Source organism: Kitasatospora sp. CB01950, assembly GCF_001905465.1.
Lineage (GTDB): Bacteria > Actinomycetota > Actinomycetes > Streptomycetales > Streptomycetaceae > Kitasatospora.
Window position 1 is genome coordinate 1 of the sequence record NZ_LISX01000010.1, and the last position, 228,477, is coordinate 228,477.

196 protein-coding genes, 7 tRNA genes, 1 other RNA gene, 2 pseudogenes and 1 riboswitch (1 of these 207 only partly in view) are annotated in these 228,477 nt (G+C 72.6%); of the genes and pseudogenes, 83 read left to right on the forward strand and 123 right to left on the reverse strand.

Annotated features, from left to right (window positions below; translation table 11 throughout):
- Window positions 1–325 precede the first annotated feature (325 nt).
- From AMK19_RS23920 to trpS, 3 genes are all read right to left on the reverse strand, one after another.
- Entirely contained in the window at window positions 326–1,057 is a 732-nt protein-coding gene (locus AMK19_RS23920) for a nucleoside/nucleotide kinase family protein (protein WP_143200360.1), read from the reverse strand.
- A gap of 11 nt (window positions 1,058–1,068) precedes the next feature.
- On the reverse strand, window positions 1,069–1,998 hold the full coding sequence (locus tag AMK19_RS23925; protein WP_073815159.1) for a S66 peptidase family protein: 930 nt from the start codon (window positions 1,996–1,998) through the stop codon (window positions 1,069–1,071).
- 252 nt (window positions 1,999–2,250) lie between these two features.
- Entirely contained in the window at window positions 2,251–3,300 is a 1,050-nt protein-coding gene (trpS, locus tag AMK19_RS23930; RefSeq protein ID WP_083647289.1) for a tryptophan--tRNA ligase, read from the reverse strand.
- A gap of 763 nt (window positions 3,301–4,063) precedes the next feature.
- Here trpS and AMK19_RS23935 point away from each other — a divergent pair.
- Window positions 4,064–4,507 (forward strand): hypothetical protein, encoded by a 444-nt coding sequence (locus AMK19_RS23935; protein WP_073815161.1) that lies wholly within the window; start codon window positions 4,064–4,066, stop codon window positions 4,505–4,507.
- Between the two features lie 135 nt (window positions 4,508–4,642).
- Here the strand turns inward: AMK19_RS23935 and AMK19_RS23940 are convergent, their stop codons facing one another.
- Window positions 4,643–5,119, reverse strand: a complete 477-nt coding sequence (locus AMK19_RS23940; protein ID WP_241844549.1) for an NUDIX hydrolase — start codon at window positions 5,117–5,119, stop codon at window positions 4,643–4,645.
- A 214-nt stretch (window positions 5,120–5,333) separates the two neighbouring features.
- Here AMK19_RS23940 and AMK19_RS23945 point away from each other — a divergent pair, with 214 nt between their 5' ends.
- On the forward strand, window positions 5,334–6,278 hold the full coding sequence (locus AMK19_RS23945; RefSeq protein ID WP_073815162.1) for an ATP-grasp domain-containing protein: 945 nt from the start codon (window positions 5,334–5,336) through the stop codon (window positions 6,276–6,278).
- A 60-nt stretch (window positions 6,279–6,338) separates the two neighbouring features.
- On the opposite strand, the gene AMK19_RS23950 is transcribed toward AMK19_RS23945, so the two are convergent.
- Together AMK19_RS23950 and AMK19_RS23955 are read right to left on the reverse strand one after the other, a co-directional pair.
- Window positions 6,339–10,055, reverse strand: coding sequence for an ABC transporter ATP-binding protein (locus AMK19_RS23950; RefSeq protein ID WP_073815164.1), 3,717 nt, complete (start codon window positions 10,053–10,055; stop codon window positions 6,339–6,341).
- 223 nt (window positions 10,056–10,278) lie between these two features.
- Entirely contained in the window at window positions 10,279–10,941 is a 663-nt protein-coding gene (locus tag AMK19_RS23955) for a TetR/AcrR family transcriptional regulator (protein WP_073815166.1), read from the reverse strand.
- Between the two features lie 129 nt (window positions 10,942–11,070).
- Between AMK19_RS23955 and AMK19_RS23960 the strand changes: the two genes are divergently transcribed.
- The 4 genes from AMK19_RS23960 (at window position 11,071) to AMK19_RS23975 (ending at window position 17,320) form a co-directional block, all read left to right on the forward strand.
- Window positions 11,071–12,783 carry a carboxyl transferase domain-containing protein gene (locus tag AMK19_RS23960; protein WP_241844550.1) on the forward strand — a complete coding sequence of 571 codons (1,713 nt, stop codon included), beginning with the start codon at window positions 11,071–11,073 and terminating at the stop codon, window positions 12,781–12,783.
- 94 nt (window positions 12,784–12,877) lie between these two features.
- Window positions 12,878–15,079: an acetyl/propionyl/methylcrotonyl-CoA carboxylase subunit alpha gene (locus tag AMK19_RS23965; RefSeq protein WP_073815167.1), complete on the forward strand. Its 2,202-nt coding sequence runs from the start codon at window positions 12,878–12,880 to the stop codon at window positions 15,077–15,079.
- Entirely contained in the window at window positions 15,076–16,071 is a 996-nt protein-coding gene (locus AMK19_RS23970; protein ID WP_073815169.1) for a hydroxymethylglutaryl-CoA lyase, read from the forward strand. Before AMK19_RS23965 ends, AMK19_RS23970 begins: the two co-directional genes overlap by 4 nt.
- A gap of 58 nt (window positions 16,072–16,129) precedes the next feature.
- On the forward strand, window positions 16,130–17,320 hold the full coding sequence (locus AMK19_RS23975) for an acyl-CoA dehydrogenase family protein (RefSeq protein WP_073815170.1): 1,191 nt from the start codon (window positions 16,130–16,132) through the stop codon (window positions 17,318–17,320).
- Between the two features lie 95 nt (window positions 17,321–17,415).
- Here AMK19_RS23975 and AMK19_RS23980 read toward each other — a convergent pair whose 3' ends face one another.
- The 3 genes and pseudogenes from AMK19_RS23980 to AMK19_RS23990 form a co-directional block, all read right to left on the reverse strand.
- Complete coding sequence (locus AMK19_RS23980; RefSeq protein ID WP_073815172.1) at window positions 17,416–18,216, reverse strand: bestrophin-like domain; 801 nt, start codon at window positions 18,214–18,216, stop codon at window positions 17,416–17,418.
- 208 nt (window positions 18,217–18,424) lie between these two features.
- The gene (locus AMK19_RS36615) at window positions 18,425–20,023 is read right to left on the reverse strand and encodes a DUF7507 domain-containing protein (RefSeq protein WP_198953426.1); all 1,599 of its coding nucleotides are present in this window, start codon (window positions 20,021–20,023) and stop codon (window positions 18,425–18,427) included.
- 381 nt (window positions 20,024–20,404) lie between these two features.
- Window positions 20,405–20,842: pseudogene (locus tag AMK19_RS23990) on the reverse strand (universal stress protein); the annotation flags it as partial.
- 1,027 nt (window positions 20,843–21,869) lie between these two features.
- Here AMK19_RS23990 and AMK19_RS23995 point away from each other — a divergent pair.
- The 5 genes and pseudogenes from AMK19_RS23995 to AMK19_RS24015 all read left to right on the forward strand — a co-directional run bounded on the left by AMK19_RS23995 (window position 21,870) and on the right by AMK19_RS24015 (window position 27,263).
- Entirely contained in the window at window positions 21,870–22,817 is a 948-nt protein-coding gene (locus AMK19_RS23995; protein WP_158071942.1) for an HAD family hydrolase, read from the forward strand.
- A gap of 1,099 nt (window positions 22,818–23,916) precedes the next feature.
- Window positions 23,917–25,140: pseudogene (locus tag AMK19_RS37440) on the forward strand (helix-turn-helix domain-containing protein); the annotation flags it as partial.
- A gap of 635 nt (window positions 25,141–25,775) precedes the next feature.
- Window positions 25,776–26,378, forward strand: a complete 603-nt coding sequence (orn, locus tag AMK19_RS24005; protein WP_073815178.1) for an oligoribonuclease — start codon at window positions 25,776–25,778, stop codon at window positions 26,376–26,378.
- A gap of 123 nt (window positions 26,379–26,501) precedes the next feature.
- Window positions 26,502–26,577: transfer RNA gene (locus tag AMK19_RS24010), tRNA-His, on the forward strand.
- 239 nt (window positions 26,578–26,816) lie between these two features.
- Window positions 26,817–27,263 (forward strand): DUF4442 domain-containing protein, encoded by a 447-nt coding sequence (locus tag AMK19_RS24015; RefSeq protein WP_073815179.1) that lies wholly within the window; start codon window positions 26,817–26,819, stop codon window positions 27,261–27,263.
- Window positions 27,264–27,444: 181 nt separating this feature from the next.
- Here AMK19_RS24015 and AMK19_RS24020 read toward each other — a convergent pair whose 3' ends face one another.
- Entirely contained in the window at window positions 27,445–28,509 is a 1,065-nt protein-coding gene (locus AMK19_RS24020; RefSeq protein WP_073815181.1) for a LacI family DNA-binding transcriptional regulator, read from the reverse strand.
- A 434-nt stretch (window positions 28,510–28,943) separates the two neighbouring features.
- On the opposite strand from AMK19_RS24020, the gene AMK19_RS24025 reads away from it, so the two are divergent.
- From AMK19_RS24025 to AMK19_RS24050, 6 genes are all read left to right on the forward strand, one after another.
- A complete protein-coding gene (locus AMK19_RS24025; protein ID WP_073815182.1) occupies window positions 28,944–30,266 on the forward strand; it encodes an ABC transporter substrate-binding protein in 1,323 nt (440 codons plus the stop codon).
- 108 nt (window positions 30,267–30,374) lie between these two features.
- Complete coding sequence (locus AMK19_RS24030; protein WP_073815184.1) at window positions 30,375–31,334, forward strand: carbohydrate ABC transporter permease; 960 nt, start codon at window positions 30,375–30,377, stop codon at window positions 31,332–31,334.
- A gap of 1 nt (window position 31,335) precedes the next feature.
- Window positions 31,336–32,250 (forward strand): carbohydrate ABC transporter permease, encoded by a 915-nt coding sequence (locus AMK19_RS24035; RefSeq protein WP_073815185.1) that lies wholly within the window; start codon window positions 31,336–31,338, stop codon window positions 32,248–32,250.
- Between the two features lie 62 nt (window positions 32,251–32,312).
- A complete protein-coding gene (locus AMK19_RS24040) occupies window positions 32,313–33,758 on the forward strand; it encodes a GH1 family beta-glucosidase (RefSeq protein WP_073815187.1) in 1,446 nt (481 codons plus the stop codon).
- Between the two features lie 76 nt (window positions 33,759–33,834).
- Window positions 33,835–34,512 (forward strand): hypothetical protein, encoded by a 678-nt coding sequence (locus AMK19_RS24045; RefSeq protein WP_143200362.1) that lies wholly within the window; start codon window positions 33,835–33,837, stop codon window positions 34,510–34,512.
- A gap of 93 nt (window positions 34,513–34,605) precedes the next feature.
- Complete coding sequence (locus tag AMK19_RS24050; RefSeq protein ID WP_073815190.1) at window positions 34,606–35,166, forward strand: Uma2 family endonuclease; 561 nt, start codon at window positions 34,606–34,608, stop codon at window positions 35,164–35,166.
- A gap of 16 nt (window positions 35,167–35,182) precedes the next feature.
- On the opposite strand, the gene AMK19_RS24055 is transcribed toward AMK19_RS24050, so the two are convergent.
- From AMK19_RS24055 to AMK19_RS24070, 4 genes are all read right to left on the reverse strand, one after another.
- Window positions 35,183–36,067: a spermidine synthase gene (locus AMK19_RS24055; RefSeq protein ID WP_073815191.1), complete on the reverse strand. Its 885-nt coding sequence runs from the start codon at window positions 36,065–36,067 to the stop codon at window positions 35,183–35,185.
- 113 nt (window positions 36,068–36,180) lie between these two features.
- Complete coding sequence (locus AMK19_RS24060; protein ID WP_073815193.1) at window positions 36,181–36,540, reverse strand: hypothetical protein; 360 nt, start codon at window positions 36,538–36,540, stop codon at window positions 36,181–36,183.
- Window positions 36,537–37,106 carry a DUF6232 family protein gene (locus AMK19_RS24065; RefSeq protein WP_073815195.1) on the reverse strand — a complete coding sequence of 190 codons (570 nt, stop codon included), beginning with the start codon at window positions 37,104–37,106 and terminating at the stop codon, window positions 36,537–36,539. The genes AMK19_RS24060 and AMK19_RS24065 overlap by 4 nt, the downstream gene beginning before the upstream one ends.
- A 157-nt stretch (window positions 37,107–37,263) precedes the next feature.
- Window positions 37,264–37,761, reverse strand: a complete 498-nt coding sequence (locus tag AMK19_RS24070; RefSeq protein ID WP_241844551.1) for a hypothetical protein — start codon at window positions 37,759–37,761, stop codon at window positions 37,264–37,266.
- Window positions 37,762–38,095: 334 nt separating this feature from the next.
- Here AMK19_RS24070 and AMK19_RS24075 point away from each other — a divergent pair, with 334 nt between their 5' ends.
- Window positions 38,096–39,652, forward strand: coding sequence for a transcriptional regulator (locus AMK19_RS24075; RefSeq protein ID WP_073815197.1), 1,557 nt, complete (start codon window positions 38,096–38,098; stop codon window positions 39,650–39,652).
- 23 nt (window positions 39,653–39,675) lie between these two features.
- Here AMK19_RS24075 and AMK19_RS24080 read toward each other — a convergent pair whose 3' ends face one another.
- Window positions 39,676–40,320, reverse strand: coding sequence for a histidine phosphatase family protein (locus AMK19_RS24080; RefSeq protein WP_073815198.1), 645 nt, complete (start codon window positions 40,318–40,320; stop codon window positions 39,676–39,678).
- A gap of 192 nt (window positions 40,321–40,512) precedes the next feature.
- On the opposite strand from AMK19_RS24080, the gene AMK19_RS24085 reads away from it, so the two are divergent.
- The 7 genes from AMK19_RS24085 (at window position 40,513) to AMK19_RS24115 (ending at window position 46,486) form a co-directional block, all read left to right on the forward strand.
- Window positions 40,513–41,730, forward strand: a complete 1,218-nt coding sequence (locus AMK19_RS24085) for a hypothetical protein (protein ID WP_073815200.1) — start codon at window positions 40,513–40,515, stop codon at window positions 41,728–41,730.
- Complete coding sequence (locus AMK19_RS24090) at window positions 41,727–43,325, forward strand: hypothetical protein (protein WP_073815202.1); 1,599 nt, start codon at window positions 41,727–41,729, stop codon at window positions 43,323–43,325. Before AMK19_RS24085 ends, AMK19_RS24090 begins: the two co-directional genes overlap by 4 nt.
- Before the next feature lie 7 nt (window positions 43,326–43,332).
- Entirely contained in the window at window positions 43,333–44,724 is a 1,392-nt protein-coding gene (locus AMK19_RS24095) for an AAA domain-containing protein (protein ID WP_073815470.1), read from the forward strand.
- A 140-nt stretch (window positions 44,725–44,864) separates the two neighbouring features.
- On the forward strand, window positions 44,865–45,272 hold the full coding sequence (locus AMK19_RS24100; RefSeq protein ID WP_241844552.1) for a hypothetical protein: 408 nt from the start codon (window positions 44,865–44,867) through the stop codon (window positions 45,270–45,272).
- A 126-nt stretch (window positions 45,273–45,398) separates the two neighbouring features.
- The gene (locus AMK19_RS24105; RefSeq protein ID WP_073815204.1) at window positions 45,399–45,944 is read left to right on the forward strand and encodes a bifunctional DNA primase/polymerase; all 546 of its coding nucleotides are present in this window, start codon (window positions 45,399–45,401) and stop codon (window positions 45,942–45,944) included.
- A gap of 87 nt (window positions 45,945–46,031) precedes the next feature.
- A tRNA-Lys gene (locus AMK19_RS24110) sits at window positions 46,032–46,105 on the forward strand.
- 105 nt (window positions 46,106–46,210) lie between these two features.
- Entirely contained in the window at window positions 46,211–46,486 is a 276-nt protein-coding gene (locus tag AMK19_RS24115) for a hypothetical protein (protein ID WP_073815205.1), read from the forward strand.
- On the opposite strand, the gene AMK19_RS24120 is transcribed toward AMK19_RS24115, so the two are convergent.
- From AMK19_RS24120 to AMK19_RS24130, 3 genes are read right to left on the reverse strand one after another with little or no spacing between them, the layout of a single operon-like run.
- Window positions 46,487–47,104 carry a LutC/YkgG family protein gene (locus tag AMK19_RS24120; RefSeq protein WP_073815207.1) on the reverse strand — a complete coding sequence of 206 codons (618 nt, stop codon included), beginning with the start codon at window positions 47,102–47,104 and terminating at the stop codon, window positions 46,487–46,489.
- Window positions 47,101–48,534 carry a lactate utilization protein B gene (locus tag AMK19_RS24125; protein ID WP_073815208.1) on the reverse strand — a complete coding sequence of 478 codons (1,434 nt, stop codon included), beginning with the start codon at window positions 48,532–48,534 and terminating at the stop codon, window positions 47,101–47,103. The genes AMK19_RS24120 and AMK19_RS24125 overlap by 4 nt, the downstream gene beginning before the upstream one ends.
- A complete protein-coding gene (locus tag AMK19_RS24130; RefSeq protein WP_073815210.1) occupies window positions 48,531–49,313 on the reverse strand; it encodes a (Fe-S)-binding protein in 783 nt (260 codons plus the stop codon). Before AMK19_RS24130 ends, AMK19_RS24125 begins: the two co-directional genes overlap by 4 nt.
- 59 nt (window positions 49,314–49,372) lie before the next feature.
- Here AMK19_RS24130 and AMK19_RS24135 point away from each other — a divergent pair, with 59 nt between their 5' ends.
- The gene (locus AMK19_RS24135; protein ID WP_073815474.1) at window positions 49,373–50,035 is read left to right on the forward strand and encodes a GntR family transcriptional regulator; all 663 of its coding nucleotides are present in this window, start codon (window positions 49,373–49,375) and stop codon (window positions 50,033–50,035) included.
- 64 nt (window positions 50,036–50,099) lie between these two features.
- On the opposite strand, the gene pgi is transcribed toward AMK19_RS24135, so the two are convergent.
- Together pgi and AMK19_RS24145 are read right to left on the reverse strand one after the other, a co-directional pair.
- Complete coding sequence (pgi, locus tag AMK19_RS24140; RefSeq protein WP_073815211.1) at window positions 50,100–51,764, reverse strand: glucose-6-phosphate isomerase; 1,665 nt, start codon at window positions 51,762–51,764, stop codon at window positions 50,100–50,102.
- A 172-nt stretch (window positions 51,765–51,936) separates the two neighbouring features.
- Entirely contained in the window at window positions 51,937–53,517 is a 1,581-nt protein-coding gene (locus tag AMK19_RS24145; RefSeq protein ID WP_073815213.1) for a Na+/H+ antiporter, read from the reverse strand.
- Window positions 53,518–53,628: 111 nt separating this feature from the next.
- On the opposite strand from AMK19_RS24145, the gene AMK19_RS24150 reads away from it, so the two are divergent.
- Window positions 53,629–53,702 (forward strand) — tRNA-Lys (locus tag AMK19_RS24150).
- 71 nt (window positions 53,703–53,773) lie between these two features.
- Here the strand turns inward: AMK19_RS24150 and AMK19_RS24155 are convergent.
- Both AMK19_RS24155 and AMK19_RS24160 read right to left on the reverse strand, forming a co-directional pair.
- Entirely contained in the window at window positions 53,774–54,154 is a 381-nt protein-coding gene (locus tag AMK19_RS24155) for a VOC family protein (RefSeq protein WP_073815215.1), read from the reverse strand.
- Between the two features lie 122 nt (window positions 54,155–54,276).
- Window positions 54,277–55,950, reverse strand: coding sequence for a chitinase (locus AMK19_RS24160; protein WP_073815218.1), 1,674 nt, complete (start codon window positions 55,948–55,950; stop codon window positions 54,277–54,279).
- A 248-nt stretch (window positions 55,951–56,198) separates the two neighbouring features.
- Here AMK19_RS24160 and AMK19_RS24165 point away from each other — a divergent pair, with 248 nt between their 5' ends.
- On the forward strand, window positions 56,199–59,408 hold the full coding sequence (locus AMK19_RS24165) for a S41 family peptidase (protein WP_443135035.1): 3,210 nt from the start codon (window positions 56,199–56,201) through the stop codon (window positions 59,406–59,408).
- 52 nt (window positions 59,409–59,460) lie between these two features.
- Here the strand turns inward: AMK19_RS24165 and AMK19_RS24170 are convergent, their stop codons facing one another.
- Entirely contained in the window at window positions 59,461–59,670 is a 210-nt protein-coding gene (locus AMK19_RS24170) for a hypothetical protein (protein ID WP_073815222.1), read from the reverse strand.
- 325 nt (window positions 59,671–59,995) lie between these two features.
- Here AMK19_RS24170 and adhE point away from each other — a divergent pair, with 325 nt between their 5' ends.
- The gene (gene adhE, locus AMK19_RS24175) at window positions 59,996–62,554 is read left to right on the forward strand and encodes a bifunctional acetaldehyde-CoA/alcohol dehydrogenase (protein ID WP_073815224.1); all 2,559 of its coding nucleotides are present in this window, start codon (window positions 59,996–59,998) and stop codon (window positions 62,552–62,554) included.
- Between the two features lie 115 nt (window positions 62,555–62,669).
- Here adhE and AMK19_RS24180 read toward each other — a convergent pair whose 3' ends face one another.
- The 3 genes from AMK19_RS24180 to AMK19_RS24190 form a co-directional block, all read right to left on the reverse strand.
- Window positions 62,670–64,721, reverse strand: a complete 2,052-nt coding sequence (locus tag AMK19_RS24180; protein WP_073815226.1) for a phosphocholine-specific phospholipase C — start codon at window positions 64,719–64,721, stop codon at window positions 62,670–62,672.
- A 166-nt stretch (window positions 64,722–64,887) separates the two neighbouring features.
- Window positions 64,888–65,523: a pentapeptide repeat-containing protein gene (locus AMK19_RS24185; RefSeq protein ID WP_241844553.1), complete on the reverse strand. Its 636-nt coding sequence runs from the start codon at window positions 65,521–65,523 to the stop codon at window positions 64,888–64,890.
- Between the two features lie 8 nt (window positions 65,524–65,531).
- Complete coding sequence (locus AMK19_RS24190; protein WP_073815228.1) at window positions 65,532–66,707, reverse strand: low temperature requirement protein A; 1,176 nt, start codon at window positions 66,705–66,707, stop codon at window positions 65,532–65,534.
- A gap of 500 nt (window positions 66,708–67,207) precedes the next feature.
- Between AMK19_RS24190 and AMK19_RS24195 the strand changes: the two genes are divergently transcribed.
- The 5 genes from AMK19_RS24195 to AMK19_RS24215 all read left to right on the forward strand — a co-directional run bounded on the left by AMK19_RS24195 (window position 67,208) and on the right by AMK19_RS24215 (window position 71,875).
- Window positions 67,208–67,966 (forward strand): bestrophin-like domain, encoded by a 759-nt coding sequence (locus AMK19_RS24195; protein ID WP_241844554.1) that lies wholly within the window; start codon window positions 67,208–67,210, stop codon window positions 67,964–67,966.
- A gap of 79 nt (window positions 67,967–68,045) precedes the next feature.
- A tRNA-Lys gene (locus AMK19_RS24200) sits at window positions 68,046–68,119 on the forward strand.
- A 122-nt stretch (window positions 68,120–68,241) separates the two neighbouring features.
- Window positions 68,242–68,315: transfer RNA gene (locus tag AMK19_RS24205), tRNA-Lys, on the forward strand.
- Between the two features lie 355 nt (window positions 68,316–68,670).
- Complete coding sequence (locus tag AMK19_RS24210; RefSeq protein WP_143200363.1) at window positions 68,671–70,842, forward strand: transglycosylase domain-containing protein; 2,172 nt, start codon at window positions 68,671–68,673, stop codon at window positions 70,840–70,842.
- Between the two features lie 40 nt (window positions 70,843–70,882).
- Window positions 70,883–71,875: an EamA family transporter gene (locus AMK19_RS24215; protein ID WP_073815232.1), complete on the forward strand. Its 993-nt coding sequence runs from the start codon at window positions 70,883–70,885 to the stop codon at window positions 71,873–71,875.
- A 32-nt stretch (window positions 71,876–71,907) separates the two neighbouring features.
- Here AMK19_RS24215 and AMK19_RS24220 read toward each other — a convergent pair whose 3' ends face one another.
- Genes AMK19_RS24220 through AMK19_RS24230 form a run of 3 tightly spaced genes read right to left on the reverse strand, consistent with a single transcriptional unit; the run spans window position 71,908 to window position 74,127 of the window.
- Window positions 71,908–72,207, reverse strand: a complete 300-nt coding sequence (locus tag AMK19_RS24220) for a YciI family protein (RefSeq protein WP_073815234.1) — start codon at window positions 72,205–72,207, stop codon at window positions 71,908–71,910.
- A gap of 4 nt (window positions 72,208–72,211) precedes the next feature.
- Complete coding sequence (locus tag AMK19_RS24225) at window positions 72,212–72,892, reverse strand: response regulator (RefSeq protein ID WP_073815236.1); 681 nt, start codon at window positions 72,890–72,892, stop codon at window positions 72,212–72,214.
- Entirely contained in the window at window positions 72,889–74,127 is a 1,239-nt protein-coding gene (locus tag AMK19_RS24230; RefSeq protein ID WP_073815238.1) for a sensor histidine kinase, read from the reverse strand. Before AMK19_RS24230 ends, AMK19_RS24225 begins: the two co-directional genes overlap by 4 nt.
- Before the next feature lie 267 nt (window positions 74,128–74,394).
- On the opposite strand from AMK19_RS24230, the gene AMK19_RS24235 reads away from it, so the two are divergent.
- Both AMK19_RS24235 and AMK19_RS24240 read left to right on the forward strand, forming a co-directional pair.
- Window positions 74,395–75,090, forward strand: a complete 696-nt coding sequence (locus AMK19_RS24235) for an ABC transporter ATP-binding protein (RefSeq protein WP_073815239.1) — start codon at window positions 74,395–74,397, stop codon at window positions 75,088–75,090.
- Window positions 75,087–76,142 carry an ABC transporter permease subunit gene (locus AMK19_RS24240; protein WP_073815241.1) on the forward strand — a complete coding sequence of 352 codons (1,056 nt, stop codon included), beginning with the start codon at window positions 75,087–75,089 and terminating at the stop codon, window positions 76,140–76,142. Before AMK19_RS24235 ends, AMK19_RS24240 begins: the two co-directional genes overlap by 4 nt.
- A gap of 7 nt (window positions 76,143–76,149) precedes the next feature.
- On the opposite strand, the gene lepB is transcribed toward AMK19_RS24240, so the two are convergent.
- Together lepB and AMK19_RS24250 are read right to left on the reverse strand one after the other, a co-directional pair.
- Complete coding sequence (lepB, locus tag AMK19_RS24245; protein ID WP_073815242.1) at window positions 76,150–76,824, reverse strand: signal peptidase I; 675 nt, start codon at window positions 76,822–76,824, stop codon at window positions 76,150–76,152.
- A gap of 130 nt (window positions 76,825–76,954) precedes the next feature.
- On the reverse strand, window positions 76,955–77,296 hold the full coding sequence (locus AMK19_RS24250) for a chorismate mutase (RefSeq protein WP_073815244.1): 342 nt from the start codon (window positions 77,294–77,296) through the stop codon (window positions 76,955–76,957).
- A 337-nt stretch (window positions 77,297–77,633) separates the two neighbouring features.
- Here AMK19_RS24250 and AMK19_RS24255 point away from each other — a divergent pair, with 337 nt between their 5' ends.
- On the forward strand, window positions 77,634–78,059 hold the full coding sequence (locus tag AMK19_RS24255) for an OsmC family protein (RefSeq protein WP_073815245.1): 426 nt from the start codon (window positions 77,634–77,636) through the stop codon (window positions 78,057–78,059).
- A 318-nt stretch (window positions 78,060–78,377) separates the two neighbouring features.
- Window positions 78,378–80,285, forward strand: coding sequence for an EAL domain-containing protein (locus AMK19_RS24260; RefSeq protein WP_073815247.1), 1,908 nt, complete (start codon window positions 78,378–78,380; stop codon window positions 80,283–80,285).
- A gap of 16 nt (window positions 80,286–80,301) precedes the next feature.
- Here the strand turns inward: AMK19_RS24260 and AMK19_RS24265 are convergent, their stop codons facing one another.
- Complete coding sequence (locus AMK19_RS24265) at window positions 80,302–81,381, reverse strand: LLM class flavin-dependent oxidoreductase (RefSeq protein WP_073815248.1); 1,080 nt, start codon at window positions 81,379–81,381, stop codon at window positions 80,302–80,304.
- A 412-nt stretch (window positions 81,382–81,793) separates the two neighbouring features.
- On the opposite strand from AMK19_RS24265, the gene AMK19_RS24270 reads away from it, so the two are divergent.
- Window positions 81,794–82,411: a DedA family protein gene (locus AMK19_RS24270; RefSeq protein ID WP_073815250.1), complete on the forward strand. Its 618-nt coding sequence runs from the start codon at window positions 81,794–81,796 to the stop codon at window positions 82,409–82,411.
- Between the two features lie 246 nt (window positions 82,412–82,657).
- A complete protein-coding gene (locus AMK19_RS24275) occupies window positions 82,658–83,917 on the forward strand; it encodes a hypothetical protein (protein WP_073815251.1) in 1,260 nt (419 codons plus the stop codon).
- Here the strand turns inward: AMK19_RS24275 and wecB are convergent.
- Complete coding sequence (wecB, locus tag AMK19_RS24280) at window positions 83,833–85,077, reverse strand: non-hydrolyzing UDP-N-acetylglucosamine 2-epimerase (protein WP_073815253.1); 1,245 nt, start codon at window positions 85,075–85,077, stop codon at window positions 83,833–83,835. The genes AMK19_RS24275 and wecB overlap by 85 nt on opposite strands.
- Window positions 85,078–85,432: 355 nt before the next feature.
- Between wecB and AMK19_RS24285 the strand changes: the two genes are divergently transcribed.
- From AMK19_RS24285 to AMK19_RS24300, 4 genes are all read left to right on the forward strand, one after another.
- A complete protein-coding gene (locus tag AMK19_RS24285; protein ID WP_073815255.1) occupies window positions 85,433–85,633 on the forward strand; it encodes a hypothetical protein in 201 nt (66 codons plus the stop codon).
- 67 nt (window positions 85,634–85,700) lie between these two features.
- Window positions 85,701–86,282: an archaeosortase/exosortase family protein gene (locus AMK19_RS24290; RefSeq protein ID WP_073815256.1), complete on the forward strand. Its 582-nt coding sequence runs from the start codon at window positions 85,701–85,703 to the stop codon at window positions 86,280–86,282.
- Window positions 86,279–87,610, forward strand: a complete 1,332-nt coding sequence (locus AMK19_RS24295; RefSeq protein ID WP_073815258.1) for a glycosyltransferase — start codon at window positions 86,279–86,281, stop codon at window positions 87,608–87,610. Before AMK19_RS24290 ends, AMK19_RS24295 begins: the two co-directional genes overlap by 4 nt.
- A 144-nt stretch (window positions 87,611–87,754) precedes the next feature.
- Window positions 87,755–88,489, forward strand: a complete 735-nt coding sequence (locus tag AMK19_RS24300) for a choice-of-anchor P family protein (RefSeq protein ID WP_073815259.1) — start codon at window positions 87,755–87,757, stop codon at window positions 88,487–88,489.
- A 73-nt stretch (window positions 88,490–88,562) separates the two neighbouring features.
- Here the strand turns inward: AMK19_RS24300 and AMK19_RS24305 are convergent, their stop codons facing one another.
- Genes AMK19_RS24305 through AMK19_RS24330 form a run of 6 tightly spaced genes read right to left on the reverse strand, consistent with a single transcriptional unit; the run spans window position 88,563 to window position 94,077 of the window.
- A complete protein-coding gene (locus tag AMK19_RS24305; protein WP_073815261.1) occupies window positions 88,563–89,411 on the reverse strand; it encodes an alpha/beta fold hydrolase in 849 nt (282 codons plus the stop codon).
- On the reverse strand, window positions 89,408–90,481 hold the full coding sequence (locus AMK19_RS24310) for a branched-chain amino acid ABC transporter permease (protein WP_073815262.1): 1,074 nt from the start codon (window positions 90,479–90,481) through the stop codon (window positions 89,408–89,410). Before AMK19_RS24310 ends, AMK19_RS24305 begins: the two co-directional genes overlap by 4 nt.
- Complete coding sequence (locus AMK19_RS24315; protein ID WP_073815264.1) at window positions 90,478–91,344, reverse strand: branched-chain amino acid ABC transporter permease; 867 nt, start codon at window positions 91,342–91,344, stop codon at window positions 90,478–90,480. The genes AMK19_RS24310 and AMK19_RS24315 overlap by 4 nt, the downstream gene beginning before the upstream one ends.
- Window positions 91,341–92,078 carry an ABC transporter ATP-binding protein gene (locus tag AMK19_RS24320; protein WP_073815265.1) on the reverse strand — a complete coding sequence of 246 codons (738 nt, stop codon included), beginning with the start codon at window positions 92,076–92,078 and terminating at the stop codon, window positions 91,341–91,343. The genes AMK19_RS24315 and AMK19_RS24320 overlap by 4 nt, the downstream gene beginning before the upstream one ends.
- Entirely contained in the window at window positions 92,075–92,833 is a 759-nt protein-coding gene (locus AMK19_RS24325; RefSeq protein WP_073815267.1) for an ABC transporter ATP-binding protein, read from the reverse strand. Before AMK19_RS24325 ends, AMK19_RS24320 begins: the two co-directional genes overlap by 4 nt.
- Before the next feature lie 5 nt (window positions 92,834–92,838).
- Entirely contained in the window at window positions 92,839–94,077 is a 1,239-nt protein-coding gene (locus AMK19_RS24330; protein WP_073815268.1) for a substrate-binding domain-containing protein, read from the reverse strand.
- Window positions 94,078–94,339: 262 nt separating this feature from the next.
- Between AMK19_RS24330 and AMK19_RS24335 the strand changes: the two genes are divergently transcribed.
- Together AMK19_RS24335 and AMK19_RS24340 are read left to right on the forward strand one after the other, a co-directional pair.
- Complete coding sequence (locus AMK19_RS24335) at window positions 94,340–95,107, forward strand: CoA transferase subunit A (RefSeq protein ID WP_073815270.1); 768 nt, start codon at window positions 94,340–94,342, stop codon at window positions 95,105–95,107.
- Window positions 95,107–95,748, forward strand: coding sequence for a 3-oxoacid CoA-transferase subunit B (locus AMK19_RS24340; RefSeq protein ID WP_073815271.1), 642 nt, complete (start codon window positions 95,107–95,109; stop codon window positions 95,746–95,748). The genes AMK19_RS24335 and AMK19_RS24340 overlap by 1 nt, the downstream gene beginning before the upstream one ends.
- A gap of 59 nt (window positions 95,749–95,807) precedes the next feature.
- Here AMK19_RS24340 and AMK19_RS24345 read toward each other — a convergent pair whose 3' ends face one another.
- Together AMK19_RS24345 and AMK19_RS24350 are read right to left on the reverse strand one after the other, a co-directional pair.
- Window positions 95,808–96,515, reverse strand: coding sequence for a uracil-DNA glycosylase (locus AMK19_RS24345; RefSeq protein ID WP_198953429.1), 708 nt, complete (start codon window positions 96,513–96,515; stop codon window positions 95,808–95,810).
- Between the two features lie 77 nt (window positions 96,516–96,592).
- A complete protein-coding gene (locus tag AMK19_RS24350; protein ID WP_073815273.1) occupies window positions 96,593–97,717 on the reverse strand; it encodes a low temperature requirement protein A in 1,125 nt (374 codons plus the stop codon).
- Window positions 97,718–97,900: 183 nt separating this feature from the next.
- Between AMK19_RS24350 and AMK19_RS24355 the strand changes: the two genes are divergently transcribed.
- The 4 genes from AMK19_RS24355 (at window position 97,901) to AMK19_RS24370 (ending at window position 102,578) form a co-directional block, all read left to right on the forward strand.
- Window positions 97,901–98,440 carry a hypothetical protein gene (locus AMK19_RS24355; protein WP_143200364.1) on the forward strand — a complete coding sequence of 180 codons (540 nt, stop codon included), beginning with the start codon at window positions 97,901–97,903 and terminating at the stop codon, window positions 98,438–98,440.
- A 38-nt stretch (window positions 98,441–98,478) separates the two neighbouring features.
- Window positions 98,479–100,089, forward strand: coding sequence for a WXG100 family type VII secretion target (locus AMK19_RS36095; protein ID WP_073815276.1), 1,611 nt, complete (start codon window positions 98,479–98,481; stop codon window positions 100,087–100,089).
- A 112-nt stretch (window positions 100,090–100,201) separates the two neighbouring features.
- Window positions 100,202–101,644 (forward strand): type VII secretion-associated serine protease mycosin, encoded by a 1,443-nt coding sequence (gene mycP / locus AMK19_RS24365; protein WP_073815278.1) that lies wholly within the window; start codon window positions 100,202–100,204, stop codon window positions 101,642–101,644.
- 154 nt (window positions 101,645–101,798) lie between these two features.
- The gene (locus AMK19_RS24370) at window positions 101,799–102,578 is read left to right on the forward strand and encodes an HAD-IIA family hydrolase (RefSeq protein WP_073815279.1); all 780 of its coding nucleotides are present in this window, start codon (window positions 101,799–101,801) and stop codon (window positions 102,576–102,578) included.
- A 90-nt stretch (window positions 102,579–102,668) separates the two neighbouring features.
- Here the strand turns inward: AMK19_RS24370 and AMK19_RS24375 are convergent, their stop codons facing one another.
- Window positions 102,669–103,607, reverse strand: coding sequence for a LysR family transcriptional regulator (locus AMK19_RS24375; RefSeq protein ID WP_073815281.1), 939 nt, complete (start codon window positions 103,605–103,607; stop codon window positions 102,669–102,671).
- A gap of 141 nt (window positions 103,608–103,748) precedes the next feature.
- Between AMK19_RS24375 and AMK19_RS24380 the strand changes: the two genes are divergently transcribed.
- From AMK19_RS24380 to AMK19_RS36620, 6 genes are all read left to right on the forward strand, one after another.
- On the forward strand, window positions 103,749–104,660 hold the full coding sequence (locus AMK19_RS24380) for a zinc-binding dehydrogenase (RefSeq protein WP_073815282.1): 912 nt from the start codon (window positions 103,749–103,751) through the stop codon (window positions 104,658–104,660).
- Between the two features lie 32 nt (window positions 104,661–104,692).
- On the forward strand, window positions 104,693–105,142 hold the full coding sequence (locus AMK19_RS24385) for a nuclear transport factor 2 family protein (RefSeq protein WP_073815284.1): 450 nt from the start codon (window positions 104,693–104,695) through the stop codon (window positions 105,140–105,142).
- A 149-nt stretch (window positions 105,143–105,291) separates the two neighbouring features.
- Window positions 105,292–105,552: a hypothetical protein gene (locus tag AMK19_RS24390; RefSeq protein WP_073815285.1), complete on the forward strand. Its 261-nt coding sequence runs from the start codon at window positions 105,292–105,294 to the stop codon at window positions 105,550–105,552.
- 9 nt (window positions 105,553–105,561) lie between these two features.
- Window positions 105,562–106,632: a Gfo/Idh/MocA family protein gene (locus AMK19_RS24395; RefSeq protein WP_073815287.1), complete on the forward strand. Its 1,071-nt coding sequence runs from the start codon at window positions 105,562–105,564 to the stop codon at window positions 106,630–106,632.
- A 68-nt stretch (window positions 106,633–106,700) separates the two neighbouring features.
- Entirely contained in the window at window positions 106,701–107,021 is a 321-nt protein-coding gene (locus AMK19_RS38665) for a YidC/Oxa1 family membrane protein insertase (protein ID WP_443135036.1), read from the forward strand.
- Window positions 106,976–107,122: a hypothetical protein gene (locus AMK19_RS36620; RefSeq protein WP_198953431.1), complete on the forward strand. Its 147-nt coding sequence runs from the start codon at window positions 106,976–106,978 to the stop codon at window positions 107,120–107,122. Before AMK19_RS38665 ends, AMK19_RS36620 begins: the two co-directional genes overlap by 46 nt.
- Here the strand turns inward: AMK19_RS36620 and AMK19_RS24405 are convergent.
- The 10 genes from AMK19_RS24405 to AMK19_RS24450 form a co-directional block, all read right to left on the reverse strand.
- A complete protein-coding gene (locus tag AMK19_RS24405; protein ID WP_073815481.1) occupies window positions 107,095–108,093 on the reverse strand; it encodes an adenosine deaminase in 999 nt (332 codons plus the stop codon). The two genes, AMK19_RS36620 and AMK19_RS24405, sit on opposite strands and share 28 nt — an antisense overlap.
- A gap of 113 nt (window positions 108,094–108,206) precedes the next feature.
- Window positions 108,207–109,007, reverse strand: a complete 801-nt coding sequence (locus AMK19_RS24410; RefSeq protein ID WP_143200365.1) for a hypothetical protein — start codon at window positions 109,005–109,007, stop codon at window positions 108,207–108,209.
- A 78-nt stretch (window positions 109,008–109,085) separates the two neighbouring features.
- Entirely contained in the window at window positions 109,086–110,366 is a 1,281-nt protein-coding gene (locus tag AMK19_RS24415) for a DUF445 domain-containing protein (RefSeq protein ID WP_073815291.1), read from the reverse strand.
- Between the two features lie 62 nt (window positions 110,367–110,428).
- Complete coding sequence (locus tag AMK19_RS24420; RefSeq protein ID WP_241844556.1) at window positions 110,429–111,736, reverse strand: nucleotide sugar dehydrogenase; 1,308 nt, start codon at window positions 111,734–111,736, stop codon at window positions 110,429–110,431.
- A 47-nt stretch (window positions 111,737–111,783) separates the two neighbouring features.
- On the reverse strand, window positions 111,784–112,986 hold the full coding sequence (locus tag AMK19_RS24425) for a glycosyltransferase family 2 protein (protein WP_073815293.1): 1,203 nt from the start codon (window positions 112,984–112,986) through the stop codon (window positions 111,784–111,786).
- Window positions 112,987–113,047: 61 nt separating this feature from the next.
- Complete coding sequence (locus tag AMK19_RS24430) at window positions 113,048–114,016, reverse strand: ABC transporter ATP-binding protein (RefSeq protein ID WP_073815294.1); 969 nt, start codon at window positions 114,014–114,016, stop codon at window positions 113,048–113,050.
- Between the two features lie 16 nt (window positions 114,017–114,032).
- Window positions 114,033–114,866 carry an ABC-2 family transporter protein gene (locus tag AMK19_RS24435; protein WP_073815296.1) on the reverse strand — a complete coding sequence of 278 codons (834 nt, stop codon included), beginning with the start codon at window positions 114,864–114,866 and terminating at the stop codon, window positions 114,033–114,035.
- Window positions 114,859–115,662 carry an ABC transporter permease gene (locus AMK19_RS24440; RefSeq protein WP_073815297.1) on the reverse strand — a complete coding sequence of 268 codons (804 nt, stop codon included), beginning with the start codon at window positions 115,660–115,662 and terminating at the stop codon, window positions 114,859–114,861. The genes AMK19_RS24435 and AMK19_RS24440 overlap by 8 nt, the downstream gene beginning before the upstream one ends.
- Before the next feature lie 59 nt (window positions 115,663–115,721).
- Complete coding sequence (locus AMK19_RS24445; RefSeq protein ID WP_143200377.1) at window positions 115,722–116,024, reverse strand: GroES family chaperonin; 303 nt, start codon at window positions 116,022–116,024, stop codon at window positions 115,722–115,724.
- Window positions 116,025–116,162: 138 nt separating this feature from the next.
- Window positions 116,163–116,504, reverse strand: coding sequence for a DUF3618 domain-containing protein (locus AMK19_RS24450; protein ID WP_073815300.1), 342 nt, complete (start codon window positions 116,502–116,504; stop codon window positions 116,163–116,165).
- A gap of 165 nt (window positions 116,505–116,669) precedes the next feature.
- Between AMK19_RS24450 and bcp the strand changes: the two genes are divergently transcribed.
- Window positions 116,670–117,143: a thioredoxin-dependent thiol peroxidase gene (gene bcp / locus AMK19_RS24455; protein ID WP_073815302.1), complete on the forward strand. Its 474-nt coding sequence runs from the start codon at window positions 116,670–116,672 to the stop codon at window positions 117,141–117,143.
- A 76-nt stretch (window positions 117,144–117,219) separates the two neighbouring features.
- Here the strand turns inward: bcp and AMK19_RS24460 are convergent, their stop codons facing one another.
- Window positions 117,220–119,559, reverse strand: coding sequence for a chitinase C-terminal domain-containing protein (locus tag AMK19_RS24460; RefSeq protein WP_241844563.1), 2,340 nt, complete (start codon window positions 119,557–119,559; stop codon window positions 117,220–117,222).
- A 290-nt stretch (window positions 119,560–119,849) separates the two neighbouring features.
- Window positions 119,850–122,135 (reverse strand): glycosyl hydrolase family 18 protein, encoded by a 2,286-nt coding sequence (locus AMK19_RS24465; protein ID WP_073815303.1) that lies wholly within the window; start codon window positions 122,133–122,135, stop codon window positions 119,850–119,852.
- Window positions 122,136–122,339: 204 nt separating this feature from the next.
- On the opposite strand from AMK19_RS24465, the gene AMK19_RS24470 reads away from it, so the two are divergent.
- Window positions 122,340–122,423 (forward strand) — tRNA-Leu (locus AMK19_RS24470).
- Between the two features lie 62 nt (window positions 122,424–122,485).
- Here AMK19_RS24470 and rdgB read toward each other — a convergent pair.
- The 4 genes from rdgB to AMK19_RS24490 form a co-directional block, all read right to left on the reverse strand.
- Window positions 122,486–123,091: an RdgB/HAM1 family non-canonical purine NTP pyrophosphatase gene (gene rdgB / locus AMK19_RS24475; RefSeq protein WP_073815305.1), complete on the reverse strand. Its 606-nt coding sequence runs from the start codon at window positions 123,089–123,091 to the stop codon at window positions 122,486–122,488.
- 94 nt (window positions 123,092–123,185) lie between these two features.
- A complete protein-coding gene (locus tag AMK19_RS24480) occupies window positions 123,186–123,581 on the reverse strand; it encodes a hypothetical protein (protein WP_073815485.1) in 396 nt (131 codons plus the stop codon).
- Window positions 123,582–123,714: 133 nt separating this feature from the next.
- Entirely contained in the window at window positions 123,715–124,440 is a 726-nt protein-coding gene (gene rph / locus AMK19_RS24485; RefSeq protein WP_073815306.1) for a ribonuclease PH, read from the reverse strand.
- 134 nt (window positions 124,441–124,574) lie between these two features.
- The gene (locus tag AMK19_RS24490) at window positions 124,575–124,808 is read right to left on the reverse strand and encodes a glucose PTS transporter subunit EIIB (RefSeq protein WP_019886687.1); all 234 of its coding nucleotides are present in this window, start codon (window positions 124,806–124,808) and stop codon (window positions 124,575–124,577) included.
- 361 nt (window positions 124,809–125,169) lie between these two features.
- On the opposite strand from AMK19_RS24490, the gene AMK19_RS24495 reads away from it, so the two are divergent.
- Window positions 125,170–126,462 carry a PTS transporter subunit EIIC gene (locus tag AMK19_RS24495; RefSeq protein ID WP_073815308.1) on the forward strand — a complete coding sequence of 431 codons (1,293 nt, stop codon included), beginning with the start codon at window positions 125,170–125,172 and terminating at the stop codon, window positions 126,460–126,462.
- 182 nt (window positions 126,463–126,644) lie between these two features.
- Window positions 126,645–127,892 carry a PTS transporter subunit EIIC gene (locus tag AMK19_RS24500; protein ID WP_073815309.1) on the forward strand — a complete coding sequence of 416 codons (1,248 nt, stop codon included), beginning with the start codon at window positions 126,645–126,647 and terminating at the stop codon, window positions 127,890–127,892.
- A gap of 28 nt (window positions 127,893–127,920) precedes the next feature.
- On the opposite strand, the gene AMK19_RS24505 is transcribed toward AMK19_RS24500, so the two are convergent.
- Window positions 127,921–128,868, reverse strand: coding sequence for a helix-turn-helix domain-containing protein (locus AMK19_RS24505; RefSeq protein WP_073815312.1), 948 nt, complete (start codon window positions 128,866–128,868; stop codon window positions 127,921–127,923).
- A 160-nt stretch (window positions 128,869–129,028) separates the two neighbouring features.
- Here AMK19_RS24505 and AMK19_RS24510 point away from each other — a divergent pair, with 160 nt between their 5' ends.
- On the forward strand, window positions 129,029–129,946 hold the full coding sequence (locus AMK19_RS24510) for a branched-chain amino acid transaminase (RefSeq protein WP_073815314.1): 918 nt from the start codon (window positions 129,029–129,031) through the stop codon (window positions 129,944–129,946).
- Here the strand turns inward: AMK19_RS24510 and AMK19_RS24515 are convergent.
- The 9 genes from AMK19_RS24515 to clpS all read right to left on the reverse strand — a co-directional run bounded on the left by AMK19_RS24515 (window position 129,934) and on the right by clpS (window position 135,863).
- The gene (locus AMK19_RS24515) at window positions 129,934–130,686 is read right to left on the reverse strand and encodes an MBL fold metallo-hydrolase (RefSeq protein WP_073815316.1); all 753 of its coding nucleotides are present in this window, start codon (window positions 130,684–130,686) and stop codon (window positions 129,934–129,936) included. The genes AMK19_RS24510 and AMK19_RS24515 overlap by 13 nt on opposite strands.
- Window positions 130,687–130,844: 158 nt before the next feature.
- Window positions 130,845–131,033 carry a MarR family transcriptional regulator gene (locus AMK19_RS24520; protein WP_073815317.1) on the reverse strand — a complete coding sequence of 63 codons (189 nt, stop codon included), beginning with the start codon at window positions 131,031–131,033 and terminating at the stop codon, window positions 130,845–130,847.
- 254 nt (window positions 131,034–131,287) lie between these two features.
- Window positions 131,288–132,256: a PLP-dependent cysteine synthase family protein gene (locus AMK19_RS24525; protein WP_073815319.1), complete on the reverse strand. Its 969-nt coding sequence runs from the start codon at window positions 132,254–132,256 to the stop codon at window positions 131,288–131,290.
- Window positions 132,256–132,534, reverse strand: a complete 279-nt coding sequence (locus AMK19_RS24530; protein WP_073815321.1) for a MoaD/ThiS family protein — start codon at window positions 132,532–132,534, stop codon at window positions 132,256–132,258. The genes AMK19_RS24525 and AMK19_RS24530 overlap by 1 nt, the downstream gene beginning before the upstream one ends.
- 115 nt (window positions 132,535–132,649) lie before the next feature.
- Window positions 132,650–132,763: a putative leader peptide gene (locus tag AMK19_RS38465; RefSeq protein ID WP_338015809.1), complete on the reverse strand. Its 114-nt coding sequence runs from the start codon at window positions 132,761–132,763 to the stop codon at window positions 132,650–132,652.
- Window positions 132,764–132,903: 140 nt separating this feature from the next.
- Complete coding sequence (locus AMK19_RS24540; RefSeq protein WP_073815325.1) at window positions 132,904–133,335, reverse strand: Mov34/MPN/PAD-1 family protein; 432 nt, start codon at window positions 133,333–133,335, stop codon at window positions 132,904–132,906.
- A 20-nt stretch (window positions 133,336–133,355) separates the two neighbouring features.
- Window positions 133,356–134,795 (reverse strand): amino acid permease, encoded by a 1,440-nt coding sequence (locus tag AMK19_RS24545; protein ID WP_073815327.1) that lies wholly within the window; start codon window positions 134,793–134,795, stop codon window positions 133,356–133,358.
- A gap of 156 nt (window positions 134,796–134,951) precedes the next feature.
- Window positions 134,952–135,527, reverse strand: coding sequence for a DUF2017 domain-containing protein (locus AMK19_RS24550; protein WP_073815329.1), 576 nt, complete (start codon window positions 135,525–135,527; stop codon window positions 134,952–134,954).
- Between the two features lie 42 nt (window positions 135,528–135,569).
- Entirely contained in the window at window positions 135,570–135,863 is a 294-nt protein-coding gene (gene clpS / locus AMK19_RS24555) for an ATP-dependent Clp protease adapter ClpS (RefSeq protein ID WP_073815331.1), read from the reverse strand.
- Between the two features lie 142 nt (window positions 135,864–136,005).
- On the opposite strand from clpS, the gene AMK19_RS24560 reads away from it, so the two are divergent.
- Complete coding sequence (locus AMK19_RS24560; RefSeq protein WP_073815333.1) at window positions 136,006–137,319, forward strand: nicotinate phosphoribosyltransferase; 1,314 nt, start codon at window positions 136,006–136,008, stop codon at window positions 137,317–137,319.
- 121 nt (window positions 137,320–137,440) lie between these two features.
- Complete coding sequence (locus tag AMK19_RS24565; RefSeq protein ID WP_073815334.1) at window positions 137,441–138,031, forward strand: isochorismatase family protein; 591 nt, start codon at window positions 137,441–137,443, stop codon at window positions 138,029–138,031.
- 22 nt (window positions 138,032–138,053) lie between these two features.
- Here AMK19_RS24565 and AMK19_RS24570 read toward each other — a convergent pair whose 3' ends face one another.
- On the reverse strand, window positions 138,054–139,079 hold the full coding sequence (locus AMK19_RS24570) for a hypothetical protein (RefSeq protein ID WP_073815336.1): 1,026 nt from the start codon (window positions 139,077–139,079) through the stop codon (window positions 138,054–138,056).
- A gap of 317 nt (window positions 139,080–139,396) precedes the next feature.
- On the opposite strand from AMK19_RS24570, the gene AMK19_RS24575 reads away from it, so the two are divergent.
- Window positions 139,397–139,972, forward strand: coding sequence for a hypothetical protein (locus tag AMK19_RS24575; RefSeq protein WP_143200366.1), 576 nt, complete (start codon window positions 139,397–139,399; stop codon window positions 139,970–139,972).
- A gap of 126 nt (window positions 139,973–140,098) precedes the next feature.
- Here the strand turns inward: AMK19_RS24575 and AMK19_RS24580 are convergent, their stop codons facing one another.
- Window positions 140,099–141,220: a cation diffusion facilitator family transporter gene (locus AMK19_RS24580; RefSeq protein WP_198953430.1), complete on the reverse strand. Its 1,122-nt coding sequence runs from the start codon at window positions 141,218–141,220 to the stop codon at window positions 140,099–140,101.
- Between the two features lie 363 nt (window positions 141,221–141,583).
- Between AMK19_RS24580 and AMK19_RS24585 the strand changes: the two genes are divergently transcribed.
- Both AMK19_RS24585 and AMK19_RS24590 read left to right on the forward strand, forming a co-directional pair.
- Window positions 141,584–142,036 carry a hypothetical protein gene (locus AMK19_RS24585; RefSeq protein WP_073815341.1) on the forward strand — a complete coding sequence of 151 codons (453 nt, stop codon included), beginning with the start codon at window positions 141,584–141,586 and terminating at the stop codon, window positions 142,034–142,036.
- 259 nt (window positions 142,037–142,295) lie between these two features.
- Window positions 142,296–143,411: a DUF2332 domain-containing protein gene (locus tag AMK19_RS24590; protein ID WP_073815343.1), complete on the forward strand. Its 1,116-nt coding sequence runs from the start codon at window positions 142,296–142,298 to the stop codon at window positions 143,409–143,411.
- Here AMK19_RS24590 and AMK19_RS24595 read toward each other — a convergent pair.
- From AMK19_RS24595 to AMK19_RS24620, 6 genes are all read right to left on the reverse strand, one after another.
- Window positions 143,383–143,922 carry a DinB family protein gene (locus AMK19_RS24595; protein ID WP_073815486.1) on the reverse strand — a complete coding sequence of 180 codons (540 nt, stop codon included), beginning with the start codon at window positions 143,920–143,922 and terminating at the stop codon, window positions 143,383–143,385. The genes AMK19_RS24590 and AMK19_RS24595 overlap by 29 nt on opposite strands.
- A gap of 76 nt (window positions 143,923–143,998) precedes the next feature.
- Entirely contained in the window at window positions 143,999–144,454 is a 456-nt protein-coding gene (locus AMK19_RS24600) for an HIT family protein (protein WP_073815344.1), read from the reverse strand.
- An 87-nt stretch (window positions 144,455–144,541) separates the two neighbouring features.
- On the reverse strand, window positions 144,542–145,936 hold the full coding sequence (locus tag AMK19_RS24605; RefSeq protein ID WP_083647301.1) for a S8 family serine peptidase: 1,395 nt from the start codon (window positions 145,934–145,936) through the stop codon (window positions 144,542–144,544).
- Window positions 145,937–146,028: 92 nt separating this feature from the next.
- Window positions 146,029–147,471 (reverse strand): WXG100 family type VII secretion target, encoded by a 1,443-nt coding sequence (locus AMK19_RS24610; protein ID WP_338015810.1) that lies wholly within the window; start codon window positions 147,469–147,471, stop codon window positions 146,029–146,031.
- A gap of 73 nt (window positions 147,472–147,544) precedes the next feature.
- Complete coding sequence (locus AMK19_RS24615) at window positions 147,545–148,003, reverse strand: hypothetical protein (protein ID WP_143200367.1); 459 nt, start codon at window positions 148,001–148,003, stop codon at window positions 147,545–147,547.
- 142 nt (window positions 148,004–148,145) lie between these two features.
- A complete protein-coding gene (locus AMK19_RS24620) occupies window positions 148,146–148,835 on the reverse strand; it encodes an endonuclease V (protein ID WP_073815349.1) in 690 nt (229 codons plus the stop codon).
- A gap of 322 nt (window positions 148,836–149,157) precedes the next feature.
- Between AMK19_RS24620 and AMK19_RS24625 the strand changes: the two genes are divergently transcribed.
- Complete coding sequence (locus AMK19_RS24625) at window positions 149,158–149,445, forward strand: hypothetical protein (RefSeq protein ID WP_143200368.1); 288 nt, start codon at window positions 149,158–149,160, stop codon at window positions 149,443–149,445.
- 123 nt (window positions 149,446–149,568) lie between these two features.
- On the opposite strand, the gene AMK19_RS38205 is transcribed toward AMK19_RS24625, so the two are convergent.
- A complete protein-coding gene (locus AMK19_RS38205; protein ID WP_073815353.1) occupies window positions 149,569–150,249 on the reverse strand; it encodes an RDD family protein in 681 nt (226 codons plus the stop codon).
- A 152-nt stretch (window positions 150,250–150,401) separates the two neighbouring features.
- The gene (locus tag AMK19_RS38210; protein ID WP_073815354.1) at window positions 150,402–152,042 is read right to left on the reverse strand and encodes an RDD family protein; all 1,641 of its coding nucleotides are present in this window, start codon (window positions 152,040–152,042) and stop codon (window positions 150,402–150,404) included.
- A 382-nt stretch (window positions 152,043–152,424) separates the two neighbouring features.
- Here AMK19_RS38210 and AMK19_RS24640 point away from each other — a divergent pair, with 382 nt between their 5' ends.
- Window positions 152,425–152,844 (forward strand): SsgA family sporulation/cell division regulator, encoded by a 420-nt coding sequence (locus AMK19_RS24640; RefSeq protein WP_073815356.1) that lies wholly within the window; start codon window positions 152,425–152,427, stop codon window positions 152,842–152,844.
- 136 nt (window positions 152,845–152,980) lie between these two features.
- Here the strand turns inward: AMK19_RS24640 and AMK19_RS24645 are convergent, their stop codons facing one another.
- The 3 genes from AMK19_RS24645 to AMK19_RS24655 form a co-directional block, all read right to left on the reverse strand.
- Window positions 152,981–154,396, reverse strand: coding sequence for a glycosyltransferase 87 family protein (locus AMK19_RS24645; RefSeq protein ID WP_143200369.1), 1,416 nt, complete (start codon window positions 154,394–154,396; stop codon window positions 152,981–152,983).
- Between the two features lie 248 nt (window positions 154,397–154,644).
- Window positions 154,645–156,027 (reverse strand): sensor histidine kinase, encoded by a 1,383-nt coding sequence (locus AMK19_RS24650; protein WP_083647330.1) that lies wholly within the window; start codon window positions 156,025–156,027, stop codon window positions 154,645–154,647.
- A gap of 17 nt (window positions 156,028–156,044) precedes the next feature.
- On the reverse strand, window positions 156,045–156,749 hold the full coding sequence (locus AMK19_RS24655; protein WP_073815357.1) for a response regulator transcription factor: 705 nt from the start codon (window positions 156,747–156,749) through the stop codon (window positions 156,045–156,047).
- Between the two features lie 168 nt (window positions 156,750–156,917).
- Here AMK19_RS24655 and AMK19_RS24660 point away from each other — a divergent pair, with 168 nt between their 5' ends.
- The 3 genes from AMK19_RS24660 (at window position 156,918) to AMK19_RS24670 (ending at window position 159,042) form a co-directional block, all read left to right on the forward strand.
- Entirely contained in the window at window positions 156,918–157,526 is a 609-nt protein-coding gene (locus AMK19_RS24660; RefSeq protein ID WP_073815359.1) for a hypothetical protein, read from the forward strand.
- 91 nt (window positions 157,527–157,617) lie between these two features.
- Window positions 157,618–158,112: an Lrp/AsnC family transcriptional regulator gene (locus AMK19_RS24665; protein WP_241844558.1), complete on the forward strand. Its 495-nt coding sequence runs from the start codon at window positions 157,618–157,620 to the stop codon at window positions 158,110–158,112.
- Between the two features lie 159 nt (window positions 158,113–158,271).
- A complete protein-coding gene (locus AMK19_RS24670) occupies window positions 158,272–159,042 on the forward strand; it encodes an IclR family transcriptional regulator (protein WP_073815363.1) in 771 nt (256 codons plus the stop codon).
- Window positions 159,043–159,086: 44 nt separating this feature from the next.
- Here the strand turns inward: AMK19_RS24670 and AMK19_RS24675 are convergent, their stop codons facing one another.
- From AMK19_RS24675 to AMK19_RS24690, 4 genes are all read right to left on the reverse strand, one after another.
- Entirely contained in the window at window positions 159,087–159,920 is an 834-nt protein-coding gene (locus AMK19_RS24675; RefSeq protein ID WP_241844559.1) for a hypothetical protein, read from the reverse strand.
- A gap of 68 nt (window positions 159,921–159,988) precedes the next feature.
- The gene (locus AMK19_RS24680; RefSeq protein ID WP_073815366.1) at window positions 159,989–160,639 is read right to left on the reverse strand and encodes an IclR family transcriptional regulator; all 651 of its coding nucleotides are present in this window, start codon (window positions 160,637–160,639) and stop codon (window positions 159,989–159,991) included.
- Window positions 160,640–161,072: 433 nt separating this feature from the next.
- Entirely contained in the window at window positions 161,073–162,896 is a 1,824-nt protein-coding gene (locus AMK19_RS24685; protein WP_073815367.1) for a DEAD/DEAH box helicase, read from the reverse strand.
- 184 nt (window positions 162,897–163,080) lie between these two features.
- Window positions 163,081–164,208 carry an RNA polymerase sigma factor gene (locus AMK19_RS24690; RefSeq protein ID WP_073815369.1) on the reverse strand — a complete coding sequence of 376 codons (1,128 nt, stop codon included), beginning with the start codon at window positions 164,206–164,208 and terminating at the stop codon, window positions 163,081–163,083.
- Window positions 164,209–164,468: 260 nt separating this feature from the next.
- On the opposite strand from AMK19_RS24690, the gene AMK19_RS24695 reads away from it, so the two are divergent.
- Entirely contained in the window at window positions 164,469–164,978 is a 510-nt protein-coding gene (locus AMK19_RS24695; protein ID WP_073815371.1) for an SsgA family sporulation/cell division regulator, read from the forward strand.
- Between the two features lie 59 nt (window positions 164,979–165,037).
- Here the strand turns inward: AMK19_RS24695 and AMK19_RS24700 are convergent, their stop codons facing one another.
- Window positions 165,038–165,655 carry a class F sortase gene (locus AMK19_RS24700; RefSeq protein ID WP_073815373.1) on the reverse strand — a complete coding sequence of 206 codons (618 nt, stop codon included), beginning with the start codon at window positions 165,653–165,655 and terminating at the stop codon, window positions 165,038–165,040.
- Between the two features lie 90 nt (window positions 165,656–165,745).
- A complete protein-coding gene (locus AMK19_RS24705) occupies window positions 165,746–168,271 on the reverse strand; it encodes a phosphatidylglycerol lysyltransferase domain-containing protein (protein WP_073815375.1) in 2,526 nt (841 codons plus the stop codon).
- 287 nt (window positions 168,272–168,558) lie between these two features.
- Between AMK19_RS24705 and AMK19_RS24710 the strand changes: the two genes are divergently transcribed.
- Window positions 168,559–169,869 carry a hypothetical protein gene (locus tag AMK19_RS24710; protein ID WP_083647306.1) on the forward strand — a complete coding sequence of 437 codons (1,311 nt, stop codon included), beginning with the start codon at window positions 168,559–168,561 and terminating at the stop codon, window positions 169,867–169,869.
- A gap of 88 nt (window positions 169,870–169,957) precedes the next feature.
- Here the strand turns inward: AMK19_RS24710 and AMK19_RS24715 are convergent, their stop codons facing one another.
- Together AMK19_RS24715 and AMK19_RS24720 are read right to left on the reverse strand one after the other, a co-directional pair.
- A complete protein-coding gene (locus AMK19_RS24715; RefSeq protein WP_073815495.1) occupies window positions 169,958–171,388 on the reverse strand; it encodes an MFS transporter in 1,431 nt (476 codons plus the stop codon).
- A 114-nt stretch (window positions 171,389–171,502) separates the two neighbouring features.
- Window positions 171,503–171,817 (reverse strand): DMT family transporter, encoded by a 315-nt coding sequence (locus AMK19_RS24720; protein WP_073815497.1) that lies wholly within the window; start codon window positions 171,815–171,817, stop codon window positions 171,503–171,505.
- 33 nt (window positions 171,818–171,850) lie between these two features.
- A riboswitch (guanidine-III (ykkC-III) riboswitch) is annotated at window positions 171,851–171,917 on the reverse strand.
- 289 nt (window positions 171,918–172,206) lie between these two features.
- On the opposite strand from AMK19_RS24720, the gene AMK19_RS24725 reads away from it, so the two are divergent.
- Window positions 172,207–172,278 (forward strand) — tRNA-Cys (locus AMK19_RS24725).
- A gap of 153 nt (window positions 172,279–172,431) precedes the next feature.
- Here the strand turns inward: AMK19_RS24725 and AMK19_RS36100 are convergent.
- From AMK19_RS36100 to AMK19_RS24770, 9 genes are all read right to left on the reverse strand, one after another.
- Window positions 172,432–173,985, reverse strand: a complete 1,554-nt coding sequence (locus AMK19_RS36100; RefSeq protein WP_073815377.1) for a WXG100 family type VII secretion target — start codon at window positions 173,983–173,985, stop codon at window positions 172,432–172,434.
- Window position 173,986: 1 nt separating this feature from the next.
- Window positions 173,987–174,316 carry a hypothetical protein gene (locus tag AMK19_RS24735; protein WP_073815379.1) on the reverse strand — a complete coding sequence of 110 codons (330 nt, stop codon included), beginning with the start codon at window positions 174,314–174,316 and terminating at the stop codon, window positions 173,987–173,989.
- A gap of 130 nt (window positions 174,317–174,446) precedes the next feature.
- On the reverse strand, window positions 174,447–175,790 hold the full coding sequence (locus AMK19_RS24740; protein WP_241844560.1) for a S8 family serine peptidase: 1,344 nt from the start codon (window positions 175,788–175,790) through the stop codon (window positions 174,447–174,449).
- Between the two features lie 216 nt (window positions 175,791–176,006).
- Window positions 176,007–178,304 carry a xanthine dehydrogenase family protein molybdopterin-binding subunit gene (locus AMK19_RS24745; RefSeq protein ID WP_073815383.1) on the reverse strand — a complete coding sequence of 766 codons (2,298 nt, stop codon included), beginning with the start codon at window positions 178,302–178,304 and terminating at the stop codon, window positions 176,007–176,009.
- A complete protein-coding gene (locus AMK19_RS38670) occupies window positions 178,301–179,359 on the reverse strand; it encodes a 2Fe-2S iron-sulfur cluster-binding protein (RefSeq protein WP_443135037.1) in 1,059 nt (352 codons plus the stop codon). Before AMK19_RS38670 ends, AMK19_RS24745 begins: the two co-directional genes overlap by 4 nt.
- On the reverse strand, window positions 179,356–180,252 hold the full coding sequence (locus AMK19_RS24755) for an FAD binding domain-containing protein (RefSeq protein ID WP_073815384.1): 897 nt from the start codon (window positions 180,250–180,252) through the stop codon (window positions 179,356–179,358). The genes AMK19_RS38670 and AMK19_RS24755 overlap by 4 nt, the downstream gene beginning before the upstream one ends.
- 221 nt (window positions 180,253–180,473) lie before the next feature.
- Window positions 180,474–182,096 (reverse strand): beta-N-acetylhexosaminidase, encoded by a 1,623-nt coding sequence (locus AMK19_RS24760; RefSeq protein ID WP_073815386.1) that lies wholly within the window; start codon window positions 182,094–182,096, stop codon window positions 180,474–180,476.
- Window positions 182,097–182,164: 68 nt separating this feature from the next.
- On the reverse strand, window positions 182,165–182,440 hold the full coding sequence (locus AMK19_RS24765; RefSeq protein WP_030459614.1) for a DUF3039 domain-containing protein: 276 nt from the start codon (window positions 182,438–182,440) through the stop codon (window positions 182,165–182,167).
- 60 nt (window positions 182,441–182,500) lie between these two features.
- Complete coding sequence (locus AMK19_RS24770; protein ID WP_073815388.1) at window positions 182,501–183,079, reverse strand: YqgE/AlgH family protein; 579 nt, start codon at window positions 183,077–183,079, stop codon at window positions 182,501–182,503.
- 218 nt (window positions 183,080–183,297) lie between these two features.
- On the opposite strand from AMK19_RS24770, the gene murA reads away from it, so the two are divergent.
- Window positions 183,298–184,653, forward strand: coding sequence for a UDP-N-acetylglucosamine 1-carboxyvinyltransferase (murA, locus tag AMK19_RS24775; protein ID WP_073815389.1), 1,356 nt, complete (start codon window positions 183,298–183,300; stop codon window positions 184,651–184,653).
- Window positions 184,654–184,724: 71 nt separating this feature from the next.
- Here murA and AMK19_RS24780 read toward each other — a convergent pair whose 3' ends face one another.
- The 10 genes from AMK19_RS24780 to ftsE form a co-directional block, all read right to left on the reverse strand.
- Window positions 184,725–185,006: an HU family DNA-binding protein gene (locus tag AMK19_RS24780; RefSeq protein ID WP_014136004.1), complete on the reverse strand. Its 282-nt coding sequence runs from the start codon at window positions 185,004–185,006 to the stop codon at window positions 184,725–184,727.
- Between the two features lie 439 nt (window positions 185,007–185,445).
- The gene (locus tag AMK19_RS24785; RefSeq protein ID WP_073815390.1) at window positions 185,446–186,921 is read right to left on the reverse strand and encodes an NAD-dependent malic enzyme; all 1,476 of its coding nucleotides are present in this window, start codon (window positions 186,919–186,921) and stop codon (window positions 185,446–185,448) included.
- A gap of 328 nt (window positions 186,922–187,249) precedes the next feature.
- A complete protein-coding gene (locus AMK19_RS24790; RefSeq protein WP_073815392.1) occupies window positions 187,250–189,550 on the reverse strand; it encodes a HelD family protein in 2,301 nt (766 codons plus the stop codon).
- Between the two features lie 147 nt (window positions 189,551–189,697).
- Window positions 189,698–190,076, reverse strand: a transfer-messenger RNA (tmRNA) gene (ssrA, locus tag AMK19_RS24795).
- A 90-nt stretch (window positions 190,077–190,166) separates the two neighbouring features.
- Entirely contained in the window at window positions 190,167–191,453 is a 1,287-nt protein-coding gene (locus AMK19_RS24800) for an alpha/beta hydrolase (RefSeq protein WP_143200370.1), read from the reverse strand.
- Between the two features lie 79 nt (window positions 191,454–191,532).
- Window positions 191,533–192,798 (reverse strand): alpha/beta hydrolase, encoded by a 1,266-nt coding sequence (locus tag AMK19_RS24805; RefSeq protein ID WP_083647317.1) that lies wholly within the window; start codon window positions 192,796–192,798, stop codon window positions 191,533–191,535.
- Between the two features lie 85 nt (window positions 192,799–192,883).
- On the reverse strand, window positions 192,884–193,360 hold the full coding sequence (gene smpB, locus AMK19_RS24810) for an SsrA-binding protein SmpB (protein ID WP_073815396.1): 477 nt from the start codon (window positions 193,358–193,360) through the stop codon (window positions 192,884–192,886).
- Between the two features lie 44 nt (window positions 193,361–193,404).
- Window positions 193,405–194,523 carry a S41 family peptidase gene (locus tag AMK19_RS24815; protein WP_073815398.1) on the reverse strand — a complete coding sequence of 373 codons (1,119 nt, stop codon included), beginning with the start codon at window positions 194,521–194,523 and terminating at the stop codon, window positions 193,405–193,407.
- Window positions 194,524–194,566: 43 nt separating this feature from the next.
- Window positions 194,567–195,475 (reverse strand): permease-like cell division protein FtsX, encoded by a 909-nt coding sequence (gene ftsX / locus AMK19_RS24820; protein WP_073815400.1) that lies wholly within the window; start codon window positions 195,473–195,475, stop codon window positions 194,567–194,569.
- Between the two features lie 11 nt (window positions 195,476–195,486).
- A complete protein-coding gene (gene ftsE, locus AMK19_RS24825; RefSeq protein WP_073815403.1) occupies window positions 195,487–196,176 on the reverse strand; it encodes a cell division ATP-binding protein FtsE in 690 nt (229 codons plus the stop codon).
- Between the two features lie 261 nt (window positions 196,177–196,437).
- Between ftsE and AMK19_RS24830 the strand changes: the two genes are divergently transcribed.
- The gene (locus AMK19_RS24830; RefSeq protein ID WP_073815405.1) at window positions 196,438–196,632 is read left to right on the forward strand and encodes a hypothetical protein; all 195 of its coding nucleotides are present in this window, start codon (window positions 196,438–196,440) and stop codon (window positions 196,630–196,632) included.
- A gap of 154 nt (window positions 196,633–196,786) precedes the next feature.
- On the opposite strand, the gene prfB is transcribed toward AMK19_RS24830, so the two are convergent.
- The 3 genes from prfB to AMK19_RS24845 form a co-directional block, all read right to left on the reverse strand.
- On the reverse strand, window positions 196,787–197,890 hold the full coding sequence (gene prfB, locus AMK19_RS24835; RefSeq protein ID WP_073815408.1) for a peptide chain release factor 2: 1,104 nt from the start codon (window positions 197,888–197,890) through the stop codon (window positions 196,787–196,789).
- Between the two features lie 34 nt (window positions 197,891–197,924).
- Complete coding sequence (locus AMK19_RS24840; protein ID WP_073815410.1) at window positions 197,925–199,172, reverse strand: serine/threonine-protein kinase; 1,248 nt, start codon at window positions 199,170–199,172, stop codon at window positions 197,925–197,927.
- A gap of 130 nt (window positions 199,173–199,302) precedes the next feature.
- Window positions 199,303–201,123, reverse strand: a complete 1,821-nt coding sequence (locus tag AMK19_RS24845) for a serine/threonine-protein kinase (RefSeq protein ID WP_073815412.1) — start codon at window positions 201,121–201,123, stop codon at window positions 199,303–199,305.
- A 342-nt stretch (window positions 201,124–201,465) separates the two neighbouring features.
- Between AMK19_RS24845 and AMK19_RS24850 the strand changes: the two genes are divergently transcribed.
- On the forward strand, window positions 201,466–204,168 hold the full coding sequence (locus tag AMK19_RS24850; protein ID WP_073815414.1) for an FtsK/SpoIIIE domain-containing protein: 2,703 nt from the start codon (window positions 201,466–201,468) through the stop codon (window positions 204,166–204,168).
- Window positions 204,169–204,189: 21 nt separating this feature from the next.
- Here AMK19_RS24850 and AMK19_RS24855 read toward each other — a convergent pair whose 3' ends face one another.
- Window positions 204,190–204,723 (reverse strand): M15 family metallopeptidase, encoded by a 534-nt coding sequence (locus tag AMK19_RS24855; protein WP_073815416.1) that lies wholly within the window; start codon window positions 204,721–204,723, stop codon window positions 204,190–204,192.
- A 143-nt stretch (window positions 204,724–204,866) separates the two neighbouring features.
- On the opposite strand from AMK19_RS24855, the gene AMK19_RS24860 reads away from it, so the two are divergent.
- Window positions 204,867–205,529, forward strand: coding sequence for a response regulator transcription factor (locus AMK19_RS24860; RefSeq protein ID WP_073815419.1), 663 nt, complete (start codon window positions 204,867–204,869; stop codon window positions 205,527–205,529).
- Complete coding sequence (locus AMK19_RS24865; RefSeq protein WP_073815422.1) at window positions 205,526–206,662, forward strand: sensor histidine kinase; 1,137 nt, start codon at window positions 205,526–205,528, stop codon at window positions 206,660–206,662. The genes AMK19_RS24860 and AMK19_RS24865 overlap by 4 nt, the downstream gene beginning before the upstream one ends.
- Here AMK19_RS24865 and AMK19_RS24870 read toward each other — a convergent pair.
- The 5 genes from AMK19_RS24870 to AMK19_RS24890 all read right to left on the reverse strand — a co-directional run bounded on the left by AMK19_RS24870 (window position 206,613) and on the right by AMK19_RS24890 (window position 215,455).
- On the reverse strand, window positions 206,613–207,146 hold the full coding sequence (locus AMK19_RS24870) for an SMI1/KNR4 family protein (RefSeq protein WP_143200372.1): 534 nt from the start codon (window positions 207,144–207,146) through the stop codon (window positions 206,613–206,615). The two genes, AMK19_RS24865 and AMK19_RS24870, sit on opposite strands and share 50 nt — an antisense overlap.
- Before the next feature lie 106 nt (window positions 207,147–207,252).
- Window positions 207,253–212,193, reverse strand: coding sequence for an NAD-glutamate dehydrogenase (locus AMK19_RS24875; RefSeq protein ID WP_073815426.1), 4,941 nt, complete (start codon window positions 212,191–212,193; stop codon window positions 207,253–207,255).
- 294 nt (window positions 212,194–212,487) lie between these two features.
- Window positions 212,488–214,122 carry an L-glutamate gamma-semialdehyde dehydrogenase gene (gene pruA / locus AMK19_RS24880; protein WP_073815500.1) on the reverse strand — a complete coding sequence of 545 codons (1,635 nt, stop codon included), beginning with the start codon at window positions 214,120–214,122 and terminating at the stop codon, window positions 212,488–212,490.
- 91 nt (window positions 214,123–214,213) lie between these two features.
- Window positions 214,214–214,870 carry an HAD family hydrolase gene (locus tag AMK19_RS24885; protein ID WP_083647322.1) on the reverse strand — a complete coding sequence of 219 codons (657 nt, stop codon included), beginning with the start codon at window positions 214,868–214,870 and terminating at the stop codon, window positions 214,214–214,216.
- A gap of 75 nt (window positions 214,871–214,945) precedes the next feature.
- Window positions 214,946–215,455: a DUF6912 family protein gene (locus AMK19_RS24890; protein ID WP_073815430.1), complete on the reverse strand. Its 510-nt coding sequence runs from the start codon at window positions 215,453–215,455 to the stop codon at window positions 214,946–214,948.
- Between the two features lie 308 nt (window positions 215,456–215,763).
- Between AMK19_RS24890 and AMK19_RS24895 the strand changes: the two genes are divergently transcribed.
- Window positions 215,764–216,279 (forward strand): Rv3235 family protein, encoded by a 516-nt coding sequence (locus AMK19_RS24895; RefSeq protein WP_073815432.1) that lies wholly within the window; start codon window positions 215,764–215,766, stop codon window positions 216,277–216,279.
- 86 nt (window positions 216,280–216,365) lie between these two features.
- Here the strand turns inward: AMK19_RS24895 and secA are convergent, their stop codons facing one another.
- A complete protein-coding gene (secA, locus tag AMK19_RS24900; RefSeq protein WP_443135038.1) occupies window positions 216,366–219,212 on the reverse strand; it encodes a preprotein translocase subunit SecA in 2,847 nt (948 codons plus the stop codon).
- Between the two features lie 147 nt (window positions 219,213–219,359).
- Here secA and AMK19_RS24905 point away from each other — a divergent pair, with 147 nt between their 5' ends.
- Window positions 219,360–220,526 (forward strand): winged helix-turn-helix domain-containing protein, encoded by a 1,167-nt coding sequence (locus AMK19_RS24905; protein ID WP_073815437.1) that lies wholly within the window; start codon window positions 219,360–219,362, stop codon window positions 220,524–220,526.
- Between the two features lie 18 nt (window positions 220,527–220,544).
- On the opposite strand, the gene AMK19_RS24910 is transcribed toward AMK19_RS24905, so the two are convergent.
- On the reverse strand, window positions 220,545–221,258 hold the full coding sequence (locus tag AMK19_RS24910; RefSeq protein ID WP_073815440.1) for a response regulator: 714 nt from the start codon (window positions 221,256–221,258) through the stop codon (window positions 220,545–220,547).
- A 185-nt stretch (window positions 221,259–221,443) separates the two neighbouring features.
- The gene (hpf, locus tag AMK19_RS24915) at window positions 221,444–222,136 is read right to left on the reverse strand and encodes a ribosome hibernation-promoting factor, HPF/YfiA family (RefSeq protein ID WP_073815442.1); all 693 of its coding nucleotides are present in this window, start codon (window positions 222,134–222,136) and stop codon (window positions 221,444–221,446) included.
- A gap of 369 nt (window positions 222,137–222,505) precedes the next feature.
- Between hpf and AMK19_RS24920 the strand changes: the two genes are divergently transcribed.
- Window positions 222,506–223,285 carry a ComF family protein gene (locus tag AMK19_RS24920; protein WP_073815444.1) on the forward strand — a complete coding sequence of 260 codons (780 nt, stop codon included), beginning with the start codon at window positions 222,506–222,508 and terminating at the stop codon, window positions 223,283–223,285.
- Here AMK19_RS24920 and AMK19_RS24925 read toward each other — a convergent pair.
- The 3 genes from AMK19_RS24925 to mtrA are packed head-to-tail and all read right to left on the reverse strand — an operon-like array spanning window position 223,269 to window position 227,891.
- The gene (locus AMK19_RS24925; protein WP_073815446.1) at window positions 223,269–225,131 is read right to left on the reverse strand and encodes an LpqB family beta-propeller domain-containing protein; all 1,863 of its coding nucleotides are present in this window, start codon (window positions 225,129–225,131) and stop codon (window positions 223,269–223,271) included. The two genes, AMK19_RS24920 and AMK19_RS24925, sit on opposite strands and share 17 nt — an antisense overlap.
- Window positions 225,106–227,211 (reverse strand): MtrAB system histidine kinase MtrB, encoded by a 2,106-nt coding sequence (gene mtrB / locus AMK19_RS24930; RefSeq protein ID WP_073815448.1) that lies wholly within the window; start codon window positions 227,209–227,211, stop codon window positions 225,106–225,108. The genes AMK19_RS24925 and mtrB overlap by 26 nt, the downstream gene beginning before the upstream one ends.
- A gap of 2 nt (window positions 227,212–227,213) precedes the next feature.
- Entirely contained in the window at window positions 227,214–227,891 is a 678-nt protein-coding gene (gene mtrA, locus AMK19_RS24935; RefSeq protein ID WP_030459579.1) for an MtrAB system response regulator MtrA, read from the reverse strand.
- A gap of 427 nt (window positions 227,892–228,318) precedes the next feature.
- Between mtrA and AMK19_RS24940 the strand changes: the two genes are divergently transcribed.
- Window positions 228,319–228,477 carry the start of a glycerophosphoryl diester phosphodiesterase membrane domain-containing protein gene (locus AMK19_RS24940; protein WP_073815451.1) on the forward strand. The gene runs 738 nt beyond the window's last position, so 159 of the gene's 897 nt are visible here — the first part of the coding sequence; its start codon is at window positions 228,319–228,321; the stop codon falls past the right edge of the window.

Below are 228,477 nucleotides of genomic sequence, written 5' to 3' on the forward strand. Positions count from 1 at the left end.
ATTCCTGCGGACCCTCCGGGCGCTTCGTTCTTTCGTGTTCTCAGCTTATCAGATGTTTTCCGCTCCGTTTTCCGGAGTTTCGATCCGACTTGCTGTTTGTCTTCCCTGCCTCGCGGCCGTTCCGACGTTTCAAACTCTAGCCGATCCCCGCTCCGAAAAGCGAATCCGCCGCAATCTCCGAAAACGCGCACAGCAAATACGAACAGGGACGCGAAAAGGACGCGACCCGGAACGGATCCACTGGGTGGTTCTCAAGGGATTGGCCGCTCCGGGACCGTCCACACAGATGCGTGTCCGGTGCTCCCTGCCGAGCGACTAGGTAACACTACGCCGTTCGGTAGGCAGGTGCAAACACGTCCGCACGGACCACCCAGTCGCAGGCTGCACGGGTGGTCTCCACGTGCGCGGCGTTGGGCCGGTCGTTGGTGTCGACGCGGCGGCGCGCGGTGGAGTGGTCCTCGCCGCCGGCGGTGTGGCGGGCGAGGAGCCGGGCGTCCCGGGCCGCGTGATCGGCGTCGACGTACCAGAGTTCGCGCAGCAGGGCCCGGGCGTCCGCCCACGGGGTGGCGGGGGACGCGAGGTAGTTGCCTTCGGTGACGACCAGTCGGGTGCAGGGGCGGATCAGGTGGCAGGCGGCGACGGGCTCGTCGAGCGTGCGGTCGAAGTCGGGCGCATAGATGTCGTGGAAGCGGTCGGCGGCGACACGCTGGACGAGGGCGAGGTAGCCGAAAGCGTCGAAGGTCTCGGGGGCGCCCTTGCGGGGGCGCAGTTCGAGGCGGTCGAGCTGGGCGTTGGAGAGGTGGAAGCCGTCCAGTGGGAGGTAGGCGGCGGTGTCGGGGCCCTCGTGGCGGTTGACCGCGTCGATCAGCAGCCGAGCAAGCGTTGACTTTCCGGCCGCGGGCGGTCCGGCCAGGCCGAGGAGTACTCGGCCGCTTCCGCTACCGGGGCCGTGGAGCAGGCCGAGCGCACGTTCCACTGCCGCCACAGGGGCGGACGGCCGCTCGTCGGCCAGGGCGGTGGTGAGGGTGTCCGCAGCGGAGGCGCCTTCGACGTGCATGGCTCGCAACCCTACGCATCGACGGGGGCGGTGAGAACGGGTGCGTCGAGGGTGAGCGTGGCCGCGTCGGCGTCCAACGTGGCGGGCACGCCGAGCGGGACGGTGATCGAGGACGGGCCGTGGCCGAAGCCGAGTTCCCAGACGACGGGGACGCCGAGGTCGCCGAGGTGGTCGAGCATCACGGCGCGTACGCCGTCTTGCGGTCCGCAGAGGTCCCAGGAACCGAGGACCACACCTGCCACTCCCTCCAGCGCCCCGCTCCGGCGCAGCTGGGTGAGGATGCGGTCGAGTTGGTAGGGCTGTTCGTTGACGTCCTCCAGGACGAGCAGGCCGCCGGCGAAGGACGGACGGGCAGCGGGGGTGCCGCGATCGGCGGCGAGCAGCGAGGGGCAGCCACCCATCAGGACGCCGTGGGCGCGTCCGGGAACGAGGGTCGTGGCGTCCGGTCCGGTGAGGACGGTCGTGGTCGCCGGCTCGAACAGGGTGCGGCGCAGGTGTTCGGCGGTCGCGGCATCGGTGGTGAACACGCCGGCGCCGGGCATCGGGCCGTAGAGGGTGGGGACGCCGAGCTGTTGGGCGACGGCTTCGTGCAGGACGGTGACGTCGCTGAACCCGATCAGGAGCTTGGGCGGGACGGCGCGCATCGCGTCCCAGTCGAGCAGGTCGACCATCCGGTGGGCCCCGAACCCGCCGCGTACACAGAGGACAGCGGCGATGTCGGGGTCGAGCCAGGCGGCTTGCAGGTCGGCAGCGCGATCGACGTCGGAGCCGGCGAGGTACGGCAGCGTGCGGTGGGTGTCGTGGACGTGCGGGAGGACGACCACCTCCAGGCCCCAGGACCGCAGGATGTCGGTCCCGAGGGCGAGTCGTGCGGGGTCGACCGCGCCGCTGGGGGCGACGAGGGCAACGCGGTCACCGGGACGGAGCGGACGCATCGGCATCGGGTGACTCCTTCGTGGTGTGGAGCGCGGGCGGGACGACCGGACGCCTGGCACGGCACGGGGCCGGCCGGTGGTGCCTGCTGACGGTATCCCCCGACCGTGAACTCTCCACCCCGGTCCGGTGACTGCCGATCCGCCGGGGTGGTTCCGGCCGGGTGCCGCATGCGTGCGGTCCCGGTAGAGAGGAGCGGCCGGGCCCGGCCGGTGGTGTGCGGGCCGTCGTCGGTGGACGGCCCGCACACCACCCCGGGGTCAGAACGTGCCCATGGCGGTGCGGACTTCGGTGAGGGTGCGGTCGGCGATGGCGTTGGCGCGGGCGTTGCCGGTGTGCAGAACTTCACGCAGCAGCGCGCGGTCTGCGGCCAGTTCGGCTCGACGGGTGCGCAGGGGGCGGAGGTGCTCGTTGACCGCCTCGGTGGCGGTGCGCTTGAGGTGGGCCGCTCCGCCGGAACCGATCTCCTCGGCAACGGCGTGCGGGTCGCGGTCCTGGCAGAGGGCGATCAGCAGCACCAGGTTGGAGACGCCCGGGCGGGTCTCGGGGTCGTAGCTGATGTGCCGGTCGTTGTCGGTGACCGCGCCGCGCAGCAGCCGCGCTGTCTCGTCCTCACCGGCGCCGAGAGTGACGGCGTTGCCCCGACTCTTGCTCATCTTGCCGGCGTCGGTGCCGAGCAGCAGCGGGGCCTCGGACAGCAGGGCCTGGGGCTCGGGAAACAGAGGGGTGTAACGGTCGTTGAAGCGGCGGGCGATGGTGCGGGTGGTCTCCAGGTGCGGCAGTTGGTCCTGGCCGACGGGGACCAGGTCCGCCTTGCAGAACAGCAGGTCGGCGGCCTGGTGGACGGGGTAGGTGAACATCAGTCCGCTGACGGCGGCCTGTCGGGAGTGGGCGATCTCGTCCTTGACGGTGGGGTTGCGGGAGAGTTCGGCGACGCTGATCAGGCTGAGGAAGGGCAGCATCAACTGGTTGAGGGCGGGGACGGCGCTGTGGGTGAAGATCGTGGCCTGTTCCGGGTCGACTCCGGCGGCCAGATAGTCGAGGACCAGGTTCTCGGCGTGCTCGGCGACCCGGTCGGCCCGGTCCCGGTCGGTGATCACCTGGTAGTCGGCGATCACGATCAGCAACTCGATCCCCAGGGCTTGGAGTTGGACCCGGTTTCGGAGTGTGCCGAAGTAGTGGCCGAGGTGCAGCGGTCCGGTCGGGCGGTCGCCGGTCAGGATCCGGCGGTGGCCTTCGGCGGTCGGGGCGATCAGCGGGGTGGCGGTGCCCGGCGTGGTGGTCGTCGTGGTGTCTGCGGTGGCGGTCATGGCGGGGTTCTCCTCGGTTGCGGGGGTGGCCGCCCGCCGGGGTGGGCCCGGGTCCGTCGGAGATGATCGCGCCGGGGCCGCCCGTACGGACGGCCCTGGAGTCATGCATGGGGATCGGCCGTCCTAGGACGGCCACCAGCGCAGGCATGACGTGAGAGACATGCGGTCACGATAACGCGACCGCAGGATCGGCGGGCCGACTTCCGGCCGGACGGCACGGAACCGGCAGGCTGTGCACACACGTCCCTTGGCCCGGCACGCACTCGTGGTGCAGGATCGGGCGAGCCGAGAATCCGGAGGGTGTCCAGCCATGACCTCGCTCGACCAGAACGCGCCGACCCGGCCGGACGCGGACGCCAATTACCCTGCGGCAAGCGCGAATTCGGCGGTGTCCGGCTCGGCTCCCGGCTTGGGGAGCGGTTTGGGGCCTGGTTCCGGGCACGGCTCGGCACCGTCCGGGTCCGGCCCGGACGGAAGCTTGGATGCCGAGGCGGGCGGTCACGGAGTCCCGAACAGCCGTGACGAGGTCCCCGACTGGTCGTCTGCGGTGGGCGAGCCGTCGCTGCCCGGGGCGCCGGCGGTGCCCGGGCCTGCTCGGGAGGCCGAGGGCCTCGGGGCCGCGGGTGCCGAGGGCTTGGTGAGGGGTGGGGCTACGGGCTCTCCTGGGTCGCTCGGTTGGTCGTCGGGGGTCTGGGGCACGGGCATGGTGACGGGACGGGTGCGGCCACCGCGGCGGCCGACCCCTTCGCGGCGGCTGAGCCAGGTGCGGGCCGTTCCGTCCGCCCCGGTGCCGCCCGGGGGCGCACTGGCGAACGGGCTGGTCGCCGCCGAGGTGGAGAGCGCCCCGGCCGCCCCGGTGGGTGTGCCGATGGGTGTGCTGATCGGCGGGTCCCCCGGGTTGGTCGACGCTGCCGGCCCCGGCGTGGCCCGGGTCACGGAGCGCCGGGTGTCCGCCCAACTGCTGCGGTTCGGCTCCGGGACCTGCCAGGTGGTGCTACCGGAGTGGCGGCCTGCCATCGCGGTGTCGGTTCCCACCGAGCAACTGCAGCGCTCGACCGGGATGACTCCCGAGGAACTGCGCTCCGCCCTGCTGTCGGTGGTGATCAACCCGGAGGCGGTGCACGACCGTGAGCTGGGGCTTCGCGACTGGCAGGCCGAGGTTCCGGTGGCTCGCGGGCGCCGGAGGGGTCGGCGTCAGGTCCGCTGACCGTCGGGCCCGGTCGGCTGCGGCGCGGCTGCGATGGTGTCTGTGGGGTCTGCGGGTGCTGGGACGAGCGGCTCCTCTCTTTGCGCTGCCGAGGTTCGGTCCGGGCCGGGGTGTTGCGGCTTGCCGTACCTGCTGTCAGCCGGGCTGGTTCGTGGCGGTGTTGGGCACGTAGCCGAGGTGGACGGGGACGATCGAGCCGTCTTCCGCGGTGCGGAGTCCGGTGAGCAGGGCCGACAGGTCCGGCGGCCAGAGCGGATCGGCATCCGGTGCTGCCAGTTCGGCGGATGTCCACCAACGCCAGCCGAGGATGCCGTCGGCGCGGTGGGCCGCTGCTGCCACGTCTTTGGGCTCACGTCGCGGGCCGCGGGTCAGGAATATGTGCTCGTGTTGACGCACGGGTGTGCCGTGCCAGGTGAAGTCGTGCTCCCAGGTGCAGAGGAGTTCGCCGGGCTGGAGGTCGGTCCAGCCGGTTTCCTCGCGCAGCTCGCGGAGCGCCCCCTCGGCCGGTGTCTCACCTGGCTCCAGGCCGCCACCCGGAGCGTTCCAGTGCACCCCGACTTCGGAGTTGTCCGATCGGAACAGGAACACCTCGCCCTCCGGCGAGAGCACCACCGTTCGCGCCGCTCGGCGGGGCAGCCGTTCACCTTCGGGCTTCTGACGTCCTGTGATCCATCGCACACAGAAAGCCTGACAGTGCAGCTGTCGGACTGTCGATCGAGTTTTCGGCCACCACGGCGGGTCGGCGCGGGCCTGCGGAACAGAATGCCTGGTCAACGCCGGGTCAAGGACAGCTCCTCAACCGATCGGTGGACCTAATCTGAGCCTCATGGTCGACCCCACCGTCATCCTTCCCTCCGACCCGCTCCTGCCTCGTCGGGCGGACCCGCACTTCGCCTGGGAGGCCGGACTGATCCGGGCCGCCGGCGGCAGCCCCGCGCTGCTCGACCACGACGCGCTGCTGACCGGGGATGTCGAGGCCGCCGTCCGACGCGTCCCCACCGGGTCGGGGCCGCTCTGGTACCGCGGCTGGATGATCCCCATCGCCCGGTACGCCGCACTGGCCGGGGCCCTGGCCGACCGGGGCTGCACCTTGCTGACCGGACCGGACGAGTACGCCACCGCCCATGAACTGCCGGGCTGGTACCGGACGTTCGAGCCCGTGACACCCGCCAGCACCTGGCTTCCCGGCCCCTCCTGGGACCGCACCGTCCTGGCCGCAGCCGCCTCCGCTCTGGGCGGGCACGGCCCTGCGGTCGTGAAGGACTACGTCAAGTCCCGCAAACACGAGTGGCACGAGGCCTGCTACGTCCCCGAGTTGGCCGACCTCGACGCGCTGGAGCGCGTGGCGGCGCGTTTCACCGAGCTGCAAGGCGAGTTCCTGGCGGGCGGGTTGGTGCTTCGCCGCTTCGAGTCCTTCGCGCGGACGGCTGACGGCCGGGCGCAGGAGGCCAGGGTCTGGTGGGTGGACGGCGAACCCGTGCTGATCGGGCCGCACCCCGACTGCCCGGCGAGCCGGGTCGAGCCCGATCTGTCGGCCGTCCGCCCGCTGGTGCGGGAGCTGGGGTGCCGCTTCGTCACCACGGACCTGGCGCGGCTGGCCGAGGGCAACGCTGACGGCCGCGACGCCGCCGGTCCGAACGGCCGGGGTGCCGGGAGCGGTTGGCGGGTAGTGGAGGTCGGGGACGGCCAGGTCAGCGAGCTGCCGTCCGGAGTGGATGCCGAGGTACTGTTCCGGGTCCTGCTGGATGCCGCACGACCCGGGCGGGCTTGAGCATGCGAAAAAACGCCCCGGGCCCGGCAATCTGCCGGGCCCGGGGCATCGATGAACTGATCAGCCGAGCACCGGCGCGGGGTGCCCCTCCGCGATGAAGGCGTTCCACAGCTTGGCGTAGGTGCCGTCGCGGTCGAGCAGTTCGGTGTGGGTGCCGTCCTCCACTATGCGCCCGTGGTCGAGGACGACGACCCGGTCGGCACGTTCCGCGGTGGTGAGCCGGTGGGCGATGACCAGGGTGGTGCGCCCGCCGCTGAGCCGGTCCGCCGCGTGGTTGACGGCGGCTTCGGTGGCGAGGTCGAGGGCGGCGGTGGCCTCGTCGAGGAGCAGGATGTCGGGGTCGACCAGCTCGGCCCGGGCGAGGGCGATGAGTTGACGCTGACCGGCAGAAAGGTTTCGGCCACGGGCGGCGACGGTGTGCTGGTAGCCGCCGGCGAGTCGGGTGATCATGTCGTGCGCGCCGACCGCCTTGGCCGCGGCCTCGACCTCGGTGTCACTCGCCCCGGGGTGCCCGTACGCGATGGCGTCGCGAACCGTCCCGGCGAACAGGTAGGCCTCCTGCGGGACGACGCCGAGCCGATGCCGGTATCCCTCCAGGTCGTAGCTGGTCAGGTCGGTGCCGTCGACCCGGACGGTGCCACCGGTGGCGTCGTAGAACCGGGCGACCAGTTTGACCAGGGTGGACTTGCCCGCGCCGGTCTCGCCGACCAGCGCGACGGTCTGGCCTGCGGGTATGTGCAGGTCGATTCCGGAGAGGACCTCGGGCTTGCCCTCACCTCCGCCGTTGTAGGCGAAGCTGACGTTCTCGAAGGCGATCTCACCGCGCAGCGCCCCGACCGGAACGGGCTGTTCGGCCTGCGGAGTACTGGTCGGGGTACGCAGGAGTTCGCGGATGCGGCCGAGGCCGACGGCCGCCTGCTGGTAGCCGTCGAAGATCTGCGAGAGCTGGCTGACCGGTGCGAAGAACAGGTCGATGTACAGCAGGTAGGCGACCAGTGCACCGATGGTCAGCGTGCCGTGGTCGACGCGGGAGGCGCCGACGATCAGGACCATGGTGGAGGCGACGCTGGACAGGAACTGCACGAACGGGAAGTACACCGAGATGTACAGCTGGGCCTTGACCCGGGCGTGCCGGTACGCGAGGCCCCGCTCGACGAACCGGTCGATGTTGGCGTCCTGGCGACGGAAGGCCTGGACGATCCGCATGCCCGCGACGTTCTCCTGCAGATCGGCGTTGACGGTGCTGATCAGGTCGCGGGAGATCTGGTACTGCTGGGCGGACTTCTTGCGGAACACCAGGGTGCCGATGATCAGCGGCGGCAGCACCATGAGCACCACCAGCGCCAGGCCGGCGTCGATCACGACGAGGGCCACGAAGATGCCGAAGAAGGTGAACAGGCTGACCACGGCGGTGACCACGCCGGTCTGCAGGAACGAGGATATGGAGTCCACATCCGTCGTCATGCGGGTCATGATCCGGCCGGTCAGCTCGCGCTCGTAGTAGTCGAGGCCGAGTCGGTTGAGGTGGGCGAAGATCTTCAGGCGCAGCGTGTAGAGGACGCGTTCGCCTGTACGCCCGGAGACCTTGCTTTCGGTGGCCTGCACCAGCCAGTCGAGCATGACGACGACGAGTGCCAGCAGGGCTGCGACCGCGACGCCGCCGATGGCGGCCTTGCTGACGCCGTCGTCGATGCCGTGCCGGATCAGCACCGGCAGGGCCAGGCCGGCTGCGGTGTCCAGCGCGACCAGCAGCAGCGCGAGCAGCAGGGGGCGACGGAACGGGGCGAGCAGCCGGGCCAGGTTGAACCTGGGGTCCGCGATCTCGGCCTGCTCGACCGGGACGTCGGGGGTGTCGGTCGCGGGCGGCAGGGCGGCGACCTTGGCGAGCAGTTCGGCGTCGGCTGCGGGCTTCTCGGCGGCCGGTGCGGCGTTCCTGCTCTCCGCGGCTTCTGTGCCCTGCTCGGGCTCGGTGGGCACGGGGGCCGCCAGTGCGTCCGGGTCGGTGATCAGCGACCGGTAGCGCGGACATCGGGCGGTGAGTTCGTCGTGGGTGCCGATGTCGACCAGCCGGCCGGCGTCCAGGACGGCGATGCGGTCGGCGAGTTGCAGGGTGGAGCGGCGGTGCGCGATCAGCAGGGTGGTGCGGCCGGCCATCACGCTGTCCAGCGCGTCATGGATCTCCGCCTCGACCTGCGGGTCGACGGCGGAGGTGGCGTCGTCGAGCAGCAGGATCCGAGGGTCGGTGAGGATGGCGCGGGCCAGGGCGATGCGCTGACGCTGGCCACCGGAGAGGGTGAGGCCCTGCTCGCCGACCTTGGTGTCGTAGCCGTCCGAAAGCTCCCGGATGAAGCCGTCGGCCTGGGCGATCCGGGCGGCGGCGAGGATCTGCTCCTCGGTGGCCTCGGGGTGGCCGTAGGCGATGTTGGTGCGGACCGTGTCGGAGAACAGGAAGCTCTCCTCCGGCACGATGCCGATGGCAGCGCGCACCGAGTCGAGGGTGACTTCGCGGAGGTCCTGTCCGAACAGGCGGACGCTGCCGAAGGTCGGATCGTAGAAGCGGGGCACCAGCTGGGCGACGGTCGACTTGCCGGAGCCGGACGCGCCGACCAGTGCCAGCGTCTCCCCCGGTGCGATCCGCAGGCTGAGGCCGTCCAGTACCGGAACGCCGTCGGAGGCGCTGCCCGGCTCGGGGTGTTCCTCGGCCCGGTAGTGGAAGTCGACCTGGTCGAGTTCGAGCGCGGGCGTGCCGGCCGGCACCGCCGCGTCCGGGTCGAGGGGCCGGGCGTCCGAGGCCTCGGTGACCAGCGGGCGCTGGTCGATCAGCTGCATGACTCGTTCGACACCGGCGCGGGTCTGCTGGGCGACGGTGATCACCATGGCGAGGAACCGGACCGGGCTGGTCATCTGTGCCAGGTAGGTGGAGAAGGCGACGAAGGTGCCGAGGGTGACGTCGCCCCGGACGGCCAGCCAGCCGCCGACGGCGAGCACCGCGACCTGCCCGAGTGCGGGGACGGCCTGCATCGCCGGGGTGTAGCGGGCGTTCAACCGGATCGAGCGGAGCCGGGCCGCGAACAGTTCGCGCGAGACCCGCTCCAACTTGCCGCGTTCCTGGGCCTCCTGTCCGAAGCCCTTGACCACCCGGACGCCGCCGACGGCGGCATCCACCACGCCCGCGACCTCGGCCGCCTGCTGCTGGGCCGCCCAGGAGGCGGGGAAGAGGCGCTTGCGGCTGAGTGTGGACAGCCACCACAGGACCGGGGCCATCACCAGTGCGATCAGGGTGAGCGGTGGCGACAGCCAGAGCATGACCACCACCGACATGCCGAACATCAGGGCGTAGCCCGTCATCATCGGCATCATCGACAGCAGCCCGTTGACCAGCTGCAGGTCGGAGGTGGCGCGGCCGACCACCTGCCCGATGTCCAACCGGTCCTGGCGGTGACCGTCGAGTCTGGTCAGCGCGCGGAACAGGTCGGCACGCATGTCGTTCTGGACGTCCACCGCGAGCTGCCCGCCGTAGTAGCGGCGCATCTGCGTGCACAGGAACACCGCGGCGGCCGCGACCAGCAGCAGCACCGCCCACGGGGTGAGCGGGCGACGGTGCGTGGTGATCACGTCGTCGATGATCAGCTTGGTGATGAGCGGGATGATCGCGGTGATCGCCATACCGACGAGCGAGGACCCGAAGGACAGCAACAGGTTGCGACGGTAGCGCCAGCAGTAGCCGCCGAGCCGGCGGAGCCAGCCTTGCTCTGGGAAACCATGAGTCTCGGGCATATTTAGTGATGCTAACCATTCGGCCGATTGAGCGTCCACCGGATTGGACGGGCGCACAGGAGGCTGAACGGCCGGGGGCCGAGCTTCCTTCCCGTCTTCAGCCTGCCCGCGGCACGCGGTGGTGCGCCTCCTACGGTCGGCTACATCCGGATCGTCCGATCGTCCTAGGCGGGGGTGCAGCCGACTACAGCCCGGACCCTGGCTCCACCTGGAAACCCGCAGGTCAGACGGCCTGGTTCGACTCCACGGCGGCTGCGGCAGCGGCTACGAACGCGCCCTGGGCCAGTGCGCGCAGCAGTGCGGCCATCGCATCCCGGGTCAAGCCTGCCCGCTCGACGGCAAGGTCCGCCGGGGCAGCCTGTGGTGCGGCACTGTGCGGGGTGGAGTTCAGCAGGCCGAATACCGCGTGCACGGCGGCACGGGCGACCGGCTCCGCTTCGGCGGCGGCCAGCGGGGCGAAGGCCTCGCGCACCATGGTGACCCACAGCTCGACATAGCCACGCTGCAGCCGGCGGACCCGACGGCGGTCCTCCTCCTTGAGATGGAGCAGTTCGCGATCGTGCAGGATGATCAGGTCCCGGTCGTCCAGGGCGAAGTCGATGTGCCCGTCGATCAGGGAGTCCAGCGCGGCCTGCGGCCCCGCGGCCGCGCCGACCCGACGGCGCCCCTCGTCCAGCAGGCGCTCGCTGATGCCGACCAGGAGGTCGGCGAGCATCGCGTCCTTGCCCGCGAAGTGCCGGTAGAGGCCCGGACCGCTGATGCCCACCGCCTTGCCGATCTCGTCCACCCCGACTCCGAGGAAACCGCGGGCGGCGAACAGCCTGGCGGCCTCCTTCCGGATCTGGTCACGGCGTGGGAGCACAGGGGCGACGGGGCGGTTGGGCATGCTGCCCATCGTAGACAGTCGGGTTATCGCTGGTTAACCTGGCCACAGAGTTAACGCTCATTAACACGGGCTGGCCGGCTCGCCCTTCGGCCTGCCCCGATCCGATCCGAGGGCAAGGGAGCTCTTGGGATGGTCCCCTCTTCGGCACCGACCTCATCGCTGTCTCCGGCTTCGCCGCGAGACACCGCCACGCATGCACAGGTACCGCTGTTCGGCGCGGCCGCGGCACCCGCACCTCGTCTGGAGAGCGCGGTCGACCCGGCGTCGCCCACCGGTCTCGCCAACGCACAGGCCCACCGGGCGCTGGTCGCCGAACTGCGCGAGAAGCTTGCGACGGCGGCCCTCGGCGGCGGCGAGAAGGCACGCGCCAAGCACACCGCCCGCGGCAAGCTCCTGCCCCGGGAACGGGTGGACACCCTGCTCGACCCCGGCTCGCCCTTCCTGGAGCTGGCCCCCTTGGCGGCCGACGGCCTGTACGACGGGGCCGCCCCCGCTGCCGGCGTGATCGCCGGCATCGGACGGGTAGCCGGGCGCGAGGTCCTGGTGGTGGCGAACGACGCCACGGTCAAGGGCGGCACCTACTACCCGATGACGGTCAAGAAGCACCTTCGCGCGCAGGAGGTGGCCCTGGAGAACCGGCTGCCCTGCATTTACCTGGTGGACTCGGGCGGCGCATTCCTGCCGATGCAGGACGAGGTGTTCCCCGACCGCGACCACTTCGGCCGGATCTTCTACAACCAGGCGCGCCTGTCCGCCGCCGGGATCCCGCAGATCGCGGCGGTGCTCGGCTCGTGCACCGCGGGTGGCGCCTACGTTCCGGCGATGAGCGACGAGGCGGTGATCGTCCGCAACCAGGGCACCATCTTCCTCGGCGGCCCGCCGCTGGTGAAGGCCGCCACCGGCGAGGTGGTGACCGCCGAGGAACTCGGCGGCGGCGACCTGCACTCGCGCACGTCCGGCGTGACGGACCACCTGGCGGAGGACGACGCGCACGCGCTCTCCATCGTCCGCACCATCGTGGCCGGGCTCGGCCCGCGCGCCGCCAAGCCCTGGCCGCTCGCCCCGGTCGAGCCGCCCGCCGTCGACCCGGCCGGACTGTACGGCGCGGTGCCGGTGGACCCGCGCACTCCTTATGACGTGCGCGAGGTGATCGCCCGGCTGGTCGACGGCAGCCGCTTCGCCGAGTTCAAGGCGGAGTACGGGACCACCCTGGTGACCGGGTTCGCCCGCATCCACGGCCACCCGGTCGGCATCGTCGCCAACAACGGCGTCCTGTTCGCCGAGTCCGCGCTCAAGGGCGCGCACTTCATCGAGTTGTGCGACCAGCGGGGCATCCCCCTCCTCTTCCTGCAGAACATCACGGGCTTCATGGTGGGTCGCCAGTACGAGGCCGGCGGCATCGCCAAGCACGGCGCCAAGATGGTCACCGCGGTGGCCTGCACCCGGGTGCCGAAGCTGACGGTGGTGATCGGCGGTTCCTACGGCGCGGGCAACTACTCGATGTGCGGCCGGGCCTACTCGCCTCGCTTCCTGTGGATGTGGCCGAACGCGAAGATCTCCGTCATGGGCGGGGAGCAGGCTGCCTCGGTGCTGGCCACCGTCCGCCGCGACCAGTTCGAGGCCCGCGGCGAGGACTGGCCGATCGAGGCCGAGGACGAGTTCAAGCGCCCGGTCCGCGAGCAGTACGAGCGGCAGGGCAACGCGTACTACGCCACCGCACGGCTGTGGGACGACGGCGTGATCGACCCCATGCAGACCCGTACCGTGCTCGGCCTGGCGCTCACCGCCTGCGCCAACGCCCCGCTCGCCGAACCCCGCCCGTACGGGGTCTTCCGAATGTGACGCCCCACCGGAGGGCCGAGCCACGGACCGGTCACCGCTTCTGAAGCATCGTCATCTCGCTCACTCGTTCCTCTCGCAACGGAGGCACACCTCCATGTTCGACACCGTGCTCGTCGCCAACCGCGGCGAGATCGCGCTACGGGTGATCCGCACCCTGCGGCAGCTGGGCGTGCGCTCGGTCGCCGTGCACAGCGACGCGGACGCGGACGCCCCGCATGTCCGGGCCGCCGATCTGGCAGTCCGGCTCGGGCCCGCCGACCGAAGCGACAGCTCGGCCGCCGAGACGTACCTGCGCACCGACCTGATCCTCGACGCCGCCCGCCGGACCGGAGCGCAGGCCGTCCACCCCGGCTACGGGTTCCTCGCCGAGAACTCCGCCTTCGCCGAGGCCTGCACGCAGGCCGGGCTGGTCTTCATCGGCCCACCGCCGGCTGCGGTGGAGCTGATGGGCGACAAGATCAACGCCAAGGAGGCCGTCCGGGCCGCCGGGGTGCCCGTCGTCCCCGGCAGCGAAGACGGCTCGCCCAGCGACGACCAGCTGATCGCGGCGGCTACCCGAATCGGCTATCCGGTGCTGCTCAAGCCCTCGGCCGGCGGCGGCGGCAAGGGCATGCGCCTGGTCCGGGACCCGGCCGAGCTGCCCGCCGAGCTCGCCGCCGCCCGCCGGGTGGCCCGCACCGCGTTCGGTGACGACACCCTGCTGCTGGAGCGCTGGGTGGACCAACCGCGCCACATCGAGGTGCAGGTCCTGGCCGACACCCACGGCCGGACCGTTCACCTCGGCGAGCGGGAGTGCAGCCTCCAGCGCCGCCATCAGAAACTCATCGAAGAGGCTCCTTCCGTCCTGTTGAACGCCCGGACCCGGGCCGCGATGGGCGCGGCCGCGGTGCGTGCCGCCGAGGCCTGTGGCTACACCGGCGCCGGCACGGTCGAGTTCATCGTTCCCGGCGGGGACCCCGCGGGGCCGGACGGGGACGACGTCCTCGACTTCTTCTTCATGGAGATGAACACCCGCCTCCAGGTGGAACACCCCGTCACGGAACTGGCCGTCTCCGTCGACGGCCCCGAAGGACCGCAGCGGCTCGACCTGGTCGAGTGGCAGCTGCGCGTCGCCGCGGGCGAGAAGCTGTCGTTCACACAGTCGGACATCTCCTTCCTGGGCCACGCGATCGAGGCCCGTATCTGCGCCGAGGATCCGGAACGGGACTTCCTCCCCACCGGCGGCGAGGTACTGCTGCTGGACGAGCCCTCGGGCGAGGGCATCCGGGTGGACTCCGGAATCGCACCCGGCGACCGGATCGGCAGCCTGTACGACCCGATGCTCGCCAAGGTGATCGCGTACGGGCCCGACCGTCCGACCGCGATCCGTCGGCTGCGGGCCGCACTCGCCGAGACCCGCATCCTGGGCGTCACCACCAACACCGGCTACCTGCGCCGGCTGCTGGCTCAGCCCGAGGTGATGGCAGGTCGGCTCGACACCGGCCTGGTGGAGCGCAGCGCCCAGCAGAACCCCTCCCTGCTGAGCTCTCCGTACACCCGGCCCGAAACGATCGACCTGCTCTACTTCGCCGCTGCGCTGGTGCGACAGCTCGGACTCGGCCACGCCGACGCCTCCGACGGCTGGACCGATCCCTTCTCCCTCCCTTCGGGGTGGCGACTCGGCGGCGAGGCCGCCTGGACCACGCACCGGCTGCGACTCCCCGGACGGGAGCCCGTCGCAGTGCGTTGCCGAATGACTACCAGTGGTGAATTCGAGAGCGCTATCGGTTTTTCCGTCACGGCAACCCCCGAGTGGCAGATCCAACTCGACGACGGCCCGGTCCGGAAGGCCCGAGCGACCCTGGACGGAAACCTGCTCCGCCTTGCGGTTGACGGCCTGCAGGCCACTTTCACGGTCTCCGAGGAGCGCACCGCGGAGGGCCTCACGCACTGGCTCGGTGTCGACGGAGATGCCTGGCCCGTTCACCCGTTCGACGCAATCGCCGAGCGGGCCGCCGCCGGCACCGCCCACCACGGCACCCTCACGGCACCGATGCCCGGCACCGTCACCGTGGTGAAGGTCGAGGCCGGCGAGCGGGTCCACCGCGGACAGGCACTGCTCGTCCTGGAGGCCATGAAGATGGAGCACGTCATCTCCGCACCGCACGACGGCACCGTCGAGGACCTGCGGGTCACCACCGGCGCGACCGTCGCGATGGACGCGCCCCTGGTGACGGTCGCCTCCGACGAGGAAGAAGCTACCGGTTCCGAGGCGGAAGCCGACACCAGCGCGAAACTGCCGGAGGCTGCACGATGACCACCGCTCCCGACCGGGCCGCGCCCGAGCCGACCGTGCTGGCGCTCGGTCTGCCGGACACCGTGCGCGACCCCGACCTGCCCGCGCGAGTGCGAATCCACGAGGTCGGCGCCCGCGACGGGCTGCAGAACGAGAGCGGCCTCGTCCCCGTCGAGGTCAAGGCGGAGTTCATCGCCCGACTCGCCGCCGCCGGGCTGCGCACCGTGGAGGCCACCAGCTTCGTCCACCCCAAGTGGGTGCCGCAGCTGGCCGACGCCGAGGAGCTGATGCCTCGGTTGGCCGAGCTGCCCGCGCGGTATCCGGGCCTGCGCCTGCCCGTCCTGGTGCCCAACGAGCGCGGCCTGAACCGGGCGCTGGCTCACCACGCCGGTGAGATCGCGGTGTTCGCCAGCGCCACCGAGACGTTCGCGCAGCGCAACCTCAACCGCTCGGCGGACGAGGCGATGGCCATGTTCCGGCCGGTGGTCGAACGTGCCACGGCTGCGGGCGTCCCGGTGCGCGGATACCTGTCGATGTGCTTCGGCGACCCGTGGGAGGGCCCCGTCCCGATCGCCCAGGTGGTCCGACACGGCGTGACTCTGCTGGAGATGGGTTGCACCGAGCTGAGCCTCGGCGACACCATCGGCGTCGCGACGCCCGGCCAGGTCAAGGCGCTGATCGACGAGTTCACTCGATCCGGCGTACCGGTCGACCGGATCGCAGTGCACTTCCACGACACCTACGGGCAGGCACTGGCGAACACCCTGGCCGCGCTCCGCTCCGGCGTGACCATCGTGGACTCCTCCGCCGGCGGGCTCGGCGGCTGCCCGTACGCCAAGAGCGCGACCGGCAACCTGGCGACCGAGGACCTGGTCTGGATGCTGCACGGCCTGGGCATCGAGACCGGCATCGACCTGGCGGCGCTCGCCGACACCAGCGGCTGGATGGCGCGCCACCTCGGCCGCCCCAGCCCCTCGCGGACCGTCCGCGCCCTGCTCGGGCCCACGGCCTGACCTCTGACTCCACCACCCCCGCCCGGCCCACCAGGCCTCGATCCCAGGAGGATCACCCGTGCTCGACCACCGGCTGAGCAGTGACTACGAGGATCTCCGCCGCACCGTCGCGGAGTTTGCCAACGACGTGGTTGCGCCGAAAATCGGCGAATACTACGAGCAGAATGAATTCCCGTACGAAATTATTCGGGAAATGGGGCGGATGGGCCTGTTCGGGCTGCCCTTCCCCGAGGAGTACGGTGGCATGGGCGGTGACTATTTCGCGCTCTGCCTGGTCCTGGAGGAACTGGCACGGGTCGATTCCTCGGTCGCGATCACCCTGGAGGCGGCGGTCTCGCTCGGTGCCATGCCGATCCACCTCTTCGGCACCGAGGAGCAGAAGCGCGAGTGGCTGCCGAAGTTGACGTCCGGGCAGATGCTCGGCGCGTTCGGTCTCACCGAGCCCGAGGGTGGCACGGACGCCGGCGGAACCCGCACCACCGCCCGCTACGACGAGGCCACCGACGAGTGGGTGATCAACGGCAGCAAATGCTTCATCACCAATTCCGGAACCGATATCACCGGGCTGGTGACCGTCACCGCGCTGACCGAACCGATCACACATTCGAGTGACGAAGGTGTAAACAACTCGCCCACGAGGGAGATCTCCTCCATTATCGTCCCCACTGGAACTCCCGGGTTCCAGGTTTCGAAGAAGTACTCGAAGGTCGGGTGGAACGCCTCCGACACCCGCGAACTGTCCTTCACCGATTGCCGAGTTCCCGCGGCCAACCTGCTCGGTCGCCGGGGCCGCGGCTACGCCCAGTTCCTTCGCATCCTCGACGAGGGCCGCATCGCCATCGCGGCTCTGGCCACCGGCCTGGCCCAGGGGTGCGTCGACCAGTCGCTGTCCTACGCCGCCACTCGCCGCGCCTTCGGCCGGCCGATCGGCGCCAACCAGGTCATCCAGTTCAAGCTCGCCGACATGGAGATGCGCGCACACACCTCCCGCCTGGCCTGGCGGGACGCCGCCTCCCGGCTGCTGCACTCCGAGCCCTTCAAGAAGGAGGCAGCCATTGCCAAGCTCTACGCCTCCGAGGCCGCGGTCGACAACGCGCGCGAGGCGACCCAGATCCACGGTGGCTACGGCTTCATGAACGAGTACCCGGTCGCCAGGTTCTGGCGCGACTGCAAGATCCTGGAGATCGGCGAGGGCACCTCGGAGGTCCAGCGGATGCTGATCGCGCGCGAGCTCGGCGTGAACTCCTGAACTCCACCCGCTGACCGGTCCTCCTGACGGCCCGGCACCTGCAGGCCGGTCCGGACCGCCGCATCCCGGATCCACCCGCAGGCCGGTTCGCCGGGTCAGGGCTGGAACAGCAACGGCGGCAGAGCCGACGTCCTGGCGTCGGTGTCGATCTGGTCGAAGCGCTCCAACGCCAGTTGGAACGCGGTCGGTTGGATCCGCACCGCGCCGGAGAACGGTCCGCTCATCACCGCCACCATGCTCACCCCGAACGCCACGGAGGCACCCACGAAGCACATCAGCATCAGATTCCGCGTGGTCGCCATCAGCCCGATCACCGACGGTGTGGCCAGGACGAACACTGCGCCCACCAGCAGCCCACCGATCGCCACCACCGGCACGGAGGCACGAATATCGCCGAGCCGTGCGTTCCGCATGGAGTTGACGTCGGACAGACTGTGCAACACGTCGGTCCGCGCGGTCGTCTCCGCAGCGGTCTGCACCGCGGCGTGATCGACTGCGGCCTGCACCTGGTCGACCGCCTGCCAGGCGACCTGACTGCCGGTGTTGTGCTGCATTGCCGCCCACTCGTCGTCGATCACCACCCTGGTGTAGTTCCGCAGCAGGTCCCGCACCTGCGCCCGGTCGGCGGCCGGGAGGCCGCCGGCGTTCCAGTAGGCCTCCGCGAGAGCCCGTGACTCCTCGTAGGTGTGCTGGCGGGCCGAGTTCATCTGCTGCCAGGTGCCGGCGATGCTGAAGCCGAGGAAAAGCGCGAAGAAGCCGAGGATCGCCGCCCCTGCGAAGGACAGTGCCTGCGGTGTCGTGGACCCCTCCCGCGCCCGCTGGGTCCGCCCCAGCAGCAGGCCGATCACCAGCGCGAGCACCGCACCCGACACGGCGGCAATGGCGACGATCAGCATCGCCACCACCGGTCCCCGCTGCCCGGAACACCCGACGCGGCATCGGGCCTGCCGTGGGTCGTCACGGCCGCCGGTCGAACGGCGAACGCGCCCTGGCGTTCTTCCTCGCTCCTTGACTCGACAACAGTTGCGCCATCGACAGCCCAGCGCATGGCCGGATGGACAGCGGGCCCGCCACCGACCAGTCGAATCACCTCACCGCGCGCGCTCACCGTCGCCACCGGCCCCGAACGGAGAACGCTGCTGCCAGCACACACAACACAGGAAGGAGGATCACCAGCAGCAGCACCATCACCCCGGTGATGTCCCAGGGGTTTTCCTCGCCCTCCTGCGGCGCCCAGTCCTCGTCCCCGTTCGCCAGCGCTTGCCCGCCGGGTGACGGCCCGCCGGCGGACGCGCCTGCTCCAGGGCTCGCCACTGTATTCGTCCCCTCGCTCCGCCCGGAAGTCGCGCCCGGAATCGGACCGGACGCCGCTCCACCTCCCGGCTGCCCCCCGCCCGGGTTCACCTGACCGACCCCAACGAGGTTGCCGCTGAGCCCAGTTGAGGACCCAAGCGTTCCCGGTGCGGCAAAGGGCGAGGCCGGCAACGCGAACGCCGCGCCACCGGGGATCAGCGCCGGTGCCGCCCCTGGCAGGAACGGCGTCAGCACCTGGGCTGCGGGGGCCACTGCTGCGGGCTGCCCGGGTGCGGCAGCAGCAGCCCCGCCAGCCGGGATGGGTACGGGAAGCAGTCCGGCCGGTGCCGCCGCTCCGGCCACTGCGGCGGCACCTCCTGCCCCCAGGGCGGCAGCACCAGGGGCCCCGACCGCACCCGCACCCGCCGCACCAGCGCCCGTGGCGGTGCCGGTGCCGGTGCCGCCGACAACCCCTGGAGCCGCGCCCGCGCCCGCACCCGCACCGACGCCTGCCCCAGCACCGGCGCCCGTGCCCGCACCCACGCCTGCGCCTGCGCCTGCGCCTGCGCCTGGGACGGTTCCTCCGCCGGGCGCGGTGGGTGCTCCTGCGGGTGCCGTGGCGGGAGGCGCGGGACTGAGTCCGTCGTAGGATCCGGGCGCATCGGCGGAGACCCGGCGAGGCCCCTGGAGGGCGCCGTCCGGTCCGACGGTCGCGTCGTCCGCCAGGCCGTCGGCGTGCGCTGTGCCGGTCTGGTGGCCTGGATGGGCGGTACCGCCGGCTTGGCACTCGACGCCCTGTCCGGGGGTGAGGGTGTGGCCGCCGTCGGGGCCCGCGCAGCTCACGGCTCCGACGCCGGGCAGCCCCTCGACCACGGAGACGTCGGTGATCGGGACATCACCGAACGCCTCCAGGAGGTAGCGGAGTTCAACGGTTCCCCCGACCTCGGTCAGCGCTCTCGGCGCGGCACGACGGGTGCCGGCGGCCTGCTCCGGTACCGCCTCCGGCACGGACCTGAGGCTGCGGGCCAGGCCTGTGCCAGTGGGCGCTCCCAGTCGGATGAGGCTGAGGCCCGCAGTGATGCCCAGGTAGCCGGCGGATGCGTCGGCGTGGGCCTGGGGCAACTGATTGGGGGCCTCGGCGGTGGCAGTGACCTGAGCGGCCTGGGCGCCGCCGACGACGGTGAAGGAGGCGGTGCAGTCGAGGCTGCCGCCCGGCGGGATGCTTCGACCGGATTCGCACGAGGCTTGTCCGCCCGGCAGTTGAGGGTCGTTCAGCACGATGTCGGTCAGCTGGTACTCGGCGTGGTTGGTGAGGTGGTAGGCCCGACTGGCCACCTCGTCGGCGCGGAGCCGCACGTTGAGGTCAGTACTGGTGTTGGTGCTGACGCTGAGGGTCAGGGCGTCGTGCACCTCCCCGCCTCGGGTGGTGCCAGGTTCCGATGTCCAAGCACCGAGGGCGGCCGGCACCAAGAGAGCTGCTCCGAGTAAGGGCGACATGGGACAGCGGGCAGCGCTCGCTGCCGCACGCCATCTGGCGGCCCGTAGGCCGATATGACGATGGGTCACCTACGAATGGTTCACCATGCGCCGGTTCGGCAGCTGATATGACGCACACCGTAGCGCCGGAACGACTCGTTCGGCCGTATCCGAGCGCTGGCCGAGCCGATGCCGCGGGCCGCAACGCACGGTGGGTGGCCGGTTCCCTCTACCCGCATCCGGCCATGACCCGACGACTCCGCACAGCATGTATGAGGCCAAAGAAGTCGCGGCCCAAGGGGTCGGCCGGCACGGTCAGGGGATGACGATGACCGGGCGGTTCGCGCGGCGGGCGAGGCGGCCGGAGACCGAGCCGAAGAGCTTCCCGAGCAGACCGTGGGTGCTGCCGACCACGATGGCGTCCGCGGCGTACTCGCGGCCGACCTCTTCGATCTCGTGGCAGATGTCCCCGCCCCGTTCGACCAGGATCCAGGGGACCCCGGAGAGAAAGTCGGCGCAGGCGAGTTCGAGACCGAGGATCTCGGTGCGCTGGTCGGGAAGGTCCACGAACACGGGAGGCTCGCAGCCGGCCCAGACCGTAGCGGGGAGGCGGTTGGCGACGTGGACGATCACCAGTCCGCACTGCGAGCGGCGGGCCATGCCGACGGCGTAGGCAAGGGCGCGCTCGCTGGAGAGCGAGCCGTCGAAGCCGACCACCACGCCGTGCTGGAACTGCGGGTCACAGGCGCGTGAGCCGTGTTCCTGGAGTTGCGGTTCGCCTTCGCCGCCACGACGGCCGACGGCCGGACGGGAACTGTCGGTCATCGCGTCCTCCGCGGTACCGGGGCGTGCGGCGACGGCAGGATCGGCCGCCGCGCCGGGAGTGACAGGAGTGAGGTGCCCGGGGTCGTCGGACCCCGATCGGTCCGGACGCCGACGGCGAGCAGGACGTCCGAACACGCCCGCATGCCCGACCCGAGCCGCCCAACTCGCCCAGCCGGAACGGTCGGAGCGGTCGGGCCGGCCGGGCGCGCCCTCGGTGCCACCGCGTCCGCCCCCGCCATCGCTGCCGCCGTCAATGCCCTCGGCTTCGCGGACGGCATCGACGGGATCTCCGCCCCCTGGAACATCGGCACCAGGAACAGCGGCGCCGGGGCGGTGTCCCGGGTCAGTCCCGGGCGGGGTGCCGCGACGCTCGGCAGTGGACCTGTCGTCCCTCGAACTGCCGTGGGCAGAACCGGAAAGCTCTCGACCAGCCATGGCTCAAAACTCTTCAACCGGGATGGGCCTGCACAAGGGGAAACGATGGCGGACCGCCGTGGTCCGGAGGGAGGCACGACCGAGGCGGCGGACCGTTCGGAAACGACTACCACCGTTGGCGACCTGTGCCTTTCAGAGTACGACGCGGAATGGGCCGCACCGGGCGGCGAAGCCCTCAGTACGACCAGGTTCCCGCTTGTGGGGGAATCACACGCCGGCGCGTGCGCCCCTCCTGCGGCGGGTTCCATGGAGCTTGACCGACGACCCGCGGTACGCGCAACAGGGCAGGCACACAACGTGATCCGACTGTCATCGCCTGAGATCGCCCCTGCCCGTGGACGGTGCCGGTAAACGATCGACCGGGCCGCAAAGGGCAGTTGGTGGGGCGCGAAAATGGCATTCGGCCGATCATGGTGGGAGTTGGGTGCGTACCAGCCGGATTCGGCCAATTCAGGGGAATTCGATTCGCCTTTGGCAATTGCCACGTGCATACGAGGCACCCGCTGGCAGCATGCTCGACATGCCGCTGCTCCTGCTCGACCTCGACAACACCTTGCTGCCCAGGGATGCCGCATTCCGGGCCTGGGCGGAGGACTTCCTCGCCGAGAACGGTCTGCCCGCCGACGACCTCGACTGGTTGGTCATGCTCGACGGCAGTGGTTACGTGCCGCGAAGCACCGTACTGGGCGCGACAAAGCGTCGCTACGGCATCGATCACTCGGTCGAGTCGATGCTCGGGCACTACCGTCACAGCATCAACTCCCACATTGCCTGCCCGGATTCGCATGCGAGCGCGTTACGCGCGGCCCGGGAGGCGGGCTGGACACTGGGGATCGTCAGCAACGGGGGAACGCTGCCCCAGCTGGAGAAGATCCGGCTCACCGGGCTCGCCGCCATGGTGGACGGCTGGGTCATCTCGGAGGAGGCCCGGTGCGTGAAGCCGGACCCGTTGATCTTCGAAATTGCGGCCCGCCGCTGCGGGTTCCGGCCGACGGGAGACTGGACCGCACAGACCTGGATGGTCGGCGATTACGGCCCGTCCGACATCGCGGGGGCGGAGGCCACCGGGCTCCGCAGTGTCTGGCTGCACCACGGTCGCCCCTGGGCCGAGCGCGGTTACCGTCCGACGGTCAGCGCACCGGACCTTCCGGAGGCGGTGCGCCTGGTCCTCGGCGCGGCCGAACAGCCCACCGGTGCCCGCACCTTCGCCGCCGGGGCGCCCGGACGCAAGCGCCCGCCCCGCACTCGCATCGCCGTCCCGGCGTCCAGGTTGGCTCCTTCCTCCAACCTGAGCAGGCCGAAGGCGCCCTTCGTTCAGCCTGCACCGTTCACCCGGGCAGTGCCGCTGACGCCGCTCAAGCCGGTCGCCAAGCCGGTCGCCTCCCCCACCGCTCCGCCGGTCCGGCCGTCCGCCCTGCAGCCGGTCGTCCACGTTCGCTGCAGCGACACCTCGGCAGCCGCCGGCTGATCCCGTCCGGCGTGCGAACTCCTGCCCGCCCAGGTCGAGTTGCCCCTCCCGGCTCGACCACGTCCGCGAAGGGGCGCCTCGCCCGACCCGGCCGCTCCCCCGCTCGCCCGCCCGCGCGCCCGCATGCCCGCGCAGACGCTCAACACACCGACTGGTCAGTGGAGTTGGGCGCGCCGCCTTCCCTCGCCCCCGACCGCCCGGGCGGCGCGACCCTGCGTCCGGGACGCCGAGGGTACGTGAAGCTCACGTTGCGGGGGGTTGGATTCGGACGAATGTTCAGCCGAAGGCTCGGTGTCGCGCGGCCCTCGTGGGGGCTGTTGGTCGATGGGGCCAGTGGGGCAGGTGGGGTTACAGGGACTGGTGGGGTTGAAGGGGAATGGAGGGTACGAAGTGACGGAGTGTGAGGTGGGAGGCGGTCGGAGGTGGCCGGTTCGGGTTGGGCCAGGGGGCTGACGGGGCGCGGGGATCTTGGCTCAGGTGTGCGCTGCGGCGCTAAGGACGTAGGCTCACGCCCCCGATTTGAACCGTATATTTTCGGCCAACTTGCGGTCCCGGGCCGCCGTTCCGGCAAAGCCGCAGCACACAGCGGCCGACGGGTGCGCCGCTGGTGGGTGAATCACGAACGGGTCGTGCGACAACCAGCCACGGTTGTCCGCGCCCCCTTCACAGCGGGGTCGACGGGTGCCACGCTTCGTGATCGAATGCTTCACGCCAAATTGCCATGTCGACATAGCGTCGGATGGTGAACTTGTCACAACAGCAACGGTCCACCAAGTAGATTCGATCTTGGCTCGCAGAGCGGCAGCCGAGACCACCACACCACCGAGGGGGCTGGAGCGCCTTGAGCAGGGTGAGCAGGAGCGACGCGGGTCCTGAAGGCGGCCGCCAGCCGTCGGGCCTTCCTGGTGGCGGAGCGAGACTCGGCAAGTTCGGTGGTGCGTCGGCCGGTTCGCTCGGCGTCGGACCGAGCGCCCATCAACCCTTCGGTGGCAGCGGTGGATTGACTGTGAGTCAGCACGCTCAGGCCGCAGCCCACCAGGGCTCCTCCACGCTCGCCGGGCACGGCGGTCTCGCCACCGGTCCGGTCAACTCCTCCCCCATGAACGCAGGCTCCGGCTCCGAGGCGCTCGGCGCCACCGGCCCGGGGGTGCTGGGCGCGCCGCGCAAGTTGGCGGGGCGGCGGCGGCGCGAGACGGTCGCGGTGCTGCTGTTCAGTGGGGCGCCGATCTTCGAGAGTTCGATCCCGCTGTCGGTGTTCGGGGTGGACCGCCAGGACGCCGGAGTCCCCCGCTACCGCCTGCTGGTGTGCGCCGGCGAGGAGGGGCCGCTGACCACCACCGGCGGACTGACCCTCACCGCGCCGTACGGGCTGGAAGCGTTGTCGCGGGCCGGCACCATCGTGGTGCCCGCCTGGCGTTCGATCTCGCAGCCGCCTCCCGTCGAGGCCATCGCCGCCCTGCGCAAGGCGCACCACGAGGGGGCTCGGATCATCGGCCTCTGCACCGGCGCGTTCGTCCTGGCCGCGGCCGGGCTGCTCGACGGGCGTCCGGCGACCACCCACTGGATGTACGCACCGACGCTGGCCAAGCGCTACCCGCGGGTCCACGTCGATCCGCGCGAGCTGTTCGTGGACGACGGCGACGTACTGACCTCGGCCGGTACCGCGGCCGGCATCGACCTCTGCCTGCATGTGGTCCGCAGCGACCACGGTACAGAGGCCGCCAATGCGCTCGCCCGCAGGCTGGTGGTGCCCAACCGGCGCGGTGGCGGAGGTCAGGCCCAATACATCGATCAGTCTTTACCTGAAGAGATCGGCAACGACCCGCTGGCCGAGGTGGTCACCTGGGCGTTGGAGAACCTCAACCAGCAGTTCGACGTCGAGGTCCTGGCCGCCCGCGCCTACATGTCGCGGCGCACCTTCGACCGCCGGTTCCGCACGCTCACCGGCAGTGCCCCGCTGCAGTGGCTGATCACCCAGCGGGTGCTGCAGGCGCAGCGGTTGCTGGAGACCTCGGACCTGTCGGTGGACGATGTCGCGCGCCGCTGCGGCTTCCGTTCCCCGGTGGCTCTGCGTGGTCACTTCCGCCGTCAGCTCGGTGTCTCGCCGGCCGCGTACCGGACCACCTTCCGGGCCCGCCGTCCAGCGGCGGGCAACTCGGCGATGCCCGCTCCGGGTGTCCCGGGCGAGCGGATGGTCGGTGCGCCGGGTGTTCCGGGGATGGGCCAGGGCGGGCACGGTCAGCCGGGCCAGGGCCTGCCGGGGAACGTCGGGATGACGCCCGGTCAGGCGTTCGGCGCGCCGAACGGTCCGGGCCTGGGCGGTTCGGGCCTGGGCGGTTCGGGGCTGGGCGGGCCGGGTGTGGGTGGTCCTGCCGGTGCGGCGGGGCGGCCTCGGCAGCGTCCGATGGTGCCGCCGCAGTCGGGTCCGCCGGCGGGGGTGTTCGGTCCGCGGACGTCGGAGCGTCCGGGCGACCCGCGGTACGCGGGCCGTCCGACCGTCGGCGGCGGTGCGGGCGCAGCGCAGGCCGGTCACCCGGGCGGCGGTCCGAACGGGCAGCCCGGCGGTCCGTACCCGAGTGGCCACCAGGGTCCGCCGCCCGCGCATGCGCACGCGCAGCCGTCGACCGGCCAGCCGGTGCGGCCGAGTGCGGCGTACCCGGGCGGCCACGGTGCGGCTCCGGTCGACCGGACCGACCGTTCCGACCGGAGCGGCGTTCCGAACCGCGCGGACCGGACGGACCGCGGCGACCGCGGCGACCGGGCAGACCGGGCGGACCGGCCGGTGGAGCATGCGGTCGCGGAGGAGCCGGACGGTCAGCAGCCGAGCGCTCGGGGCCAGCGAGTGGCGCACCGCCCGGAGGCCGAGCCGGAGCGCGGGGCGCGCGGGACGGCGGACTTCGGTCCGGACGGGGCGCGTGCAGTGTCGGGGGCGCGTGACCGCGCCGTAGGGTGAGGGGCGTGAATGACCGTTTGGTATGGATCGACTGTGAGATGACCGGCCTCGACCTCGATCGGGACGCCCTGATCGAGGTTGCCGCCCTGGTGACCGACTCCGAGCTGAATGTGCTCGGCGAGGGTGTGGATGTGATCATCCGCCCGCCCGCCGAGGCGCTGGAGACCATGCCCGAGGTGGTGCGCGAGATGCACACCGCCTCGGGTCTGCTCGACGAGCTCGCGGACGGCCTCACCATGGCCGAGGCGCAGGAGCAGGTGCTGGCGTACATCCGCCAGCACGTGCCCGAGGCCGGCAAGACGCCGCTGTGCGGCAACTCGGTGGCCACCGACCGCGGCTTCCTGTCCCGGGACATGCCGGAGCTGGAAGGCCACCTGCATTACCGGATAGTGGACGTCTCCTCGATCAAGGAGCTGGCCCGCCGCTGGTACCCCCGCGCCTACTACAACAGCCCGCAGAAGGGCGGCAGCCACCGCGCGCTGGCCGACATCCGGGAGTCGATCGCCGAGCTCCGGTACTACCGCGAGGCGGTGTTCGTCCCGCAGCCCGGCCCGGACACCGACGTCGTTCGGGAGATCGCTGCCCGCCACCAAGTGCCGACCGCCTGACCAGAGCTCGGGTCCGGGCGGTCCGGGCGGTCCGGGAAACCCTGGCGCAAGCACCCCTCGGCATCCTGTAGAGTTCTTCCTGTCGGAGCGGGAACGCGAAAGCGGGAAAGCACCAGACAGATGGTGGGCGTAGCTCAGTTGGTAGAGCACCTGGTTGTGGTCCAGGTGGCCGCGGGTTCAAGTCCCGTCGCTCACCCCATCGAAGAAGGGCCCTGGCCAAGGGAATTGGCCAGGGCCCTTCTTGCGTTCCCGATGTTCCCGATGTCGCTCAACACCCATCAACACCGGCCAAGGCCGCTCAACGCCGGTCGGTGGCCGCCGGATCCGACGCCTCGTCGCCTGATGCGCAGTGGGCCCGCCCGGGCGACAGCCCCAACCCGCGGGCCCGCACCGGAGAGACCGTGGACGGCGAAGCTACCTGTCAGTAACATCGGCGGCATGACCACTACTGCGATCGGCCAGCTGCTCACCGACACCGTCCCGATGGTGAAGACCCTGCAGCTGGAGTACCTGGAGACCACCCCGGAGCGGGCCGTGCTGCGGCTGCCCGACCTGCCGGAGTACCGCAACCACGTGGGCGGGCCGCACGCGGGCGCGATGTTCACGCTGGCCGAGTCGGCGAGCGGCGCGATCGTGCTGGCCGCGTTCGGCGACCAGCTGGGGCGTGCGGTGCCGCTGCCCACGGTCGGCGAGATCTCGTTCAAGAAGCTCGCCCGCGGTGTGGTGACGGCCACGGCCACGCTGGGCCGCCCGGTCGCCGACGTGCTCGCCGAGCTGGACGAGGGCAAGCGCCCCGAGTTCCCGATCACCGTGGAGATCACCCGCGAGGACGGCGCCGTCACCGGCGTGCTGGAGATCGTCTGGACGCTGCGCCCCAACTCCTGACCCACACCGGGGCCACGGGCCCGCGCCGGGGCCCGAACCGGGCCCACGAACCGCGGGCCCGACCACCCACCTCGGCCACCCACCCCGGCCGCGCACCCAACCCACGCCCAAGCCCCGAAGCCAACCCGCGCCCAGGCACCCACCCTGGCCCGCACCCAGCCCGCGCCCCAGCCCGCCGCCGTCATGCCGAGTCGCGGATGATCAGCTCGGTCGCCAGCACCACCTGCCGCCGGGCCCGGGGGCGTTCGGCGATCTCGTCGAGCAGCAGCCGGGCCATCGTGCGCCCCATCTCCTCGATCGGCTGGCGCACGCTGGTCATCGGCGGGTCGGTGTGCCGGGCGATGATCGAGTCGTCGAAGCCGATCACCGCGACGTCGTCGGGGATCCTTCGCCCGGCGGCCCGCAGCACCTGCATCGCGCCGGCCGCCATCACGTCGGAGGCGCAGAACACGCCGTCCAGTTCGGGCCGCCGCTCCAGGAGTTCGCGCATCGCGACCCGGCCGCCCTCCTCGGTGAAGTCGGCGAGGCCGACCAGTTCCTCGTCGTAGCTGCGCCCGGCCTCCTCCAGGGCCCGGCGGTAGCCGTCGAGGCGGGCCTGGGCGACCTCCATGTCCAGCGGGCCGGTGAGGGTGGCGACCTGGCGGCAGCCGCGGCGCAGCAGGTGCCGGACGGCCATCCTGGCGCCGCCGGCGTTGTCGGCGTGGACGTAGCTGAGCGGTTCGAGGTCGCCGCGTCGGCCGGCCAGTACGGAGGGAATCTCCAGGCGCTCGAGCAGGGCCGGCAGCGGGTCGTCGCGGTGCACCGCCACGACCAGTGCGCCGTCGACGCGTTGGGCGCTCAGGTAGGCCGAGAGGCGTTCGCGTTCGCGCGGGTTGCGGACCAGGATCAGCAGCAACTGCATGTCGGTCTCGGCGAGTTCGGCGGAGACGCCGCTGATGATGTCGGAGAAGTACGGCTCGGAGAACAGCCGGGTCTCGGCCTCGGGGACGACCAGCGCGATGGAGTCGGTGCGTGAGGTGACCAGGGTGCGCGCTGCCCGGTTGGGGACGTAGCCGAGCTCGGCGATGGCGTTCTGGACGGCCTCGCGGGCCTTGGCGCTGACCCGGGGCGAGCCGTTGACGACCCGGGAGACGGTGCCGCGGCCGACGCCGGCCAGCGCGGCCACCTCCTCCAGGGTGGGGCGCGCGCCGGCTCTGCCGTCGGCGCCCGGGCGGGGTGCTTCGGGGCGCTGTGCGGTCGGGCTCATCGCGGCACCTCTTGGTCTCGATGGATGGAACGGCTGGAACGGCTGGAACGGGCGGCACCGGAGCCGGCCCACCCCGCGCGGCCGCACCGGGGTACGGACGCGCGGACTGCTCATTGTGGCCGGTCCGGCGCGGTGGACGACCGTCCGGGCGGCCCCCGTTCCACCCCGGGGCGGCCCGAAGCCCGGCGGTGGCCCCGGAAACGCTCCGGCAACGTTTGTGGCTCCATGTCTTGACACTCACCCCCGCGACCGAGCAACCTTCCGGCATGCCAAGTGTGGGAGCGCTCCCACACTGTAGCCGGAAATCGGCGCACAGAGAACATCCCGAAACCTCTCCGAACCACCCACGGATCCCCTCCGATCCACCCCGGAAGACCCGGATCCCGCCCCGGGCAGAGCGCCCGGACAAGCACCCGGACAAAGGAGTTCGCCCCATGCGCACCACCTCCCGCCCTCGCAGAGCCGCCGTCCTCGCCACCGTGGCCGTGGCCGCGTCCGCGCTGCTGCTCTCGGCCTGCTCGTCCGGCTCGGACAGCGCCGGCAGCGGTTCGGGCGACGCCAGCGCGAAGGTCACCCTGACCGTCGGCGACTTCGGCACCTTCGGTTACAAGGAGGCCGGCCTGTACGACGAGTACATGGCCGCGCACCCGAACATCACCATCAAGTACCAGACCACCCAGGACGGCCAGAAGTACTGGGACGCGCTGACCACCCACCTGGGCTCGGGCAGCGGCCTGTCCGACATCCAGGCGGTCGAGGTCGGCTACATCGCGCAGGCCACCAACACCCTGGGCGACAAGTTCGTCGACCTCGGCAAGGCCGAGGGCGTCAACGCCTCCAACTGGCTGCCCTGGAAGTCGCAGCAGGCCACCACCCCGTCCGGGGCGCTGATCGGCCTGGGCACCGACATCGGCCCGATGGCGATCTGCTACCGCACCGACCTGTTCCAGCAGGCCGGCCTGCCGACCGACCGCGAGCAGGTCGGCAAGCTGTGGGCGGGCGACTGGTCGAAGTTCGTCTCGGCCGGCCAGCAGTACCAGCAGAACGCCCCGGCCGGCACCTTCTTCACCGACTCGGCCTCCGGCCTGTTCAACGCCGTGCTGTCGGCCCAGCCGGAGCAGTACTCGGACTCCTCCGGCAAGCTCGTCTACAAGACCAGCGCCGGTGTGAAGACCGCCTGGGACCTCGCGGTCTCCGCCTCGAAGGCGAAGATCAGCGCCGGCCTGCGCCAGTTCCAGGACCCGTGGAACGCGGCCGTCGCGAACGCCAAGTTCGCCGCCGTGGTCTGCCCGTCCTGGATGACCTCCTCCCTCAGCAAGTACGGCGGCGAGGCCGGCAAGGGCAAGTGGGACGTCGCCGCCGCGCCGGTCGCCTCCAACTGGGGTGGCGCCTTCCTGACCGTCCCGAAGGCCGGCAAGCACATCAAGGAGGCCACCGAGCTGGCCTCCTGGCTGACCGCGCCGGAGCAGCAGGCCAAGGTCTTCACCAAGGTCGGCAACCTGCCCTCCACCGTGGGCGGCCTGCAGCAGCCCGCCGTCCAGGGCGCCAAGCTGGAGTACTTCAGCAACGCCCCGACCGGCCAGATCTTCGCCGCGTCCGCCACCTCCATCAAGCCGGCTCCGATCGGTGAGCAGGACGGCAACGTGAAGACGATCATCACCGACAACGGCATCCTCGACATCGAGGAGCACGGCACCGACCCGGTCAAGGCCTGGGAGAACGTGACCAAGCTGATCGCCGACAAGACCGGCCACTGATCCGGGCCGGCACGCGCCGGTAGCCGGTCCCTACTGCCCGGCCGGGTCCGCCCACCCGGCCGGGCGCCGTTCCGCCGCCCCTCGCCACCTCCGGGAAGGAAACCCCAAGTGGCCACCCACGTCCGCGCCGAGGCACCGCCCGCCGCGCGCTCCTCCTGGCGCTCCCGCCTGTACCGGTTCGACCTGAAGGCCTCCCCGTACGCCTTCATCGCGCCGTTCTTCCTCTGTTTCGCCGCCTTCGGCCTCTTCCCGCTGGTCTGGACGGGCTGGCTGTCGCTGCACTACGTCGACCTGCTCAAGCCGGACGTGATGGAGTGGAAGGGCTTCGGCAACTACACCCGCCTGTGGTCCAACGACCAGTTCTGGACCGCGCTGCGCAACACCTTCACCATCGGGGTGATCTCGACCGTCCCGCAGCTGCTGACGGCACTGGGGCTGGCGCACCTGCTGAACTACCGGATGCGCGCCCGCGGTTTCTTCCGGGTCGCGATCCTCGCCCCGTACGCCACCTCGATCGCCGCGGCGACCCTGGTGTTCGTCCAACTGTTCAACCCGGACTACGGGTTCATCAACTGGATGCTGGACCTGGTCGGGTTCCACCCGAACTGGTACTCCGACACCTGGCCCTCGCAGATCGCCATCTCCACCATCGTGACCTGGCGCTGGACCGGCTACAACGCGCTGATCTACCTGGCCGCGATGCAGGCGGTGCCGAAGGACCTGTACGAGGCGGCCAGTCTGGACGGGGCCAACCGGTGGCAGCAGTTCACCCGGATCACCATCCCCTCGATCCGGCCGACCATCATGTTCACCATCATCGTCTCCACCATCGGCGCCACCCAGCTGTTCGGTGAGCCGATGCTGTTCGGAGGCGGCGTCGGCGTGTCCGGCGGCTCGGCCCACCAGTTCCAGACGCTCAGCCTCTACATGTACGAACTGGGCTGGCCGTCGCGCCAGTTGGGCCGTGCCTCGGCGGTGGCCTGGACGATGCTGCTGATCCTGCTGCTGATCGGCCTGGTGCAGTTCCTGATCACCCGTTACCGCAAGCGCAACGAGCTGGGAGGCTGACATGGCCACCACCCTGTCCACCCCCTCCCCCCGCGAGGCGAAGCACGCCGAACCGGCCCGCCCGCGCGGCCTGTTCCGGCGCAAGGCGGGCGAGCACGACAAGGCCGGCCCGGTCACCTACGTGCTGCTCGGCGTCGCCGCGCTGGTCTCGCTGTTCCCGCTGTACTGGACCTTCGTCGCGGCCTCCAACACCGGTGAGCGGGTGGCCCTGTCGCCGCCGCCGATGGTGCCCGGCGGCGAGCTGTGGAACAACATCTCCACCGCCTGGGACCAGGCCGACATGGGCACCGCGCTGCTGAACTCCACCATCGTGGCGGGCTGCGTGTCGCTGTCCACGGTGCTGTTCTCCACGCTGGCCGGCTTCGCCTTCGCCAAGCTGCGCTTCCGCGGCCGCAACGCGCTGCTGACCCTGGTGGTCGCCACCATGACCATCCCGCCGCAGCTCAGCGTGATCCCGCTGTACCGGATCGTCACCGGCCTGGAGTGGAGCGGTCACCTGCAGTCGGTGATCCTGCCTTCGCTGGTGGCGGCGTTCGGCGTGTTCTTCATGCGCCAGTTCCTGTCCGAGGCGCTGCCGTTCGAGCTGATCGAGGCGGCCCGGGTGGACGGCGCGAACAGCCTGCGGGTCATCTGGCACGTGGTGTTCCCGATCGCCCGGCCCGCCATGGCGGTGCTCGGCATGCTGGTGTTCGTCCAGTCCTGGAACGACTTCTTCTGGCCCTTCGTGGTCCTCACCCAGCAGAACCCGACCGTGCAGGTCGCCCTCTCGGCGATCGGCGGCGGCTCCGGCCACGACATCAACCAGGCCGTGATCATGACCGGCGCACTGGTCGGCACCCTGCCGTTGCTGTTGATCTTCGCCGTTCTGGGGAAGCACATTGTCGGCGGGATCACCTCCGGCGCCGTCAAGAGCTGACCGTCCGGAACACCCTGGCACGCCCGCCCCGTCCAACCCCTCAGCCATGGGAGCGCTCCCGTATGACCACGACCGATCCGACCATCGTCTCCCACTCCTCGGCCCCCCGGGTCGCCTTCCCGCCCGCGTTCCACTGGGGGACGGCCACTGCGGCCTACCAGATCGAGGGCGCCGCCGACGACGGCCGCACCCCCTCCATCTGGGACGTCTTCAGCCACACCCCCGGCAAGGTGGTGAACGGCGACAATGGCGACATCGCGGTGGACCACTACCACCGCTTCCGTGAGGACGTCCGGATGATGGCCGACCTCGGCCTCACCTCGTACCGGTTCTCGCTCTCCTGGTCGCGGATCCAGCCGACCGGCCGCGGACCCGCCGTCGAACGCGGGCTCGACTTCTACCGGGCCCTGGTCGACGCCCTGCTGGAGCACGGCATCTCCCCCGTCGCCACCCTCTACCACTGGGACCTCCCGCAGGAGTTGGAGCAGGCCGGCGGCTGGCCGGTCCGCGAGACCGCCTACCGCTTCGCCGAGTACGCGGCGCACGCCGCCCGCGCGCTCGGCGACCGGGTGCCGGTCTGGACCACCCTCAACGAGCCCTGGTGCAGCGCCTTCCTGGGCTACGGCTCCGGCGTCCACGCCCCCGGCCGCACCGACCCGGCCGACGCACTCAAGGCCGCCCACCACCTCAACCTCGGCCACGGCCTGGCCGTCGGCGCGCTGCGCGAGCTCCTGCCCGCGTCCGCGCAGCTCGCCGTCTCGCTCAACCTGCACATGGTCCGCCCGCTCACCGACAGCGCCGAGGATCTGGAGGCGGCCCGCCGGATCGAGGCGGTCGGCAACCGGATCTGGACCGGCCCGATGTTCAACGGCGGCTACCCGGCGGACCTGAAGGCCGACACCGCCTCCTTCGTCGACTGGGACGAGCTGGTCCGCCCCGGCGACGAGGCCGAGATCGGCCGGCCGATCGACCTGCTCGGCCTCAACTACTACAACCCGACGATCGTTTCGGCCCCGCAGAAGGACTCCGAGGCCCCCGAGCCCGCCCGCAACGACGGCCACGGCAACAGCCCGCACAGCCCCTGGCCCGGCTCCGAGGACGTGGTGTTCCACCTCGCCAACGAGGACGTCACCGCGATGAACTGGTCGATCGACGCCAGCGGCCTCTCCGACTCGCTGATCGGCATGCACCACGACTTCGGCCTGCCGCTGATGGTCACCGAGAACGGCGCCGCGTTCGAGGACGTGGTCGGCCCGGACGGGACGGTCGACGACCCCGAGCGGATCCGCTACCTCCGCCTGCACCTGGCCGCGGTGGCCGACGCGATCGCCGCCGGGGTGGACGTCCGCGGCTACTACCTCTGGTCGCTGATGGACAACTTCGAGTGGGCGTACGGCTACAGCAAGCGCTTCGGCATCGTCCACGTCGACTTCGAGACCCAGCGCCGCACCCCCAAGTCCAGCGCCCACTGGTACACGGAGGTGATCCGGCGCGGGGGGCTCGACTGACACCCCGCGCCCCACGATGTGACGGAGTGTGAGTGACGGGCGTGACCGCCGGGGGTCCCGCTCGTTCTCCCCGGGTGTGCGAACCAACCACGCGAAGCGGCCGCGACGTTCGGACACCCCCCGGCACCGGTGGGGCCGGCACCGGGCGCTGGCGGCGAGCGGGATGCTCGCCGTCCAGCTGCTGGGCCTGGCCATAGGCACCGCCGACGCCCACGCGACCGGCCTCGACCCCACTACCCGCGCCCTCGTCGCCCCCGTGGACGGGAACGACCTGCTGGACGGAGCGATCGGCGAACTCGGCACCGTCCTTCAGCAGCACCTCGGCAGCGGCGAACTCCCGCTCCCCGGCCAGCACTCCGGCGGCCCCGACGCCTTCGCCATCGCCGCCCGCCTGCTCTCCGCCGTCCCCGGGCAGGACCGCCCCGACGACGCCGGCCGCGCCTCCCGCTCCAACCCCGCCGAGGGCCGCCCCGGCGACCGGGTGGCCCCGATCCCCGCACCCGACGAGCCCGCACCCGATCCGGCCACCCCGCTCCCGTCCCGCCGGCACGTCGACAACCTCACCACCACCCCCGAACGGCCCGCCCCACCGCCCGCCGCCCCCGACCACGGCGCGCCCCTCGCCCTCACCGCCGCCGCCCCCGCCACCCCCGACGACGACTCCACCGCCGCCGTCCTCCTCCCCATCGCCGCCGGCCTCCTCCTCACCGCCGCCGCCGCCTACAAACACCGCGGCCTCCCGGGCGGCCACTGACCGTTCGATCCGCCAACGGGTGTCGCCGACCAGCGCCGACAGAGACAATGGAGACACTCCACTCACCGGCGTCGAAGGAAGGTGGGAAGGACCATGAGCGTTGCCGTTTCCGATCACTTCGGACCGTGGACGGTCGAAGACGTCCTGGCCCTGCCCGAGGACACCCGCCATCGGATCGAGCTGGTCGGGGGGGCTCTACTGATGAGCCCGAACCCCGGTGTCCCGCACCAGCGCACCAGCTCGCGGCTGTGGGCACTCCTGGACGCCGCGCTCACGGCCACCGGAGCGCCGTTCGAGGTGCTGGAGGCCGTCAACGTCCTCGTCCCGGACGGCCTGCTGATCCCCGACCTGGTCGTCGTCGACGCAGCTGCCGCCGCCGAGGCCGGTTCCGCCCTGCACGCGGACGACGTGCTGATCGCGATCGAGATCGCGTCCCCGTCCACCCGGGTCATCGACCGCAGGACGAAGCCCGGCCTGTACGCGGCAGCGGGCATCCCGCAGTACTGGCGCCTCGACCTCGCCCCCGCGCTGCGGCTCCACCTCGGGCGGCTGGAGCGCGGCGACTACGTCGATCGCACCGTCGAGCCCGGCGAGACCGTCACGCTCGGCGAACCGTTCCGGTTCGACCTCGATCCGGGTGTACTGCTGCGCTGAGCGGTGGGCCGGTGGGTCAGGCGAAGGCCTTCGGGGGTGGGGGTGGGGACTGGACGGCCTGGGTGTCGGGGACGGGGGTGGCGCCGGCGAGGAAGTCGGTGAGGTCGCGGGCGTGCAGGAGGCGGGCCTGGGCGGGGTCGGCGGCGAGGCGGCGGGTGAGGTCGGTGAGCGGGAGGGGGGTGTGGGCGGCGGCCAGGACGAGGTTGCCGAAGCGCTTGCCGCGCAGCACCGCGGGGTCGGCGATCAGGCAGACCTCGGGGAAGACGGCCAGCAGGGTCGCGGCCTGGGCGCGGGCGAAGGCGAGTTGGCCGCCGTCGGTGATGTTGGCGACGTAGCGGCCGGTGCCGGTGAGGGCCCGCGCGGCGAGCCGGGCGAATTCGACGGTGGCGCAGTGGGCGGGGACCCGGGCGCCGGCGAAGACGTCGGCGATCACCAGGTCGGTGGAGTCCTCGGGGGTGCGTTCCAGGACGGCGCGGGCGTCGCCGCCGCGGACCCGGATCTGCCAGCCGCGGTCGAGCGGCAGCTCGGTGCGGACGAGTTCGGTGAGCGCGGTGTCGATCTCGGCGACCTGCTGCCGGGAGCGCGGCCGGGTGACGGCCGTGTAGCGGGCCAGGGTGAGGGCGCCGCCGCCGAGGTGGAGCACCGAGACGGGCTGCCGGGCGGGGGCGGCGAGGTCGATCAGGTGGCCGATCCGCCGCTGGTACTCGAAGCCGAGGTGGGTCGGGTCGGCGAGGTCGACGAGTGACTGCGGGGCGCCGTCGAGGACGAGCTGCCAGGCGTGCGGCCGGTCGCGGTCGGGGCGCAGTTCGGCGGTGCCGGAGGCGACCTTCGCAGTCAGCGGGCCGTCGGTGTGCACGCGGCCGGGGACGGTGGGGGCGGGGGTGGTACGTGAGCGGCCCATGCGCCCATTATCCGGTGATCGACCGAACCCTCCAGCGCACCGGACTCCCCCGCCCCGCCATCCCCGACTCCCGGCCCTCAGGCCCCTGCCCTCAGGCCCCGACTCCCCGGCCCTCAGGCCCCCGACGCCATCCCGATGATCCGATTGGCCAGCTCGACCACCCCGGGCCCCAGGCTCCGCGCCGTCTCGGCCACCCGCCGCGCCGTCTCCAGCGCCCGGTTCAGCCGCGCCCCGCGCTGGTCCGCGGTCTCCCCGGCCGGCGCGTTCGCCGGGTCGAGGTCGGTGAGCGTCTCGTCCAGCCGCTGCGCCTCCGGCTCCGGAACGTGCCGGCGCAGGTCGGCGACCAGCGCCCGGAGCAGGGCGAGCTGCTCGGGGCCGGGCTGCGCGGAGCCGCCGAAGTTGACCGAGCCGATGTTCCCGCTGCCGCTGACGTTGGTGACGTTGCCGAGGTAGAAGTGCTGCTCGCCGCTCATAGGGTGATCCTTCCGACGTTGCCGGTGCCGTGGACGTTGACGGTGTCGCCGAAGTAGTAGTGCGCCGGGTTGATCGACAGGGTGTCCACGTGGACGGTGAGGCCGGCCGCCGGGTCGTCGATGGCGGCGGCGATGTGCTGGGTCAGGGCCAGTCGGCGCTGCGCGTCGGGCGCGGTGATCAGGGCGACCGAGGTGCCGTTGGTCTCGATGGCGACCGCCTGCTGGGGCTTCTGCAGCACCACCTGGAGCAGGTTGACGACGTGAACGACCAGGGCGATCACTCCGAACGTCACCACCGTCCGGGTGAACGAGGACGCGTTGTCCGACCGCGTCGACGACCGCTGCGTCATCTCGATCGAGAGGTTCCCGATCGCGGCCACCACGAACGCCACCGACACCGTGATCGCGAGCCGCCGACCGAAGCGTCCGAAGGCCTCCGCGTACCGCGGGGTGAGGACCACCGGGAACACCCGGGCGATGTTGTGCAGCGGATAGGCGGCCTGGCCGATCCACAGCGTCCGCCGGTCGATCCGGAGTTCGATCTGCCCCGGGCGGAAGGGCGGCATCGGCGGTGGTGCGGGCGGCAACGGCGGTGGCACCGGCGGTGTCGGCGGCACCTGCCCAGGAACGTTCTGCGACACTCGAACCCTCCCCCAATTCTGGCGTGGCGGACACTATATGAGTGCCTGTCAGCCACGGCCAGGCATTTCGCGCCGGGACGGCTCAGAGCGGGCCCAGGCCGCCCGCGGTGAGGGTGGTGGCGGCTTCGCAGAGGACCGAGCGGAGCACCCAGGCGTCGGTGGGGCGGGCGCAGGGCTGGGCACCGGCGGGCGGGATGATCCAACGCGGGTCGGTGGGCGGGAGCAGATCTGCCCCCGGGGTACAGGACGAACCGGGCAGGTGCCAGCGCAACGCGGTGCCGGCCGGGACGAGGAAGGCGATCGCGGATCCGCCGGAGGTCTGCTGCACGGCCCCGCAGGCGCGCCGCAGCCGCAGGATGTCGACCGCCTCCAGCCCGTGCCGGACCTGCACCGTCACCGTGTCGTACTGGGCGACCCGCCCGGCGACCCCCCCTCCACCACCGCCCGGACCGCCACCGCCGGGGCCGCCACCCGGACCGCTACCGCCCGGCCCGCTGCCCGGGCAGGCGGAGAAGGCCGACGGGACGGGCAGCACGGCCGGGGCGGTCGGGCTGCGGTACTGGGGAACTCCGGTGGCCATGGGGGACCTCCTGTCGCCTGGGGTCGCGCGGACACCGGATGACGCCCCGTCGCCCGGCGGGGCGTCGGGGCTCCGGCGCGGGAGGGGGCCCGTACCGCCGACGTCCATGTATCAGGACAACGCGCGACCACCCGTCCAGGCCACGGCCTCCGACACGGCAAGCCATGGCATTTCATGGCGGAACGCGGCAACTGAGTCCGTATTGTCCCGAATTGACCCACCCTCACCCGACAACTCGCCGTGTACGCCGAGTAACTGCGGGTACTGTCGTGGCGACGCGGCGACCCTCCCCCGAGGCCGTCGCGACCGCGCCGGTACGACCTCGGAGTTCAGCATGGCAGCCACGCGGATCGGCGAGCCCCGTCCGGCGTACGTCCCCAACCAGGCGATGCGGGAACTGCGCGGCGACCTCTCACCGAGGGAGTTCGCCACGCTGGTCCGCCGCGCCGCCCGGGAGATCGGCGAGCACGTGTCGTGCGACGCGCGCTACATCGGCCGGGTGGAGTCCGGCGAGATCCGCTGCCCCAACTACGCCTACCAGCGAGTGTTCCGGCACATGTGGCCGACCAAGTCGATGACGGACCTCGGGTTCGCCCGCCGCAAGGCGGTCCCCCGTGCACCGAAGGCCGCGCCGAACACCGCCCCGACCGCACCAACCGCACCAACCGCACCAACCGCACCAACGCACGCAGAACCGGCAAGGACAGGGACCGCAGAAACGGCCGTCGAGCAGTCGGCCGCCCGCCCCACCACGAGCACATCCACGCACCAACCCATCCATCCGGCCGCCCGGCCCGCCACCCCGGCGGGCCCGTCGGACCGGTCGCATCGGTCTGACGAGGAGAGCGACGACGTGCTTCGCCGTACGTTCCTGAACGGTGCCCCTGCTGCGGTGGCGGCCGCGCTCGGTGTGGATCGCCTGCCCGCCGCTTCACCCCCGTCCGCGGCCCCGCCGCTGCCCGCCAACCCGCTGGTCCCGGAGCGCCACCGGGTCGGCACCGCCGAGGTGCGCGGCGTCGAGGATGCGGTCCGCAACATCCGGCTGCTGGACGACGTGCACGGCGCGGACAACCTGTTCGAGCTGGCCGGCCAGTCGCTGCGCAGCGCCTACGTGCTGCTCAACGACGGCCAGTACAACGCCGCCACCGAGCGCCGCCTGCAGTGCGGCGCGGGCGAACTCGCCATCTCGGTCGGCTGGTTGGCGCACGACTCGAACCGGATGCTGGACGCCAGGTCGTTCTACTCGGAGGCGCTGGCGACGGCCCGGATGGCGCAGGACGCGGGCCTGGAGGCGCACGTGTTCAGCAACAGCTCCTTCCTGGCGCGGGAGGCCGGCCACCCCCGGGAGGCGCTGCGGGCCGCCCAGGCCGGGCAGGCCGCGGCGGTGGGGCTGGGCTCGGACCGGCTGAAGTCGCTGCTGGCGCTGCGCGAGGCCAACGGCTGGGCCCTGCTCGGCGACCGGGGGGCCTGCCGGCAGGCGTTGAAGCGGGCGTACACGCTGTTCGACCGGGGGCCGCAGGACGCCGATCCGGAGTGGATGTCCTTCTTCGGGGAGGCGGAGCTGGCCGGTCAGGAGGCGCAGTGCTGGTCGGCGCTCGGCGACTGGAAGCTGGCGAGCACCCGGGCCGAGCAGGCGGTGGAGCTCCAGTTGCCGCACTTCGTCCGCAACCGGGCACTGTACCTTGCCGAGTTGGCGCACGACCGGCTGGGCCGGGGCGATCTGGCGGGCGCGGCACTGCAGGGCTCGGAGGCGGTGGCGATGTTCGACCAGGTCCGTTCGGCGCGGATCCGCGGCATGCTGGCGCACACCGCGGACCGTCTGCGCGGGCACTCCTCCGTGGCGGAGGTGCGGGAGTTCCTGGAGGGCTACGACGGCACGGTCGCAGCCTGACCCTCCGCCACCACGGGCAGGGCCTAAGCCTGTTCGAGGTGGCTGTGGTCGTTCCAGATCTCGACGGCGGGCAGTCCGTACTCCCAGGACAGCACGGAGAGTGCGGCGGTGCCGAGCTTGAAGCGCTGCGCGTACTCGGGGGCGAGGCCCAGCCAGCGGGCGGTGAGGATGCGCAGCAGGTGGCCGTGGGCGAACAGCACGATGTCGCAGTCGGCGCAGTGCATGGTGGTGGTGTCGGCGTCGGGGACGCCGTGCCGTTCGTTGAGTTCGGCGAGGAAGGCGTCGACCCGGGCGGCCACCTCGGAGAGCTTCTCGCCGCCGGGCACGCCGTCGCGCCAGATCAGCCAGCCGGGCCGGTCGGTGGCGCGGATGTCGGCGCCGGTGCGGCCTTCGTACTGGCCGTAGTCCCACTCCAGCAGTTCGGGGCGTTCGACGGCGCGGTCGCCGAAGCCGGCGAGTTCGGCGGTCTCGCGGGCGCGGGAGAGCGGGCTGGTGTAGACGGTCGCGTCGGGCAGGCCGTTCCAGGGGGCGCGGCCGAGGCGTTCGCCGAGGGCGCGGGCCATGGCGCGGCCTTCGTCGGTGAGCGGGATGTCGGTGCGGCCGGTGTGCCGGCCGGTGGCCGACCAGTCGGTCTCGCCGTGGCGGACCAGCACGATACGGGCGGGCATGGGGGGCTACCTCGTTCGAAGGGTCTCGAAGGGGCTCGAAGGGTGTCCCGGAGGGTGTCCCGAGGGTCTTCGAGGACTGCGGTGCACGGGCCGCTCCGTCGCGGACCACCGGCCCATGATCCCCCACCGGGGTCGCCGGATCGAGCGGCGGGCTCCGCTTTGTCGGCGTCGGATGCGAGACTGGGCCGCACCATGAACGTCTCGCACTTGGGGCAGGCTTCCCCTTCGCTGCGGCGGCTCTCCGAGCTGCGCGGTGCCGCGCCGCAGCGCAGTCTCGACGCCCGGGCCCTTGCCGCTCTCGCCGCCAATCCCGGATGCCGCCGCCGCGCGCTGCTGGACGCCGCGGGGGTGGACAAGACCGCGTTGGCCGACCGTCTGGGCCGGCCTGCGCCGTTCGGCCAGTCGCCGTTCGCGATCCGCCGCGGCCTGCAGTTCGAGTCCCGGTTGAAGCGGGACGGCTACGCGGTGCTGATGGAGCCGCTGCGCCGGCTGCTGGGGGTGCCGGAGGACGAGGTGGCCTCGTTGGCGGTGCCGGATCTGCTGCCGTCGCTGTCCCCGGCGATGCGCACGGAGCGGACGTCGGCGGCGCTGGCCGAGGCGGCCGCCGATCCGTCGGCGTGGACGCTGCTGGACCGTCCGATGCTGCGCCTGGAGGTGGCGGGCAGCCCGGCGTACCTGGAGCCGGACGCGCTGGTGGTGCACGGCGGCCGGTGCACCGTGGTGGAGATCAAGTCCTTTCCGGTGCTGGACGGGTCGGCCGATCCGGCGAAGGTCGGCGCGGCGGCCCGGCAGGCCGCGGTGTACGTGCTGGCGTTGCAGCAGGCGGCGGCCCGGGCGGCGGGGCGCGAGCCGTCCGCCGATCCGTACGCGGAGCAGGACCTGCCGGGTGCGCCGGAGTTGACGGTGCTGCTGGTCTGCCCGAAGGACTTCTCCAACCGCCCGGTCGCGATGCCGGTCGATGTGCGGCGCGAACTGTCCACCACTCGGCGGCAGTTGTCCCGGATGACCAAGGTGGAGCAGTTGCTCGCGGCGCTGCCGGAGGGTATGACGTTCGACCTGGCGCGGGACGACTCGGGCGCGCCGACCCGTCCGGTCGAGGAGTTGACGCGGGCGGTGGAGGCGGTGCCGGCGGCGTACGGTCCGGAGTGCATCTCGACCTGCGAGCTGGGGTTCCACTGCCGGGCGCAGGCCCGGTGTGCGGGCGCGGTGGAGCAATTGGGTCGCGGGGTGCGCGGGGAGCTGGGTTCGCTGCGCACGGTGGAGGCGGCGTTGGCGGCGGCCGGGCGTGGCGCCGAGCCGGGGGTGGAGCCGGCGCTGCTGGCGGAGTTGGGCCTGGACGAGGCGTCCGAGCGGTTGGCGTACGCGGCGCGGCTGCGGGCGGAGGCGTTGGCGGCCGGGGGCGTGCGGTGAGTCTGTTGTCCACGTTGGCGCGGCTGGAGGCGGTGCGCGGTCAGCGGGCGGAGCCGCTGGCGACGGTGCGGCACCGTCATCTGTCGGACCGCCCGATGGTGCTGGTGCCGTTGGCGGCGGCGGGTGAGGCGGGTGCGCCGCTGGCGGTGCTGCTGGGCACGGACCGGGACGCGCCGCGGCTGCATCTGGTGCCGCAGCCGCTGAACCGTACGCAGCGTTCGGAGTTCCTGGCGGCGATGGCGGCGGACGTGGTGCCGTACCTGGAGTCGTTCGGCGAGCAGGTGGAGCTGCTGGAGGGTTCGGAGAAGGACCCGGTGAGCGGCGAGAAGCTGCCGGTGGTGCGGGAGTTGTGCGCGGACGCGCCGCAGTTGGTGGTGCCGAACGCGGCGGGGGTGGCGCATCTGGCGCTGCTGGGCCGTTCGACCCGGTTCCGTCGTACGGCGGAGGATCCGGATCCGGGCGAGTACCCGGCGCCGACGCAGGTGCCGCTGCTGGGGCGGTGGTTGACGCATCTGACGGACCGGGCGCAGGTGCCGGGTTCGTCGATGCTGCTGTCGATGACGGGTCTGTTGGCGCGGCACTGGGCGACCGGGCAGTCGAACCTGGAGGACCAGCATCTGGCGGCCCGGATGGCCTGGCATCTGTCGCCGTCGGGTCTGGAGCCGCCGGCGACGGGGGCGGTGGCGGCGGAGTGGGTGGAGTCGGCGCGCGACGCGGAGGGCCTGCTGGTGCATCCGCCGGCCGGTCCGTCGACGGATCCGAAGTTCGACGAGCGGGTGCTGGCACCGGCGATCCTGCGGTACGACGCGGCGGTCGCGGTGCGGGTGCGGGCCGAGGGCTCGCGGGACGCGGCGGAGTCGGAGCGGGCGGCGGGGCTGGTCGAGCGGGCGCGGGCGGAGTTGGCCCGGGTGCTGCTGGCGGCGGCGCTGCCGACCTGGCACGACGTGTGGCACGGCCTGGAGCTGCTGCGCGAGCTGCCGCCGGCGGATCATCTGCCGGACCGCTGGGAGGGCGACCGCTGGTCGTTCACCATGCACCGGGACCGGGTGGCGGCGGGCGAGCCGCCGCAGCCGCGCCGGGACGACGCGGTGACGGCGGCCCGCAAGCTGGCGCAGCGCGAGCGGGAGCAGGCGAAGCTGGAGATCCAGGAGGCGCTGGACGACCCGTTGGCGATGGCGGAGCGCCGTTTGGCGGGCGAGGCGTTCGCCGGCGAGGTGGTGGACGTGGTGCCGGAGTGGTCGGCGGGCCGTTCGCCGAAGCCGCGTCCGCTGCTGGTGGTGCGGACGGGCGACCGTCCGCACGCGGATCCGGGCCGGGAGGTGTACCGGGCGCACGCGGAGCCGGCGCAGCGGGCGGAGATCGTGTCGGCGGAGTCGGGCGAGGTGGTGGTGCGGCTGCTGTCGGGGATGGGGCGGCGGAAGGACCCGGAGCCGGGCAGTGTGCCGGAGGTGGGCAGCCGGGTGGTGTTCACGCTGTTCGAGTTGGCGCCGCGCCAGTCGGCGCCGTTGCCGGAGCCGGCGGACACTCCGTGGACGCACGGCGGCCCGCCGGTGGTCGGCGAGGATTCACCGGCCGGTGCGGACGAGTGGGAATGACGTGCGGATGAGTTTCTCTGGAGAGCTGGTGCCCAACCCCCTGGACGCTGCTGGCGCGTTGCCGCCGGGCGAGGCGGCGGACCGGGCCGTGGCGGGGATCCTGGACGCGGTGGTGCGGCCGCGTCCGGGTGCGCCGCGCGGGGTGGTGGTGGATTCGCCGCCGGGCGCGGGCAAGTCGACGCTGGTGGTGCGGGCGGCCCGGGAGCTGGTGGATGCGGGCGAGCGGCTGATGATCGTCGCGCAGACCAACAGCCAGGTGGACGACCTGGTGGACCGGTTGGCGTCGAAGGCCCCGGAGATGTCGATCGGCCGGCTGCACGCGAGCGATGCGAAGCCGGCGCCGGAGGCGTTGCGGCATGCGAACGTCACGGCGAAGGACAAGGTCGCGGACCTGCTGGAGCAGGACGTGGTGATCTCCACGGCGGCGAAGTGGCAGTGGGTGAAGGCCGAGCAGCCGTGGCGGCAGGCGATCGTCGACGAGGCGTACCAGATGCGGTCGGACGCGCTGCTGGCGGTGGCCCGGCTGTTCGAGCGGGCGCTGTTCGTGGGTGATCCGGGGCAGTTGGACCCGTTCACGGTGGTGGGCACGGACCAGTGGGCGGGCCTGTCGTACGACCCGTCGAGTTCGGCGGTGGTGACGCTGCTGGCGCACAATCCGGCGATCCGGCCGCACCGGTTGCCGGTGTCGTGGCGGCTGCCGGCGTCGGCGGCGCCGTTGATCTCCTCGGCGTTCTACCCGTACACGCCGTTCCGTTCGGGCACCGGCCCGGGTGAGCGGACGCTGCGTCCGGGGGTGCGGGCGGACGGTTCGGCGGTGGACACGGCGATCGACGAGGCGGCGGAGAGCGGTTGGGCGTTGCTGGAGCTGCCGGCCCGGCACACGGTGCGGACGGACGCGCAGGCGGTGGCGGCGGTGGCGCAGACGGTGCGGCGGTTGCTGGACCGGGAGTTGACGGCGGTCTCGGAGCAGGGTTCGGCGCCGTTGACGGCGGGCCGGGTGGCGGTGGGGACGGCGCACCGGGACCAGGCGGCGGCGGTGCGGGCGGAGCTGGCGCGGCTGGGGGTGCCGGTGGATCCGGCGCTGGGCGAGGCGGTGACGGTGGACACCGCGAACCGCTTGCAGGGCCGGGAGTACGACGTGACGGTGGTGCTGCATCCGTTGTCGGGGCGTCCGGATGCGACGGCGTTCCATCTGGAGACGGGCCGGCTGTGCGTGCTGGCGTCGCGGCACCGGCATGCGTGCATCGTGGTGGCGCGGGCGGGCATCGCGGAGCTGTTGGACGAGCATCCGTCGACGGAGCCGGTGCAGCTGGGGGTGGCGGTGAAGTTCCCGGACGGTTGGGAGGCGAACCACGCGGTGCTGGCGCGCCTGTCGGAGCACCGGGTGCGCCTGTCCTGATGCGCCCCGGCGCGTGTCGGTCGGCGTGCGCCGGTGGCAGGGAATAGCAGCCGGGGGCGCACCGTTCCGCTACCTGCGGTCGGCGCGCGACAATGGACGGCGGCCGTCTTCCCCTTCACCACCCCCGGAGGTGCCCCGCCATGCCCGACTCGCACCCGCAGGCGTCCGACCAGAGCGGTGCGCCGTCTCCGGCTGCCGTACCGGCCGTGCCGGGGCCTGGCGATCGGGGGCGCCGGATCCGCCCGGCCCAGTTGATCTTCGAACCGGAGGGCACGGAGCCCGAGCCGGAGCGTTTCTTCGACCTGGAGTCGATCGCCGACCCGTCTCGACTGCTGTCGCGTTCCACCGAGTTGGCGTTGGCGTTCCGCGCCGCGGCGGAGCGGGCCACGGACTTCCAGGCGATCGCGGCGGCCCAGCTCGCCGATCCGCGCCGCTTCGACGCGCTGTCGGCCGAGCAGATCGCCGAGCGCGCCGAATGGACGCCCGACTACGCGCTGAAGATGGTCGAGTACGGCCGTACGCTGCAGCGTCGCCTTCCCGAGGAGTAGGCGGCACCCGGGGCCCACCAGGCCGCTGGCATATGCGGCGGGCGATGGTACGCCCTGACCGCCGCCGGTGTCCGGTGAACGCGGGTTTCGCCGCGGGCCCGCGCGTGGCCGGTCCACGCTGGGCGGGTGGACATCTGGACCTATCAGGCCGTCGAGTACGTCAGCGTCGCCGGAGAGGCGTGGCTGGCCTCCGCCAGCGAGTACCCGAGCAGCATGCGCGCACTGTGGGAGGCCCGTCCGTGGGCGCCCGCCGTCCTCCCGTGCGGCCGGGTCTTCGACGTGATCAGCATGCCCGCGGTGTTCGGCCGCCGGGTGCTCGACGAGCTGTGGGCGTCCGGCCCGGGCTGCGGCCCGGTGGCGGCCTTCCGCGGCCGCACCCTGCTGTTCGTGCAGCCCGGCACGGCGGCCCGGCTGCGCACTCTGCTGGCCTGGGAGGAGTGGGCGCGGGACGTCCCGCCGCTGCTCTGCCACGGCATCGGCGACGCGGTGACCGTCCCCCCGGTCCAGCGGGCCGTGGACTCCGCCGACACCGCCGGCGGCCGCTGGATCGTCGCCCCGGACACCCGCGAGCCCTGGCTGCCGGGCGCGTCCGTGATCCTCTGGGCCGCCGTCCGCGCCGCCCGCGCCCGGGCCCCGCACGAGTCCGGCGACCTGCTGCCGAACCCCTGCTGAACCCCGGGTGCCCGGCCTGCGGCGCTCCGGCCGGAAACGGATTTGGGCTCCGGCCCCGGCCGCTGCTAAAGTCTTCCACGTCAGCAAGCGCCGCTAGCTCAGTTGGTTAGAGCAGCTGACTCTTAATCAGCGGGTCCGGGGTTCGAGTCCCTGGCGGCGCACAGACAGTCGAAGGCCCTCCGCGCGAGCGGGGGGCCTTCGTCGTCTCCGCCGCAGGTCGCCGAGGCCGGGCCAGGTGGGCGTAAAGGGCTGCTAATGTCCCGGTCATGGCGTCCGACGACCTGCATTCCGACTGGGCCGCCTGGCTCGACGCCGAGCTCGCCGAGGCCGAGGCGGCCGCGTTGCGCGCCCATCGGCGCGAGGGGCTCCAGCGGCGGCTGCGGTGGGTGTTCACGTGGACGGGGGCGGTGACGCTGGTGGCCGGCCTGGGGTTCGGGCTGGTGTACACGGCGCAGCACGGCCCGGAGCCGCGTCCGGCGCCGCCGTCCGCTTCGATGGCACCGCCGTCCGCTTCGATGGCGCCGCCCCCGGCGGAGGGCTGATCAGGGCAGCAGGACCACCACGAGTCGGCGTGGTCCGTGGACGCCCTTGACCCGGATCATCTCGATGTCGGCGGTGGCGGACGGCCCGCTGACGAAAGTGAGCGGGCGGGCGGGGTCGAGCACGGCGAGCGCGCCGGGCAGCGCGGAGTGCACCTGTTCGGCGCGGACCACGCACACGTGAAGGTCGGGCAGCAGGGTGGCGGCGCGCCGGCCCTGGCCGGGTCCGCCGTCGAGGACGAGGGTGCCCGATTCGGCGACGGCGGCGGCGCAGGTGGTCAGGACGGCGTCGGTGGCGTCGAGCCGGTCGTTCGTCAGGGGCGGTGCGTCGAACCGCACTTCGCCGTCCCAGCCCGAGGTCCAGCCCTCGGGGAGCCCGGCGGGCGCGACCACGCTGCGGGCGCCGGCGAGTGCCTCCGCCACGGCCGGGCCGGCGTGCTCGGCGTGCAGCACGGTGGCGCCGTACTCCTCCAGCCGTTCGGTGAACAGCGCGAGGACGGCGGGCCGGTCGTGCTCGTCGAGGCCGGGGGCGTGCCGCAGGTGGCGTCGGGGCGGTTCGGGGGCGGGCGGGACGGCGGCGGCGCGGATCCGGCGGAGGATCTCGGTGCGGGCGTCGGTCATTCGGTGGCTCCTTCGGTCCGCTTCCACCAGCCACGGAAGGACTCGCGGGGGATGTCGGGCAGGGCGCGGCTGTCGGTCCAGCCGCCGAGCGGTCCGGGCAGTCGGATCTTGCGGGGCAGCAGCAGCGGGCCGACGACTCCGATGCCCTTCACGGCGGCCTTCCAAGCGGCCTGGTGGGCCATCACGCTGCCGACGGCGCCGAGCGCGGCGCGTTCGACGGGGTGCTGTCCGCCGTCGGCGACCTGGGCGCGCAGGTCGAGCAGGACGTCGGTGAAGCGGATCCGCACCGGGCAGACGTCGTTGCAGGCGCCGCACAGCGTGGAGGCGTACGGCAGGGACGCGGTCTGCGGGTCGTCGAGGCCCTTGAGCAGCGGGTTGAGGATGGCGCCGATCGGCCCGGGGTAGACGGAGCCGTAGGCGTGGCCGCCGGTGCGCTCGTACACGGGGCAGATGTTCATGCAGGCGCCGCAGCGGATGCAGCGCAGGGCCTGCCGGCCGACGGGGTCGGCGAGGGCGCGGGTGCGGCCGTTGTCGACGAGGACGAGGTGGAAGGCCGCGGGGCCGTCGCCGTCCGTGGTGCCGGTCCAGGTGGAGGTGTAGGGGGCCATCCGTTCGCCGGTGGCGTTGCGGGCGAGCAGTTGCAGGAAGACTTCCAGGTCCTGCCAGCGGGGGACGGTCTTCTCGATGCCGACGACGGAGATCAGGGTGTCGGCGAGGGTGAGGCACATCCGGCCGTTGCCCTCGGATTCGACGACGACCAGGGTGCCGGTCTCGGCGACCAGGAAGTTGGCGCCGGAGACGGCGACCTTCGCGCCGAGGAACTTCTCCCGCAGGTGCAGCCGGGCGGCTTCGGCGAGTTCGGCGGGGTCGTCGGTGAGGCCTTCGGGCGCGGGCCGGCCGTGCCGGCCCATCTCGCGGACGAAGATGTCGCGGATCTCGCTGCGGTTGCGGTGCAGCGCGGGTACCACGACGTGCGAGGGCAGGTCGTCGCCGAGTTGGACGATGGTGGCGGCGAGGTCGGTCTCGCGGGCATTGATGCCGGCGGCTTCGAGGGCGGCGTCGAGGCCGATCTCCTCGGTGAGCATCGACTTGACCTTGACGATCTCGGTCTCGCCGGTGGCGCGGACCAGGTCGGTGACGATCCGGTTGGCCTCGGCGGCGTCGCGGGCCCAGTGAACGGTGCCGCCGGCGGCGGTGACCTTCTCCTCGACCTGGAGCAGGTACTCCTCCAGATGGGACAGCACCTGGTCCTTGATCGCGGCGGCGGTGTCCCGCAGCGCCTCCCAGTCGGGGCGTTCGGCGGCCAGCACCGCGCGCTTGCCGCGGATGGTGTGCGTGGCGCGGCGCACGTTCTCCCTCAACTGCCGGTTGCCGACCTCGCGTTCGGCGGCCTCGGGGAACGCGGGCCAGCCCAGGAACGACCTCGTCATCGCACACGCTCCACCACGGGGACGCCGGGCAGCGGCCCGTCCTGTTCGGTCCGGGCCAGGATCTCCGCCAGGTGCAGGGTGCGCACCGGGTCGCCGTCCCTGGTGAGCCGGCCGCCGATGTTCATCAGGCAGGAGTTGTCGACGGCGGCCAGCACGGTCGCCCCGGTCTCCCGCACGTGCCGGGCCTTGTCGCCGTTCATCGCACCGGAGACCGCCGGGTTCTTCACCGAGAAGGTGCCGCCGAAGCCGCAGCACTCGTCCTGGGCGGGCAGTTCGACGAAGTCGATGCCCTGCACGGCGCGCAGCAGCCGGTAGGGGCGCTCCCCCAGCCCGGTGGCGCGCAGGCTGTGGCAGGTCGGGTGGTAGGTGACCCGGTGCGGGAAGTACGCGCCGACCTCGGTGACGCCCAGCCGGTCGGTCAGGTACTCGGTCAACTCGACGACGCGGGGCGCGATGTCGGCGACGGCGCGGGCCAGGCCGGGGTCGTCGGCGGCGACCAGGGGGTAGGCCTCGGCGGGCATTCCGGCGCAGGACGCCGAGGGCACCACGATCTCCTCGTAGTCGCCGAAGGTGTCCACGAAGTGCCGGGCGAGCTTGGCGGTCTCCTTGCGGTAGCCGGTGTTGAAGTGCATCTGCCCGCAGCAGCTCTGGCCGGGCGGGAAGTCGACCTCGACGCCGAGGCGGCGCAGCAGGGTGACGGCGGCGCGGCCGGTGCCGGGGAACAGGGTGTCGCCCAGGCAGGTCACGAACAGGGCGGTTCGGGGGGCGTTCGGAGGCATGCCCGCCATCATAGATGCAAGCATGGATGCAAGACGGGACGCCGTGGCAGAATGGCGTGGTGACCGACGACCAGCCCACCCCCGCCGCCGCGCACACCGAGCCCGCCGCCGCGCACGCCGAGTCGACCGCCGAACGGGCCTACCACCACGTCCGCACCCGGCTGCTCGACGGCTCCTGGCCGGGCGGCACGCTGCTCTCCGAGGGCGTGGTCGCGATCGAGCTGGGCCTGTCCCGCACCCCCGTCCGGGAGGCGTTCCTGCGCCTGCAGTCGGAGGGCTTCCTACGGCTGTACCCCAAGCGCGGCGCGCAGGTCGTCCCGATCGCGCCGGGCGAGGCCCGCAGCGTGCTGGCCGCCCGGGTGCTGTTCGAGCGTGCCGCCGTGGACGCCCTCGCCGAGCGCGGCCCGGACGCCCTGACGGCGGTCGCCGCCGAGCTGCACGCGGCCTGCGAGCACCGCGACCCGCACCCGGTGGAGGCCGGCCGGCACTTCCACCTGACGCTGCTGCGGGCGGCCGGCAACCCCGTCCTGACCTCGCTGTACGAGACCCTGTGGGACCGTCAGATACGCATCTCCGCCGCCGCCACCGCGACGCGCGCGCATGCCGACGAGGACCACGCCGAGCACCGGGCGCTCGCCGACGCCCTCGCCGTCCCGGACCCGGAGCTGGCCCGCGCACTCATCGGCGCGCACGCGGACTCGCTGCTGGCGCGCATCGCTTGACCCCTGGCACGACGAGGGCCCCGGGGGAACGCGGCGTTCCCCCGGGGCCCTCGGCCGTCCGTGCCTACTTGCGGCCGCGCAGCTCGCGGTAGCGGCCGACCAGGGCGGCGGTGGAGGCGTCCAGCGCCTCGCCGCCCTCGCCGGTCAGCAGCACCGGCTCGATCTTCTTGGCGAGGACCTTGCCGAGTTCGACGCCCCACTGGTCGAAGGAGTCGATGTTCCAGATCGCGCCCTGGACGAACACCTTGTGCTCATAGAGGGCGATCAGCTGGCCGAGCACGTGCGGGGTGAGCTCGTCGGCGAGGATGGTGGTGGTCGGGTGGTTGCCGCGGAAGGTCTTGTGCGGGACGAGCTCGGCGGGCACGCCCTCGGCCGCGACCTCCTCGGCGGTCTTGCCGAACGCCAGCGCCTGGGTCTGCGCGAAGAAGTTGGCCATCAGCAGGTCGTGCTGGGCGACCAGGCCGGCCTGCAGGTCGTCGACGGGGCGGGCGAAGCCGAGGAAGTCCGCGGGGATCACCTTGGTGCCCTGGTGCAGCAGCTGGTAGTACGCGTGCTGCCCGTTGGTGCCGGGGGTGCCCCACACCACGGGGCCGGTCTGCCAGTCGACGGGGTGGCCGTCGCGGTCCACCGACTTGCCGTTGGACTCCATGTCGAGCTGCTGGAGATACGCGGTGAACTTCGACAGGTAGTGCGAGTACGGCAGCACGGCGTGCGCCTGAGCGTCGAAGAACGCGCCGTACCAGACCCCGAGCAGGCCCAGCAGCAGCGGGACGTTCTGCTCGGCGGGCGCGGTCCGGAAGTGCTCGTCGACCAGGCGGAAGCCGGCCAGCATCTCCTGGAAGCGCTCGGAGCCGATCGCGATCATCAGCGACAGGCCGATCGCCGAGTCGTACGAGTAGCGGCCGCCCACCCAGTCCCAGAACTCGAACATGTTGGCGGTGTCGATGCCGAAGTCGGCGACGCCCTGTGCGTTGGTGGACAGCGCCACGAAGTGCTTGGCGACGGCCTCCTCGCCCGCGCCGAGCTGCTCCAGCAGCCAACTGCGGGCGGCGACGGCGTTGGTGATGGTCTCGATGGTGGTGAAGGTCTTCGAGGCGACGATGAACAGCGTCTCGGCGGCGTCCAGGTCGCGCACCGCCTCGTGCAGGTCGGCGCCGTCCACGTTGGAGACGAAACGGACCGTCAGGCCGCGGTCGGTGTAGGAGCGCAGCACCTCGTAGGCCATCGCGGGGCCGAGGTCGGAGCCGCCGATGCCGATGTTGACGACGTTGCGGATCCGCTTGCCGGTGTGGCCGGTCCAGACGCCGGAGCGCACCCGCTCGGAGAAGTCGGCCATCTTGTCGAGGACGGCGTGCACGGCGGGGACGACGTTCTCCCCGTCGACCTCGACGACCGCCTCGCGCGGGGCGCGCAGCGCGGTGTGCAGGACGGCGCGGCCCTCGGTGGTGTTGATCTTCTCGCCGCGGAACATGGCGTCGCGCAGCTCGGCGACGCCGGTGGCGGCGGCGAGTTCACGCAGCAGGTCGAGGGTGCGGTCGGTGATCAGGTGCTTCGAGTAGTCGACGAACAGGTCGCCGACCTGGAGGGTGTAGCGGGTGCCCCGGTCGGGGTCGGCGGCGAACAGCTCGCGCAGGTGCTGGTCGCCGAGCTCGGCCCGGTGCTTCCCCAGCGCGGCCCACTGCGGAGTGCGGTCCAGCGGGGTCCGGCCGTTGGCGGTGTTGTCCGACATCGGTTGCTCCTTGCGTCATGCGGGTGCAGATACCGGCTGGTTCCGGCGGGAGGGTGGCGCTGGGGCCGGCGGGGACGGTGCACGAGCCGGCACCGTCGCCGGCCTTGCCCGGCCCAACCCTATTCCCTGCCGGCCGCCCGGCCGGGACATCCGCCCCGCGGTCGACGGACCGTCACTTCCTGGCCGACTGGAGGTCGAGCGCCCGCAGCACGCGGTCCGCGATCTCGGGGTCGGCGCCGGCCTCGCCGCGCGCGATCAGCACCTCGCGGCGGGACGCGGCGATCATCTCCTGCTCGACCGCGAACGCCTGCCGCCACTTCTTGCCGCGGCGCTTCGCCTCCATCGCCTCTTCCTCCTCGTACCGGTCCGGGCAGAGCCGGGCCAGCCGGTCGTGCTGGCGCTCGCGCAGGCGCTCGGTGATCTCCGGCGGCAGCTGGTCCTCCTCCTCCAGCTCGGACAGCCGGTGCAGCCCGGCCTTCGCGGCCCGCCACCACAGGTCGCGGACGGCCTGCTCGTGGGCGTCGTGGTCGCTGTCCAGGCCGAGCAGCTTCACCACGTACGGCAGCGTCAGGCCCTGCACCACCAGGGTGAACAGCACGACGCTGAAGGCGATGAAGATGATCTCGCTGCGGGCCGGGAAGTCCACGCCGCTGTGCAGGGTGAGCGGGATGCCGAGGGCCAGCGCGACGGTGGCGACACCGCGCATCCCGGACCACCACAGCACCACGGTCTCCCGCCAGCTGATCGGGGTGTCCTCCTCGCCGTTGCTGACCCGCTTCGACAGCCAGGCGGCGGGCAGCAGCCACAGCAACCGGACCAGCACCACCACGGCGATCACGATCGCGGTGTCGCCGAGCATGGTGTGCCAGGTGTCCTTGACATCCCGCAGGACGGTGGACAGCTCCAGGCCGATCAGGCCGAACGCGACGCCGGTGATCAGCGTCTCGACGATCTCCCAGAACGCGTTGCCGACCAGCCGGAACGAGACCTCGTCGGCGTCCGAGGCCCGGTCGGCGAGGTACAGCGCGCAGACCACCACGGCCAAGACGCCCGAACCGTGCAGCTCCTCGGCGAGCGTGTACGCCGCGAACGGCACCAGCAGGTTCAGCGCCACCTGCTGGGTCGGGTCCTCCAGCCGCCCGGCCAGCTTGGCGTTGGCCCAGCCCAGACCGATGCCGACCGCCACCGCGACCACCGCCGACAGCAGGAACCGCAGCAGCGCGTGCCCCACCGAGAGGTCGCCGTCGACCACCGCCTCGATCGCCAGCGAGTACACGACGATCGCGGTGACGTCGTTGAACAGGCCCTCGCTCTCCAGCACCGAGACCAGCCGGCGCGGCAGCCCGACCTCGCCCGCCACCGCGACGGCCGCCACCGGGTCGGGCGGCGAGACCAGCGCGCCGAGCGCGACCGCCGCCGCGAGGGGCGCCGCCGGCACCAGCCACGAGAAGACGCCCGCGACGGCGGTGGTCGTGACGATCACCAGCGCGACGGCGAGCAGCAGGATCGACCGGATGTTGGCCTTGAAGTACCGCATCGAGGAGCGCCGGGCGACCGCGAAGATCAGCGGCGGCAGCACCAGCGGCAGGATGAACTCCGGGTCGATCTCCACGTTCGGGATCTGCGGCACCAGCGCGAACACCAGGCCGACCATCGTCATCAGCACCGGTTGCGGGATCCGGGTCTTCCGGGCCAGCGGCATCGTCACCACTGAGGCGAGCAGCACCAGGAAGAGCAGTGACAGCTGGCCCACGACGGATCCTCTCGGCTTAAGCGGACGGGCCGCTTCAGCATACGTTCCCACCCCAACCGGACCGATTGTGTGTTTCCGGCGCTGACCAGGTAATGTTCTCTCCGTCAGCAAGCGCCGCTAGCTCAGTTGGTTAGAGCAGCTGACTCTTAATCAGCGGGTCCGGGGTTCGAGTCCCTGGCGGCGCACAGACAACCGAAGGCCCCTCGCACTCGCGAGGGGCCTTCGGCGTTCTTCTCCTCTTACTACTCTCCTCTTACTACTCCGCACGCCGCTCGTTCACGCACAGCACGTTGCCGTCCAGGTCCTTGAACCACGCGGCCCGCATGCCGTCGTTCTCGGCCACACCGTCCAGGGTCTTCAGCCCCGGCAGGTCGTACTCCTCGAACACCACGCCACGACCGCGCAGTTCGGTCATCTCGGCATCCAGGTCGGCGACCTTCCAACTGGCCAAGGTGTGCCCGGCCTGCCCGCCGTACGGCGTCCGGTACATCGAGAACTCACCGCCCCCGCACCGGAACACCGCCTCCTCCGCCGTCTCCTGCACCAGCTCCAGCCCCAGCGTGTCCCGGTAGTACGTCTTCGCCTGCCCGAGGTCGGTCACCGGAATCACCGCACACAACGGCGCATCTCCCAGCATCACCACCACCTCCTCCCCCCAGGCTATTCACCCACCCCGCCCCCGGCGACCGGGTACGAAACGCCCGAGCGCAACCGGGGGCGGGGAACTGCGAGGGTGCGAACCCAGGGGTGCCTCGGCTGCTACCCGAAGTAGTTGTGGAAGTTCTTCGAGAACTCGTTCCCGTTGTAGTTGTCCCAGTTGATCGACCAGGTCATCAGCCCGCGCAGGTTCGGCTGCTTGCCGGCCCGCGGGGTGTAGGAGCCGCAGCCGGTGCCCTTGGTGAGGCAGTCGAGGGCCTGGTTGACGACGGCCGGGGCGACGTAGCCGTTGCCCGCGTAGGTGTTGGCGGGCATGCCGATGGCGACCTGGGAGGGCTTGAGGGGCGGGAACATGTTGGCGGTGTTGCCGGCCACCGGGAAGCCCGCGAGGAGCATGTCGGTCATGGCGATGTGGAAGTCCGCGCCGCCCATGTTGTGGTACTGGTTGTCGAGGCCCATGATCGAGCCCGAGTTGTAGTCCTGGACGTGAAGCAGCGTCAGGTCGTCACGCAGGCCGTAGATGACCGGCAGGAAGGCCCCGGCGCGCGGGTCCTGGCCGCCCCAGGGACCCGATCCGTAGTACTGGTAGCCGAGTTGGACGAAGAAGGTCTCCGGCGCCATGGTCAGCTGGAAGTTCGCCCCGTACTTGGCCTTCAGGCTCTTCACGGCCGAGATCAGGTTGGTGATCACCGGCGTGGTCGGGTTCTTGAAGTCGTTGTCGCCGGTGTTGAGCGACAGCGAGTGCCCCTCGAAGTCGATGTCGAGGCCGTCCAGGCCCCACTTGTCGATGATCGCGGAGACCGAGGAGACGAAGGCGTCCCGGGCGGCGGTGGTGGTGAGCTGCACCTCGCCGTTCTGGCCGCCGATCGACAGCAGGACCTTCTTGCCCTTGGCCTGCTTGGCGGCGATGGCCGCCTTGAAGTCGGCGTCGGACTCCACGCCGGGGCACTGCGCGACGGGGCACCGGTTGAAGTGGATGTTGCCGGAGGTGATGGAGTCCGGCTCACCGAAGGCGAGGTCGATGATGTCCCAGCTGTCGGGCACGTCGGACATCTTCAGGTACCCGGCCCCGTTGGCGAAGCTCGCGTGCAGGTACCCGACCAGCGCGTGGCTCCCGGCCGGCGGCGGCGTGCTCGGCGAGCCGGACGGACTGGCCGAAGCGGAGGGAGAAGCCGAGGCCGAGGCAGAAGCCGAGGCGGAAGCGGAAGCGGACGCGGACGCGGAGGCGGACGGGCTCGGCGAGCTCGGCACCGAGGGAGAAGAGCTCGGCGCGCCCGGCCCGTCCAGGGAGACGTCGTCCGCGTAGTAGGTGCCCTGCCCGTACCAGCCGTGGGTGAAGACGGTGGCGCTGGTCTGGGTGGCGGTGGTGGTGAAGCTGACGGAGAGCTTCTGGTAGGCGCCGCCGGTGCCGGGCGTCCAGGTGGAGGCGCCGCCGTTGACGCCGAGGTAGGTGTACGAGCCGTTGACCCAGGCGCTGAGCGTGTACGTGGTGTTGGGGGCGACGGCGACGGTCTGGGTGCACTGGGCGGTGTCGGTGGCGGAGGCGGCGCCGGCCAGCGCGTAGGTGCCGCTGTGGGCGTGGCCGGTGACGACGCTGCCGGTGCTGCCGGAACAGGTCCAGGGGTTGAGCGTGCCGGTCTCCAGGCCGCCGTTGACGAGGAATTCGCCGGCCGAGGCCGACCCGGCCAGTCCGAAGCTGATCGCTACGGCGCCCGCGGCGGCCACGGCCCAGGCCGTTCCGGCGGCGAGCAGCCGCTTCCTTCGGGGAGTGCGCATGTGGGGATGCTCCTGCCTCTGTGTGGGGGAACGTCCGTCTCCCGCCCGCCGGACTGTGGGGTTTCCGGCCCGGGGCATGCCGCCGCACCGGCACGCACCCTGGGAGTTGGACTAGACCACTGAACCGGCTCGGCCCGCCCCTGTCAATGCACCGGCGACCCTCGCTCCTTGACGACCGATCAGTCGACGGAAACGCACCCGGACCCGCCCGCGTTGCGGCCCCCGGCGCGGGGTCGAACCATGGAGTGGTGCCCGGATATCTGCGTTTCCCCCATGTACGCGACGGTCTGCTCGCCTTCACCGCCGAGGACGACGTCTGGGTCGCGCCGCTCGCCGCGGACGGCTCGGTCGGGCGGGCGTGGCGGGTCAGTGCGGACCGGACCAGGGTGAGCCACCCCCGGCTGTCGCCGGACGGCACGGTGCTGGCGTGGACCAGCTGGTTCGCGCTGACGCCGGAGGTGTTCACCGCGCCGGTGGCGGGCGGCGCGGCCACCCGGCTGACGTTCTGGGGCAGCCAGGACACCCGGGTGCGGGGGTGGCTGCCGAACGGGGAGGTGCTGGCCGTCACCTCGTACCACGAGCCGTTCGCGCACTACACGTGGGCGTGGGAGCTGCCGCCGGACGGCGCGCCGGGGCGGCGGATGCCGTGGGGGCCGGTGGCGGACGCGCAGATGGGGGCGGGGCACACGGTGCTGCTGACGGACGCGGCCCCGCACGAGCCGGCGTTCTGGAAGCGCTACCGGGGCGGCGCGACCGGCCGGCTCTGGGTGGACCACGACCTGCTGCTGCCGGACCTGCCGGGCCACCTGGCCGCGCCGATGCCGGTGGAGACCCCGGCGGGCACCCGAGTGGCGTTCCTGTCCGACCACGAGGGCGTGGGCAACGTGTACTCGGTGCGCCCGGACGGCACCGACCTGCGACGGCACACCGACCATGCGACGTACTACGCGCGGGAGGCCGCCACCGACGGCACCCGGATCGTCTACCAGCACGCGGGCGACCTGTGGCTGCTGGATTCGCTGGACGCGCCGGCCCCGCGCCGCCTGGAGGTGCCGCTCGGCGGCGCCCGGGCGGGCCGTCGCCCATACCAGGTGGGCGCGGCGAACAACGTCAAGGACCTGGCCTGCGACGCCACCGGCCGGGCCGGGGTGATCAATGTGCGCGGTTCGCTGTACTGGCTGACCCACCGGGACGGCCCGGCCCGGGTGCTGGCCGACACCCCGGGGGTGCGCTGCCGGCTGCCGCTGGTGCTCGGCTGGGGCGGCCAGGCGGCCTGGGTGACCGACGCGGAGGGCGAGGACGCGATCGAGCTGGCGCACCTGCCGGGCAAGAACGACCCGGCCCCGCACCGCCGGATCGCGGCGGGCCTGATCGGCCGGGTGCAGGAGCTGTCCGCCGCCCCGGACGGCAGCCGGCTGGCGGTGGCCTGCTCGGACGGCCGGCTGCTGCTGGTGGACACCGCCGAGGGCGGCGTCACGGAGGTCGTCGCGTCCCGGTACGGGCCGGTCTCCAGCCCGTCGTTCTCCCCGGACTCGCAGTGGCTGACCTGGTCGCAGCCGGTCGCGGGCCGGTCGCTGCGCGCCGTGCGGCTGGCCCGGGTGGACCGGCCGGAGCGGGCGATCGACGTCACCGGCGGGCGGTTCGAGGACGAGCATCCGGTGTTCACCCGGGACGGCCGGTTCCTGGTGTTCCTGTCCTGGCGGGGCTTCGACCCGGTGCACGACGTGCACACCGGCGACCTGTCGTTCCCGCTGGGCTGCCGCCCGTACCTGGTGCCGCTGGCCGCCGACACCCCGTCGCCGTTCGCCTCCCCGGCGGAGGGCCGTCCGCCGGTCGGTCTGGACCCGGAGGAGGCCACCGGCGACGGCACGGTGCAGGTGGACGAGGAGGGGCTGAGCAAGCGGCTGGTGCCGTTCCCGGTGATCGCGTCCAAGTATTCGGCCACGGCGGCGGTGCGCGGCGGCGTGGTGTGGCTGCGCTGGCCGATCTCGGGCGCGCTCGGCCAGACCTTCGCCAATCCGGAGGACACCTCGGGCCGCCCGGCGCTGGAGTTCTTCGACCTGGCCCGGGGCCGCCGCAGCACGCTGGTCGAGCAGTTGGACGGTTTCGCGGTGTCGGCGGACGGCTCGGCGGTGTCGGTGTTCTCGGGCGGGGCGCTCAAGCTGTACCTGCTGTCCGCGCCGACCGCGCCGCTCGCCGTGGACCTGCGCCGGATCACCCACACCGTGCATCCGGCCGCCGAGTGGCAGCAGTCCTACTTCGAGGCCGCCCGGATCGTCGCCGACCAGTTCTGGGACCCGGGCATGTGCGGCCTCGACTGGCCCGAACTCACCGACCAGTACGCCCCGTTGCTGGAACGGGTGGCCTCCCCGGACGACTTCGCGGACCTGCTGCGCGAGCTGCTCGGCGAGCTCGGCACCTCGCACGCCTACGTCACCCCGGCGCGACGCGGCGAGGGCCCGGCGATCGCCCAGCAGCCGCTGGGCCTGCTCGGCGCCAACGCGCACCGCGACCCGGACGGCCGCTGGCTGGTCGACCGAATCCTGCCCGGCGAGTCCTCCGACCCCAAGGCCCGTGCGCCGCTTGCCGGTTACGGCCTGCACGACGGCGACGAGCTGCTCGCCGTGGACGGCCGCCCGCCGGACCCGGTGCGCGGTCCCACGCCGCTGCTGGCCGGGACGGGCGGCACCACGGTGGAGCTGACGGTCCGCCACGGCGAGCGGGTGCGCCGGATCGCCGTCACCCCGCTGACCGACGAGCGGCCCATCCGCTACCAGGACTGGGTGGCCAAACGCCGGCACCTGGTACGGGAGTTCAGCAACGGCGTGTGCGGCTACCTGCACATCCCGGACCTCGGCGGCTCCGGCTGGGCGCAGTTCAACCGCGACCTGCGCTCCGAACTCGCCCGCCCGGCCCTGGTGCTGGACGTCCGCGGCAACGCCGGCGGCAACGTCTCCGAACTGGTCCTGGAGAAGCTCCGCCGCCGGGTCCTGGCCTGGGACTTCACCCGCGGCCGGCAGCCCGTCCGCTGGCCCCGGGACGCGCCGCGCGGCCCGGTGGTCGCGCTCGCCGACCACGCCACCAGCTCCGACGGCGACGTCATCATCAGCGCGATCAAGGCCCTCGAAATCGGCCCGGTGGTCGGCACCCGCACCTGGGGCGGCGTGGTCGGCATGACCGGCCGGAACGCGCTCGGCGACGGCAGCCAGATCTCCGTCCCGAAGAACGCGTCCTGGTTCACCGGCGGCGTCGGCTTCTCGGTCGAGAACCGCGGCGTCTCCCCCGACATCGAGGTCGTCCGCACTCCCCGCGACTGGGCGCGCGGCGAGCACACCGACCTCGCCGCGGCCGTCACCCTCGCCCTCGACCTGCTGACCCACACCCCCGCCGCCGCGCCCCCGCCCCCGACCATCGGCCGCCCGAACCTCCGCCGCCCGCCGCTGCCGCCGCGGGCCTGAGACCCAGGGCGAACGCCGACGCCCGCCCGGGCGCCGGCGTTCGCTGTCGCGGTCAGCCCCAGGGGTCTCCCTCGGCCGTCATGTTCTCGGCTGCCTGTCGGTCCTCGCGTTCCTGCCGGACGCGGCGCTCCGCTTCGTCGCGGGCGCGTTCCGCGCGGTCGCCGAAGGCGTCGGCGGCCTCGTCGTGGGCGAGGGCGGCCCGCTCGGCGGGGTCGGCCGCGGGCTCGGCGGGGTGGTTGCGGAACCTGTCGAAGATGCCCATGTCTCCTCCTCGGGTGGGCGTCCCCCCTGCTGTCGCTGCCCCACTTCTCACGGTACGCCGCCCGGTTTGCCGGGAGGGCGTGGACAGTGGGCTCCGACCACCCTCGCACCGGCCCTGCGGGGTCGCACCCGGACGGCCCCGGCTCACCCGCCCGGCGCAGGCCGCCGCCGCATCGGGGCCGGGGCCGAACTGCCGTGCGCGGCAAAGGAGAAGGCGTCCGCCCGGGGGCCGATCGCGGCGGGCGGGCGTGGCCGCCGCCCGGCCTGCCGCCCGAGGCTGAGGGGGTCAGCCGCCCCACAGCCGCAGCTTGAGAGGTGAGCGCGCCATGTCCGATCAGCCGTCCCCCGACGGGAGCACCGACGCCGTCGACGCCCTGGTCCGCAACGGGCACAAGGCCCTGCGGGAGTACGCGGGTCTCACCCAGGAGCGGGTGGACCGGATCGTGAAGAAGGCCGCGCTGGCCGCGCTGGCCGCGCACACCCGGCTGGCGGCGCTGGCCGTCGAGGAGACCGGGCGCGGGGTGTTCGAGGACAAGGCGGTGAAGAACGTCCTCGCCTGCGAGAACGTCACGCACTCGCTGGCGGGGATGCGGACGGTCGGGGTGATCGCCCGGGACGACATCGAGGGGATCGTGGAGATCGCCGAGCCGGTGGGCGTGCTGGCGGCGCTGACCCCGGCGACCGATCCGACCTCGACCACCGTCTTCAAGGCGCTGATCGCGTTGAAGACCCGCAATCCGATCGTGTTCGCGTTCCACCCGTCGGCGCAGCGCTGTTCGGCGGAGGCGGCCCGGGCCGTGCGGGACGCGGCGATCGCGGCGGGCGCCCCGGCGCACTGCGTGCAGTGGATCGACGCCCCGTCGGCGGCGGCGACGGACGCGCTGATGCGGCACGACGGGGTGGCGACGATCCTCGTCACGGGCGCGGACCGGCTGGTGCGGGCGGCGTACTCGTGCGGGAAGCCGGCGCTGGGGGTGGTCGCGGGCACGGTGCCGGCGTACCTGGAGCGGAGCGCGGACCTGCGGCGCGCGGTGAACGACATCGTGCTGTCGAAGTCCTTCGACAACGGGATGGTCTGCGCCGCCGAGCAGGCGGTGATCCTGGACGAGGAGGTGTACGAGGCGGCGCTGGCGGAGTTCCGGACCTTGCGGGCGCACCTGGCGGACCCTGCCGAGACGGCCCTGCTGGAGCAGCAACTGTTCGACGGCGACGGCGAGTTGAGGGCGGAGCTGGTCGGGCGGTCGGCGGCGGAGGTGGCGCGGGCGGCGGGCTTCGAGGTGCCGGAGGACACCTCGGTGCTCCTCGCGGAGGTCGACGGGGTCGGCCCGCTGACCGGGCCGAAGCCCTGCCCGGTGCTGGCGGTGCTGCGGGTCCGGTCGCGGGCGCAGGGCGTCCGCCTGGCGGCGGAGCTGGTGGAGCTGCGCGGTCCGGGGCAGTCGGCGGTGGTGCACACCGAGGACGCGGCGTTCGCGGAGGAGTTCGGCGCGGGGGTGCGGGCGGGCCGGATCGTCTGGAACGCGCCGGGTTCGCACGGCGGCATCGGCGACGTGTACAACGCCTTCCTGCCCACGGTGTCGGGGAACGTCTCGGCGCCGCATCTGATCGGTGTGCGGCGGATCGGGCGGCGCAACACCAACATGCAGTGGTTCAAGGTCCCGCCGAAGATCTTCTTCGAGCGCGGCTCGCTCCGGTACCTGGCGGACCTGCACGGGGCCCGCCGGGTGGTGGTGGTCACCGACCGGGCGATGGTGGAGGTCGGCCACCTGGAGCGGGTCCGGGAGGTGCTGCGCCGGCGGGCGGAGCCGGTGGAGGTGCGGGTGGTGGACTCGGTGGAGCCGGAGCCGAGCGTGGCGACGGTGGAGCGGGGCGCGGAGCTGCTGCGCGAGTTCCGGCCGGACACCGTGGTGGCGCTGGGCGGCGCCGGGCCGATGGACGCGGCGAAGGTGATGTGGCTGCTGTACGAGCACCCGGGGGTGGAGTTCGCGGACCTGACGGAGAAGTTCTTCGACATCCGCAAGCGCGCCTTCACCTTCCCCGACCTGGGCGAGAAGGCGCGGCTGGTGTGCGTGCCGACCACCTCGGGCTCCGGCAGCGAGGTCACCCCGTTCGCGGTGGTCACCGACCCGGAGACCGGCCGGCGGTACCCGCTGGCGGACTACGCGCTGACCCCGACGGTGGCGATCGTGGACCCGGCGCTGACCGGCGACCTGCCGGCGGCGGTGACGGCGGACTCCGGTTTCGACGCGCTGACGCACTGCGTGGAGACGTACGTGTCGGTGTACGCCAACGACTTCACCGACGGCCTGGCGCTGCAGGGCGTCCGGCTGGTCTTCGAGAACCTGCCCGCGGCGGTGCACGACGGCCCGGCCGACCCGGTGGCGCGGGAGCGGATGCACAACGCGGGGACGATCGCGGGCATGGCGTTCGGCTCGGCGTTCCTGGGCGCGGTGCACGCGATGGCGCACACCCTGGGCGCGACCTTCCACGTGCCGCACGGGCGGGCGAACGCGCTGCTGCTGCCGCACGTGATCCGCTGGAACGGCTCGGCCCCGGCCCGGGTGAGCAGCTGGCCGAAGTACCGCAGCTACGTGGCCCCGGAGCGCTACCGGCAGATCGCCCGCACCCTGGGCCTGCCCGCCGACTCCCCCGAGCAGGGCGTGGAGTCGCTGGCCCTCGCGGTGGAGGAGCTGCGCGAGCGGGTCGGCATCCCCCGCTCGTTCAAGGAGGCGGGGGTGGACGAGACGGCGTTCCTGGCCGGCCTGGAGCAACAGGCGATGAACGCGTTCGAGGACCAGTGCGCGCCGGCCAATCCGCGGCTGCCGATGCTGCGGGACCTGCGGCGGCTGATGACGCTGGCCTACTACGGCGACGACCGGGCGGTGTGACGGCCGGGGCCGCGGCGGACCGCCCAGGGCCTGCCTTCCCGTTCGCCGACACCCCGGCGCCGGGCCGTGCGCGACGTCTTCGCCGCACCCGGCCCGCACGCGGGGTGCCGGGCGGTCAGCCGGAGATCGAGGCGGCGCCGGTCTCCAGGTGGCCGGTGAAGCGCTGCGACCAGGCGGCGTCGCCGCTGACCGTCACGGTGAAGTCGTACCAGCCGTTGGTGTAGGCGGCCGCGTTGAACCAGTCGCCGACGCTGCCTCCGGCGGGGACCTGGTAGCTCCAGGGGCCGTCGGTGCGGTAGTTGGTGGAGGTGATGGTGAACGTCATCGGCGCGGTGCCGGTGTTGGCGAGTTGGAACCAGATCGCGAGCCTGCCGGTGTCGGGCGCGGGCGCGTACGTCGCGGTGACGGCGGCGTTCCGGCCGGCGGCGGTGGTGTCGCCGGTGAAGCGGCGCAGGAAGCGGTTGGGGCCGATCACCGTCAGGTCGTACTTGCCGGAGCCGTAGCCGGTGCCGCAGTTGAAGAAGTCGCTGGTCGTCGCGCCCGCGTCCACGGTGTACTGCCAGGGGCCGCCGGAGCGGTAGGCGTTGGCGTAGGCCGCGAAGTGGCTGGTGGCGGTGCCCTGGTTGGCCATCGCGATCCAGACCTTGGTCACGCCGCCGGAGCCGAACTCCAGGTGGTCCAGGTTCGCCACCGGCTGGTACGGCAGGGCACGCGCCGGACGGGTGCCGGCCTCCTGCGCGGGCAGCTGGTTGTTGACGGGCGCCGGGTTCGGCAGCGGGCCGCAGGCGGCCAGGCCGATGGTGCCCGAGGTGTCGGGCAGTGCGGGCATCCCGTACACCGGGTTGGCGAAGTCGAACAGTCCGGTCAGGTCGCCGCACACCTTCCGCCGCCACGCCGAGATGTTCACGCAGGTCGCGGGCTTGCCCTGGGCGGCCGTCCACTTCTCCAGGAAGCGCAGCACCGAGGTGTGGTCGAAGGTCTCCGAGGACACCCACCCGCCCCGGCTCCACGGCGAGACGGCGAGCATCGGGACCCGGAAGCCGAGGCCGATGTTGACGCCGCTGTAGAACTCCCCGGCGGTTCCGGCGGGCGCGGCCGGCGGCGGGACGTGGTCGAAGAAGCCGTCGTTCTCGTCGTAGTTGACGAACAGGATCGAGGAGTTGAAGACGTCCGGGTTCGCGTTCAGCGCGTCCATGACGTTGTGCACGAAGTGCGCGCCGTCGGCGGGCGTGGCGTACGGGTGCTCCGAGGACGCCTGGTCCGGCACGATCCACGACACCTGCGGCAGCGTGCCCGCCACCACGTCCGCGCGGATCGCCGCCACGATGTCGTCCGGCGTCCGGTTGGTGGCCTTGGGAACGGAGCCCATGCCCTTCACTGCGAGCGCGCTGCCCGCCGGGGCCGAGGAGAACTGGGTGAAGTACGCCAAGGCGTTGTCGCCGTAGTTGTCGGACGCGTTCTGGTAGACCTTCCAGCTCACCCCCGCGTTCTCCAGCGCCTCCGCGTAGGTCTGCCAGCGCAGGCCCGACTCGTCGCCGCCGTCGTAGGCCGGGCCGCCCGCCGCGCCCGACGGGTCGATCTGGCCGGACCAGTGGTAGGTGCGGTTGGGGCCGGTCGCCGACAGCACCGAGCAGTGGTAGGCGTCGCAGACCGTCCAGTTGTCGGCCAGTGCGAAGTGGAACGGGATGTCCGCCCTGGTCAGGTGGCCGAGCGTGCGGACGTTGCCCTTGGCCGCCACCCAGGAGTCCAACTTGCCGCTGTTCCACGCCCTGTGCTGGTCCGACCAGGCGTGCGAAAGGTCGCCGTTGCACTGCGCGAGGCGCTCCGGGTCCGCGCCGCCGGCCGGCTTGGTGGCGCTGAACTGCCACGGGTACTGGCGGCCCAGCAGGTTCGGCTGGTTGAACACGCTGTAGCCGCCGGATATCTGGATCGCCGAGCGGTCGGCGAAGCCGCGCACGCCCTTGAGCGTCCCGAAGTAGTGGTCGAAGCTCCGGTTCTCCTGCATCAGGATCACCACGTGCTTCGCGTCCGTGATCGTCCCCGTGGTGCCCGCCGGCGCCGCGACGGCCGGGGCCGCCCCGCCCCCGACCACCGACCCGGCCACCGCCGCACCGGCCGCCGCACTCGCCGACAGCGCCATGAACTTCCTGCGACTCAGCTCTGCCATTTCGACCCGCCCTGCCCTTCGGCTGCTGATGATGTTGTTCAGACACCTGGTGTCCGAACGCCGAGCATCCTCACGCAGCCGAGGGCGACATGGCCATGACCTGAACCGAACGTTTGTCGAACCGTTCACCAGATGAACGGCCGGTACGGCGATCCGGAGTTCTCGTTCAGTCCTTCACCGAGATCCCCAGCGCCTGCGCGAACTGCGGTGCCAGGTCCAGCAGTTGCCCGGTCGAGATGATCGCGCCGCGCAGCCCCAGGTGTCCGTCCGGCAGGCCGAGCCGCGCGGCCCGGCGCAGGTCGGTGTTCTTGAGCGTCGCGCCCCGCAGCCGCACGTCCTCCAGCGTGGAGCCCGGGAACGACACGTCGGTGAGCTTCGCGTCGGCGAGGTCGACGTCGCGCAGCAGGCAGTCCTCGAACACCACGTCGCGCAGCGTCGCGCCGCGCAGGTTGACCGCCTCCAGCTTGCACTGGCGGAAGACCGTGCGGCGGATCGCCGAGCTGTACGCGGAGATGCCGGCCAGCACGGTGGAGTCGATCTCGGCGTCCTGCCACTCGCTCTCGGCGAGGTCGACGCCGACCAGCCGCCCGCCGTGCAGCCACACCTCGTTGAAGCCGGCCCGGCGCAGCTTCGCGCTCTCCGCGCGGACGCCGGTGAACGCGCACTCCAGGAAGCTCGCGCCGCCGAGCTGGCCGGTCAGGTCGAGGTCGTCGAAGTGGACGGTGTCGTAGCGGGCGTCGGCCCGCAGCGGGCCGGTGTGGCGTTGCAGCAGGTGGGCATAGGGGAGGTCTTCCAGGCGCACGGGGGTCGTCAGCTCCGTTTCGCGGTCTGTGCGGTCATGGCGATGCCGATGGTGACGGCGAGCGCCACCAGGAGGCCGGCGATCAGCACGCCGGCGTCCCCGGCCAGCGTGGCAGCCAGCACCGACAGTGCGGTGACCGGCAGGACCGGCTGGGCGGCGCCGCGCTTGTGGTGGCGCGAGTGCAGGGCCCAGACGGTGAACAGGAAGAGCGCGGTGGGGACGGTGACGGCGGCGGCCGCGGCGCGGTCGGAGAGGTGGGTGGCGCCGACGGCGTGCTGGACGGCGACCTCCAGGCCCGCGCCGACGGCGGCGGCCGAGGCGAAGATCAGGAAGTGGCCGTAGCCCCAGGGCAGCGCGCGCCGGACGGAGTCCAGGTAGGGGTGGGCGTCGTCGGCGAAGTAGATCCACCAGGCGCCGAAGCAGATCAGCAGCCCGCCGCCGGCGATCGGCAGCAGTTCGGCGACGGCCTTGTGCTCGTCCAGCGCGGTCTGGATGGCGACGGTGGCGGCGGCGACGGTCTCGCCGAGCACGATGATGGTGAACAGGCCGTACCGTTCGGCGATGTGGTGCCGGTGCCACGGGGTCCGGTTGTGCAGTTCCGCCCAGACGGGGACGGCGAGTTCGGCGACCACGCCGACCGCGAACAGCGGGGCCCGGGCCTCGTGCGGGACGAACACCAGCACCACCCAGAACGCCTGGACGAGCGTGATGCCGACGGCGTACCGCAGCGCGGCGGTGCGGGCGGGCCCGGTCTCGCCGCGGGCGGCGCGCAGCCACTGGGTGACCATGGCGAGGCGCATCAGCAGGTAGCCGGTCACGCCGAGGTCGAGGTTCTGGTCCTCGAAGAGGCGCGGCACACCGGCGGCGAGCACCAGCACGCCGGTGATCTGGACCAGCGTGGTGAGCCGGTAGGGGACGTCGTCCACGTCGTACGCGGAGGCGAACCAGGTGAAGTTCATCCACGCCCACCAGATGGCGAAGAAGGTCATCAGGTATCCGGGCAGGGCGAGCGAGAGGTCGCCCTCGGCGAGCGCGTGGGCGAGTTCGCGCCCTGCCTGGGCGATGGCCACCACGAAGCACAGGTCGAAGAACAGCTCCAGCGGGGTGGAGACCCGGTGGGACTCGCCCCGGTCGCGGGCCAGCATTCGGCGGACCGCGCGGTAGCGGTCGGGGGCGGCGGTCATCGGCCTGCTTTCACGGAATGGCCGCACGGCAGGAGGCACGCGCGGCCGAAGAGTTGGACTCCGGCGATCCTGACATCCGGTCCGCGGCGGCGCACGCACCGCGTCCGGCCTGCCGATTGGCCCGGTTCCCGCCGATGTGGCCGGTCGTCAGGCTGAGTTGACGCCGCAGTGCGCGATCCGGGTGACAGCGGGGGCCGTCCGGGGCGTGTGGCGGGCAGCTTGTCCCGTCCGCCCGGTTTGGCCCGATAGATTCCTCGGCGGATGGATGGACGGACGGGCGCTTCACGGGCAACGCGGAAGGTCAAGGAGGACGGCGGGGACACTGGGGGCGGACCTTGTCGCTGCACCTCCGTGTCCGTCCCCGCCGGCCGCCTCGCGATCACCGCGCTGTCCGGCGGCGCCTGACGGCCGGTCGGCCCATCCCCGTTCGCCGCCCGCGCGCCCGCGTGGCCCGATGACGGTATGCGTACAGGTGTCCACCGAGGTCAGTGGGGGTCGTCGTGAACTGGGTCGATGGAGCCATCCTGGTCGGCATGCTGGTGGCCACCGCAGCCTGCATGTTCCTGGTGCAGCGGTACGCCTCCGTCCCCGCCCGGGAGAACTGCAACGACGTGGCGGGGTTCATCTTCGCCGCGGTGGGCGCGTTCTACGCGGTGCTGGTGGCCTTCGTGGTGATCGTGGTCTGGGAGAACACCTCGACCGCGCGGGCGACCACCTTCGAGGAGGCGGACGAGCTCGCCGGGGTCTACTGGATGTCCCGGCAGATGCCGCTGCCGGAGGGCGCCGAGCTGGAGGGGCTGACGCTCGGCTACGCGCACGCGGTGGTGAACACCGAGTGGCAGGAGATGGCCGGGCACCAGAGCGACCCGGGGGCGACGGCGCTGATGTACCAGATCCGCGACTCCGCGCTGGCCTTCCAGCCCAGCACCAACCAGGACTCGACGATCTACCAGAACCTGGTGCAGCACGTGGACGGCCTGGCCAGCAAGCGCCGCGCCCGGCTGAACCTGATCGCGGACTGCGTGCCGCCGCTGCTGTGGGCGTCGCTGATCGCGGGCGCGGCGGTCACCATCGCGTTCACCTTCCTGTTCGGCCTCTCCAACACCTGGGTGCACCTGCTGATGGTGGTGTCGCTGGCCGGGCTGATCGGACTGTCGTTGATCGCGATCAAGGAGATGAACTACCCGTTCGTCGGGCCGAACAAGGTGAAGTCGACCGCCTTCGAGGTGTTCCTGGCCAGACTCCCGCCCCCGCGCTGAGCGGCGGGCACGCTGCGTGGCGGGCCTGTCACAATTCGGCGGAACGGTGCCGGACGTGTAGTGTTCTCCAGGTCGGCAGGCGCCGCTAGCTCAGTTGGTTAGAGCAGCTGACTCTTAATCAGCGGGTCCGGGGTTCGAGTCCCTGGCGGCGCACAGACAACCGAAGGCCCCTCGCGAAAGCGGGGGGCCTTCGGCGTTCCCGGGATGCCGACCGACCCCGGGCGGGCCGGTTTCACCGCAGGTCGGGAACCGTGTAATGTTCCCTCCGTCAGCAAGCGCCGCTAGCTCAGTTGGTTAGAGCAGCTGACTCTTAATCAGCGGGTCCGGGGTTCGAGTCCCTGGCGGCGCACAGACAACCGAAGGCCCCTCGCGAGAGCGAGGGGCCTTCGGCGTTTTCGCGTCTGTGACGTACGCCTCGATCGCGTGATCGGGAGGCCCATGTCCCCTTGCGGGGTCCGCTCGTTGAGGAAGCGGGCGACACCCCGCTAAGAGGTATTTAAAGATCGCCTTAGGAGAAATGGGACATAGGCCCCTAACATCTGACAAGTCTATCGATCAAGCCGGCGAGGCTCGTACCCTCGCCCGAGCGAGCAGCCCGTCCGGGGCCTGCGGGAAGGTCTCCGTTGCCTCGAAAGCCTCGTGAACGTACGAAACGGACCGGGTGGCGCAGGCTGATACCCACCTGGCGGACGGCGCTGATCGGCATGGCGGCCTCGGTGCTGCTGGGCGTCGGCCTGTTCGCGCTGGGGGTCGCCCTGGTCAAGGTGCCGGACGCGCACGCCGCGGCCACCGCGCAGTCCAACACCTGGCTGTACTCGGACGGCACCCTGCTGGCCCGCACCGGGCAGACCAACCGGCAGAACGTCCCGCTGGACAAGGTCTCCAAGGAGGCGCAGCACGCCGCGCTGGCCGCCGAGGACCGCAACTTCTACTCGGAGGGCGCGGTCAACTTCAAGGGCATGGCCCGCGCCGCCTTCAACACCGCTTCCGGGGGCGCCACCCAGGGCGGCTCGACGATCACCCAGCAGTACGTGAAGAACGCGTACCTGAACCAGAAGCAGACCGTCAGCCGCAAGGTGAAGGAAGTCTTCATCGCGTTCAAGGTCGACGCCACCCAGAGCAAGGACGAGATCCTCTCCTCCTACCTGAACACCTCGTACTACGGGCGCGGCGCGTACGGCATCCAGGCCGCCGCGCAGGCCTACTTCGGGGTGGACGCCAGCCAGCTGAACGCCGCCCAGGGCGCATACCTGGCGACGCTGCTGAACGCGCCCAGCGCGTACGACGTGTCCTCGGCGACCGAGAACGGCAAGCAGAAGGCGACGGCGCGCTGGAACTACGTGCTCGACGGCATGGTCGCGAAGAAGTGGCTGAGTGCCGAGGAGCGGCAGCAGACGACCTTCCCGGAGGTGCAGGCGCCGAAGTCCGCGCCGGGCCTGTCGGGCCAGGCCGGCTACCTGGTGGCGGCCGCCACCTCGTACCTGACCGAGCACAACATCCTCAGCGACGCGCAGCTCGCGCAGGGCGGCAACACCATCACGCTGACCGTCGACTCCAAGAAGCAGCAGCAGCTGCAGGACGCGGTGCAGGCCCAGCTGACCGACAACCTGAAGCCGGACTCCCGCAAGGTCGACGCGGCCGCGCAGGCCGGCGCGGTGTCGGTCGACCCGAAGACCGGACAGGTGCTGGCGCTGTACGGCGGCGCCGACGCCACCAAGCACTGGATCGACAACGCCACCCGCACCGACTACCAGGCCGGTTCCACCTTCAAGGCGATCGCGCTGGCCGCCGCCCTGGACTCCGGGGCGCACACCCAGTACGGCGACCGGATCAGCGCCGACACCGTCTACGACGGCACCAACCGGCGGCCGGTGCGCGGTGCCAAGGGCGTGCCCTACGCGCCGCCGAACGAGGGTGAGCGCTCGTACGGTCAGATAAGCCTCCAGCAGGCCACCGACTGGTCCGTGAACTCGGTCTTCGCGCAGCTCGCCCAGGACACCGGCCTGGAGAAGGTCCGCTCCACCGCGGTGGCGCTCGGCCTGCCCGCCGACACCCCGCAGCTGAAGGCCATCCCGTCGATCTCGCTGGGCACCTCCAGCCCGAGCGCGCTGGAACTGGCCGGCGTGTACGCCACGCTGGACAACGACGGCCAGCAGATCACGCCGTGGCTGGTGAAGTCGCTGGAGTCCGGCGGCGAGCAGGTCTCGCTGCCCGAGCACAAGGCCACCCAGGCGATCTCCAAGGACGCCGCCCGCAGCACCACCGCGATCCTCCGCGGCGTCGTCGAGGACCAGGGCGGCACCGGCTACCGGGCCTCCTCGCTGAACCGCCCGACGGCCGGCAAGACCGGCACCACCGACGACTCCAAGTCGGTCTGGTTCGCCGGCTACACGCCCGAACTGGTCACCGTGGTCGGCCTGTTCGGTCAGGACCCGGCCACCGGCAAGCAGGTCAGCCTGGACGGCGTCGGCGGCGCGGGCAGCGCGGCGGGCGGCAAGTTCCCGGCGCAGATCTGGACGGCCTACATGAAGTCCGCACTGGCCGGTCAGCCGGTCAGCTCCTTCCCCGGCGCGAGCCGGACGCCGGCCACCACCGTCCCGTCCGTGCCGTCGGACTCCCCCTCGCCGAGCCAGAGCCCGTCCGCGTCGGACGAGGCCTCCGCCACGCCGTCCCCGTCCGCCTCCGACGGCACCGGCAGCCCGAGCTCGCGGCCCACCGGCGGCACCGGGAACGGCGGCGACGGCACCCTGCCGCGGCCCAGCCGCAGCCCGTCGGCCAAGCCCAGCGGGGGCGCCACCTCGCCGGATCCGAGCACCCCGGCCGGAAACGGCGGTGCCGGCGGGCTGCTCGGCACACAGGACCAACCTGCGGGATAGCGCCTTACGACGGAGGGGGCCGAGCTGGCACAATGCGGCGATGCACAGCAGCTCGGACCCCTCCGCCATGTCGCTCGACCCCCGGCAGGCACCCCCGGCGGACCGCCCCTCCGAACCCTCTCCCGCCCACCGCGCCGCCAAGCTCGGCCTGGTGCTGGCACTGGTCTCCGCGGTCGCCTTCGGCGGATCCGGCACCGCCGCCAAGCCGCTGATCGAGACCGGGCTCTCCCCCACCCACACGGTGTGGCTGCGGGTGGCCGGCGCGGCACTGGTCCTGCTGCCGGTCGCCTGGAAGCACCGCGACGCCGTACGCCGCCGCCCCGGACTGCTGCTCGGCTTCGGCCTGCTCGCCGTCGCCGGCGTGCAGGCCTGCTACTTCGCGGCGATCTCCCGCATCCCGGTCGGCGTCGCCCTGCTGATCGAGTACCTGGGCCCGCCGCTGCTGCTCGGCTACGTCCGGCTCGTGCAGCGCCGCCCCGTCTCCCGCCGCGCGGCGGCCGGCGCGGGCGTCGCGGTGGCGGGCCTGGCCTGCGTCGTCGAGGTCTGGCACGGCCTGTCCTTCGACGCGCTCGGCGTCCTGTTCGCCCTCGGCGCGGCCTGCTGCCAGGTCGGCTACTTCGTCCTCGCCGACGCCGGCCGCGAGGGCGACCGCCCCGTCGACCCGCTGGCGGTCTCCGCGTACGGGCTGCTGATCGGCGCGATCCTGCTCACCGCCTTCACCCGCCCCTGGGACGCCGACTGGTCACTCCTGACCCGTTCCGTCACCATGAACGGCCACCAGCTGCCCGCCCTGGTCCCCGCCCTCTGGATGATCCTGGTCGCCACCGTCCTCGCCTACCTCACCGGCGTCGCCTCGGTCCAGTACCTCTCCCCGCCCGTCGCCGGCGTGGTCGCCAACCTCGAAGCCGTCGTCGCCACCGTCCTCGCCTGGATCCTCCTCGGCGAACACCTCGGCACCCCCCAACTCATCGGCGGCACCCTCGTCCTCGCCGGCGCATTCGCCGCCCAGACGGCCTCCACCGCCAAACACTGACCCCACCCGGGCCAGGGGCGTGCCAACCGACCTCAGGCCGGCAGGCTCTCGCAGTACGGGGACAGTTCCGGGCCGGTGGTGGTGGGGACGAACTCGGTGATGCGGCAGGCGGTCGCGCCGGCCTGGGCGAAGGGGTCGGTGGCGGCGAGGGCCTCGATGGCGTCCCGGTTCTCCGCGACGGCGATGATGACGCCGCCGTCGCGCGGTACCTTGCGGCCGGAGGCGAGGAAGGTGCCGTTCGCGTAGTGCTGTTCCAGCCAGGCGACGTGGGCGGGCAGCAGCGCGTCGATGCGCTCCAGCGGGGCGGTGTAGGTCAGCTCAAGAATGAACACGTGATCATCGTACGACCCGGCTCCCGCCCGCCCGGATCAGCCCCGACTCGTAGGCGGCGATGACCAGTTGGGCCCGGTCCCGCGCGGCCAGCTTCTGCAGCAGCCGACCGATGTGCGTCTTCGCCGTGGACAGGCTGACGTGCAGGTGCGCAGCGATCTCCTCGTTGGACAGGCCGAGCCCGACCAGTGACAGCACCTCCCGCTCGCGTTCGGTGGTCCCGGCGAGCGAGGCGGACACGGGCAGGCCCGCGGGCTCGGGCCGACGGGTGTACTCCTCGATCAGCCGGCGCGTCACCCGGGGTGCCAGCAGCGCCTGCCCGGCGGCCACCACCCGTACCGCCTCCAGGAGTTCGGCGGGTCGGGTGTCCTTGAGCAGGAACCCGGCCGCGCCCGCGCGCAGCGCCGCGAACGCGTAGTCGTCCAGGTCGAAGGTGGTCAGCACCAGCACCCGGACGTCGGCCAGCGCGGGGTCGGCGGCGAGTTCACGGGTGGCTTCGATGCCGTCCAGCCGGGGCATCCGGATGTCCATCAGGACCACGTCGGGCCGTTCCCGGCGGGCGAGTTCGAGCGCCTCGATGCCGTCCGCGGCCTCGCCGACCGCCGTCAGGTCGGGCGCGGAGTCGACCAGCAGCCGGAAGCTGCCGCGCACCAGCGCCTGGTCGTCGGCGACCAGGACCCGGATCACCGGGCCACCGCCAGCGGGAAGAGCGCCGCGACCTCGAAGCCGCGGCCCTCGCGCCGGCCGGCCCGGAACTCGCCGCCGTGCACCGCGACCCGTTCCCGCATCCCGGCCAGCCCGTGCCCGCCACCACTCCCGAGGACGCCGCCGCTCCCGTGCCCGCCACCACGCCCGGGAACGCCACCACGCCCGGGAACGCCGGCACTCCCGGGGGAGCCGCCCCGCCCCTCGTCGACGACGCTCAGCGCCAGCGCGTCCGCCCGGTACTCGACCCGCACCCGGCAGCGGTCGGTGCCCGCGTGCCGGACCACGTTGGTCACCGCCTCCTGCACCACCCGGTAGCCGGCCAGTTCCAGCCCCGGTGGCAACTCCCTTCGCTCACCGAGCAGTTCGAGCTCGACCCGGACGCCCGCGGCCGCCGCCCGGCGGACCACCTCGTCCAGTTCGGACAGTCGCGGCGCGGGCAGCCGTTCGCCGTCCTCGCCGGTGCGCAGCACGCCCAGCAGGGCCCGCATCTCGTCCAGCGCGGTGCGGCTGGTCTCCTCGATCGAGGCCAGCGCGAGCCGCGCCTGTTCGGGCTGCTGGGCCGCGATGTGGTTGGCGACCCCGGCCTGTACCGCGATCACTCCGAGGCTGTGCGCCACCACGTCGTGCAGTTCGCGGGCGATCAGCACGCGTTCCTCGCGCAGCCGGGAGCGTTCGTCCTCGGCCCGGCGACGGCGGCGCTGGTCCGTCGCATACCCGGCCGTCCAGCCGGTCACCAGGATCAGCACGACCGTCAACGACGCACCGGGGCCGCCGAGTTCGGGGCGCGCCCAGGGCCAGTGCAGCACGCCCGTCCGGCACAGCGCGGCCACCGCGAGCGCGGCCGCCAGCAGTCCGCCGGCCGTCCGGGCGGGCAGCGCGCGCGGCGCGGGGTACAGCACCGCGGCCACGGCCACCCAGGGTGCGGGCGACGCCGCCGTCCCGGCGCTCAGGGCCGCGAGCACGAGCACGGCCGGCACGACGACGGCAGGGCGGCGTCGGGCGAACGGCACCGCGAGCGCGGCCACCGCGACCATCGCCCAGTCCGCCGGTCGCGGCCCGAGCCCCACCGGCGAGGCGAGCGTGACGTCCACCTGGTGCGGGCCGGACGAGGTCGCGTCCCACGCCGCCGACGCCGCCAGCCCGGCCAGCACGGCCGCCACCACGCCGTCCACCACGGCCCGTGCCCGGACGCCGAGCGGTCGGTGCAGATCCATGCGCGCCACGGTAGCGGTGCCCGCCGCCGGGGCGGATCGGACCGGAGGACGACAGGCGTCGTCGTCCCCGGGGCCGACGCACCCGGCCGGGGCCCGTCGGGGCGCCTGCGGAACGGCGGGGCGCGAGCAGGCCCGCCCGCGTCGGGCCCCGTTCTTCGACCGCGCCGGTCGTCCCCCGGTACCGGTCGCAGGTCCGGTCCGGAGCACGACGCGGCGCGCCCCCGCCGACCGGGAGGGTGTGCCGGGTCCGAAACCGGAGGAGGGCTTGTGATCGAGGCACGGGACGTAGGTCGGCGCTATCGCGGCGGTTGGGCGCTGCGGGGCTGCACGTGGGAGGTGCCGGCCGGGCGGATGGCCGGCCTGGTCGGGCCGAACGGCGCGGGCAAGAGCACCCTGCTGCAGTTGACGGTGGGTCTGCTGCGGCCGACCGAGGGCGAGTTGCGCGTGCTGGGCGGCCCACCGGCCGGACCGCGCCTGGCGCGGATCGGCTTCGTCGGCCAGGACGCCCCCGTCCACCGCTCGTTGACGGTCGCCGAGCACCTGAGGCTCGGCTCCCGGCTGAACCGGACCTGGGACCGCGCCTGGGCCCGGCGCCGGATCGACGAGCTGGGCCTCGACCCGCATCGTCGCGCGGCCCGGCTCTCCGGCGGCCAACGGGCCCAGCTCGCCCTGACCCTGGCCCTGGCCAAGCGCCCGGACCTGCTGGTGCTGGACGAGCCGGTGGCGGCGCTGGACCCGCTGGCCCGGCGGGAGTTCCTGGACTCCCTGGCGCAGGCCCGCGCCGACAGCGGGGCGACCGTCCTGATGTCCTCCCATCTGGTCTCCGACCTCGCCCGGGACTGCGACCACCTGATCGTGCTCGGCCGCGGCCGGGTCCGGGCCGCCGGCCCCCTGACCGATCTGCTGGCCGGTGGCCGCGACCTGGAGGCGTACGTGCTGGAGCAGTTGGAGGAGGCCCGATGATCTGGTTGACGTGGCGTCAGTACCGCGCACAGGCCTGGACGGCGCTCGCCGCGCTGGCCGCCGCCTGCGCCGTCTACCTCCCGTCCGGCCACCGGCCGGCGGACCTCTATGCCGCCGCCGGCCTCCCGGCCTGCGCCGACACCGCGACCGGCTGTGCGCAGGCCCAGGCCGCCTTCGCCGCTTCGCTGCGCGCCGACAGCACCGTCACCGCCCTGTTCCACCTCGGCACGGCGCTGCTGCTGATCCTGCCCGCACTGCTCGGCATGTTCGCGGGTGTGCCGTTGGTGGCACGGGAGTTGGAGTCGGGCTCGTTCCGCCTGACGTGGACCCAGGGCGTCACCCGCACCCGCTGGCTGACCGTCCGCCTCGCCCTCGTCGGCGCTTCGACCCTTCTGCTGTCCGGCCTGCTCTCCCTCCTGGTGACCCGGTGGGCGGCTCCGCTGGACCGGGCGGCCGCCCTGCCCGGCGGGGACGGCGAGTCGGCCCTGCCGGGTCGCTTCGGTCCGCCGGTGTTCGCCGCGCACGGCCTCGCGCCGGTCGGCTGGGCGCTGTTCGGTCTCGCGGTGGGCGTGGCGGCGGGCCTGCTGCTGCGCCGTCAGGTCGCGGCGATGGCGGTCGTCCTGGCGGTCCTGGCGGCCGTGCAGATCGCGGTCCCGCTGCTGGTGCGCGCCCACGTCGCGGCGCCGGTACGGGCGGACCGCGCGGTGGCACTGGCCCCGGACCGGCCGGGGGTGATCCGGATCGAGGGCCGACGGCTGTACGTCTCGGTGCCGGTGTCGGCGCCGGGTGCCTGGGTGGTGTCGGTCCGGACGCTGACCGCCGACGGCCGGCCGTTCACCGGGCCCGCCCCGGACGTGTGCCGGCCGGACGTCGGTTCGCTCGCGCAGTGCCGGGAGGCGATCGACGCGCTGCACCTGACGCAGCGCGCCGAGTACCAGCCCGCCGACCGCTACTGGCCGTTCCAGTGGGCGGAGACCGCCGCGCTGGCCCTGCTCTCGGCGGCCGTCGCCGCGGCCTGCACCGTCCGCCTGCGGCGTGGCGTGCCGGCCTGACGCGGGCTCAGCGGCCGGTCCAGCCGAACCAGGTGAAGTGGTTGAGCGGCCAGACCACGGCGGTGGTCGGCCCGACCAGGTCGGCGACAGGGACGGCGCCGCCGCCGGGCTGGTCGCGGTGGTAGCGGGAGTCGGCGGAGTCGCTGCGGTGGTCGCCCTCCACCCAGACGTGGTCGGCGGGGACGGTGACGGGGCCGAAGTCCAGCCCGGAGCAGGAGTCGTCGCCGGGGTGCAGGTAGGGCTCGCTGACGGGCTGGCCGTCGACGGTGAGGGTGGTGCCGCGGCAGGCGACGGTCTGGCCGCCGGTGGCGATGACCCGCTTGACCAGGTAGTCGTCGCCGGGCGGCAGCAGACCGATCGCGCTGAGGCCGGAGTGCAGGGCGCCGGTGAAGGCGTTGCTGTCCTTCGGGGTGGGCGGCAGCCAGCCGCCCGGGTCCTTGAACACCACCGGCTCGCCCGACTGGGGCTTCCAACCGGTCAGCGGGGCAAGCTTGTTGACGGCGACCCGGTCGCCGACCTGGAGGGTGTTCTCCATCGAGCCGGACGGGATGGAGAACATCTGGAACAGGCAGGACTTGATCACGACCGCGACCGCCAGGCCGACGGCGATCATCACGGGCAGTTCGACGTACCAGGGCCGGCGCTTGCGCCAGCCCTGCTCCTGCGTGGTCCTCTCGGTCACCGCTACCGACACCGAAACCGCCTCCTCCGACGGACAGCACGCTAACCCGCCCACCGGACGGCGCGAAATCCGCTCCTTACGCGGACCGGACACCCGGGCCGGGCCGAGGCCGGGCCGGCCCGGGCGCCGGTCAGCTCCCGGCGCGGCTGCTGTCCTCGGCGATCGCCTCGTGATGCCGGATCACCTCGGCGATGATGAAGTTCAGGAACTTCTCCGCGAACACCGGGTCCAGGTGGGCGCTGACGGCCAGTTCGCGCAGTCGGGCGATCTGCCGGCGCTCGCGCTCCTGGTCGGCGGGCGGCAGCCGGTGCTCGGCCTTGAGCCGGCCGACCTGCTGGGTGGCCTTGAAGCGCTCGGCGAGCATGTGGACGACGGCGGCGTCGATGTTGTCGATCGACTCGCGCAGGCGGGTCAGCTCGGCCCGCACGGCAGGGTCGATCTCCGTCGGGACGGGGGTGGGCTGGTCCGTCATGGGGGTGGCTCCGATGCGGGTTCGGTGGGCTCCGGGCGCGGCGGGGCACGGCGGACCGGCCGCCCCGGGCGCGGGCGAACGGCCAATCTAACAGGGCAAACACACCCTTCTCGCCCCGTTTGCCGACACGTTCCGGGATGTGGGACGGCCGCTGGACGACCACCGGACGACGGCCGGACGACCACCCGGCGACCACCGGACGACGGCCTGGCGCGGCGGCGCGGCGTTCCCCTGCCGGGCGGGCGGTCAGGCCCTAGGCTGGGCGGGCCGCGGCCGCAAGTGCGGTCGCGGGTGGAGCAGTTCGACCGGCAGTTCCCCCTACAGGAGGTACCTGATCGTGGCAACGACCCGCACCGCGCACACCGAGTGGGAGGGCAACCTGCTCGACGGCAAGGGCCTGGTGACCTTCGACTCCTCCGGCATCGGCGAGTTCCCGGTGTCCTGGCCGTCCCGGGCCGAGGCCGCGAACGGGAAGACCAGCCCGGAGGAGCTGATCGCGGGCGCGCACTCGGCGTGCTTCTCGATGGCGCTGTCGCACGGCCTGACCGGCGCGGGCACCCCGCCCGCCAAGCTGGAGACCAAGGCGGACGTGACGTTCCAGCCGGGCACCGGCATCACCGGCATCCACCTGACCGTGGTCGGCACCGTACCGGGCCTGGACGAGGCGGGCTTCGTGAAGGCCGCCGAGGACGCGAAGGCGAACTGCCCGGTGAGCCAGGCGCTGACCGGCACCACCATCACCCTCTCCGCTTCCCTGGCCTGACCTGCCGCGACCCGGCCCGGAGCGACCCGCCCGCTACGGCGTGTGAGCAAGGGCGTACGCCCTCGGCGTGCACCAAATCCGGTGCGCGCCGGGGGTTTCGTGCGTCACGCCGGAAGACATCTGCGGACAATCCGCCCGAATCACCCCGGCGGCGGTCGCGCACAGTTACACCGGCGGCCTATGATCGGCGGACGTGGCCCGAGGCCGCCGACAGCTCCCCGGTCATCGGCCGGGGCCGGGCGGAACGGGGCCGCGGACCGGTCTCCGCCCACGTGGGTGTCGGCCGTGATCAGTGGCAGCAGCGGACGGGAGCGTGCCGTGCCGGGCCGGAACGTCGGGGCCGACGCACACCATCGGGGTGGGCGGCCCGAAACGCCGCGCCCGCAGGAGGGTGCGCCGCCGCCCGGGACAGCCGCCAGTGCGCCCCAGACCTGCGCCGCCTGCGGCAGTTCGCTGAGCGCCGACGCGGTGCACCTGGCGGACGCGCTGCGGGCCAGCGAGTCGCGTTTCCGGGCCGCGTTCTCGGACGCCGGCATCGGCATGGCGCTGATCGACACCGACGACTTCGTGATCGAGGGCAATCCGGCGTTCGCGGCGATGCTCGGCCGGGAGACCCGCGAACTGCCCGGCATGCACATCCATCAGATCATCGACCCGGAGGACCCGTCCCGGCGCCGCTACCGCGAGCTGGTGCGCGGCGAGCGCGACCGGATGCGCACCGAGAAGCGGCTCAAGCACCCCGGCGGGCGCGAGGTCTGGGGCCGGGTCACCGTCTCGCTGATCCGGGACGGCGCGGGCCACCCGTACTACACGCTGGTGATGGTCGAGGACATCACCGAGCAGCGGCAGCTCGGCGACCGCCTCGCCTACCAGGCCCTGCACGACCCACTGACCAGGCTGCCGAACCGGACGCTGTTCTTCGAACGGCTGGAGGCGGCGTTCAAGCCCGCCGGGCAGGCCGGGTCGAAGGAGCCGGAGGGCGAGCCCCGGATCGGGCTGTGCTACGTCGACCTGGACGGCTTCGCGGCCATCAACGAGACGCTCGGCCACCACATCGGCGACCAGCTGCTGGTCGCCGTCGCCGCCCGGCTGGAGCACGGATTCGGCAGCGGCGAGGGCCAGTTGGTGGCCCGCCTGGGCGGCGACGAGTTCGCCGTGCTGGTCGCCGACAGCTCCGGCCACCAGCAGCTCACCCACCTCGCGACCGGGCTGATGGACGCCCTGGAGCGGCCCTTCGAGGTGGCCGGGCACCGGCTGACGGTGACCGCCTCGATCGGCGTGGTGGAACGCCCGGTGCGCGGCTCCACCCCCACCGACCTGCTCCGCGACGCCGACTCCACCCTGTACTGGTCGAAGGCCGACGGCCGCGCCCGCTGGACGCTGTACGACCGCGACCGCGGCGCCGACCAGCTGACCCGCCACCTGCTGGCGACGGCGCTGCGCCCGGCCGTGGAGCGCGGCGAGTTCGTCGTCGAGTACCAGCCGCTGGTGGGTCTGGCGGACGGCGCGGTGCACGGCGCGGAGTCGCTGGTGCGCTGGCTCCACCCCCGCTACGGCCTGCTGTCGCCTGACCGTTTCATCCCGCTCGCCGAGGAGTCCGGGGCGATCGTCCCGCTCGGCAAGTGGGTGCTGGAGGAGTCCTGCCGCCAGGCCCGGCGCTGGCTCGCGGAGTTCCCGGACGCGGAGACCTTCGTCTCGGTCAACCTGGCCGCCCGTCAGATCTGGGACTCCGACGTGGTCGCGGACGTCGCCGAGGTGCTGGAGCGCACCGGGCTGCCGGCCCGGCTGCTGCAGTTGGAGATCACCGAGAGCGCGATCCTCGGCCCGAGCGGACGCCCGCTGCAGGCGTTGCAGGCGCTCGCCGACATGGGCGTGCGGATCGCCATCGACGACTTCGGCACCGGCTACTCGAACCTCGCGTACCTGTCCCGGCTGCCGGTGCACGCGCTGAAGCTGGACGGCACGTTCATCGAGGCGTTCCGGGAGAGCTCCCCCGGCGACGGCGGGCGGCGGCGCGCCGCCGACGAGCAGATCGTCGGCGCGGTCGTGCAGTTGGCGCACGCCCTCGGACTGACCGTCACCGCCGAGGGCATCGAGAACGCCGCCCAGGCCGAGCGCCTGCGCCAGACCGGCTGCGACACCGCCCAGGGCTGGTACTTCGCCCGCCCGGGCGCCGCCGACCGGATCGCCGAGATACTGCGGGAGCGCTCCCCCGGCTCTCCGTGAGCTAGCTCTCCGTGCGCTAGCTCTTCGTGAGCCCGTACGCCTCGGCGATCAGGCCGTAGGAGGTGAGGCGGTTCCGGTGCCCGTGGATGTGCGAGGTGACCATCAGCTCGTCCGCGCCGGTGCGACGGCGCAGCGCCTCCAGGCCCTCGGCGACCTCGGCGGGGGTGCCGAGCACCACGTTGGCCAGCCAGGAGTCCATGAAGTCCTCCTCGGCGAGGGTGTAGGGGTGCGCGGCGGCCTCCTCGGGGGTGGGGATCGGCCCGGGGCGGCCCTGGCGCAGCCGGAGCATGCCGAGGCCGGCCGAGCGGGCCAGCCACCGCGCCTGCTCGGTGGTCTCGGCGGCGACGGCGCTGACGCCGATCAGTGCGTACGGCTCGGCGAGCACCTCGGACGGGCGGAAGGTGTCCCGGTACAGGTCGAGCGCGGGCACCGTGTTGGCGGCGCTGAAGTGGTGCGCGAAGGCGAACGGCAGGCCGAGCCGGGCGGAGAGCTGCGCGGAGAAGCCGGAGGAGCCGAGCAGCCAGATCGGCGGACGGGCGGCCGAGCGCGGCACCGCTTCGAGCCGGGCGTAGGGGTGGCCGTCGGGGAAGTCGCCGTCCAGGAAGTGGGTGAGTTCGGCGAGTTGGCGGGGGAAGTCCTCGGCGCCGTCGGCCAGGCCGCGGCGCAGGGCGCGGGCGGTGGCCTGGTCGGTGCCGGGGGCGCGGCCGAGGCCGAGGTCGATCCGGCCGGGGTGCAGGGCCTCCAGCAGGCCGAACTGTTCGGCGATGGAGAGCGGGGCGTGGTTGGGGAGCATCACGCCGCCGGAGCCGAGTCGCAGGGTGCTGGTGTGCGCGCCGAGGTGGGCGAGCAGCACGGCGGGCACCGAGGAGGCGACGCCGGGCATGCCGTGGTGTTCGGCGACCCAGAACCGGTGGTAGCCCCAGCGCTCGGCGTTGCGGGCGAGTTCGGTGGTGGCGGCGAGGGCCTCGGCGGCGGTATGGCCGGTGCCGACGGTGGCGAGGTCCAGGATGGAGAGCGGGGCGGGGGCGGCGCCGGCCGCCCGGCCGCGGATCCGGCCGTCGTCGTCGGGCTGCCGTTCGCTCGGTGCGGTGCTCATGCGGTCCCGTCCTCCTGTGGCCCCGGCCGGGTGCCCGGGCGTTCGTCGGTGCACAACCCGCGCACCGGGCGCACTGTTCCCGCCCGCCGGGCGGTTCCCTTCGGCTGGCGACTTCCCGCGCTGGCGCGAACTCGCCAGCCGATGTGGTCGAGCGGGGCCCGGGGATGCGGCAGGCTGGTGGTCGTCGCGGTGGCCCCACCGGCCTCGCGCACCGCACGGACCGGCGGGCTCGACCAGCACCGCCCGGTTCTCCCCGAGCCCCCGCAGCGGCACCCCGCCGGGGGCTCTCAGCGTGCCCGGGCCCGTGTGCGACATCCCACACGGGGGTGCTTCAGGTGATGAAAGGTGTTCGCGCTAGCGTTGACCCCTGTTGCAGCTGCCTCTCCCCCGGGCGGTCTGGAGGGAGAGAACCATGGACGCCAACACGGTGATCACACCGGCGTGGTACTGCGCGCTGGCGCTGGTCGCGGTGCTGGGTGACGCCTTCCTGCCGTTCCTGCCCAGCGGGACGCTGGTGATCCTGGCCGTGCTGAAGACCGGCCAGATGGGCGGCTCGCCGCTGCCGCTGGCGGCGGGCGTGGCGGTGGCATCCTTCCTCGGCGACCTGCTGCTGCTCAACCTGGCCCGGCGCGGCGCGCCCGCAGTGAACCGCCGCCTGGAGCGCCGGCCGCAGCTGGCGGCCAGCGTGGCCCGGGTGCAGCGGGCGCTGACCGGCCGCACCACCAGCCGGACGGCGGCGACGATCGTGATCGTGGCCCGCTTCGTCCCGGCCGGGCGGACGGTGCTGGACCTGGCGGTCGGCCACTCCCCGAACCGGCCGTGGACGTTCCTGCGCTGGTCCGCGGTGGCGGCGGTGGTGTGGGCGGCGTACATCGTCAGCCTGGGCTGGCTGAACCTGCACTGGTTCGACACCGAGTGGCTGAGCCTGGTGATCTCCTCGGCCGCGGCGACGGTGATCAGCAGCCTGGTGGTCCAACTGGTGCGCCGACGCCGCCGGCTGGCCGTGCTGGTCGAGGGCGAACCCGCCTAGGCATGCGGCCCAGCTGGGCTTTTCTGTCCCAGAACGGCAACAGGACGCCATCGGCGGGAGCCGTCGGAACTCGGTCCGCGTGGTGACTGGTTGAGGGTGGGCGGCGTTGGACCGTCCGTCCCGGGCATGCCATCCTTGGGTGGCGAAACCGTCAAATTGTCCGAGTTTGCCAGAAGTTGACCATCCGGAGCCGCGGGCCGGCGTCCGGATCTTCTTCTGGTCGGGCCCACTGCGGCAGGGGAGACCATGAGCACCATCTCGCGCAGGACAGTGCTGTCCGCGACGGCGGCCACCGCGGCCCTGGGGGCCGTCGCCGCCTGTTCGAGCGGGGGTGGTGCGGCCGGCCGACCGGGTTCCGACGCGGGCACCGGCAGCGGCGGCGCCAAGCCCGCACCGGGCCAGTCCGACGCCAAAGGCACCCCGATCGGCGACGGCTCGAACGCCGACACCGGCCCGCAGCCGAACCAGCCGAAGCCGGAGAAGCTGAAGCCGGGCGAGACCCCGCCGCAGTTCGTGGTGCTCTCCTGGGACGGCGCGGGCGCCACCGACGACGGCCAGTTCGCCCGGTTCCTCAAGCTCGCCGAGGAACACAAGGCCGCCATGACGTTCTTCCTCTCCGGCATCTACACGCTGCCGAAGGAGAAGTCCTCGCTGTACCACCCGCCGAAGCACTCGCAGGGCGCCTCCGACATCCCGTTCCTCTCCGAGGGCGCCGTCCGCAACACGCTGAAGCTGGTCAGCCAGGCGTGGCTGGCCGGCCACGAGATCGGCACCCACTTCAACGGCCACTTCTGTTCGACCCGCTCCGACGGCAACGGCGTCAACAAGTGGACGCCGGAGGACTGGGAGAGCGAGATCGAGCAGGCGGTCGGCTTCGTCACGCAGTGGCGGACCAACACCGGGATCACCGACGTCGACCCGCTGCCCTTCGACTACAAGAAGGAGCTGATCGGCGGCCGCACCCCCTGCCTGGAGGGCCAGAAGGCGCTGCTGCCGACCGCCGCCAAGCTCGGCTGGAAGTACGACGCCTCCTCGCCGGGCGGGCAGCAGATCTGGCCGCAGAAGGTGCAGGACGGCAAGATCTGGGACTTCCCGCTGCAGGGCATCCCGTTCCCCGGGCACGGCTTCCAGGTGCTGTCGATGGACTACAACATCCTGGCCAACCAGTCCGCCGGCTCCACCAAGGGCGACCCGGGCAAGTACGGCCAGTGGCGCGACCAGGCCCGGGACGCGTACCTGGCGGGCTTCAACCGCGCCTACACCACCAACCGGGCGCCGTTCTTCGTCGGCAACCACTTCGAGCAGTGGAACGGCGGCATCTACATGGACGCCGTCGAGCAGACCCTCAAGGAGATCGCCGGCAAGCCGGACGTCCGGCTGGTGTCCTTCAAGCAGCTGGTCGAGTGGCTGGAGGCGCAGGATCAGTCCACGCTGCGCAAGCTGCGCACCCTGAACGTCGGCCAGTCCCCGGCGGGCGGCTGGCAGACCTTCCTCGGCACCGCCTGACGGTCCGCCGCCTGACGGTCCACCGGCTCCACCGCCCCGGCCGCCGCACTGCGCGGCCGGGGCGCGCGCCGCGGGTAGCGGTCCTGCACGGCGGCGGCGATCGTCCGGGAGGCCCGCCCGTCGCCGTACGGGGAGGGCACCTCGGCGAGCCGCGCCGCGACGCCCCGGTCGGCGAGCAACTCCCTCAGGGCGGCGTCGAGTTCGGCCCCGGGGCGGGCGAGTCGGGCGAACCCGGCGCGGACCGCCTCCGGGCGTTCGGTGGAGTTGCGGACCACCACCAGGGGGCGCTTGAGCACCGTGCACTCCTCCTGGACGCCGCCGGAGTCGGAGACCAGCAGCCGGCAGTGCCGGGCCAGCGCGAGGAACGCCGCATGGTCGAGCGGCTCGATCGGGCGCAGCCGCCCGCCGCCGCCGAGCAGCCCGGCCGCGGCGGCCGCCGCCCGGGTGCGGGGGTGCAGCGGCAGCAGCACCGGCAGGTCGAGGCCGCCGAGCTGGCCGAGCAGCCGGGCGAGCCGGGCGGGGTCGTCGGTGTTCTCGGGCCGGTGGACGGTGGCCAGCAGGTAGTTCTCGGGCGTGACGCCGTACCGGTCCAGCACGGCGCGGGCGGCGCTCTCCCCGGGCAGGGTGGCGAGGGTGGCCTCGACCACGGTGTTGCCGGTGACCAGGATCTGCCCGGGGTCGATGCCTTCGCGCAGCAGGTGGGCGGCGGCGGTCCGGGTGGGCGCGCAGTGCAGGTCGGCGAGGGGTGCGATGACGCGCCGGTTGGCCTCCTCGGGCATGTCGCGGTCGAAGGACCGCAGGCCCGCCTCGACGTGGACGACGGGGATGCCCGCGCAGTGCGCGGCGAGCGCCCCGGCGGCGGCGGTGTTGGTGTCGCCCTGGACGATGGCGGCGGCGGGCGGGTGTTCGGTGAAGTGGTGGCTGAGTTCGCCGACCATCCGGCCGATCTGCCGGCCGCGCGGTTCGCCGCCGATGCCGTCCAGCCGGTGGTGCGGGGCGGGCAGGCCGTAGCCGGTGAAGAACGCGGTGGTGAGGGCCGGGTCCCAGTGCTGCCCGGTCCACACCACCCGGGCGCGCGGGCCCAACAGCCGTGTGACTGCGGCGAGTTTGACGATTTCCGGTCGGGTTCCGAGGACCAGGGCGAGGTCGCGGGAGGTCATGGTGCTCCGTGGGTGGGACGGGATGACGGACCGAGCGGCGAGATGAGCGGACAAGATTTTCGAATGGCGATCACATGGTTGTGACGCCACGTCAGGGATCACCGTGCGCCGCGCCCGCGCCGACCGACCGCACCCGCAGGACCACCCGCCCGGCGCAACGGCCGGACGCCCGCGAGCGCCGCCGCCGTTCGAGTTGACGCCCCCGCGCGGCCGTTGGAGTTGACGGCCGATCGCCGCGTCCGGCGTCCGAGTGCTCTTCCGCCCGCCCCGCGCGTCGGTGCGGTCTGATGATCGGCCCGGAAGTCACCTTTGGCGAGGCCTGGAAGCCACCGGGCCGGGACGAGAGGAGACAACCGTGTACGGACCCATCACCGGGGGAATCCCGCCGGTCGCGGCCGGCGGCGGAGTGCTGGCCTCCACCGGGTCGCCCGGGCTCGGCCTGGCCGCCGCCGCGGCCGCCGGTCTGCTGCTGGTCGGCGTGCTGCTGGTGCGGCGCGGCCGGCTGGCCGCCTCCGGACCCCGGTCCGACCGCCCGGGCCCGGACCGCCGCCCCTGACCGTCCCCGGACCCGGGCGGCCCCGTCCGCCGGGTCCGGCCGTCCGCCCCTTCGCGTGGAGCCGCCCATGCCTGCCACCGCACTCTCCGGGCCGCCGGTCCGGTCGGCCGTCCGTTCCCGCCCCGGCCTGCTCGGCTCGGTGTGCGGCCCGCTCGCCCTCGCCCTGGCGGGCCTGCTGGTCGGCGGCGAACGCATGTACCGCAACCTGGAGTTGACCGCCGTCGCCCAGATCACGACCCACCTGCTGGGGCTGCGCACCCTGCTGCTGCCGAGCCCGGGCGCACCGGTGCTGTACGCGGGCGGACCGGATCACTTCGAGCGCGGCATCGCGCTCACCACCGGGTGCAGCAGCGCCCTGCTGATCGCGCCGTTCGCGCTGGTCCTGGGCCTGCTGCTGGTGTTCGGCCACCGCCGCCCGGGCCGGCTGCTGCTGGCCCTGGCGCTGGCCGTCGCGATGATCGCCGGCACCAACCTGGGCCGGCTCACCCTGATCGTCGCCATGCAGCACCGCTACGGCAGCTCCGGGTTCGAGTGGACGCACGTGCTGTTCGGCTCGCTGCTGATGATGGTCGCCGCCCTGGCGGCGCTGCTGCTCTGTCTGGCCGTGGTCGCCCGCGGCTCCGCCCCCGCCGAGGACGTCGCCCCGTGAGCCTGCTCGACCTCTCCGTCTGCCTGTCCTTCGTCCTCGGCGTCGGCTTCCTCGGCTACGTCGGGGTGATCGTGACGGGCTTCCTGCGCGCCCGGCCGGACGCCCCCGGCGACCCGTCCGGCTACCAGTGGCACTTCGCCGTCCCGTGCCGCGACGAGGAGACGGTGATCGGCCTCACCCTCGACCACCTGCACCGGCGCTTCCCCACCGCCCATCTGTGGGTGGTGGACGACCACTCGACGGACCGCACCGCGGAGGTGGTCCTCGCCCTCGCCGTCGCCGGGCTGCCCGTCCACCTGGTGCGGCGCCGGCTGCCGGACGCCCGCACCGGCAAGGGCGACGCGCTGAACGCCGCGTACCACGCGCTGGAGGAGTGGCTGCCCGCCGGCGCCGACCCGGACCGGGTGGTGCTCACCGTGGTGGACGCGGACGGCCGCCCCTCGCCCAACCTGTTGCACGTACTGGCCGGACCGGCCTCGTTCGGCGACCCGGCGATCGGCGCCGTCCAGGTGGAGGTCCGGATGTCCAACCGGGCGGTGGCCGCGCCGCTGCCCGGCCGCGGCCGGATCGCCAACGCCCGGGCCCGGCTGCTGGCCCGGCTGCAGGACCTGGAGTTCCGCGGGCCGATCTCGGCCATGCAGATCACCCGGCGCCGCACCGGCACCGTCAACGTCGGCGGCAACGGGCAGGCCAACCGGCTCAGCGCGCTGCGCGCGGTCGCCGCCGAGACCGGCAGCCCGTGGGGGCGGGCCCTGCTGGAGGACTTCGAGCTGGGCCTGCGAATGATGCTGGCCGGCCGCCGCAACGGCTACACCACCACCGCCTGGGTCGAGCAGGAGGCGCTGTGGAGCGTCCGGCAGCTGCTCACCCAGCGGGTGCGCTGGGCACAGGGCTCGATGCAGTGCGCCCGGTACCTGCCGCGGATCTGGGGCTCCCGGGAGTTCAGCGCGCTCGGCTTCCTGGAGGTGGGCTATTTCATGGCGCAGCCCTGGCTGCAGGTGGTCGGCATGTTCGCCTACCTGGTGCCGATCGGGGTCTTCGGCTACCACGCCTGGGCGTACCCGGAGTTCACTGCGGACTTCCTCGCCCACGGCGGCGCGCTGCTGATCGGCCTGTACCTGTTGATCGGGATCTCCGAGTTCGCCGTCTGGGGGCCGCTGTACCGGCGCCGCTGCGAGCGGGACATCGGCCGGGGCTCTGCGCTGGCGTACGGGCTGGCGCTGGCGGTCTACGCGTTCGGGACGTACCTGGTCGCGGTGCGCGCGTTCTGGCGGCTGGTGCGCGGGGAGCGGGACTGGCACAAGACCGCTCGGGCAGCCGTGCACTGATGGTCCGTCATGCCCTTTTCGGGGCTACTCCATTCGACCGGATTTTCCGACTGTTCACATAAATCCCTTGCCTGATACGGGAATTGATCGACAGCCATCGGAACCGGCAGCACCCCCTCCTCCCCTAGAAAGGCGGTCCATTCCGTGACCACCGTCTCCACCCGCAACCGCGTCCTGGCCGGAGCAGCCCTCGCGGCCGGCCTGTTCTGCTCCACCGCACCGGCGTTCGCCGCGCTGACCTCGCCCGTGGCAACGGCGTACGTGGTCTCGGCCGACGCTCTGAACGGCGCGGCGGCCGTCCCGCCGCAACCGTTGTCCACCTACCCCCCTGGCGGCACCCAGACCGAAGTGGGCCTGACGGTCGGACCGTTCGCGACCGACGCCACGCTCACCGCCACCACCGCGGGCGACCCGGCGGCCGGCACCTCCTCCGCCTCGGCCACCGTCGACCGGTTGGGCCTCACCTTCGGTCCCACCCTGACCGGGTCGCTGACCGGCGTCGAATCCACCTGCAACGCCACCCCTGACGGGGCCACCGGCAACGGCATCATCGCCAGCGGCACCGTCACCATCCTGGGCATCCCGACCACGCTGGAGGCCAACGCCCCGAAGAACACCGGCGTCACCATCGCCGGCCTCGGCGAGCTGATGCTGAACGAGCAGTCCACCGACGCCAACGGCGTGCTGACCGTCAACGCCGTGCACTTCACGCTGCTGCCGACACTCGGCGGCGCCAACGTGATCATCGGCCACGTCGAGTGCGGCGGCGCCCCGGCGGCCGCGACCGTTCCGATGATCAACCGGCAGGTCGGGGTGATCGGCGGTTCGCTGGCCGCCGCGGTCGTCCTCGGCGCCGTGTACCTGCGGCGCCGCGCCTGAGCGGTCCGGGCCCGAACGCCGGGTGCCCTCCCGCTCCGGATGCGGAGGCGGGAGGGCACCGGAACGTCCGCGCTCAGACCAGCAGTTCGGCCAGCCGGTCGGCCCAGATGATCGAGTAGTGGCTGGTGCCGCCGAGCAGCTCGGTCGGGACGGTGACCTTCGCCGCCGTCAGCCGGCCCTCGTCGTACAGCGCCTGGGGCTCGTTCAGCAGCCCGCGCTCGGCGTACAGGAACCGGGTCGGGACGGCGAGGCGGTGGATCGCGCCGGCCGCCTCCGGGTCGAGCAGCACCTGGGCGCCGTCGGTGGTGATCGCCTCGTGGACGCAGGAGGAGACCAGCTCGGGGGCCTCGCCGACCAGGTCGCGCTGGGTGTACGCGTCCATCTCCTCGTTCCAGTCGGCGAACGCGGGGTGCGCCTGCCAGAACGCCCGGTAGGCGTCGCGGCTCTCGAAGGTCATCGACAGCCGGGCCAGCGCGGGGCCGAGCACCGCGGCCAGCGCGTCCTCCTCGCGGACGCCCTCGGGCAGCGGGAAGGTCACCGCGCCGTCGACCAGGACCAGGTCGGCGAGCAGCTCGGGGTGGCGGGCGGCGGCGACGGCGGAGACCCAGGCACCCATCGAGTGGCCGACCAGCCGGACCGGGCCGGCGTCCAGGTGACGGATCAGTGCGGCGACGTCCTCCGCGTGCCGGCCCAGGCCCCACGGGCCCGGCAGTGCGCGGCTGGCGGCCCGGCCGCGCAGGTCGGGGGCGTACAGCGCGACCCGGCCGTCGAGCAGCCGGGCCAGCCCGGCCCAGGCCAGCGCGTTGGCGGTGATGCCGTGCACGGCGACCACCACGGGCGCGTCCGGGTCGGCGGCCGGCCAGTGCAGGACGGCGAGGTCGCCGCCCTCGACGGGGACGGTGAGGTGCTGGGGGAGAGTCATGCGGCGCCTTCCGGTACGGCGGTGACGGACACCTTGGCGGCCTTGGCGGCCCGGCCCGAACGCAGCCGGGCGGGCAGCTTGGCCAAGCCGCCGGGCAGCAGGTAGACCACGGCGACGAAGAGCGTACCGAGCAGGAACAGCGGCTGGGAGAGCGGAACCCGCAGCACGGACGGGAGTTCGGCGATGGACGCGGAGTTGGCGAGGTCGCCGAGCCGGTGCGCGGCCCAGGTGTAGAGCACGCCGCCGAGCAGCGGCCCCCACCGGGTGCCGGACCCGCCGAGCACCACCATCACCAGCAGCGCCAGCGTCGCGTCCGAGCTCGCGGCCTGCGGCGTCGCGCCGCCGGTCAGCAGCAGGTAGACCACGCCGCCCGCGCCGGCCAGGCCGCCGGACACGGTGAACGCGACCAGCTTGAAGCCGTACGGGCGCAGGCCCAGCACCTCGACGCGGCGCTCGTTCTCCCGGATGCCGGCCCAGACCCGGCCGGTCGGCGAGGAGACCGTCCAGTGCACCACGGCGAGCGTGACGACCAGGTACAGCACCGCGATCCAGTACAGGTTGGCGGTGTTCTGGATGCCGATCAGCGCGTCGGGCAGGTGCTCGGCGGGCGTCGAGCGGCCCTCCTCGCCGCCGGTCAGGCCGCCGGGGTTGCGCTGCACCAGGATCGCCCCGGCCTGCGCGAACGCCAGCGTCACCATGGAGAAGCCGATGCCGGTGACCTTCAGCGAGACCGAGCCGAGCAGCAGCGCCAGCGCGATCGAGCAGAGGATGCCGAACACTGCGGCCGGGACGAAGCCGAGGCCGAACTCCAGCATCGCCAGGTCGGTGGCGTACAGGCCGGTGGCGAAGTACAGGGCGTGGCCGAAGGAGAGCAGGCCGGTGCGGCCGAGCAGCAGGTCGTAGCCGGTGGCGAGACCGCCGTAGACCAGGCACAGGGCGATCAGTTGGAGGCTGCCGGGGCTGCCGAGCGGGCCGTCCAGCAGGCCGGGCAGCGGCAGGGTGCTGTACGGCGCGATCACCAGGACGATCAGCAGGGCGAGCGGCCACCAGCGCTTGAGGTGGGTGGTCATGCGAGTCTCCCGGTGAGTCCGCGCGGCTTGACGAGCAGCAGCACGGCGAGCAGGACGACCACGGAGAGGTCTCCGAGGCCTGCCGCGGTGTAGTAGTTGGCGAACTGCTGGACCAGGCCGACGCCGACCGAGGCGACGGCGGCGCCGGTGACCGAGCCCATGCCGCCCATCACGACGACCACGAAGGCGAAGATCAGCAGGCCGGTGCCCTGGCCGGGGTTGATCGAGCCGAAGTACAGGCCGGCCAGCGCCCCGCCGAGCGAGGCGGCGGCGCCGCCGATGGCGAAGACCAGGGTGAAGGCCTTGCGGACGTCGATGCCGAGCGCGGTGACCATGGCGCGGTCCTCGACGCCGGCCCGGACGATCAGGCCGTACCGGGTCTTCGCCAGGAACAGCCGCAGCAGCACCAGCACGACCAGCGCGGCGGCCATCAGCACGAAGCGGTTGACGGGGACGGTCGCGCCGAGCACGTCGACGGTGCCGGCCAGCGCGGCGGGCTGCGGGAAGGGCCGGGCGTCGGCGCCCCAGATGCCCATGATCAGGGCGGGCAGGGCGAGTCCGACGCCGACGGTGGCGAGGATCTGGTCGCGCGGCCGGGCGTACAGCGGCCGGATCAGGGCGAGTTCGAGCAGCACCGAGGCGGCGGTGCCGACCGCGGTGCCGAACGGCACGGCCAGCCAGAAGCCGAGCCCGCCGTCGGTGGCGGCCCACCAGGCGGCGTACGCGCCGATGGACAGCAGCGCGCCGTGCGCGAAGTTGAGGACGTCCATCAGGCCGAAGATCAGCGAGAGGCCGGAGGCGACCAGGAAGTACAGCGCGCCGAGCCCGAGTCCGGTGCAGGCGAGCAGGACGACGGTGTTCATCGGGGAGACACCTCGGGATCAGGAGCGGTGGGGCGGTGGCTGCCGACGCCGAGCAGGCGGCGGGCGGCGTCCTCGTCCGCGAGCAGTTCGCGGGCGTTGCCCTGGTGGGCGGTGCGGCCGTCGGCGAGGACGGCGCAGTGGCCGGCGACCCGGCGGACCAGGGCCAGGTTCTGTTCGACCAGCAGCACCGGGACGGTCTCGGCGGCCCGGGCGAGCACGTCGGCGACCTCGGTGACGATCTTCGGCGCGAGGCCCTTGGTGGGCTCGTCGGCGATGATCAGCCGGTTGCCGTTGAGCAGCGTGCGGGCGATCGCGACCATCTGCTGCTGGCCGCCCGACAGCGTGCCGGCGGCCTGCTTGTGACGCTGCTTCAGCTCCGGGAAGAGCTCGAAGACCAGGTCGTAGGCGGGAGTTCCGTCGCGTTCGGCCAGCCGGAGGTTCTCGGCGACGGTCAGGCCACCGAAGATGCCGCGGTCCTCGGGGGCGTAGCCGATGCCCTGCCGGACCACCAGGTGGGTGGGCAGGCGGCCGATGTCGGTGCCGTCGAAGACCAGCGAGCCGGTCCGCGGGACGAGGCCCATGACGGCCTTGACGGTGGTGGTCTTCCCGGCGCCGTTGCGGCCGAGCAGTGCGGTGACGCCGGTGGCGGCGACGTCCAGGTCCACCCCGTGCAGGATGTGCAGGCCGTCGATCACCACCTTCAACTCGCGAACCGCGAGCAGGGTTTCCGTCACAACGCCTCCCCGAGGTAGGCCCCCTGGACGGTTTCGTCGGCCATTACGGCCTCGGGGGTGTCGAGTGCGAGCAGGGTGCCGTGGTGCATCACGGCGAGCCGGTCGGCGAGGCCGAGCAGCACGTCCATGTGGTGTTCGACCATCAGGACGGTGCGGCCCTGCTCCTGGTGGACGGAGCGGATCAGCTCGACCAGGGCGGGCACCTCCTCGGCGCTCACCCCGGCCATCGGCTCGTCGAGCAGGATCAGCCGGGGGTCGCCGACCAGCAGCACGGCGAGCTCCAACTTCCTTTTGCCGCCGTGCGAGAGGGAGCCGGCCAGGTCGTCGGCCTGGTCGGCGAGGCCGGTGCGCTCCAGGGTCTCCTCGACCTGCTGCCGGTAGCGGTCGGCGCGCCGCCAGATCCGGTAGGACGCGGCGGGGCCGGCGGCGGCCTGGGCGGCCAGCCGGACGTGGTCGGCGACGGTCAGGCCGGGCCACAGCGAGGAGGTCTGGAAGGTCCGGCCGAGACCCCGCCGGGCCCGGGCGGGCACCGGCAGGGCGGTGATGTCGGCGCCGTCCAGGTGGAGGGTGCCGTGGCCGGCCGGGTAGATCCCGGAGATCAGGTTGAACAGGGAGGTCTTGCCCGCCCCGTTCGGGCCGATGAAGGCGACGAACTCGCCCTCGGCGACGTCGAGGGTGACGTCCTGGACGATCGGGACGCCGCGGACCGACCAGCCGAGGCCGTTCAGCCGCAGGACCGGGGCGGGGGTGCTCATGTGCGTCAGCCCGCCATCTTGGCGACCGGCGGGGCGACCTGCTCGGCGGACAGCACCTTCTCCGCGGTGGGCTTGGCGTCGGCGCCGGTGCCCGCCAGCTTGACCTGGAACATCGGCTGCAGCAGCGCGTGGTCCTCGGCGCGGACGGTGAGCTTGCCCTTGACGCCGTCGAAGCTCCAGCCCTCCAGCGCCTTCACCAGCGCGTCGGTGTCGGCGTCGGAGCCCTTGTTGGTCTCCAGCGCGTGCACCACCATCTGCGCGGCGGTGAAGCCGTCCGGGGTGAACAGGTCGGACTTGGAGCCGTTCTTGGTGACGAAGTCGTTCATCGCCAGCTCGGCCTCGGTGCCGCCGGCCGCGCCCGAGAAGTAGTGGTTCAGGAAGTCGATCTTCTCGGCGGCGGGGCCGAACAGCGGGTAGGAGGCGGCCACGTCGAGGCCGGTGACGACCTTGGTCGCGGAGAACACGTCCTGCTGGTTGAGCGAGGTCCACAGCGCGGAGGCGGTGTCGCCGGCCCATGCGACGAACAGCAGGTCGGGCTTGGCGGCCTTGGCCTGGGTGGCGAACGGCGTCAGGTCGGTCGCGGACGGCGGGGCGAGCACCGCTTCCACGGTGGCGCCCGCGGAGCCGAGGACGTCCTTGACGGCGGCCACGTTGGCCTGGCCGAAGGCGTTGTCCTGGGCGAGGACGGTGACCTTCTTGCCCTTGGCGTCGCCGATGAACGACGCGGCGGCCTTGGTGTCCTGGTAGGACTGCCGGCCGGAGCGGAAGGTGTACTTGTTCAGGCCGGTGACCTTGTCGGCGGCGGCCGGGCCGCTGATGAACAGCACCTTGTTCTGCGCGGCGATCGGGCCGACCTGCAGGGCCACGCCGGACGCGGTGGAGCCGGCCAGGATCTTGTAGTTCTTGCCGATCAGGTCCTTCGCGGCGGAGACGGCCTTGGCCGGGTCGCCCGCGTCGTCCTGCTCGGCGATCTCCACCGGGTGGCCGTCGACGGCGTTGGTGCCCTTGGTGGCGTACGACAGGCCCGCCTTGAAGCCCTCCAGGTACTGCTTGCCGTAGGCCGCCAGCGGGCCGGTCTTGGAGTACACCAGGCCGACCTTGACCGGGCTCTTGTCGCCGCCGCCCGCCTCGGCCGTGGTGCCCGCCGTGCCCGCCTTGGCGCAAGCGGACGCGAGCAGCACGCAGGCGGCCAGCGCGGCGAGCTTGCGGACGGGTCGTCTGGGGGTGGCGTCCGTGACTGACATGGTGGCGGGCTCCTGACGTGCCTGTGCTGGTGGGATGCGGGAACCGTAGGAGCGTCGCCCCGAAGACGACATGTGACGGGAGCACGCATCGGCCGCCACCACTGTGTGGGCCGACCACATGTTCGGGCATCGGCCGCCAAGAGGTGTGCGGCACACACATGGGTCGGCCCTGCTCCATGGCGTCGTCCGCCATGGAAAGCGCCGGGGCCTGCGGCGAGTGTGGTGCCGCAGTCAGCCCTCCCCCTTCGAGAAGGTGGCCCCCTTGGACAAGGTCCTGGACTCCCCCGCCCGCGCGGTCGGGGACATTCCCGACGGCGCGGTGCTCGCCGTCGGCGGCTTCGGCCTGTGCGGCATCCCGTCCACCCTGATCGGTGCGCTCGTCGACGCGGGCACCACCGGGTTGCGGGTGGTCTCCAACAACTGCGGGGTGGACGACTGGGGCCTGGGCCTGCTGCTCGGCGCGGGCCGGATCGCCCGGATGACCTCCAGCTACGTCGGCGAGAACAAGGAGTTCGCCCGCCAGTACCTGAACGGCGAACTGGAGGTCGAACTGACCCCGCAGGGCACTCTCGCCGAACGGCTGCGGGCCGGCGGCGCGGGCATCCCCGCGTTCTACACCCCGGCCGGCGCCGGCACCCAGGTCGAGGAGGGCGGCCTGCCCTGGCGCTACGCGCCCGGCGGCGGCGCCGTCGCGGTGGCCTCCCCGCCGAAGGAGGTCCGCGAGTTCGGCGGCCGCCGCCACCTGCTGGAGGAGGCCATCGTCGCGGACTTCGCCCTGGTCCGCGCCGAGGTCGCCGACCGGCACGGCAACTGCGTCTTCCACGCCGCCGCCCGCAACTTCAACCCGCTGTGCGCCACCGCCGGCCGGATCACGATCGTCGAGGCCGACCGGATCGTCGAACCCGGCGAGATCGAGCCGGACGCCGTCCACCTGCCCGGCGTCTACGTCGACCGGGTGGTCGCCGCCGACCCCGACGACCGCCGGATCGAGCGCCGCACCGTCAGCGCCGCCGCCTCGAAGGAGTCCTGATGACCACGCAGCTCGACCCGCGCGACCTGCTCGCCGCCCGGGCCGCCCGCGAACTCCGCGACGGCCAGTACGTCAACCTCGGCATCGGCCTGCCCACGCTGATCCCCAACCACCTGCCCGCGGGCGTCCACGTGGTGCTGCACTCCGAGAACGGCATCCTCGGCGTCGGCCCCTACCCTGCGGACGACGCCGTCCACCCCGACCTGATCAACGCCGGCAAGGAGACCGTCACCGTCAACCCCGGTGCGGCGTACTTCGATTCGGCGTTCAGCTTCGGCATGGTGCGCTCCGGCCGGATCGACGTCTCGGTGCTCGGCGCGATGCAGGTCTCCGCCTCCGGCGACCTCGCCAACTGGATGATCCCCGGCAAGATGGTCAAGGGCATGGGCGGCGCGATGGACCTGGTCCACGGGGCCCGCCGCCTGATCGTGGTGATGGAGCACACCGCCAAGGACGGCACCCCGAAGATCGTCGACGAGCTGACCCTCCCCGCCACCGGCCGGGGCGTCGTCCACCGCATCGTCACCGACCTCGCCGTCCTCGACGTCACCCCGGACGGCCTCTGCCTGGTCGAACTCGCCGACGGCGTCACCCTGGAGCAGCTCCGCGCGGCGACCGAGCCGGACGTGCTCGTCCCCTGAGCCCGGGACGCCGCAGGGGCGGTGCGCACTCCTCGTGCCCACCGCCCCTGCGCCGCCCGCTACTTCACGTTCGGGACGGTCCAGTCGACCGCCTTCTGCCCGAAACCCTCCAGCGCGGCGTTGATCTGCGAGAACGGCTTCGTCCCGAGGAAGGTCTTCTGCGACAGCGGCGACGGGTGCCCGCTCTGCACCACCACGTGCTTCTCGGTGTCGATCAGCGAGAGCTTCTTCTTCGCGTACCCGCCCCACAGCACGAAGACGCACGGCTCCTCGCGGGCACTGACCGCGCGGATCACCGCGTCGGTGAACTTCTCCCAGCCCTGGTTCTTGTGCGAGTTGGCCTCGTGCGCCCGCACCGTGAGCACCGCGTTGAGCAGCAGCACGCCCTGCTCGGCCCACGGCATCAGGTAGCCGTTGTCCGGCACCGGCAGGCCGAGGTCGGTGTTCAGCTCCTTGTAGATGTTGCGCAGCGACGGCGGGGTCTTCACGCCCGGCAGCACGGAGAAGCTCATGCCGTGCGCCTGCCCGTTGTCGTGGTACGGGTCCTGGCCGAGCAGCAGCACCTTGACGTCCTGGTACGCCGTCGCGGCCAGCGCCGAGAACTCCTGCCCGGCGGGCGGGAACACCTCGTGCTCGGCCCGCTCCGCCGCCAGGAACTCCGACAGCTGCGCGAAGTACGGCTTGCCGGTCTCCTCGGCGAGCACCGCACGCCAGGACTCCGGCAGCTCCAGCGCGCCGCCCACGGACGTCTCGGCCAGCTCCGTCACGTTGTACCTCCCACCGGCCGCGCCGCACGGCGACCGCTCGATCGTCCGGGCCCGTGGCGGACCCGCTGCGAAGAACGCTACACAGTCGCGCCGACAGCCTGCGCCGCCCGCCGCACCCGCAGCTCCTCCCAGCAGCTCAGCCCGACCAGCACGGCCGCCAGCAGCCCCAGCACGGCCAGCGCGGGCAGCCGGTGCAGCGGGGTGAGCAGCAGCAGCGCCAGCAGCGCGGTCACCAGCAGGCCGGCGGCGCTGCGGGTCGGCGAGAGCCTCCGGAACATCATCCAGCGGGTGTAGTTGAAGCTCAGCAGGTACAGCGCGCTGCCGCCGTACAGCAGCCCGAGCGCCCCGCCGCCGAGCGCCGCCCCCGGCCGGGCCACCGTCTCGCCGAAGCCCACCGCGACGGTGATCACCCCGGCGATCAGCGCCAGGTGCCCGTACGAGAACACCCGGCGCAGCACGTCGCGGCGCGAGCTCGCGGTCTCCAGGACGTGCCGCATCGCGTCGGCGGCGTACCCGAAGTACTGCCACCACAGCGCGCAGGAGATCACGAACGCCAAGGCCACCGAGACCAGTTGGCCCGGGTGCAGCGGCGAGCCCGCCACCGGGGCGCCGATGCCGACGATGGACTCGCCGAGCGCGACCAGCAGGAACAGGCCGAAGCGCTCCGGCAGGTGGCCCGGGTGGTACTCGACCTTCGCCAGCCGCCGGCGGAACACCAGCGGCGCGGAGAGGTCCGCCGTCGCGGCCACCGCCCACAGCAACTCCCGTGCGGGGGACGGCAGCAGGCCACCGACCACCAGCAGCGGGCCGCTGAAGAACGCGCCCACCCCGTACGGGCCGAGCCAGATCCGCCGGACCCGCCGCGCCAGCAGTCCGACCAGCACCAGCCGGGCCGCCCAGTACGCGCCGCCGAACAGCACGCCGCGATCGCCGAACGCCCCCGGCAGGGCGAGCGCCAGGAACAGCCCGGCCAGACCGACGGCGAAGATCCCGACCCGGTCGCGCGGGTTGTCCACGTCCCGGACGTTGGCCTGCACCGTGGTGCCCACCCAGCACCAGTACACCGGCACGAACGCCACCAGGGCCCGCCCGCAGCCTGCCCAGTCGTGGTGGTGGCGCAGCAGCGCCGACACCTGCGTCACTGCGAACACGAACACCAGGTCGAAGTACAGCTCCGCCCAGGTGACGCGCTTCTCCCCCATCCGAACTCCCCCGTACCACAGGCCACTTGACACCACCTCCCCGGGGGCGACCGGCACAGGGTACCCGGACCGTGATCCCCTCCCCCTGACGGACCGTCCGTTCGTACCGCTATCTTGAACGCGGCCAATGCCATCGGCGGGCCACCACGGGGGTGGGTCCGCCAAGGGGGAGGGGGATCGGTGATGAGTGACGTCTCCGGCAACGGATGGTCGGGGTTGGTCTACAACGCGGTGTCGGCCGCGACGGCCGTACAGACGCAGGCCATGGTCGCCGCCTCGCAGGCGCGGGCCATCGCCGGCCAGGTCGGCGGCAGTGCGGTCCAGGTCGAGGTGGAGAACCTGCAGACCTTCAAGAACAAGGTCGACCAGATCCTGCGCGAACTCGACGGCTCCCCCGCGAGCCACGGCGAGGTGTCCCAGCAGCAGTTGACGGCCGGCCAGCTCGGCCGGGACTTCGGGCAGGCCGGCGACCTGATGACCGCGTACAACACCGTGCACGGCAACCTGGAGCAGCTGTCGCAGACCCTCGCCGCCCAGATCGCGGCGATGAGCGCCGGCATCGGCAGGGCCGCCGGCACCTACAGCAGCGCGGACGCCGAGCAGGAGGCCCGGTTCTCGTCGATGGCCGGGGCCCGCTCGCAGCTCCCGGCCGCCGACCCGCGGGCCGCCTACCCGGTCCGCCCGCAGGCCCCGGCCACCGGCACCCAGCAAGGCGCGTACTGACGAGGTCTCCGGCGACGGAGAAACGGGGGAGATCAGAGATGACCGAGAGGCGCTTCGTCCGGGCTGTCCGCGACGGCGGTGAGATCGACGGTGCCAGCCACCAGGAACTGCTGAACATGGTCCAGCACACGGACCCGCTCGCCGTCATGCAGGTGAGCCAGCGACTGCTGCAGGCCGCCGACAAGATGGACGAGATCAGCAACGAGCTGCACGCGCACATGAGCGGCCTCGACTGGGAGGGCGGCGCGGCCGAGAGCTTCAAGACCTGGGGCGGCAAGGTCTCCGCGTCCACCATGGACCTGGCCTCGTACTCGCGGAACGCCGGCACGTACATGGCGTCCGCCGGCGAGACGCTCGCCGCCGTCAAGGCGGGCATGCCGGCCGTGCCGCACGCCGACATGGAGACCGTCGGCCGCTACGACGGCCAGCCCAACGGCGCCGTCAGCACGGGCGGCGCGATCCTCGGCGGCATGATCCCGGGCGTCGGCGGTGCGATCGGCAGCTGGGGCGCGAACAAGATCGCCGACATGGTCGACTCGGACTGGGTCACCAAGGACGAGGCGCAGGCGGCGCAGCGGCGGGTCGAGCAGGCGCACACCGAGGCGATTCAGCAGATGACGAAGCTGACGCAGGCGTACGAGCAGTCGACCACGCGGCTCAACTCGGTGCCGCCGCCGATGTTCCCGCCGCTGCCTGGGGACGGCGGTCTCCGACACGAGGGCTTGACGGACGTCCCGGTCGACGGCGGTGGCGGCAGCGGCCGGAACCCCGGTGGCGGCAGCACCATGCCGTACCCACCCAAGGTGGCCCCGCCGCCGTCTCCGAGGCCGCAGCCGGTGCCGACTCCGGGCCCGACGCCGAACCCGTACCCGGGGCCGACGCCTCCGCAGCCGTATCCGGTGCCCACGCCGGGACCGACGCCGAATCCGTTCCCGGGGCCGACGCATCCCGGCCCGGTCCAGGACCCGGGCACTCGCATCGACCACACGCCGACGCAGTCGCCGCCGGCTCCCGACCCGAGGATCCCGGGCACCGGGCCGGGCACCGGTGGCGGTGGTACCCCCGGGGGCAGTTGGGGCGACACGACCGGCGGTCCCGGCGGCGGCACGCGCGGTGGTGGTGGCTCGACCGGCCCGATCGGCGGAGGGCCGATCGGCGGCGGAATGGGCAGCACCGGCGGCACCACCGGCACCGGTCGGACCGGCGGCGGCAGCGCGCCGGGAGCCGGCGGCACCGGCGCGGGCACCCGTCCCGGCGGTACCGGCGCGGCGACCACCGGCACGGGCCAGGCGGGCCGCGCGGGCGCGTCCGGCATGGGTGGCGGTGCCATGGGCGGCGGCGGTGCCCATGGCGGCGCGGCCGGCGGCGGCGCGCGCGGCAGCGGACTGGTCGGCCGGGCCGGCGGCACCATCGGCGGACAGCGCGGGCCGGGTTCGGGTGCCCGCGAGGCCACGCCGGGCGGCACCGGACTGCGCGGCCGGGCCGAGCGCGGCGCGGACGGCCGGACCGGGCAGGGCTCGTTCGGCGGTGGCCACGGCGGTGCAAGCCGCAAGGGCAAGCCGCAGGGCAAGCGCCCCGACTACCTGACCGAGGACGAGGACACCTGGACGTCAGGTATGGGCCCGGTCAACCCGGGTGTGATCGAGTAAGGGCTGCACTCGCTGCCCGGCCGCAGGGGAATACCGCTCCTGCGGCCGGGCAGCATCGTGCGGTCGGGGGCAAGTCACTCGCCGAACACGTCGGCGTGCGAAGGAGTTTGTGATGCGGCGAACGGGCATGGCAGGGCGGGGGCTGCGGCTCGCCGCAGCGGCGGCGGTCGCCGGTGTCCTGTGTGGGTGGTCGACGGGGCCCGCGCTCGCGGCCGACTCGATCCGCGCGAAGGAGTGGCACCTGGAGGCGATGCACGCCGAGGAGATGTGGCGGACCAGCACAGGTGCAGGGATCACCGTGGCCGTGGTCGACTCCGGGGTGAAGGGCGATGCGCCTGACCTGGTCGGGCAGTTGGTGCCCGGGACGGATCTCAGCACTCTGCCCGGAGGGGTGCTCTCCGACCAGGAAGGCCACGGAACTGCCATGGCGAGCACCATCGCCGGTTCGGGGAAGGGTCTGAACGGCAACGGGGCGTACGGTCTCGCGCCCGGCGCGAAGATCCTCCCGATCAAGGTCGACGGCCAGGGCGGTGGGGGCCGCGACAGCACGGTCGCCGATCAGATCGCCCGAGGAATCACCTACGCCGTCGATCACAACGCGAAGATCGTCAACGTGTCGATGGGCCAGGCCGTGACCTCGCTGCAGTCCGCCGATGTCAGCAAGCTCAAGGCCGCAGTGGATCACGCCGTGTCCCGAGGCGTTCTGGTGTTCGCCGCAGTCGGCAACACCGGCGACACCGACAATCGCCTGGAGTATCCCGCCGGGCTGAGCGACGTGGTCGGCGTGGCTGCCACCGACCAGAACGGGAAGGTCACGGCGGAGTCGGAGCACGGTCCGCAGGTGACGCTCGCCGCGCCGGGCATGGACATCTACGGCGCGTGCACCGGCCCGTCCGGCTACTGCAGCGGTCACGGCACCTCCGGCGCCACCGCCCTGGTCTCCGCCTCCGCCGCGCTGATCTGGTCCGTGCACCCCGACTGGACGGCCAACCAGGTGCTCCGCGTGCTGATCAACACCGCCAGCAACCCGAAGGAACGCAGCGACTACCTCGGCTACGGCACCGTCCGGCCGCGCGTCGCGCTGACCGAACCCGGCGACCCGGGTGCGCCCAATGTCAGCCCGCTGCCCGCCGCGGCCGGGTCCTCGCCCGCGCCCGAGAATTCCGGCAAGACCGGCGGTGCGGCGCAGCCCAGCGGCTCCGCGAGTGCGCCGGCCGACTCCGCGCCGGGCCGGGGCGGGGCGGGGTCGCAGCCGTCCGCGAGTGCCGACGGCTCCTCGAAGTCGAACACCGTGCCGCTGCTGATCGGCGGCGGGGCGGCCGTCGTGGTGCTGCTGATCGTCGTGGTGATCATCGCCCGGCGGAACCGCCGGCCCGCCGCCGTGCCGGTGCCGCCGCAGGTGCCGCCGCAGGGGCCGTTCCCGGGCCAGGCACCCCCGCCGCCCTACGGTCAGGCTCCGCAGCCGCCCTACGGCCAGCCGCAGCAACCACCCTACGGTCAGCCTCCGTTCGGCCAGCAGCCCCCGTCCAACGGCGGCAACCCCTACGCGAACTGAGGCCGGGGCCACGGCCGCCCCTGTGGTCGGCCGGCGGGGCGCACTAGGCTGAGCTGCGTTGGGGCAGCCAGTGGCGCCCGGCCGGCCAGCGGTGTCCGGTCGGAGCGATGCACATTGATCGTTCGACCGTCGCAAGACCTAGGAGAGACCCACCGTGGCAGACCGCAAGCCCATCGAGACCTGGCTGACCGACATGGACGGAGTCCTCATCCACGAGGGCGTGCCGATCCCGGGGGCCGACGCTTTCATCAAGCGGCTGCGCGAGTCCGGCAAGCCGTTTCTGGTGCTCACCAACAACTCGATCTACACCCAGCGGGACCTGCACGCCCGGCTGTCCCGGATGGGCCTGGACGTGCCGGCCGAGCACATCTGGACGTCGGCGCTGGCGACCGCGAAGTTCCTGTCCGACCAGCGTCCGAACGGCACCGCGTACGTGATCGGCGAGGCGGGTCTGACCACCGCGCTGCACGACGTCGGCTACGTGCTGACCGACACCGACCCGGACTTCGTGGTGCTGGGCGAGACCCGCACCTACTCGTTCGAGGCGATGACGAAGGCGGTGCGGCTGATCGACGCGGGCGCCCGGTTCATCGCCACCAATCCGGACGAGACCGGCCCGTCCGCCGAGGGCGCGCTGCCGGCGACGGGTGCGGTCGCGGCGCTGATCACCAAGGCGACCGGGGTGGAGCCGTACTTCGTCGGCAAGCCGAACCCGCTGATGATGCGGGCCGGTCTGAACGCGATCGGCGCGCACTCGGAGAACAGCGCGATGATCGGCGACCGGATGGACACCGACATCGTCTCCGGCATGGAGGCCGGCATGTCGACGTTCCTGGTGCTGACCGGCCTCACCCAGGCCGGCGACGTGGACCGCTTCCCGTACCGCCCGACCCAGGTGGTGGAATCCATCGCGGACCTGGTCGACCTGATCTGATCAAGTCGGCCGCCCCGCCCGGGAGTTCGGGTGGGGCGGCCGACTGCGCGCACCGGCCGGACGCCCGGTCCCGGGCGTCCGCGAGGGGGTTCAGCCGAGGTCGCGGGCGTCGGTCTCCGGCAGCCAGTCGCGGCCGGGGCGGTACTCCAGCCAGCGGCGGTCGCGGCCGCGGTCGGCGAAGGCGCGCAGCAGGGCGGGCACGGCGGGGTGCGGGCGTTCGCGGTGCCAGACCAGCGACCAGGCGTACAGCGGGACGGGGTCGGCGAGCGGGCGGACCACCAGTCCGGGCGGGACGGCGAGCGGGAGTTCGGCGGGCAGCAGGGTGCAGCCGTCGGGGACGGCGCGGACGCGTTCCAGCAGGTGGGCCAGGCCGAGGTTGGCCTCGCCGGGGAGCAGCGGGACGTCGAAGCGTTCCGCGAACCGCGTCAGGAAGTCCAGCCGCGCGGGGTCGGCGGGCAGCACCAGGCGCAGCGCGGCGAGGTCGGCGGGTCGCAGGGTCGCGGCGCGGGCCAGCGGGTGGGCGGCGGGCAGCACCGCGTCGACGGGTTCGAGGCGGACCAGCCGGTGTGCCAACTGCCCGTCGGAGCCTGCGTGGTGGCGGCCGAATCCGGCGGCGCTCTCGCCGCGGGCGAGGGCTGCGGCCACCGTGTCGAGGTCCCGGGCCGGTCCGACTTCGACGGTCGACCCGGCCGTGGCGGCGAGGACTTCGCGCACGGTGCGGAGTGGCTCGAACAGGTGGCCCCAGACGTCCAGCCGGGCGGGTGCGGCGGGACGGCGGACGGCCGCGAGGACGGCCTGCCCGGCGGCGAGCGCATCCCGCGCCGGGGCCAGCAGGCGTTCGCCGGCCTCGGTGAGGCGGACGGCGGCGGGGCCGCGGTCGAGCAGCCGGACGCCGAGTCCGTCCTCCAGCCGGGCGACGCGCTTCGACAGCGCCTGCTGACTGATCGCCAACTGTCGGGCGGCGCGTCCGAAATGCTGCTGGTCGGCGACCGCGACGAAGGCGCGCAGTTGTCCGAGGTCCGGGTCCATGCGGCCATCATCGCCGACAACCGCCGGTTGTCGTCGGGGCGTTCGGGTTGTTGGACCGGGCCGCGGCGCCCGCCGTGTACTGGACGTGTTCCCGCCGGGCCCGCCCGTGAGCGGCCCGCCCCACACGTCGAAGGACATCCCATGAAGGCCCTGATTCCCGCCGCCGGCACGGTCGAGTTCGCCGAGGTGCCGCAGCCCGAGCCGCGCCCGGACGAGGTGCTGGTGAAGGTCGACGCGTTCTCGGTGAACCGCGGCGAGACCTTCCTGCTGGAGGCCCCGCCACTGGGCTGGCGACCCGGCAAGGACGTCGCGGGCCTGGTCGTGCAGGCCGCCGGCGACGGCAGTGGGCCGGCCGTCGGGCAGCGGGTGGTGGCCCACCCGCCGGGCGCGGGCTGGGCCGAGTACGCGGCGGTGCGCACCGACGCCCTCGCGGTGCTGCCGGAACGGCTGGACACCCGCACCGCCGCCGCCCTCCCGCTGGCGGGGCTGACCGCGCTGCGCCTGCTGCGCGCCGCGGGGGCCGTCGCGGGCCGCCGGCTGCTGCTGACCGGCGCGTCCGGCGGCGTCGGCCACTACCTGACGGAGCTCGCGGCGGCCGCCGGCGCGGAGCTGACGGCCGTCACCGCGAGCCCCGAACGCGGAGCTCGGCTGCGGGAGTTGGGCGCGGCCGAGGTGGTGCACACGCTCTCCGACGCGCGCGGGCCGTTCGACCTGGTGCTGGAGTCCACCGGCGGCGCGGCGCTGCCGCAGGCGCTGGCACTGCTGGCCCCGCGCGGCCGGCTGCTCTGGTTCGGGCAGGCCTCCCGGGAGCCGGTCCGGCTGGACTTCTTCGCCCTGCTGTCCGGCCCGACGTCCGCCACGATCGAGCACTTCTCGTACGCCGACGTGGACCACCCGGACGGCCCGGACCTGCGGACCCTGGTCCGGCTGACCGCCGAGGGCCGGCTGCACCCGGAACTCGGCCTGGTCGACGACTGGCACCGCACCGCCGACGCGATCGCCGCACTGCGCGGCCGCCGGGTCCGCGGCAACACCGTCCTCACCCTCGGCTGACCCCTCGCCCGCCCCCTCGAAGGAGCACCCCCATGAGCACCGGCCCGCACACCGACCCGAGCGCCGACCCGAGCGCCGACCCGCGCACCGTCGTGACCGCGTACATCGCCGCCGTCGCCCGCGGCGACCAGGACGCGATCCGCGACGCCTTCACCGAGGACGCCGTCTGGCACTACCCGGGCGACCTGCCGCTGAGCGGCGAGTGGCGCGGACGGAAGGCCGTCGTCGAGGAGTTCCTCGGTTCGATCGGCGGCCTGGTCGCCCCCGGCACCGCCGTCCACGTCGAACTGCTCGGCGCCCCGATCGTCGAGGGCGACCGGGTGGTCGCCGAGTGGGCCTCGCACTGCACCACCGTGCACGGCCTGCGCTACGACAACCGCAACCTGGGGATCTTCACGGTCCGCGACGGACGGATCGCCGAGGTCCGCGAGTACACCGACACCCAGCGCGCCGCCACCACGCTGTTCGCCGACCGCGCGTGACCGCCCGACCCCGGCCCGTCGCGGCGGGCCGGGGTCGCCTCAACACATCCTTAAGCCGCGCCTAACCGATCTGACACCCCGTCAACTTCCGCCCCTGGTGCGGATAGCGTCCCGGCCATACCCTCCGTCCGACGCAAGGAGCCCCGCCCGTGGCCTCCGTCCTCCGCACCGGCGTCCTGCTGGCCGCGATCACCATGCCAGGCGGCACCGGCGCCGTGCCCCACCCGGCAGTCGCCCTCGTCCGCGGGGACACCGCGCACGGCGTGCTGCTGTCGCTCGGCTCGGTGCTGCTGCTCGCCGGCGCGGCCGCCGCCACCGCGCGCCATTGCCGCACCCGGCCCGCCGGACCGTTCCGACCTGGGACGACGGAGTGGGTGGCGTCCGCTGCTCCGGAGGGCGGGGATGGTTGAGTGGGGGTCATGAGCACGCCCCCTGCCCCTTTCCGCGTCGGCCTGGTCGGCTACGGCCTGGCCGGCTCGGCCTTCCACGCCCCGCTGATCGCCGCCACCCCCGGACTCCGCCTGGACGCGGTGGTCACCGCCAACCCCGAACGCCGCGCCCAGCTTCACCGCGAGCACCCTGCCGCCCGCGCCCTCGACACCCCCGACCAGCTGTTCGACGAGGCCGACCGCTTCGACCTGGTGGTGATCGCCTCCCCGAACCGCACCCACGTGCCGCTCGCCCGCACCGCCCTGCTGGCCGGTCTGGCCACCGTCGTCGACAAGCCGCTCGCCGCGACCAGCGCCGAGGCCCGCGACCTGTGCGAGTTCGCCGAGAAGTCCGGCCTGCTGCTGTCGGTGTTCCAGAACCGCCGCTGGGACGGTGACTTCCTCACCGCCCGCCGCCTGATCGAGGACGGCCGGCTCGGCCGGGTGCACCGCTTCGAGTCCCGCTTCGAGCGTTTCCGCCCCAAGCCCAAGCCCGGCTGGCGGGAGCTCTCCGACCCCGCCGAGGTCGGCGGCACCCTCTACGACCTGGGCAGCCACCTGGTCGACCAGGCCCTCGCCCTGTTCGGACCGGTCGAGACGGTGTACGCCGAGATCGACGTCCGCCGGGACGGCGCGGTCGTCGACGACGACGCCTTCCTCGCCCTCACCCACGCCGGCGGCGTCCGCTCCCACCTGTGGACCAGCGCCCTCGCCCCGCTGGCCGGCCCCCGCCTGCGGGTCCTCGGCGACAGCGCCGGGTACGTCAAGTTCGGCATGGACCCGCAGGAGGCCGCCCTCCGCGCCGGCCGCCGCCCCGGACCGGACACCGCCCACTGGGGCGACGACGACCCCGCCGCGTACGGCCTGCTCGGCAGCGACGGCGACGCCGAGGCCGTCCGCACCGCCCCCGGCGACTACCCGGCCTTCTACGCGGGCATCGCCGCCTCGCTCGCCGACCACACCCCGCCGCCCGTCGACCCCCGGGACGCCGTCGCCACCCTGACCGTCCTGGAGGCCGCCCGCGCCTCCGCCGCGACCGCGAGCGTCGTCCGCGTGCCCTGACCCGCGACGTCACCGGCCGGGCGGGCCCAACTGGTGTTCCCCGCCCGGCCGGTGACGCAGCTCGGCCGGTGACGCAGCATCGGCTTCGGACCCGTGTCGCTCCGCAGGTGGAGAAACTCGGGAAGCGCCACCGCAAGGCCCGCGACCGCCTGACCCGCGAACTGCCGGCCCTGAACCGCGCCGAGGGCATCTCCCCGTTCGCCGGCCTGCTCCCGGCCCTGCTGCAGGCGCCGTTCTTCCCGGTGATGTACCGCCTGTTCACCACCGCGCCCGGCAGACCCCGCTGCCCGCCGACGCCCCCGCCGGCACGAAGTTCCTGCATTGGCCGGCCTTCGGCACCCCGGTGTTCGCGCTGCTGCTGCCGCCGGCCGGCGGCGTCTACCTGCTGACCAGCACCGCATGGACGGCGGTCGAACGCTGGTACCTCATGCGCCCGACCGCCGCCGATCTGCCTGCGGCCCCTCAGGCGGTGGGCCGGCCCGCCAAGTAGGCGTCGATCTCGCCGGTCAGCCGCCGCTTGCCCGCCGCGTCCAGGAAGGAGGCCTCCACCGCGTTGCGGGCGAGCGCGGCGATGCCGCTCTCGTCCAGGCCGAGCAGCTTCGCGGCGACGGCGTACTCGGTGTTCAGGTCGGTGCCGAACATCGGCGGGTCGTCGCTGTTGACGGTGACGACCAGCCCGGCGTCGACCATCTGCCGGATCGGGTGGTCCTCGATCCGCTCGACCACGCGGGTGGCCAGGTTGGAGGTCGGGCAGACCTCCAGCGGGATCCGGTGCTCGCCGAGGTAGTCGAGCAGCGCCGGGTCCTTGACCGACTGGGTGCCGTGGCCGATACGTTCCGCGCCGAGCACCCGGATCGCGTCCCAGACCGTCTCCGGCCCGGTGGACTCGCCGGCGTGCGGCACGCTGTGCAGGCCGGCCGCGCGGGCCCGGTCGAAGTACGGCTTGAACTGCGGCCGCGGCACCCCGATCTCGGGTCCGCCGAGGCCGAACGAGACCAGCCCGGCGGGCGCCAGGTCGAGCGCGAGCCGGGCGGTCTCCTCCGCGGAGCCGAGCCCGGCCTCGCCGGGGATGTCGAAGCACCAGCGCAGCACGACGCCGAGCTCCTTCTCGGCGGCCAGCCGGGCGTCCTCGATCGCCTCCATGAAGGCGACGTCGGGGATGCCGCGGTTGACCGACGAGTACGGCGTGACGGTGAGCTCGGCGTAGCGGATGTTCTGCCGGGCCATGTCCTGGGCGACGCCGTAGGTGAGGGAGCGGACGTCCTCGGCGTCGCGGATCAGGTCGACGACGCTCAGGTACACCTCGATGAAGTGCGCGAAGTCGGTGAACGTGAAGTACTCGGCGAGCGCCTCCGGGTCCGCCGGAACCTTGGTGCGACCGGCGTGCCGGGCGGCCAGCTCGGCGACCACCCGCGGCGAGGCCGAGCCGACGTGGTGCACGTGCAGCTCCGCCTTCGGCATTCCGGCGATGAACGCCTCGATCCCCTGGACTCCCTCGGCCACAGCATGCTCCCGTCTACTCACCCGGACCCGGACAGACCTCGCATGCTAACCCGCCGCGACAAGCGGCGGCGTCACCACTTGGCGGTCAGCTTCTTCAGCGCATCGCGGGCCTGCGCCCGGCCTTCGAAAATCTGGCGCTGGGGGTCGACGTCGACGAGCACCGACACGTAGAGAGAGCCCTTGCGCGCGATGATGTAGGAGAAGGGGCGCGGGTCGGTCTGGCCGCCGTCGCTGGTCCGGTAGACGGCGAGGCCTTCCTCGGAGTACACCTCGTCGGCACCGGGGACCTTCGGAGATTCGATGTCGTGAACGCTCTGGAACTTGTTGCTGCCGTCGGTGTAGTCCGTGCAGCGCTTGGTGATCGCCTTCTGCTCGGCGACGTCCTTGGCCGCCGCGTCGGCGGTGGTGAACTGACTCGCCGCGGTGTTCGCGAACGTACTGTCCGCCTCGTGGTCCTGGCGCACGTACCGGAACGTGCTGGCGACCAGGCCGTTGACGTTGGTGCCGTCGGCCTTGTAGACGCAGGACTTGTCCATCACGAAGTTGGCCACGCCGGTGTCGTCGTCGCCGTCGGAGACGAAAGCGTTGTCCCACTCCTCGGCGGTCAGCGCGAGCTTGTCCGTCTTCTTCTGCGCGGCGGCCGTGTCTCCACCGGTCGCGGTGTTGCTCGGACGGGCGCTGGGCTTGGCCGGCTCCTTCGCCTTGCCGCTGGCCTTCGCCGACGCCGGGGCCGAAGCCACCGCGCTCGGCGAGGTCTGCCCGGCGGCCGCCCCCGTGGCCGCGTCGTCCTCGTTGCAGGCCGTCAGCATCAGACCGGCCGCCGCCAGTGCGGCGATTCGCAGTCCGAGCGTGCGTGCGTGAACCGTCTTCACGGTCAACTCCCCCATGGAATACAAGGCCTCGACCCCCCTGGCCGTGCCGATCGGTCGATCACCCTACCGGACGGTTCGTCAACCACCCAGCGCCGTACTGACGGTGTGGATGATCAGGCCGGCCAGCGCACCGACCACCGTGCCGTTGATCCGGATGAACTGCAGGTCGCGGCCGACGTTGGCCTCGATCTTGCGGGAGGCGTCGTCGGCGTCCCATCCGGCGACGGTCTCGGAGATCAGCGAGGTGATCTCCTGCCGGTAGGTGGAGACCACGTACTCGGCGGCGTCCAGCAGCCAACCGTCGGTCTTGGCCTGGAGTTTGGCGTCGGTGGCGAGGCGGTTGCCGAGGGTGCGCAGGCCTTCGGTGAGGCGGCGGCGGAGTTCGCTGTCCCGGTCGTCGGCGGCGTTCAGCACGAGTGTGCGCACCGCGGACCAGGAGGAGGCGATCAGGTCCTGGACCTCGGGGCGGGTCAGCAGCTCGGACTTGGTGCGTTCGACGCGGGCGATGGTCTCGGGGTCGTGCTGGAGTTCCTGCGCGAAGTCGGCGAGGAAGTTGTCGAGGGCGCCGCGCGCGGGGTGCGCGGGGTCGTCGCGGACGTCGGTGACGAAGCGCAGCAGTTCCTTGTAGACGCGTTCGCCGACCTGGTTGTCGATGAACCGGGGCGTCCAGCCGGGGGTCTTGGTGGTGACCCGGTCGACCACGTCGGTGTGGTGCTCGACCAGCCAGTCGCGGGCCCGCACCGCGACCAGGTCGACCACGCCCTTGTGTCCGCCGTCGGCGACGATCTTGCCGAGCAGGCGTCCGGCGGGTTCGGCGACCGAGGTGGCGGCGGCCCGCCGGGTGACGGCTTCGGCGACCACGGCCTGCACGTCCTCGTCGCGCAGCACGGCGAGGACGCCGCGCAGGGCGGCGGCGGCCTCGTGGGTGACGCGTTCGGCGCTGCCGGGCGCGGCCAGCCATTCGCCGAGCCGCCGGGCCACGCCGATCTTGCCGAGCCGGGCCCGGACCACCGGCGCGGACAGGAAGTTGTCGCCGACGAAGTCGCCGAGGGAGCGCCCGAACGCGTCCTTCTTGGTGGGGATGATCGCGGTGTGCGGGATCGGCAGCCCGAACGGGCGGCGGAAGAGCGCGGTGACGGCGAACCAGTCGGCGAGCGCGCCGACCATGCCGGCCTCGGCGGCGGCGGCCACGTACCCGGCCCAGCTGCCCGCGCCGGCGGCGCCCGCCCAGGTGGCGAGCGCGAAGACGACCGTGGCCAGGCCGAGCAGGCCGGTGGCGATGGCCTTCATCCGCCGTACGCCGTGCCGCTTGGCCTCGTCGGCGGCGGTGAAGCTGACTCCGGTTGCCCTCTCGTCCACACTCACCCCGCCAGACTGGCACACGGGCCGCACGGAACGACCGCCGCCCCGCGAATCCGCCGCTACCGCAGGGTGTTCCCTCCTCCGAGGACGATCCGCCGCACGCCCTCCCAGCGCGCCGGGTCGGTGACCCGCCGGCCGTCCAGCAGCACCTGCACGCCGGGGAAGTCGACGGCGCCGAGGTCCCGGTACTCGGGGTGGTCGGCCTGGACGACCAGTGCGGCGGCGGGTTTGCCGTCGTCGGGCGGCAGGCCGAGCGCGGCGAGTTCCTCGGGCGTGTACAGCGGGTCGCTGACGCCGACCCGGGCGCCGGCCGCGCGCAGCGCCTCGACCAGCGGGAACACCCCGGAGACGGCGGTCTCCTTGACCCCGCCCCGGTAGGACGCGCCGAGCACGGTCACGGCGACGCCGTCCAGCGGGCCGAGCGCGCCGGCGAGCAGGCCGACGGCGTACGCGGGCACCTGCTCGTTGGCCTCCCGGGCGGCGCGCACCACGGTCGCGTCCGGGTCGTTCCACAGGTAGAGGCGCGGGTAGACCGGGATGCAGTGCCCGCCGACGGCGATGCCGGGCCGGTGCAGGTGGCTGTAGGGCTGCGAGTTGCAGGCGTCGATCACCTCGACGAGGTCGACGCCCACCCGGTCCGCGAACCGGGCGAACTGGTTGACCAGCGCGATGTTGACGTCCCGGTAGGTGGTCTCGGCGAGCTTCGAGAACTCGGCGGCCTCCGCGCCGCTGAGCGGCCACACGCCGTTGCCGCGCGGCAGGTCGGGGCGCGGGTCGAAGTCCAGCACCGCCCGGTAGAACTCGACGCCGCGCCGGGTGGAGGCCTCGTCGATGCCGCCGACCAGCTTGGGGTAGCGCCGCAGGTCGGCGAAGACCCGCCCGGTGCGGACCCGTTCGGGGCTGAACACCAGCGCGAAGTCGCGTCCGGCGGTCAGCCCGGAGCCGGCCTCCAGGCGGCGGGCGAACCGGCCGCGCACGGTGCCGACCGGCAGCGTGGTCTCGTAGCTGACCAGCGTGCCGGGGTGCAGTCCGGCGGCGACGGCGTCGGTGGCGGCGTCCAGCAGCGCGAAGTCGGGCCGGCCGTCGGCGTCGGTGAGCAGCGGGACGACGATCACCACGGCGTCGGCCTCGGCGGTGGCGGCGGCGGTGTCGGTGGTGGCGTGCAGCCGGCCGGCGGCGACGGTCTCGGCGAGCAGTTCGTCGAGGCGGGCCTCGCGGGGGAACGGCGGCCGTCCGGCGGTGACGGCGGCGACCACCGCGGGGGCGATGTCGGCGCCGGTGACCCGGTGTCCCTTGCCGGCGAACTGGACGGCCAGCGGCAGGCCGATCTTGCCCAGTCCGACCACGCAGATCTGCCATGCCGTCACTCGGTCACCTTCCGTCGTCGACCACTGCTGCTCGGACCGCTGCTGCGTCACCGGGCGGCCTGCCGCGTCGCGGCCCGGCCGCGCCAGGTCTGCCGGGTGCGGCGCAGGGCGCGCCGGACCGGGGCGGGGACCAGCCGCCAGCCGCCGGTGGGGCCGGGGGCCCGGCCGGCGTCGAACAGCGTGTCGGGCAGGCCGAGGCGCCGGTCGCGGTACATGGGGTAGCGGGCGTACAGCCGGCCGCGGCGGCGCCCGACGGGGGCGGGGCCGTGCTGCCGTTCCCAGTCGATGAGTTCGCACAGGGCGGCGAGGTCGCCGCGCCGGGCGAGGGCGAGGCGCAGCCGGGCGGGCACCGGGACGGCGCCGAACACGCCGGTCGAGCAGTGCCGGTCGAGCAGTCGGCCGATCTCGCCGAGGATGCGGCGCTGCATGGCGGGCGGTTCGGTGAGGAACTGCTCCTGCAGCACCTGCGGGACGTCCCAGCCGAAGTAGCGTTCCCGGACGGCGTCGCGGACCGGCCCGGGGCGGGTGTGGCGCTCCAGCACTTCCTGGACGGCGTCCATGGCGCGCAGCCGGTCGATCGGGCCGGCGCGGTGGGTGACGTTGGAGCGGTCCTGCCGCAGCACCAGGTGGTAGTAGTCGTAGTCGGCGAGCACGGACACCTTGCGGGCGTTGAGCAGCGCGCCGAGGGTGAACGGCTGGTCGGAGCAGACCGGCAGGTCCTCGCGGCGGCGCAGTCCGTGGCTGAGCACCATCGAACGCCGGAACATCTTGGTGTCGGCGAGCGCCCAGGCGAGCGCGGAGTCGGTGAAGTCGACCTGCTCCGCGGTGCGTTCGAAGATGCCCTGGGGGACGATCCGGCCGTTCTCGCCGACGAGTTTGGGGATCAGCACGTCGCACTGCCAGCGGTCGGCGGCCTCGACCATCCGTTCCAGCGCCTCGGGGCCGAGCCAGTCGTCGGCGCCGAGGTACATCAGGTAGCGGCCGCGGGCCAGGTCGGTGCCGCGGTTGGTGGGTTTGGCGGGTCCGCCGGACGCGGGCTGCCGCACGGTGCGCAGCAGGCCGGGGTGGGCGGCGGCGAACCGGGCGAGTTCCTCGGTGCTGCCGTCGCTCGATCCGTCGTCGACGGCGACCACTTCCATCCGGGTCGCGCCGATGGTCTGTTCGACCAGCGAGTTCAGGCAGTCGGTGAGGTACGGCATGGTGTCGTGGACGGCGATCACCACACTGACGTCCGGTTCGGGCTCGGTCACGAGTATGCCAACTCCCGTACCGGCCGTTCGGTCACCTCCCCCACTCGATCGAGTGAGCTGGTCAGCGGGCCGGTTCGGCGGCGCTGCCGGTGTAGATCCGGGCGATGACGTCCTCGATGGCGGGTTCGCGCACCGACAGGTCGACCAGCGGGTAGCGCTCGGCGACGGCGGCGACCAGCGGGGCGGCGCTCTGCCGGGCCGGGAACGCCAGCCACTGCCGCGGGCCCTCGACCTTGACGGTGCGCACCCCGGGCAGTTCGATCGGCGGGTGCGGGGCGGCCAGGTCGACCACCAGGGTGCGTTCGCTCTCGCCGGCGGCGTGCAGGTCCTCCAGCGGGCCGTCCAGCACCAGCCGGCCGTGGTCGATCACCATCACCCGGCCGCACAACTGCTCGATGTCGGTGAGGTCGTGGGTGGTGAGCAGCACGGTGGTGCGCTGTTCGCGGTTGGTCTCGCGGAGGAACTCGCGGACCTTGGTCTTGCTGATCGTGTCGAGTCCGATGGTCGGCTCGTCGAGGTACAGCACGGCGGGGTCGTGCAGCAGGGCGGCGGCGAGGTCGCCGCGCATCCGCTGGCCGAGCGAGAGTTGCCGCACGGGGGTGTCCAACAGGGCGCCCAGGTCGAGGAGTTCGACGCACCGGTCGAGGTTGGCCCGGTAGCGGGCGTCGGGGATGCGGTAGATCCGGCGGGCCAGCTCGTAGCTGTCGCGCAGCGGCAGGTCCCACCACAGGGTGGTGCGCTGGCCGAACACCACGCCGATCCGCCGGGCCAGCGCGGCCCGCCTGGCCGCCGGGTCCACTCCGGCCACCCGCAGCCGTCCGCCGCTGGGCACCAGGATGCCGGTGAGCATCTTCACCGTCGTCGACTTGCCCGCGCCGTTCGGCCCGATGTAGCCGACGCACTCCCCTTCCTCGACCTGGAAGGTGAGCCCGTCCACGGCCCGCACCTCGCGCTTCTCCCGCCGCCAACGGCCGTTCCTGGTACGGACGGTGAACGTCCGCCGGACGTCCTCCACCTCGATCACCGCCATGGGGTCCCCTCCTCTGTCAGCTTCCGGTGGAGCGGTAGGCGCGCAGTCCCGTCCGCCAGGCCAGGCCCGCCGCCAGCACGCACAGCACGGCCACGACCGGCGCGGCGAACTCGAACGCGACGGGCAGCCCGAGCGGGTCGGGCCGGTCCAGGACGTACAGCGCGGGCAGCCAGTTGACGAACGCCAGCGGCACGCCGAACACGGTGCCCGCGACGATCTCCTTGGCGAACACCGTCGGCGGGTACTGCAGCAGCGTGGCGCCGCCGTAGGTGACGGAGTTCTGCAGCTCGGCGGCGTCGCCCCACCAGAACTGCACGCAGGAGCAGCCGACCAGGACCGCGCAGAAGATCACCACCCCGCACAGCAGCAGGCCGGGCACCATCAGCACCCGGTCCCAGGTCCACCGCAGGTCCAGCGCGGTGAGCGACCAGCCGAGCACCACGAACGCCTGCACCAGTCGACCCAGCCGGCGCAACGAGAAGCGCTCGGCGGCGAGTTGGGCCAGCGCGGGCGCGGGCCGGATCAGCATGGTGTCCAGCGTCCCGGAGCGCACCCGCTCGCCCAGCCCGCTCACCGAACCGACCAGCAGGTTGGCCCCGCCGAGCGCCACCGAACTCGTCCCGTACAGGAACCCGGTCTCGGCGAGCGTCCAGCCGGCCAGCTGCCGGGTGTGCCGGAACATCAGGATCAGCACCGCGAAGTCCAGGAACGTGATCAGCACATTCGCGGCCAGACCCAACAGGAACGACGTCCGGTACGTCAGCATCGAACGGGCCCACATCCCGGCGATCAGCCACCACGACCGCACCGCCCAGCCCGCCCGGGCGGCGAGCGACTCGCGCTCAACCACCCTGCACCACCATCTTGCGCACGGCGAGCGCCTGCGCCACGCGCCCCAACCCCAACAGGGCCACCGCCCAGGCCAGTTGGAACGCGTACAGGGTCACCAGGCTGTGCCCGGTGCGCCGTTGCAGCAGCACGTCGGCGGGCAGCTGCACCATCGCCGAGAACGGCAGCACCCGGGCCAACTCCCCCAGCGCGCCCGGGAACAGGGCCAGCGGCAGCAGCATCCCGGAGAAGAACATCGACAGCACCGTCATCGCCGCCCGCACCCCCTCCGAGTCGTGCAGCCAGAACCCCGCCACCGAGACCAGGAACCGCACCCCGAAGCTCACCACCACCGCCAGCAGCACCGCAAGCAGGAACTCCGCCCACACCAACGGCCGCAGCGGAAGCGCCAGTTCGAACATCAGCGACCCCAGCACGAGCGGCACCGCACCCCTGGTCAGCAGCTGGAACCCCGCCCGCCCCAGGTCCGTCGCCAGCCACCACCCCTGGAAGTCCACCGGCCGGTACAGGTCGATCGCGATGTCCCCGCTCCGGAACCGCGCCTGCACATCGTCCTGGAACCCGCCGCCCCACACCGCGACCGTCATCAGCAACGCCTGACTGATCCAGACGTACGTCACCGCCTGCCGCGCGTCGTACCCGCCGAGCCCCGGCCGCGCATGCCACAGCGCGAGCATCGTCGACGCCAGGATCCCCCCGAACACACTGTTCGTGACCACCCCGGCCACCGTCGCGGCCCGATACGTCGAATACCGCCGAAACGCGCCGCACGCGACGGCCACGTAGACCCCGGCCATTCACCGCCTCCTAGTGAACGCAGGCGCCCCTGGTTGTGCGCTCCCTGTCTTCGCACCCGCTACAGGTACAGCCCGGTCGACCCCTCGAGATCCCCGAAGCGGCCGGCGGCCACCGCGTGCAGGTCGCGTTCCCGGAGCAGCACATACGTCGCTCCGCGGACCTCCACCTCCAGCTTGTCCTCCGGGTCGTACAGCACTCGGTCGCCGGGCTCCACGGAGCGGACGCTCTGGCCGACGGCCACGGCTTCGGCCCAGGTGCAGCGGCGGGAGAGTTCGGCGGTGGCGGGGATCAGGATGCCGCCGGTGGAGCGGCGTTCGCCTTCGCCGCCCTCGGTCCTGACGAGCACCCGGTCGTGCAGCATCCGAATCGGAAGCTTCTCCCCGAGCCGGTCGTGTCTGCTCTGCGTGTCGTTCTCACTCACGCTCCGACCGTACCGGACAGCGAAAACGGCGGGGTCCCGGGCACCAAAACCCGGGATCCCCGCCGTCCGCAGGAACTGTCAGCCCTTGCGGCGCTTGCGCGCCGACGCGAAGAGCAGCACCACGCCGATGCCGACCAGCGCGACGGGCGCGATCCGCTCGGGCCGCGGCCGCCCGTCCTCGTCGACGAACTTCGACTTGACCTGCTCGACGGCCCCGCTCGCGGCGACGTACGCCTTGCCGGCCTTCTGCTCGACCGTCGCGCGCAGCTTGGCCTTGGTCTGGGCGGCGACGGTCGCCGGGTGGACTCGCATGGCGAGTTCGTCGAGGGTCGCGGCGAGCCTGTCCCTGGTCCCGGCGATGTCCGCCTCGATCTGGGCCGTCGTGCGCGGTGCCGACGTGTCCTTGCTGCTCGCTGCCACTGGGGCCACCCCATCTCTGTTACCGCTAGGTACTTCTCTGCACCGACAGTCTGTCAGCTCCCCGTCGCGCTCGCGCAGCGCCACCCACCAACGGAGGTAGGTTGGCTGGCAGCACGACCCTCCGCACCACCACCCCGTCCCGGCTCAGAGGAGAGAAGCACCATCGTGAGCGAGCGCCTGCAGGCGGGCGACACCGCCCCTGCCTTCACCCTGTCCGACGCCGACGGCAACCGGGTGTCGCTGGCCGACCACCTGGGCCGCAAGGTGATCGTCTACTTCTACCCGGCGGCGCTGACCCCGGGCTGCACCAAGCAGGCCTGCGACTTCACGGACAACCTGGAGGTCTTCGCGGGCGCGGGCTACGACGTGATCGGCATCTCGCCGGACAAGCCGGAGAAGCTCGGGAAGTTCCGCGAGAAGGAGGACCTGAAGGTCACGCTGCTGTCCGACCCGGAGCACCAGGTGCTGGAGGCGTACGGCGCGTTCGGCGAGAAGATGAACTACGGCCGCACGTACCAGGGCGTGATCCGTTCCACGGTGATCGTGGACGAGCAGGGCAAGGTCGAGCGGGCGCTCTACAACGTCCGGGCCACCGGCCATGTCGCGAAGCTGCTGAAGGACCTGAAGGTCGGCCAGTAGCGGCGCCGGGACACCGCAGCGGTGGCGGCCGACCCCCCGACCGGGTCGACCGCCACCGCCGTTCATGGGCTCGGGATCAGCAGGCCCCGAGGTCCGTCCAGGCGCCCCAGGCGCCGCTCAGCGACGGGTCCTCGCCCGTGGTCCACCACTTGTTCTGGTAGTAGTGGCCCTTCCACGACACCTTGGTGACGGTGGCGTAGGCGGTCGCGGCGCTCCAGCTCGGCGCGGCCGAGCAGGTGCCGGCCGACGCGGACGGCGAGGCCGACTGCGAGGCGGACGCCGACGGCGAAGCCGACTGCGACGGAGAGGCCGAGGCGGAGGCCGAAGCGGAGGCCGAGGTGCTCGGCGACGGCGAACCGGTGCTCGCGGTGGTGCCGCGGGTGTAGTCGCCGGTGATGCCGTACAGGGTGCCGCCGACGTTGACGGTCCAGTTGGCGGGGGTGGAGACCGGCAGGTAGTAGACGAAGGCGACGTCCACCGAGGCGCCGGGAGCCAGCGACTGCCAGGTCGGCAGCTTCAGCGAGACGCGGTTGTAGGTGCCCTTCAGGCCGCCGATGTTGTTCCCGGTGTGGTCGGCCCGGATGACCTTGGAACCGAAGCCGGACTGGTCGGCGGCGTTGCTGGGCGCGGAGGTCGAGTAGTCGAACTGGAACTCGGTGCCGCCGGGCAGGGTGACGGTCGAGTTGTTGACGATGTGGATCTTCGGGTTGATCGGGTAGTTGTTGTCGCCCAGCGCGAAGTTGGTGAACGACACGTCGATCGGCAGGGTCTGCTGCGGCAGCGCGATGGTGGAGCGGGTCGCGCCGTACGCCGAGGCCGACTTGAACTTGTCGTACAGCAGCGAGGTCATGGTGTTGCCCTGGACGTACTCGCCCTTGCCGCCGTTGGCGGTGGCGTCCCACTTGTAGTCGCCCGCGAGCTCCCAGATCATCGCGCCGCCGACGCCCTGGTTGACCACGTAGTCGGCCTTCGCGGCGATGGACTGGTCGTCCTCGGTGGAGAGGAACACCTTCTTGTTGGCGTTCCACAGCCACGGGGAGGCCAGCGCGGAGCTGTAGTTGCGGGTGTAGGCGCCGTTCAGCGCGGTGTCCTTGACGCCGTACTTGGCCAGGTAGTCCGGCAGGACGCCGTTCTCCAGGTTCTTGGCGTGCCACATCGGGTTGGAGCCGGCCGGCGACTCCTTGCCGTTGTCGTCCAGGTCGTGCCAGATGTTGTCGATGCCGACGGCGCCGTCACCACAGGTGGTCAGACCGGAGCCGGCCGGACAGTTGGTGGTGGAGGCGGTGCCCCACAGGCCGTTGGTGCCGCCCTGGACGTTCTGGAAGCCGCGGGTGTAGTACGGCACGCCGAGGTTGATCCGGCCGGCCGGCATCGCGCCGCGGAAGTAGTGGACGGCCCAGTCGCCGTTCAGGTAGCCGATGCCGCCGTACTGCGAGGTGCCGTACACGTTGGCGGCCGCGAGCTCGCCGTCCTTGCCGTCGTCGTACAGCGCGGCGTTCGGGCCGACGTACTTGTTCCAGGCGCCGTGCAGGTCGTACGACATGATGTTGACGTAGTCCAGGTACTGGGTGACCTGGAAGGTCTCCATGCCGCGCAGCAGGTAGCCCGAGGACGGGGCGGCGACCGACAGCAGGTAGTACTTGCCGTCGGCGGCGGAGGCCCGGTCGAGCTTCTCGCGCACGGTCTTCATCAGCGCCGCGTAGCCCTTCATCAGGGACGCGCGCTTGGCGTTGGAGAGGGTGTAGTCGAGCGGGTTGCCCGCGTCCTTCATCGAGGTCGGGTACTCGTAGTCGAGGTCGACGCCGTTGAAGCCGTACTTCTTGATGAAGTTGACGGCGGAGTCCGCGAAGGTGTTGATGCCGGCCTGGTTGACCGACCCGTCCGCGTTGACGGTCATCGAGTAGAAGCCGCCGGAGTTGACCCGCTTGCCCGAGTCGTCGAAGTAGCCGCCGGTCTCGGCCCAACCGCCCACCGACACCATGGTCTTGACGTTCGGGTACTGCTTCTTGTACTTGGTCAGCAGGTTGAAGTGACCCTTGTACGGCAGCGACGGGTCCAGCTCCGCGCCGGCCACGCCCGGGAAGGTCATCCCGGTGGCGGCGTTGTCCGCGGTGTCGGAGCCCACCGAGAGGGTGTTGTCGCTGCCGACGTGCGCGAACGCGTAGTTGAGGTGGGTGACCTTGTCCCAGGGGATGTTGTTCACCAGGTAGGGCGGCGTGCCGTCCTTGCCGGTGCGCCAGCCGGTGAAGTAGCCGATGACGCGGCGCTGGTGGTCGGCGCCCATCTGCTCGCGGCCGCTGGTGTCGTAGACGTTGCAGTAGGGGACGTCGACGCCGGGCGTGGTGTACATGCCGTCGGGGCGGCAGGCCTGGTTGTCGACGGCGGCGGCGGATGGCGCGACGCCGAGCGTGCCCATCAGCAGGGCCGCGAGGCCCGCCGCCGCGGTGGCGGCGAACGCCACCTTCCGGCCGGTCTTCTGACGGTCGGCAGCGGTGGGGCGCTGCTCCGTCGCGTGTCGGATCAACACTCGGTCCTCCAGGAGAGAGTGTCGCGTGCACGCCCGTGGGAGGGCATGCACATGTGGGGGAAGTTCCGCCGAACTTAAGAGGTCTGGACCACCCACGTCAACAGGTCTGTACCAACTTGGCAAGAAAGGCCGAACCGTCCGCACTCGGACGATCCGGCCTTCCCCAGGGTGAGTTGACGCTACTTCATGCTTCCGGTCATCGCGCTGACCAGCGAACCGGACGGGTCGTCGCCCTCCAGCGAGTAGGCGAATATGCCACCCAGCCCCTTGCTCGTGGCGTACGCGCCGCGCGCCGCGATGGCCTGCGGGGTGTCACCGGTCCACAGGTTGACGCCGTCGTAGATCCACGAGCTCTGCGTGGTCGGGTCCCAGTGCACGGTGGAGCCGGTGGTCTTGCCGGCCGCCGCCAGCTCCTTCCAGAACGCCACGCCGGCGGTCTGGCTGGTGCTCTGCGCCCCGGCCGGGCCGGTCGCGGTCCGGTACAGGCCGTAGTCGGACCCGGCCGGGACGCCGGTCCAGCCCCGGAAGTAGAACGGCACGCCCAGCGCCAGCTTCTTCGCCGGGAACCCGCCCTTGATGCCGTACGCGGGGGCGCCGTTCAGGTAGGCGTTGACCGCGTTGTCCACGGTGTACTTCTGGGTGCCCGGGGAGACCACGTTGCTCGGGTCGTTCGGGCTGTCGTACAGCGGGTCCTGGAGGTTCGTCGGGCCGGTGGCCTCCCAGGCGCCGTGCATGTCGTAGGACATCACGTTGCCGTAGTCCAGGTACTTTCCGATCTGGTCGGTCTGCAGCAGCGCGATCTTGTCCTGGCCGCTCGGCAGCGCCGCGGTGAGCAGGTACTTCTTGCCGACGGTCTGCCCGTACGCGTCCAGCTGGTTGCGGAACTCGGCCAGCAGCGCGGTGAAGTTGGCGGTGTCGGCGGCCGTCGAGTGGTTGCCGGTGTGGCCGCCGGCGGAGGCCGGGTACTCCCAGTCGATGTCGATGCCGTCGAAGATGCCCATCGCGGCGGCGGCGCCGCCGGTGATGTCGCCCTGGATCGAGGGCAGGTTGCCCTTGATGAACATGTCGAGGCAGGAGGAGACCAGCTTCTTGCGCGAGGCGTCGGTGGCCGCCGCGTCCGAGAAGTACTTCGAGTAGGTCCAACCGCCCAGCGACATGGTGATCTTCAGGTTCGGGTACTTCGCCTTGAGCTCCCGCAGCTGGTTGAAGTTGCCCTTCAGCGGCTGGGTCCAGGCGTCGGTGGTGCCGTCCACCGAGATGTCCGAGGTGTAGCCCTTCTGGTAGTCCGCGAACGCGTCGCCCGCGCCGTCGCCGGCGTTCGGGTTGTTGTCGTTGGTGTCCGCGGCCTTGATGGTCTCGAAGCAGCTCAGCGTGGACGGGTTGATGTTGGCGAACGCGTACGTCATGGTGTTCAGCCCGCTCGCCGCGCCGGTGGCCGCCATGGTGGACGGGTAGTACTTGTTGCCGTAGATCCCCCACTGCGCGAAGTACGCGGACTTCAGCGGCCCGGTGGGAGCCGCGCCGGTGGTCACGGTGACCGGCGCCGAGTAGCCGCTGCTGTGGCCGTCCTTGTCGTAGCCCTGCACGGTGAAGGTGTAGGCGGTGTTGGGCAGCAGCGAGGAGACCGTCACCGCGGTGCCCATCGAGGTGGCGGTCTGCACGCCGCCGGAGAAGATCCGGTACACCGCGCTGTTGCCGTTCTGCGCATTGTCGGCGGAGGCGTTCCACTTCAACGTCACCGCGGTGCCCGCGACGCTCGCGCTCACCCCGGTCGGCGTGGTCACCACCCCGTCCCCGCCCGGCGACCCGGTCGGCGAGGAACTGGCGGACGGCGACGGACTGTTGCTGCTGCTCGGGGAGGCACTGGCCGACGCCGACGCCGACGCCGACGCGCTCGCGCTCGTGCTGGCCGACGGACTGGCCGAGCCCGAACCGCCGCCCGGGCCGGTGAGCGTCAGGTCGTCCGCGTAGTACGTCCCTTGGCCGTACCAGCCGTGGGTGTAGACCGTCACCGAGGTGGTGGCGGCGCCGGTGGTGAAGGTGGCGCTGCGGTTCACCCAATCCGCGCTGGAGCCCCAGGCGTTGGTGTCGGTGGTGCCGGTGCCGGTGACGCCCAGGTAGGCGTAGTTGCCCTTCAGCCAGCCGCTCAGGCTGTACGTGGTGTTCGGGCTGACCGCGACGGTCTGCGAGCACTGCGCGGTGTCGGCTGCGGAGGCCGCCGCCTGCAGCGCCTTGCCGCCGCCGTGCGGCGCGGTGGAGGTGATCGAGCCGAGGCCGCCGGAGCAGCTCCAGCCGGACAGTGTGCCGGTCTCGAAGTCGCCGTTGACCAGAAGGTTCACGGTGGCGGCCGAGGAGGCGCCGCCGATCACGGTGACCAGTCCGGCGGCTCCGGCGACCAGGGCGGTCGCGGTCGCCAGCACCGTGCCGGCCTTCAACGGACTTCTACGGGCGGGGCGTTCGGGCATGAGTCGCTCCAATGTTCGCGCCCGGTAGGGGGACCGGACGCCGTGGGGGAGGAATGACGCGGCGCGAACGTACGTGGTCTGGACCACACTGGTCAATAGGTCTGTACCAATTCTCAGCCACCCCGACAGGCGCCCGAACGCCGCCCGAAAGGGTGGTGCACGCCGAGGTGACGGCCAAGTAGCATGACGGAGAAGTCGCTGCCTGCGGTCTTGGCGGAATTGGCAGACGCCCGGGTTTTAGGTGCCCGTGAGAGCAATCTCGTGAGGGTTCGAGTCCCTCAGGCCGCACATGTCGCGAAGGGCCCGTCCGGAACGTTCCGGACGGGCCCTTCGCATGTCGACGCGGCGTCTCAGCCGAGCAGTTCGGCCACCACCGGGGCGAGCGAGCGGAACGCCTGGCCGCGGTGGCTGATCGCGTTCTTCTCCTCGGCGCTCAGCTCCGCGCACGTCCGGCTCTCGCCGAGCGGCTGCAGGATCGGGTCGTAGCCGAAGCCGTTGGCGCCGGCCGGCTCGGTGCGCAGGGTGCCGTGCAGGCGGCCCTCGACCACCCGCTCGGTGCCTTCGGGCAGGGCGAGCGCGGCGGCGCAGGCGAAGGACGCGGCACGGTGTTCGGGGGCGATGTCGCCGAGCTGGGCGAGCAGCAGGTCCAGGTTGGCCTTGTCGTCGCCGTGCCGGCCGGCCCAGCGGGCGGAGAAGATGCCGGGCGCGCCGCCGAGCACGTCCACGCACAGGCCCGAGTCGTCGGCGACCGCGGGGAGTCCGGTGGCGCGGGCCAGCGCGTGCGCCTTCAGCAGGGCGTTCTCGGCGAAGGTCACGCCGGTCTCCGGGACGTCCGGGATCTCGGGGAAGGCGTCCGCGCCGACCAGTTCGACGTCCAGTCCGGCCGCGCCGAGGATGTCGCGCAGCTCGGCGACCTTGTGCTGGTTACGGGTGGCGAGAACGAGGCGCTTGGTCATGCCCGCAAGCCTAGTGCCGCGGCAGGCAGCCTCTGTCGCGACGGGGCGAAGGCTGCCTGCCGCGGCACCGGCCAAGCCCGACCGCCTGCCGCGCTCAGCCCGTGCACACCTTGCTGACCCGCCCGGCGGCGTCCCCGAGCGGCCCGAGGTCGGGCGTCTCGTGGTTGTCGATGGCCTTCTGCACCTTGTCGACCTGGGTCTGCAGGTCGCCGACGGCCTTGGCCAGGTCGGCGTCGCCGGAGTTGCGGCCGATCTTGTCCAGGTCGCCCTTGATCTTCTGCACGGCCTTCCCGGCGGCGGCCGGGTCCTTGTCCGCGTTGTTGTACGCGGTGCCGAGGTCCGCCACGTCGGTGGAGATCTGCACCGCGGTGTTGGCGCAGCTCACCGCCTTCTCCGCGGCGGAGCAGCTGACCGCGCTCAGCGGCAGGATCAGCACCAGCCCGGCGACGGCGAGCACGGTGGTGCGGTTGATGCTGAGCGGCTGCTGCATCGGCGAGTCCTCCAGGAGGGTGTGCGGGCTCACAGCGAACGTTAAGGGTCTGCCCGCGTGGCTGTACAGCACACGCGGGCCGCTCCTCGGGTTCTGACGGCCGTTCGGCCCACCGCGGTTCCCTCGGGCAGGACTACAGGCCGAGCGCCTTGCGCTGGATCTCGTCGAGCTCGGCGCAGCCCAGGCTGCCCAGGTCGAGCAGCTGGTTGAGCAGGTCGCGGTCGAACGGGGCGCCCTCGGCGGTGCCCTGGACCTCGACGAAGCGCCCGTCGGAGGTGCAGACGATGTTCATGTCGGTCTCGGCCCGGACGTCCTCCTCGTAGCGGAGGTCGAGCATCGGGACGCCGTCGATGATGCCGACGCTGACGGCGCTGACGCCGCCGGTGATCGGCTGGCCCTTGGCGCGCAGGAGCTTCTTCTCGCGGGCCCAGGAGACAGCGTCGACCAGCGCCACGTACGCGCCGGTGATGGCGGCGGTGCGGGTGCCGCCGTCGGCCTGGAGGACGTCGCAGTCCAGCACGAAGGTGTTCTCGGCGAGCGCCCGGTGGTCGACCACGGCGCGCAGCGAGCGGCCGATCAGCCGGCTGATCTCGTGGGTGCGGCCGCCGATCTTGCCGCGGACCGACTCGCGGTCGCCGCGGGTGTTGGTGGCACGCGGCAGCATGGCGTACTCGGCGGTGACCCAGCCCTCGCCGCTGCCCTTGCGCCAGCGCGGGACGCCCTCGGTGACGCTGGCGGTGCACAGCACCTTGGTGTCGCCGTAGGAGACCAGGACGGAGCCTTCGGCGTGCTTGCTCCAGCCCCGCTCGATGGTGATGGGGCGGAGCTGGTCGGCGGTGCGGCCGTCGATACGTGACATGCCGACGAGCGTATCCCGTCCGGCTCGCGACCCCGCCCCGTCCCCGGGCGTCCCCCACCCCGGACGTACGACGGCCCCGGACGTGCGACGGCCCGCCGCCGGGGATCCGGGGCGGGCCGTCGGGGGCTCGGTTCTCACATCATGTCTTCGATGTCGGCGGCGATCGGGTCGGCGTCGGTGCCGATGACGACCTGGATGGCCGTGCCCATCTTCACCACGCCGTGCGCGCCGGCCGCCTTGAGCGCCGCCTCGTCGACCTTGGAGGGGTCGATGACCTCGGTGCGCAGCCGGGTGATGCAGCCCTCGACCTCTTCGATGTTGTCGATTCCGCCGAGACCGGCGACGATCTTCTCAGCCTTGCTGGCCATGGTCTTTCTCCCTCTGTCTCGGCGCTCCGGCGGTCGGTCGCCAGGGTGCCGTACTGCGTGTGCGGTGGTACCGGCCGGAAGTGACTCGGGATCAGTCTGCCGCGCTTTCCGACGGCGCGACCAGCATCACCCGATTCCGGACGATATGCCATGTTGATCCACGTTCGGACCAGCTCCGCGCGCGGCCCGCTCCGTGACCGCCCGAGGATGACGATCGTCGGGCTCGCGAACCCGGCGGACCGCCTCCGGCCCCAGAAATGGTCTACACCAATTGTAGGTGTACTCCGACAACGCCGGACGGTCCGCCGGTGTTCCTGGCCCCACCCAGAGACCGGACGGGCACGGAAACGGAGGCCGACCAATGAGTTCAGCGGGCGCCACGGCTCATCAGAGCACCTGGTGGCACACCTTCTACGGCGGCCTGCAGAAGATGGGCCGCAGCCTCCAGCTGCCGGTCGCCGTCCTGCCTGCCGCCGGCATCCTGAACCGCTTCGGCCAGGACGACATCTTCGGGAAGAACGGCCTCGGCTGGGACCGCGTCGCCACAGCCATCGGCGCGGCCGGCGGCGCGCTCCTCAACCCGGCGCTCGGCCTGCCGCTGCTGTTCTGCATCGGCGTGGCGATCGGCATGGCCAAGAAGGCCGACGGCTCCACCGCGCTGGCCGCGGTCGCGGGCTTCCTGGTCTACTACGGCGTCCTGCAGGCCTTCCCGAAGGCCTGCCCGACGCCCTCGGTGCTCGAACAGACGGTCTGCGTCGACTTCGAGGCCAAGACCGCCATCAAGGTGGACTTCCAGAATCCCGGCGTGCTCGGCGGCATCCTGATGGGCCTCTTCTCGGCCTGGCTGTGGGTGCGCTACCACCGGGTCAAGCTGGTCGACTGGCTGGGATTCTTCAACGGCCGCCGCCTGGTCCCGATGATCACCGCCCTGGTCGGCCTGCTCTTCGGCTCGCTGATGGTGTGGATCTGGCAGCCGATCGGCACCGGCCTGACGGACTTCTCCAAGTGGCTGGCCGACCTCGGCGCCGGCGGCTCCGGCATCTTCGGCGTCGCCAACCGCGCCCTGCTGCTGGTCGGCATGCACCAGCTGCTGAACACCTTCGTCTGGTTCCAGTTCGGCACCTACACCAACCCCGAGACCGGCAAGACCGCCACCGGCGACATCGGCCGCTTCCTGGCCGGCGACCCGACCGCGGGCCAGTTCCTCTCCGGCTTCTTCCCGATCATGATGTTCGCCCTGCCCGCCGCCGCGATGGCCATCGCCGCCTCCGCCAAGCCGCACCGCCGCAAGGAGATCTACGGCCTGATGACCTCCGTCGCGCTGACCTCCTTCGTCACCGGCGTCACCGAGCCCATCGAGTACTCCTTCGCCTACGTCGCCCCGCTCCTCTACGGCATCCACGCCTTGCTCACCGGCGCCTCGATGGCGATCACCTGGGCCCTCGGCGTCCATGACGGCTTCAGCTTCTCGGCCGGCCTGCTCGACTACGTGATCAACTGGGGCCTGGCCACCAAACCCTGGCTGATCATCCCGATCGGCCTCTGTTTCGCGGCGGTCTATTACGTGCTCTTCCGATTCGTGATCGTCAAATTCGACCTGAAGACACCCGGCCGCGAGGACGAGGACGAGGTCGAGGACGTCACCAAGGCCTGACGAATTCGCCCCGCGCGCCCCCGGTGGGAGACAATTCCCCACCGGGGGCGCAGGTTTCGATTGCGCAGCGCTTGCCGGGGGCGGACCTTCGGAGGGTTACGGAGCCTCTACGGCGCGTGCTAGAAACTGGACTGGACCAGTGGTCTAGACCAGGATCGCGCTGCCGTGAGGAACCGCCCGCTATGAGCACGACCGCACCGAACTCGCAGGCGGCACCGGGGATACGGACCCTGGCCTCCCGGGTCTTCCCCGCCCTGCAGAAGATCGGCCGCAGCCTCCAGCTCCCGATCGCCGTCCTGCCCGCCGCCGGCATCCTGCTCCGCCTCGGCCAGGACGACGTCTTCGGCACCCGCGGCCTCGGCTGGACCAAGGTCGCCGAGGTCTTCGCCGCCTCCGGCCACGCCGTCTTCGACTGGATGCCGCTGCTGTTCTGCGTCGGCATCGCGATCGGCGGCGCGAAGAAGTCCGACGGCTCCACCGCCCTCGCCGCGCTGGTCGGCTTCCTGACCTACCACCAGGTCCTCACCGCCTTCCCCAAGACCCCCTACCAGGTGCTCCCCGGCAAGGACATCGAGGCCACCTACCAGGACCCCGGCGTCCTCGGCGGAGTCGTCGTCGGACTGCTCTCCGCCTTCCTGTGGCAGCGCCTGCACCGCACCCGCCTGGTCGACTGGCTCGGCTTCTTCAACGGCCGCCGCCTGGTCCCCATCGTGATGGCCTTCGCCGGTACCGGCCTCGGCGTCTTCTTCGGCCTCTGCTGGGGTCCGATCGGCTCCGTCGTCGACTCCTTCAGCAACTGGGTGATCGGCCTCGGCGCCGTCGGCTCCGGCATCTACGGCCTGATCAACCGCGGCCTGCTCCCGTTCGGCCTCCACCAGTTCGCCAACACCTTCTTCTGGCAGCAGGCCGGCAGCTACACCGTCGGCGACCGCACCTTCCACGGCGACCAGACCCGCTTCTTCCAACTCGACCCCAGCGCCGGTCAGTTCATGTCCGGATTCTTCCCCGTCATGATGTTCGGCCTCCCCGCCGCGGCCCTCGCCATCGCCCACTGCGCCCGCCCCGAACGCCGCCGGGCCGTCCTCGGCATGATGATCTCCCTCGCCCTGACCTCCTTCGTCACCGGCATCACCGAACCCATCGAATTCGCCTTCGTCTTCATCGCCCCCGCCCTCTACGCCGCCCACGCCCTCCTCACCGGCCTCTCCATGGCCGTCACCTGGGCCCTCGGCGTCCACCACGGCTTCACCTTCTCCGCCGGCGTCATCGACTACGTCCTCAACTGGGGCTACGCCACCAGACCCTGGCTGATCATCCCGATCGGCCTGGTCATCGCGGCGGTCTACTACACGACCTTCCGCTTCGTCATCCTCCGCTTCGACCTCAAGACGCCGGGGAGGGAGGAGGACGAAGGCTTCGAGGACGGGTGAGCAGGGCACGCGCGGGCGACGACGGCGTTCAGATCCACCCCAGACGAGCCGCGTGCACCCCCGCCTGGAACCGCGACTGCGCCCCCAGCGCCGCCGTCAGATCCGCCACCAGCCTCCGCACCGTCCGGTCCGAGATCTCCAGCTTCCGCCCGATCGCCTGATCCGTCAGCCCCGCCGCCAGCAGCCTCAGCACCTCCCGGTGCCGGTCGTCCGGCGCGGTCCTGCCCAGCAGCTCCGGCGGGACCCAGCTCGCCGCCCAGAAGTGCTCGAACAGCTCCCGCACCACCGACACCACCGCCGGGTCCCGCACCACCACCGCCGCGCTGCCCGGCGGCTCCCCGGGCGCGGGCAGGACGGCGAGGTGGGAGTCCACCACGATGAGCCAGAGCGGCAGCGTGTGCGCGACCCGGATGCTCGCGCCCGCGGCGGTGAGCGCCTGGACGTGCGCCAGCACCGCCGCCTGGTGCAGCGCGGCGGCGGGGTAGATGGTGCGCAGTGCGACCCGGTGCGCGAGGGCGATCCGTTCGCGGGCGAGTTTCTCGGCGAGGCCGCTCTCGGACTGGTCCTGCCCGGGCCGCAGCGACAGCGCCTCCGTCCGGGCGGCCCTCGCGGCGTCCTCCAGCAGCGCGGCGACCCGGTCGGGCCCGCGGACGAGTTCGTGCGCGGCGGCGGCGCGCAGCGGCAGGTAGTGGCGGTGCAGGTGTTCCACCTGCTCGTGGGCGTGCCGGGCCTCGCCGAGCAGTGCGGTGAAGCGGCGGTCGGAGTCGGCGAGCAGTCGGCGCACCGCGGTGTCGATCGACACCGCGGCCAGTCCGCTGGCCGTGGCGGTGGTCGTCCGGAGCAGTCCGAGCGCGTGCAGCTCCTCCAGCGCCCGTTCGAACTCCCCTCCCCCGCAGTCGAGTTCCGTCCGCAGCGCGTCCAGCGGACGGCCGGGGTCGGCGAGCAGTCGGGCGTACAGGGCGGTGCTGGTCTCCACCCTTCCGAAGCCTAGGACCGTGACCGCAGCGCGGACGTCTGCTTTTCACCATCCGAGACGGGTCCGCCATCCGAGACGGCCGCTCCGGTCGCGGCCATGGCCCGATCCGGCGGGCCCGACGCTCTTCGCCGCGGCCGCCGGGCCGCCCAGGATGGCGGGCATGGCGATTCCCGAGTCTTCCGTGATCTGGTTCGACGGCGCGCTGGTGCCCTGGCACGAGGCGCGCGTCCACGTGCTCTCCCATGCGCTGCACTACGGGACGGGGGTGCTGGAGGGCACCCGGGTCTTCGGGACGGCGGACGGGCCGGCGGTGTTCCGGCTGCCCGAGCACCTGGCCCGGCTGGACCGCAGCGCCCGCATGCTCCGAATCGAACTGCCTTATTCCCCCGAGGAGTTGGCCGAGGCCACGGTCGCCCTGGTGGCGGCGAACGGCCACCGCGAGTGCTACCTGCGGCACCTGGCGTTCCTGGGCTACGGCTCGATGGGCCTGGACATGCGCCACTCCCCCACGAGCGTGTCGATCGCGTCCTGGGAGTGGCCGGCCTACCTGCCGGCCGGGCGCGGACTGCGGCTGATGACCAGCAGTTGGCGGCGCACCGACCCCAACTCCGTCCCCCCGGCGGCGAAGGCGACCGGCCCGTACCTGAACTCGGCGCTGGCCCGCCGGGAGGCGACCGACGCCGGGTTCGACGAGGCGCTGCTGCTGGCCCCCGACGGGACGGTCAGCGAGTGCAGTTCGGAGAACGTGTTCGTGGTGCGCGACGGCGTGCTGCGGACCACCCCGGCGAGCGCGGGGGCGCTGGAGGGGATCACCCAGGACACCGTGCTGACGCTGGCCCGCGACCTGGGCGCGGAGGTCCGGGTGGAGCCGCTGCTGCGCTCGGACCTGTACGCGGCCGACGAGGTGTTCATCTCCGGCACGGCCGCCGGCGTGGTCCCGGTCGGCTCCCTCGACAACCGCGAACTACCCTCCCACGAGGGCGAGTTGACGAAGAAGCTGGCCCAGGCGTACCGGGCCGCGGTACACGGCGAGGACCCGCGCTACCGCCACTGGCTGACGCCGGTTCACAGCTCGTAGACGGCTCCGGCCCGCGCCAGCTCGACCGGCCCGGGGTAGACGGCCGCAGCGTCCCGGCGGTTGTGTTCGGCGTCGGTCCACGGCGGAATGTGGGTGAGCACCAGGCGCTTGGCCCCGGCCCTGGCGGCGTGCTCGCCGGCCTGGCGGCCGTTGAGGTGGATGGACTCGACGGTCTCCTTGCCGTGGGTGTAGGCCGCCTCGCACAGGAACAGGTCGGTGCCGCGGGCGAGTTCGACCAGGTCCGGGCAGATGCCGGTGTCGCCGGAGTAGACCACGCTCCGGCCGCCGTGCTCGATCCGGAAGCCGTAGGCCTCGGACTCCAGGTGGTTGACGAGGGCCGTGGTGACCGTGAGCGGGCCGAGTTCCAGCCGGGCACCGTCGGCGAGGTCGCGGAAGTCGAAGACCTCGGTCATGCCGGGCTTCTCCGGCATGTCGTAGGCGCGGGCGAGGCGGTCCGCGGTGCCGGTCGGGCCGTAGACGGGCAGCGGTTCGGGGCAGCCCTCGACCCGGTAGTTGCGGGCCACCCAGTACGCGCACAGGTCGATGCAGTGGTCGGCGTGCAGGTGGCTGAGCAGCACCGCGTCCACGTCGTACAGGCCGGTGTGCTTCTGCAGGTTGCCGAGGGCGCCGTTGCCGAGGTCGACGACCAGGCGGTAGCCGTCGGCCTCCACCAGGTAGCTGGAGCACGGGGAGTCCACGGACGGGAAGCTCCCCGAGCACCCCACCACGGTCAGTTTCATGCCGAGCCCTTCCCGCCCCGTCGGGCCATCGTCCGCGGCCGTCCGCGCCGCCGGGGGCGGAGCGGCTTCTTTGAGTGTCGAGGGTAAGGGCCGGGCGGCACTTTGCCCCCTCTCCCGTGCCGCGCTGTGGGCGGAATCACCAGGACGGGGCGGGCGTTTCAGCGCCGCCCGGGCCGGGCTCTGGCCCAGTGCCGGATGGTCTGCGGGTACCAGCGGGGGCGGCCCTCGGGGTCCAGCCGGTCGGGGTGCGGGAGCAGGCCGTGGCGCTTGTAGTTGCGGACGGTCTCGGCCTGCACGTTGATGTGGCGGGCGATCTCGACGTAGGACCAGAGCTTCCGGCCGGGCATGGACGCCCACCTCCACGGTGACGGTGAACCAAGGGTGCGCCGTCAGCCTTGGGGGGCGGTCGCGCGAAGCCGTCGCACGACGTGCCGCGGTCGCGGTTCCGTGACAGAGCGGTCACCGGGAACGGACAAATACCGGGATGTCACAGCAGTCCGACGATCCGACCGACCTACCGTACGACCGCAGCTTCGACCGCCCGAAACGCCGACGGCGCGCCACCCGAACGAGGGTGCCGCGCCGCACAGTTGACGGTCCGTCAGGCCCAGAGCTGACCCTGCAGGGCCTCGACCGCGGCCTCGGTGGTCTCGGCCGTGTAGATGCCGGTGGACAGGTACTTCCAGCCGCCGTCGGCGACCACGAAGACCACGTCCGCCCGCTCGCCGGCCCGGGCGGCCTTGCGGGCCACGCCGAGCGCGGCGTGCAGGATCGCGCCGGTGGAGACGCCCGCGAAGATGCCCTCCTGCTGGAGCAGTTCACGCGTACGGGCGACCGCGTCGGCGGAGCCGACCGAGAAGCGGGTGGTGAGCACCTCGGCGTCGTACAGCTCCGGGACGAAGCCCTCGTCGAGGTTGCGCAGGCCGTACACCAGGTCGTCGTAGCGCGGCTCGGCGGCGACGATCTGCACGCCGGGGACCTTCTCGCGCAGGTACCGGCCGACGCCCATCAGGGTGCCGGTGGTGCCCAGGCCGGCCACGAAGTGGGTGACGGTGGGCAGGTCGGCGAGGATCTCCGGGCCGGTGCCGTGGTAGTGCGCGCCGGCGTTGTCCGGGTTGCCGTACTGGTAGAGCATCACCCAGTCGGGGTGCTCGGCGGCGATCTCCTTGGCGATCCGCACCGCGGTGTTGGAGCCGCCGGCGGCCGGCGAGGGGATGATCTCCGCGCCCCACATCCGCAGCAGCTCGCGGCGTTCCTCGCTGGTGTTCTCCGGCATCACGCAGACCATCCGGTAGCCCTTGAGCTTGGCCGCCATGGCGAGCGAGATGCCGGTGTTGCCGCTGGTCGGCTCCAGGATGGTGCAGCCGGGGGTGAGCCGGCCCTCGGCCTCGGCGCGCTCGATCATGTGCAGCGCCGGGCGGTCCTTGATGGAGCCGGTCGGGTTGCGGTCCTCCAGCTTGGCCCACAGCGTGACCAGGCCGTCCTCGTTGCCGGGCACGGCCGCGGACAGCCGCGGCAGCCGCACCAGCGGGGTGTTGCCGACGGCCTCGATCGGGCTGTCGTAGCGCATTACTTCATACCGCCGGCCACGGCCGGGAGGATCGTGACGCTGTCGCCGTCGGAGAGCTCGGTGGCCACGCCGTCCAGGAAGCGGACGTCCTCGTCGTTCAGGTAGACGTTGACGAAGCGGCGCAGCTCGCCAGCGTCCAGCAGGCGGGCGGCGATGCCGGGGTGCCGGGCGTCGAGGTCGGTGAACAGCTCCCCGAGGTTGGCGCCGTTGCCGTCGACGGCCTTGGCGCCGTCGGTGTAGGTACGGAGGATGGTCGGGATGCGGACCTCGATGGCCATGGCTGCGCTCCTGTGGAGTGACGTCGGTTGCCGGACCGGGCGGGGCACGGCAGGGGGAAGGGCCCCGGGGCAGTCGGGGCGGGAGGATCGGGAGGCTGTCGGCCGGCTCAGCCGGTCAGCGCGCGGCGGTGCCGGGACAGATCGCGCTGGCGAGCCGGCACAGGTCGACGTGCAGGCGCGCCACGAGGCGGGTGCCTGGGGCCTGAATGCTCACATCGACGGAACGCATGGACTCATCGTATAGATTCCCGCCCCCGCTTTGACATGCTTGTCTCACCATCCGGCCGGGCGTGTCCCACTCAATGAGAAAACGGGCCCGCCCGCCGCGCGACAGCACGGCCGGGCGGGCCCGTCGGTGGGCTGTCGGGCTCAGGCCTGGTAGGCCTCGACCACCTCGACGTCTTCCTCCGTGATCACGCCGTCCACGATGCGGAACGAGCGGAACTGGTAGGCGTCGTCCTCGCCGCTGCCCTCGGCGGTGGAGACCAGGACGTAGTGGGCGAACGGCTCGGAGGCGTAGCTCACGTCGGTGCGGGACGGGTAGGCCTCGGTGGCGGTGTGCGAGTGGTAGATCACCACCGGTTCCTCGTCCAGGTCGTCCATCTCGCGGTACAGCTTCAGCAGGTCGCCGGAGTCGAACTCGTAGAAGGTGGGCGAGCGGGCCGCGTTGAGCATCGGGACGAACCGCTCGGGTCGGCCGGTGCCGGCCGGTCCGGCGATCACGCCGCAGGCCTCGTCCGGGTGGTCGGCGCGGGCGTGGGCGACCATCCGGTCGCGCAGTTCTCGAGTGATGGTCAGCATGCGGCCAGGATAGCGAGGGGTCATTCGCCGCTTTCGGCGTGCAGGTGGGAGTGCGGATCGCCGTGCACGGCGGCCGGGTCGCGGCGGGCCAGCAGCCGGTAGCCGACGATCAGCAGCACCGCCCAGACCGGGAAGACGTACAGCGAGATCCGGGCGGTCGGGTCGAGGGCGATCAGCACCGCGACCATCACCAGGAAGGCCAGCGCCACCCAGCGGGTCCAGCTCCCGCCGGGCGCGCGGAAGGTCGGCGCGGGCAGCCGGCCGGCCCGCCAGGCGGCGTGGTAGCGGATCTGGCTGGCCAGGATCGCACCCCAGGTCCACAGGCCGCAGACCGTGGCGACCGAGGTGATGTACTCGAACGCCCGCTCCGGGACGAGGGCGTTGAGCACCACGCCGGCGCCCATCAGCAGGCAGGAGACGGTGATCGCGGCGGCGGGGGTACGGCTGGCGGTGAGCCGGGTGAGCCGCCCGGGGGCCTGCCGGCGCAGTGCCAGGTCGCGCAGCATCCGGCCGGTGGAGTACATCCCGGAGTTGCAGGAGGACAGCGCCGCGGTGAGCACCACGAAGTTGATGATGCCGGCCGCCGCGGGGATCCCGACCTTGCCGAAGGCGGCGACGAACGGGCTGACGCCGGGCTCGAACTCGGACCACGGCACCAGCGACAGGATGATCAGCAGTGCGCCGACGTAGAACAGCGCGATGCGGGCCGGCAGGGTGTTGATCGCCCGCGGCAGGGTCTTCTCGGGGTTCTCGCTCTCGCCCGCGGTGACGCCGACCAGCTCCACGCCCAGGTAGGCGAACATGACGATCTGCAGGGACATCACGGTGGCGCCGACGCCCTTGGGGAAGAAGCCGCCGTCCTTCCACAGGTGGGTGATCGAGGCGGTGTCGCCGGCCGCGGAGAAGCCGAAGACGAGCACGCCGATGCCGATCAGGATCATGCCGACGATCGCGGTGACCTTGACCATGGAGAACCAGAACTCGATCTCGCCGAACAGCTTCACCGAGATCAGGTTGGCGGCGTACAGCAGCAGCAGGAACACCAGCGCCGTCCCCCACTGCGGGACGCCCGGCTCCCAGAACCGCACGTAGACGGCGGCGGCGGTGGTCTCGGCCATGCCGGTGACCACCCAGAACAGCCAGTACGTCCAGCCGGTGACGAAGCCGGCGAACGGGCCGAGGAACTCGCGGGCGTACTCGGCGAAGCTGCCCGACACCGGTCGGTAGGTGAGCAGTTCGCCGAGCGCCCGCATGATCACGAAGATCACCACGCCGGCCAGCGCGTAGGCGAGCAGCAGGCTCGGGCCGGCCTTGGAGATGGCGGTGCCGGCGCCGAGGAACAGGCCGGTGCCGATCGCGCCGCCGATCGCGATCATCTGGATCTGCCGACTGCCGAGGCCCCGCTCGTAGCCCTCCTCGTCCGGGACGGGGTCGGTCGCCTCGTTCGTCTCGTGCGCCATCTGGCCGCCTCGCCCTCCCGGTCCGCGGCGACCGGTCGGCCCGCCCCGTCTTCCCTGGCTGGCAGCAGTGAATCATGGAGAAGCCCGACAATCGTGCGATTGCCGGGCTTTCTCAGAACAATCGGACAATACGAACGGATAGCCGGGCCGGGCGGCTCAGCCCGCCATCGCCTCCAGCAGGCTCTCCTGCATCGCGCCCAGCCACAGGTAGGCGATCACCAGCGGCTTGCGCGGGTCGCTCTCCGGCAGGTCGTACAGGCCGTCGTCCTCCTCCTCGGTGACCTCCAGTCGGGAGCCCAGGGTCAGCCGCAGGTCGTTCAGCGCGCCCAGCCAGCGCGGGCAGTCCCCGGCCGCCACCGCGACCACGCCGCCCTCGCCGCCCAGGCCGTCCAGCGCCCGCACCACCGCGAGGGCGTCCTCGCGCTTGCGGGCCCGCAGGTCCAGCTCGGTGTAGCGGCGGAACTCGGAGGCCATCTCGACGGCCTGCGGGTCCTCGGCCGCGCCCGGGCCGCCGTACGCGTCGGGGAACAGCCGCAGCAGCGCCGGATCCTCGGGCGGGGTGCTGGGACCCTCGGCGAACAGCGCCGCCAACGGATCCTCGTGCTCGCCGCCGGGCGGCGGGCCGATCAGCTCCAGCATCTGCACTTCCAGCGAGCGCAGGATGGATGCCTCGAACTCGTCCAGCGGGATCGCCGCGCCGCCGCTCGCGGCGCTCTCGAACAAACCGGCCATGTGTTTCGGATCAGTCCCTCGTGGATCGGTGGTGACGGGCCGTCAGTCGTGCTGCAGGGTGGCCCACAGACCGTAGCCGTGCATCGCCTGCACGTCGCGCTCCATCTCCTCGCGAGTGCCGCTGGAGACCACCGCCCGCCCCTTGGTGTGCACGTCCATCATCAACTGGCGTGCCTTGTCCTTCGGGTAGCCGAAGTAGCTCTGGAAGACGTGCTGGACGTAGGTCATCAGGTTGACCGGGTCGTTGTGGACGATGGTCACCCAGGGAGTGTCCGGCTCCGTGACCGGAACCCCCTCCACTTCCGGGCGCTCGATCTCCACCGGCGCGACACTCACAGTCCGTCTCTCCTCGTCGACCTCGATCTTTCCCCTCGCCCCATGCTTCCATCCGAGGGACGCGGGAGCGAATCAGGGTCGCCCGACACGGGCCGAACGGGAAATCGTCACTCTGACGCTAAGTGGTAGTAGCATCATTCCCATGGACGCCATCACCGCGCAGCGCAGCTCCGCGCTGCTCACCGACCGCTACGAGCTGACCATGCTGCAGGCCGCCCTGCGCAGCGGCGCCGCCCACCGCCGCTCGGTCTTCGAGGTGTTCACCCGCCGCCTGCCGAACGGCCGCCGCTACGGCGTCCTGGCGGGCACCGGCCGGGTGCTGGACGCCGTGGAGAACTTCCGGTTCACCACCGCGCAGCTCGACTGGCTGGCGGACCAGCGGGTGGTGGACGAGGACACCCTGCGCTACCTCGGCGACTACCGCTTCACCGGCGACATCCACGGCTACCCCGAGGGCGAGGTGTACTTCCCCGGCTCGCCGCTGCTGACCGTCGAGGGCAGCTTCGCCGAGGCGGTGATCCTGGAGACGGTGATCCTGTCGATCCTCAACTACGACTCGGCGATCGCCGCCGCGGCCTCCCGGATGACCGCCGCCGCCGGGGACCGCCCGGTGATCGAGATGGGCGCCCGCCGCGCCCACGAGCAGGCCGCCGTCTCCGCCGCCCGGGCCGCCTACCTGGCCGGCTTCTCCGCCACCTCCGACCTGGAGGCCGGCTTCACCTACGGCATCCCGACCACCGGCACCGCCGCGCACGCCTTCACCCTGCTGCACGACAGCGAGAAGGACGCCTTCACCGCGCAGATCGAGTCGATGGGCCGCACCACCACGCTGCTGGTCGACACCTACGACCTCGCCGAGGCGGTCCGCACCGCCGTCGAGGTGGCCGGCCCCCATCTCGGCGCCGTCCGGATCGACTCCGGCGACCTCACCCTGCTCGCCCACCGGGTCCGCCGCCAGCTCGACGAGCTCGGCGCCACCGACACGAAGATCATCGTCACCTCGGACCTCGACGAGTACGCCATCGCCGCGCTGGCCGCCGCGCCCGTGGACGGCTACGGCGTCGGCACCAGCCTGGTCACCGGCAGCGGCCACCCGACCTGCGCGATGGTCTACAAGCTGGTCGCCCGCGCGACCTCCGCCGACGGCGAGCTCGTCCCGGTCGCCAAGCGCTCGGCCGGCGGCAAGACCAGCGTCGGCGGCCGCAAGTGGGCCGCCCGCCGCCCCGACGCGGACGGCGTCGCCGAGGCCGAGGTGTTCGGCACCGGCCCGGTGCCCGCCGAACTGGAGCCGTACCTGCTGCACGTCCCGCTGATCGCCGCCGGCGAAGTGGTCGGCCGGGAACCGCTGGACGACGCCCGCGAACGCCACCGCCGCGCCCGCGCCACGCTGCCGCTGTCCGCCACCCAGCTGTCCCGCGGCGAGCCGGTGATCGGCACCGAGCGGCACATCGGCTGAACTCTTCCGTCGCCGCCCGGCACTCCCTAGAGTGCCAACCGCCCCACCGTCCCCACCCCGACACCCGTGCGCCCGGGGCCCCGCGCCCCGGACCCCACCACCCGATGGAGAGAAGCCAGTCATGCACCGGGCCCTGATCGTCGTCGACGTGCAGAACGACTTCTGCGAGGGCGGCAGCCTCGCCGTCGCCGGCGGGGCCGAGGTCGCGGCCGCGATCACCGACCTGATCGCCGACTCCGCCCCCGGCTACGCCCACATCGTCGCCACCCGCGACCACCACATCGAACCCGGTGCGCACTTCGCCGCCGAACCGGACTACGTCCGCTCCTGGCCCGCGCACTGCGTGGCCGGCACCGAAGGCGTCGGCTTCCATCCCAACTTCGCACCCTCGGTGACCTCCGGCGCGATCGAGGCGGTCTTCTCCAAGGGCGAGTACGCCGCCGCCTACAGCGGATTCGAGGGCCTCGACGAGCACGGCGGCACGCTCGCCGACTGGCTGAACGAGCGCGGGGTCACCGACGTCGACGTCGTCGGCATCGCCACCGACCACTGCGTCCGCGCCACCGCCCTGGACGCCGCCCGCGAGGGTTTCGCCACCCGCGTCCTGCTCGATCTGACGGCCGGTGTCGCGCCCGCCACCACCGCCGCCGCGCTCGACGAACTGCGCGGCGCGGGCGTCGAGTTGACCGGCACGCCGGTACTGCACGCCTGACGGATCGTCAACTGTCGGGCGCTCAGCGCCCGGTTACCACCAGCTCCACCACGTCCTCGCCGCCGAGCCGGTGGGCGGCGGCCAACTCGCCGCCGACCGCGTCCCGTTCGGCGGCGAGCCGGGACGAGCCGACGTACACCACCCGCACTCCCAGGTACTCCATCCGGTGCTGGCCGGCCCGCACCCAGGCGGCCTCGCCCTCGCTGACGCAGCGCACCTCGGAGTCCACCTCCACCGCCACCGCCGCCTCCGGCCAGAAGAGATCCGGCACCGCGATGTACGTGCCGCCGCGCATCCGCAGCTCGGGGCCCGGCAGCGGCAGCGGCAGGCCCCGTTCCAGCGCCAGTTCCATCAGCGAGGACAGCGCCGACTCCCGTTGCGCGGCCAGCAGTTCGTCCACCGCCGCACGCACCCGCGGCTCCGCCAGCAGCTCCGCCTCGGACAGTTCCGCCAGCAGCTCGGCCGCGCCGCAGCCGCCCGGGCGCTCCAGCGCCTCGCGCAGCACCGCCCGCAGCAGCCCCGGGCCGACCCTGCCGCCCTCGAACGCGCCCTGCTCGGACCACTCGCGGATCGCGTCCGCGACCGCCCGGGCGACCGGTGCGCAGGCCAGTCCGTGCACCTCCCGGGCCTCCAACTCCCGTTCCGTGCGCCGGATCCGGACCTGCCCGGCGTCCCGCAGTCGGCGCTGCCGGGGGACCAGCACCTCCACCCCGAGCACCGCGGGCAGCCGCGGCATCGAGACGAACCCGTACAGCGCCAGCGCCGCCGCCCCGGTGATCACCGCGCGCTCCCGGCCGCCCTCGGCCCGACCGTTCTGCGCCGCGTACAGCAGCGCCGCCCACATCCGCTGCTCCGGGGTCGGCGGGCCGTCCTGCAGCAGGTACACCCGCGGCAGCAGCCGCTGCCACGGACCTCCTTGCCGGCAGTGCTCGCTCACCAGGCGGGCCGGCACGCCCCGGGCGCGCAACTGGCTGGCCGTCACCACGTTCTGCTGGCGCCGGGCGAGCTCTTCGAGGGAGGTGGGCTGCTGCGGAATCCGGTAGCTCATACCGACAACACTCCCCTTCGCCCCCGACAGCCGACGCCGTACCTGACGTCCTGTTACCCAACCGTCGTCAAACCAGGACCGTCCTGCACTAAAGTCCTCATACCCTCACCCATTCGGCGGATCGGATGTTCGAACCACTGTCCGATCAGGTCGGACTTTTCGCCTACAATCCGACTTTCATTGGATCGACACAGCATTGCGATCCTGTCCGACCCGGGCTGCCGACCTGCGGAATCTGACCGAACGTGACCGATTCCACACACAGCGGCACCACGCGCGGCGTCGGCGGGCGTTGCGAATTGCCTACCATCAGGCACATGTCCCGCGACGAGTCATCCGCCCAGCGCGCTGCCAGACTGCGCCTCGGCCGCCTGCCCGGCTACGTCCGCCAACCCGATCCCGCCCGGCGTGGCGGAGAGGACGGACGTGCGTACAAGAAGGGCTGGGAAGTCCGTTTCACGGCGCGCAGCGAAGAGGAGATAACCGAGATCCGCGAGCTGGTCACGGCCGCCGGGTTCGCCCCCGCGCGGCCGTTCTTCAAAGGTCACCAGCTGATCCAGCCGGTGTACGGGATCGCCGCCGTGCAGGCCTACCTGGCCGCCCGCGAGGCCGCCGAGGAGACCGGCCGGATCCGCCGCACCGCCGGCATCCCCGAGCAGTCGCGGCGCGAGCCCGACAGCGTGGCCGCCGCCGCGCGGGCCGCCGAGACGGCGGCGGCCGAGGCCGCGGCGCAGGCGGCCGCGCAGGTCTCCGGGCGGCCCTCCGCACAGGGGGCCGGACCGGGGTCCCCGCAGAGGTCCGTGCAGGCCGAGGCGCGGAGCGAAGTGCGGGGCGAGGGCTCCAGGGGCGTTCTGCGGCCCGTTCGGGAGGCGGGTGACCCCGAGGTTCGCTGACCGCCCCGAAAGGTCGCCAGGGAGCCCTTCCGGGCTCCCTGGGGCGGTTTTTGACGGTGCGTCAGACCTCAGGCACCGCAGACGGGCTCGATTCGGGGTGCGACGGGGTTCCGTCGGCCGAGTGGTTCAGACCTCGGCCGGCGCGTGGTCGATGCGGACGGTGGCCGCCAGCAGCCGGGGGACGGCGCGGATCAGCGCCCGCTCGGCGGCCGCCGCCACCTGACGGCCCGCCACCACCGTCAGGGTGCGGTCCACCACCACCTCGGCCTCGGCCCGCAGCGCGTGCCCGATCCAGCGCATCCGCACCGCGCCCACCCCGCGCACCCCGTCCACGGCGGCCAGTTCCCGTTCCGCCACGTCCACCAGGGCCGGGTCGACGGCATCCATCAGCCGTCGGCCCACCTCGCGCACCGTGCCGCGCAGCACCAGCAGGATCGCCGCCGTGATCAGCAGCCCGACCAGCGGGTCCGCGAGCCGCCAGCCCAGCGCGCCGCCGGCCGCGCCGAGCAGCACCGCCAGCGAGGTCAGCCCGTCGGTACGGGCGTGCAGGCCGTCCGCGACCAGCGCCGCCGAACCGATCCGCCGCCCGGTCGCGATCCGGCGCCGGGCCACCCACTCGTTGCCGACGCACCCCACGACGGCCGCGCCCGCCACCGCCCACAGGTGCGCCACCGGCTGCGGGTGCAGCAGCCGGTCCACCGCCGTCCAGCCCGCCACCAGCGAGGACGCCGCCACCGCCAGCACCACCGCGACGCCCGCCAGGTCCTCCGCCCGCCCGTACCCGTAGGTGAAGCTGCGGTTCGCGGCCCGCCGGCCGAGCAGGAAGGCGACGGCCAGCGGCACGGCGGTCAGCGCGTCGGCGGCGTTGTGCACGGTGTCGCCGAGCAGCGCGACCGAACCCGACAGCACCGCGATCACCGCCTGCACGGTCGCCGTCAGGCCGAGCACCAGCAGCGAGACCCACAGCGCGCGCAGGCCCTCGGCGGAGGACTCCAGCGCCGCGTCGACCCGGTCGGCGGCGTCGTGCGAGTGCGGGCGCAGCAGGTGGGCCAGGCGGTGCCCGAGGCTGTGGCGGTGCTCGGGGCCGTGGCCGTGCTTGTGGCTGCTTTCGCGCCCGCGCCCGTGCCGGTGTTCGTGCCGGTGTTCGTGTGCGTGTCCGGCTTCGTGCGCCTGTTCGTGCTCCTGTGCGCGCCCGGGCCGGTGAGGGGTCGCCGGGTCGTGGTGGTCCGGGTGGTGGCCGCCGTCCACGTGCGGGTGGCGGTGTGCGTGTTCGTGGCGGTGCTGTCGGTCCGATGTGTGATGGTGGTCATGCCCGTGGTCCGGGTTTCGCCCGTGAAGGTGAGCCCCGTTGCCGTGTCCGCGTTCACCCATGAGGCCTACAGTGGCACACCAACTGCCTTGCAGCCACTGCCGATCTACCACCCTTGACCAGGTGCGATGCGCTCGCAACTGGGCACGGCCGGCGGCGGTTGCCGACGGGTCGTCGAGCGACGCCCGGAAGTGGCTCCGCCCCCGGGCATCTCAGCAGACTTGTCACCCACAGCACCCGCCCGAGGGCCTAGAGTGAGCGCTGACGCTCCCCGTCCGGACCCAGATCGAGAGGCAGCTGATGTGACCGATCGTCATATCCCGGCCGCAGGCTCGGCATTCGCTGATCGGTCCACCGAACTTCCCCGCGTCTCGGTCGAGTTCGCGGCGTTCTGCGAGCTGCACGAGCCGCGGTACCGCAGCTACGCCCGGGTCTGGTTCCAGGAGCCCGCCGCCGCCGACCAGGTGGTCCGGCTCGCCCTGTGCGAGCTGGCCGAGGTCTGGCCCGCCGTGCTGGAGAGCCCCAACCCGGCCGCCGCGGCCTGGCAGATCCTGCGCGACACCGTCACCGCGCAGCACGCGCTGGCCGGTGCGGAGGAGCTGCGTCCGGACGTCGACGCCGAGGAGGACCTGGCGATCCTGCACTACGTGGTCGGCCTGGCCACGCCCGAGATCGCCGACGTGGTGGGCGTCGACACCGCCAGGATCACCAGCCGGCTCCGGCAGACCCACCGGCGGCGTGCCACCGACTGGTGACCCGCGCCGGATCGGCGTGCGCCGGCGGCGGGCGTGCAGCGGCACCGGGCGTGCAGCGGCACCGGGCGCGTGGTGGTTGCCGCGCGCCCCGGGGTGATCCTGTCGCCCGCGTGCGACTCCGCACGCGGTCGCCCGGGTGGTGAGCGCCGGTCGCACCGGTGCCGTCCGTGATCGAGATCACCGCCGGGGCCGCTACCGGCAGGGTCGGCCGACGGCGAAGGATGGCGTCCTGAGCACCCTGCGGCGGAGGAGTTTCCCAATGTCCATCGCACACGCCGTGGCCATGTTCCGGCACCAGGCCGAGGCCTGCGCGGAGCTCGGCTCACCGCTGTCCGCCGCCCTGCTGCGGCGCGCCGCCGAGGACCTGGCCGCGGGCGGCCCCTGCGCCGCGGCGATCGCCGGCCACGAGGACGCCCCCGGGCCGTCGGCGATCGCGCTGCGCCTGCTCGGCGCCGTCCACGCCCTGGTGATCTCCGGCCGGGCGCCCGCCCTGGCCGCCCACTACCCGAGCGCCCGCGGCGCTTTCGACCCCGCCGACCCCGACGCCCCCTGGCCGGCGTTCCGCGCCACCGTCGCCGACCACCTGCCGTGGATTCGCGAGTGGCTCACCCGCCCGCCGCAGACCAACGAGGTCGGCCGCGCCAACCTGTTGCTCACCGGCCTCGCCTGGGCCCAGCAGCAACTCGGCCCGTCCGCCCCGCTGCCCGTCCGGCTGCACGAACTCGGCTCCAGCGCGGGCCTCAACCTCCTTGCGGAGAAGTTCCGTTGCGCCTCCCCCGGGTTCTCGTACGGCCCGCCGGACTCGCCCGTGGTACTCGCCGACGCCTGGCACGGCGAGCCGCCCGCCTGGCTGCGGGACGCGCCGCTCCAGCAGGTGGTGGAACGGCGCGGCTGCGACCCGACGCCGATCGACCCGCGTTCCGCCGACGGCGCCCTCGCCCTGCGCGCCTACCTGTGGGCCGACCAACTCCCGCGCCTGGAACGCCTGAACGGTGCCCTCGCCCTCGCCGACCGGCTCCCCGCCCCGGTCGCACCGATCGGCGCGGCCGAGTTCCTGCGCGACGTCCGGGTCGCCGACGGAGCGCTCACCGTGGTCTGGCACTCGATCATGCGCCAGTACGTTCCCGCCGATGAATGGCGTGCCGTGGAAGGCGAGTTGGACCGCCTCGCGGCCGCCTCCGGCCCGTCCGCCCCGTCCGTCCACCTCGCCCTGGAACCCCGCCGGGTCGGCCCCTCCCACCGCTTCCTGCTCACCGCCCGCCTCGGCGCCGGGCCCACCACCGTCCTCGCCGAGTCCGTGCCGCACGGCCTGCCCGCATGGACCCTGGCCGCCGACGACCCCGCCCTCAACTCGCTTGGTGCCGCGCCCCGGTGACGTCATAGCGGTGGTGCACCGGGTCGTGGATCAGGTACCGGGCGAAGGACTCCACCGTGAACCGCGCGCCGTCGCTGCGCAGCCCGGTGCGGCCCCGCTCGGAGTCCGTCACCGCCTCGAACGAGCGCGCCAACTGCTCAGCGCCGGCCGCGAGTTCCACCGACACCGCAGCCGGGTCCTGCTCGCCGTAGCGCTCCTCGACGGCGGTCGCGTCCTGGTCCCAGTTGGCGAACAGCGGGCCGTCCTCGGTCAGCATCAGCTTCAACCGGACGTCGAACAGCCGGAACACGTCCCGCACGTGGCACGCGTACTCGAGCACCGACCACACCTCGGGCCGCGGCCGCTCCCGCAACGCCGCCGGATCACCCGCCAGCAGCCCCGTCCAGGCCGCCGCGTTCTCCCGGATCATGCCCGGGACCTGCTCGAACCCCACGGCAGGCGTGTCCAGCCCGCAATCCGCGCAGGGGCGCTCCAGCACCCACGTCCAGTCCTTGGTGTCAGGGATCATCATGCGCCCCAGCATCGTCCCCTCACCCCCCACCCCGCCAGCGGCGCCACCGCCACCGGCCGTCGAGATCCCGCCAGCCTCAGCGCACCTCTCCGAGCGCGGCAGCGACCTTCCCCCCGATCACGTTCATCTCCTCCTCAGACACCGCCCGCTCACCCGCCCGCAACAACCCGAACACCCGCGGCCCGCGCAACTCCACCGCCAACTCCCGCCCACGCGGCACCACATGGAAGTGCACGTGCCGGAACCCCGCCGCCTCCCCGAACTGCGCCACATACGCCTTCTCGCAGCCCGTCACCACCTCCACCGCCCGCGCCAACCGCACCAACCACCCACCCAGCGCCGCCGCCTCGGCCTCACTCAGCTCCGCCATCGACACCACGTGCCGCCGCGGCAACAACACCAACCACCCCGGCAACGCACAGTCCACCGCGTGCACCACCCGCCAGTGCGCGTCCACCGCGATCCGCTCGTACAACGGCAGCCCCTCGAACCCGGCCTCCCGCCCACACGCGTAACACCCCGTCACACCCATCGCCTCCCCTGCCCCCCAACGCCGAACGGCCCCCCGGGGACCGGCAGAGCCAATCCCCAGGAGGCCGTCAACAACAACAACCCACCCTCACCGCTGGTACGGATTCCCCCCACCCGGCGGCTGCTGCGGCGGATACGGCGCCTGCTGCGGCGGGTACCCCTGCCCCTGCTGCGGCGGATACTGCGGCTGACCGTACCCCCCGGGCTGCTGCGCCGGCGGATACCCATACCCCGGCCCCCCAGCAGGCCCGCCGGGCCCGCCGGGCCCGCCACCATTGCCGCCCTTGGAGCGCCGGACCAGCAGCACGATCACCACGATGACGATCAGACCGACGACGCCGCCGCCGACCGCGATCAGCATCCCGCTGCCGCTCTTGGAGTCACTGCTCGCCTGAGCCCCGGTCGAGTCACCACCGCCGGCCGGCGTCTTCGCCGGGTCGGACGCCGCGCCGGAGGGCTTGGCGGACGAGCCTCCGTCCGCGCCTGCACGGTGAAGCAGCGGGTTGTCCTTCGGTCCGTTGTCGACCGCCGGGTTGGCGGCCAGCGAGGCGGACGGCGACACGATTCCGTAGCCGTACTGGTTGTTCGGGAACGTCCCCTTGCCGTTGACCTTCACCGCGCTCTTGATCATCCGGTTGATGACCTGACCCGCCGACAGATTGGGGTACTTCGCCCGCACCAGCGCCGCAGTCGCAGAGACATATGCTGCAGCATCGGACGTGCCACTGCCCGTGTTGTAGCCCTGCTTCTGATTTGCGTGATAGATGTTGTCGCCCGGAGCCGCAAGCGTCACTTCGGACCCCGTGGATGAATTCGGCCAGAGGTCTCCACTCTCCTCAACTGCCGTTACCACGACCACGCCAGGGAACGCCGCCGGCCAGGGAATCTTCAGGTCCGCGGTGTTTCCGGAGCTGGCGACGAGAACGACATCCTTCTCGATCGCATAGTTGATTGCGTCCTGGTAGCCCTCATCGAACTTGGTGCCGCCACCGAAGGACATGTTGATGACCTTCGCGTTGTGGTCGACTGCGTAGCGAATCGCTTCTCCGAACTCCTTCTCGCTACCGGCCGGGACATTGATCCCATCACCGACGTGAATCTTCACGGGAAGGATCTTGGCCTTGGGCGCCAGGCCCATGATCCCGGCATTGTCGCCGTGTCCATGCCCTGCAATGACACTGGCCATCGCGGTTCCGTGACCATCGGTGTCACTACGCCCATTCCCGCCAGGACTCATGAAGTCAGTCCCGGACAGGACCTGACCGCTCAGGTCGGGATGGTCCGCGACGCCCGTATCGAGGACTGCGACAGTCACCCCATTGCCCTCGCTGATCGGCCAAACCTTCTCAGCCGCGCTGTAGTTCTTCAGCGCCCACTGCCCGTCGCGAATGGTGTCCGCCGCCGCAGGCCCGGTGCTGACGCCCCAGACCAGGGCTCCCGCAGCAAGCGCGGCCAGACCGCGCACGGATCGGCTGGTCGTCAAGCCTCGTCACCCCACTCGTTGAAGCGGCCGCCCCGCAGACCATCGGATCTGCGGGACGGCCGGTCGTGTTCGACAGTTCTACTGACCGAACGTCATTCCACCACGTTCGGGTTGACCTGGTCGCCGGACGCCCAGGTTTCCTCATCTTCGACGAGGTAGTCCGGACGATCCTTGCCGCGCTTCTTGTCCTTCTTTCCGGCCTGGCCATGACCGCCCATGCCGCCACCCTGCCCGGCACCGCCCTGTCCCGGGCCACCGGCCTGGCCACCGGCACCGCCCTGGCCGAAGCGGTTGCGCCCGATGCCGGACCCACCTTCGGTGAACGCCCGTCCACCGGCGTTGGCGTGGGTCGCGTCACCGATCACACCGCCGGCCTTACCGGCCAGGTTGCCACCGGAACGCGCGCCGATGCCGGTTCCGCCGCCCGCACCGCCGCTGCCCAGGCCACCGCCGGCGCGAGCCCCCATGCCGCCGGCACCAGCACCGCCACCCGGGCCACTGCTGCCGCCCAGGCCACCGGAACCGAAGGTGCCGGCCTTGGAGGCGCTGTTGCCGGTGAAGCCGACACGGCTGGTGCCGATTCCGGACCCACCGCCGAGCAGGCCGCCCGCGCCACCGCCGACGCCAAGGCCGCCGCTGGCTCCGCCGGTCGTCCCGAGCCCACCACCGGACGGACCGTGCACCCCGCCGGCCCCACCGGTGCCACCGATCGTCCCGGTGCCCCCGCGGACACCGCCGTTTCCACCCGGCGTCCCGTCAATGCCCGTGCCCGGGCCCTTGGGCTGCGGAACAGGGTTGGCCGTTCCACCGGAAATACCCGCGTCGGTCGGACGCACCACGACAGGCTGCAGCTTCGGGGCCTGGGGCGTACGGCTGTTCACCGAGTTCTGACCGGAAACACGCGACCCGGCCGAGCCCGTCGCGCCAGCACCGTTCGGCCCGGAAAGACCGGCACCGACACCCATGATCAGAGCCCCGAGAGCGGAGGCACCACCGTTGTCCGGCGGCGTCAAGTCCTTGGAGTCCTCAAGGCGCGGGGGCGGCGGCTTCAGGTAGCTGGTGGTGGCACGGTAGCTGGCCGCCAGCGTCTGCATCACCGTAACCGCTTCCTGCTTCCGCGAGTCCGCGACGGCAGTGCGAGTGTCTTCGTTGTCGATGCCGACCGTCTGCTGGGCGGTGTCGCTGACCGCGTCGCCCACCTTGTCCCAGAATCCGGGCTCCTCGGGCATGTCACGCTTGGCCTTGTCGATGGCCTCGGACATCATCTCCAGCGCGTTGGCCGCATCGTTCGAATAGGCTGCGACGTTGTTGACGGAGTTGGCAAGCTCAGTCATCCGCGAGTAGAACGCGTTGCTGGTGTCGCCCTGCCAGGAGTCACTGGTGTCGGCAGCCGCGGTGTTCAGCGCCGTACGGATCTGCTTCAGGGTGCTGGTGGCGCGACGCCAGGGGTCGGCGGCAGCCATGACCGCGCCGGAGTCCATCGACTGGACCATGGTGCGCATCTGACCATGGCTGTAGGCGGTGAAGTTGGTCATCTCGGTCACGATCGGCTCCCCTCACGTCGAACAGCGCCTCGGCGGTCACCCAGTTTCGTTGTGTCTCCGACGATCACCACTGCGGCCTCGGCTCTCCGCTGCCCGCCGGTGACACGTTCCCGACCGGCGACGCGGCCTGCGGAGCGGCTGCTGTGGTGCGCCGAGTCGAGGTCGCAGGATTGGGAACCGCCGTGGACCAGCCGTCACTCGCCAGCTTCAGGTGGTTGCTGGCGTCGTGCTCCTGCTCCTCGTAGTTGGTCGCAGTCCGGTCCGCATTCTGCTGCGCTTCGTCGATCGCCTGCTGGATGAGATCGAGGACCCTCTTCAGGTTGTCCCGCATCTCGCCGTACTTGGCGTGCAACGCCTCGGCCTCCGGGAAACTGCCGAACGCCGTCGGCGCCAGCCCCGTCTGGCCGTGGACCTTCGCGCCACCCGCGCCGTCTTCGAACTCCTTGAGCAGTCCTCGGACTTGCGACGCGAATGCGCGCAGGCTGTCCACCTCTACCTGGTAGCCCTTGCCGCCTGTGCTCATGTACTCGTACCTCCCCCGTACCTGCTGCCCGCTGGACTGCCCGCTCGACCGCCTGGGGCCTGATGGAAAAAGTTGGCTCCAGTCCATATGTCTAACACATGGAACGGTCCGTCAAAACGCCCCCTGGTGACGGAGGGTGGGGTCAGGGGGTGGGGACGGTGGCGGCGAGGGCCTGGCGGCAGAGGGAGTCGGCTCGGCGGGTGGTTTCGGGGAGGCGGTAGGAGGGGGTGAGCGCGAGGGTGACGGCGGTGGCCTCGGGTAGACCGATGCGGTGGCCGACGGAGACGAAGACGGGCTTGACGCCCTGCCGGGTGCGGACGGCGCGGCCGACCGTCTCGGGGCCGTCGAGGAGCGGGGACCAGTCGCCGCGGTGGTCGCCGGGCGGCTGGTGGGTGAAGGTGAAGGGGGTCTTGGCGATCCCGAGGGTGGGCAGGCCGGTGTGGACGCCGAGGTGGCTGGCGAGGCCGAGGCGGCGGGGGTGGGCAAGGCCGTAGCCGTCGCAGACGATCAGGTCGGGGGTCCGGGTGAGCCGGGACAACGCGTCGAGGACGGCGGGGAGTTCGCGGAAGGCGAGCAGTCCGGGGAGGTAGGGGAAGGCCACCCGGCCGACGGCGGTGACCTGTTCGACGACGTCGAGGGTCGTGTAGTCGAGCAGGACGGCCGCGGCGGCGACCACGTCGCGTTCGTCGTCGTAGGCGACGTCGACGCCGGCGATCAGGGTGCCGGGGCGGCGCGCGGGTTCGGGGCCCTCGGGGACGACCAGGGGGCGCAGGCGTTCCTGTTCGGCGCGGGCGGCTTCCGCGGTGGTGGGCCAGTGGGTGGGGACGGTCACGGGGGCTCCGGGCAGGTCGGGAACAGGGGCTCGGGGCGGCCACCCGCCCCGGCGTTGTCCGTGTGCACGCTATCGCTCGCGAAAGCCCGACGGGGACGGAGGGCGGGAGGGAGCGCGGGAGGGAGCACGGGACGGAGGGCGGGACCGATGGCGGGACCGAGGGCGGGGACGGCCGACGCGGAGCGCCGGCGTGAGCCCGTGCGCCCCCTGTGCCCCCGATCAGCTCAACTCCCTGGCGTTAGGCTGAACTTACTGCTCAACGCCGAGGAGTCCGAACCGGAGCCCGACCCCGTCTCCCTGCCCGCGCGAAGGGTTGATCGCCATGACGCGCCCCACTGCCCCGCCGCCCGGCACCACCCGCTCCCCCGTCGCCCGCCCGGGCCCGGTCCAGGTGGGGCTCGGCGCCCTGATCGCGACGGCCGCCGCGGTGACCCTGCTGGCCGTGTCCGGGGAGACGGGGGTGTGGCGGGTCGCGGTGCTGGTGGCGTTCGCGGTCGCACTCGGGACGCTGTCCGCCGTCCTGCTCACCACCCGCCCCCGGGTACCGACGGCCCCGAAGGCCGCCCCGCAGGCCGCCCGCCGACCCGAGTACGCCCACCAGTCCCACTGAAGTCCCACTGACGGACACGCCCGCACCGAACAACTCCCGGGCACCGAACGACTCCCGGGCCCGCGGCAGGTCGATGGCTGCCGCGGGCCCGGGGCCCAACCGGAATCGTCCCCCGAGGGACCGTCAGCCGGTGGAGACCACCACCGTCTTGGCCGCCTTGTCGTGGATGCACTGGCGGTAGGGCCGGTCGAAGACGCCGAACAGGCCGTCGACGGGCCACCAGAGGGCGCCGCAGCAGAGCAGGGCGGGGACGACGAAGACGGCGGCGCGGGTCCAGGCGGCGCCGGTGTTCGGGGGCGAGCCGTCGGCGAGCATCGCGACGCGGATCTTCATCAGCTTCTTGCCGAGGGTCTGGCCGTCCCGGCTGAGCATCAGACCTTCGTAGATCAGGTAGAAGATGTAGCTGAGCCAGGCCGAGCCGACCCAGCCGTCCTGGTTGGCGAAGTTGGCGAACGGCAGCAGCACCACGACGGCGAGCGCCTCCACCATCAGCCAGTCGACCAGGCGGGCGACGATCCGCGCGCCCCAGCCGCCGAGCGCGGGCATCCCGGGGACCGGTCCGGGGCCGGGCGTGCCGTAGGGCGAGCCGTACGGGCCGCCGGGGGGCGGGGTCTGGCCGGGCGGGGGGCCGTAGCCGGGCGGCCGGTTGTCGTAGGGGGAGCCCGATCCGGGCGGCGCACCGTACTGGCCACCGTAGCCCGGCGGCGTGTCGTACGGGCTGCCCGCCGACGGCGGCTGCTTGTCGAAGGAAGGCTTGCCGCCCTCCTCCGGCTCGGTCCCCGAGGGGTCGTCGTGGGTGCTCATGCGACGAGTAGAGCACCGCGATTACTACGATGTTGGGATATCTGCGATGTTTCGTTTCGTTTCAGAGGCATTCGACGGCGCCCGGCACCGCAGGCGAACAGGGCCGCCACTCCGACGCACCGTCAAGGCGACGACCCATCAGCACCACGGCGTCAGCGCCGCGCCACCCGCACCACCCGGGTCCGGGCCGCCCGGTCGTGCCAGCCGCGCCGGGCCGGACGGTCCAGCAGCGGCGCGACCAGGCCCACCAGCACCAGGGCGCCGAGCCCGCCCACCAGCCAGCGCAGCAGCGCACGCCCGAAGCCCGGCGGGCGGGTGCCGCCCGCGGCGACCACCCGGATCCGGGCCAGCCGCTTGCCGAAGGTCTGGCCGGTCCGCGCGACCGGCAGCACCTGGTACAGCAACGCGAACAGCACCAGCACCCCGAGCACCACGCCCAGCCGGCCGAGCACCGTCTGGTCCAGCAGCCACACCTGGTGCTGCCGACCGGTCAACTGGGCAGCGTGCTGGGCCTGTTCGATCTTCCTCCGGACGTGCGCCGAGACCGTGGCCGCCATCGGCACCGCTACGGCCGCCCCGACCACGAGGGTCGCCGCACCGTCCACCAGCCACCCGAACGCCCGCGCCGCGAGCCCGGCCGGAACGGGCGCCTGCACGGCCGCCCGCCGCCTCTCACCGCTGCCGGTGCCGCTGCCGGCGCGCACCCGCTCGGCCCTCGACGCGACCCGGGGCTCCGGCCGAGCCGCACCTTCCCGCGACGGCCGCACCCGCTCGCTGGTGACGTGCGCCGCCCGCGGCTCCCGCACGGCCCGCTCCACGGGCGACGGCGCGGCGGCCCGCTCCACCGGCGACGGCACGTCGGCCGGGGCCCCGGCGGACGGCGCGTCGACGCCCCAGGACACCCGACGCGGCGCCGCCCCGGTCTCCATCAGTCCGCGCTGCGCCCACGGATCCGCCCGCCATCCCGAACCGGCGGCGGCCCCGTCGACCCGCACCTCCTCCGCACTCTGCCCCCGCAACGGTTCGTACGGCGCTGCCCGCTCGTACTCCGGCCGCGGCTCGTACAGCGACGCAGGCCCCGCCGACATCCCGACCGAACCGCCGCCACCGCCACCGCCACCGCCGCCCCCGCCCCCGTGCCAGGGCGTCCCCCCGAGCGGCTGCGCGGGCCGCGGCGCGACCTCCTCCTCGATCACCGAAGCCATCGGCTCCTCGACCACCGGCTCCGGCTGCCGGACCTCGGCCCGCACCTCCCGAGCGGCCTCCCGCCCCGCTCCGGCGCGCCGCGGCGCCACCACCGCCGGCTCCGGCACCGACACCGGCCCCAGCCGCAGCGCGGCGGCGGTCGCCCAGGACTCGGCGGCGGGCTGGAGCCCGTTGCCGGTGATGGCCCAGGGCTCGCCCGGTGCGACGCTCCGCGGCCGGAGCTCGACGGCGGCGGACGGTGGCTCGACCGGGTCGGGGTGGGCGGGCATGTTGAAGGCGGTGTGCGCGCCGGTCTCGTCGAGGTAGATCGGGCCGGTCTCGATCAGCGGGCCGGTGGGCGCGGCGGGGACGAGGCCGGGCGGGACGGTGTAGGGCGGCGGGCCGATGTAGCGGGCGACGAAGCGCGGGGGCTGGAGCTGTTCGCCGGGAGCGGGGGCGACCCGGCTGGTGCCGGGGACCCAGGCGTGGCCGGCCCAGTAACGGACGAAGCCGGGTACCGAGGGGTCGGGGTAGTAGCCGGGTGCTCCGGCGTCGGCGGGCACGGTCGTGCCGAGCATCGGTGCTGCGGTGGGGGGCCGGTCCGTCATTGCCTCTTCCTTCGTACCGGCACCGCGGCGTGCAGGTGTGCGGATGTGCGCAACAGGGCCGCGGGCGGAGAGTCGCCGGGCAGTCACAAAGGGTAGCGCCTGGCGGGGTCCGGTCCGCCTGGTTCACCGGAACTCGTGGAACCGGTGGTACGGAACGGACGCGAGTGGTAGGGCACGAATCCTGGGGGTCGGGTGGTCCGGCCGGCGGGCCGCGACCGCCCCAATGTCCCGCCCGGAACAACCGGGTCGGCGGGGAAAAGGTTCTGCGGAAAGTCCGCCGGAAAAGTTCTCGGAAACCCGTGTAAGAGTGTCCGGCCGATCCGCTCTTGTTCGGGTGTGGGGCCGGTCGGCGGCCTCGCGCGGAGGCGAGAGGGTGAGCGGCATGGCCGGACAGTCGACCGGAGTGGTGGAGCAGGAACTCGAACTGGAACTGGTGCTGTCACCGGAGCGCAGCGTCTCGGTGCCGGCCCGGTTGTCGTACGGGAGCCACGATCCGTTCGCGGTGTACGTGACCTTCCACCTGGACAGCGGGACGCCGGTCACCTGGGTGTTCGCCCGCGAGCTGCTGGTGGAGGGAACGTTCCGTCCGTGCGGTCAGGGCGACGTGCGGATCTGGCCGACCCGGGCGGGTCGGCGCAGCGTGCTGTGCATGGCGCTGAGCTCGCCGGCGGGCGACGCGCTGCTGGAGGCGCCGCTGCCCGTCGTGGCGGCGTGGCTGGAGCGGGCGCACCGGCTGGTGCCGCCGGGCGCGGAGCTGGAGGCGATGGACCTGGACGGTTCCCTCGCCGAACTCCTCGCGTGACCGGCCGCACACCGCAGGCCGCGCCCGCACCACCGGCGACCGTCGGAACGCCGGAGGCCGCGCCCGCACAGGCCACTGGCCGTGCAGGACGCCGCGGCCGTGCCGGAAGCTGCAGCCGTACCGGCGGGCCCGGCGCTCAGCGGGCCGCGGGGGCCTTCTGGGCACCGGTGCTGCCGAGCCCGTCGGGCTCGGTGCGCGGGGCGGGCAAGCGGGCCGGCGTGGTGCCGGCGGCGCGGCGGCGGGAGGCCACGCGCAGCGCGGCGACGGCCAGGAAGCACAGGCCGAGCAGCGGGTAGACGGAGGCGGGCAGCTGGCTGGGCAGTGGCAGCCAGAGGTCCAGGTCGCCCTTGTGCGGGACGATCCACATCGCGAAGGAGAGGAACCCGAGCAGCGTCAGGCCGAACACGAGCCGCCACCGGAAGCGCCGGACGGCGGCGGGGCGGGAGCGTTCGTGGGCGGCCTCGGCGGCGAGCAGCACCAGCATCGGCACGCACCACACCCAGTGGTGGGTCCAGCTGATCGGGGAGATCAGCACGGCGGTGACGAGCGCGGCGCACACGCTCCAGGCGTCGGCGCGGGGCGACCAGCCGGCGCTGCGGTGCGCCCAGGCGGCGACGGCGAGTCCGCCGACGGCGACCAGGGCGGCGAGCGCGGTGGCGGGCAGTCCGGGGTTCTCGGTGTGCAGCAGGCGGGCGACCATGCCGCTGATCGACTGGTTGTCGACGATGACGGTCTTGCCGACCCGGGTGGAGTCGAAGAGGTACTCGGTCCAGAAGCCGCGGGTGGCGTCCGGCAGGACCAGCGCGCCGATCAGGAAGGTGCCGAGGAACGCGGCGCCGGCCGTCAGGGCGGCCCGGACCCGGCCGGTGATCAGCAGGTAGACGGCGAACAGGCCGGGGGTGAGTTTGATGCCGGCGGCGAGGCCGATGGCGAGGCCCTTGGAGCGGGCGTGGTCGGGGCGGGTGAGGTCCCAGAGGATCAGGCAGGCCAGTGCGAGGTTGATCTGTCCGTAGCGCAGGGTGGTGAAGACGGGTTCCAGCCAGACGCCCAGTCCGGTGATCAGGAGCACGCCGATCGGCCGCAGCTCGCGGCGCGGCCAGTCGACGAGTTTGAAGGACAGGTGGGCGAGCGTGGTCAGCAGCAGCAGGTTCCCGACGGTGACGGCGACGCGCAGGAACGGGACGCCGACCCAGGTGGTCGGCACGAACAGCATGGCAGCGAACGGCGGGTAGGTGGCCGGCAGGTCCCACTCGGTGACCCGGATCGCGTACAGGTCCTGGCCGTGGGCGACGGCGGCGCCCTCGGCCCGGTAGACGATCATGTCGACCATCGAGGTGCCGACGAAGTGCCGCACGGTGGCGTAGCCGAGCAGCGAGACCAGGGCGATCGCCGCGGCGGTCAGCATCGGCCGCCGGGGGGCGGCGCGCAGGGCGGCGTTGATGTCGGCGAGCAGGCGGACGGGTGCGGTGAGAGTGCGCTGCCAGGCGGGGACGGGTGGCTGTTCGGGTCCGCCGGAGGGTGGCGTGGCGCGTTCCGCTTGCACCGTGGTCACTGTCTTGCTCCGTCCGCCGTCGACCTGCGCTGGGCCAGCAGCCGACACTACCCGACCTCCTCGTTCGCGCCACCGGTCGCGGTCGCCCCGGGTTCCGCTCCGGGGAGCCGGGCGGGCGGGCCGCGACGGCGGGCCCGGGACGGCATGAGGTGCCGCTGAGGCGGTACTAGGGAGTACTTAAGGAAGAGGAGCGACACCAGCTGTCGCCCCCGCGGTAACAGCTGCTGTGTCGGTGTCATCGGCCTGCGTCAGTCCTTGCGGATCGGTCGGCCGGGGCGGCGCCGTTGCTGGCGCGGCAGTTCGACTTGGGTGCGGGTGTTGAGGCGCACCCCGATCTCGGCGCCGCCGAGTGCGGCGGAGCGGCCGAGGGTGACGTCGCCGCCGGTGCTCTCGGCGAGCTTGCGGACGATGTCCAGGCCGAGGCCGGTGGAGCCTTCGCCGCCGTGGCCGGCGCCGCGGCGGATCGCCGGGGCCGGGTCGGCGAAGCCCGGTCCGGCGTCGCCGACCAGGACGGTCACGGCGTCCTCGGTGGCGGTCAGGTCGACGGCGAAGGCGGTGCCGACGGCGGTGTGCCGGAAGACGTTGCCGAGCAGGGCGTCGACGGCGGCGGCGAGGTCGCCGCGCTGCACGGGCACGGGCGCCGGTTCCCCGTCGCCGGCCAGCTGCCAGGGCCGGCCTTCGTCCTCGGCGAGGGCGGACCAGAACGCGACGCGTTCGCGGACCACTTCGACGGCGTCGCAGCCGAGGACCAGCGGCGGCGCGTCGACGGGGTGCCGGCGGGCGGTGCGGATGATCTGGTCGACCTCGCGTTCGAGCTGCGAGACGGCGTGCCGGGTGGCGTCGGCGGCGTCGCCCTCGCCGAGGGCGGCGGCGTTGAGCCGGAGCACGGTGAGCGGGGTGCGCAGCCGGTGCGAGAGGTCGGCGGCGAGTTCCCGTTCGGCGGCGAGCAGGTGGACGACGCGGTCGGCCATGGCGTTGAACGCGAAGGCGGCTTCGCGGAGTTCTTCGGGTGCGCCCGCCGCTTCGGGACCGTCCACGGGGACGCGGACGGTGAGGTTGCCGGAGCCGAGCGAACGGGCGGCGGTGGCGAGGCGGCGGGCGGAGCGGACGATGCGGGCGCCCATCCGGTCGGCGACGCCGACGGAGACGGCCACCAGGGCGAGCGCGACGCCGGAGAGCACCAGCCAGGCGGTGCCGACGCCGCGCGACAGATCGGCGTCGGGGACGAACACCTCGACCATCGCGACCCGGCCGTTGTCGACGGCGACGGGCTGGAGCAGCGCGTAGCCGCCGGTGGTGCGGACGGTGCCGCCGCGCACCCCGGCCTGGCCCTGGTCGTCGGCGGCGGCCTGTCCGGCGTCCGCCCGGGCGTGCCCGACGACGGTGCCGCCGGGCAGGTGGACAGCGAGACGGTCCTCGGCGCCGGCGTCGGTGGAGGCCAGGGCGCGGGCGATGGCGTCCTGGTCGGTGGTGATGGCGAGCGCGGGCCCGAGGGCGGCGGCCTGCCGTTGGGCGGCGGTGAAGGCCCGGTCGCGGGCGGTGTGCTGGACGACCAGGCCGAGCGGGATCAGGAACGCCAGCGCGACCATGACGGTGCCGGCGATGGCCGCCTTGACCATCGCCCAGCGCAGCGAGCGGAGCAGGCGTTTCATGGCGCGCACCCGACCGGTTCCGAGGGCGCTTCCAGCCGGACGCCGACGCCGCGCACGGTGTGCAGGTAGCGCGGGCTGGAGGCGGTCTCGCCGAGCTTGCGGCGCAGCCAGGACAGGTGGACGTCGATGGTCTGGTCGCCGCCGTAGGTCTGCCGCCACACCTCGGCGAGGATCTCCTTGCGCGGGACGACCACGCCGGGCCGGGCGGCGAGGAAGGCCAGCAGGTCGAACTCGCGCCGGGTGAGGTCGAGCCGTTCTCCGTCGAGCAGGGCCTCGCGGCGCTGCGGGTCGATGGCGAGGCCGCCGACCCGCAGGATCTGAGGGGCCATCAGGGAGCCGCCGCCGAGTCTGCGCAGGACGGCGGCCATCCGGGCCGTGAGGTGCTCCCCGGAGAACGGTTTCACCAGGTAGTCGTCCGCGCCGTCGTTCAGCAGCCGGACGATCTCCGCCTCGTCGTCGCGGGCCGTGGAGATGATGACCGGTACGTTGGTCAGTCCGCGGATCATCTTGAGCGCCTCGCTGCCGTCCAGATCGGGCAGGCCCAGATCGAGGACCACCAGGTCGCAGCCGACCTGGGCGACTTCGCGCAGCGCCTCCAGGGCGGTGCCGACGGAGCGCACGGCGTGGCCGGATTCGGCCAGATGGCGGATCAGGGCGGAACGCACAAAGGGGTCGTCCTCGACCACAAGCACTGTTGCCATGGGGCTGCACGGTACGGCATCGGGACCAACTGGTCTGTACCTCGGGGGGTAGGGGTGGCGCGATCCCGTTGTCTGACGGGTCCTCTGGATCCGTGATCTGCAAGGTTGCTGAGGATTGACCGGGGCACTGACCTGCTCGTGACCTGAGTACGGCAGGATGGCCCGCAAATGCGGAGCGGATGGGTTCAACTGGGTGCTTGGACGGCAGCCACCGGGGCGGCGGTGGCGCTGTCCTGGCTCGGTGTGCACGCGGTGCTGGCCGACACGGAGTTCGAGGGACCGGTGGCGCTGCCACTGCCGGCGACGGGCCCGCCGCACCCGGGTCCGGCGGCGACCCCGCCGACGGCCCCGACGACGGGCGACCCGCCCTCCGCCCCGGGCCCGGGCCCCACCGGCGGCCCGGGCGGCTCCGGCGCCCCGGGGTCCTCCGGCACCTCGTCGGCCCCGCACCCCGGTCCGGACCCGAGCGCGGACCCGACGCCGAGCGCGACCCGGTCCCAGGCCGGGCCGTCGCACGGCTCGGCGTCGATCCAGTCCACGCCGAGCAGCACCACCGGGACGGTACGCAGCTACCTGATGCCGGGCGGCCGGGTGGCGCTCGACATCCGTCAGCACGACGTCCGGTTGGTGTCGGCGACCCCGGAGGCGGGCTGGACGATGCAGGTCTGGCACGGCGACCAGTGGATGCGGATCAACTTCAGCAAGGACGGCCGGGTCTCCTCGGTCTGGGTGACCTGGAACGGCTTCGAGCCGAACGTGCAGGTGGACCCGGGGTGACGCGCGCCCACGACAGGCCCTCGGGGGCTGACGGGGGGCCGGTGCCGACCGCACAATGTCGGTCGACGCCCGCACCACCGAGGAGCCGCCCGTGCCCCCGCAGCCCGAAGCCATCGACGCGCTGGACGGAAGACTGATCCGGCTGCTCGCCGAGGAGCCGCGGATCGGGGTGCTGGAGTGTTCGCGCCGCCTGCAGGTGGCGCGCGGCACGGTGCAGGCCCGGCTGGACCGCCTGCAGGCCCGCGGGGTGATCGGCGGGTTCGGCCCGCAGGTGGACCCGGGGGCGCTGGGCTACCCGGTGACGGCGTTCGCGACCCTGGAGATCTCGCAGGGGCAGGGCACGGTCGTCCGGGCGCACCTGGCGGCGGTGCCGGAGGTGCTGGAGCTGCACACCATCACCGGGCACGGCGACATGCTGGTGCGGATCGTGGCCCGGTCGAACGCGGACCTGCAGCGGGTGATCGACCGGGTGGTCGGCTTCGACGGCATCGTCCGGGCGTCCACCGCGATCGCCCTGGAGAATCCGGTGCCGTACCGGATCCTGCCCCTGGTGGAGCAGGCCGCGGGGGCGCCGGAGGGGGTCTGACGGCGAGCCCTTGTCCAGCTTTTGGCGTGTCCACGGGTGACGGCAGCGGATTTATGGCATATGCCTATGGCTCGTGCACGCATTGAACGCAATCGCGAACCCCGGGGCAACCCTCTCCCAAGGCCCGCCGCCGACCGCTCCCGCCGCCGGGACGCCGCAATGAGGCGGGTCACCGCGGAGGCGCCCACCCTCATCGCCTCCGCCCAACGCGCCCTCCGACTGCTGGAGGCCGCCGCCCAGCACCCGGCGGGCGCCACCGCCAAGCAGCTCGCCCGGGACACCGGGCTGGCCCTCGGCACCACGTACCACCTGCTGCGCACCCTCGTGCACGACCGGTACCTGGAGCGCCGGGAGGGCCGCTACCGCACCGGGCCGGCGGTGTCGGGGCTGAGCCCGGAGGAGCCGTTGGACGGTCCGGAGGCGGGCCGGAGCCGACTGGACCGGGTGCTCGGCCGGATCGCGCACCAGCTGCACGCCGCCGTGCACTACGCCCGGTACAAGGACGGCGAGGTCGAGCTGGTCGCCGCCCGGGCCGCGCCGGGGGCGAACATCGTCGATCCGGAGCGCTTCCGGATCGGCGCGCACGCCCACGCCAGCGGCAAGACCCTGCTGGCGCTGATGTCGGCCGAGGAGCGCCGGGCGCACCTGGCCCGCCACCCGATGGTGCCGTTCACTCCGTACACCCTGCGCGAACCCGCCCAACTGCCACTGCTGCCCGGGCCGGGGCCGCAACGGGCGGCGCCGATCACCCAGTACCAGGAGTACGAACTCGGCCTGGTGGGGGCGGCGGTGCCGATCGTGCTGGGCAGCGACCTGGCGGCGATCGGGGTGGCGCTGCCGCTCTCGCAGGCGCACCGGTTGACGGCGGTGGCCGAGAAGCTGCGGACCCGGGTCGGCGAGGAGCTGGTGACGGCGGCGTTCGGCGTGTAGGGCCTGTCCGGTCGGGCTGCGGGGTGGGGCCCGGCCGGTCCGGTTCAGCAGTGCGGGACGGCGCCGCCCTCGCGCACCGCCTGGAGGGCGGCGATCGACTCGGCCAGCGTGTCGACCGGGACCAGCCGCAGCCCGTCGGGGGTGTTGACCTTGCCCTGGGTGCACTCGCTGCGCGGCAGCAGGAACACCGTGGCACCGGCCGCGTGCGCCGCCTGGGTCTTGAGCGGGATGCCGCCGACCTGGCCGATCCGCCCGTCGGCGTCGATGGTGCCGGTGCCCGCGATGTTCATCCCGCCGGTGAGGTCGCCGCCCTTGCCGTCGCCGGCGATCTTGTCGATGATGCCCAGCGCCAGCATCTGGCCGCCGCTCGGCCCGCCGATGGCCCCGAGCTGGATCTGCACGTTCACCTGCTCCGGCGACAGGTGCAGGTAGCTGAGCGCGGCCATGGTGGCGCTGTCCTGGGACTGCGTCATCTGCTGCTGCGTCACCTCGTTGGCCTTCTTCGGGTCGCTCTGCGGGTAGACCTCCGCGGTGGGCACCACGGCCCGCTCGGGGTCGACCCAGGCCGCCAGCGAGTCCCACAGGGTGTTGCGCCGGCCCGGCACGGTGGCCTCGATGGTCACCACCCGCAGGTTCCCGGCGGTCTGGCGCTGCGGCGCCCCGGTGATGGTGAGCACCTCGACGGTCTGTTCCGCGCCCTGGGCGTCCTTGACCCGGACCGCGCCCAGGGTGTCGGCGGTCTGGCCCGGCGACTCCAGGGTGAAGGGCAGCGGCACGAACGCGGCCACCGCGAACAGCGCCAGCACCGGCAGCGCGCACAGGGCGAGGGCGCGGCTGCGCGGGGCGGTCAGGGCCGGGGGCAGGGTCTTCGAAGGCACACCCCGCATCCAAACACACCGGGGCCCCCACCCGGGGCGGCCTCGCGGATCGGCCGGCCCCGGCCGGTTCAGCGCAGCGCGTCGGCGACCTCGGTGGCGGCCTCCACCACGCGCGGGCCGACCCGCTCGGGCACCAGGCCGTTGAGCATCACCACGCCGACGCTGCCCTCGATGCCGCTCAGGCCGATCAGTGCGGCGGCGGCCCCGCACGCGCCGGACTGCTCCTCGGCGCGGGTGATCACGAAGCCCTGGTCGGGGCGGCGCTGGCCGGGGAAGCCGCGGGCGTCCAGGATCGCCCGGCCGGCCGCGCTCTCGGTGAGCGGGTGGCGCAGTCCGGTGCGGTAGGCGACGTGGAAGTCCGTCCAGGTCGGCTCGACCACGGCGACGGCGAGCGCCTCGTTGCCGTCGACCAGGGTGAGGTGGGCGGTGGCGCCGAGGTCCTCGGCGAGCGAGCGCAGCGCGGGCAGCGCGGCCTCGCGCAGCAGCGGGTGCACCCGGTGGGCCAGGCGCAGCACCCCGAGGCCGACCCGGGCACGGCCGCCGATGTCCCGGCGGACCAGCCCGTGCTGTTCCAGGGTGGCCAGCAGGCGGTAGACCACCGTGCGGTTGACGGCCAGTCGGGCGGCCAGCTCGGTGACCGTCAGCCCGCGCTCGGAGTCGGCGAGCAGTTTCAGTACCCGGACACCCCGGTCCAGGGTCTGGGAGGTCTCAGCAGTCACGAACGCCAAATCCTTTCCGCGGCGAGTCCGACCATACGGCACAACTGCCTTGGGCAGTACCGGAATTGATCACACGTCAGACGAATGTCCGACGTGGGAGTCCGGCCTCGGCGTGGTCTGCCGGTCGCTGGGCTCCGCGGTTGCTCCGGCCGGGCTGCGGGGTGGGGCCCGGACGGGGTTGGGGAGACGCTAGTGAACGGGAGGTGCGCTGCGGAAGTGCTTGTTCAAAATCCGATCCACATCGTTGGAAAGTCGCGATGAAAAAACGGACAAGACACACAAAACTACGGGCGTAACCGATCAGGTGTTCGATATCTGACCGGTAGCCGGACAGCGGCCTTCCGCTGCTGCGGGGCGGGCGCGGACACGCGAACGGCCGGCGCCCCCGCCCGCGGGTGTCCGCGGGTCGGGGGCGCCGGCCGTTCGCCCGTCGTCAGGCCCGGGTCGCCCACTCCCGGATCCGGCCGATCCGCGCCTTCAGCTGGTTGGCGGTGGCCTGCGCGGTGAGCGGCCCGCCGCACTCGCGGCGCAGCTCGTTGTGGATGGTGCCGTGCGGCTGGCTGGTGCGGTGGTGCCAGGCGGCGACCAGCGCGTTCAGCTCCTTGCGCAGCTCGCGCAGCTCCTGGTGGGTGACCACCGGGCGCTGCTCGGCGGGCAGTTCGATCAGGTCGGCCTCTTCGGCGGGGCGGGCCTTGGAGCGCTGGATCTGCCGGTGCTGACGTTTCTGCAGCAGCATCTGCACCTGGTCGGGTTCGAGCAGGCCCGGGATGCCGAGGTAGTCCTCCTCCTCCTCGCTGCCGGGGTGCGCCTGCATGCCGAATTCCATGGCGTTGTACAGCACCCGGTCGAAGACCGCGTCGCTGCCCAGCGCCTCGTAGGAGAACTCCTCGCTCCCGGTGTCCGGCCCGTCGTTGGCCTTCTCGGCCTCGGCGAGCAGCCGGTCCTCCTCGTCGAACAGGCCCTCGCCCTCCTTCTTGGGCCGGTCCAGGACGTGGTCGCGCTGCAACTCCATCTCGTTGGCGAAGCCGAGCAGCATCGGGATGGTCGGCAGGAACACCGAGGCGGTCTCTCCGCGCTTGCGGGCGCGGACGAAGCGGCCGACGGCCTGCGCGAAGAACAGCGGGGTGGAGATCGAGGTGGCGTACACGCCGACGCACAGCCGGGGCACGTCGACGCCCTCGGACACCATGCGGACCGCGACCATCCAGCGCGAGTCGCCGGCCGCGTAGTCGGAGATCCGCTTGGACGCCTCGGTCTCGTCGGAGAGCACCAGGGCGACCTTCTCGCCGGTGATCTCGCGGAGCATCTTGGCGTACGAGCGGGCCACCGTCTGGTCGGTGGCGATCACCAGGCCGCCAGCGTCCGGGATGCCCTTGCGGACCTCGGTCAGCCGCCGGTCGGCGGCCTGCAGCACGGCCGGGATCCACTCGCCCTGCGGGGACAGCGCGGTGCGCCAGGCCTGGGCGATCAGGTCCTTGGTCATCGGCTCGCCGAGCCGGGCCTCCAGCTCGTCGCCGGACTTGGTGCGCCAGCGCATGTTGCCGGAGTAGCTGAGGAAGATCACCGGTCGGACCACGTGGTCGGCGAGGGCGTGCCCGTAGCCGTAGGTGTAGTCGGCGACCGACTTGCGGATGCCGTCGCTGCCCGCGTCGTAGCCGACGAACGGGATCGGGTTGGTGTCCGAGCGGAACGGCGTACCGGTCAGCGCGAGCCGGCGGGTGGCGGGTTCGAACGCCTCGAAGCAGGCCTCGCCCCAGGACTTGGAGTCGCCCGCGTGATGGATCTCGTCCATGATCACCAGCGTCTTGCGGGCCTCGGTGCGGTTGCGGTGCAGCATCGGGTTGACGCCGACGCCCGCGTAGGTGACCACGATGCCGTGGTAGTCCTTCGACAGCTGGCCCGAGGAGTACGCCGGGTCCAGCCGGATGCCTATCCGGGCGGCGGCCTCGGCCCACTGCTTCTTCAGGTGCTCGGTGGGCGCGACCACGGTGATCTGCTGCACCAGGTGGTTGTGCAGCAGGTAGGACGCCAGGGTCAGGGCGAAGGTGGTCTTTCCGGCACCCGGCGTCGCAACCGCCAGGAAGTCCCGGGGCTGCTTCTCGATGTACTTGTCCAGCGCGCCCTGCTGCCAGGCGCGGAGCCTGCCCGCGGTGCCCCAGGGGGCACGGCCGGGGAAGGCCGGGGAGAGGTGCGCGGCGGCGGAGGTGCCGGTGGGGCGGGGGTGGGAGCTGTCGACGTGCGAGAACAGCGGGGCCATCGAGGAGGAGGCGGCGGTAGTCACGGTCTCCGAACGGGGTCGTCGCAGGTCAGAGCCTGTGCGAGGCCCTTGACCCGCGGTCGGCGGGCGGTCGTGGAACCCGCCCAGCCTAGCCCCTTCCGGGGGGCGGACCGCGGCGACGGCGTGCCCCTGTGGCGCGCGTCCCACTCCGCCCGCGCGACCCTCACCACACCTTCACTCGACACGGTCGGCCGTTCACCGTGATCGCGTCGGGGACGGCGAACGGGTGTGTCGCGACGCCGGTGAAGGCGCTCTCCGCACCGGCCCCCGGCCGCAGGACGGAGCCCTCCTCCAGCAGCACCGCCCCCGCCACCTCGCGGGCCTGCCCGGCCCCCGGCCGCAGGACGGAGCCCTCCTCCAGCAGCACCGCCCCCGCCACCTCGCGGACCTGCCCGACGCCCGGCCTGGGTGCCACCAGGTACTCGCCGTCGGCCGGCGGCCGGCCCAGTGTCCAGCCGCCGACCGGCCGGTCGGAGGTGTTGCGGACGGCCGGCCGGGCCAGGAACCGGACGCCCGGCTGCGCGGTGATCCGGTGGCCGACCTCGCACCCGGGTTCGCCGCCGCGCAGCCCGGCGCCGCCCGCCGGGGGCGCCACCAGCGCGGCCAGCAGCGCCATCGCGGTGCCCACCAGCCCGGCCAGGCCCAGGTTGACCCGGCGCAGCAGGGCGAGCCTGCGGCGGCAGTCCGCGCAGTGCGGCAGGTGGTGCTCCACCTGCCGCTCGGCCCGCCGTCCGGCCCGGCCGCGGGCGTGCCCGGCCAGCGTCCGCCAGTGCCCGGCGCAGGCCCGGTCGCGCGGGCTGCCCGGGTAGGCCCGCAGGTACGCGAGCCGCAGGCCCTCGCGGGCGCGGTGCACCAGGACGGCGGCCGCGCCGCGCCGCACCCCGAGCCGGGCCCCGATCTCGCCGGGCGGCAGCCCCTCCACCTCGGCCAGCCACAGCGCGTGCGCCCACCGCTCGGGCAGTTGGGCGAGCAGGCGGCGCATCCGGTCGGTCTCGGCCACCGTCGCCGCCGGGTCCTCGCTCTCCCCGCCGGGCACCTCGGGCCGGGCCGTCTCCCGCACCGGCGCGGCGGCCAGGTGGCGGACGGTGGTGGCCAGGTAGGCGCGCGGGTCCTCGATCCGCTGCCCGGCGGCCAGCCGCCGCCACACCCGCAGGTGGGCCTCGGCGACCAGGTCCTCGGCCTGCCAGCGGTCGCCGCCGGTCAGCCGGCCGGCGTAGCGCAGCAGGCCGGGGTGGTGGCTGCGGTAGAGCTCGGTGTAGCTGGTGTGCGGCGGGCGCTCGGCGGTCCGCACTGACGAATCGGTGATCTTGTCCTCCCTGCCCGGCCGGACCGGCGGCGGCCCGGTCGACTCCCGCGATCCTGCCCGGGCAGCCGAGCGGCCGAACACACAACCCCCGCACCAGGTGGGCGAAATGACCGACTGATCCCCGTCGATGTGGCGCAGATCACGGGAAATGGCCCCAAAACCGGTGTAATTCCTCCTACCCCTCCCGACTCTCTACATCTCGGAAGGCGACACCGGTCGCACCCCCACCTCCCGGAGGAAACGTCGTGTCCGCAGCCCCCGCGTCGATCGAACAACACACCCAGGCCCGACTGATCCTCGGCACCCACCGCTCCGTCCTGCTCCGGGTCACCCTGCGCTACCGCGCGGAGGACCCGCTGGCCGTCCGGATGCTCTTCCCCGCCGAATACGCGCTGGACGCCGATCCGTACGACCCCCACGGCCCGCACAACCCCGACGACCCGTTCGACACCGCCGCGCCCGCCGCGCCCGCCGCGCCCGCCGACCGGTCGGTGCCGGACATCGAGTGGGTGTTCGCCCGCCAGCTGCTCTCCGCCGGCCTGGACCTGGCCGTCGGCGAGGGCGACGTCCGGGTCCGGCCCGCGTTCGGCATGCGCACCATGGTCGAACTGCGTTCCCCGGAGGGCGTCGCGCTGCTCCAGTTCGCCCGCGCGGACCTGCGCCGCTTCGTGTGGCGCAGTCACCTGGCCGTTCCGGAGGGCCAGGAGCTGCGGCACCTGGACTGCGACCGGGCGCTCGCCCAGCTGCTGGCCTGACGCCCCGGGCGGGTCCCCGCCCGGCCCGCCGAGTGCCCGTCAGGTCCGCCGGTCACTCGTCAGGCCCGCTGGGTGCGCACCAGGTGCGCGTACACCACCACATTCCCGTCCCAGCCCCCCGCGCGGGTGTAGCCGCCGCCGCAGGTGATCAGCCGCAGCTGGGCGTCGGGGGTGGCCGCGTACACCTTGGTGTCGGGGAACTCGCGCTTCGGGTAGACCTCCACGCCGTCCACCTGGAACCAGGCGGTGGCCCGGTCGGCGCGGGCCACCTCCACCTGGTCGCCCCGGCGCAGCGCGCCCAGCCGGTAGAACACCGCCGGCCCGCGCGCGGTGTCGACGTGCCCGGCCAGCACCGCCGCGCCGCTCGACCCGGGGGCCGCGCCGCTGCGGTACCAGCCCGCCAGGTTGCCGTCGGCCTCGGGCGGCGGCTGCAGGCGTCCCTCGCCGTCCAGGCCCAGCGGGTCCACGGGGGCGTCCACGCCCAGCGCCGGAATCCGGATCCGCACCGGCGGCGAAGACGGCAGCGGAGGCACGGCGGGCCCGACCGGCGTCCCGTCGTACGCCTGCGCGGCGAGCGGGGCCGGCGGCAGCGCGCCCAGACCCCCGTGCAGCAGCCACGAACCCGCCACGATCGCCCCCGCGGCCAGCGCCGCCCCGCCCCACGCCCGCTCGCCCACCGCACCCTCCGAAACCGTCCGGACCAGGCCCCAGTCAACCCATCGCCGGGCGGCCCGGCACGCCCGGCGTTCCGCCCGGGTGACCTGCCCTCAGCGGCGGCCGCGGCGCAGCCGGGGGCGGGTCAGGTAGCCCTCGGCGAGCGCGTTGGCCAGGCCGATCGCGGGCAGTTCGGAGGTCTTCTCGTACAGCACGTACCGGGGCTGCCAGTACGGCCGGTAGCGGGCGTTGGCCCGGTACAGCTCCTCCAGCCGCCACCAGCGGGACAGGAACCGCAGCACCCCGCGCCACAGCCGCAGCACCGGCCCCGCGCCGAGCCGTTCCTCGAAGACCTCGCGGAACATCGCGAAGTTCAGCGACACCCGCCGCACCGCCGGCATCCCGTCGCGGGCCTGTTCGAGCAGCCGCGCCACGGTGTACTCGACCAGCCCGGGGTCGGACTCCCGGTCGCGCCGCATCAGGTCGAGCGACAGCCCGTCCTCGCCCCACGGGACGAAGGACAGCAGGGCGGCGGTCCGGCCGGCCTCGTCGCGGCACTCGGCGATCAGGCAGTCGCCGTCGGCGGGGTCGCCGAGCCGGCCGAGCGCCATCGAGTAGCCGCGTTCGGTGCGGCCGTGCCGCCAGGCGTCGGCGAGCCGCACCAGGTCGGCGAACTCCTCGACGGGGATGTCGCGGTGCCGGCGGACCACCACCCGGTACCCGGCCCGCTCGACCCGGGCGCAGGTCTGCCGCAGCCCGGGGTCGTCCGGGGTGAACCGGGCCGGTTCGACCACCGCCTCGTCGCCGAGGTGCAGCGCCCGCAGCCCGGCCACCCGGGCGTACACGGTGCCGCCCCGCTCGCCGGCGCCGGTGACCGCGGGAATCCAGGCGTGCGCACGGGCCTGCCGCTGCCACTCCTCGATGGCCTGCGGCCACGTCTCCGGGTCGCCGATCGGGTCGCCGGAGGCCAGCGCGACGCCGTTGACCACCCGGTAGGCGACGGCGGCCTTGCGGCTCGCCGAGAAGCACAGCGCCTTGTCGCGGCGCAGCGCGAAGTACCCGAGCGAGTCCCGTCCGCCGTGCCGCTCCAGCAGCCGGCGCAGCTCCGCCTCCTCCTCGGGGCTCTGCCAGTCGGTGCCGAGCGGGGAACGCAGCAGGATCCGCAGGGTGAGCAGCAGCAGGGCGGTGCCGAGCAGGTTGAGCGCGAGGTCGATCCAGCGCGGCACGTCCACCCCGGTGACCCGGACGACGCCGGAGAGGGTGACCAGCCGCAGCAGGCCGTAGCGGGCGGCCTCGCCCCAGTCCGGCACGCCGTCGGTGTGCCCGACCCGGACGGCGACCGCGCCGAGGCCGGTGAGCAACGCCCCGCCGAGCACCAGCACGGCGGCGGCCAGCGGCAGGTTGCCGCGCCCGCCGCGCACCCGGAACACCGGCCGGCTCAGCAGCAGCGCCAGCAGCACGGCGAGGGTGAGCGCGACGGAGAACCAGTTGAACGGGTGGGCGCGGAACTCCGGGAAGGCCAGCGCGAGGGCGTACAGCCCGGCGTGCACCAGGACGACGGCCACCGCGGCGATCCAGGCGGCGCGTTTGCGGCGGCGCAGCATCACTGCGAGCAGCCCGGCCAGCAGCGCGGTGGTGAACCCGGGGGTGACCAGCGCGGGCGTGAAGTACTCGCCGCGGTCGACCCGTTGGACCTGCGCGCGGAACGGGGCGACGACCGCGCCGAGCAGGTCGATCAGGGTGACGATCCGCAGGTACCACTGGGCGAAGGCGGCGCAGCGCAGCCGCCAGGTCGCGGGCGGCGCGGGCGGCTCGAACGGCGCGGGCGGCTCGGGCTCGACGGCGGGCGGTCGGACCGGCGCGGGCTCCGCCGCTCTCGCGGGCGCCGCGGGGTCGAGGTCGGCGTCGGGGGTGCCGGCCAGCAGGTCGTAGACGGCGGTCTTGGCGGAGACCAGGCGGCGGTGGATGCGTTCCTCGCGCCGCTCGGCGCGGGCCAGCCGGCGCGGCCGGGCCCGGTAGCGCCAGCGGGCCCACGGGCTCTGCGGCCGGGCCAGCCGGACCGCACCGACCAGGGCGAGCGGCCAGAGCATGATGCCGAGCAGCCCCGTCCAGGTCTTGCCCTTGAGCAGGCTGACCACCACCAGGGCGAGCAGCCCGCAGGCCCCGGCCAGGGTGGGCCCGTCGGGGTGGCGGGCGAATCCGCCGAGCGGGAGTTCGCCGAGCAGCAGCAGTCCGATGGTGGCGACGGCGAGCATCACGGCGTCCACCGAGGTGCGGCCCTGGGTGGACCAGTAGACGTCCTTCAGGTGCAGCACCAGCGCGAACTCGTCCAGCACGAGTCCGCAGCCGACGCCGAACCCGAAGCCGAGCAGGTTCCACCAGGAGCCGCCGTCGCCGCGCAGCGCGAACGCGGCGACGCCGCAGACCAGCAGCAGGGCCTGGCCGAACACCACGTGGTGGATGTGCAGCCCGCCGGGGGCGACGTTCCCGGGCCACCAGCGGACCTGGGCGCGGATCAGCCGGGTGCTGATCCGGATGAACAGGAACGACAGCACCAGGCCGAGCAGCAGCAGGAACAGCGGCTCCCGTCCGGTGTCGACGATCCGGTCCCGGTAGGCGTCCAGCACTGACTGCCACATCGGCGGGTGCGACCTCCGTGTCCTCGGTCCGATCCGGTCCGTGCCATCTGATGCCAGGTCAACTCCGCGACGCCGGTGCCGCTCCGACCGGGTGCGCCGAACAGGTGAGCTGTTCGGCGTGGCGTCCCCCGGTCATCCGTACCCCGGGGCGTCCTTCCCGGCGCACGGCGACACCCCGTGCGATGCTGGGGCCGACTCCCCCCGGACGACGCCTCGGTCATTCCACCCGACGGACCGTCCCTCCGGCCGGTGCCTTCTCCTTACTCCCTGGTGAACGGATGTGAGACATGGACGCCCTCTCCCGCAGGACGCTGCTGGCCGCCGGTGCGGCGACCGCCGCCACCCTCGCGGCGGGCTGCGCGAGCACCTCGGGGAGCGGGGGCGGCGGCGGACAGCCGGCCCAGGCCGACGGCCTCGCCTCGAACGGCAGCCCCAGCGCCGTCCCCAAGCCCCCGGCCACCCTGATCGGCGACGGCTCCACCTCCGACACCGGCCCCCAGCCCAACCAGCCCACCCCCGAACCGCTGGAACCCGGCCAGAAGCCCCCGCAGTTCGTGGTGTTCTCCTGGGACGGCGCGGGCGAGCTCGACGACCGCCTGTTCAGCCGGTTCCGGCAGCTCGCCAAGGACCACGACGCCACCATGACGTTCTTCCTCTCCGGCATCTACACCCTGCCCGAGTCGAAGAAGTCCATGTACCACCCGCCGCAGCACTCCGTCGGCGCCTCCGACATCGGCTACCTGAGCGACCCCCACATCCGCGCCACCATCGAGCAGATCAGCGCGGCCTGGCTGGACGGCCACGAGATCGGCACCCACTTCAACGGGCACTTCTGCGGTGCCAACGGCGGCGGCCGGTGGTCCCCCGAGGACTGGGACAGCGAGATCCAGCAGGCGATGGACTTCGTCATGAACTGGAAGACCAACACCGGCAACACCGACCTGCCCGCGCTGCCGTTCGACTACCGCAAGGAACTGATCGGCGGCCGCACCCCCTGTCTGGAGGGCCAGCGCGGCCTGCTGCCCACCGCCGTCAAGCGCGGTTGGAAGTACGACAGTTCGGGCCCCGGCGGGCTGCAGATGTGGCCGCAGAAGTTCGCCGGCGGCGCGCTGTGGGACATGCCGCTGCAGTCCATCCCGTTCCCCGGGCACACCTTCCAGGTGCTCTCGATGGACTACAACATCATGTACAACCAGTCCGGCGACAACACCAAGGGCGACCCCGCCCGCCGCTCGTTCTGGCAGACCCAGGCCCGCGACTCGTACCTGGCCGGCTTCGACCGCGCCTACCACGGCAACCGGGCGCCGTTCATCATCGGCAACCACTTCGAGGGCTGGAACGGCGGCATCTACATGAACGCCGTCGAGGACGTCCTGAAGGCCGTCGCCGGCAAGCCCGAGGTGCGGATGGTGTCGTTCCGGCAGCTGGTCGAATGGCTGGAGGTGCAGGACCCGGCCGTGCTCAAGAAGCTCCAGGCCCTCACTCCCGGCCAGAGCCCCGAGGGCGGATGGAGCAGCTACCTCGGCGGGGCCGGCGCCCCGGCCTCCGCGCCGGCCACCACCCGGCCCTCCGTCCCGCCGGTGGCCGGCGGCAAGTGACCCCCGCTCAGCCCTCCGCCCGGCCGGATCCGTTCTCCGGCCGGGCGGTTCGGTTCTCCGGCCGGGGCTCGGAACTCTGCGGGGCCGGTCAGCTCTTCGCCCGGCCGGCGAGCGCCGCACCGAGCAGCGCCACCACCGGCATGGTCAGGAACACCGCCGCGAACGCCCCCGCCGGCAGCGCCGCGTCCCGGGCCACCGCGCCGACCGCGCCGCCGCCGAGCGCCGCGAACAGCACGCCCGCGAGACCGGTCAGCAGCACGTTGCCCAGCGCGTCGCTGAGCTGCAGCGCCGCCGAGTTCTCGCCGGTCTCCTCCGGCGCCGACAGCTTCATCATCAGCACGCTGATGCTGGCGATCGCCAGACCCATGCCGGCGCCGCCGACCGCCCAGGCCGCCGCCGTCACCCACACCGGCACCGACGAGACCAGCACCAGCGCCGCCGCGCCGATCGCCACCGCCGTCAGCACGAACCCGTACCGGATCATCGCTTCCCGGTAGCGCTCCGCGCCGGGCCGGCCCTGCAGCCAGGACCCCAGCGCCCAGGACAGTCCGCCCGGCGCCAGCGTCAGGCCCGCCATCGTCACCGACAGGCCGCGCTGGGTCTGCATCATCAGCGGGATGAACAGCTCGGACGCGAAGAACGCGCCCGCCGCCAGCCCGCGCAGCAGGATCACCGTCGGCAGGCCGCGGGCCGCCCGCAGCGTCCCCTTCGGCAGCAACCGCAGCACGGCCGGGCCGATCAGCGCCGCACCGGCGCCCGCCCACAGCAGCGACCACACGTCCAGCCGCTGACCGGCGTACTGCAGCAGCGCCGCGCCGAGCGCGACCATCGCCGCGTCCCGGGTCCGCCGCCAGTCGTACGGCTGCGCCTTCAGCGGCGGCTGGCGGCGCTCCGAGCGGCGCAGCGCCGGGCCCATCACCGCGAGCGGCAGCAGCACCAGCACCGGCACCGCGAGGAACACCCAGCGCCAGCCCAGGTGCTGGGTGACCGCGCCGGAGATCACCGGGCCGAGGATCGACGGCAGCACCCAGGCCGCCGAGAACGCGGCGAACACCGCCGGACGCAGCCGCTCCGGGAACGCCCGGCCGACCACCACGTACAGCGCCACGATCACCAGGCCGCCGCCCAGGCCCTGCACCGCCCGGCCCCCGACGAACATCCACATGTTCACCGCGGTGCCGGCCGTCACCAGGCCCGCCGCGAACACCGCGATGCCGGCGAACAGCGGCGCGAGCGGCCCGCGCCGGTCGCACCACTGCCCGGACACCACCATCGCCAGCAGCGTGGTGGTGAAGTAGGCGGAGAACGCGAACGCGTACAGGCCGATGCCGTCGAGCTGCTGGGCGGCGGTCGGCATCGCGGTGTTCACCGCGGTCGCCTCGAAGGCCAGCAGCAGCACCACCGAGACGATGCCCAGCGTCAGCGCCCGCCAGGGCCCGCTGAGCACTCCTCCCGTGCCGTCGTCGCCGTCGGATATCTGCTGCGGTATTGCCGTTTCGGCCGGGGAGGTGGTGGTCACCACGACATGGTAAGTGCCGTCTTCCCGTTTTGATCCTGACCTGGGGGTGTAACCCGCCTCCTCCGCAGGTCCTAGGGCCTGTCCGGCCGGACAGGCCCTGGGACCGGGCACGACTCAGTGCAGCGCCTTCAGGCCCACCACGCCGGCCACGATCAGCACCAGGCAGGTGATCCGGGCCGCACTCACCGAGTCCCCCATCGCCGCCATCCCGTACAGCGCCGTCCCCACCGCGCCGATGCCCACCCACACCGCGTAGCCCGTCCCCAACGGAATCGACCGCATCGCGTACGCCAGCCCGCCCATCGACAGCGCCAACGCCACCACGAACACCAGACTCGGCACCAGCCGCGAGAACCCCTTGCTGGCCTCCAGGGCCACCGCCCAGACGGTCTCCAGCACACCGGCAACGATCAGCACAACCCACGCCATGACGACGGACTCCTCGCAGTAGTCGAACCACCTACCGCGCCGTCTTGTCATACCGGGTACGACGCACCTCGTCCGGGACGGGCCACCAACGCCCGACTCGCTCCCGACCGTAGCACAGCCCCGACACGCGGAATTCATACGCGAATTACCGCTTTCCATTGACGCCGCCCCGACCCGGCCCGCTATAGTGAATTCACCGGAACGAACCGGAGCAGCACCCCGACGACAGGAGAAGGCCATGAACAGGAAGCCGGAGGCCCTCGCAGCGCCCCGCACCTGTGCCCCCTGTCCGGGTTCCTCCTGTTGCGCCTGACTCGCAACCCTCTTCGCCGCCAGGCTGGTTGATGCCTGCGCGCGCCCATTTGCAGCACCCCTCCGCACCCCTTCGCGACCGTGTGCCCGAGTGGTTCAGGGAACCGTCTGCAAAACGGTTTACACGGGTTCGATTCCCGTCACGGTCTCTTCCGGAATTCACCGGGCGCAATTCATGCACCGCCGCGCCCGGTGAATTCCGCTGCCTTTTTCTATTTCTCCCCCCGCAACACAACGGGCGCCGGTGACGATCCCTGAGGACCATCGCCGGCGCCCGCCGTTCTCTTGCCTACTGCTGCCTGCTACTCGATGACCGGCGGGTTCGCCGTACCACCGCGCCAGGTCTCCTCGTCCTCGGTCAGGTAGTCGGGACGGTGACCCTCGGCCTTCTTCTTCCGGTTGGCGCTCCCGGAACCCGGCGCACCGTGCATGCCGGCCGCACCGCCCTGACCGGCAGCCCGGCCCTTGCCGATGCCCGAACCGCCCTCGGTGAACGCCCGGCCACCGGCACCGCCGCCCTTGGCGCCGCCGATCGTGCCACCGGCCTTGCGCACCAGGCCGCTGCCACCCTTGGCACCGCCGCCCTTCGCACCACCGGCGCCACCCGTGCCGCCACCGTGCATGCCGCCGCCCATGCCACCGGCACCCGCAGCGCCGCGGCCACCCGCAGCACCCGCACCGCCGGCACCGGCCCCGGCACCGCCCGCACCGCCGGCCTTGCCCGCGCCACCGGCCCCGGCACCGCCGGCGCCGCCGACCTTGCCCGCGCCGCCGCCGCCACTGGTCCCGAGACCGCCGGTACGACCGCCGCCGGACCCGAGCCCACCGCCACGACCGCCACCGGACCCGCCACCGGGCAGGGACCCGCCGCCGAGACCGCCACCGGGCATGTAGACACCGCCGCCGCCGCCGATACCGCCACCGCCGGACCCGCCGCCCCCGGTCCCCGGCAGAGTCCCGGTCCCGCCGGGCAGACCGCCCCCGGGCCCGGTCGGAATCCCCGGCCCCGTCTCAGGCGGCGTCCACCCGTCCAGCCCGGTGGACGGCGGCTTCCACGGCTGTCCCGGGTTCAACGGCGGCACCGTGTGCGTCGGCTGCGTCGGATCCACCTGCCCCGGCGACCAGGGCACCTGCTGCCCCGGGTTCTTCGGCGGCACGTACCCGGGCGGAGGCAGGTCCTTGGGGTGCCCCTCCGGGTACTGCGGCATCGGCGAACTGGGCGGGGTGTGGCCGGCCGGGGGGCTGACCTGCGGCGGCGGCGGGTAGGCCTCGAGGCCGCCGTCATAGTTCTTCTTCGGCGGGCTCTCGAGGTAGCTCGCCGCCTCGGTGTACTGGGGGCCGAGGTGCTCCATGACACCGATCGCGTACTGGTGGGCGACCTCGGTCGCCGACAGGTCATGGGCGTTCTTGTTCACCGCGTCGATGCGGTTCATCCCCGAGGCAACATCGCGCTTGAAGCCCTCGTCGGAGGAGGCGAAGCCGTCGCTGAGGGTCTTGCCGACCCGGTCCATGAAGCTGGGGACCTTGATCTGGGCCATCGTCGACTTGGTCTGCTGCAACGCGGTTGCCGCATAGTCCATGGCGACCGAGGTGTTCTGCGCATGTGCGGCGGTGTTGCTCAGGCTCTGCTGGATCTGACCGCCCTTCTGCGCGAAGCCCTGGGCCGCAGCACCCTCCCAGTGGGTGGTGGCGTGCTGCACCGCCTGCTGCAGGTCCGCGGCGACCTGGGTCAGCTCCTCGTGGACGCTCTTCCAGTGATCACCGACGTCGCGGATCTGCTGCGGGCTGGAGTGCCCGACCATGTTCTTGAGCGGGATGAGGGAATAGTTGTCGAACGAAGTCTTGTGTGATGCCATGTCACACCACCTTCGGGCTCAGCTGGTTCATCTGCGCCTGCTTGTCGAGCTCACCGCCGGTGTATGCGGCATGAGCGGTCTGGGTCTTGTCGCCGTACTCGTTGATGAGCGCGTCAAGATCCGAAATCGTCTGGGTCAGGAACGCCTGCATCTTGCCGTGCGCCTCGTACAGCGCCTGCGCCTCGACGAAGTCACCACCGAAGGCATCCCGTTGGATGTCGGTCTTGTACTTCGTATTGGTGCCGCACGTACTGATGTTCTGCTGGAGGGCCCGCAGTCGCTTGACAACTGCCTCCAGCTCATCCGGGTTTACGCGGAATCCGTCGGACACGAGGCCCTCTCCCCCTGGAGTGTCGAAACTTCCCCGTGGTAGCGCTCTGGTGGGTGGGCTGACCGTTAACTCAGAGCGTTCGATCGTATCGCGTTCGGAGGGCGTATTGACACGCCCCCGACGCGACTGATTACTGGCCCTGGTAAGGGTTCTGATAGGACGTCGGCGGCTGGGGCGGGTAGCCGGGCGGCGGCTGCTGACCGTACTGCGGAGCTCCCTGCTGCTGGGCGGGCGGCCAACCCTGCTGCGCACCGTACGGGGCCGGACCACCCGGCTGACCGGGCACGGCCTGCGCCCGGTTGCGCCTCCGACCGTTCGCCACCACGATCGCGATGATCACGACGAGTAGAACCACCACACCGCCGAGCCCGCCGAGGATCAGCGGCATGGTCGAGCTGGACGACTGCTTCAGCTCAGGCACCGCCGCGGGATCGCCCGACCCGGCCCCGGGATCGGCGGAACTTCCGCCGCCGGCAGTCGCCCCGGCGCTGGCTGCGGGACTTGAACCGCCGTCCTTCACGCCGGCCGGAAGCGCCAGAGGCCCTTGGGCGGGCCCCGCCGGTATGTCCATCGTCAGCGCTTCGTAGGGACGGACGACGCCGTAGCCGTAGCGCTCGTCGGGAAGCTTGCCCGCTCCAGCGGGCTGTGACGCCGACTTGACCAACCGCTGCGCGACCTGTCCGGCCGTCAGCTTCGGAAACTTGGCGCGCACCAAGGCCGCAGTGGCGGCAACATAGGGAGCCGCGAAGGAGGTGCCGTCACCCATGCAGTACTGGCCGCCACTACATCCACCCGCGGAGACGATGCGCGCGCCCGGTGCCGAAAGAAGCACTTGCTGGCCGAAGTTGGACCTCGCCCAGATCTTCAGGTCCTGAGAGACTGCGCCAACCGCGAGAACCCCCGGGTCCGCAGCGGGGTATCCCACCGAGCTTCCGTCGTTTCCCGTGGCTGCCACGATCAGGACATCGTGCTCGTAGGCGTAGGCGACGGCTTCAGTCTCCTTGGCGCTGGTCGACGGCCCGCCCTGCGAAATGTTGATCACCTTCGCACCGTTGTCAACCGCCCATTTGATGCCCTCGGGAATCCCGTCCCGGTCCCCGGTGCCCATCTTGTAGATGGGCAGGATCTTTACCCCGGGAGCCAAGCCCACCACGCCATCGGCATGGCCGGCACCATGGCCCTGGCCGGCAATCAGGCTGGCCACCCCAGTCCCGTGCGGGTCGGAAGTTCCCACTTCATTGCCGCCACCACTCGGGTCGTACCCGGGCAGCACGCGCCCTGCGAGGTCCGGATGGTTGGGATCCACTCCGCTGTCGATCACCGCGACTTTGACGCCCTCGCCCTTGGTGATCGACCACACCTTTTCGAGGTTGAAGTACTGGTTCGCCCATTGCCCGTCGCGCACCTGGTCCGCGGACGCCGTCGGCAGGCCCGCGAGCAGGAAGCCCGCGGTCAGCGTGGTCGCGCCGAGCACGCGCGTGAGTCTGGTCAGCCTCATCAGTACCCCGTCAGTCGAGTGACAGCCCGTTCGTTCTCGCAACGCCCCCGGAACGCAGGACCGTCCGATCGTATCGCCCGCCCCGGCCCGTGCGCAGACCCTCTGTGACGAGCCCACTGCATTTCACCCGCCGCAGCCAACTTCGGCTGTGACGGGTGTTCTGATGCAGCGTCTGCTGCCGCCGGGCGGGGCTCAGGCGAGGGTGGCGTCCTCCGGGAGGATGGGGAGGCGGCCGACGGGGAGGCCGGTGGCGGCGCGGACGGCGGCGGCGACGGCGGCGGGGGCGACGACGGCGGGGGCGGCGCTGACGGCTTTGGCGCCGAAGGGGGCGACGACGTCGCGTTCTTCGAGGAGGGCGGCGATGCGGATGTCGGGGGTGTCGAGGGCGGTGGGGAGGCGGTAGCCGGTGAGGGAGGCGTTGAGGGGGATGCCGTGTTCGGTGCGGAGGTTCTCGAGCAGGGCGAGTCCGACGCCCTGGGCGACGGCGCCCTCGATGCGGTTCTCGATCTGGCGGGGGTTCAGGGCCCGGCCGACGTCCTGGGCGACGGTCATGTCGACGACCCGGACGGCGCCGAGTTCGATGTCGACGTCGACGACGGCGCGCATCGCGCAGAAGGCGATGGAGACGAAGGCGTCGCCCTGCCCGGTCTCGGGGTCGAGGGGTTCGGTGGGGTGGGGGCGGCACTGGGCGGTGGCCCAGAGTTCGCGGCCTTCGAGCGCCTGGCTGACGGGCATGCCGAGCACACCGTCGTACGAGGTGATCTTCCCGTCGTTGATGGTGAGGAGTTCGACGGACATCCCGAAGTCCGCGGCGATCGGCTGCAGCATCTGGTGGCGGACCATCAGCGCGGCCCGTTCGACGGCGCCGCCGGAGACCCAGGTGTGCCGGCCGCGGGCGGCGGGGCCGGCCGCGGTCTGGTCGGAGTCGACGGGCGCGATGTACACCTCGCTGACGCCGAGCACGGACTGGACGATCTGCCGGGCGAGGGTGGCGAAGCCCTGTCCGGAGTCGACGGCGGCGCAGATGACGGTGGCGTGGTCGCCGGAGACCCGGACGGTCGCGGTGGAGACCTCGTCCTCGCCCTCCGCGCCGAGCATGTGCACCATGCCGACGGCGTAGCCGATGCCGCGTCGCACCGCGGCGGGGTCGCCGGCGCCGCCGGGTCCGCCGGGCAGCAGCCAGTCGGCCTCGGGGTCGTCGAGGGGCAGCGCGGGCAGCGGGGAGTCGGCGAGCGCGTCGAGCAGCGCGGTGACCGGCGCCGGGCAGGTGACGGCCTGTCCGGTGGGCAGCGGGTCGCCGGTGGACATGGCGTTGCGGCGGCGGATCTCCAGCGGGTCGACGCCGAGCTGCTTGGCGAGCTGGTCGAGCTGCGACTCGTACGCGAAGCAGCTCTGCAGCGCGCCCTCGCCGCGCATCCGTCCGGCCGGCGGGTTGTTGGTGCGCACCGCCCAGGCGTCCACGAAGACGTTGGGGCAGGTGTAGGGGCCGACGGAGAACGCGACGGCGGCGGCCAGGGCCTCGGCGGAGACGTCGGCGTAGGCGCCGCCGTCGAGCAGGATCTGCGCCTCGACCTTGACCAGCGTGCCGTCGGCGTCGGCGTGGTGGCGGTAGCGCAGCAGCGCGGGGTGCCGGGTGGTGTGCGCCTGGAAGGACTCGGCGCGGGTGAGGGTCATCTTGACGGGGCGTCCGGTGCGCAGCGCGAGCAGCGCGAGGGTGACCTGGAAGGAGAGGTCCTCGCGGTCGGCGGTGGCGCCGGGGACGCCGGTGGCGACGAGCCGGACCCGGTCGGGTTCGAGGCCGAGGCAGGCGGCGGTGCGGTCGCGGTCGCCGTGCGGGTCGGTGGAGGAGAGGTGCAGTTCGACGCCGCCGTCGGGGCGGGGCACGGCGAGGCCGGCTTCGGCGCCGATCGGGGCGGGGTCCTGCCGGCCGACCTGGTAGAGGCCTTCGACGACGATCGTGCCGACGGCGTCGGGGTCGCCGGTGCGCAGCGGCAGGTGCCGCAGCAGGTTGCCGTCGGGGTGCAACGGCGGGGCGTGGAAGGCGACTTCGGGGTCGGTGACGGGTTCCAGGAGCTCGTACTCGACCAGGATCGCGGCGGCGGCGACCCGGGCGGTGTCGGGGTGGTCGGCGGCGACGGCGGCGACGGGTTCGCCGTGGTGGCGCACCACGCCGGCGGCGAGCACCGGCCGGTCGGCGACGACGGGGGTGCCGTCGGGGCCGGCGGGCAGGTCGGCGGCGGTGACCACGGCGTGCACGCCGGGGACGGCGAGCGCGGCGGAGGTGTCGACGGAGACGATCCGGGCGTGCGGGTGCGGGGAGCGCAGCACGGCGCCCCAGAGCAGTCCTTCGGCCCACAGGTCGGCGGCGTACGGGTAGATGCCGAGGGCCTTGGGGAGGGCGTCGGTGCGCAGCGGGGAGGTGCCGAGGCCGGTGGTGCCGGTCTCGTCGTCCGCGGGGGCGGCCGCCGGGAGCTCGGTGGCGGAGGTCATGCGTTCTCGTCCTCGGGGAGCCTGATGCCGTGGGCGGGGGTGGCGTCGTGGCCGGGAGTGGCCTGGTAGCCGGTGTACTGGTGTCCGTAGCCGTCGGTGGCGTAGACGGTGCCGTCGAAGCCCGGATCCTGGTGCGGGACGCCCTGGTAGACGCCCGGTTCCTGGTGCGGGGTGCCGTGCGGCGGGGTGGGCAGGTAGGGGGTGCCCTGGGCGGGGGTGCCGTAGAGGGCGCCGTCGGCGGCGGTGCCGTGGGCGGGGGTGGGTTCCCAGCCGGCGGGCGCGGGGGCCGCATAAACGGCGTCGGCGGGGGCGGACCAGTCCTGGACGACGGGTTCGGCCTGCGCCTGCGGCGGGATCAACTGGTCTGCCTCGTGCCAGAGTTCGGAGTCGGCGTAGAGCGGCAGCTCGCCGGCCAGCGGGAGGTCGGCGAAGGACTGCTCGGTGGCCCGCGGCGGGGCCGCGGCGGCGGTCGGTTCGTCGGGTGCGGCGGTGGCGGCGGCCTGTTCGGCGGCGTCGAGTTCCGCTTCGAGGGCGGCTTCGCGGGCTTCGGCGACGGTCTGGACGGCGGCCAGGGCGCCCCGGTAGCCGGTGCAGCGGCAGAGGTTGCCGCAGAGCGCCTGGCGGGCCTCGATCTCGCTGGGCCGGTGGTTGCGCTGCAGCAGGTCGTGGACGGCCATCGCGAGGCCGGGGGTGCAGTAGCCGCACTGGACGGCGCCGGAGTCGGCGAGCGCCTGCTGGACGTCGCTGGCGCCGCCGCTGCCGGACAGGCCCTCGACGGTGTTGATCTCGCTGTCGGCGGCGAGCGCGGCGGGCACCAGGCAGCCGTTCACCAGCTGCCCGTCGACCTGCACCGAGCAGGCCCCGCACTCGCCCTGTTCGCAGCCGTCCTTGGCGCCGGCCAGGCCGAGGCGTTCGCGCAGCACGTACAGCAGGCTCTCGCCGATCCAGGCGTCGCTGACGGGTCGTTCGACGCCGTTGACGCGCAGTGTGTACGAGGCGGTGGGGCGCACGTCGCCGGTGAGCGCCCCGGGGTGGTTCAGCAGTTCATCGGTCACTTCAGCGCCCTTCCCAACGCCCGGCGGGCCAGCACGGCCACGGTACGCCGCAGGCGGGCGCCGGCCGGGCCCGCCCCCTCGCCGCCGGCGGCGCCCTCGGGGACGCAGGCGCCGGCCACGTAGTCGCCGAACGCGGCGAGCGCGGCGGGGTCGATGACGACGGCGCCGTCCTCGCCGCGGGCGTCCCAGTCGATGCAGCCGGCCACCCAGTTCTCGGCCTCCAGCGGCCGCAGCGGGACGGGGGCGGCGGCGCCGACGGCGCAGCGCACGCCGCGCCGGGCGGGGTCGAGGACCAGGGCGACGGAGGCGGCGGCGCGGGACGGTCCGCTGCGGCCGGTGGACTTGAGGAACACCTGCGGGGCGTGCAGCAGCGGCACCCGCACCCAGGTGAGGAGTTCGCCGGGGCGCAGCGGGTCGAGTCCGGTGAGCAGGTGGCTGATCGGCACGTCGCGGACGCCGCCGGGCCGGGCGAGGGTGGCGGTGGCTTCGAGGGCGGCGAGCACCGGGAGGGTGTCGCCGGCGGGTGCGGCGGTGGCGATGTTGCCGCCGAGGGTGCCGACGTTGCGGACCTGCGGGGGGCCGGCGGTGCGGGCGGCGTCGGCGAGGGCCGGGATCAGGGCGGCGAAGTCGGGGCGGTCCATCCGGGCGTGGGTGAGTCCGGCGCCGAGGACGGCGGTGCCGCCGTCCTCGTAGCGCCAGCCGCGCAGTTCGGTGATCCGGCCGAGTCCGATCAGTGCGGCGGGCCGCAGCCGTCCGCCGTTGACGGCCTCCATCAGGTCGGTGGCGCCTGCCACCGGCACCGCCCCTGGGGTGGCGGCCAGCGCTTCGACCGCCTCGTCGACCGAGGACGGCATCATGATCGTCCGGTTCACCAGGTTCCCACCGTGCTCCATTTGCAGTGCGGCCTGCCGCCCGTAGGGTACGGGCGATCGGTGCGGGTTGGGCAACTCTGGCACACAAAGACCGCTGATCATTTCCGGGGTCGCGGACAGGTCCGAACAACTCGGGACAACTCCGGGCGCGAACGCGCACGAACACGACCTGGCCGATGTCCAGCCGATCGGCTGTTCATCTGATCATGACGTGGCGACCGCGCCCGAAGTTCCGGTACGTCCTATTCCGTCGATCCCGGCCGGCCGTCCGTCGGCCGGCCGACGATGCCGGGCTTGCGCTGCCAGGGGCGCGGGCCCTCGGGGCGGCGGTACTCGATGCCGAGCGCGTCGAGGCGCGGGTAGTGGCCGGCCATCCGGGTCTCGAAGTCGGCCCAGTCGCGGGCGGCGGGGTCGCGCGGCAGGTCGGACCAGGCGACCTCGGCGAACGCGGCGAGCCGCGGGAACACCTTGTAGTCGACGTCCCGGCCGTCGAGCATGAACTCGGTCCAGATGTTCGCCTGGGTGCCGATGACGTGCCGGGCGGCCTGCTCGTCGAGCTGCGGCGGGACGGGCTCGAAGCGGTAGACGTCCTCCAGCGAGCGCACCCAGCCGACCGGGACCGGCTCGTCCTCGCCGCCGTCCTGCCGGTGGTCGAGGTAGACGTGCTGCTCGGGGCACATCACCACGTCGTGCCCGGCCTGCGCGGCGGCGATGCCGCCCTGGTAGCCGCGCCAGGAGGAGACCGCGGCGCCGGGGGCGAGGCCGCCCTCCAGGATCTCGTCCCAGCCGATCAGGCGACGGCCGCGCTCGGCCAGCCAGCCGTCGAAGTGCCGGATGACGTGGCTCTGCAGCTCGAACTCGTCGGCGAGGCCGAGCTCGGCGATCCGGGCCTGCGCGGCCGGGCTGGCCTTCCACTGGTCCTTGGGGCACTCGTCGCCGCCGAGGTGGACGAAGGTGGAGGGGAAGATCTCCAGCACCTCCTCCAGCACGTGCTCGTAGAAGCGCAGGGTGGCCTCGGAGGCGTTCAGGATGTTCTCGCTGACGCCCCAGTCGGTCCAGGTGCCGAGCGCGGCGGTGTCCACCACGTCGGTGTTGCCGAGCTCGGGGTAGGCGGCGATGGCGGCCTGGTTGTGGCCGGGCAGGTCGACCTCGGGGACGACGGTGATGTGCCGGGCGGCGGCGTAGGCGACGATCTCGCGCAGGTCGTCCTGGGTGTAGTAGCCGCCGTGCGGCTGGTCGTCGTGCCGCTTGCCGGCCCGGTAGCCGACCATCGACCGCTCCCGCCAGGACGCGGTCTCGGTGAGCTTCGGGTAGCGCTTGACCTCGATCCGCCAGCCCTGGTCGTCGGTCAGGTGGAAGTGGAGGACGTTCAGCTTGTGTGCGGCCAGCTGGTCGATGAACCGCAGCACGCCGGCCTTCGGCATGAAGTGCCGGGAGACGTCCAGCAGCGCGCCGCGCCAGCCGAACCGGGGCGCGTCGTGGATCTCCACCGCGGGCACCGTCCAGCGCGCGCCGGGCAGCGGCGCGGTGCGGTACGCGGCGGGGCCGAGCAGCTGGCGCAGGGTCTGCGCGGCGTACGACAGGCCTGCGGCGCTGCCGCCGGTGAGCCGCACCGCGTCCGGACCGGCGCTCAGCCGGTACTCCTCGGCGGCCAGGGCGTCGTCGAGCGCGAGCACCAGGCCGTCGGCCTGCCCGGCCGGGGCCGGGTCCAGGTCGAAGCCGGTGGCGGCGGACAGCTCGGCGCGCAGCCGGCGGGCGACGCCCTCGGCGCCGGGCGCGGCGGCGATCCGGCTGCCGGCGTGCAGCTCGAACGGGGCGGTGTCGGCGGGGGTGTGGACGTGCGACGGGGCAGGGATGAGGTCCATGCGCCTCATCCTGCCCCGGTGAACCCCGATTGGCATAGACCATTCGGGGCCTGCGTACGGCCCGGCCGTCAGTCCTTCTTGTCGTCCCCGCCCGGGTTGTTCAGCCCGTCGAAGATCTCCTTGCACATCGGGCAGACCGGGTACTTCTTCGGGTCGCGGCCGGGCACCCAGACCTTGCCGCACAGCGCCACCACGGGGGACCCGGAGAGCGCGCTCTCCATGATCTTGTCCTTCTGGACGTAGTGGGCGAAGCGCTCGTGGTCGCCGTCCCCGTGCGAAGTCTGCGGGACGGGCTCGACCAGGGTGCCGGTGCCGAGGCCGCGCTCGGGCTCAAGAGTGCTCATGGGTGCCAAGTCTATGGGGGTCGCCCGGAAGGGGGCCACCATCCGGAGACAGGCTGCCGGTCAGTTCAGCGTCGGGTCGTCCGGGTAGGTGGCGAGCATCGCCAGCGGCCCGCGCTGGCGGCGCAGCACGGCCCGCCACATCCGGTCCGGCTGCACGCAGGAGACGTCGCCGGCCTCGCACTCCACCGGGTACCAGGCGCCCTCGGCGATCTCCTGTTCCAGCTGGCCGGGCGACCAGCCCGCGTAGCCGGCGAACACCCGCATGCCGCCGAGCACCCCGGCCAGCACCTCCGGCGGGGCCTCCAGGTCGACCAGCCCGATCGCCCCGTGCACCCGCCGCCAGCCGAGCGGCCCCGGGTGGGCCTCCTCGCCGGGCACCACTGCGATCGCCAGCGCGGAGTCCAGCCCCACCGGCCCGCCCTGGAAGACCACCGCCGGGTCCCCGGTCAGCGACGCCCAGCCGTCGAGCACTGCGGCCACGTCCACGGGGGTGGGCCGGTTGAGGACGACGCCGAGCGCGCCCTCGGCGTCGTGGTCGAGCAGCAGGACCACCGACCTGGCGAAGTTCGGGTCCGTCAGCACGGGCGTCGCCACGATCAGTCGGCCGGTGAGCGAGGGGGCCGCTTCCATGCCTGCCATGATGCCTCCCTACAGGCCCTGCGGGACACCCGGCAGGCCGTCGGCGGGGCCACCCGTCCGGCGCAATGGCGGTGCCGCTCGACACCCCTTACAGCATGATCACCAATAGGGCACACGGGAACCAATCGCCCACCCTCTACCATCTATGAGGTGGCGAAGGGCCATTCCCTCAGCTCCCCAGCCGAAAACCTCCCCTGCGCACCCGGATTGCGAGAACGATGACCGACGACGTCCTGCTGGTCCACGGCGGAAACCCGCTCGAAGGCGAGATCCAGATCCGCGGCGCCAAGAACCTGGTCCCCAAGGCCATGGTCGCCGCGCTGCTCGGCCAGGGCCCCAGCAGACTGCGCAGCGTTCCGGACATCCGGGACGTCAAGGTCGTCCGCGGCCTGCTGCAGCTGCACGGTGTCACTGTCCGCACCGGCGACGAGGAGGGCGAGCTGATCCTCGACCCGTCGCACGTCGAGAGCGCCAACGTGGCGGACATCGACGCGCACGCCGGCTCCTCGCGCATCCCGATCCTGTTCTGCGGCCCGCTGCTGCACCGCCTCGGCCACGCCTTCATCCCGGGCCTGGGCGGCTGCGACATCGGCGGCCGGCCGGTGGACTTCCACTTCGAGGTGCTCCGCCAGTTCGGCGCCACCATCGAGAAGCACCCCCAGGGCACCTACCTGGTGGCCACCCAGCGGCTGCGCGGCACCAAGATCGAGCTGCCGTACCCGTCCGTCGGCGCCACCGAGCAGGTGCTGCTGACGGCGGTGCTCGCGGAGGGCGTCACCGAGCTGCGCAACGCCGCGATCGAGCCGGAGATCGTCGACCTGATCTGCGTACTGCAGAAGATGGGCGCGATCATCTCGCTGGGCACCGACCGCACCATCCTGATCACCGGCGTCGACGAGCTGGACGGCTACACCCACCGGGCGCTGCCGGACCGCCTGGAGGCCGCCTCCTGGGCGTGCGCGGCGCTGGCCACCAAGGGCGACATCTACGTCCGCGGCGCCGAGCAGATCCCGATGATGACCTTCCTGAACACCTTCCGGAAGGTCGGCGGCGCCTACGAGATCGACGACGCGGGCATCCGCTTCTGGCACCCGGGCGGCGAGCTCAAGGCGATCGCCCTGGAGACCGACGTCCACCCGGGCTTCCAGACCGACTGGCAGCAGCCGCTGGTGGTGGCGCTGACCCAGGCCACCGGCCTCTCGATCGTGCACGAGACGGTGTACGAGTCGCGGCTCGGCTTCACCGGCGCGCTGAACCAGATGGGCGCGCACATCCAGCTGTACCGCGAGTGCCTGGGCGGCACCCCGTGCCGGTTCGGCGCGCGCAACTTCAAGCACTCCGCGGTGGTCTCCGGCCCGTCCAAGCTGATGGGCGGCGAGCTGGTCATCCCCGACCTGCGCGGCGGCTTCTCGTACCTGATCGCGGCGCTGGCCGCCGAGGGCACCTCCACGGTGCACGGCATCGACCTGATCAACCGCGGCTACGAGAACTTCATGGACAAGCTGCGCGACCTGGGCGCGCACATCGAGCTGCCGTCGGAGGTCGACTCGGCCGAGGTCGAGCTGACCGCCTGACGCAGGGCCCGAACACGCCGGTGGCCGGCCTCCCCGAGGGGAGACCGGCCACCGGTGCGTTCAGCGGAGGGTCACTTGCCCTTCGCGGCTTCCTTCAGCTTCGAGCCGGCGCTCACCTTGACGCTGAAGCCCTCGGCGATCTGGATCGGCTCGCCGGTCTGCGGGTTGCGGGCGGTGCGGGCGGCGCGGAGGGTGCGCTCGAAGGTCAGGAAACCGGGGATGGTGACCTTCTCGTCGCCCTTGGCGACGACCTCGCCGGTGATCTCGGCGAAGGCGGCCAGCACGGCGTCGGCGTCCTTGCGGGTCACCTCGGCGCGCTCGGCCAGCGCGGCCACCAGCTCACTGCGGTTCATGTGTACTCCTGTGGTCTGTTGCTCTGCCGTGCGCGGAGGCATGGCCGGTCCGCGCGACGGTGCTCGTTCAGGCGAGGGGTGGTCAGGGGCCGGGCTCGCACCGCGAAGCGCCGCAAACTGCCCGCCTGGGTACGAATCCTGCCCCGACCGGCACTGAGAAAGCCAATCGGGCACCGGCGTGGTTGACCCGAACAGCGCCCACCGGACAGAGGTGTGACGCTCCGTCGGCTCCGGGGTGGCCGGGGTGGGCGGCGGCCGGGACGACACGCCGTGGCACAACCGGGGACGTTCCGTACTTGTCGGACACGCCGCCTCGTGCCAGGGCTACCGTACGCCCTGTCACCGACAAGCCCAAACACGCCCCTTTCCCTTGTGTCGCAAGGGATCCGGCACGTTCGTCGCAATCCGGCCGCGGCGAACGTGCCGGGCGCTCACCGGCTCAGAGCTGAACGGCCGGGAACGCGGCGGTGTCGAGCGTTCCGACGATGCCCGAGGTGGGCTTCACGGGGGCCGTCTCGGCGCCCCCACGGGCCGCCACGGCGGCGTCCCGGACGGCCGAGGCGACGGTCTTGGCCACGCCGGGGTGGAAGACGCTGGGGATGATGTAGTTCGGGTTCAGCTCGTCGTCGGTGACGGTGGTGGCCAGCGCGCGGGCGGCGGCCAGCATCATCTCGGTGTCGACGCTGCTGGACTGGGCGTCCAGCAGGCCGCGGAAAACACCCGGGAAGACCAGCACGTTGTTGATCTGGTTGGGGAAGTCGCTGCGGCCGGTGGCGACCACCGCGGCGGTCTGGCGGGCGACCGCCGGGTCGACCTCCGGGTCGGGGTTGGCCAGCGCGAAGACGATCGCGTCCTCGGCCATGGTGGCCAGGTCGTCGCCGTCCAGCACGTTCGGGGCGGAGACGCCGATGAACACGTCGGCGCCGGCCACGGCCTCCTTGAGGGTGCCGGTGCGGCCGGAGCGGTTGGTGTTCTCGGCGATCCAGCGCAGGCTCTCGTTCAGGTCCTCGCGGCCCTGGTGGACCACGCCCTGCACGTCCGCGACGGTGGCGTGCACGACGCCCGCCGCCATCAGCAGCTTGAGGATCGCGGTGCCGGCGGCGCCGGCGCCGCTCATCACCACGCGGATCTCGCCGATCTCCTTGCCGACCACCTTCAGCGCGTTGGTCAGCGCCGCCAGCACCACGATCGCGGTGCCGTGCTGGTCGTCGTGGAAGACCGGGATGTCCAGCGCCTCGCGCAGCCGGGCCTCGATCTCGAAGCAGCGCGGCGCGGAGATGTCCTCCAGGTTGATGCCGGCGAAGCCCGGGGCGATGGCCTTGACGATCGCGACGATCTCGTCGGCGTCCTGGGTGTCCAGGCAGAGCGGCCACGCGTCGATGCCCGCGAAGCGCTTGAACAGCGCCGCCTTGCCCTCCATGACCGGCAGCGCGGCCTTCGGGCCGATGTTGCCCAGGCCCAGCACCGCGGAGCCGTCGGTGACCACCGCGACGGAGTTGCGCTTGATGGTCAGGCGGCGGGCGTCCTCCGGGTTCTCGGCGATCGCCATGCACACCCGGGCCACGCCCGGGGTGTAGATCATGCTGAGGTCGTCGCGGTTGCGGATCGGCAGCTTCGAGGACATCTCGATCTTGCCGCCGAGGTGCATCAGGAAGGTACGGTCCGAGACCTTGCCGATGGTGACGCCGTCGATCGCGCGGAGCTTCTCCACGATCTCCTCGCCGTGCGCCACCGAGGACGCCGCGACGGTGACGTCGATCCGCAGCGCCTCCAGGCCGGACGCGGTGACGTCGAGGCCGGTGACCGAGCCGCCGGAGGACTCGACCGCGGTGGTGATGGAGCTCACCGCGTTGCCGGTGGCCGGCACCTCCAACCGGACCGTGATCGAGTTCGAGACACTGGGCACCGTCGCCATCGACGTCCTTCTTCCTAGAATCAGCAGGCCGTGACCGGCCCGGTAATCGCGCAGCATGCTAGGTATCGATCGTCGCACCTACCGACCGCTTGCCAGAAATAACGTTCATTGAGTGTGCGGATCCGACAAACCGCCCCCGCCCGGGCAGGCGGCCTCCTTGCCCGCGGGCCGGGATGCGTTACATTGGAACGGCACCGGCTCGATCCAAGCCCCCGGGCCCAACCTTCGTCCCTTCGAGGGACCACTTGCCGCGAGGCGAGCATGGCGGGTCGGTGTTCAGCTTCACGAAGGCCCCCCACCTCCTGGTGGGGGGCCTTCGTGCGTGCGCCTACTTCAGCAGCGCGGGGACGCCAGCGGCGTCCGGCAGGTCGTCCGGGCCGGACAGCACGGTCAGCCGCTGGGTGGCGCGGGTCAGCGCCACGTACAGCACCCGCAGGCCCGCCTCCGACTCGCCCGCGATGCCGGTCGGGTCGGCGACGACGGTGGCGTCGTACTCCAGGCCCTTGGCCTCCAGACTGCCCAGCGCCACCACCCGCTCGCCCAGGCCCTCGGCCCAGGACGCGGCCTCCGCGCGGCGGTCCATCGGGACGACGATCGCGACGGTGCCGTCCACCTCGCCCAGCAGCCACTCCAGCTCGGCCCTGGCGGCCTTGCCGAAGGACTCCGCGCCGGTCTCCCGGACGGCCGCGAACCGCGGGCGCACGCCGGTCGCCCGGACCGCGCTCGGCGACGGGGTGCCCGGCGCGGCCAGCGCCAGCACCTTCGCCGCCACCTCGGCGATCTCCGCCGGGTTGCGGTAGTTCACGGTCAGCGTGTGCCGGCGGCGCGGCTTGCCCGCCAGCACCTCGTCCATCGCCGCCTGCGCCTCCTCGGGGAACGGCCAGGACGACTGCGCCGGGTCGCCGACGATGGTCCAGGTCGCCATCCGGGAGCGGCGGCCGATCATCCGCCACTGCATCGGCGTGAGGTCCTGCGCCTCGTCGACGATCACGTGCGCGTACTCGCGGCGCTCCTCGGGGATCCGCTCGCGCTCGCGCCTGCCGTACGTCCGCTCGCCGTACGTGGTGACTTCCTCCAACCCGGTCAGCAGGTCGATCGCGTCGACCTCGCGGACCTTCGGGCGGGCCGGCTCGCCGAGCAGCACGTGCAGCTCGTCCACCAGGGCCACGTCGTGCGCCGACAGGTCGCCGGCGCCCCGGTCGTCCAGGTGCCGCCAGGACGCCGCCAGCAGGCGGGACTCGTCCGGGGTGACGGCGCGGCGGGCGATCCGGTTGGTGTGCCGGTGCTGGCGCAGCGTGGCCAGTACCCGGCGCGGGGTGACCGCCGGCCACCAGGCGTCCAGGAAGTCCAGGAACGCGGCCTCGTCGGAGACGTACTCGTCGAAGGTCTCGCGTTCCTCCTGGCGCTGCTCGCGCTCGGCGTAGCCGGCCGGCTTCGGCAGGTCGCGGACGGCCTCCGACCAGAGCGCGTCGAGCAGCAGGCGGCGGGCGCGCGGGCGGAGCAGGTTGAGCGGGGTGCCGCCGCCGCCGACCACGTTGCCGCGGACGGCCTTGAGCCGGCCGGCGTCCAGCCGCAGCACCTGGCCGCGGGCGAACACCTTGAACTCGGTCGGCGCGCCCAGTTCGAGGGCGGCCCGGGCGGCCCGGCGCAGCAGCTGGACCATCCGCGAGGAGCCCTTGATCCGGGACACCTCCGGGCTGTCGTAGCGGCCGGCCTCGATGCCGTCGACCAGGCTGCCGACCGCGCGGATCGCGACCTGGCCCTCCTCGCCGAGCGAGGGCAGCACGCCCTCGGTGTAGGAGACCAGCAGCGCCGTGGGGCTGACCACCAGGATGCCGCCCGCGTAGCGGCGGCGGTCCTGGTAGAGCAGGAACGCGGCGCGGTGCAGGGCGACGGCGGTCTTGCCGGTGCCGGGGCCGCCGGTGACCAGCGTGGCGCCGGCCGCGGCGGCCCGGATCACCTCGTCCTGTTCCTTCTGGATGGACGAGACGATGTCGCGCATCGTGTGGCCGCGGGCCCGGCCGAGGGTCGCCATCAGCGCCCCGTCGCCGACCACGGCGAGTTCCTCGCCGCCCAGCGTCGGCGTCAGGTCGGGACGCAGCAGGTCGTCCTCGACGCCGATGACCTTGCGGCCCTTGGAACGGATCACCCGGCGGCGGATGACCCGGCCCGGTTCCAGCGGCGTGGCCCGGTAGAACGGCGCGGCCGCCGGGGCCCGCCAGTCGATGACCAGCGGGCCGAACTCGGCGTCGAGCACGCCGAGCCGGCCGATGTGCAGGCTCTCGGCGACCGCCGGGTCGGCCGGGTCCATCGGGGTCTGCGAGGGGATCCCGTGTTCCTCGGGCGCGTCGGCCTCCTGGAGGTCGATGCGCCCGAAGAGGAAGTCCTCGAACTCGTTGTTGAGTCGTTGCAGGTGCGCGCCGGCGCGGTACACCTGGGCGTCGCGCTCGGCGAGTGCGCCCGGTGTGCCCACCTGCACGCGCTTCGCGGCGTCCTCCAGGATGTACTCCGCCTCGGCGAGCTTCTCCTCCAGCCGTTGGTAGACGGTGTCGAGATGCTGCTGTTCCCCCGCGATCTCGCGGTCGCGGACAGTGTCGGTGTAGTGCTCGGCAGAGCCGTGCGCGCCCAAGGAGCCCCCAGAGGTGCGGAGAAAAAGGCGGACGGACGATCTTACGGGATGAACTGTTCCGAGGACGAGGACCCCCCGGCCCGGAAGCGCCCCGGACGCACGAGAGCCGCCCTCCGGACGGAGGACGGCTCTGCGATGCACATGGGGTGGTGGAGATGCCGGGAATCGAACCCGGGTCCAGTGGAGAGGATTCAGGACTTCTCCGAGCGCAGTCCGCTGTGATTTTCTCGGCCCTGGCAGTCACGCGGACAAGCCGCCAACAGGCCCAGCCACTGTTTGATTTTCCCGCCATCCCCGTGGCCGGGGTGGAAGGTTGAGTTCCCTAGATTATGCCAGGATCCGGGTCGGGAACGCCCCGGGCTGACACCCATTCACTTTCGCAGATCAGGCTGCGAGAGCGAACTGCTGGGAATCGCGCTTAGAGTTGGCGATTATATTTTTGCGACAGATGGTTAACGAGATCATTGCCGCGTTCCTCGGCTCGCTTCTCCTGTTTCGACAGCCACTGTCGAAACCGATCATCCCCATGTTTTATTGACAAACAGCACCGTCGGGCGAGGCCCTCCGGGTGATGCGCTGCCATAGTACTCGGGCGGCGCGTCAAGGGTCCAGCGCATTAACGAGCCGCGGCCGGCGGATTCGTCCCGGCCGCCCCCGGGGTGCCCAACTGCTGGGCCAGCCAAGGCAGTCGGCGTTCGAACGCGCCCGCCGCGAACTGCCAGGCGTGCCGTCCGGGCTCGACGCTCAGCCGGGTGCTCAGCCCGGCCTTCCCGGCCGCCGCCTCCAGCTGCTTGGCGTGTGCGAGCTGCCCGCTCTCCTGGTCGCCGACCTCGAACAGCCCGGTCACCCCCCGGTACTTGCCGCGGTGCGCGGCCAGCACGGTCTGCGGGTCGTACGCGGCCCAGGCGGCGGCGTCGCCGCCGTACAGCTGTGCGATGGTCTGCTGCTTGTCGCCGATGTACGGGCCGAGGTCGCCGGAGATGTCCAGGAAGTGGCCGAACACCTCGGGGTGGGCGGCGGTCAGGGTGATCGCGCAGGTGCCGCCCATCGACCAGCCGGCCATCGCCCACTTCTTCGGGTCGGCGGAGGCGTTGAAGGTCTTCTCGACGTACTTCGGCAGGTCCTTGACCAGGTGGTCGGCGGCGTTCCCGGCCGGGCCGTCCACGCACTCGGTGTCGACCTTGAAGCCGCCGGTGGCGTCCGCGAACACCAGCACCGGGGAGAAGCCGTTGTGCTGGGCGGCGTAGGCGTCGGCGGTCTTCACGGCGTTGCCGGCCCGCACCCAGTTGTCGGGGGCGGCGAACTCGCCGCCGACCATCTCCACCACCGGCAGCTTGGGCCGCGTCTTGCTGCGGAACCAGGCCGGCGGCAGGTAGACCAGCTCCTGCCGGTGCGCGAAGCCGCTCGGCACCGCGGGGACGTCCACCGCGACGACCCGGCCGGTGCCGGTGCGGCCGGTGGTGTGCAGCGCCTGGTCGAGGGTCATCTGGTCGGGCACCGGGGAGCCGGAGAGTTCGCCGATCGCGTCGCCGATCGTCGGGTAGTAGCCGGTCGCCGCGTTCAGCGTGTTGGCCCCGGCGAGCACCGCCAGCAGCACCGCGACGGGCACCGCCGCCCACTGCCACCAGTGCGACCCGCGTCGGCCGAGCAGCACCGCGAGCACGGCCAGCAGCGCCACGCCCAGCCAGGCCCACAGCGCGGCCGGCAGCGGGTCGGTGATCCCGGACAGCTCCAGCACCCCGACCGCGACCAGCGCCGCCGCACCGGCGGCCGCGCCGACCGCCACCGGCAGCCGGCGCAGCCACCAGCGTCGTCCGGGCCGGCCGATCACGGTCAGCAGCGCGGCGACGGCGAGCGCGCGCACCGTCCACGGGAACCAGCCGTCCAGCAGCGAGATGTCCACCCGGGGATGGTAGGCGGCCGGACGGCGGCACGGCGGGCCGGACGGCGGACGGTGACGAAGCTGCGACAGTGCGGGCCGGTCAGCCGCCCGTGCCCTGCAGGCCGAGCTCCTGGGCGAGCCAGGGCAGCGACAGCTTGAAGGCGAACGCGCCGAACTGGAAGTCGTGCTTGCCGGGGTGGACCTCCTCCTTGGTGGTCATCCCGGCGGCCTTGGCGGCCTTGTCCAGCTCCTTGGCGGCCTGGATGTGCTTGGGCTCCTGGTCGCCGTTGAGGAAGTAGCCGCTGGAGTTCTGGTAGGTGCCCTTCTTCGCCTTGCCCAGCACCGTCACCGGGTCGTGGGCCTCCCAGGCGGCCTCGTCGCCGCCGTACAGCTCGTCGATGGTCTCCTGCTTGCTGCCCAGGTTCGGGCCCGCGTCGCCGGAGATGTTGACGAAGTGGCCGAACACGTCGGGGTGGACGACCGCGAGGTCTATGGCGCAGGTGCCGCCCATGGACCAGCCGACGACGCCCCAGGAGCGCGGGCCGGAGGCGGTGCCGAAGGTCTTCTCGATGTACGGCGGGACGTCCTTGACCAGGTGGTCCTCGGCCCGGCCGGCCTTGCCGTTGACGCACTCGGTGTCGGACTTGAAGTTTCCGGTGGCGTCGACCATCACCAGGATCGGGGCGTATCCGTTGTGCGCGGCGGCGTACTCGTCGGCGGCCTTGATCGCGTCGCCGGCCCGTATCCAGTTGTCGGGGGCGGAGAACTGACCGGCGATCATCTCGACCACCGGCAGCTTGGGGCGGACCTTGGTGCGGAACCAGGCGGGCGGCAGGTAGACCAGTTCGTGGCGGTGCTTGAAGCCGCTCGGCTCGGCGGGGACGTCCACCGAGACGACCCGGCCGGCGCCGGCCTTGCCGACGGTGGTGAGGGCCTCCTCCAGGCTGATCTGCTGCGGCACCGGGGCGCCCGACAGGTCGCCCACAGCGGCGTCCACGCTGGGGTAGTAACCGGTGGAGATGTTGATCGAGTTGGCGGCGCACAGCAGCGACAGCGCGGCCGCCACCGGCACCGACGCCATGTTCCACCACTCGGCGTCGCGGAAACCGGCGGCCAGCCCGCCGAGCCCGAGCAGGGCGCAGCACAGCCAGAACCAGAGGCCGAACGGCAACGGGTCGTCGATGCCGCCGAACAGGGCGACCAGCAGCGCGATCAGCGCGGTCAGCCCGACGGCGGCGCCGGCCACCCAGGGAAGTCTGCGGCGCAGCCAGAACGGACTGAGCCGGAACAGTGCCCCCGCGACCGCCACCAGAGCCAGGATCCGCAACGTCCAGGGCAGCCAACCGCTCAGCAGTGAGATCTCCACCCGCCGATGGTACGCAGGCTCCAACTGTCCGCGTACAACCGGGAGGTACCGCCGCTGACGTGCAGTCAGTCGCCCGCCGGGCGGTTCAGCTCTGGCGGCGGCGGGCCGCGGCGACGGCGCGGTCGGACTCGCGGCGGTCCTGGCGCTCGCGCAGGGTCTGCCGCTTGTCGTAGAGCTTCTTGCCGACGGCGAGGGCGATTTCGAGCTTGGCGCGGCCGTCCTTGAAGTACAGGGAGAGCGGGACCAGGGTGTGGCCGGTCTCCTTGGCCTTGGACTCGAGCTTCCGGATCTCCATCTTGTGCAGCAGCAGCTTGCGCTTGCGGCGGGCCGAGTGGTTCGTCCAGGTGCCCTGGGTGTACTCGGGGATGAAGACGTTGTCGATCCAGACCTCGCCGCCCTGGATGTACGCGTAGCCGTCGACCAGGTTGGCCCGGCCCTCGCGCAGCGACTTGACCTCGGTTCCGGTGAGCACCATGCCGCACTCGTAGGTGTCGAGGATGGTGTACTCGTGCCGCGCCTTCTTGTTCTGCGCGACCAGCTTCTTGCCCGTTTCCTTTGCCATAGCTCCGCCATTCTCGCATTTCGTGGGCGGCCTCGGCAGCCCCTTTACGGCGTGCCGGGCGCATCGGCCGGGCTGAGCCCGTCCAGCACGCGCAGTGCGAGGTCGTCCGTCCCGTTGTCGTCGCCGGCGGGGGCGGGGACGTCGGGCTGGACGCCGGTGCCGTCCGGGGAGCGGCCGGCCGGGGTCTGGTAGCGGCCGACGGTGAGTTCGAGGACCGAGCCGTCGGCGAGCCGGCTGGGCTGCTGGACGGTGCCCTTGCCGAAGGTGCGTTCGCCGACCAGGACGGCCCGGGAGCGGTCCTGGAGCGCGCCGGCGAGGAGTTCGGCGGCGCTCATGGTGCCGCCGTCGACCAGCACCACCAGCGGGACGGAGGTGTCGCCGCCGGGGGCTGCGGTCAGTTCGCGCTGTTCGCCGTGCGCCTGGTAGCTGGCCACGGGGCCGCCGTCGAGGAACGCGGAGGCGACGCCGACGGCCTCCTCGACCAGGCCGCCGGAGTTGCCGCGCAGGTCCAGCACCACACCGTGGGCGCCGGCCGCGGCGGCGCGCACCTGACCGGCCACGCCCCGGGTGAAGGCGTGCACGGCGATCCGCGCGACCCCGGGGCGGGGGCGGTCGGTCTCCACCTCGCGGACGGCCAGTTCGGCGCGGGTCAGGCCGAGTTGACGCACCTGCCCGTCGCCGCCCTGCACGCCGAGGCGGACCTCGCTGCCGGCCGGGCCGCCGCGCAGCCGGGAGACCACCTCGGTGACGGGCAACCGGTCGGCGGGGACGCCGTCCACGCTGACCAGCCGGTCGCCGGCGGTGATGCCGGCCCGGTCGGCGGGCGAGCCGGGCAGCACCTCGGCCACCTCGGTGGGCCCGTCGCCGACGCGCTGCACGGAGAGTCCGACGCCCGGGTAGCGGCCGCCGGTGAAGTCCCGGTACTGCTGCGGGCTGAGGTACGCCGCCCACCGGTCGCCGCTGGAGCCGACCAACTGCCGGGCCTCCTGCGGGCTGAGGTCGGCCCCGGACAGGTCGGCGCCGCGGACCCCGTCGGACGACAACGGGGCCCGGGGCGAACCGATCGGCTCGCCCCAGGCCCCGGAAGCGGCTCCGGCGAACAGCACGGCGCCGAACACCAGGCCGAGGGTCATCCCCTGGCGTACTCGCGGAGCGGTCGGCATGCCAGCGAGTGTAGGGCCACTCGCGGGCGGTGCCGACGGCCCGTCAGACCTTCAGGTACTTGCGGAGGGTGAAGAACGCCGCGATGCCGGCCATCGCCATACCGACCACCACCAGCAGCGGAATGACCGCCAACACCGAGGACAGGCCGATGAAGTGGATGAACAGCACCTTCTTCGCCAACCACCCCTGGATGAAGAAGTGCCCACCCAGAAGCAGCAACGAGGCCAGCGTCGCACCGAGCAGTGCGGAGAACGCGGCCTCCGCGATGAACGGCATCTGCACGTAGAAGTTGGACGCGCCGACCAGCCGCATGATGCCCGTCTCGCGTCGTCGGCTGAACGCCGACACCCGGACGGTGTTGACGATCAGCAGCAGCGCCACGCAGAGCATCAGCGCCATGATCACGAAGGCGGCGGTCTGCAGACCGCGCAGCAGGCCGAACAGGTTCTCCAGGATCTTGCGCTGGTCCTCGACCGACTTGACGCCGGGCTTGCCGGCGAACCGGCTCTGGATGACGTCGTACTTGGTCGGGTCGCTCAGCTTGATCCGCCAGGACGCCGGCAGCGCGTCCGCGCCGACCGCCGCGAGCAGCGGGTTGTCCGGGTTGGACTCCTTGAAGTGCTGGTACGCCTCCTGCGGGGTCTCGAAGGTGGCGCTCTGCACCAGCGGCGTCATCTTGTCCAACTCGGCCTTGACCTGCTGGATCTGGTCGTCGGTGGCCGCACCGGCCGCGCACTGGGGCGAGTTGTGGTCCGCCTTCGCGCAGAAGTAGACGCTGACCTCGACCTTGTCGTACCAGTAGTCCTTCATGGAGTTGACCTGGTCGCGGACGAGCAGCGAGGCACCGGCGAGGGCGAGCGAGAGCGCGACACTGACCACGACGGCGATCGTCATGGTCAGGTTGCGGCGGAGACCGACGCCGATCTCCGACAGAACGAACTGGGCGCGCATGCTTCTCTCTTCTAGCTCTGGTAGCCGTAGACGCCGCGGGCCTGGTCGCGAACCAGCAGGCCCTTGTCGAGCTCGATGACGCGCTTGCGCATCTGGTCGACGATCGCCTGGTCGTGGGTGGCCATCAGCACGGTGGTACCGGTCCGGTTGATCCGGTCCAGCAGCTTCATGATGCCGACCGAGTTCTGCGGGTCGAGGTTGCCGGTGGGCTCGTCGGCGATCAGCAGCATCGGACGGTTCACGAACGCGCGGGCGATCGCCACGCGTTGCTGCTCACCACCCGACAGCTCACCGGGCATCCGCTCCTCCTTGCCGCCGAGGCCGACCAGGTCGAGCACCTCGGGCACCACCTTGTTGATGGCGCTCTTCGGCTTGCCGATGACCTCCAGGGCGAACGCCACGTTCTGCCCCACGGTCTTGTTCGGCAGCAGGCGGAAGTCCTGGAAGACGGTGCCCAGTTGGCGCCGCATGTGCGGCACCTTCCAGTTGGAGAGCTTGCCCAGGTCCTTGCCGAGCACGTGCACGTCACCGGTGGACGGGCGCTCCTCGCGCAGACACAGGCGCAGGAACGTCGACTTGCCCGAACCGGACGAGCCGACCAGGAAGACGAACTCGCCCTTCTCGATCTCCAGCGAGACGTTGTCCAGGGCAGGACGGTTCTGCTTGGGATAGGTCTTGGAGACGTTGTCGAATCTGATCACGGCTGCATCACGGGGGCCATCCTAGGTGGATCGGAGCCAGTGACCATACGCGACGTCCGAAAGCACCCGCAGTAACCGAGCAGCTACCGTACGGGGTTTCGCGAGCTGCGGTTCCGGTTCGGACCCGAAAGTGCGAGCCAGGTCACAGATCGACAACCCTTCCCCTCCGGGGGCTCAGGTGTCCGGAACCTGGCAGAGTGGTAGGAGAGTCGGAACAGAAGCCGCCTCCGGCACGTTGGCTATGCAGCAAGGAGGACACGCATGACCTGCGACCAACTGGTGTGCGCCAACTGCAACGGCCGCGTCATAGACGGACGCTGCCCGGTGTGCCGCGCCAACCGCGCCCGGCTCCAGCAGGAGCAGCACGGGCCGTTCGCCACGCTCAACCCGACGGTGCTGCTGGTCGTCCTGTGCGCCGCGGTGCTCGCACTGGCACTGCTGATGATGACGCGCTGACCCGAGACCGCAGAAGAGAAGGGCCCCACCGCCGAAGCGGTGGGGCCCTTCCTCATTGCCTACCGGGCTCAGCTCTCCCGCTGCTTGCGCCACCGGATGCCGGCCTCGATGCTGCGTCCTTCGTTCATCTCAGCCGGCCTCCTCCCTTGCAGCGTCAGCTCTCCCGCTGCTTGCGCCACCGGATGCCGGCCTCAATGAAGCCGTCGATGTCGCCGTCCAGCACGCCCTGCGGGTTGCCGACCTCGTGCTCGGTGCGCAGGTCCTTGACCATCTGGTACGGGTGCAGGACGTAGGAGCGCATCTGGTTGCCCCAGGAGCTGCCGCTGTCCTTGAGCGCGTCCATCGCGGCGCGCTCCTCCTGGCGGCGCCGCTCCAGCAGCTTGGCCTGGAGGACGTTCATCGCCGAGGCCTTGTTCTGGATCTGCGAGCGCTCGTTCTGGCAGGAGACCACCACGCCGGTCGGGAGGTGGGTGATGCGGACCGCGGAGTCGGTGGTGTTGACGCCCTGGCCGCCGGGGCCGGAGGCGCGGTACACGTCGATGCGCAGGTCGCCCTCGTCGATGTCGACGTGGTCGGACTGCTCGACGACGGGGAGCACCTCGACGCCCGCGAAGGAGGTCTGCCGGCGGCCCTGGTTGTCGAACGGGGAGATGCGCACCAGGCGGTGGGTGCCCTGCTCGACGGAGAGGGTGCCGTAGGCGTAGGGGGCCTTGATGGTGAAGGTCGCGGACTTGATGCCGGCCTCTTCGGCGTACGAGGTGTCGTAGACCTCGGTCGGGTAGCCGTGCCGCTCGGCCCAGCGCAGGTACATGCGCATCAGCTGCTCGGCGAAGTCGGCGGCGTCCACGCCGCCGGCCTCGGCACGGATGTTGACCAGGGCCTCACGGGCGTCGTACTCGCCGGAGAGGAGCGTGCGGACCTCCAGCTCCTCGACGGCCTTCTTGACGGACTCCAGCTCGTGCTCGGCCTCGACGCGGGTGTCCGCGTCGTTCTCGGCCTCGGCGAGTTCGAACAGGACGCCCAGGTCCTCGACGCGGCTGCGCAGGGTCTCCACCTTGCGCAGCTCGCCCTGGAGGAAGGAGAGCCGGCTGGTGACCTTCTGCGCGTTCGCGAGGTCGTCCCACAGGGTGGGGGCGGCTGCCTCCTCCTCCAGGGTTGCGATGTCTGCCCGGATCTTGTCCAGGTCGAGGACTGCCTCGATCGACGACATGGTCGAGTCGAGGTTCTTGAGCTCTTCGGAAGGATCGACGGCTGCCACGCCTCAAGGGTAATGGTTCGCCGGGGGGGCTCGGCTACAACCGGGGGCACCAGGTGCTCGACACCGCTCCGGCCGCGTGCGCGGGGGCCTCGGCGGCGAACGCCGTCCAGGCGGCGGCGGCCCCCGCGAACAGCAGGATCACCGCGATCAGCACGGCCAGCGTGCGGCGGCGGCGGATCAGCTGGGCCCGGGTGCGGCGGTGGGCGGGCGCGGGCTGGGTGCGCTGGGCGCGGGACTCCTCCGCGTAGGAGGCGAGCTCCCCGGCGGACGGGCGGCGCAGGCTGGTGTGGGTGTCCCGGGTGGAGTCGGGGGTCGGACCGGGCACCAGCGGGACGGCGGGCCCGCGGCGGCGGCGGTGGGTGCCGCGGCCGGCGTCGGCCTCGGCGTAGACGGCCTCGCCCGGGGTGGGCGCCTCCTCGGTGACGGCGCGCTGCGCGGGCACCGCGAGCGGGCCGACGTCGGCCAGTTCGGGCAGCAACTCGCGCAGCCGGGAAGCGAGTTCGGCGGCGCGCAGTCGGGAGGCGGGGGCCTTGGCGAGGCATTCGGAGATGATCCGCCACAGGCCGTCCGGCATGCCTTCGACCGGCGGGACGTTCTCGGTGACGTGCCTGCGCAGCACCGCCCCGGTGTGGCCGCCGCCGAACGGGGTGGCGCCGGTGAGCAGTTCGTAGAGCACGGTGGCGAGGGCGTAGATGTCGACGGCGGCGCGCGGCTCCAGGCCCTCGATGATCTCGGGGGCCAGGTAGTCGGGGGTGCCGATGATCCGGGTGGCCCGGGTGCGGCGGGGGGCGTCGACCAGGCGGGCGATGCCGAAGTCGGTGAGCTTGGCGCGCGGGGCGCCGCCGGGGCCGGGCGGGGCGGCCAGGTCGAGCAGCACGTTCTCCGGCTTGACGTCGCGGTGCACGATGCCGGCGGCGTGCGCGGCGGCCAGGCCGTCGGCGACGTCGGCGATCACCGAGGCGGCGACCAGCGGGTCGAGCACGCCGTCGCGTTCCAGCCGGGTGCGCAGGTCGGTGCCCTGGACCAGATCCATCACCAGGGCGAGGTCGCTGCCGTCGACCACCATGTCGTGCACCCCGACCACCCGCGGGTGGTCGAGGCAGGTCAGGGCGGTGCGTTCCTGGACGAAGCGGCCGACCAGGACCTGGTCGGCGGCGAGGTCCTCGCGCAGCAGCTTCACCGCCACCGGCCCGTCCGGGCCCTCGCCGAGCCACACCGTGCCGGCCGAGCCGCGGCCGATCACCTGGTGAACCGTGTACCGGCTGCCGATCTTGCGTGCCAATGCTGCTCCGTGGGCTCGTGAGGTCGGTGCTCGACGAACAACCTACGCGCCCGCGAGGCCCCGGGGGGCCGTGGAGGGCCCCCCGAGCGGTTCCGATCCGGTGGAATTTCGCGGGATTGTCGACAAAGCGTCAATTCGAACCGGTGAGGCCGCCGATCCAGCCCTTCGCCGAATCGAACCAGCCCACCACGTTGTCCCAGTAGTGCGGCAGCGGCGTGAAGTTCCACAGCGCCAGGCAGCCGAGCGCCAGCACCACCAGCACCACCAGGCAGCCCTTGGCGCAGCCCAGGCCCGGAATCCACATCCGGTTGCGGCTGCGGCGGCGCGGCTCGCGATCCCGCTCGCGGGACGGCTCCGGCTCCCGGTACGGCGGCTCCTGGCGGCGCGGCGGGGCCGGCTCGGCCCGGCGCTGCGGCGCGCCGTAGCCCTGCGGGCGGCCGTCGTAACCGGGCGGCGGGCCGGCCTGCTGGGCCTGGTACGGCGGCGGTGCGACCGGCGGACGGCCGCCGCGGCCCTGCGGGGGCTGCCCGCCCTGCTGGGGGTGCCCGCCCGGCTGCGGGTGCCGGCCGGACTGCGGCTGGTAGGGGCCGCCCTGCGGCTGGGCGTACCGGCCGCTGCCCGGGGGCTGCGGCGGCTGCTGCTGCGGGTGCGGGGCCTGGTACGGCGGCGGGGCGACCGGCGGGCGCTGCCCGGGCGGCGGGTACTGGCCGGCCTGGTAGGGGTGGGGCGCGACCTGCGGTGCGGCGAGGTCCTCCGGCTCGAAGTAGCCGATCCGGGTCTGCTCGTTGCGGTCCCGGGCGGCCTGCATCTGGGTCTGCCACGGGTGCGGGCCGTCCGGCTGCGGCGGCTCGGGGGCCGCGGCCGGCATGGACGGCATCACCCTGGTCCGGTCGGCGGGCGAACCGGGCGGGCCCGGCGGGGGGCTCATCAGCCGGGTGCGGTCCTCGGCGCCGGGGACCGCCTGGTGGGTCATAACCTGGGTGGCGGCCGCCGGGTCGTACCCGTTGCCGTTGGCGGGCGCGGGCGGCGGGGCGAGCGCCGGGTCGGGCCGCAGCAGCGCGCCGACCGCGAGCGCGGCGTCCACGGCGGCCGGGGAGGAGTGCACGCCGATGCCGGCCGCCACCACCCGCAGCGCCTCGGCCAGCGAGACGGCGGTGGGCCGCTCGGCCGGGTCCTTGCGCAGGCAGCGCTCGACCACCGTCCACAGCGGCTCGGGCATGGCGCGGGGGCGCTGCGGTTCCTGCGCGAGGTGGGCCTGGAGGACGGCCAGCGGGTTGTCGCCCTGGAACGGCGGGCGGCCGGTGACCAGCTCGTACAGCATGATGCCGGCGCCGTAGACGTCCACGGCGGCGGTCTGCGGGCGGCCGTCGGCGGACTCCGGGGCGACGTACACGGGGGTGCCGACGAACTCGTGGGTGCGGGTGATGCCCGGGGAGTCGGCGAGGCGGGCGATGCCGAAGTCGGTGAGCATCGGGTACATCTGCTCGCCGCCGTCGACGGCCAGGGTGGCCAGCAGCACGTTGGCGGGCTTCAGGTCCCGGTGGACCACGCCGTCGGCGTGGCTGGCGGCCAGCGCGTCGGCGATCTGCGCCATCAGCAGCGCGCCGGCGATCGGCGACAGCGGGCCGGACTCGCGCAGGTAGCGGAACAGGTCGGGGCCGTCGATCAGGTCCATCACCAGGGCGAGCAGCTCGCCCTCGACCACCAGGTCCCGGGTGCGCACGATGTTGGGGTGGGTGAGCCGCAGCAGGACGGAGCGCTCGCGCAGGAAGCGCATCACGACGTCCGGGTCGGCGGCGAGTTCCTCGCGCAGCACCTTCACCGCGACCGCCTGGCCGGGCTCCAGGCCCGGGACGACGACGTCCTCGCGCACCCGGCCGCGCCAGACCGTGCCGGTCGCTCCGCGTCCGAGGCTCTCCTCGAGCAAGTACTTGCTGCCGACAGGCCGCACCTGTGCACTCCGTTCGGTCACCCGGCGCCCGCTGCCGGGGCCGCGTTCCGGCACTCCCCCGTTCCCGTGAACGGCGCCGGGGCCTTGGGGAACCGCCCGCGTGCGAGGGCTCCCGTATTTTCGGCAACTCTAACGGTGCCCGCGCGGGTTTCCGAGGTGTTGCCGGGGCCGGTCGCGCACTGTCGGCCACCTGGGGCGTCCCGGTGTCCTTGACCTGACCCGGCGTCGGATTCACCATGGCGATGATCGCAAGATCGTCAAATCCGGTACCGTGCGCGGACTGTCCGTCCCGAGTGGCAGGATGGCTGGCACCACACGTGTGCAGAAGGGACCCCGGGCGTGATGCAGATCCGGCTCACCGTCCTTCGACCGCGCAGCGGCCCGACCGGCCCCGGGAGCTCTGCCGACGTCCTGGTCACGGCCCCGGCCGGCACCGCGCTCGGCGCCGTCGCCACCGCCCTGGCCGGCGCGGTCGGCGTCCGCGGCCCGCGCTCCGCCACCCATGTCCACCTGTACGCGGGTGAGGAACGCCTGGACGAGCAACTGCCGTTCGGCCACCCGCCGTTGGTCGACGGCGTCGTCCTCGCCCTCGGCGAACCCGACCCGGACACCGAGGACACCGCCGGGCAGCCCGCCGCCGAACTGCGCGTGGTCGGCGGCCCCGACGCCGGCGGCGTCCACCGCCTGCACGGCGAGCGGATCCGGATCGGCCGCTCCACCGAGGCCGACGTGCCGCTCGACGACCCGGACGTCTCCCGCCTGCACCTCGCCCTGCACCTGACCGCCGACGGCCACGCCACCGTCCAGGATCTCGGCTCCACCAACGGCACCCTGCTGGACGAGCGCTACCTGCGCGAGGAGAGCGCCGACCTCGCGCCCGGCGCCCTCCTTCGGATCGGCGAGTCCACCCTCCAACTCGCCCACCCCGCCGACATAGCGGCCCGCACCACCACCCCCGACGGCGAGGGCCGGCTCCGGCTCGCCCCCCGCCCCACCGCCCGCACCGCGCCCGGCCGCCCCACCGCGCCGCCCACCGTCGACGAGGCACCCGAGGCCACCCACGGCGGCGGATTCGGCGGCCGCTGGCTGCGCCGCACCCGGCCCGAGCCGCCCGCCGTCGACACCGACCGCCAGCACGCCACCGCCCGCCTGCGGCAGGCCGCCAACCAGCGCGAACGCTTCCCCGACCCGGCCGCCCTGCTGCTCGCCGCCCTCGGCACCGGCCCCCGGCTGTGGGAACGCGGCCCCGACCACCCCGACGCGCTCACCCTGCGCCTCGGCACCGCCGACCTCCCCGGCGGCCCCGGCACCGCCCCCGGCACCCTGCTGCCCGCCGTCCCCGCCACCGTCGACCTGCAGACCGCCGGCAGCCTCGGCCTGGCCGGCCCGCGCCACCGCCTCACCGGCCTGGCCCGCGCCGCGCTCGCCCAACTCGCCGCCCTGCACCCGCCCAGCGGCCTCACCCTGGTCGTGGTCGCCCCCGAGCAGCACGCCGAGGACTGGGCCTGGGCCCAGTGGCTGCCCCACCTGCGGCCCGCCCACGGCCAGTCCTGCCGGCTGCTGTACGGCCTCGGCCCCGAGCAGGCCGAGGCCCGCCTCGGCGAACTCGCCTCCGCCACCGTCACCGCGCCCGCCACCGTCGTCCTGGTCGACGGCGACCCCGGCACCGACGCCGCCCGGCGCGCCCTCGGCCTGCTCCTCCGGCAGGGCCCCGCGGCCGGCGTGTTCGCCCTCTGCCTCGCCGAGACGCCCGAGGAACTCCCCACCGGGCTCGGCGCGTTCGGCCTCATCACCGGCGAGGTCGCCACCCGCCTCACCCTCGACCGGCCGGTCGGCGGCACCCGCGAACGCCTCACCGACATCGCCCTCGACGCGGTCTCCCCCGCCTGGGCCGAACGCCTCGCCCGCACCCTCTCCCCGCTGCGCGAGGCCGCCACCGACGGCGAGACCGCCCGCGGGCCGCTCCCCGAAGCCCTGCGCCTGCTCGACCTGCTGCGCTCCGAATCCCTCTCCCCCGCCCGGCTCGCCGAGAACTGGAACGCACTGCCCGCCGGCGCGGGCGCCGCCGCCGCGCTGCTCGGCACCGCGCGCGGCCCGGCCGGCGAGGAGACCTGCGCCGTCGACCTCGCCGAGGACGGCGACCACCTGCTGATCGGCGGCGGCCCCGGCTCCGGCAAGTCCGAGCTGCTGCGCAGCCTCGCCGCCTCGCTCGCCGTCTCCGAACGCCCCGACCGGCTCGCCCTGCTGATGATCGACGGCGACCGCGCCGAGGACGGCGGCCTGGCCGGCTGCACCGACCTGCCGCACGTCACCGACCACGTCAACGCCGCCGAGGACCCGCGCGGCGCGCTGCTCGCCGCCGAACGCCTGCTCGACGAACTCTCCCACCGCGAAGCCCTGTTCGACGGCCTCGGCTTCACCGACTGGCACTCCCGGCGGCTCTTCGACAAGGCGCCCGCACTGGTCGGCGGCCCGGCCGGCGACCGCGTCCGCGTGGTCGAACCCCGTCGTTCCCCCGACAACCCGCCCACCGACGCCGCCCCCGCCCGCCTGGTCGTCGTCGTCGACGACTACGACGCCCTGCTCGGCCCCGCCTCCCCCGGCGGCCGCCCGCTGGCCCGCGCCCTGGCCGCCGCCGCCACCCGCGGCGCCCGGCTCGGCGTCCACGTGATCGCCACCACCGGCGAACCCGAGGCCACCACCGGCACCGAACTCGACGAGGCCGCGCAGCTGCGGATCGCCCTGCGCACCGAACAGCCCGGCGACTCCGACCTGCTCATCGACCTCCCCGACGCCGCCGCGCTGCCCGGCAGCACCCCCGGCCGCGGCTACCTGCGCCGCCCCGACGGCGCCGTCACCGCCTTCCAGGGCGCCCGGGTCAGCGGCCGCATCCCCCGCACCGCGACGCTCAGACCGACCGTCGTCGCCCAGCGCCTGGAGGACCACGGCGCCGCCCCCTCCCCCCGCCCCGTCCGTGAACTCGGCAACGGCCCCACCGACCTCGCGCTGCTCGCCTCCGCCCTCCGCCGCGCCACCGAGAGCTGACCGCCGCCGCCCGGACGCCGCTCAGCCGGCGGCGTCCGGGAGCTGCGACGGGCAGCGGCCGCCCGGCGTGGTGAGCAGCTCGAAGTGCCACATCTCGTTGGCGTACACCTGGCACAGCCCGTACTTCGCGCCCTTCCGGTTCAACCAGTCGTCGGCATCGGTCGGCCCGACGTCCACCGCCTTGCCCGACACGTGCGCGGACTTCTCCGGCGTGTTCACGTACCGCCGCGCCAGCTCCAGACTGCCGTGCTTCGCCACCGCGGCGTCCAGCAACCGCTGCTGGTACCCCCGGCTGCGCCACCCCGAAGTGATCCGCAGCTCGATCCCCTGCGCCTTCGCGTCGGTGGCGGCGGTGCGCAGCGCGGCGAGCAGCGCCGGATCGAGCTTGCCGACAGCGGGCGAGCCGGTGTCGAACGGACTGGCCGAGACACCGGTGGCCAGCTCCCCGTCGGCCGCCCGCGCCCGGTCCGATCCCCCCACGGCAACCCCCGCCACCACCCCGAGCACCGCCACCGCCCCCACCCCGGCAATCGCCCACCGCGTCGTCTTCCGCATCTCCGCCTCCTGCTCCGTACACGTGCTTCCGGGTTCCATTACAGGGACAGCGCTGTTGCGAGGGCGTCTGCGTTTCCGCATACGTTTTCGACATGCGGTGTCGGGTTCAATGGATGTCCGATTGCCGAGGAGCGGAGCTGTGCGTGCGGGTGCTGGTGGTGGAGGACGAGGAGTACCTCGCCGAGGCCGTGCAGGCGGGGTTGCGGTTGGCGGCGATCGCCTGCGACGTCGCGGGGGACGGCGAGGCGGCGTGGGAGCGCTTGGGAGTGCACCGGTACGACGTCGTGGTGCTGGACCGGGACCTGCCGGGGATGTCTGGGGACGAGGTGTGCCGGCGGATCGTCGCGGCGGGCCTGGGCTGCCGGGTGCTGATGCTGACGGCGGCGGCCCGGCTGGACCAGAAGGTGGCGGGCTTCGAGCTGGGCGCGGACGACTACCTGACCAAGCCCTTCGACCTGCCCGAACTGGTCGTCCGGCTGCGGTCGTTGGCGCGCCGCCCGGAGCAGTCCGCACCGCCGGTGCTGGAGTTCGCGGGCCTGCGGCTGGATCCGTTCCGCCGCGAGGTGTTCCGCGACGGCCGCTATGTCGCGTTGCCGCGCAAGCAGTTCGCGGTGCTGGAGGTGCTGATGGCGGCGCGCGGCGGCGTGGTGAGCGCGGAGGACCTGTTGGAGCGGGCCTGGGACGAGCACGCGGACCCGTTCACCAACGCGGTGCGGATCACCATCTCGGGCCTGCGCAAGCGTCTCGGTGAGCCGTGGGTGATCCACACCGTGCCGGGTGTCGGCTACCGCCTGGACGCGGCGTGAGCCGCCCGCGCCGGTTGACCGCCCGGATGCGGCTGACGTTGAGCTACACGCTGTTCACCGTGACCACCGGCGTGCTCTGCCTGGGCGTGGTGTACGTCGGGATGAAGTACGTCCCCAACTATCCGTTGACCTCGGCGAATCCGCGCTACCGCTCGGACGCCCCGTCGCGGCAGGAGATCCTGCGTTCGCTGCTCACGGCGGAGGCGTTCGCGCTGGTGCTGCTGACGGTGGTGGGGATGGCGGGCGGCTGGCTGGTGGCGGGGCGGGTGCTGCGGCCGTTGCAGGAGGTGACGGCGGCGGCGCGGCGGGCGTCCGGCGGGGATCTGGGGCATCGGATCGCGTTGGCGGGGCCGCGGGACGAGTTCACCGATCTCGCGGACGCGTTCGACGAGATGCTGGCCCGGCTGGAGCGCTCGTTCGAGGCGCAGCAGCGTTTCGCGGCGAACGCCTCGCACGAGCTGCGCACGCCGCTGGCGATCGATCGGACGATGCTGCAGGTGGCGGCGGCCGACCCGGCGGGGCAGGACTGGCCTCGGCTGGTGGGACGGCTGCTGGACACCAACCGGCGCGGTATCGAGGTCACCGAGGCGCTGTTGCAGCTCGCCGAACTCTCGCACGGCACACCGGAGTCGGCGCCGCTGGAGCTGTCCGCGACGGTCCGCGAGGCGCTGGCGGCGGTGGCCGTCGAGGCCGCCGAACTGGGTGTGGTCGTCACCGACGAACTGGCCGCCGCCCCGGCCGTCGGCAACGAGGTGCTGCTGCGGCAGGCGGCGGTGAACCTGCTGCAGAACGCCGTCCGCCACAATCTGCCGACCGGCGGCCGGGTGGAGGTCACCACCGGCGCGGACCCGGAGCACCCCGGCCGGGTCCGGTTGACGGTGCGCAACTCCGGTCCGGTGCTGGAGAGTTCGCTGGTCGCGACGCTCACCGAGCCGTTCCTGCGCGGCGGCGGCCGGACGGCGCGGCGCGGCCGGGCGCGGCGGGGCCACGGCCTGGGGCTGGCGATCGTCGCGGCGGTCACCGAGGCGCACGGCGGGCAGCTCCGGCTGGCGGGCAACCCGGACGGCGGTCTGACGGCGGTGCTCAGCCTGCCCGGTAGGGCAGGTAGTGGGGCTGCGGGCGCGGCCAGGTGAGGTCGAGGAAGAGCGGGTAGTCCTCGCGTTCCAGGCAGCGCAGCAGGAACGCGGGGAAGGTGCCGCGGGTGGCGTACCACTGGCCGGTGTCGCTGACCACGACGATCGGCCAGCGGTCGGGGTCGGGGCCCTGGGCGAGGAAGAACCAGGCGCCGCCGTAGTGGTCGGCGCCCCAGCCGATCAGGCCGCCGGGTTCGGGGTGGTACGGGAACGGGTCGAAGTCGTGGTTGCGCTGCCGGCCGGGCTTCCAGCCGTACCAGAGTCCCCACAGCTCCCGGGCCTCGTCCGCCGTGCCGTCGACCGGCCCGAGGACGGTCAGGAAGCCGTCCAGCGTGCCGGGGCCCCAGCGGTCCACGAACGTCTTGTAGCCGCTCGGCAGGCGGACCCCGAGGAACTCCTCGGCGGCGTCCCAATTCCCTTGCGGGGCCTGCCGGTCGGGCTCGCCGAGCAGCGCGGCCAGTCGGTCGAGCACAGCCTCCGTCATGCCGGCCATTGTGCCGCAGAAGCCGAACAAGCCCACGAACCCGCAGAAGCCGGAGAACCCCGAAGGGGCCCCGGGCACAGTGCCCGGGGCCCCTTCGGGGCGGTGGTCAGCGACCGGCGCGCAGCAGGGTGCGGATGACCCGCATGGCGACCGAGAGGCTGGACAGCTCGTAGTTGTCCGAACCCCTTATGTCGTCGAGGGTGGTGCGGGCCCGACCGAGCAGGTTGCCGTTGAGCTCGGCCCACTCGGTGTAGCGCTCCTCGGGGCTGGCCCCGGCGGGGCGGGCGGCCAGCACGTCCGCGGTGAGGGCGGCGTGCGCGGCGTACAGGTCCTCGCGGATCGCGGCGCGGGCCATCGAGGACCACCGGTCGGTGCGCGGCAGTTCGATGATCCGGTCGAGCAGGTGGCTGATCTCCAGGCGGTCGCCGAGGTCGTAGTACAGCTCGGCGACGTCCATCACGTCGGCGTCCGAGCGGTCCGCGACACCGACGATGTCCAGCGTCGGGAACGCGGAGGACAGCCCGGCCATCCGGCCGGCCAGCTCGTCGGGGACGCCGGCCGAGGACAGCCTCTGGTACACCGACTCGTACCAGGCGAGGTCCTCGCCGCGCAGCGGCTTGGGCAGCGCGTCCCAGACCTGGTTGACCCGGTCGTGGAAGAACGCGATGGTGCCGGCGATGTCGAGCGGCTGGCGGCGGTTGCCCAGCATCCAGCGGGTGGCGCGCTCGACCAGGCGGCGGGCGTGCAGCCGCATGGTGGTCTGGATCTTGGCGCCGACCTGGTTGTCGAGGCCCTCGACCTGGTCCCAGAGCTGCTCCAGGCCGAACACCGCGCGGGCGGCGGCGTGGGTCCGGGCGATCTCCTCCATCGTCGCGCCGGTCTCCTCGCGGAGCCGGAACGCGAAGGTGCAGCCACCGCGGTTGATCGTGTCGTTGACGATCAGCGTGGTGATGATCTCGCGGCGCAGCGGGTGGTTGTCGATCTGCTCGGCGAACCGGGCGCGCAGCGCGCTCGGGAAGTACGCGTGCAGCACGTCCCGGAAGTACGGGTCGTCGGGCAGGTCGGTGGCGAGCAGCTCGTCGGCCAGGGTGATCTTGGTGTAGGCGAGCAGCACGGACAGCTCGGGCTGGGACAGCCCGCGGCCGGCCTGCTGGCGCTCACGGATCTGCTTGTCCGCGGGCAGGTACTCCAGCGCCCGGTCGAGCTGGCCGTTGGACTCCAGCCGGTTGATCATGCGGGCGTGCACGTTGACCATGCTGGCCGCCTGCTCGACGGCGTTGGCGAGCACCACGTTCTGCGCGTAGTTGTTGCGCAGCACCAGGTGGCCGACCTCGTCGGTCATCTCGGCGAGCAGGGTGTTGCGCTGCTTGACCGTCATGTCGCCGTCGGCGACGACCTGGTTGAGCAGGATCTTGATGTTCACCTCGTGGTCCGAGGTGTCGACGCCGGCCGAGTTGTCGATGGCGTCGGTGTTGATCCAGCCGCCGCGGTTCTGCGGGCCGCCCTGCGAGGCGTACTCGATCCGGCCGAGCTGGGTGCAGCCGAGGTTGCCGCCCTCGCCGACCACCCGGGCGCGAATGTCGCTGCCGTTGACCCGGATCGAGTCGTTGGCCTTGTCGCCGACCTCCGCGTTGGTCTCGGTGGAGGCCTTGACGTAGGTGCCGATGCCACCGTTCCAGAACAGGTCCACGGGGGCCTGCAGGACGGCCTTCATCAGCTCCGCGGGGGTGAGCTTCGAGGCCTCGATGCCGAGCCGCTCGCGGACCTGCGGCGACAGCGCGATCGACTTGGCGGAGCGCGGGAAGACGCCGCCGCCGGCCGAGATCAGCGACTTGTCGTAGTCGTCCCAGGAGCTGCGCGGCAGGTCGAACAGGCGGCGGCGCTCGGCGTGCGAGGCGGCCGCGTCCGGGTTCGGGTCGAGGAAGATGTGCCGGTGGTCGAACGCGGCGACCAGGCGGATGTGCTCGGACAGCAGCATGCCGTTGCCGAACACGTCGCCGGACATGTCGCCGATGCCGATGACGGTGAAGTCCTCGGACTGGGTGTCGACGCCGAGCTCGCGGAAGTTCCGCTTGACGGACTCCCAGGCGCCGCGGGCGGTGATGCCCATGCCCTTGTGGTCGTAGCCGGCCGAGCCGCCGGACGCGAACGCGTCGCCCAGCCAGAAGCCGTACGACTCGGCGACGCCGTTGGCGATGTCGGAGAACGTCGCGGTGCCCTTGTCGGCGGCGACCACCAGGTAGGTGTCGTCCTCGTCGTGGCGGACCACGTCGACGGGGTGCACGACCTCGCCGGCGACCAGGTTGTCGGTGATGTCGAGCAGCGCCGAGATGAAGGTCTTGTACGAGGCGACGCCCTCGGCGAGCCACGCGTCACGGTCGACGGCCGGGTCCGGCAGCTGCTTGGCGACGAAGCCGCCCTTGGCGCCGACCGGCACGATGACGGTGTTCTTGACCATCTGGGCCTTGACCAGGCCGAGGATCTCGGTGCGGAAGTCCTCGCGCCGGTCGGACCAGCGCAGACCGCCGCGGGCGACCTTGCCGAAGCGCAGGTGGACGCCCTCGACCCGGGGCGAGTACACCCAGATCTCGAAGGCGGGGCGCGGCGCGGGCAGGTCCGGGATGGCCTTGGGGTCGAACTTCATCGACACGTACGAGTGCCGGTTGCCCTCGTCGTCGTGCTGGAAGAAGTTGGTCCGCAGGGTGGCCTTGATCAGGTGCAGGAAGGAACGCAGGATGCGGTCCTCGTCCAGCGACACGACCTCGTCGAGGGCGCCGTCCAGCTCTTCCAGGATGGCGTCGGTCAGCTCGTCGCCGCCGGAGCGGTGGCTCGGCGAGAGCCGGGCCTCGAACAGGTTGACCAGCAGCCGGGTGGTGTGGGTGTTGTTGTTGAGCGCGTCCTCCATGTAGTCCTGGGAGAACGTGGAGCCCGCCTGGCGCAGGTACTTGGCGTAGGCGCGCAGCACGACGGCCTGGCGCCAGGTCAGCTTGGCCGTGAGGACCAGCTCGTTGAAGCCGTCGTTCTCGGCCTGGCCGCGCCAGGTCGCCGCGAAGGTGTCCTGGAAGCGCTCGCGGTCCTCCTCGGTGAGGTCGGTGCCCTCGCGGAGCTTCAGGCCGAAGTCGACCACCCACGCGGTGGTGCCGTCGGTGCGGCGCAGCGCGTACGGGTGCTCGTCGAGCACCTCGACGCCCAGGCGCTGCAGGACCGGCAGGACCTCGGTGAGCGAGATCGGGCCGCCCACCCGGTAGATCTTGAAGCGGCGATCGTCGTCGCCCGCGCCGACCGGCTGGTACAGGTTCAGGCGGAAGTCGCCCTCGCCGGCCAGCGATTCGATCTGCTTGAGGTCGGCGACGGCGGTGCGCGGCGGGAAGTCGGCGCGGTAGCCGTCGGGGAACGCGGTGGCGTACTTGTGGCCCAGCTCGGCGGCCTTCTCCTCGCCGAACTCGGTCTGCAGCTGGTCGTTGAAGCCGTCCATCCAGAACCGGGCGGCCTCGGCGAGCCGGTTCTCGATCCGCTCGATGTCGGCGTCGGACAGCTGCGGCAGCTCGGTGCCGGGGGCGACCCGGACCACGAAGTGCAGGCGGGTCAGCACCGACTCGGTGGCGTACACCGTGTAGTCGATGGTGTCGCCGTCCAGCTCCTCCTTGAGGATGCTCATCAGGGCGAGCCGGATGCGGGTGGTGTAGCGGTCGCGCGGCAGGTAGACGTACGCGGAGAAGTAGCGGCCGTACTCGTCCTGGCGGAGGAACAGCCGCAGCCGGCGGCGCTCCTGCAGGTACAGCACGCTGGTGGCGACGGACTGCAGCTCGGCGGCCGCGGTCTGGAACATCTCGTCGCGCGGGAAGGTCTCCATGATCTGGAGCAGGTCGCGGCCGTCGTGGCTGTCGCCGGAGAAGCCGGCGCCCTCCATGACCTCCTGCACCTTGCGGCGCACCACGGGGATGCGGGTGACCGACTCGGTGTAGGCGGCGGAGGAGAACAGGCCGAGGAAGCGGCGCTCGCCGATCGGCTCGCCGGCGGCGTTGAACTTCTTCACGCCGACGTAGTCGAGGTACGCGGGGCGGTGCACGGTGGCGCGGCTGTTGGCCTTGGTGAGGACCAGCAGCTTCTTCTCGTGCGCCTTGAGGCGGACGGGGGCGGAGAGCCGGCCGAACGCCTCGGAGACCGGGTGGTGGTCGGAGTCGTGGCTGAGCGGGTCGGAACGCAGGATGCCCAGGCCGGTGCCGGCGACCGTCTTGAGCACCTCCTCGCCTTCGTGCTCGACCAGGTCGTACTCGCGGTAGCCGAGGAAGGTGAAGTGCTCGTCGGCGAGCCAGCGCATCAGCTCCCAGGCCTCGCCGACCTCCTGCTCGGCCAGGTGCGCGGGGGGCTGCTCGGCGAGCTCGTCGGCCAGTCGGAGCGCGGAGTCGCGCATCTTCGACCAGTCCTCGACGACCTCGCGGACGTCGCCCAGCACGCGGCGCAGACCGGACTCGATGTCGCGCAGGTCCTCGCGGGCCGTCTCGCGGTCGATCTCGATGTGCATCCAGGACTCGACCACGGCGTCGGCGGGCCACTCGGCGCCGGCGGCCTGGGCGCGGTTGCAGGCGTCGACGTCGAGGATCTCCAGCAGCTTGCCGGTGATGTCGCGGCGCACCGCCAGCTGCGGGTGCACGACCAGGTGGATGGCGCGGTTCAGGCGGGTCAGCTCGTTGGTGACCGAGTCGACCAGGAACGGCATGTCGTCGGTGACGATCTCCACCACGGTGTGCCCGCAGGACCAGCCGTTCTCCTCCACGGTCGGGGTGGAGACCCGGACCTCGGCGGTGCCTTGGGGCCGCTTGAGGCCCAGCCGGTAGTGGGAGGCCGCGGCACCGTAGACGTCCACCGGGTCCCGGCTGATCAGGTCCTCGGGCGCCGTGTGGAGGTAGTAGTGGTGCAGGTAGGCGGCCAGAGCGCCGTTGCTCAGCCCTTCCCCGGGCGGCGCTCCCCCCACCTGGCTGTTCTCAGCGGCTGCTGCTGCCTTCTTGAGCAGTTCGGCCTTGGCTGCGTCCAGCTTGGTCTGCATGGCTGTTTGGCTCCTGTCGCGCGCCGTTGCGTGACTCGGTGATGACTGGTGGGTGCACCGCCGGGCCCCGTCCGCAATCCTCCCGCACGCACCGGGTGGAAAAGCGCTCATGGCACGCATGAGTCGCGTTCCGCCCGGGTACGACAAGTCGTTTGGCCTGCGTGACCGAAACCGGCGACGCCAGCCAGCCTAACGTGGCGAAACCGGGGTGTCAGGGGACATGAAGGCGCAATCCTGTAGGAAGATCGTTCCTTCCTGGACACCTTGTCCAATGCTGTTCGAGCGGCTTGTACGTCACTCGGGTGACCACTCCATGTGGGGGTGGACGTAGTCCGTCGAAGGAGTGAACGTCTCCTTGATCGACCGGGTGGACGTCCAGCGCTGCAGGTTCTGCGCCGCACCCGCCTTGTCGTTGGTGCCGGACGCCCGGCCGCCGCCGAACGGCTGCTGGCCGACCACCGCGCCGGTCGGCTTGTCGTTGACGTACAGATTTCCCGCGGCGAACCGCAGCCGCTCCACGGCCCGGGCGATCGCCCGCCGGTCCTGCGCGATCACCGAGCCGGTCAGCGCGTACGGAGCGGCCTCGTCGACCCGGTTCAGCGCGTCCTCCCAGCGGCTGTCCTCGTACACCTGGACGGCCAGGATCGGCCCGAGGTACTCGGTGGAGAAGATCTCCCCGCGCCGGTCGCCGCCGAGCAGCACGGTCGGCCGGACGAACCACCCGATCGCGTCGTCGTGCTGGCCGCCGGCCAGCAGCACGACCTGCGGGTCGGCCAGGGCGCGCCCGATCGCGTCCCGGTTGCGCGCGAAGGCGCGGGCGTCGATCAGCGCGCCCATGAAGTTGCTCAGGTCGGTGACGTCGCCGACGGTCAGCGCGTCGACCTCGCCGAGGAAGTCCTCCTTGATCCGCCGCCACAGGCTGCGCGGCAGGTACGCCCGGGACAGCGCCGAGCACTGCTGACCCTGGTACTCGAACGCGCCGCGCAGCATCGCGGTCCGCAGCACCGCCGGGTCGGCCGACGGGTGCGCGATCAGGAAGTCCTTGCCGCCGGTCTTGCCGACGATCCGCGGATGGCTGCGGTAGCGGCCGATGCCGCGGCCGATCTCCTGCCACAGGTGCTGGAAGGTCGCGGTGGAGCCGGTGAAGTGCAGCCCGGCCAGCGCCGGGTCGCGCAGCGCCACCTCGGTCACCGCCTGCCCGTCGCCGGTGACCAGGTTGACCACGCCCGGCGGCAGACCGGCCTCCTCCAGCAGCCGCATCAGGAAGTGCGCGGACAGCATCTGCGCCGGCGCGGGCTTCCACACCACCGTGTTGGCCATCAGCGCGGGCGCGGTCGGCAGGTTGCCGGCGATCGCGGTGGAGTTGAACGGGGTGATCGCGCAGACGAAGCCCTCCAGCGGGCGGTGGTCGGCGCGGTTCCACACCCCCGGCCCGGAGATCGGCTGCTCGGCCAGGATCTGCCGGGCGAAGTGCACGTTGAACCGCCACAGGTCGACCAGCTCGCACACGTCGAGCTCGGCCTGCTGCACGCTCTTCGACTGCCCGAGCACGGTGGCGGCGACGATCGTCGCCCGCCACGGCCCGGCCAGCAGGTCCGCGGCGCGCAGGAACACCGCCGCCCGGTCGTCGAACGACAGCCCCCGCCACTCCGGCGCCGCCGTCAGCGCCGCGTCCACCGCGTCCCGCACGTCGGCGGCGGTCGCGTTGCCCAGCACGCCGAGCTTCGCCGCGTGGTGGTGCGGCTGCACCACCTCGATCCGCTCCCCGCCGCCGAGCCGCTGCTCGCCCCCGACGGTCATCGCCAGCGCGGTGTGCTGCCCCGCCAGCCCGTCCACCGCCCGCAGCAGCCGGGCCCGCTCCGGACTTCCCGGGGCGTACGCCTGCGGCGGCTCGTTGACGGGCGTGGGGACGGTGGTGACCGCGTCGATCGGCATGCTGCTCAACTGCTCCGTACGGTGGTGTGTGCGCTTCCCCTTCCAGGGTGAACGCGCGTACCCCCGTTGACGTGCTGTGACACGCCTAGCCGGCCAGTTCCTCGGCGACGGCGACGGCCTCTGCCAGCGAGTCCACCACCGGGACGCCGACGTGCACCAGCTTCTCCCGGGTGTGCGACCCGCCCGTCCACAGCACCGCCTTGAGACCGTGCGCCAACGCCGCCTGCGCGTCGTCCGCCGCGTCCCCGATCAGCACGGTGCGCCGCCGGTCGATCTCCCCGCCGAGCGCCGCCAGGTGTCCGGCCAGCTCCTCCGCCTTCCGCCCGCCGGAGTCCCCGCGCCGCCCGTCCACCCGCACGAAGTGCCGGGTGAGGCCGAACGCGTCCACCGCCGGCACCAGCTTCTCGTGCTCGTACATCGACAGCACCGACTGGCTGCGCCCGCCCGCCGCCCACCCCGTCAGCAGGTCCTCCACGCCCGGCGTCAGCCCGCAACCCGGGAACAGCTCCGAGTACTTGACGTGGAACGCGTCGTCCAGCTCCACCCACTCGGCCCGGCTCGGCATCCGCCCCAGCAGCCGCTGGTAGAAGTTCGGAATCGGGATCTCGTACTGCGCCCGGTACTCGTCCAACGTCATCGGCCCGATCCCGAGCAGCGCGAACGCCGCGTTGCTGGCCCCCAGCACCGCAGGCATGTCCGACAGCAGGGTTCCGTTCCAGTCCCAGACTATGTGTGTACGCACCCGCCAAGGGTACGGGCCGGCCCTCAGGCTGCCGCCTTCCCCGCCGCCACCAGTCCTCCGGCGGGGTCTCGCAGGTCAGCCGATCAGGCCGGGGATCTCCTGGGTGGCGAACCAGAGCAGCTCGTGGTCCTCCGCGCCGTCCACGGTGAACTGCGCGTCCTGGTCGCCCCGGTCGGCGGCGGTCACCGCGTCGGCGGCGGCGGCCACGTCGGCCTGCACGTCCGGGTCCAGGTCGTCGGCGTGCACGGCGGCGGCCTTCACCAGCCGGATCGGGCCGCCCAGCACCACGCGGCCCAGCGAGGCCTGGTCCTGGTACTCGTCGCCGGGGAACGGCGTCACCGCGGAGTCGGCGACCTCGACGGCCACCACCACGCGTCGGCGCGGCGCCTTCGGGTCGGCGGCCAGCAGCCGGACCGAGGACAGCGCCGCCCGGTTGAGCGCCGCGTACTCCAGCTCCTCCAGGTCGTCGCTGACGTACCACTCGCGCAGCGCCGGAGTCACGGCGTACGCCACGCTCTGCTCCAGGACGCCCTCGGGGTGCGCCACCGCCAGGTCGTTCAACGTGGTGGGCACGTACACGCGCATGGGGGCACCCTTCTCGGTCACAGTGCGACGGGTCAAGAATACGCAGCCCGCGGGCCGCCGGTCCGCGCTGGGCCGGTCAGGGGACGGAGGGTGTCCCCCTTGGTGCCGCCCGGCCACCACCCGAGGGCCGGCCGTGCGTCAACTCCGCGCCCGGCCGCGCCCGCCGCATCCCGTCCGCCGCCCCGGGCCCCGCCCGCACGGGTGGACTTCCCGGGCGCTTCGCCCGCGCGGAACACGGCTTGGGCTCGCCGCCGTACGCCCGGTACCAAGGTCCGACACAACCTCCCCCACCGACCCGAGAAGGCGCGATGACCGAGCAGCTCACCCGGACGCCGGGCCCCCGCATCCGCCCGCTGGTCCACCCGGTGCACTCCGCCCGCCGCCCGGTCCGGCACCCGCATCCGGTCGGCGCGACCGACCGGACCGTCCGCAGCCCGCGGGCGGCCTGCGGAAGCGGTGGTCGCCCGGCCCGGCCGCGCAGCCCGGCGCCGACCCGGACGGGGCACAGCGAGCTGGCGGCCCGTTTCGCCCGCCGCCTGGTGGAGGTGCTGTGCGGGGCCCGCCCGGTGCACCAGTTGCAGCGGCACACCACGCTGCCGGGGTTCCACCAGCTCGCGGCGCTCACCCGCGGCGGGCCGCTGCGCCCGCGCGGCCGGTCCTGGCAGCCGCGGCTGGGCCACGTGCACGACTCGGCGCCCTCGCCGGGCACGGTGGAGGCCTGCGTCCGGGTCGAACTCGGGCCCCGGCACCACATGCTGGCGTTCCGGCTGGAGCAGCACACCCGCACCGGCCAGTGGCAGTGCGCCGCCGTCGAGGCCCGCTGACCACCGGCAGCGGGCGACGGCCCCGGAAAGCGGCGGGGCACCACCCCCGGGAAGGAGGTGGCGCCCCGTCACATCGACGCTGCGGGTCAGCCCTTGCGGCGCCGGCCCTTCGCGGCCTTGGCGGCCTTGCGGCGCTCGGCGCGGGTCAGGCCGTCCCCGTCGGGAACGAGGCCCTCCTCGTCGAAGTCGCCCTCGACCACGCCGCCGCCGATCTCGTCGGACGGGGCGGTGTAGTGCAGCTTCTTGCGCTCGGGGGCCTCCAGGCCCTTGGCGCGGATCTCCGGGCGGGCCGCCGGGATGGCGTCCTTCTCCAGCTTCTCCAGCAGCACCTGCTCGTCGTCCGGCACCGGGACCTCCTCGACCTGCTGCTCGACCTGGACCTCCAGGTTGAACAGGTAGCCGACGGACTCCTCCTTGATGCCCTCCATCATCGCGGAGAACAGGTCGAAGCCCTCGCGCTGGTACTCGACCAGCGGGTCGCGCTGGGCGTAGGCGCGCAGCGCGATGCCCTCCTGGAGGTAGTCCATCTCGTAGAGGTGCTCGCGCCAGCGGCGGTCCAGCACCGAGAGGACGACGCGGCGCTCCAGCTCACGCATGATCTGGTCGCCGAGCTGGTCCTCGCGCCGGCCGTAGGCGGCCTGCACGTCCTCCTGGATGACCTTGGTGAGGTACTCGGTGGTGACGCCGCCGTTCTCCGCGGCCTCCTCCTCCAGCTCGTCGAGGTCGAGCGAGACCGGGTAGAGCTGCTTGAGCGCCGTCCACAGCTTGTCGAGGTCCCAGTCGTCCTCGAAGCCCTCGCCGGTGGCGGCGTTGACGTACGCGGCGACGGTGTCGTCCATGAAGTGGCCGACCTGCTCCTGCAGGTCCTCGCCCTCCAGGACGCGGCGGCGCTCGCCGTAGATGACCTCGCGCTGGCGGTTGAGGACCTCGTCGTACTTGAGGACGTTCTTGCGGATCTCGAAGTTCTGCTGCTCGACCTGGGTCTGCGCGGAGGCGATGGCGCGGGTGACCATCTTCGACTCGATCGGCACGTCCTCGGGGACGTTCGCCATGGAGAGCACGCGCTCGACCATGCCGGCCTTGAACAGGCGCATCAGGTCGTCGCCCAGCGACAGGTAGAACCGGGACTCGCCCGGGTCGCCCTGACGGCCGGAGCGGCCGCGCAGCTGGTTGTCGATCCGGCGGGACTCGTGGCGCTCGGTGCCCAGGACGTACAGGCCACCGATGTCCTGCACCTCCTCCTGCTCGGCCTTGACCGCGACCTTGGCCTTCTCCATCGCGGCCGGCAGCGCGCTCTCGTACTCCTCCGGGGTGTCCTCCGGAGTGACGCCGCGCTGGGCGAGCTCGGCGGCGGCCAGGTGCTCGGGGTTGCCGCCGAGCATGATGTCGGTGCCGCGGCCGGCCATGTTGGTGGCGACGGTGACGGCGCCCTTGCGGCCGGCCTGGGCGACGATCTGCGCCTCGCGCTCGTGGTGCTTGGCGTTCAGCACCTCGTGCGGGATGCCGCGCTTGCGCAGCTCCTGCGACAGGTACTCGGACTTCGCGACCGACACGGTGCCGACCAGCACCGGCTGGCCCTTCTCGTGGCGCTCGGCGATGTCCTCGACCACGGCGGCGAACTTGGCCGGCTCGGACTTGTAGATGAGGTCCGGCTGGTCGATCCGCTTCGGCGTCTTGTTGGTCGGGATCGGGACGACGCCCAGCTTGTAGATCTGGTGGAACTCGGCCGCCTCGGTGGTGCCGGTGCCGGTCATGCCGGACAGCTTGCCGTACAGGCGGAAGAAGTTCTGCAGGGTGATGGTGGCCAGCGTCTGGTTCTCGTTCTGGACCTCGACGCCTTCCTTGGCCTCGATCGCCTGGTGCATGCCCTCGTTGTAGCGGCGGCCCGCCAGGATACGGCCGGTGTGCTCGTCGACGATCATGACCTCGCCGTTGATCACGACGTAGTCCTTGTCCGCCTTGTAGAGCTCCTTCGCCTTGATGGCGTTGTTCAGGAAGCCGACCAGCGGGGTGTTCACCGACTCGTAGAGGTTGTCGATGCCCAGGTAGTCCTCGACCCGGGTCACGCCCTCCTCGAGGATGCCGACGGTGCGCTTCTTCTCGTCGACCTCGTAGTCGCGCTCGATCTTGAGGCGCTGGACCAGCTTGGCGAAGTCGGCGTACCACTTGGTCGCCTGGTCGGCCGGGCCGGAGATGATCAGCGGGGTACGGGCCTCGTCGATCAGGATCGAGTCGACCTCGTCGACGATCGCGAAGTTGTGGCCGCGCTGCACCAGTTCGTCCTGCGACCACGCCATGTTGTCGCGCAGGTAGTCGAAGCCGAACTCGTTGTTGGTGCCGTACGTGATGTCCATCCCGTACTGCTTCTTGCGCTCGGCCGGCGACATGTTCGCCAGGATCACGCCGACTTCGAGGCCCAGGAAGCGGTGCACCCGGCCCATCCACTCCGAGTCGCGCTCGGCGAGGTAGTCGTTGACGGTGATCAGGTGTACGCCCTTGCCGGTCAGCGCGTTCAGGTACGCCGGCAGGGTGCCGACCAGGGTCTTGCCCTCGCCGGTGCGCATCTCGGCGACGTGGCCGTGGTGCAGCGCGGCGCCGCCCATGATCTGCACGTCGTAATGGCGCTGGCCCAGGACGCGCTTCGCGGCCTCCCGGACGGTCGCGAAGGCCTCGGGGAGGAGGTCGTCCAAGGTCTCCCCGTCGGCGAGCCGGGCCTTGTACTCGTCGGTCAGTGCGCGCAGCTCGTCGTCGGTGAGGTTGACGAAGTCCTCTTCGATCGAGTTGACCTGGGCGGCAATCCGCTGCAGCTTGCGGAGGATCTTGCCCTCGCCTGCGCGCAGGATCTTGTCGAAGACGGACACGTGAGCGGGCTCCTTGCCTGGATCGGCTCTGGATTGGTGACGGAGGGGAGTCCACCCCACCGTACGGGCCATCGTATGCGAGGAGGCCGAGCCCCCGGGAGGTCCGTCAGCACGCTATTCCTGTGTCACCCCTGGGGGCACATCGGCCGAAGCAGGGTACAAACGGTCAAAGCGCTCGGGCGTGGCCGGGCTGTCAGTGCCCTGCTCTAGCCTCGCCCCATGGCCGCGACCCCTGCCCCGACCGTCCGGATCTCCGCCGACCACGCCCGCCGGCTCGCGCTGCGCGCCCAGGGCATGCTCGGCTCCCCCGACCGCCGCGCGGGTGCCCGCGGCGTGCTGCGCCTGCTCGGCGCCGTCCAGCTGGACACCATCTCGGTGCTGGCCCGCTCGCACGAACTGGTGCCGTACGCCCGGCTCGGCGCGGTCGGCCGCAAGCCGGTGGAGCAGGCGTACTGGGGGCACGGCACGGCCTTCGAGTACTGGTCGCACGCCGCCTGCATCCTGCCGATCGAGGAGTGGCCGCTGTTCGCGTTCCGCCGCCGCGCCAACCGGGTCAAGGGCCGGGTCTGGGGCCACCAGGTGTCGGAGGAGGTGTACGCGCAGGTCATCGACCAGCTGCGGGCCGAGGGCCCGCTGACCTCCACCCACCTGGGCGGGGCGAAGAAGACCGCCGAGTGGTGGGACTGGTCCGACACCAAGATCGCGGTGGAACGCGCGCTGGCCTTCGGCGACGTGGTGGTCACCGAGCGGCGCGGCTGGAAGCGCGTCTACGACCTCGCCGAACGGGCCGTCCCCGGCGATTTGTTCGAGCAGGACCTGTCCGACGCCGAGTGCCTGGAACGCCTGGTGGCGCAGGCCGGCACGGCCCTCGGGGTGGCCACCCGGGCCGACCTGATGGACTACCACCGCCTCAAGGGCGCCCAGGTGGACGCGGCACTGCCCGCCTCCGGCCTGGTCCCGGTCGCGGTGGAGGGCTGGTCCGCCCCCGCCTGGGCCGACCCGGCGGCCCTGGAGACCGAGCCCCGCGGCCGGCACCGCACCACCCTGCTGTCCCCGTTCGACTCACTGATCTGGGACCGCCCCCGCACCGAGCGGATCTTCGGCATGAGCCACCGCCTGGAGGCGTACACCCCCAAGCACAAGCGGGTGCACGGCTACTTCGCGATGCCGCTGCTGGCCGGCGGCCGGCTGGCCGGCCGGGTCGACCCGGCCCGCGAGGGCGCCACCCTGGTGGCCCGCCAGGTCTCGCTGGACGGCCCGCGGTCGGTGCCGGCCCTCGCCGAGGCGCTGCGCGAGGCCGCCGACTGGGTGGGCTGCTCGGACGTCCGGGTCGAGCGGCTCGACGACGAGGCGCTGCGGCCGGAACTGGAGAAGCTGCTGGGCTGACGGGCACTCAGGGGGCGCTCAGCCTATTTCGAGGATCTTTTCACGCATCGCGTAGACCACGGCCTCCATCCTGGAGTGCAGTTGCAGCTTCTCCAGGATGTTGCGCACGTGGTTCTTCACGGTGTTCTCGCTGATGAACAGCTCCTTGGCGATCTCCCGGTTGTTCATCCCGGTGGCCACCAGCTTGAGCACCTCCAGCTCCCGGTCGGTCAGCCGGGGCGCGGGCACCAGTTCCCGGTCGTCCGAGCGGCGCTGGATCATCGACTTGAACTCGGTCAGCAGCTTGGCCGCCATCGACGGGCTGATCTGCGACTGGCCGTCGGCCACCGCGCGGATCGCGGTGGCCACCTCGTCGGTGGAGATCTCCTTCAGCAGGTAGCCGGTCGCCCCCGCCTTGATCGCCTCGTAGAGGTCGGCCTCCTCGTCGCTGATCGTCAGCATGATGATCTTGGCGCTGGGCACCACGTCCTTGATCGCGGTGCACGCCTCGATACCGCTGCGCCGGGGCATCCGGACGTCCATCAGGATGATGTCGGGCAGCAGGTCGGCGGCCTTCAGCACGGCCTCCGCGCCGTCCCCCGCCTCGCCGATGACCCGGATGTCCTCCTCCTCGGCGAGCACGATCTCCAGGCCGCGGCGGAACAGTGCGTGATCGTCCACCACCAGGACCCTGATCGGCTCCGCGCGACGCGGCGGGTAGCCGGCGTCCTCCGGGCCCAGGCTCTCCCCCATCCGCTTCTCCCCCGCCCTCCGCGTGTCACCGTGACGCGCCCATCATTCCACGCCCCGGACGGCCTGTGATCACCCTGTGACGCCGAACCGCCCGGCCGGGTGACTCCCCGAACGCCGGTGACCCCGGCGGCCGTTCACGGCCACCGGGGTCACCACTTCCTCCGTTCGACGGACGCGGCCGCCGCTCACTCCTCGTCGGGGCCGTTGATCGCGCCCCCGGCCCCGGCGAAGTCGACCGCCGCGGCCTGGTCCTCCTTCAGGTGGATCACGCCGTAGTGGTAGCCGTGCCGGCGGTAGACCACGCTCGGCATGCCGCTGTCCTTCTCCTGGAACAGGTAGAAGTCGTGGCCCACCAGTTCCATCGCGTACAGCGCCTGGTCCAGCGACATCGGCGCGGCCGCGTGCGTCTTCTCGCGGACCACCAGCGGGCCGTCCCCCTCGACCTCCAGGCTGCCCGCCAGGGTCTTGCGCGGCGTGCCGTTGACGCCCTCGGTGGCCTCCGTCGCGGGCAGGGCTGCCAGCGCGGCGGTGGCCGCGGCGACGCTCAACGGGCCGCGCCCGTTGGTGCCGCCCTTCTGCACCCGGCGGCGGTCGGCGGACTTCCGCAGCTGCGCCTCCAGCTTCGCCGAGGCGAGGTCGAGCGCGGCCCACGCGTCGTTGGCGGACGCCTCGGCCCGGATCACCGGGCCCCGGCTGCGGAGGGTGATCTCCACCCGGTCGGAACGGTCGGCCTGCCGCGGGTTGTGCTCCTTGGACACCTCGACATCCAGGCTGATCGCCTTGGTGTCGAACTTCTGGACCTTCTCCAGCTTCTCGGCCACGTGCTCGCGGAACCTCTTGGGCACCTCGGTCTTGCGGCCCTTGACGACGATGTCCACGCAGAACTCCGATCCCTTGTGCTGACCGGCCCGGAGTGCGTCCCGGACCGGCGTGAGACCCAGCCGGACCAGCCGGTCACCGCCCGCCCCCGGAACACCGCCCGGGGGACCCGCGAGAACCGCCGGCCCCTTACCTCACTTCCTCCCCACCAGGAGCGTTCAAAACCCCTGGAGCCCTTATGCAACACCTCACCCGGGGATCTCGCCTCCCCAGTCGAACGAACGTACCGACAAGCGTTTGACAGTCCGGCTGTTCCTCCCTGTCTACCCTCCTACGGGTGAAACAGTGGTAAACAGCTGGACAACACGCCTGGCACCACCGACCGTATGGCTGAACTCGCCGCCCGGCGAGCGTTCCGGAGGGTTTCCGTGACGAGCCGCAGCACCGCCCACCGGCCCGGATCCGGCCCCGCACCGGTCCTCGCCGCCCTGCTCGACCTGCTGATCCCCGCCCGCTGCGCCGGCTGCGGCGACGGCCGCACCGGCCTGTGCCCGCCCTGCCGGGGCCTGCTCGACGGCACCGCCGCCGGTCCCGCCGGGCCGCTGCGCCCACCGCCCGGCCTGCCGCCGGTGCACGCCGCCGCCCCCTACGCCGGGCCGGTGCGCCAACTGCTGCTCGCCCACAAGGAACGCGGCGCGCTGCGGCTGGCCGGCCCGCTCGGCGGCGCACTGGCCGCCGCGGTCCGCTCCGCCACCGGCGCGGGCGCCGCCCCGCTGCTGCTGGTGCCGGTGCCGTCCGCGAAGGCCGCCACCCGGGCCCGCGGGCACGACCCGATGCTGCGCCTGGCCCGGGCCGCCGCCCGCGAACTGCGCCTGGGCGGGGTGGCGACGCTGGTCGCCCCGGTGCTGCGGCAGGCCCGTCCGGTCGCCGACCAGGCGGGCCTGGGCGCGGCCGAGCGGCACCGTAACCTGCACGAGGCGCTGACGGTGCCGGCCCGGCTGGCCGCCCGGCTGGCCGGGCACCGGCTGGTGCTGGTGGACGACCTGGTCACCACCGGCGCGAGCCTCGCCGAGGCGGCCCGGGCGCTGCGCGCGGCGGGCTGCCCGCCGCGGGCGGCGGCCACCGTGGCGGCGGCCGTCCGGCGCGGCCCCGGGCCGGTCCTGCGGGGCGCGCCCGCCGGGGAGGCCGGACTCAGCCCGGGTAGATGAACGCCGCGGGCGTCGCATTGCTGGTCACCGCGTGCCACTGGTTGTCCTTCAGCCGGTACACGCCGTTGCCGGACGCGGCGAGCACCGCCGGGCCGACCTGGTCGGCCTGCAACCGGGCCTCGGTGGCGGACAGCGCCGTCATCGACTCGCCGCCCTGCAACGGGGAGTCGGTGGACTGCGAGCCGTCGGTGCCCAGGAAGTGCAGCTGCTGCAGCCGGTCGGCCTCCTTGCCGAGCACCACCAGCTGATCGGTGTCGCTCCAGGAGACGGCGGCGACCTCGGCGAGCTGCGGGGCGAGCTCGCGCAGCCCGGTGATCCGGGCGGTCGGGGCGGCGGCGGTGCCGCCGTGCGTCACCAGGCCGAGCGACAGCTTGGTCTTCCCGTCGGGGCCGCGCAGCAGCAGCGCGATCCGGGCGCCGTCGGAGGAGATCCGCAGTGCCTGCACGGAGCGCTTGTCCAGCCCCTCCACCGTCACGGGGACGACGGTGGGCTCGCGCACCATCAGCACCCGGGGCGCGGCCGGGTCGCGGTCGACCAGCCACAGGTCGCCCCGGCCGTCCCAGCTGGGCGAGGCCAGGCCCTGCGGGGCGTGGCTGGAGACGATCGGCTCGCTGTACTTGTCGGACGCGGTCAGGCCGGCGCGGTACAGGTTGCGGCCGTCCTTGTCGATCACCGCGACGGCGTTGCCGTCCCGGCGGACGGCGAGCTCGCCGGGCCGCGGCTGGCCGCCCTGCGCGGGCTGCCCGAGCACCCCGGCGACCGGGACGGGCTCGGCGGCTCCCGGGCCGGGGTCCCCGCCGGGCTGGCCGTAGCGGGTGAGCCGGCCGTCGGCCAGCTGGATGTACGCCTGCATGCCGCTCTCGCCGCCGGCCAGCGCGCCCGGCGCGACCACCGCGGCGTCGGCGCTGCTGATCGCGCAGCCGCCCTTGGGCGAGGACAGTTCGAGCCGGTTCAGCTTGCCCTGCTGGTCGGCCAGGGTCTGGAAGAACTGCTGGGCCAGTTGCTGGCAGCCGGCCGGGTTCTTCCCGAGCTCGACGCCGTCCACCTTGACGGAGGCGACCCGGTTGTCGCCGGCGGTGGCGCTGAGCACCTTGACGCCTTCGATCGGGCTGGTGACCACCGGAGCGAGCCACAGCGAGGGCCCTTCGACGGTGGCCCGGGCGGCCTCGGTGAGCGGGTCTATTCGGCGGCGCAGGTAGATCGGGTCGGGCACCAGCACCGGGTTGGCCTGGACGCGTTCGCTCGGGTCGGTGACCGCGAAGAAGTACCGGTGGACCGGCTTGTAGGTGTTCTTGAAGTTGGTCAGGTCGACGATCAGGCCGTCGGGCAGTTCGTTGATCCGCCACTGTCCGGCGTCGGGGCCCTCGGCGACCTTCACGAACTTGAAGGTCTCCCCGTACTCGCTGGAGCGGGCCTGGTAGGTGTGCCGGACGTCGAGTTGCGCGACCTGCGTGCCGGTGACGTTGATCGGCACGCTGGTCTCGTCCGGCCCGGGAACGGGATGGCCCAGCCGCGGGGGTTCGGCCAGCACCACGACCTGCGCGTCGGGGCGCCAGCGCCTGGCGGCGTCCGCGGTCAGGTACTGCTTGGCGGTGTCGTAGTTGGCCTGGTCGGCGTTGGAGGAGTCGAGGAAGCCGGCCAGCAGGTCGCCGGGGCTCTCGCCCTTGTGCGGGGCGACCGGGTAGACGTGCACCTGGACGCCGTCGGCGGCGCCCTGCGGCACCTCCAGGCGGTGCGCCGCGCCGCCGGACGGCATCGCGACGCAGCCGGTGGCGGTGACCGCCAGCAGTGCCGCGCCCCCCAGGGCGCGGGTCCGCCGATCAGTCGTCCTGTCGTTCCTGTGCACCGGGGGTCCCCTCCTGGTCAATGTCGGCGCCGTCCGGTGCGGGCGGGGCCGGCTGCGTCGGGCGGCCGCCCCGGTCCACCACGATCTGTGCGCCGGTGGCACCGTATCCGGCGGCCCCGGCACGGACGTCGGACGGGTCGGCGACCGGGGCGGCGCTCGGCCGGCCCAGGCCCGGTCCGATGCTGAGCACGCCGCCGAGGCCGGAGCCGAAGGTGGAGCGCTCGTTGGTGTCCGGGGTCTCCGGAACGGCGACGGGCTCGCCGCCGCGCACCGCGCGCCGGTAGGGCGTGCCGGCCGAGGCCATGCCGCGGTTGTGCCGGGAGTCCTCGGGCTCCAGCCGGAACGGGGCCCGGGAGATCTCGCCGCCGCGGGTGCGCGGCAGGGTCAGCCGGAAGTGCGAGCCGCCCCCGGGCTCGCCCCAGGCCTGGAGCCAGCCGCCGTGCAGGTGGGCGTCCTCGACGGCGATGGACAGGCCGAGGCCGGTGCCGCCGGTGGTGCGGACCCGGGACGGGTCGGCGCGCCAGAAGCGGTGGAACACCCGGGAGGCCTCGCCGGGCTTCAGGCCGATGCCGTAGTCGCGCACGCCGACGGCGACCGCGCCTTCGCCCGCGCCGAGCCGGATCACCACGTCCCGGCCCTCGCCGTGTTCGAGCGCGTTGACCACCAGGTTGCGCAGGATCCGCTCGATCCGGCGGCTGTCGACCTCGGCGATCACCGGGGTCTCGCCGCCCCGGATCAGCACCGCGCTGCCCTTGGCGCGGGCCAGCGGGTCGGCGGCCTCCACGACGCGGGTGACGATGTCGCGCAGGTCGACGGGTTCGGCGTCCAGGATGGCCGCGCCGGCGTCGAAGCGGCTGATCTCCAGCAGGTCGGCGAGCAGCGACTCGAAGCGGTCCAGCTGGTCCTGGAGCAGCTCGGCGGAGCGGGCCGCCATCGGGTCCAGGTCCTCGCGGCTGTCGTAGATCAGGTCGGCGGCCATCCGGACGGTGGTCAGCGGGGTGCGCAGCTCGTGCGAGACGTCGGAGACGAACCGCCGCTGCACCCGGGAGAGCTCCTCCAGCTTGCGGATCTGCGCCTGCAGGCCGTTGGCCATCCGGTTGAAGGAGTCGCCGAGGCGGGCGATGTCGTCGGTGCCGGTGACCTTCATCCGCTCGTCGAAGTGCCCGGCGGCCAGCCGCTCGGAGATGCCGGCGGCCATCCGCACCGGGGTGACGACCTGGCGGACCACCAGCCAGGCGATGCAGCTCAGCAGGATGACCAGGAACAGCCCGGCGGTGGCCAGCGTCCCCATCACCAGGTTCAGGGTGCTGGTCTCCTGGTAGAAGGAGAAGACGTAGTACAGCTGGTACGGGTTGCCGTCGGGCCCGTTGAACTGCTTGCCGATCGCCAGGCCCTTGTTGTCGTCGGGCTTGGCCTGGCTGTCCGGCGAGCGGAGCAGCTTGACCGGCTGCTCGTGCGGGACGGACGGTTCGGCGGCGACCATGTCGCGCATCTCGGAGGTGATCGTGTCGGGCAGGATCGAGCCCGAGTAGCGGGCGCCGCCGCGCAGGCCGGCGCTGGCGGCCGTGTCCTCCTGGCCGCCGGGCCCGATCGCGATCACCGAGTAGACGCCGGCGCCGCCGGACGCCAGGTCGGAGACCTGCTTGGTCAGCCAGGCGTTGATCTGGTCGCGGGTCGGGTCGGCGGTCGCGCCGGCCTTGGCCTGCAGGTTGATCGCCTCGTTGATCTTGTCCTGCTCGATCTGGAAGCCGCCGATGGCCTGCCCGTGGGCGGCCTTCTGCTTGGCCTCCAGCAGGCCGGTGCGCACCTGGGCGACCACCACCACGCCGAGCACCAGCACCACCACGAAGGACAGCAGCAGCGTCGCCGCGACCACCCTCAGCTGGATCGAGCGGCGGTACAGCGACAGCACCCGGCCCACCGGGTGCCGGAACTGCCGGATCACCGGCGCGAACAGCACCGTCCACCACCGCCGCCGGCGGGGCTGCCCGGTGGTGGAACTCAGCACGTCGCCGCGCACAGCAGCCTCCCCGCCGGAGAAGTCGTCCGACGGGGAGGCGGCGGCCTGCTCCTCGCTCATCCTCAGCTGGGCCCGGCCTTGTAGCCGACGCCGCGCACGGTGACCACGATCTCCGGGCGCTCCGGGTCCTTCTCGATCTTGGAGCGCAGGCGCTGCACGTGGACGTTGACCAGGCGGGTGTCGGCCGCGTGCCGGTAGCCCCAGACCTGCTCCAGCAGCACCTCGCGGGTGAACACCTGCCAGGGCTTGCGGGCCAGCGCGACCAGCAGGTCGAACTCCAGCGGGGTCAGCGGGATGCCGCGGCCCTCGCGCTTGACCGAGTGCCCGGCGACGTCGATCACCAGGTCACCGATGGTCAACTGCTCCGGCGTGGGCTCCTCTGCCCGCCGCAGCCTGGCCCGGACCCGGGCGACCAGTTCCTTGGGCTTGAACGGCTTCGTGACGTAGTCGTCGGCACCGGACTCCAGGCCGACCACGATGTCGACCGTGTCGGTCTTCGCGGTCAGCATGACGATCGGAATGCCCGACTCGGCCCGGATCTGGCGGCATACGTCGATGCCGTCCCGTCCGGGCAGCATCAGGTCGAGCAGTACGAGGTCCGGCTTGGTCTCCCGGAAGGCGGCCAGCGCCTTGTCCCCGTCCGCGACGAAAAACGGCTCAAAACCCTCACCACGCAGCACAATGCCGAGCATCTCGGCAAGTGCGGTGTCGTCATCGACGACGAGGACACGTCCCTTCATGGCTCCATCTTCTCATCACCCCAATGTGACCTGACGCACAGCTGTTCCGTTGCCGGCCCCCCGGCCGTCGACCGAAGCAGTCATACCATCGCAAAGGTATCGGCTCCTGGGCCCTGCTCGGACCGTTGCGGATCAGCAACGGGATACCCCTGGGGTACGCGTGCGCACCATGGCACGATGTCACCCCGAAGCACCTGTTCCAGGGTGCCCCGTCGAGGAGCGTCGATTGTCCGAGACCCCGGGTTGGACTTCACCCGGTTCTCCCGAGCCAGCGCCCGGGCCGTCCGAAACCGGCCACCCGGCTCCCCCGGCCCCGCAGGCCGCCGCCACGCTCGCGCCTCCGCCTCCCGGACCGCCCGGTCCGGCCGGACCGCTCGGACCGACGCCCGGCATCATCCCGCTGCGCCCGCTCGGCTTCGTCGAACTGATGGACAGCGCGTTCGCCCTCGTCCGCACGTACTGGAAGGCCGCCTTCGGGCTGAGCCTGATCCTCGCGTGCTTCGTCGAACTCGTCCAGGCCGGCGTCTCCTGGTGGATCCACGTCTCCGGCAACTACTTCGACGCGGTGTTCTCCGCGTACTACACG

Bases quoted from the DNA above. Each gene is read 5' to 3' on its own strand.
- AMK19_RS23920 (WP_143200360.1), bottom strand. From the start codon at position 1,057: ATGCACGTCGAAGGCGCCTCCGCTGCGGACACCCTCACCACCGCCCTG.
- AMK19_RS23925 (WP_073815159.1), bottom strand. From the start codon at position 1,998: ATGCCGATGCGTCCGCTCCGTCCCGGTGACCGCGTTGCCCTCGTCGCC.
- trpS (WP_083647289.1), bottom strand. From the start codon at position 3,300: ATGACCGCCACCGCAGACACCACGACGACCACCACGCCGGGCACCGCC.
- AMK19_RS23945 (WP_073815162.1), top strand. From the start codon at position 5,334: ATGGTCGACCCCACCGTCATCCTTCCCTCCGACCCGCTCCTGCCTCGT.
- AMK19_RS23950 (WP_073815164.1), bottom strand. From the start codon at position 10,055: ATGCCCGAGACTCATGGTTTCCCAGAGCAAGGCTGGCTCCGCCGGCTC.
- AMK19_RS23955 (WP_073815166.1), bottom strand. From the start codon at position 10,941: ATGCCCAACCGCCCCGTCGCCCCTGTGCTCCCACGCCGTGACCAGATC.
- AMK19_RS23960 (WP_241844550.1), top strand. From the start codon at position 11,071: ATGGTCCCCTCTTCGGCACCGACCTCATCGCTGTCTCCGGCTTCGCCG.
- AMK19_RS23965 (WP_073815167.1), top strand. From the start codon at position 12,878: ATGTTCGACACCGTGCTCGTCGCCAACCGCGGCGAGATCGCGCTACGG.
- AMK19_RS23970 (WP_073815169.1), top strand. From the start codon at position 15,076: ATGACCACCGCTCCCGACCGGGCCGCGCCCGAGCCGACCGTGCTGGCG.
- AMK19_RS23980 (WP_073815172.1), bottom strand. From the start codon at position 18,216: ATGCTGATCGTCGCCATTGCCGCCGTGTCGGGTGCGGTGCTCGCGCTG.
- AMK19_RS23995 (WP_158071942.1), top strand. From the start codon at position 21,870: ATGCCGCTGCTCCTGCTCGACCTCGACAACACCTTGCTGCCCAGGGAT.
- AMK19_RS24015 (WP_073815179.1), top strand. From the start codon at position 26,817: ATGACCACTACTGCGATCGGCCAGCTGCTCACCGACACCGTCCCGATG.
- AMK19_RS24020 (WP_073815181.1), bottom strand. From the start codon at position 28,509: ATGAGCCCGACCGCACAGCGCCCCGAAGCACCCCGCCCGGGCGCCGAC.
- AMK19_RS24025 (WP_073815182.1), top strand. From the start codon at position 28,944: ATGCGCACCACCTCCCGCCCTCGCAGAGCCGCCGTCCTCGCCACCGTG.
- AMK19_RS24035 (WP_073815185.1), top strand. From the start codon at position 31,336: ATGGCCACCACCCTGTCCACCCCCTCCCCCCGCGAGGCGAAGCACGCC.
- AMK19_RS24040 (WP_073815187.1), top strand. From the start codon at position 32,313: ATGACCACGACCGATCCGACCATCGTCTCCCACTCCTCGGCCCCCCGG.
- AMK19_RS24050 (WP_073815190.1), top strand. From the start codon at position 34,606: ATGAGCGTTGCCGTTTCCGATCACTTCGGACCGTGGACGGTCGAAGAC.
- AMK19_RS24055 (WP_073815191.1), bottom strand. From the start codon at position 36,067: ATGGGCCGCTCACGTACCACCCCCGCCCCCACCGTCCCCGGCCGCGTG.
- AMK19_RS24060 (WP_073815193.1), bottom strand. From the start codon at position 36,540: ATGAGCGGCGAGCAGCACTTCTACCTCGGCAACGTCACCAACGTCAGC.
- AMK19_RS24065 (WP_073815195.1), bottom strand. From the start codon at position 37,106: ATGCCGCCCTTCCGCCCGGGGCAGATCGAACTCCGGATCGACCGGCGG.
- AMK19_RS24070 (WP_241844551.1), bottom strand. From the start codon at position 37,761: ATGGCCACCGGAGTTCCCCAGTACCGCAGCCCGACCGCCCCGGCCGTG.
- AMK19_RS24075 (WP_073815197.1), top strand. From the start codon at position 38,096: ATGGCAGCCACGCGGATCGGCGAGCCCCGTCCGGCGTACGTCCCCAAC.
- AMK19_RS24080 (WP_073815198.1), bottom strand. From the start codon at position 40,320: ATGCCCGCCCGTATCGTGCTGGTCCGCCACGGCGAGACCGACTGGTCG.
- AMK19_RS24085 (WP_073815200.1), top strand. From the start codon at position 40,513: ATGAACGTCTCGCACTTGGGGCAGGCTTCCCCTTCGCTGCGGCGGCTC.
- AMK19_RS24095 (WP_073815470.1), top strand. From the start codon at position 43,333: ATGAGTTTCTCTGGAGAGCTGGTGCCCAACCCCCTGGACGCTGCTGGC.
- AMK19_RS24100 (WP_241844552.1), top strand. From the start codon at position 44,865: ATGCCCGACTCGCACCCGCAGGCGTCCGACCAGAGCGGTGCGCCGTCT.
- AMK19_RS24115 (WP_073815205.1), top strand. From the start codon at position 46,211: ATGGCGTCCGACGACCTGCATTCCGACTGGGCCGCCTGGCTCGACGCC.
- AMK19_RS24120 (WP_073815207.1), bottom strand. From the start codon at position 47,104: ATGACCGACGCCCGCACCGAGATCCTCCGCCGGATCCGCGCCGCCGCC.
- AMK19_RS24125 (WP_073815208.1), bottom strand. From the start codon at position 48,534: ATGACGAGGTCGTTCCTGGGCTGGCCCGCGTTCCCCGAGGCCGCCGAA.
- AMK19_RS24130 (WP_073815210.1), bottom strand. From the start codon at position 49,313: ATGCCTCCGAACGCCCCCCGAACCGCCCTGTTCGTGACCTGCCTGGGC.
- pgi (WP_073815211.1), bottom strand. From the start codon at position 51,764: ATGTCGGACAACACCGCCAACGGCCGGACCCCGCTGGACCGCACTCCG.
- AMK19_RS24155 (WP_073815215.1), bottom strand. From the start codon at position 54,154: ATGCTGGGAGATGCGCCGTTGTGTGCGGTGATTCCGGTGACCGACCTC.
- AMK19_RS24160 (WP_073815218.1), bottom strand. From the start codon at position 55,950: ATGCGCACTCCCCGAAGGAAGCGGCTGCTCGCCGCCGGAACGGCCTGG.
- AMK19_RS24170 (WP_073815222.1), bottom strand. From the start codon at position 59,670: ATGGGCATCTTCGACAGGTTCCGCAACCACCCCGCCGAGCCCGCGGCC.
- adhE (WP_073815224.1), top strand. From the start codon at position 59,996: ATGTCCGATCAGCCGTCCCCCGACGGGAGCACCGACGCCGTCGACGCC.
- AMK19_RS24180 (WP_073815226.1), bottom strand. From the start codon at position 64,721: ATGGCAGAGCTGAGTCGCAGGAAGTTCATGGCGCTGTCGGCGAGTGCG.
- AMK19_RS24190 (WP_073815228.1), bottom strand. From the start codon at position 66,707: ATGACCGCCGCCCCCGACCGCTACCGCGCGGTCCGCCGAATGCTGGCC.
- AMK19_RS24210 (WP_143200363.1), top strand. From the start codon at position 68,671: ATGGCGGCCTCGGTGCTGCTGGGCGTCGGCCTGTTCGCGCTGGGGGTC.
- AMK19_RS24215 (WP_073815232.1), top strand. From the start codon at position 70,883: ATGCACAGCAGCTCGGACCCCTCCGCCATGTCGCTCGACCCCCGGCAG.
- AMK19_RS24230 (WP_073815238.1), bottom strand. From the start codon at position 74,127: ATGGATCTGCACCGACCGCTCGGCGTCCGGGCACGGGCCGTGGTGGAC.
- AMK19_RS24240 (WP_073815241.1), top strand. From the start codon at position 75,087: ATGATCTGGTTGACGTGGCGTCAGTACCGCGCACAGGCCTGGACGGCG.
- AMK19_RS24250 (WP_073815244.1), bottom strand. From the start codon at position 77,296: ATGACGGACCAGCCCACCCCCGTCCCGACGGAGATCGACCCTGCCGTG.
- AMK19_RS24265 (WP_073815248.1), bottom strand. From the start codon at position 81,381: ATGAGCACCGCACCGAGCGAACGGCAGCCCGACGACGACGGCCGGATC.
- AMK19_RS24270 (WP_073815250.1), top strand. From the start codon at position 81,794: ATGGACGCCAACACGGTGATCACACCGGCGTGGTACTGCGCGCTGGCG.
- AMK19_RS24275 (WP_073815251.1), top strand. From the start codon at position 82,658: ATGAGCACCATCTCGCGCAGGACAGTGCTGTCCGCGACGGCGGCCACC.
- wecB (WP_073815253.1), bottom strand. From the start codon at position 85,077: ATGACCTCCCGCGACCTCGCCCTGGTCCTCGGAACCCGACCGGAAATC.
- AMK19_RS24290 (WP_073815256.1), top strand. From the start codon at position 85,701: ATGCCTGCCACCGCACTCTCCGGGCCGCCGGTCCGGTCGGCCGTCCGT.
- AMK19_RS24305 (WP_073815261.1), bottom strand. From the start codon at position 89,411: ATGACTCTCCCCCAGCACCTCACCGTCCCCGTCGAGGGCGGCGACCTC.
- AMK19_RS24310 (WP_073815262.1), bottom strand. From the start codon at position 90,481: ATGACCACCCACCTCAAGCGCTGGTGGCCGCTCGCCCTGCTGATCGTC.
- AMK19_RS24315 (WP_073815264.1), bottom strand. From the start codon at position 91,344: ATGAACACCGTCGTCCTGCTCGCCTGCACCGGACTCGGGCTCGGCGCG.
- AMK19_RS24325 (WP_073815267.1), bottom strand. From the start codon at position 92,833: ATGAGCACCCCCGCCCCGGTCCTGCGGCTGAACGGCCTCGGCTGGTCG.
- AMK19_RS24330 (WP_073815268.1), bottom strand. From the start codon at position 94,077: ATGTCAGTCACGGACGCCACCCCCAGACGACCCGTCCGCAAGCTCGCC.
- AMK19_RS24340 (WP_073815271.1), top strand. From the start codon at position 95,107: ATGACCACGCAGCTCGACCCGCGCGACCTGCTCGCCGCCCGGGCCGCC.
- AMK19_RS24350 (WP_073815273.1), bottom strand. From the start codon at position 97,717: ATGGGGGAGAAGCGCGTCACCTGGGCGGAGCTGTACTTCGACCTGGTG.
- AMK19_RS24355 (WP_143200364.1), top strand. From the start codon at position 97,901: ATGAGTGACGTCTCCGGCAACGGATGGTCGGGGTTGGTCTACAACGCG.
- AMK19_RS36095 (WP_073815276.1), top strand. From the start codon at position 98,479: ATGACCGAGAGGCGCTTCGTCCGGGCTGTCCGCGACGGCGGTGAGATC.
- mycP (WP_073815278.1), top strand. From the start codon at position 100,202: ATGCGGCGAACGGGCATGGCAGGGCGGGGGCTGCGGCTCGCCGCAGCG.
- AMK19_RS24375 (WP_073815281.1), bottom strand. From the start codon at position 103,607: ATGGACCCGGACCTCGGACAACTGCGCGCCTTCGTCGCGGTCGCCGAC.
- AMK19_RS24380 (WP_073815282.1), top strand. From the start codon at position 103,749: ATGAAGGCCCTGATTCCCGCCGCCGGCACGGTCGAGTTCGCCGAGGTG.
- AMK19_RS24385 (WP_073815284.1), top strand. From the start codon at position 104,693: ATGAGCACCGGCCCGCACACCGACCCGAGCGCCGACCCGAGCGCCGAC.
- AMK19_RS24395 (WP_073815287.1), top strand. From the start codon at position 105,562: ATGAGCACGCCCCCTGCCCCTTTCCGCGTCGGCCTGGTCGGCTACGGC.
- AMK19_RS24405 (WP_073815481.1), bottom strand. From the start codon at position 108,093: ATGCCGAAGGCGGAGCTGCACGTGCACCACGTCGGCTCGGCCTCGCCG.
- AMK19_RS24430 (WP_073815294.1), bottom strand. From the start codon at position 114,016: ATGGCGGTGATCGAGGTGGAGGACGTCCGGCGGACGTTCACCGTCCGT.
- AMK19_RS24440 (WP_073815297.1), bottom strand. From the start codon at position 115,662: ATGGCCGGGGTCTACGTGGCCGTCGCGTGCGGCGCGTTTCGGCGGTAT.
- AMK19_RS24445 (WP_143200377.1), bottom strand. From the start codon at position 116,024: ATGCTGCACGACCGGGTGCTCGTCAGGACCGAGGGCGGCGAAGGCGAA.
- AMK19_RS24460 (WP_241844563.1), bottom strand. From the start codon at position 119,559: ATGGGCACGCTCGGCGTCGCGCCATCCGCCGCCGCCGTCGACAACCAG.
- AMK19_RS24465 (WP_073815303.1), bottom strand. From the start codon at position 122,135: ATGCCCGAACGCCCCGCCCGTAGAAGTCCGTTGAAGGCCGGCACGGTG.
- rdgB (WP_073815305.1), bottom strand. From the start codon at position 123,091: ATGACCAAGCGCCTCGTTCTCGCCACCCGTAACCAGCACAAGGTCGCC.
- AMK19_RS24480 (WP_073815485.1), bottom strand. From the start codon at position 123,581: ATGCAGCAGCCGCTCAGCATCAACCGCACCACCGTGCTCGCCGTCGCC.
- rph (WP_073815306.1), bottom strand. From the start codon at position 124,440: ATGTCACGTATCGACGGCCGCACCGCCGACCAGCTCCGCCCCATCACC.
- AMK19_RS24490 (WP_019886687.1), bottom strand. From the start codon at position 124,808: ATGGCCAGCAAGGCTGAGAAGATCGTCGCCGGTCTCGGCGGAATCGAC.
- AMK19_RS24495 (WP_073815308.1), top strand. From the start codon at position 125,170: ATGAGTTCAGCGGGCGCCACGGCTCATCAGAGCACCTGGTGGCACACC.
- AMK19_RS24500 (WP_073815309.1), top strand. From the start codon at position 126,645: ATGAGCACGACCGCACCGAACTCGCAGGCGGCACCGGGGATACGGACC.
- AMK19_RS24510 (WP_073815314.1), top strand. From the start codon at position 129,029: ATGGCGATTCCCGAGTCTTCCGTGATCTGGTTCGACGGCGCGCTGGTG.
- AMK19_RS24515 (WP_073815316.1), bottom strand. From the start codon at position 130,686: ATGAAACTGACCGTGGTGGGGTGCTCGGGGAGCTTCCCGTCCGTGGAC.
- AMK19_RS24520 (WP_073815317.1), bottom strand. From the start codon at position 131,033: ATGCCCGGCCGGAAGCTCTGGTCCTACGTCGAGATCGCCCGCCACATC.
- AMK19_RS24525 (WP_073815319.1), bottom strand. From the start codon at position 132,256: ATGCGCTACGACAGCCCGATCGAGGCCGTCGGCAACACCCCGCTGGTG.
- AMK19_RS24530 (WP_073815321.1), bottom strand. From the start codon at position 132,534: ATGGCCATCGAGGTCCGCATCCCGACCATCCTCCGTACCTACACCGAC.
- AMK19_RS38465 (WP_338015809.1), bottom strand. From the start codon at position 132,763: ATGCGTTCCGTCGATGTGAGCATTCAGGCCCCAGGCACCCGCCTCGTG.
- AMK19_RS24540 (WP_073815325.1), bottom strand. From the start codon at position 133,335: ATGCTGACCATCACTCGAGAACTGCGCGACCGGATGGTCGCCCACGCC.
- AMK19_RS24545 (WP_073815327.1), bottom strand. From the start codon at position 134,795: ATGGCGCACGAGACGAACGAGGCGACCGACCCCGTCCCGGACGAGGAG.
- AMK19_RS24550 (WP_073815329.1), bottom strand. From the start codon at position 135,527: ATGGCCGGTTTGTTCGAGAGCGCCGCGAGCGGCGGCGCGGCGATCCCG.
- AMK19_RS24560 (WP_073815333.1), top strand. From the start codon at position 136,006: ATGGACGCCATCACCGCGCAGCGCAGCTCCGCGCTGCTCACCGACCGC.
- AMK19_RS24565 (WP_073815334.1), top strand. From the start codon at position 137,441: ATGCACCGGGCCCTGATCGTCGTCGACGTGCAGAACGACTTCTGCGAG.
- AMK19_RS24570 (WP_073815336.1), bottom strand. From the start codon at position 139,079: ATGAGCTACCGGATTCCGCAGCAGCCCACCTCCCTCGAAGAGCTCGCC.
- AMK19_RS24575 (WP_143200366.1), top strand. From the start codon at position 139,397: ATGTCCCGCGACGAGTCATCCGCCCAGCGCGCTGCCAGACTGCGCCTC.
- AMK19_RS24590 (WP_073815343.1), top strand. From the start codon at position 142,296: ATGTCCATCGCACACGCCGTGGCCATGTTCCGGCACCAGGCCGAGGCC.
- AMK19_RS24595 (WP_073815486.1), bottom strand. From the start codon at position 143,922: ATGATGATCCCTGACACCAAGGACTGGACGTGGGTGCTGGAGCGCCCC.
- AMK19_RS24600 (WP_073815344.1), bottom strand. From the start codon at position 144,454: ATGGGTGTGACGGGGTGTTACGCGTGTGGGCGGGAGGCCGGGTTCGAG.
- AMK19_RS24610 (WP_338015810.1), bottom strand. From the start codon at position 147,471: ATGACCAACTTCACCGCCTACAGCCATGGTCAGATGCGCACCATGGTC.
- AMK19_RS24615 (WP_143200367.1), bottom strand. From the start codon at position 148,003: ATGAGCACAGGCGGCAAGGGCTACCAGGTAGAGGTGGACAGCCTGCGC.
- AMK19_RS24625 (WP_143200368.1), top strand. From the start codon at position 149,158: ATGACGCGCCCCACTGCCCCGCCGCCCGGCACCACCCGCTCCCCCGTC.
- AMK19_RS38205 (WP_073815353.1), bottom strand. From the start codon at position 150,249: ATGAGCACCCACGACGACCCCTCGGGGACCGAGCCGGAGGAGGGCGGC.
- AMK19_RS38210 (WP_073815354.1), bottom strand. From the start codon at position 152,042: ATGACGGACCGGCCCCCCACCGCAGCACCGATGCTCGGCACGACCGTG.
- AMK19_RS24640 (WP_073815356.1), top strand. From the start codon at position 152,425: ATGGCCGGACAGTCGACCGGAGTGGTGGAGCAGGAACTCGAACTGGAA.
- AMK19_RS24655 (WP_073815357.1), bottom strand. From the start codon at position 156,749: ATGGCAACAGTGCTTGTGGTCGAGGACGACCCCTTTGTGCGTTCCGCC.
- AMK19_RS24660 (WP_073815359.1), top strand. From the start codon at position 156,918: ATGCGGAGCGGATGGGTTCAACTGGGTGCTTGGACGGCAGCCACCGGG.
- AMK19_RS24670 (WP_073815363.1), top strand. From the start codon at position 158,272: ATGAGGCGGGTCACCGCGGAGGCGCCCACCCTCATCGCCTCCGCCCAA.
- AMK19_RS24685 (WP_073815367.1), bottom strand. From the start codon at position 162,896: ATGGCCCCGCTGTTCTCGCACGTCGACAGCTCCCACCCCCGCCCCACC.
- AMK19_RS24705 (WP_073815375.1), bottom strand. From the start codon at position 168,271: ATGTGGCAGTCAGTGCTGGACGCCTACCGGGACCGGATCGTCGACACC.
- AMK19_RS24710 (WP_083647306.1), top strand. From the start codon at position 168,559: ATGGACGCCCTCTCCCGCAGGACGCTGCTGGCCGCCGGTGCGGCGACC.
- AMK19_RS24720 (WP_073815497.1), bottom strand. From the start codon at position 171,817: ATGGCGTGGGTTGTGCTGATCGTTGCCGGTGTGCTGGAGACCGTCTGG.
- AMK19_RS36100 (WP_073815377.1), bottom strand. From the start codon at position 173,985: ATGGCATCACACAAGACTTCGTTCGACAACTATTCCCTCATCCCGCTC.
- AMK19_RS24745 (WP_073815383.1), bottom strand. From the start codon at position 178,304: ATGACCTCCGCCACCGAGCTCCCGGCGGCCGCCCCCGCGGACGACGAG.
- AMK19_RS24755 (WP_073815384.1), bottom strand. From the start codon at position 180,252: ATGGAGCACGGTGGGAACCTGGTGAACCGGACGATCATGATGCCGTCC.
- AMK19_RS24760 (WP_073815386.1), bottom strand. From the start codon at position 182,096: ATGGACCTCATCCCTGCCCCGTCGCACGTCCACACCCCCGCCGACACC.
- AMK19_RS24765 (WP_030459614.1), bottom strand. From the start codon at position 182,440: ATGAGCACTCTTGAGCCCGAGCGCGGCCTCGGCACCGGCACCCTGGTC.
- AMK19_RS24770 (WP_073815388.1), bottom strand. From the start codon at position 183,079: ATGGCAGGCATGGAAGCGGCCCCCTCGCTCACCGGCCGACTGATCGTG.
- murA (WP_073815389.1), top strand. From the start codon at position 183,298: ATGACCGACGACGTCCTGCTGGTCCACGGCGGAAACCCGCTCGAAGGC.
- AMK19_RS24780 (WP_014136004.1), bottom strand. From the start codon at position 185,006: ATGAACCGCAGTGAGCTGGTGGCCGCGCTGGCCGAGCGCGCCGAGGTG.
- AMK19_RS24785 (WP_073815390.1), bottom strand. From the start codon at position 186,921: ATGGCGACGGTGCCCAGTGTCTCGAACTCGATCACGGTCCGGTTGGAG.
- smpB (WP_073815396.1), bottom strand. From the start codon at position 193,360: ATGGCAAAGGAAACGGGCAAGAAGCTGGTCGCGCAGAACAAGAAGGCG.
- AMK19_RS24815 (WP_073815398.1), bottom strand. From the start codon at position 194,523: ATGCCGACCGCTCCGCGAGTACGCCAGGGGATGACCCTCGGCCTGGTG.
- ftsX (WP_073815400.1), bottom strand. From the start codon at position 195,475: ATGCGCGCCCAGTTCGTTCTGTCGGAGATCGGCGTCGGTCTCCGCCGC.
- AMK19_RS24830 (WP_073815405.1), top strand. From the start codon at position 196,438: ATGACCTGCGACCAACTGGTGTGCGCCAACTGCAACGGCCGCGTCATA.
- AMK19_RS24850 (WP_073815414.1), top strand. From the start codon at position 201,466: ATGCAGATCCGGCTCACCGTCCTTCGACCGCGCAGCGGCCCGACCGGC.
- AMK19_RS24855 (WP_073815416.1), bottom strand. From the start codon at position 204,723: ATGCGGAAGACGACGCGGTGGGCGATTGCCGGGGTGGGGGCGGTGGCG.
- AMK19_RS24870 (WP_143200372.1), bottom strand. From the start codon at position 207,146: ATGACGGAGGCTGTGCTCGACCGACTGGCCGCGCTGCTCGGCGAGCCC.
- AMK19_RS24875 (WP_073815426.1), bottom strand. From the start codon at position 212,193: ATGCAGACCAAGCTGGACGCAGCCAAGGCCGAACTGCTCAAGAAGGCA.
- AMK19_RS24890 (WP_073815430.1), bottom strand. From the start codon at position 215,455: ATGCGCGTGTACGTGCCCACCACGTTGAACGACCTGGCGGTGGCGCAC.
- AMK19_RS24895 (WP_073815432.1), top strand. From the start codon at position 215,764: ATGACCGAGCAGCTCACCCGGACGCCGGGCCCCCGCATCCGCCCGCTG.
- secA (WP_443135038.1), bottom strand. From the start codon at position 219,212: ATGGCCCGTACGGTGGGGTGGACTCCCCTCCGTCACCAATCCAGAGCC.
- AMK19_RS24905 (WP_073815437.1), top strand. From the start codon at position 219,360: ATGGCCGCGACCCCTGCCCCGACCGTCCGGATCTCCGCCGACCACGCC.
- AMK19_RS24910 (WP_073815440.1), bottom strand. From the start codon at position 221,258: ATGGGGGAGAGCCTGGGCCCGGAGGACGCCGGCTACCCGCCGCGTCGC.
- mtrB (WP_073815448.1), bottom strand. From the start codon at position 227,211: ATGAGCGAGGAGCAGGCCGCCGCCTCCCCGTCGGACGACTTCTCCGGC.
- mtrA (WP_030459579.1), bottom strand. From the start codon at position 227,891: ATGAAGGGACGTGTCCTCGTCGTCGATGACGACACCGCACTTGCCGAG.